Annotated in this window: 131 protein-coding genes, 1 tRNA gene and 12 pseudogenes; 44 read left to right on the top strand and 100 right to left on the bottom strand. The window is 70.4% G+C overall.

What is annotated here, in order from left to right:
- Positions 1-236 precede the first annotated feature (236 nt).
- Both ACTYVM_RS23960 and ACTYVM_RS23965 read left to right on the top strand, forming a co-directional pair.
- Positions 237-1,358, top strand: coding sequence for an IS630 family transposase (locus ACTYVM_RS23960; protein ID WP_445527929.1), 1,122 nt, complete (start codon positions 237-239; stop codon positions 1,356-1,358).
- Between the two features lie 13 nt (positions 1,359-1,371).
- On the top strand, positions 1,372-1,998 hold the full coding sequence (locus ACTYVM_RS23965; protein ID WP_445528048.1) for a class I SAM-dependent methyltransferase: 627 nt from the start codon (positions 1,372-1,374) through the stop codon (positions 1,996-1,998).
- A gap of 19 nt (positions 1,999-2,017) precedes the next feature.
- On the opposite strand, the gene ACTYVM_RS23970 is transcribed toward ACTYVM_RS23965, so the two are convergent.
- Positions 2,018-4,243: an ArnT family glycosyltransferase gene (locus ACTYVM_RS23970; RefSeq protein ID WP_445527930.1), complete on the bottom strand. Its 2,226-nt coding sequence runs from the start codon at positions 4,241-4,243 to the stop codon at positions 2,018-2,020.
- A gap of 210 nt (positions 4,244-4,453) precedes the next feature.
- Entirely contained in the window at positions 4,454-5,119 is a 666-nt protein-coding gene (locus ACTYVM_RS23975; protein ID WP_445527931.1) for a DUF4097 family beta strand repeat-containing protein, read from the bottom strand.
- 272 nt (positions 5,120-5,391) lie between these two features.
- Between ACTYVM_RS23975 and ACTYVM_RS23980 the strand changes: the two genes are divergently transcribed.
- Together ACTYVM_RS23980 and ACTYVM_RS23985 are read left to right on the top strand one after the other, a co-directional pair.
- Complete coding sequence (locus ACTYVM_RS23980) at positions 5,392-6,141, top strand: GbsR/MarR family transcriptional regulator (RefSeq protein ID WP_445528049.1); 750 nt, start codon at positions 5,392-5,394, stop codon at positions 6,139-6,141.
- A gap of 469 nt (positions 6,142-6,610) precedes the next feature.
- On the top strand, positions 6,611-6,970 hold the full coding sequence (locus ACTYVM_RS23985; protein WP_445528050.1) for a hypothetical protein: 360 nt from the start codon (positions 6,611-6,613) through the stop codon (positions 6,968-6,970).
- Positions 6,971-7,168: 198 nt separating this feature from the next.
- Here the strand turns inward: ACTYVM_RS23985 and thrS are convergent, their stop codons facing one another.
- The 9 genes from thrS to ACTYVM_RS24030 form a co-directional block, all read right to left on the bottom strand.
- A complete protein-coding gene (gene thrS, locus ACTYVM_RS23990; protein WP_445527932.1) occupies positions 7,169-8,404 on the bottom strand; it encodes a threonine--tRNA ligase in 1,236 nt (411 codons plus the stop codon).
- Positions 8,405-8,657: 253 nt separating this feature from the next.
- Positions 8,658-9,692, bottom strand: coding sequence for a proline racemase family protein (locus ACTYVM_RS23995; protein WP_445527933.1), 1,035 nt, complete (start codon positions 9,690-9,692; stop codon positions 8,658-8,660).
- Positions 9,692-10,624 carry a dihydrodipicolinate synthase family protein gene (locus tag ACTYVM_RS24000; protein WP_445527934.1) on the bottom strand — a complete coding sequence of 311 codons (933 nt, stop codon included), beginning with the start codon at positions 10,622-10,624 and terminating at the stop codon, positions 9,692-9,694. Before ACTYVM_RS24000 ends, ACTYVM_RS23995 begins: the two co-directional genes overlap by 1 nt.
- Positions 10,625-10,673: 49 nt before the next feature.
- Positions 10,674-12,155, bottom strand: a complete 1,482-nt coding sequence (locus ACTYVM_RS24005) for an FAD-dependent oxidoreductase (protein WP_445527935.1) — start codon at positions 12,153-12,155, stop codon at positions 10,674-10,676.
- On the bottom strand, positions 12,152-12,568 hold the full coding sequence (locus tag ACTYVM_RS24010) for a (2Fe-2S)-binding protein (RefSeq protein WP_445527936.1): 417 nt from the start codon (positions 12,566-12,568) through the stop codon (positions 12,152-12,154). The genes ACTYVM_RS24005 and ACTYVM_RS24010 overlap by 4 nt, the downstream gene beginning before the upstream one ends.
- Positions 12,565-13,764: an NAD(P)/FAD-dependent oxidoreductase gene (locus ACTYVM_RS24015; protein ID WP_445527937.1), complete on the bottom strand. Its 1,200-nt coding sequence runs from the start codon at positions 13,762-13,764 to the stop codon at positions 12,565-12,567. The genes ACTYVM_RS24010 and ACTYVM_RS24015 overlap by 4 nt, the downstream gene beginning before the upstream one ends.
- Positions 13,765-13,869: 105 nt before the next feature.
- Positions 13,870-14,484, bottom strand: a complete 615-nt coding sequence (locus tag ACTYVM_RS24020) for a helix-turn-helix domain-containing protein (RefSeq protein WP_445527938.1) — start codon at positions 14,482-14,484, stop codon at positions 13,870-13,872.
- Between the two features lie 220 nt (positions 14,485-14,704).
- Positions 14,705-16,222, bottom strand: coding sequence for an APC family permease (locus ACTYVM_RS24025; protein WP_445527939.1), 1,518 nt, complete (start codon positions 16,220-16,222; stop codon positions 14,705-14,707).
- Positions 16,223-16,462: 240 nt separating this feature from the next.
- A complete protein-coding gene (locus tag ACTYVM_RS24030; RefSeq protein WP_445527940.1) occupies positions 16,463-17,728 on the bottom strand; it encodes an amidohydrolase family protein in 1,266 nt (421 codons plus the stop codon).
- A gap of 194 nt (positions 17,729-17,922) precedes the next feature.
- Here ACTYVM_RS24030 and ACTYVM_RS24035 point away from each other — a divergent pair, with 194 nt between their 5' ends.
- The gene (locus ACTYVM_RS24035; protein WP_445527941.1) at positions 17,923-18,642 is read left to right on the top strand and encodes a GntR family transcriptional regulator; all 720 of its coding nucleotides are present in this window, start codon (positions 17,923-17,925) and stop codon (positions 18,640-18,642) included.
- Between the two features lie 27 nt (positions 18,643-18,669).
- Here the strand turns inward: ACTYVM_RS24035 and ACTYVM_RS24040 are convergent, their stop codons facing one another.
- The gene (locus tag ACTYVM_RS24040) at positions 18,670-20,220 is read right to left on the bottom strand and encodes a chitosanase (RefSeq protein WP_445527942.1); all 1,551 of its coding nucleotides are present in this window, start codon (positions 20,218-20,220) and stop codon (positions 18,670-18,672) included.
- A gap of 31 nt (positions 20,221-20,251) precedes the next feature.
- Here ACTYVM_RS24040 and ACTYVM_RS24045 point away from each other — a divergent pair, with 31 nt between their 5' ends.
- Positions 20,252-20,506, top strand: coding sequence for a hypothetical protein (locus ACTYVM_RS24045; protein WP_445527943.1), 255 nt, complete (start codon positions 20,252-20,254; stop codon positions 20,504-20,506).
- Between the two features lie 37 nt (positions 20,507-20,543).
- Complete coding sequence (locus tag ACTYVM_RS24050; protein WP_445527944.1) at positions 20,544-20,756, top strand: nucleoside/nucleotide kinase family protein; 213 nt, start codon at positions 20,544-20,546, stop codon at positions 20,754-20,756.
- A 208-nt stretch (positions 20,757-20,964) separates the two neighbouring features.
- Here the strand turns inward: ACTYVM_RS24050 and ACTYVM_RS24055 are convergent, their stop codons facing one another.
- The 5 genes from ACTYVM_RS24055 to ACTYVM_RS24075 all read right to left on the bottom strand — a co-directional run bounded on the left by ACTYVM_RS24055 (position 20,965) and on the right by ACTYVM_RS24075 (position 26,748).
- Positions 20,965-21,855 (bottom strand): ABC transporter ATP-binding protein, encoded by an 891-nt coding sequence (locus ACTYVM_RS24055; protein WP_445527945.1) that lies wholly within the window; start codon positions 21,853-21,855, stop codon positions 20,965-20,967.
- Positions 21,855-22,796, bottom strand: coding sequence for an ABC transporter ATP-binding protein (locus ACTYVM_RS24060; protein ID WP_445527946.1), 942 nt, complete (start codon positions 22,794-22,796; stop codon positions 21,855-21,857). Before ACTYVM_RS24060 ends, ACTYVM_RS24055 begins: the two co-directional genes overlap by 1 nt.
- Before the next feature lie 5 nt (positions 22,797-22,801).
- Complete coding sequence (locus ACTYVM_RS24065; protein ID WP_445527947.1) at positions 22,802-23,821, bottom strand: ABC transporter permease; 1,020 nt, start codon at positions 23,819-23,821, stop codon at positions 22,802-22,804.
- Positions 23,818-24,813 (bottom strand): ABC transporter permease, encoded by a 996-nt coding sequence (locus ACTYVM_RS24070; RefSeq protein ID WP_445527948.1) that lies wholly within the window; start codon positions 24,811-24,813, stop codon positions 23,818-23,820. Before ACTYVM_RS24070 ends, ACTYVM_RS24065 begins: the two co-directional genes overlap by 4 nt.
- Before the next feature lie 207 nt (positions 24,814-25,020).
- On the bottom strand, positions 25,021-26,748 hold the full coding sequence (locus ACTYVM_RS24075; protein ID WP_445527949.1) for an ABC transporter substrate-binding protein: 1,728 nt from the start codon (positions 26,746-26,748) through the stop codon (positions 25,021-25,023).
- A 223-nt stretch (positions 26,749-26,971) separates the two neighbouring features.
- Here ACTYVM_RS24075 and ACTYVM_RS24080 point away from each other — a divergent pair, with 223 nt between their 5' ends.
- Positions 26,972-28,027 (top strand): LacI family DNA-binding transcriptional regulator, encoded by a 1,056-nt coding sequence (locus ACTYVM_RS24080; RefSeq protein WP_445527950.1) that lies wholly within the window; start codon positions 26,972-26,974, stop codon positions 28,025-28,027.
- 410 nt (positions 28,028-28,437) lie between these two features.
- On the opposite strand, the gene ACTYVM_RS24085 is transcribed toward ACTYVM_RS24080, so the two are convergent.
- Positions 28,438-28,872, bottom strand: coding sequence for a VOC family protein (locus ACTYVM_RS24085; RefSeq protein WP_445527951.1), 435 nt, complete (start codon positions 28,870-28,872; stop codon positions 28,438-28,440).
- A gap of 200 nt (positions 28,873-29,072) precedes the next feature.
- Here ACTYVM_RS24085 and ACTYVM_RS24090 point away from each other — a divergent pair, with 200 nt between their 5' ends.
- The 8 genes and pseudogenes from ACTYVM_RS24090 to ACTYVM_RS24125 all read left to right on the top strand — a co-directional run bounded on the left by ACTYVM_RS24090 (position 29,073) and on the right by ACTYVM_RS24125 (position 39,801).
- A complete protein-coding gene (locus ACTYVM_RS24090) occupies positions 29,073-30,014 on the top strand; it encodes an ABC transporter ATP-binding protein (RefSeq protein WP_445527952.1) in 942 nt (313 codons plus the stop codon).
- Positions 29,965-30,948 carry an ABC transporter permease gene (locus ACTYVM_RS24095; protein ID WP_445527953.1) on the top strand — a complete coding sequence of 328 codons (984 nt, stop codon included), beginning with the start codon at positions 29,965-29,967 and terminating at the stop codon, positions 30,946-30,948. The genes ACTYVM_RS24090 and ACTYVM_RS24095 overlap by 50 nt, the downstream gene beginning before the upstream one ends.
- Positions 30,949-30,968: 20 nt before the next feature.
- Positions 30,969-32,132, top strand: a complete 1,164-nt coding sequence (locus ACTYVM_RS24100; RefSeq protein WP_445527954.1) for a sensor histidine kinase — start codon at positions 30,969-30,971, stop codon at positions 32,130-32,132.
- Positions 32,129-32,797, top strand: a complete 669-nt coding sequence (locus ACTYVM_RS24105; protein ID WP_445527955.1) for a response regulator — start codon at positions 32,129-32,131, stop codon at positions 32,795-32,797. Before ACTYVM_RS24100 ends, ACTYVM_RS24105 begins: the two co-directional genes overlap by 4 nt.
- A gap of 42 nt (positions 32,798-32,839) precedes the next feature.
- A pseudogene (locus ACTYVM_RS24110) lies at positions 32,840-33,142 on the top strand (glycoside hydrolase domain-containing protein); the annotation flags it as partial.
- 361 nt (positions 33,143-33,503) lie between these two features.
- Positions 33,504-33,986 (top strand): sigma-70 family RNA polymerase sigma factor, encoded by a 483-nt coding sequence (locus ACTYVM_RS24115; RefSeq protein WP_445527956.1) that lies wholly within the window; start codon positions 33,504-33,506, stop codon positions 33,984-33,986.
- A gap of 110 nt (positions 33,987-34,096) precedes the next feature.
- Positions 34,097-35,233 carry a hypothetical protein gene (locus tag ACTYVM_RS24120; RefSeq protein ID WP_445527957.1) on the top strand — a complete coding sequence of 379 codons (1,137 nt, stop codon included), beginning with the start codon at positions 34,097-34,099 and terminating at the stop codon, positions 35,231-35,233.
- The gene (locus ACTYVM_RS24125; RefSeq protein WP_445527958.1) at positions 35,230-39,801 is read left to right on the top strand and encodes an FtsK/SpoIIIE domain-containing protein; all 4,572 of its coding nucleotides are present in this window, start codon (positions 35,230-35,232) and stop codon (positions 39,799-39,801) included. The genes ACTYVM_RS24120 and ACTYVM_RS24125 overlap by 4 nt, the downstream gene beginning before the upstream one ends.
- A 68-nt stretch (positions 39,802-39,869) precedes the next feature.
- Here ACTYVM_RS24125 and ACTYVM_RS24130 read toward each other — a convergent pair whose 3' ends face one another.
- The 3 genes from ACTYVM_RS24130 to ACTYVM_RS24140 are packed head-to-tail and all read right to left on the bottom strand — an operon-like array spanning position 39,870 to position 41,565.
- Positions 39,870-40,208, bottom strand: a complete 339-nt coding sequence (locus ACTYVM_RS24130; protein WP_445527959.1) for a WXG100 family type VII secretion target — start codon at positions 40,206-40,208, stop codon at positions 39,870-39,872.
- A gap of 58 nt (positions 40,209-40,266) precedes the next feature.
- On the bottom strand, positions 40,267-40,575 hold the full coding sequence (locus tag ACTYVM_RS24135; RefSeq protein WP_445527960.1) for a hypothetical protein: 309 nt from the start codon (positions 40,573-40,575) through the stop codon (positions 40,267-40,269).
- 45 nt (positions 40,576-40,620) lie between these two features.
- Positions 40,621-41,565, bottom strand: a complete 945-nt coding sequence (locus ACTYVM_RS24140; RefSeq protein WP_445527961.1) for a serine/arginine repetitive matrix protein 2 — start codon at positions 41,563-41,565, stop codon at positions 40,621-40,623.
- A gap of 233 nt (positions 41,566-41,798) precedes the next feature.
- Here ACTYVM_RS24140 and ACTYVM_RS24145 point away from each other — a divergent pair, with 233 nt between their 5' ends.
- From ACTYVM_RS24145 to ACTYVM_RS24155, 3 genes are read left to right on the top strand one after another with little or no spacing between them, the layout of a single operon-like run.
- Positions 41,799-50,054 (top strand): hypothetical protein, encoded by an 8,256-nt coding sequence (locus tag ACTYVM_RS24145; protein ID WP_445527962.1) that lies wholly within the window; start codon positions 41,799-41,801, stop codon positions 50,052-50,054.
- Complete coding sequence (locus ACTYVM_RS24150; RefSeq protein ID WP_445527963.1) at positions 50,054-52,666, top strand: right-handed parallel beta-helix repeat-containing protein; 2,613 nt, start codon at positions 50,054-50,056, stop codon at positions 52,664-52,666. The genes ACTYVM_RS24145 and ACTYVM_RS24150 overlap by 1 nt, the downstream gene beginning before the upstream one ends.
- A 29-nt stretch (positions 52,667-52,695) precedes the next feature.
- Entirely contained in the window at positions 52,696-53,514 is an 819-nt protein-coding gene (locus tag ACTYVM_RS24155) for an RICIN domain-containing protein (RefSeq protein WP_445527964.1), read from the top strand.
- An 85-nt stretch (positions 53,515-53,599) separates the two neighbouring features.
- Here ACTYVM_RS24155 and ACTYVM_RS24160 read toward each other — a convergent pair whose 3' ends face one another.
- From ACTYVM_RS24160 to ACTYVM_RS24175, 4 genes are all read right to left on the bottom strand, one after another.
- Positions 53,600-54,277, bottom strand: a complete 678-nt coding sequence (locus tag ACTYVM_RS24160) for a DUF429 domain-containing protein (protein ID WP_445527965.1) — start codon at positions 54,275-54,277, stop codon at positions 53,600-53,602.
- A 161-nt stretch (positions 54,278-54,438) separates the two neighbouring features.
- Positions 54,439-54,708 (bottom strand): hypothetical protein, encoded by a 270-nt coding sequence (locus tag ACTYVM_RS24165; protein ID WP_445527966.1) that lies wholly within the window; start codon positions 54,706-54,708, stop codon positions 54,439-54,441.
- 195 nt (positions 54,709-54,903) lie between these two features.
- Complete coding sequence (locus ACTYVM_RS24170) at positions 54,904-55,149, bottom strand: Smr/MutS family protein (protein WP_400030874.1); 246 nt, start codon at positions 55,147-55,149, stop codon at positions 54,904-54,906.
- A gap of 861 nt (positions 55,150-56,010) precedes the next feature.
- Positions 56,011-56,460, bottom strand: a complete 450-nt coding sequence (locus ACTYVM_RS24175; RefSeq protein ID WP_445528051.1) for a DUF6228 family protein — start codon at positions 56,458-56,460, stop codon at positions 56,011-56,013.
- A 212-nt stretch (positions 56,461-56,672) separates the two neighbouring features.
- Here ACTYVM_RS24175 and ACTYVM_RS24180 point away from each other — a divergent pair, with 212 nt between their 5' ends.
- The gene (locus tag ACTYVM_RS24180) at positions 56,673-57,188 is read left to right on the top strand and encodes a GNAT family N-acetyltransferase (RefSeq protein ID WP_445527967.1); all 516 of its coding nucleotides are present in this window, start codon (positions 56,673-56,675) and stop codon (positions 57,186-57,188) included.
- A 197-nt stretch (positions 57,189-57,385) separates the two neighbouring features.
- Here ACTYVM_RS24180 and ACTYVM_RS24185 read toward each other — a convergent pair.
- From ACTYVM_RS24185 to ACTYVM_RS24210, 6 genes and pseudogenes are all read right to left on the bottom strand, one after another.
- Positions 57,386-57,702 (bottom strand): annotated as a pseudogene (locus tag ACTYVM_RS24185) (IS256 family transposase); the annotation flags it as partial.
- A gap of 128 nt (positions 57,703-57,830) precedes the next feature.
- Complete coding sequence (locus tag ACTYVM_RS24190; protein ID WP_445527968.1) at positions 57,831-58,361, bottom strand: tetratricopeptide repeat protein; 531 nt, start codon at positions 58,359-58,361, stop codon at positions 57,831-57,833.
- Positions 58,362-58,666: 305 nt separating this feature from the next.
- Positions 58,667-59,347: pseudogene (locus tag ACTYVM_RS24195) on the bottom strand (tetratricopeptide repeat protein); the annotation flags it as partial.
- Positions 59,348-59,350: 3 nt separating this feature from the next.
- Complete coding sequence (locus ACTYVM_RS24200) at positions 59,351-59,977, bottom strand: CHAT domain-containing protein (RefSeq protein WP_445527969.1); 627 nt, start codon at positions 59,975-59,977, stop codon at positions 59,351-59,353.
- 163 nt (positions 59,978-60,140) lie between these two features.
- Positions 60,141-60,578 (bottom strand): HflX-like GTP-binding protein, encoded by a 438-nt coding sequence (locus ACTYVM_RS24205; protein WP_445527970.1) that lies wholly within the window; start codon positions 60,576-60,578, stop codon positions 60,141-60,143.
- Positions 60,579-60,650: 72 nt separating this feature from the next.
- Positions 60,651-60,869: pseudogene (locus tag ACTYVM_RS24210) on the bottom strand (IS5 family transposase); the annotation flags it as partial.
- A gap of 922 nt (positions 60,870-61,791) precedes the next feature.
- Between ACTYVM_RS24210 and ACTYVM_RS24215 the strand changes: the two are divergent.
- Complete coding sequence (locus tag ACTYVM_RS24215) at positions 61,792-64,875, top strand: NPCBM/NEW2 domain-containing protein (RefSeq protein ID WP_445527971.1); 3,084 nt, start codon at positions 61,792-61,794, stop codon at positions 64,873-64,875.
- 156 nt (positions 64,876-65,031) lie between these two features.
- Here the strand turns inward: ACTYVM_RS24215 and ACTYVM_RS24220 are convergent.
- Positions 65,032-65,175, bottom strand: a pseudogene (locus ACTYVM_RS24220) (VOC family protein); the annotation flags it as partial.
- On the opposite strand from ACTYVM_RS24220, the pseudogene ACTYVM_RS24225 reads away from it, so the two are divergent.
- Positions 65,174-65,422 (top strand): annotated as a pseudogene (locus tag ACTYVM_RS24225) (integrase core domain-containing protein); the annotation flags it as partial. The pseudogenes ACTYVM_RS24220 and ACTYVM_RS24225 overlap by 2 nt on opposite strands.
- A 331-nt stretch (positions 65,423-65,753) precedes the next feature.
- Here the strand turns inward: ACTYVM_RS24225 and ACTYVM_RS24230 are convergent.
- Both ACTYVM_RS24230 and ACTYVM_RS24235 read right to left on the bottom strand, forming a co-directional pair.
- On the bottom strand, positions 65,754-66,782 hold the full coding sequence (locus ACTYVM_RS24230; protein WP_445527972.1) for an MFS transporter: 1,029 nt from the start codon (positions 66,780-66,782) through the stop codon (positions 65,754-65,756).
- On the bottom strand, positions 66,779-68,017 hold the full coding sequence (locus ACTYVM_RS24235; protein ID WP_445527973.1) for a metal-dependent hydrolase family protein: 1,239 nt from the start codon (positions 68,015-68,017) through the stop codon (positions 66,779-66,781). Before ACTYVM_RS24235 ends, ACTYVM_RS24230 begins: the two co-directional genes overlap by 4 nt.
- A 366-nt stretch (positions 68,018-68,383) precedes the next feature.
- On the opposite strand from ACTYVM_RS24235, the gene ACTYVM_RS24240 reads away from it, so the two are divergent.
- Both ACTYVM_RS24240 and ACTYVM_RS24245 read left to right on the top strand, forming a co-directional pair.
- Positions 68,384-71,116: a SpoIIE family protein phosphatase gene (locus tag ACTYVM_RS24240; RefSeq protein WP_445527974.1), complete on the top strand. Its 2,733-nt coding sequence runs from the start codon at positions 68,384-68,386 to the stop codon at positions 71,114-71,116.
- A gap of 208 nt (positions 71,117-71,324) precedes the next feature.
- On the top strand, positions 71,325-72,212 hold the full coding sequence (locus ACTYVM_RS24245) for a peptidase inhibitor family I36 protein (RefSeq protein ID WP_445527975.1): 888 nt from the start codon (positions 71,325-71,327) through the stop codon (positions 72,210-72,212).
- Positions 72,213-72,616: 404 nt separating this feature from the next.
- Here the strand turns inward: ACTYVM_RS24245 and ACTYVM_RS24250 are convergent, their stop codons facing one another.
- Entirely contained in the window at positions 72,617-73,300 is a 684-nt protein-coding gene (locus ACTYVM_RS24250) for a 3-oxoacid CoA-transferase subunit B (protein ID WP_445527976.1), read from the bottom strand.
- A complete protein-coding gene (locus tag ACTYVM_RS24255) occupies positions 73,300-74,103 on the bottom strand; it encodes a CoA transferase subunit A (protein ID WP_445527977.1) in 804 nt (267 codons plus the stop codon). The genes ACTYVM_RS24250 and ACTYVM_RS24255 overlap by 1 nt, the downstream gene beginning before the upstream one ends.
- Positions 74,104-74,285: 182 nt before the next feature.
- Between ACTYVM_RS24255 and ACTYVM_RS24260 the strand changes: the two genes are divergently transcribed.
- From ACTYVM_RS24260 to ACTYVM_RS24270, 3 genes and pseudogenes are all read left to right on the top strand, one after another.
- On the top strand, positions 74,286-75,071 hold the full coding sequence (locus ACTYVM_RS24260; RefSeq protein ID WP_445527978.1) for an IclR family transcriptional regulator: 786 nt from the start codon (positions 74,286-74,288) through the stop codon (positions 75,069-75,071).
- A 187-nt stretch (positions 75,072-75,258) separates the two neighbouring features.
- A pseudogene (locus ACTYVM_RS24265) lies at positions 75,259-75,576 on the top strand (transposase); the annotation flags it as partial.
- The gene (locus ACTYVM_RS24270) at positions 75,494-76,087 is read left to right on the top strand and encodes a hypothetical protein (protein ID WP_445528054.1); all 594 of its coding nucleotides are present in this window, start codon (positions 75,494-75,496) and stop codon (positions 76,085-76,087) included. The pseudogene ACTYVM_RS24265 and the gene ACTYVM_RS24270, both read left to right, overlap by 83 nt.
- A gap of 534 nt (positions 76,088-76,621) precedes the next feature.
- Here the strand turns inward: ACTYVM_RS24270 and ACTYVM_RS24275 are convergent.
- From ACTYVM_RS24275 to ACTYVM_RS24420, 30 genes and pseudogenes are all read right to left on the bottom strand, one after another.
- A complete protein-coding gene (locus ACTYVM_RS24275; protein WP_445527980.1) occupies positions 76,622-77,641 on the bottom strand; it encodes an IclR family transcriptional regulator in 1,020 nt (339 codons plus the stop codon).
- 316 nt (positions 77,642-77,957) lie between these two features.
- A complete protein-coding gene (locus ACTYVM_RS24280; protein ID WP_365776349.1) occupies positions 77,958-78,347 on the bottom strand; it encodes a cupin domain-containing protein in 390 nt (129 codons plus the stop codon).
- A gap of 66 nt (positions 78,348-78,413) precedes the next feature.
- On the bottom strand, positions 78,414-79,529 hold the full coding sequence (locus tag ACTYVM_RS24285) for a sugar phosphate isomerase/epimerase family protein (RefSeq protein WP_445527981.1): 1,116 nt from the start codon (positions 79,527-79,529) through the stop codon (positions 78,414-78,416).
- A 9-nt stretch (positions 79,530-79,538) separates the two neighbouring features.
- Positions 79,539-80,900 carry an FAD-binding oxidoreductase gene (locus tag ACTYVM_RS24290; RefSeq protein WP_445527982.1) on the bottom strand — a complete coding sequence of 454 codons (1,362 nt, stop codon included), beginning with the start codon at positions 80,898-80,900 and terminating at the stop codon, positions 79,539-79,541.
- 56 nt (positions 80,901-80,956) lie between these two features.
- The gene (locus tag ACTYVM_RS24295) at positions 80,957-82,018 is read right to left on the bottom strand and encodes a sugar phosphate isomerase/epimerase family protein (protein WP_445527983.1); all 1,062 of its coding nucleotides are present in this window, start codon (positions 82,016-82,018) and stop codon (positions 80,957-80,959) included.
- A 119-nt stretch (positions 82,019-82,137) separates the two neighbouring features.
- Entirely contained in the window at positions 82,138-82,929 is a 792-nt protein-coding gene (locus ACTYVM_RS24300) for an ABC transporter ATP-binding protein (RefSeq protein WP_365776342.1), read from the bottom strand.
- Positions 82,926-83,969, bottom strand: a complete 1,044-nt coding sequence (locus tag ACTYVM_RS24305; RefSeq protein WP_445527984.1) for an ABC transporter ATP-binding protein — start codon at positions 83,967-83,969, stop codon at positions 82,926-82,928. Before ACTYVM_RS24305 ends, ACTYVM_RS24300 begins: the two co-directional genes overlap by 4 nt.
- Complete coding sequence (locus ACTYVM_RS24310; RefSeq protein ID WP_445527985.1) at positions 83,966-84,841, bottom strand: ABC transporter permease; 876 nt, start codon at positions 84,839-84,841, stop codon at positions 83,966-83,968. The genes ACTYVM_RS24305 and ACTYVM_RS24310 overlap by 4 nt, the downstream gene beginning before the upstream one ends.
- Positions 84,838-85,866 (bottom strand): ABC transporter permease, encoded by a 1,029-nt coding sequence (locus ACTYVM_RS24315; RefSeq protein WP_445527986.1) that lies wholly within the window; start codon positions 85,864-85,866, stop codon positions 84,838-84,840. The genes ACTYVM_RS24310 and ACTYVM_RS24315 overlap by 4 nt, the downstream gene beginning before the upstream one ends.
- A 7-nt stretch (positions 85,867-85,873) precedes the next feature.
- On the bottom strand, positions 85,874-87,433 hold the full coding sequence (locus ACTYVM_RS24320; RefSeq protein ID WP_445527987.1) for an ABC transporter substrate-binding protein: 1,560 nt from the start codon (positions 87,431-87,433) through the stop codon (positions 85,874-85,876).
- A gap of 139 nt (positions 87,434-87,572) precedes the next feature.
- The gene (locus tag ACTYVM_RS24325) at positions 87,573-88,730 is read right to left on the bottom strand and encodes a M24 family metallopeptidase (RefSeq protein WP_445527988.1); all 1,158 of its coding nucleotides are present in this window, start codon (positions 88,728-88,730) and stop codon (positions 87,573-87,575) included.
- 148 nt (positions 88,731-88,878) lie between these two features.
- The gene (locus tag ACTYVM_RS24330) at positions 88,879-89,097 is read right to left on the bottom strand and encodes a hypothetical protein (protein ID WP_445527989.1); all 219 of its coding nucleotides are present in this window, start codon (positions 89,095-89,097) and stop codon (positions 88,879-88,881) included.
- A 740-nt stretch (positions 89,098-89,837) separates the two neighbouring features.
- Entirely contained in the window at positions 89,838-90,824 is a 987-nt protein-coding gene (locus ACTYVM_RS24335) for an ornithine cyclodeaminase family protein (protein ID WP_445527990.1), read from the bottom strand.
- Positions 90,821-91,780 carry an amidohydrolase family protein gene (locus ACTYVM_RS24340; RefSeq protein WP_445527991.1) on the bottom strand — a complete coding sequence of 320 codons (960 nt, stop codon included), beginning with the start codon at positions 91,778-91,780 and terminating at the stop codon, positions 90,821-90,823. The genes ACTYVM_RS24335 and ACTYVM_RS24340 overlap by 4 nt, the downstream gene beginning before the upstream one ends.
- Positions 91,777-92,862 carry a sugar phosphate isomerase/epimerase family protein gene (locus tag ACTYVM_RS24345; RefSeq protein ID WP_445527992.1) on the bottom strand — a complete coding sequence of 362 codons (1,086 nt, stop codon included), beginning with the start codon at positions 92,860-92,862 and terminating at the stop codon, positions 91,777-91,779. Before ACTYVM_RS24345 ends, ACTYVM_RS24340 begins: the two co-directional genes overlap by 4 nt.
- Positions 92,859-94,310, bottom strand: coding sequence for an FAD-binding oxidoreductase (locus ACTYVM_RS24350; RefSeq protein ID WP_445527993.1), 1,452 nt, complete (start codon positions 94,308-94,310; stop codon positions 92,859-92,861). The genes ACTYVM_RS24345 and ACTYVM_RS24350 overlap by 4 nt, the downstream gene beginning before the upstream one ends.
- Before the next feature lie 41 nt (positions 94,311-94,351).
- Positions 94,352-95,422, bottom strand: a complete 1,071-nt coding sequence (locus tag ACTYVM_RS24355; RefSeq protein WP_445527994.1) for a sugar phosphate isomerase/epimerase family protein — start codon at positions 95,420-95,422, stop codon at positions 94,352-94,354.
- A 19-nt stretch (positions 95,423-95,441) separates the two neighbouring features.
- A complete protein-coding gene (locus tag ACTYVM_RS24360) occupies positions 95,442-96,254 on the bottom strand; it encodes an ABC transporter ATP-binding protein (RefSeq protein WP_445527995.1) in 813 nt (270 codons plus the stop codon).
- Positions 96,251-97,219 (bottom strand): ABC transporter ATP-binding protein, encoded by a 969-nt coding sequence (locus tag ACTYVM_RS24365; RefSeq protein WP_445527996.1) that lies wholly within the window; start codon positions 97,217-97,219, stop codon positions 96,251-96,253. The genes ACTYVM_RS24360 and ACTYVM_RS24365 overlap by 4 nt, the downstream gene beginning before the upstream one ends.
- Positions 97,216-98,094: an ABC transporter permease gene (locus ACTYVM_RS24370; RefSeq protein WP_445527997.1), complete on the bottom strand. Its 879-nt coding sequence runs from the start codon at positions 98,092-98,094 to the stop codon at positions 97,216-97,218. Before ACTYVM_RS24370 ends, ACTYVM_RS24365 begins: the two co-directional genes overlap by 4 nt.
- Positions 98,091-99,119 carry an ABC transporter permease gene (locus ACTYVM_RS24375; RefSeq protein WP_445527998.1) on the bottom strand — a complete coding sequence of 343 codons (1,029 nt, stop codon included), beginning with the start codon at positions 99,117-99,119 and terminating at the stop codon, positions 98,091-98,093. Before ACTYVM_RS24375 ends, ACTYVM_RS24370 begins: the two co-directional genes overlap by 4 nt.
- Positions 99,116-100,561 (bottom strand): ABC transporter substrate-binding protein, encoded by a 1,446-nt coding sequence (locus tag ACTYVM_RS24380; protein ID WP_445527999.1) that lies wholly within the window; start codon positions 100,559-100,561, stop codon positions 99,116-99,118. Before ACTYVM_RS24380 ends, ACTYVM_RS24375 begins: the two co-directional genes overlap by 4 nt.
- 264 nt (positions 100,562-100,825) lie before the next feature.
- Positions 100,826-100,978, bottom strand: a pseudogene (locus tag ACTYVM_RS24385) (fumarylacetoacetate hydrolase family protein); the annotation flags it as partial.
- Between the two features lie 351 nt (positions 100,979-101,329).
- Complete coding sequence (locus ACTYVM_RS24390) at positions 101,330-102,133, bottom strand: IclR family transcriptional regulator (protein WP_445528000.1); 804 nt, start codon at positions 102,131-102,133, stop codon at positions 101,330-101,332.
- Positions 102,130-102,819, bottom strand: coding sequence for a DAPG hydrolase family protein (locus ACTYVM_RS24395; RefSeq protein ID WP_445528001.1), 690 nt, complete (start codon positions 102,817-102,819; stop codon positions 102,130-102,132). The genes ACTYVM_RS24390 and ACTYVM_RS24395 overlap by 4 nt, the downstream gene beginning before the upstream one ends.
- 25 nt (positions 102,820-102,844) lie before the next feature.
- Positions 102,845-103,663: a beta-keto acid cleavage family enzyme gene (locus ACTYVM_RS24400; protein WP_445528002.1), complete on the bottom strand. Its 819-nt coding sequence runs from the start codon at positions 103,661-103,663 to the stop codon at positions 102,845-102,847.
- Entirely contained in the window at positions 103,660-104,022 is a 363-nt protein-coding gene (locus ACTYVM_RS24405) for a cupin domain-containing protein (RefSeq protein WP_445528003.1), read from the bottom strand. The genes ACTYVM_RS24400 and ACTYVM_RS24405 overlap by 4 nt, the downstream gene beginning before the upstream one ends.
- Before the next feature lie 6 nt (positions 104,023-104,028).
- Positions 104,029-104,856, bottom strand: a complete 828-nt coding sequence (locus ACTYVM_RS24410; RefSeq protein ID WP_376545609.1) for a cyclase family protein — start codon at positions 104,854-104,856, stop codon at positions 104,029-104,031.
- Positions 104,857-104,932: 76 nt separating this feature from the next.
- Complete coding sequence (locus ACTYVM_RS24415) at positions 104,933-105,964, bottom strand: 3-hydroxyacyl-CoA dehydrogenase family protein (RefSeq protein ID WP_445528004.1); 1,032 nt, start codon at positions 105,962-105,964, stop codon at positions 104,933-104,935.
- Entirely contained in the window at positions 105,958-106,746 is a 789-nt protein-coding gene (locus ACTYVM_RS24420) for an SDR family NAD(P)-dependent oxidoreductase (protein WP_445528005.1), read from the bottom strand. The genes ACTYVM_RS24415 and ACTYVM_RS24420 overlap by 7 nt, the downstream gene beginning before the upstream one ends.
- 468 nt (positions 106,747-107,214) lie before the next feature.
- On the opposite strand from ACTYVM_RS24420, the gene ACTYVM_RS24425 reads away from it, so the two are divergent.
- Positions 107,215-108,810, top strand: coding sequence for a long-chain-fatty-acid--CoA ligase (locus ACTYVM_RS24425; protein ID WP_445528006.1), 1,596 nt, complete (start codon positions 107,215-107,217; stop codon positions 108,808-108,810).
- Positions 108,811-108,973: 163 nt separating this feature from the next.
- On the opposite strand, the pseudogene ACTYVM_RS24430 reads toward ACTYVM_RS24425, so the two are convergent.
- Positions 108,974-109,141 (bottom strand): annotated as a pseudogene (locus tag ACTYVM_RS24430) (integration host factor, actinobacterial type); the annotation flags it as partial.
- Between the two features lie 298 nt (positions 109,142-109,439).
- Here ACTYVM_RS24430 and ACTYVM_RS24435 point away from each other — a divergent pair.
- Both ACTYVM_RS24435 and pntB read left to right on the top strand, forming a co-directional pair.
- Positions 109,440-110,999: a Re/Si-specific NAD(P)(+) transhydrogenase subunit alpha gene (locus ACTYVM_RS24435; RefSeq protein WP_445528007.1), complete on the top strand. Its 1,560-nt coding sequence runs from the start codon at positions 109,440-109,442 to the stop codon at positions 110,997-110,999.
- Positions 111,000-111,005: 6 nt separating this feature from the next.
- Positions 111,006-112,466, top strand: coding sequence for a Re/Si-specific NAD(P)(+) transhydrogenase subunit beta (gene pntB / locus ACTYVM_RS24440; protein ID WP_445528008.1), 1,461 nt, complete (start codon positions 111,006-111,008; stop codon positions 112,464-112,466).
- A gap of 10 nt (positions 112,467-112,476) precedes the next feature.
- Here pntB and ACTYVM_RS24445 read toward each other — a convergent pair.
- Positions 112,477-112,800, bottom strand: a pseudogene (locus ACTYVM_RS24445) (coenzyme F420-0:L-glutamate ligase); the annotation flags it as partial.
- Between the two features lie 95 nt (positions 112,801-112,895).
- Positions 112,896-113,288 (bottom strand): PAS domain S-box protein, encoded by a 393-nt coding sequence (locus ACTYVM_RS24450; RefSeq protein ID WP_445528009.1) that lies wholly within the window; start codon positions 113,286-113,288, stop codon positions 112,896-112,898.
- A gap of 183 nt (positions 113,289-113,471) precedes the next feature.
- Between ACTYVM_RS24450 and ACTYVM_RS24455 the strand changes: the two are divergent.
- From ACTYVM_RS24455 to ACTYVM_RS24465, 3 genes and pseudogenes are all read left to right on the top strand, one after another.
- A pseudogene (locus ACTYVM_RS24455) lies at positions 113,472-114,083 on the top strand (transposase); the annotation flags it as partial.
- Between the two features lie 115 nt (positions 114,084-114,198).
- Positions 114,199-115,296 (top strand): integrase core domain-containing protein, encoded by a 1,098-nt coding sequence (locus ACTYVM_RS24460; protein ID WP_445528010.1) that lies wholly within the window; start codon positions 114,199-114,201, stop codon positions 115,294-115,296.
- Positions 115,293-115,883 (top strand): hypothetical protein, encoded by a 591-nt coding sequence (locus ACTYVM_RS24465; RefSeq protein ID WP_445528011.1) that lies wholly within the window; start codon positions 115,293-115,295, stop codon positions 115,881-115,883. The genes ACTYVM_RS24460 and ACTYVM_RS24465 overlap by 4 nt, the downstream gene beginning before the upstream one ends.
- On the opposite strand, the gene ACTYVM_RS24470 is transcribed toward ACTYVM_RS24465, so the two are convergent.
- Positions 115,848-115,932 (bottom strand) — tRNA-Leu (locus ACTYVM_RS24470). The genes ACTYVM_RS24465 and ACTYVM_RS24470 overlap by 36 nt on opposite strands.
- 145 nt (positions 115,933-116,077) lie before the next feature.
- The gene (sucC, locus tag ACTYVM_RS24475) at positions 116,078-117,220 is read right to left on the bottom strand and encodes an ADP-forming succinate--CoA ligase subunit beta (protein ID WP_445528012.1); all 1,143 of its coding nucleotides are present in this window, start codon (positions 117,218-117,220) and stop codon (positions 116,078-116,080) included.
- Between the two features lie 227 nt (positions 117,221-117,447).
- Between sucC and ACTYVM_RS24480 the strand changes: the two are divergent.
- A pseudogene (locus ACTYVM_RS24480) lies at positions 117,448-118,856 on the top strand (OFA family MFS transporter).
- Between the two features lie 62 nt (positions 118,857-118,918).
- On the opposite strand, the gene ACTYVM_RS24485 reads toward ACTYVM_RS24480, so the two are convergent.
- From ACTYVM_RS24485 to ACTYVM_RS24565, 17 genes are all read right to left on the bottom strand, one after another.
- Complete coding sequence (locus ACTYVM_RS24485) at positions 118,919-120,079, bottom strand: sugar phosphate isomerase/epimerase family protein (protein WP_445528013.1); 1,161 nt, start codon at positions 120,077-120,079, stop codon at positions 118,919-118,921.
- Entirely contained in the window at positions 120,076-121,500 is a 1,425-nt protein-coding gene (locus tag ACTYVM_RS24490) for an alkaline phosphatase family protein (RefSeq protein ID WP_445528014.1), read from the bottom strand. Before ACTYVM_RS24490 ends, ACTYVM_RS24485 begins: the two co-directional genes overlap by 4 nt.
- Complete coding sequence (gene eboE, locus ACTYVM_RS24495; protein WP_445528015.1) at positions 121,497-122,666, bottom strand: metabolite traffic protein EboE; 1,170 nt, start codon at positions 122,664-122,666, stop codon at positions 121,497-121,499. The genes ACTYVM_RS24490 and eboE overlap by 4 nt, the downstream gene beginning before the upstream one ends.
- Before the next feature lie 3 nt (positions 122,667-122,669).
- A complete protein-coding gene (locus ACTYVM_RS24500; RefSeq protein ID WP_445528016.1) occupies positions 122,670-123,518 on the bottom strand; it encodes a TatD family hydrolase in 849 nt (282 codons plus the stop codon).
- The gene (locus ACTYVM_RS24505; protein ID WP_445528017.1) at positions 123,518-124,222 is read right to left on the bottom strand and encodes an EboA domain-containing protein; all 705 of its coding nucleotides are present in this window, start codon (positions 124,220-124,222) and stop codon (positions 123,518-123,520) included. Before ACTYVM_RS24505 ends, ACTYVM_RS24500 begins: the two co-directional genes overlap by 1 nt.
- Positions 124,219-125,262 (bottom strand): sugar phosphate isomerase/epimerase family protein, encoded by a 1,044-nt coding sequence (locus ACTYVM_RS24510; RefSeq protein ID WP_445528018.1) that lies wholly within the window; start codon positions 125,260-125,262, stop codon positions 124,219-124,221. The genes ACTYVM_RS24505 and ACTYVM_RS24510 overlap by 4 nt, the downstream gene beginning before the upstream one ends.
- Positions 125,259-126,218, bottom strand: coding sequence for an SCO3242 family prenyltransferase (locus tag ACTYVM_RS24515; protein ID WP_445528052.1), 960 nt, complete (start codon positions 126,216-126,218; stop codon positions 125,259-125,261). The genes ACTYVM_RS24510 and ACTYVM_RS24515 overlap by 4 nt, the downstream gene beginning before the upstream one ends.
- A gap of 248 nt (positions 126,219-126,466) precedes the next feature.
- Positions 126,467-127,594: an inositol-3-phosphate synthase gene (locus ACTYVM_RS24520; RefSeq protein WP_445528019.1), complete on the bottom strand. Its 1,128-nt coding sequence runs from the start codon at positions 127,592-127,594 to the stop codon at positions 126,467-126,469.
- A gap of 758 nt (positions 127,595-128,352) precedes the next feature.
- Complete coding sequence (locus ACTYVM_RS24525) at positions 128,353-131,508, bottom strand: ThuA domain-containing protein (protein ID WP_445528020.1); 3,156 nt, start codon at positions 131,506-131,508, stop codon at positions 128,353-128,355.
- Between the two features lie 249 nt (positions 131,509-131,757).
- Positions 131,758-132,756 carry a sugar phosphate isomerase/epimerase family protein gene (locus ACTYVM_RS24530; protein ID WP_400027645.1) on the bottom strand — a complete coding sequence of 333 codons (999 nt, stop codon included), beginning with the start codon at positions 132,754-132,756 and terminating at the stop codon, positions 131,758-131,760.
- A 12-nt stretch (positions 132,757-132,768) separates the two neighbouring features.
- Positions 132,769-133,989, bottom strand: coding sequence for a Gfo/Idh/MocA family protein (locus ACTYVM_RS24535; protein ID WP_445528021.1), 1,221 nt, complete (start codon positions 133,987-133,989; stop codon positions 132,769-132,771).
- A gap of 79 nt (positions 133,990-134,068) precedes the next feature.
- Positions 134,069-135,109: a substrate-binding domain-containing protein gene (locus ACTYVM_RS24540; RefSeq protein ID WP_445528022.1), complete on the bottom strand. Its 1,041-nt coding sequence runs from the start codon at positions 135,107-135,109 to the stop codon at positions 134,069-134,071.
- Between the two features lie 101 nt (positions 135,110-135,210).
- On the bottom strand, positions 135,211-136,257 hold the full coding sequence (locus tag ACTYVM_RS24545) for an ABC transporter permease (RefSeq protein WP_445528023.1): 1,047 nt from the start codon (positions 136,255-136,257) through the stop codon (positions 135,211-135,213).
- Complete coding sequence (locus tag ACTYVM_RS24550; protein ID WP_445528024.1) at positions 136,254-137,810, bottom strand: sugar ABC transporter ATP-binding protein; 1,557 nt, start codon at positions 137,808-137,810, stop codon at positions 136,254-136,256. Before ACTYVM_RS24550 ends, ACTYVM_RS24545 begins: the two co-directional genes overlap by 4 nt.
- Before the next feature lie 179 nt (positions 137,811-137,989).
- Entirely contained in the window at positions 137,990-139,171 is a 1,182-nt protein-coding gene (locus ACTYVM_RS24555; protein WP_445528025.1) for an ROK family transcriptional regulator, read from the bottom strand.
- Positions 139,172-139,442: 271 nt separating this feature from the next.
- Positions 139,443-140,120, bottom strand: a complete 678-nt coding sequence (locus ACTYVM_RS24560) for a GntR family transcriptional regulator (protein ID WP_445528026.1) — start codon at positions 140,118-140,120, stop codon at positions 139,443-139,445.
- A gap of 191 nt (positions 140,121-140,311) precedes the next feature.
- On the bottom strand, positions 140,312-141,259 hold the full coding sequence (locus ACTYVM_RS24565) for a beta-ketoacyl-ACP synthase III (RefSeq protein WP_445528027.1): 948 nt from the start codon (positions 141,257-141,259) through the stop codon (positions 140,312-140,314).
- A gap of 314 nt (positions 141,260-141,573) precedes the next feature.
- Between ACTYVM_RS24565 and fdhD the strand changes: the two genes are divergently transcribed.
- Positions 141,574-142,422: a formate dehydrogenase accessory sulfurtransferase FdhD gene (gene fdhD / locus ACTYVM_RS24570; RefSeq protein ID WP_445528028.1), complete on the top strand. Its 849-nt coding sequence runs from the start codon at positions 141,574-141,576 to the stop codon at positions 142,420-142,422.
- Between the two features lie 88 nt (positions 142,423-142,510).
- Here the strand turns inward: fdhD and ACTYVM_RS24575 are convergent, their stop codons facing one another.
- Positions 142,511-143,530, bottom strand: a complete 1,020-nt coding sequence (locus ACTYVM_RS24575; RefSeq protein WP_445528053.1) for a bile acid:sodium symporter family protein — start codon at positions 143,528-143,530, stop codon at positions 142,511-142,513.
- A 196-nt stretch (positions 143,531-143,726) separates the two neighbouring features.
- On the opposite strand from ACTYVM_RS24575, the gene ACTYVM_RS24580 reads away from it, so the two are divergent.
- The 3 genes from ACTYVM_RS24580 (at position 143,727) to ACTYVM_RS24590 (ending at position 147,601) form a co-directional block, all read left to right on the top strand.
- Complete coding sequence (locus ACTYVM_RS24580) at positions 143,727-144,614, top strand: LysR substrate-binding domain-containing protein (RefSeq protein ID WP_445528029.1); 888 nt, start codon at positions 143,727-143,729, stop codon at positions 144,612-144,614.
- Positions 144,615-144,844: 230 nt separating this feature from the next.
- Entirely contained in the window at positions 144,845-146,671 is a 1,827-nt protein-coding gene (locus ACTYVM_RS24585; protein ID WP_445528030.1) for an AMP-dependent synthetase/ligase, read from the top strand.
- A 93-nt stretch (positions 146,672-146,764) separates the two neighbouring features.
- Positions 146,765-147,601: an aldo/keto reductase gene (locus ACTYVM_RS24590; protein ID WP_445528031.1), complete on the top strand. Its 837-nt coding sequence runs from the start codon at positions 146,765-146,767 to the stop codon at positions 147,599-147,601.
- Between the two features lie 64 nt (positions 147,602-147,665).
- On the opposite strand, the gene ACTYVM_RS24595 is transcribed toward ACTYVM_RS24590, so the two are convergent.
- The 3 genes from ACTYVM_RS24595 to ACTYVM_RS24605 form a co-directional block, all read right to left on the bottom strand.
- Positions 147,666-148,583, bottom strand: a complete 918-nt coding sequence (locus ACTYVM_RS24595) for a class I SAM-dependent methyltransferase (RefSeq protein ID WP_445528032.1) — start codon at positions 148,581-148,583, stop codon at positions 147,666-147,668.
- 176 nt (positions 148,584-148,759) lie between these two features.
- Positions 148,760-150,514 carry a glycoside hydrolase family 6 protein gene (locus ACTYVM_RS24600; protein WP_445528033.1) on the bottom strand — a complete coding sequence of 585 codons (1,755 nt, stop codon included), beginning with the start codon at positions 150,512-150,514 and terminating at the stop codon, positions 148,760-148,762.
- A gap of 215 nt (positions 150,515-150,729) precedes the next feature.
- A complete protein-coding gene (locus ACTYVM_RS24605; protein WP_445528034.1) occupies positions 150,730-152,220 on the bottom strand; it encodes a cellulase family glycosylhydrolase in 1,491 nt (496 codons plus the stop codon).
- A 297-nt stretch (positions 152,221-152,517) separates the two neighbouring features.
- On the opposite strand from ACTYVM_RS24605, the gene ACTYVM_RS24610 reads away from it, so the two are divergent.
- Both ACTYVM_RS24610 and ACTYVM_RS24615 read left to right on the top strand, forming a co-directional pair.
- Positions 152,518-155,436, top strand: coding sequence for a glycoside hydrolase family 48 protein (locus ACTYVM_RS24610; protein WP_445528035.1), 2,919 nt, complete (start codon positions 152,518-152,520; stop codon positions 155,434-155,436).
- A 143-nt stretch (positions 155,437-155,579) separates the two neighbouring features.
- Positions 155,580-158,306, top strand: coding sequence for a cellulose binding domain-containing protein (locus tag ACTYVM_RS24615; RefSeq protein ID WP_445528036.1), 2,727 nt, complete (start codon positions 155,580-155,582; stop codon positions 158,304-158,306).
- Positions 158,307-158,323: 17 nt separating this feature from the next.
- On the opposite strand, the gene ACTYVM_RS24620 is transcribed toward ACTYVM_RS24615, so the two are convergent.
- Together ACTYVM_RS24620 and ACTYVM_RS24625 are read right to left on the bottom strand one after the other, a co-directional pair.
- On the bottom strand, positions 158,324-159,067 hold the full coding sequence (locus ACTYVM_RS24620; protein ID WP_445528037.1) for a class I SAM-dependent methyltransferase: 744 nt from the start codon (positions 159,065-159,067) through the stop codon (positions 158,324-158,326).
- A gap of 27 nt (positions 159,068-159,094) precedes the next feature.
- Positions 159,095-159,400 (bottom strand): 4a-hydroxytetrahydrobiopterin dehydratase, encoded by a 306-nt coding sequence (locus ACTYVM_RS24625; protein WP_445528038.1) that lies wholly within the window; start codon positions 159,398-159,400, stop codon positions 159,095-159,097.
- A 211-nt stretch (positions 159,401-159,611) separates the two neighbouring features.
- On the opposite strand from ACTYVM_RS24625, the gene ACTYVM_RS24630 reads away from it, so the two are divergent.
- Together ACTYVM_RS24630 and ACTYVM_RS24635 are read left to right on the top strand one after the other, a co-directional pair.
- On the top strand, positions 159,612-160,472 hold the full coding sequence (locus ACTYVM_RS24630; RefSeq protein WP_445528039.1) for a helix-turn-helix domain-containing protein: 861 nt from the start codon (positions 159,612-159,614) through the stop codon (positions 160,470-160,472).
- Positions 160,465-161,328, top strand: a complete 864-nt coding sequence (locus ACTYVM_RS24635) for a Sco1979 family transcriptional regulator (RefSeq protein WP_445528040.1) — start codon at positions 160,465-160,467, stop codon at positions 161,326-161,328. The genes ACTYVM_RS24630 and ACTYVM_RS24635 overlap by 8 nt, the downstream gene beginning before the upstream one ends.
- Before the next feature lie 37 nt (positions 161,329-161,365).
- Here the strand turns inward: ACTYVM_RS24635 and dnaK are convergent, their stop codons facing one another.
- From dnaK to ACTYVM_RS24655, 4 genes are all read right to left on the bottom strand, one after another.
- Positions 161,366-163,228 carry a molecular chaperone DnaK gene (gene dnaK / locus ACTYVM_RS24640; protein ID WP_445528041.1) on the bottom strand — a complete coding sequence of 621 codons (1,863 nt, stop codon included), beginning with the start codon at positions 163,226-163,228 and terminating at the stop codon, positions 161,366-161,368.
- 152 nt (positions 163,229-163,380) lie between these two features.
- A complete protein-coding gene (locus ACTYVM_RS24645; protein WP_400027608.1) occupies positions 163,381-163,806 on the bottom strand; it encodes an OsmC family protein in 426 nt (141 codons plus the stop codon).
- A gap of 206 nt (positions 163,807-164,012) precedes the next feature.
- Positions 164,013-166,124 (bottom strand): phage holin family protein, encoded by a 2,112-nt coding sequence (locus ACTYVM_RS24650; RefSeq protein WP_445528042.1) that lies wholly within the window; start codon positions 166,122-166,124, stop codon positions 164,013-164,015.
- A 141-nt stretch (positions 166,125-166,265) separates the two neighbouring features.
- Positions 166,266-166,703, bottom strand: coding sequence for a hypothetical protein (locus ACTYVM_RS24655; protein ID WP_445528043.1), 438 nt, complete (start codon positions 166,701-166,703; stop codon positions 166,266-166,268).
- An 85-nt stretch (positions 166,704-166,788) separates the two neighbouring features.
- Here ACTYVM_RS24655 and ACTYVM_RS24660 point away from each other — a divergent pair, with 85 nt between their 5' ends.
- Both ACTYVM_RS24660 and ACTYVM_RS24665 read left to right on the top strand, forming a co-directional pair.
- Complete coding sequence (locus tag ACTYVM_RS24660) at positions 166,789-167,562, top strand: MBL fold metallo-hydrolase (RefSeq protein WP_445528044.1); 774 nt, start codon at positions 166,789-166,791, stop codon at positions 167,560-167,562.
- Positions 167,559-168,200, top strand: a complete 642-nt coding sequence (locus ACTYVM_RS24665; protein ID WP_445528045.1) for a DedA family protein — start codon at positions 167,559-167,561, stop codon at positions 168,198-168,200. The genes ACTYVM_RS24660 and ACTYVM_RS24665 overlap by 4 nt, the downstream gene beginning before the upstream one ends.
- 53 nt (positions 168,201-168,253) lie before the next feature.
- Here ACTYVM_RS24665 and ACTYVM_RS24670 read toward each other — a convergent pair whose 3' ends face one another.
- On the bottom strand, positions 168,254-169,360 hold the full coding sequence (locus ACTYVM_RS24670; RefSeq protein WP_445528046.1) for an MBL fold metallo-hydrolase: 1,107 nt from the start codon (positions 169,358-169,360) through the stop codon (positions 168,254-168,256).
- On the bottom strand, positions 169,357-170,607 hold the full coding sequence (locus ACTYVM_RS24675) for an aminotransferase class I/II-fold pyridoxal phosphate-dependent enzyme (RefSeq protein ID WP_445528047.1): 1,251 nt from the start codon (positions 170,605-170,607) through the stop codon (positions 169,357-169,359). The genes ACTYVM_RS24670 and ACTYVM_RS24675 overlap by 4 nt, the downstream gene beginning before the upstream one ends.
- Positions 170,608-171,229 lie beyond the last annotated feature (622 nt).

Raw genomic sequence — 171,229 nt, forward strand, 5'->3', positions numbered from 1 at the left:
TCCAGTTCCAGGTCCCACTGCTCGGCAACACGCGCGGTGATCACGTGAGAAGGCTGCCCCGCACCCTGTCGCTACCTGCGGCACTGTCGCACGATCGAGGGGCGGCCTGCCGAAGGCCACCCCTGACCACTCCGCGGCCCGCTACACTCCAGCCGCCCAGCGAAACCCCAGGCCAGACAGCAAAATCCTGCTGGAGTACTAGTGTCCTGCGCCGGTAGTCCGTCGTTAGAACTTGTATGAGTTCTTCTGCCGGGGTGCCGGCGCCGCGTCGTGGTCCGAAGCTGGAACCGCTGCTGCTGGGCGATGACGAGCGTGCTGTGCTGGAGCGTTGGACGAGGCGGGCGAACTCCGCTCAGGCGCTGGCGTTACGGGCGCGGATCGTGCTGGCGTGCGCCGGACCCGACGTCCCACCCATCGTCGAGGTGGCCCGCACCCTGCGGATCTCCGCGGACACTGTGCGCAAGTGGCGGCGGCGGTTCCTCGCCGAGCGGCTGGAAGGCCTGGCCGACGAGCCCCGGCCGGGCCGGCCGCCCACCATCGGTGTCGACCAGGTCGAAGCGGTCGTGATTGCCACGCTGGAGGAGATCCCGAAGAACGCCACGCACTGGTCGCGGAAGTCGATGGCCGAGCACAGTGGCCTGTCCAAGTCCACTGTCGGCCGGATCTGGCGGAAGTTCCAGCTCAAGCCGCACCTGACGGACACCTTCAAGCTGTCCACGGACCCGTTCTTCGTGGAGAAGGTCTACGACGTCGTCGGGCTGTACTTCAACCCGCCCGAGGGCGCGGTGGTCCTCTCGGTGGACGAGAAGTCCCAGATCCAGGCCCTGGACCGCTCACAGCCGGTACTGCCGATAATGCCGGGCATGCCAGAGCGGCGCACGCACGACTACGTCCGCAACGGGCTGACCACCTTGTTCGCCGCGTTCGACGTCGCCACCGGCGAAGTCATCAGCGCCCTGCACCGCCGGCACCGGGCCGCGGAGTTCAAGAAGTTCCTGATCCGGATCGACAAGGAGGTGCCCGCACACCTGCAGATCCACCTGATCTGCGACAACTATGGCACCCACAAGACGCCCGCGATCAGGACGTGGCTGGCCAAACACCCCCGCTTTCACATGCACTTCACCCCGACCGGCTCCTCGTGGATCAACCAGGTCGAGCGGTGGTTCGGGTTCCTGGCCGACCAAAAGATCCGCCGCGGCGCACACAAGAACGTCCAGGTCCTCGAAGCCGACATCCGCCGCTGGATCAAGAACTGGAACGAGGACCCCAAGCCGTTCATCTGGACCAAGACCGCCGAAGAGATCCTCGAATCCCTCGCCCACTTCTGCCGACGGATTTCAGGCGCAGGACACTAGCTTCCTTCCCGTGATGGACTACCGGGACGAGACCAGGGCGGCCTACGACGGGGTCGTCGAGCTCTATGCGTCGATGTTCGCTGACCGGCTGGAGACGCGGCCGTTCACGCGGGCCATGGTCGGCACCTTCGCCGAGCTGGTGCGCGGGACGGGGAACCTGCGGGCAGCCGATGTCGGGTGCGGACCCGGACATCTGACGGCCATGCTGCACGACTTGGGGCTGGACGCCTTCGGGCTCGACCTCTCCCCCGCCATGGTCGGCCATGCCCGGCGGGCCCATCCGGCGCTGCGGTTCGACGAGGCGCGCATGGAGGCCCTGCCGGTCGAGGACAGCGCGCTCGGCGGAGTGCTGTCCCACTACTCGATGATCCATACCCCGCCCGGGGAACTGCCCGCGCTGCTCGCCGAGCAGACGCGTGTCCTGGCACCAGGGGGCCTGCTCCTGGTCTCGTTCTTCGCGACCGAGGGACCGGAGCCTGTCCGCTTCGATCACAAGGTGACGCCCGCGTACAGCTGGCCGGTGGACCAGTTCGCCGAGTTGCTGGCCGGGGCCGGGCTCGCCACGGTCGCTCGGCTTCTCCACGACCCGGCCTCCGAACGGGGCTTCCTCGACGCTCACTTGCTGGCCCGCCTCGACTAGGGCCTGTGCCGGGGGCGGTTCACGCGGCGCCGGCAGTGCATCGGTACAGCTCCTCGCCCGTCGCGCCGGGCGTTTTCGTCGCGTCGGCGGATTCCGTTCCGCCGTAGGCGGAGGTCGGTACGGGGGTGCAGGCGGACCGGACCCAGGCGGTGATCCGCGTGGCACCGGTGGCGGAGCGGTTGCCGGTGCCGGTGCGGTTGCCGAACAGGGCGCCCATGCCGCGACCACCGCCGCCCAGCAGCACGTACCGGAGCTTGCCGGAGGCGACCAGGTGCCGGAACTGTGCCTCGGTCGGGAACGGCACCCGGCCGCTGTAGCCGCCCAGCGGCAGTACATGGGCACCGGTGGCGAGGACGTAGGGGGAGGCACCGTTCCAGCGGGTGGTGGCGAAGACGTAGGTGGCCGAACCCTGGTGCGCGGTGGTGTACCGGAGCAACTCCCGCTGGGTCGCGGTGAGTCGGCCGTCGCCCCGGCGGACGCGGAAGCCACCCGTGCCCCCCGGCGCACCCGGTGCACCCGGCGCGCCCCGGGTCTGCCCACGGCTGCCGGCACCGGTCAAGGGGCGCTGTCCCGTCCGTCCCCCCGCCGACGTCACCGAGCGATGACCGCGGTGCTTGCCGGAGGGGCCGACCGCGCCCATGCCGGAACTGCCGTACGCGGGGTTGAAGACCTGCACCGCCCACGCGCTCGGCGCGAACAGCAGCGCGGCGAGGGACGCGGCCAACCCGGCGAGCGCGAGCCGGCCGCCGGAGGCGCCACGGCGCCGACGGCCCAGCACCAGCAGGACGACGGCCCCCAGGCCGAGCAGACCCACGGCGGGTGCCAACCAGGGCAGGAACGACGGGAACTCCCCGGCGAGATATGCGCTCCACGCCGCCGTGGCCGCCACCGCGCCGGGCAGCGCCCACGCACGGGGGCCGCCCGCACGGTACGCACGCCACATCAGGGTGACGCCGCCGCCGGTGAGCGCGGCGAGCGGTACGGCGATGACGCCCATGTAGTAGGTGTGGCCATCGACGCTGCCCGCGCTGAACACCAGGAAGTACGTGGCCAGCCAGGTGCCCCACAGGAGGAATCCGGCACGGACCCGGTCGGTACGTGGCCGGCCCCGGCGCCACAGCACACCGCAGGCGACGGCGACGGCGGCGATCGGGTAGAGCCAGCCGGTCTGCGAGGCGAGCGACGTGCCGAACATCTTCGACCAGCCGTTCTGGTCACCGCCCCAGCCGCCCCTGCCGCCGGACCCGGCCTGGCGCGCCTCGCTCGTCCCGGCCGTCTCGCTCGCCTGGGTGACCGTACCGGTCTCACGGTCGGCGAGCCCGCCGTGGCCGCCTCCGCCGTGGTGGCCTCCGCCGTTCCGCGTCGCGCTCACGCTGCCCGTGGAGGCCGCGTTGATGCCGAGCGAGGAGAAGCGGTTGAGGAAGTTGTAGCCGACGACCATGCTGAAGGCGGAGTTGTTGGTGGTGCCGTCGACATAGGGCCGGTCCTTGGCCGGGGTGAGGGTGACGGCGAGCATCCAGGACATCGAGACCGCGGCCATCACCAGGGCGGACAGGCCCAGGTGCGCCAGCCGCCTGCGCAGCGCGATGGGCGCCGACAGCAGATGGACGAGGGCGAGCGCGGGAAGCACCGCCCACGCCTCCAGCATCTTGGCCTGGAAGCCGAGCCCGACCCACACCCCGGCGAGCAGGAGCGGGCCCAACCGGCCGTCCCGGGCGGCCCGCTGGGTCGCCTCGGCCGCCAGCAGCACGCACAGGGTGAAGGCGGGGTCCTCGACGGCGGTCCGGAAGAGTCCCACGGCCACGGGGGTCAGCAGGAACGCCGTGGCGGCGATGAGCGCCGCCTCCACCCCGGCCCAGCGCCGCACCAGCCGATACAGGACCAGCAGGCTCGCCACGCCCTCGATGACCTGAGGAAGAACCAGTGCCCAGGGGTGGAATCCGAAGACGCGGGCGGAGAGCGCCTGCGGCCAGAGGAATCCCGGCAGTTTGTCGAGCGTGATGGAATTTCCGGGGTCGAAAGAGCCGTAGAAGAAGGCCTTCCAGCTCTCCGTCATGCTGCGGACAGCGTTGGCGTAGAACGTGTGGTACTGGCTGTGGTTGATCCCCCAGGCGTACAGCACGGCGGCCAGCACGGTGATGACCAGCAGCGCGGGGCGCGCGTACGCCGGCTGGTCCGCCGGCGCTCTCCAGGGCGCTCGGCGGTCGGTCCCTGCGGCGTTCGGGGCGAGGACTGTCGTAGCCATGCACGGCAGTCTTCGGTATCGCACGAGCCGACTGCGCAAAAGAAACCCGCTTCAAGGAATTTCTCATCCCCCGAGGGAAATCCTTTAACCGCGACGGCCAGGACGAGGCGTCGTCGTGTTCGCACCCGCCGGGACGCCGACCGTGGGCGATCGCCACGATGAGGTCCCGGACCATGCGGACGTGACGACCGGCCACACACTCGGCACCTGTCAGATGCTCCGGGCGGTGATGTCACCGTGGGAGGTGGTGGCGTGGATCTCCAGCTCGGCGGTGCCGTCGTTCTTGAGGGTGTTGCTGATGCGGCCGTAGCTGGTGCCGGCGTCCAGGGCGGCCGAGACGCCGGCAGCGGCGCCGACCGTGATGTCGCCGGACTGAGTGCGGAGCACGACCTTCCCGCCCGTGGCCTCGGTGATCCGGATGTCGCCCCTGGTGGTGCTGATCTCCGCGGGCCCGCCCAGCCGGCCGACCTCGACGTCGCCGTCGACCGCGGTGAGACGAAGGCTCGCGGCCTCGTCCAGCTTGATCTGAGAGTACGCGCCGTCGAAGGCGACGTCGCCGAGACGGCCGACGGTCCGGAGTTCGGCGCTGGCCGTCTTGGCCTCGACCCGGGAACCTGCGGGCAGCTTGACCGTCACCTCGATGGAGCCGGAAGGGCCGAAGTACTGGTTCTTCGTCGCCGAAGTCCCGATCCGCAGGACTCCGTCGGCGTACTCGACGGTGGTCTGCTCGGCTGCCTTCGTGTCGCGGCCCTTCGAGGCGTTCGAGGGCAGGACCTCGACCGTGGTGTCCGCCCGGTCGGCTGCGATGAACAGGACGCGTCCCGCGGGGATGTCCAGGACGGCGGAGATCGGGGCGGGGGTGTCGAACTTCTGCATCGTGCTCTCCTTCAAGCTTGCGGCTTGCTGTTTCCCAACAATGGAAACACTACGTTGCTTTCCAACTCTCGACAACAAGTTCTTCGCTTAGAGACAGCATTTATGCAGGTGGGAGGGCATTAATCATTGCAACACTCTCCCGCTTAACGCAACAACAGAGAGCCAGTCGTTGCAATGAAATGAGGATGAACGCTATGATGGAGGCGTCCAGGAACACCGAACAGCCCCGCGGGACACCCATGGAGCACCCACGTGGCATGAAGGAGGTCGTGATGCCGGGAGGCAGGCTCACCCAGCAGGAGCGCCAGCAGATCGCGGTGGGGCTGGCCGACGGCCTGGCCTACGCCGAGATCGCCCGCCGTCTCGACCGACCCACCTCCACGATCACGCGTGAGGTGACGCGGAACGGCGGCGCCACCGGCTACCGCGCCGACCTCGCCCACCGGGCCACCCAGCAGCGCACCCACCGGCGCAGGCAGGCCGCGCCCCAGGGGCCGCAGGCACTCCCGCAACCCCACGGACGCGACGCCGAGGCCGTGCAGGACTACCAGGAGAACCTCACCACCGTCCTCATGACCTCGGGCCTGCCCAAGATGATGGCCCGGGTGCTGGGCTGCCTCTACACCACCGACACCGGCAGCCTCACCGCCTCCGAACTCGCCCAGCGCCTCCAGGTCAGCCCGGCGTCCGTCTCCAAAGCGATCACGTTCCTCGAGGGCCTGGACCTCGTCCGCCGGGAACGCGACGGACACCGCCGCGAGCGCTACGTCGTCGACGACGACCTCTGGTACCAGTCGATGATCCGCAGCGCCCGGGCCAACGACCAGTTCATCGAGACCGCACGGCAGGGCGTCGACATCCTCGGCCGCGGCACCCCGGCCGCCAACCGCCTCGAGAATGCCGCCCGCTTCCTCGACTTCGTCAGCGAAGGACTCATCCGCGCCGCGGAGCAGGGCCGCGAGGTCCTCTACACCAGAACCGACACGGCCTCGGCCGACACCGCCGAACCGGGTCGTCCGTGACAAACGCGTTCGCCGTACTGCGCCTACCGCGCCTGCTGCCCCTGAGCGCCCGGGACAAGGACGCGGAGATCTGCGCGCGGTTCATCCGGTCCACGGTGGAGGGCGGTCTCAGCAATCCGTGCAGTACGGGCCGGCGGGCGCCTTCGGCGAATCCGAGTGTCCGTCCAGCCACCCGCGGAGCCATTCGGCAAGCGTGAGGTCTTCAGGGAACAGAGCGTGTCCGTGTTCAGCGCATCGGGCATTGGGAATTGGGGCGTTCGCGCCAGCCCAGGTACTCCTCAGGCAGCCGACCACTGTCGCTGAAGCTGTGTCGTCCAGGACGAACGCCATGGTCACCAACCTCTGGACGCCAACAGCCGCAGGGCCTTGCCCTGGAGCCAAGCTCGAAACCCGGTGGCCGCCGTACATGGGCTGTCGATACCGTCGGGCTCCCAGTCAGCCGCATCGGCGGTGGACCCACCCAGGAGCGATTCCGGTGACCAGCCAGCAAGCAACGACGACTCTGTGGCGTCCCACCGGCCCCAAGGAACTGGACCTCGTGCGTGAGCTGGACTGGCGCGCCTGGCCACCCCGGCTTCCCGAGCAGCCGATCTTCTACCCGGTCCTCAACGAGGACTACGCCGTCAGGATCGCGCGGGACTGGAACGTCAAGCACGACGGCGCCGGCTTCGTCACCCGCTTCGAAGTCGAGTCCGCCTTCCTGTGCAGGTACCCGGTCCAGCAGGCAGGCGGACAGACGATACTGGAACTGTGGGTACCGGCCGGGGAGCTTGACGAGTTCAACGCTCACCTCGTCGGCAAGATCCAGCTGGTTCACGAGTTCCACTGAGCCACCTGCGGGAGAAGACTCCGTGGCGGATGTTGACAGGCCGCACCCCGGGCCGGTGTCCGCTGCCCGCCGGCGCCCGGGGCCGGGCGCGGGCTGGAACCTGTGCGCATACCGTCACCCCGGCCTCACCCACCTGGGCGAGGCCGGGGCCGGCCTGCTGATGCTGATGGCCAAGTCGAGGTGCTGATCGCGACGCTGCTATGCGGTGGGATCGGCCCACAGGTCGGTGCTGTGGGTCCTGACGAGAGCGCTGATGTGGGTGAGTGCGTCACTGACCGGCTGCGGGTCGAGTCGGCGTCCGTCACGCAAGCGCAGCGCGACGTGATCGTCAGCGGCCTCCTTGGCCCCGATGACAGCTTGGTAGGGAACCAGGCGGGCCTCTCGGATACGGGCGCCCAGGCTGCCGCGGTCCGGTCCCGCGATCTGGGCACGCAGTCCGAGACGGGTGCAGCGTTGGGCGAGGGCCGCGGCGTTCGGCAGTTCGGTGTCGGAGATCGGGAGAATGACCAGCTGAGTGGGGGCGAGCCAGGCGGGGAAGGCACCGCCGTGCTGTTCGATGAGATGGGCGACGGCACGTTCCACACTGCCGATGACGCTGCGGTGGACCATGACCGGGCGGTGCTTGGCGCCGTCGGCGCCGATGTAGTGCAGGTCGAACTGCTCGGGCTGGTGGAAGTCGATCTGGACGGTGGACAGGGTGAACTCCCGGCCGGCGCCGTCGGTGACCTGGACGTCGATCTTGGGGCCGTAGAACGCGGCCTCTCCCTCGGCTGCCTCGTAGGGCAGGCCGGAGCGGTCGAGGACGTCGGTCAGCAGGGAGATGGACCGTTGCCACTTCTCGGGTGCGGCGACGTACTTGCCACCGGGGCCCGGGAGGGACAGCCGGTGCCGGGTCGGGGTGATGCCGAGCGCCTCGTACGCCCGGCGGATCATCTCCAGCGCCGCCCGCGCCTCCTCGGCGACCTGGTCCAGGGTGCAGAAGATGTGCGCGTCGTTGAGCTGGATGGCCCGCACACGGGTCAGTCCGCCGAGCACGCCCGAGAGTTCGGAGCGGTACATGCCACCCAGTTCGGCCATGCGCAGTGGCAGTTCGCGGTAGCTGTGGGAGCGGGAGCGGTAGATCACCGCGTGATGAGGGCACAGACTCGGCCGCAGGACGACCTGCTCCCCGCCGAGGTCCATCGGGGGGAACATGTCGTCGCTGTAGTGCGCCCAGTGCCCCGAGATCTCGTACAGCTCCCGCTTGCCGAGTACCGGTGAGTACACGTGCTGGTAGCCCGACAGCCGCTCGGCGGTACGGATGTACTCCTCCAGGGTGTGCCTCACGGCCGCGCCATCGGGCAGCCAGTACGGCAGGCCGGCGCCGATCAGCGGATCGGTGTCGAACAGGCCCAGTTCACGGCCCAGTTTGCGGTGGTCGTGCTTGGTGGTCATCGCGGTCTCCTTGCGGTTGCGGAGCAAGTGACCAGGCCTACGACGAAGCCCCGGGGCACTTGCCCCGGGGCTTCGGATCAGATCGTCTGTCAGCGCGCCGGGACACTCTCCGGCGTCGTCGTCACAGCAGCGCGCTTCATGTCGGACACGTTAGCAGGGTGACGCGACGGCCACACGGTCATTCCTTGTCACGTCCGGGCTGCGAGGGAAGCAGCCGTTGCGTGCTCCGGGGCACGCAACCGTGCCGGGTGTTCTAGAGCACGAAGCCGTGCGGGAAGGGGTCGCTCGGGTCGAGCAGATAGTTCGCGGTGGCGGTGATCCAGGCCCGGCCGGAGAACTCGGGGACCACGGCGGGCACTCCCCCGACCTCGGTGGTCTCCAGCAGCCGGCCGGTGAACCGTGTGCCGATGAACGACTCGTTGACGAACTCGGTGTTCAGGGGCAGTTCACCGCGCGCGTACAACTGGGCCATCCGGGCGGAGGTGCCGGTGCCGCAGGGAGAGCGGTCGAACCAGCCGGGGCTGATGGCCATGGCGTTGCGCGAGTGCCGGGCGGTGGAGTCCGGAGACAGGAACTGCACGTGCTTGCAGCCGCCGATGAGGGTGTCGACCGGGTGCACCGGCCGGTTCTGCTCATTGATGGACTTCATGATCGACAGGCCGGCGGAGAGGATCTCGTCCTTGCGCGCCCGGTCGAACGGCAGCCCGAGCCGGTCGAGTTCGACGATGGCGTAGAAGTTGCCGCCGTACGCCATGTCGTAGCGGACCTCACCGAGGCCCGGGACCGTGACGGCGGCGTCGAGTTCGAGCGCGAAAGCGTCCACGTTGCGCAGGGTGACCTTCTCGGCGCGGCCGTCGCTGACCGTCACCCGCGCCTCGACCAGCCCGGCCGGCGTGTCGAGACGGACCCTGGTCTCCGGTTCGGTGACCTCGACCATCCCGGTCTCCACCAGGACGGTGGCCACGCCGATGGTGCCGTGACCACACATCGGCAGGAAGCCGCTGACCTCGATGTAGAGCACGCCCCAGTCGGCGTCCGGGCGGGTGGGCGGCTGCAGGATCGCACCGCTCATCGCGGAGTGCCCACGCGGCTCGTCGACCAGGAACCGACGCAACCCGTCCAGGTTCTCCACGGCGTAGCGGCGGCGCTCGGCCATGGTGTCGCCTGGGATGAGGCCCACCCCGCCGGTGACGACGCGGGTGGGCATGCCCTCGGTGTGCGAGTCGACGGCGCTGATCGTACGGACGGTGGGGGCACCACCCACGCCGTTGAAGCTGTGGGGAAGCATCAGGCGGACCGCTTCTCGAGGGCGGAGACGGCGCGGGCCATGTCGGCCTGGACCTGCTCGCGCATCTGCGGGGTGAGCGGGCCGCGCGGCGGGCGGCACGGGCCGCCGTATCGGCCGACCTGCTCCATGCCGAGCTTGATGGCCTGGACGAACTCGGTGCGCGAGTCCCAGCGGAAGGCGGCGACCAGCGGCTCGTACAGGGCCCGCGCTGCTTCGAGTTTGCCGGTGACGGCGAGGTCGTACAGGCGCGCCGACTCCGCGGGGAAGACGTTCGGGAAGCCGGCGAACCAGCCGGTGGCTCCCATCAGCAGGCTCTCCAGGACCACGTCGTCGGCGCCGCTGATGACCTCGATGCCGGGCGCCTGCTCCTTGATCTCCAGGACGCGCCGGACGTCGCCGGAGAACTCCTTGATCGCGACGATGTTGTCGATCCGGGCGATCTCGGCGACCAGGTCCGGGGTCAGGTCGACCTTGGTGTCGATCGGGTTGTTGTAGACCATGACCGGCAGGCCGACGGAGGCCACGGCCTCGAAGTGGGCGAGGACCTCACCGCGGCTGGCGCGGTACATGGTCGGCGGCAGGCACAGCAGCCCGTCGGCCCCGTCCTCGGCCGCGACCTCAGCCCAGTGCTTGGCCTGGTGCGAGCCGGCGCCGTGCACACCGACGACCACGACGCCCGAGTCGCCGACCGCCTCGATCGCCGTCCGGGCGACCTTGCGTCGCTCGTCGTCCGTCAGGGAGGAGTACTCGCCGAGCGAGCCGTTCGGGCCGACGCCGTGGCAGCCGTTCTCCACCAGCCAGCGGCAGTGCTCGGCGTAACGGTCGTAGTCCACAGCCAGACCGGCCGGGGCGGAGGCGTCCTCGGAGTAGGGAAGGGCGGTGGCCACCACCACGCCTCCGAGAGACAGGGCCTGCTTCTTGGTGTCGCTCATGAACTCTTCTCCTTGGAAGGGGAGTTGACTGTCGCGGAGAGTCGAGCTTTCAGCGGTGGTGAGAGGTCGGGTCCTCGGGGGACGGATCGGGGGCGGCGGCCAGTTCGCCGAGCCGGATGGGCTGGGCGATCGGACGCCGGTGCGGTGCGGGCGCCGGCAGACCCTCGACCGGCCGGTCGGCGGGCTCACCGGACAGCCGGACGTTCAGCTCGGCGACCGTGGGGCCGCAGATCCGGGCCTGGCAGGGGCCCAGCCCGGCCCGGGTCTCCAGCTTGGCGACCCGCGCGGCGGCGCTCGCCCGGTCCGCGGCGGCCCGGCACAGCGAGGCGTAGTCGGCCTCCTCGCAGCGGCAGACGACGGTCTCGGGGCGCAGCCACGTCGGCCAGGCCGTACCGATCGGGTGCGCCCGGGCCAGCCGCTCAGCGAACGCGCGACCCTGATCCCGGCTACGGCGCAGACGACGCAGTGCGGGCGCATCCGGGTCGCCGTCGGCGGCGAGCCAGCCGGCGAGCGCGCCCTCCGCCCGCGCGGCCGGGGCGCCCGCGATGCCGGTGATCTCGCCGGCCGCGTACACGCCGGGACAGCTGGTGGCCTGGTCGTCGTCGACGGCCACGAACTCGCCGCCCGGCGTGCCGCGCAGGGCGCATCCGGCGGCCACCGGCAACTCCAGTTGCGGGCTGAAGCCGTGCGTGACGCACGCCGCGTCGACCGCGATCGTGTGCTCGCTGCCCGGCACCACCGACCAGTCCGCGCGCAGCCGTGCCGTGACGACCTCCTCGACCCGGCCGTCGCCGCGCGCCTCGATGACGGTGCGGCCTGCGCGGTAAGGCACCCGGTGGCGGAGCAACAAGGCGGTGTACTCGGCGAGTTCTCCGGTCTTGCCGGCCTGTGCGGCCAGCTGCCACGGACGCCGCGACCAGCCGCGGGCCACGGTGCCCGGGGTGTTGGCCTCCAGCACCCCCAGCACCCGGGAACCGGCCTCCAGCAGCGAGGCCGCCACCGGAAGGAGGAACGGTCCGGTGCCGGCGACCACCACCCGATCGCCGACCACGACCCGCTCCCCCTTGGCGAGCGCCTGCGCCGCACCGGCGGTGAAGACACCGGGCAACTCCCAGCCGGGGAAGGGCAGGACGCGATCATGGGCGCCGACGGCGAGCACCAGCGCATCGGGGTCGAGTGTCGTCCGGCGACGCTCGCCGCCGTCAGCCGGGCCGCGCAGCACATGCACCCGCGGCACCCCGGACTGTTCCGGGTCGGGGCGCTCCAGCGCCCATACCGAGGTCTCGGGCCACCAGGCGCACCGGGGGTGGGCGAGCACCCGGCGGCGGCGCCGGTCGAAGGCCTTCCAGCCGTGGTGCAGCACCTCGGGACGGCCGGCGTCGTACGCCTCGGGCAGCATCCGGTGGTACTGGCCGCCGGGCTGGTCCGCCGAGTCGAGCAGCGTCACCCGGACGCCGGCGCTCAGCGCGGCCTCCGCGGCGGCAAGGCCCGCGGGCCCCGCACCGACGACCGCCACATGACGTCGTGTCATCGCTCCCCCGATCCGGATGACTTGGCGTCCCCCTGGGCCTCGGGGGCCGGCTCCTGGGCGGTCTCCGACTGCGGAGACCGCACGGTCTCCGGATCCCGCGGCAGGTCCGGCGCCGACTGCCGGGTCTGGGTGGTCACCACATCGCCGTCGCGGGCCCGGCGGCGGCAGGCGCGTACGTCGCGCTCGTCGCCCACGGTCACCAGACAGTCGAAGCAGACGCCGATCCCGCAGAACACCCCGCGGGGCGCGCCGGAGCGTCCCCGTCGCCAGGCCGGCCGGTCGGCGGCGAGCAGCACGCCGGCGATGGTCTGGCCCGCGATGCCGTCGACGCGCTCGCCGTCGACCGTGATCCGCAGCGGCCGGTCCTGTCGGCCCACCGCGTCGGACTCGGCGCGGACACGTCTGGGGCTCATGCCGTCTCCTCACTGGCAGGGGGTGCGCTCTCGCCCAGCACGGCCGGACGGTCCACCCGGAACGGCGTGGCGTCCATCTCCGTCGGCTCACCGAGGATCAGATTCCGCAGCAGCCGTCCGGTGCCCACCGACAGCCCGATCCCGGCGCCTTCGTGACCGCCCGCGTGCCAGAGACCTGCCAGCCGTGGATCGGCGCCGATGATCGGCAGATGGTCGGGGACGTACGGCCGGAATCCGCCGTACGCACGCATCACCGGGACCTTGGCCAGCGTCGGGAACAGTCGCAGTGCCTTCGCCGCGATGGCCGACAGAACCTCCGGGCGCAGCCGGTCGTCGAAGCCGACCCGGCGGCGCGAGGAGCCTATGAGCACACTGCCGCCGCGGGTGGACTCCACGACCGCGGAGGTCTGCAGATCCTCGGCGCTGCTACCGACCGCGCCCACGTAGTCCGCGTCGTAGACCTTGTGGAAGACCATCGGCGGCAGCGGCGTGGTCACCAGGACGTCACCGCGGCGGGGCCGCACATCCACCGGTGCGCCGAGGCGGGTGGACAGCTCACCGGACCAGGGGCCCGCCGCGTTGACGAACCCGTCCGCCTCCAGCAGGCCGGCCGAGGTACGGACCCCGGTGATCCGCTCGCCGCGGGTGGCAGCGCCCAGCACCTCGCAGCCCGTCCACAGGGTCGCACCGGCCGCGAGTGCGTCGCCGAGCAGGGCGGAGGCCGCTCCGGCCGGCTGCACCTGTGCGTCCTCGGGGTAGTACAGGGCCGCGGTGTGCTCACGGGTGACGTACGGCTCGGCCTCGGCGAGCGCCTCGGCGTCCAGCACCTCGGCGCGCACCCCCGCCGCGCGCTGGTCGGCGGCGAACCGGGCCAGCCCCCGGGCTCCGGCGCCGGTCGTCGCCACGACGATGCCGCCCTTGGGATCCCACTCCACCGCGTGCGCCGCGTGCGCGGACCGCTCGGCGACCTCGGCGAGCACCTGCGGCCACAACTTCCGGGAGATCCGGGCGAGTTCCAGCTCCGGACCCGGCCCCTTGTCGGAGACGAGCACATTGCCCTCGCCGTGGGAGGTGGTCGCCGAAGCGGCTGCCCCGCGGTCGACGACGATGAGCTCGATTCCGGCCAGGGCCAGCTCGCGAGCGCAGGCGGCGCCGACGATCCCGGCGCCCAGCACCGCCACCCGCGTTCCGTACATCGAACCTCCTCGTTCGCTGAACCGAACGAACGGAAAGCTATGACGCGGCACGGAGCGTGTCAACGGTGGAGCCGGACCGAATCCCCTCCACTGCGCCGCAGACTGTCACCCTTCTGTCGCGCAGGCGTCACCGGGCGTCGCGTCCGACAGATGCAGCCGTTGATCGGCCCGGTACTGGAGCAGCAGCACCGAGCGCACCTCGCCGTCGAGCGCCGTGTAGCTGTGCGGCACCCCGGCATCGAAGCCGACGTAGTCGCCTGGGCCCAGCTCGACCTCGCGCCCCTCCACCCGCACACCGAGCCGGCCCGCCTGCACGATGGTGTGCTCGGTCCCCACATGGCCGAGCGACTCCTGCCGCCTGCCGGCTCGTACCTGCTGGTCAAAAACCTCGAGGACGGCGTCGCCCGACTCGATCCGCTGCAGCGGGCGCAGATTCACCCCCTCGCCGCTCAGCACCTCCGCGTCCTTGGCCCGCACCACGGTGAGCCCGCCGGCGGGCGGGGCGTCCAACAGGTCGGAGATGGGCACCTCCAGCACGCGCGACAAGCTGAACACCGTCTCGATGGTGGGGTTGCCCGCTCCCGACTCCAGTTGCGAGAGCGTCGCCTTGCCGATCTTCGAGCGCCGGGACAACTCGGAGATCGACAACCCCCGGCGGGTCCTCGCCTGTCTGAGATTGGCGGCCAGCACGTGCCGAACCGAGCCCTCGGGGACGCTCACGTTCCCTTCCCTTCTCCCCTGCCGACGTTCGATATACCGTACGGACGTCCAGCAGTATCGTTCGCTGTCCCGATCAGGATCGGACCTCACCCTGCGGCATGGCAAGAAAGTCGGCGACCGCGGCGGCCTCACGCCCGGCCGCGCTCGGTGAGGTGTCCGGCGCGGCATGCGGGGCGTGAGGCGGCGGGTTCGCAGGGGGCTGTTCGGTGCTCGCCCCGGATCAGTCGCGTTCCACGTCGACGGTGGTCAACTGCGCGTACCGCTCCGGGTCGGTGCGTCGGATGCGGCGCGCCACGACGAGACCCGTGCAGAACACCACGGGCAGCGGGATGAGCAGCGCCACGTTGACCATGCCCGAGGCCCCGGTGAGCAGGTCGAACCGCAGGGCCGCGAGGACAGTGAGCACGCTCAGCCCGAGGAAGGAGAGCAGGGGTGCCCACCGTGCCCGGAAGCTGGAGACGCCGCGGCGGTCGCGCCGGAAGAATCCGTACACCGCGAGGGCGGCGAGGGCCTGCATCGCCATGATGCCGAGGACACCGGTGCCGTTCGGCCACAGGAAGACCACCGCGTACGGATCGGCGCCGCTGAGGGCTCCGGCGGCGATGAAGACGGCCGCGAGCAGGCTCTGGACGACCACGGCTGTGCCGGGGGATCCGTGGCCTGTGGTGACGCGGCCGAGCCGACGGGGCAGCAGTCCCTCGCGACCGAGGGCGTACATGTACCGGGCGGCGGCGTTGTGGAAGGCGAGGGTGGCGGCGAAGGCACTGGTGATGATCAGTACGTGCATGAGGTCGGGCAGCCAGGAGCCGACGAAGCGGCCGGCAGCGCTGAACACCATGTCGGGCCCGCCCCCGCCCCGCGCGATGCGCACGGCGTCCTCGGGGCCGAAGGCACCCATGACCACCCACACGGCGAAGGCGTAGAAGACGGCGAGGAAGCCGACGGCGATGAACGTGGCCCGCGGCACGGTGCGCCTGGGCTCGCGGGCCTCCTCGGCGTAGATCGCGGTCGCCTCGAAGCCGGTGAACGCGCCGATGGCCAGGACGAACATGCCCGCCACACCCGCACCGCCCAGCGACCCGGGGTTCAGCACGGCGGGGTCCAGGGCGGCCGTGCCGCGGTGGCCCAGTACGCCGCCCTCCAGGATCAGCAGGACGACGACCTCCAGGACCAACGCGAGCCCGAGCACCTTGGCGCTGAGGGTGACCCGGAGCCAGCCGAGGACAGCGACGGCGACGATGCAGATCGCCGACCAGACCCACCAGGGCGCGACGAACCCGGTGAGGTCCGCGACACCGCCCGAGGCGAAAAAGCCGAAACAGGCGACGAGCCCGATCTCCACCAGGTTGTACGAGACGACCGCGACGTAGGCCGTCCCGATGCCGGTGGCCTTGCCCAGGCCGCGGGCCACGTAGGCGTAGAAGGCGCCGGCGTTGCGGACGTACAGGCTCATTGCGGTGAAGCCGGCCGCGAACAGCGCCAGCAGCCCGCCGGACAGGACGTATCCCAGGGGCGTGGCGATCCCGCCCATCGCCATGGCGGCCGGGGCGACGCCTGCCACGGCCGTCAGTGGTGCGGCGGCGGCGACCACGAAGAAGACCAGGTCGAACACGCCGATGGCGGCGCTGCTCAGGGCGGTGCCGCCTTCGGTGGGCGGCGTCCCGGTGTGCGGGTCGGGGGGAACGGGGGCGCTCGGGCGTGCGACGGGAGCGCCGCCGGAGCCGCTGGAGACAGGCATGGGACTCCTAGCTGGGTGAGCTGAGTGGCCCTCAGGAGAGGGAAGATGACGGGCACTTCGGGAGAGCGGGGGAGAGACCGGTGGTTTTCCGGGCGCTCCGGGGAGAGGGCTGTGCGCCCGCCGTGATCCGGTCACTGCGGGAGAGGGGGTGCGCCCGTAGCGCGCTTCGGACGATCCGGGTGACCCGGCGAAGGTCGCGCTCCGCTCGGGCGCGTACGAGGGCGGTACGGTCGGTCGGTGTCACCAGGCGCGCTGGGCACCCGGGTCGGGGGTCGGCAGGCCCGCCACCGGGCAGCCGTCGGTGGCGAGGACTCGGCCGGCGTGCATGACCAGCAGGCGCCTGGGGTGTGCGGCGACCGCCTCGGCGACGCTTCCCGCCGCGACGGCGACGAGGTCGGCGCGGCTGCCCGGCTGCAGCCCGTAGCGGTCCAGGCCCAGCGCGGCGGCGGCCTCCGTGGTGACGAGCGAGGCCGCGGTCCGCAACTCGTCGTCGGTCATCAGGTCGGAACGCAGACCAACGATGGTCGCCCGCTCCAGCATGTCGCCGGTCCCGTACGGCCACCATGCGTCGCGGATGTTGTCGGAGCCCGCGAAGACACGGACGCCGCTCTCACGCAGCCGCAGCACGGGAGGCATGGGGCCGGCGGGCCCGTTGGTGAGGATGGACACCCCCGCCTGTGCCAGCGCCGCGGCGGTACGGGCGAACGTGGCGGCCTCGACGTCGCCGAGGCAGTAGGCGTGGCTGACCGTCACCCGGCCGCCGAGGCCGAGCGCACCGGTACGGGCGGCGATGGCACGCAGCTGTGCGGCGCCGGCCTCGCCGGGGTCGTGCAGGTGGATGTCGACGCCGGTGCCGTGCCGCTCGGCAAGCCCGAAGACCACGTCGAGCTGTCCGTCGACGTCGCCGTCGAAGCCGTGGGGGTCGAGCCCGCCGACGAGGTCGGCGCCTTCGCGCAGCGCCGCGTCCAGCAGGTCCGGTACGCCGGGCGCGGTGACCACCCCGCTCTGCGGAAAGGCGACGATCTGCATCGTGACCAGGTCACGGACGCGTTCGCGGACCTCCAGCAGCGCATGCAGGTTCGCCAGGCGGGAGCGCGGGTCGATGTCGACGTGCGCGCGGGTGTGTCCGGTGCCGTGACCCACCATTCGGTGCACCAGTGCCAGGGCTCGCTCGGCCACCGGCACGGTGAGCCGCTGCCGGGTCTCGAGCTCGGCCGCGACCCGCTCGCGGATCGTCCTGCCCGCCACGTGCGGCTGCCAGGGCGCCCCGAGGAACGTCTTGTCCGGATGGGAGTGCCCGTCCACGAACGCGGGGAGCAGGAGCGCGCCGCCTAGGTCGACGCGCCCGTCGTCCGTGTCGCCGGCCGTGCCGGTCGGCTCCTCGGCGGGCGATACGCGCTCATCGACGGCCGCGATCAGGCCGTCACGCAGGGACACGTCTGCGCGTCGGCCGTCCGGCAGCGTGACATCGGCCAGGACGGAGGGGTACGAGGTGCTGCTGTGCATAGGGACTTTCCGAACGCGTGAGGGTGATTTCCGTGCACCTCGACCGGGGCCGCGGACACCGGACTGCGCCGTGCGGGACGAAGGGCACGCACAAGCTACTTGGTATACCGAATACCAGGCAAGGCCTTCTTTCACCTGGTGGGCACTAGGATGGAGCGGCGAACGGCAGGGCACCGGTCAGGAGAAGGCGCGAGATGGCGGAGACTACGCGGGACACCAGCATCGGAGCCGGGGACAAGTCCCTGCGCGACCAGGTGTACGAGGCGCTTCGTGAACTCATCATCGAGGGCGGACTCGAACCCGGCCGGCGGGTGGTCGAGCGAAACCTCGCCGCGGAGTTCGAGGTCTCCCGCGTCCCGGTGCGCGAAGCCATGCAGCGGCTGGAGACGGAGGGCTTCCTCACCACCCAGCCCCGGCGCGGAACCATCGTCTCCCGGGTCGGAGTGGAGGACACCGCCCACTTCTTCGACGTGCGCGAAAACCTCGAGGCGCTCGCCGCGGAACTCGCCGCCCGCCACGCCGACGCGGCGGGCCTGCGCCGGCTGGAGCAGCTGCTCGTCCGCGCCCGTCGGGCCGCCGAGCGCGGACGTGCACGGGACCTCGCGGCGCTCAATGCCGACTTCCACCGTCAGATCGTCGTCCTGTCCGGCAATCCGCTGCTCCAGGACCTCATGCAGCCGCTGGACGGGCGGCTGCGGCGGCTGTTCCGGCTGACGGCCGAGCCCGGGGACGGGCCCCTGATGTGCGGTGAACACGAGGAGCTGTTCCGCGCCGTGCGCTCGGGCGACGCGCGGACGGCCGCGCACCTGGCCCGACGGCATGTGGCCAACACCCGGGCCGCCGCCCTGCAGATCCTCGCCGCGCGCGCGACGGCCGAAGGACAGGAGCCACTGTCCGCCGTCGCGGGCCGGTGAACGCGGGGCTGCCGCCGAAGAGGTGCCTCACGGCAGGGTTCCTTCCGGTCGGGATGGGGGGACGTTGAGGTCGTCGAATGCGGCGAAGTTCACGGTGCCCGCGTCGCGGTGGGCTTCGAGGATGACGGAGATGTCCTTGGCTGTGGTGACCCATGCGGGGGTGGGCAGGGAACGCCGGTTGGTCCAGGTGATTCCGTTGGTGCTGGTGTCCCAGTAGAGGGTGCCGCCCGTCTCGCGGACGCGGACCCAGGCGTGCGTGGTCGCGTCGTAGGTGGCGGAGACGGCGTTGTCCTCCCAGTAGTCGACGTTGCTCGAGAAGCGGATGGTGCCGGTCGCCGTGTTGACGCTGATGGTGATCGCCGTGCCTTCCGGTGCTGCCGCCGACGTCAACTGGAAGCTGGCGTAGGCCTCGGAGACGGCGCCGTTCTTTTCCGGCGGGAACACGCGGACGAACGCGGAGGATCCGGCGAGGGTGTGGATGCCGGCGGACTGGTAGGCGCAGTAGTCGGGGCCGCAGGGCACGCGGGCGCGCCCGCCGAGCTCGGTTGCCGCGGGGCTGCCGTAGTTGTCGGGCCACAGCACGGTGTTGATCGTGTTGTCGTCGAAGTTGTCCACGAGGTTCCCGATGAGCGACGGATCGCCGGGGCCGCCGTCGCCGCCCTCAGGTTCGCTGACGGTGACGGTGATGTCCGACGACGACGTGCCGACGGCGTTGGTGGTGGAGTAGCGCAGCAGGTAGGAGCCGACGCGGGCATCAACCGGCGGGTCCGGCCGGTTGAAGGAGTAGCTGTCGCCGTACACGGACCAGGTGATCGTGCCGGTGAGGTGGAACTTGCCCGCGGCGATGAGCGGCCGGAAGATTCCCGAGCGGCCGTCGGTCTGATAGTCGCCCCAGCCGCGCAGCACGTCGTCGCGGATGTCGCAGAGTTTCGTCAGGTAAGCGGCCTCGCTGCCGCCCTTCGAGGGGGGCTTGCCGGCGGATGCGCGGGCCGCGGCGACGATCCCGCCGTAGGACTCGGAGTCGTCGCCGACGCCGTGGTTGACGAGGATGTCGTAGTGGATGGCCAGCCCGAGCGGGCCCACGCCGTCCGCCAACGCCTGGACGAGGCAGTCGTCCCAGTACATCGCCTTCCGCATGTCCCGCTGCACCTTCCGGAACACGGAATCCGTGTTCGCGGCCCGGATCCAGGCGTTCTTGAAGGCGGTACCGAGGTAGGTGCCGGCGGCGTGGGAGGCGGCATTGCCGTAGCCGACCTGGTAGCACTGCTGGAGGCCTGGGATGTAGGCGGCGAGCGGGTTGTCCGGCTTCTCCGCCGTGTACTGCTGCACCAGTTGCAGCATGTCACCCGACGAGGAAACAAAACCGACGACGCCCGCGGTGTAGCCGCGCTTGTCGTCGATGTCCTCGATGTACTGGTAGGCGGTCGTCCAGTCCTTCGTACTGTTTTCCGCGGTCGACGTGAGTTCGAATGCCATCTCCTGGCAGACGGGCTGGCGGATGTCGAGGGTGTCGGCGGGGGATGAGCCGGGCGTCCAGGAGAGGGCAGCGGTCGTGTGGATGCTGGTTCCCGCGCCCATCGGCCCGGAGATGATCTGCCACGAGCGGGACGTGATCGGACTGCCGTTCGCGCTCTCCGTTGCCGTCCGAGTGAAGGCGCGGTCCGGGCGTGTGGCGGTGGACGCGCCTGCGGAAACGGTCGGTGTCGACCCGGTGCCGCCTGCGGCGCCGTGGTCTGCGCCAGTCGTGATGTTCATGCTGACGAGGATCCACGACGACGCCGGTGCGCTGCACTCCGCATCCGCCGGCAGCAGCCCCGCGAGGACAGTGATCGTCCGTGAGGTGACCGCGCTCGTCAGCGGATGACGGGTGTCCCCGGCGAGCCGACCCGGCAGCGGCCCGCATGCTGCTGAGCGCACCGGCCGAGGTACTGCTGGCCCGGATCGCCGCCCGGACCAACAACCCTTACGGCAAGCGGCCCGAAGAACGAGACGCCGTTCTTCACCACCTGACCACTGTCGAACCGCTGCTGCGTGCCACCGCGACCGTCGAGGTCGACGCCACCGCACCCATCGAACGCGTCGTTGAACAGCTGGAAGAACTCGCCGAGCCCTGACCTCGGGACGGCCGCAATCCAGGAAGATGGCTGCGTGCTGGTTGGCTGTCTCGCTGAGGACCGCGCCCTTGAGGCTGACCGTGGCGACCGTGTCGAGGCCGGCGGTGAGCAGGTCGGTGTGGACGCAGCCCGGAACGGTCGCCGCCACTCGCTCGGCGGGCAGCGTCACCGGGACGTCGCCGTCCGCGCTCAGTCGCCGGCCGGGTGATCACTGCTGGGCCCTTCCGCATTCCGGGAGTCGGGCGCAGGCGACGTAGTGGTCGGGCTCCAGTTCGTGCAGGTCCCCGGTGGCGCCGGACGCGTGGTAGAGGCAGACCTCGACGGGTTCCGCGTCGACCCAGTCGGCGCCGAGGCGGGGCACGGCGGCCAGCAGGTTGCGGGTGTAGGGGTGCTGGGGGGCGCCGAACACCTTCTGCGTGGCGCCGCGTTCGACGACGCGACCGTGGCGCAGGACGACCGTCCGTTCGGCGAGGTAGGTGCCCAGCGACAGGTCGTGGGTGATGTAGAGGACCCCGAGACCGCGCTCGCGCAGGTCGCCGAGGAGGTTGAGGACGTCGATGCGGGTCGAGGCGTCCAGCATGCTGGTGATCTCGTCGGCGACGAGGAACTCCAGGTCGAGCAGGAGGGTTCGGGCGATGAGTAGTCTCTGGAGCTGACCGCCGCTGAGCTGGTGCGGGTACTTGCCGAGCACCTGCGCGGGGTCCAGGCGCACATCACGCACGACCTTCTCCACGCGGGTACGCCATTCGGCAGCCGGTACATGGGGATGGTAGGCATCCTTGATCATCGCGAAGACGCGGTCCGCCCTGAAGACCGGGTTGAAGCAGCTGAACGGGTCCTGGAACACGCCCTGGACGCGGCGGTGGTACTCCTTGCCGGAGCGTACCGGCTCACCGTCGAGAGTCAGCGACCCCTCACTGACCTGGGTGAGACCGAGGATCATGCGGCCGATGGTGGACTTGCCACTGCCGCTCTCGCCGATCAGGGTGACGACCTCGCCCGGGGCGATGCCGAAGGAGACCCGGTCGACGGCGGTGACGCCCTGTCCGGAGAACGTCCCCGTGCGAAACGTCTTGGTGACGCGGTCGAGTGTCAGCATCAGGCCTTCCAGCACGCTACGTGGTGACGGGGGGCGACCTCCACGACCGGCGGCTGGGCCGCGCACTGGTCGTCGACCAGCGGGCAGCGGTCGCGGAACCGGCAGCCGGTGGGCGGATCGAGCAGGGAGGGCGGGCTGCCCTCGATTCCCGTGAGACGGCCCTCGGAGCGGCGCACCCCGACCTGGGGCAGGGCGGCGAGCAGCCGGCGGGTGTAGGGGTGCCGGGGCTGGGTGGTGAGGACCTCGGCGGGGGCCTTCTCGGCCAGCAGTCCCGCGTACATGACCATGATGGTGTCCGCGATGTGCGAGGTGAGCGCCAGGTCATGGGTGATGAACACCATGCTGGTGACCAGGCCCCTGTCGCGCAGTCCGACGAGCGCCGCGGCGACCGCCTTCTGGTTGGAGACGTCGAGTGCGGACGTCACCTCGTCGGCGATGAGGAGCGAGGGGTCGAGCAGCGTGGAGATCACCATGACGGTGCGCTGCTTCATGCCACCGGACAGCTCGATCGGATAGCGCTCCAGGATGTCGGGTTCGAGGCCGACGAGGCCGAGGCGGCGGTGGAGTTCGGGGGTGTCGACGTCGGCGCCGCGCGCGGCGAGCAGTTCGCGGATCATCCGGCCGATGCGGCGGGTCGGGTTCATCGCGCTCATCGAGTACTGCGGCACGAGGGAGATGCGGCGGAAGCGGAAGGCGTTCATCGCCCGGTCGTCGGCGATGGGTACGTCGTCGCCGTCGAGGGTGATGGAGCCGCCGACGTGGCGCATCCGGCCGTCGAGGCGGATGAGGGACTTGCCCAGCGTGGTCTTGCCGCAGCCGGACTCGCCGACCAGGCCGAGTATCTCGCCGTCGGCGATGCCGAAGCTCACGCCGTCCAGGGCGTGGACCTCGCCGCGCAGCGTGCGGTAGTGGACGCGGAGGTCGTTGACGGTCAGGGTCATGCGGTCTACGACTCCCTCAGCTTCGGGTTGAACACCTCGTCCAGACCCACGTTGGCGACGTACAGCGCACCGACGACGGCGGTGATGCCGACCCCCGGGGGCACGAACCACCACCACATCCCGAGTTGGAGGGCGCTCCACTGGTGGGCGCTCTGCAGCATCAGACCGAGCGAGACCCCCTCGGTGGGGCCGAGGCCTATGAAGTCCAGCGAGGAGGCGACGAGGATGGCGCCGCCGAACAGCAGGATGAACATCATGAACAGGTAGGAACTCATGTTCGGCGCGATCTCGCGGAAGATGATCCGCCAGGTGCGGCTGCCGCTGAGCCGCGCCAGGTCGACGAACTCGCGCGAGCGCAGGCTGAAGGTCTGCGCCCGGATCGCGCGGGCCGCCCACGGCCAGGACGTGAGGCCGATGAACAGCCCCTGCACGCTGACGCTGCGCACGCCCAGGTAGGCGTTGACAATGAGCAGGACGGCCAGGGTCGGGATCACCAGGGCGATGTTGGTGAGCATGGTGAGGATCTCGTCGACGATGCCGCCGCGGTAGCCGGCGAGGAAGCCGACCAGCATCGCGACGATCGCGGCGATGCCGCCCCCGATCACGCCGACGAGGAAGGTGGAGCGCAGGCCGTACACGAACTGGGCGTAGACGTCCTGCCCGAACGTGGTCGTGCCCAGCCAGTACGTGCCGCCGGGCGGCGCAGCCTGCGGGCCGACGTAGGCGTTGGGGTCCGAGGAGTCCAGGAACAGCGGTCCCAGCACTCCGGTCAGCAGCAGGATCAGCACGATGGCGAGCCCGATGAGGAGCTTCGGGTTGCGGACCGCGTAGTGCAGGCTCTCCCGGCCGGGGGTGAGTGTCGGTGCGGCGGCCGTGGAGGGGCCGGCGGTCTCGTCCACCGTGTCCGGCGTCTCCGGCGTCTCCGGCGTCTCCGGCGTCTCCGGCGTCTCCGGCGTCTCCGGCGTCTCCGGCGTCTCCGGCGTCTCCGGCGACGGAGTGTCCGACGGCTGGGGCAGTGTACTCACGACTGTCCTCCTGCCATGCCGGTACGGGTGCGAGGGTCGACGACGACATAGACGAGGTCGATGAGGAAGTTGGCGATCAGGACGCCGATCACGATGAACAGGAACGTGCCCTGCAGCAGGAAGAAGTCCCGGTTCTGGATGGCCGCCAGGATCAGGTTGCCCAGGCCCGGGTAGTTGAAGACGATCTCGGTGACGAGCGCGCCGGCGACGAGGACGCCCAACTGCAGTGCCAGTCCGGTGATCTGGGGCAGCACGGCGTTGCGGAAGGCGTACCGGCGGATGAGACGGTGGGGTGCGCCGAGCGCGGCCAGGTAGGAGGAGTAGTCGGACTCCAGCTCGTAGATGATCATGTTGCGCATGCCGATCGCCCAGCCGCCCAGGGCCACCAGGAAGAGGGACAGGAAGGGGAGCACCCAGTGGTGCAGGGCGTCCAGGAGGAAGTCGACGCTCATGCTGGGCTGGATGTCGAGGCTGTAGCCGCCGGAGACGGGGAACCAGCCGGCCTTGGCGCTGAGCAGCCAGGCGAGGAGGACGGCGATCCACATGTACGGCATCGCGGTCAACACATAACCGGCGGGCAGCACGGTGTTGTCGAGGATCTTGCGGCGGGCGGCGAGCGCGCCGAGCCAGTTGCCGACGAACCAGCTGAGCAGGATCGCCGGGATCATCAGGGCCAGGGTGTAGGGCAGCGCGTCGAGGATGACCTCGCTCACGGGCTTGGGGAACACCCAGATGGACAGGCCGAAGTCACCGTGGACCAGTGACGACCAGAAGTGCAGGTACTGCTGCCACACTGGCTGGTCGAAGCCGAACAGGTTGTTGTAGTAGGCGCGCATCGCGTCCACCGCCTCGGGCTGTGAGACCCGGGCGCGGGAGATCATCGCCGATACGGGGTCGCCCGGCATGAAGCGCGGGATCATCCAGTTCACGGTGACGGCGACGACGAACGTCAGCGCGTAGACGAGGAGTTTTCGGGCGAAGTAGCGGAGCAAGGGGGATCTCCCGGATCGGCGCGGCGGCAGAAGCTGAGGGAGGGCTCGGGCGGGGCACGGCCCCCGGTCCGCGACCGCCGTCAGGGGCGGTGGCGGACCGGGGGTCGTGCTCCTTTCGGGGCACGCCCCAAAGGCCCGGGGTGGTGCCGCCGGATCCGTGGCCCCTCACACGGCCACGGATCCGGGACTGGACCCGGGCCGGAAGGGTCACTTGGCGGGCTTGAGCTTGGTCAGCATCTCGAAGCCGCCCATTTCCAGCCAGTTGCGCCACAGGGCGGGCGCGTAGTGCGAATCGCCCGTTTCGGAGGGCCAGTTGGTCCATGCACCGGTGGTGGCCTGCGACCACAGGCCGTTGTACCAGAGCGGGATGACGGGCATCTCCTTGAGCTGGATGTCCTGGATCTTGGAGATGACCGCGTTCATCCCGGCCTCGTCATCGGTCCTGACGCCACCGAGCTGCTGGACGAGGTCCCAGGCCTCCTTGTTCTCGTAGCGGCCGAAGTTGACCGTGTTCTGCTGCTTCTGGACCGGCAGCTGGAACATGTACTCGTAGTAGGTCCACGGGGTGTTGGACAGCTGGCGCTCGTTGTTGATGACGAGATCGAAGTTCCCCTTCCCGCGCAGGTCGTTGAGCGCGTTCTGGTCGGGGAAGTCCGTGGTGATCCGGATGCCCGCGGCCTTCGCGCCGGCGGCGATGACCTTCGCGGCCTCCATCCAGTCGGTCCAGCCGGTCGGCACCTGCAGCTTCAGCTTGATCGCCGAGCCGTCCTTGTTCTCGACGTAGCCGTCTCCGTCGGTGTCCTTGTAACCGGCGTCCGCCAGGATCTTCTTGGCTTCCGCGGCGTCGAAGGAGAAACCCTCCTTCGCCGTCAGGGACTTGTCGATGAACTTGTCCCACTGCGGAAGCAGCCCGGTCGGGTCCGCGGGCTTGACCAGGTCGCCGTAGACCCCCTTGACGATCTTGTCCACGTCCACGGAGTACGCGAGTGCCTTGCGGAAGGCGGGGTCGTCCATCGGCTTCTTGGTGGTGTTGGGCACCAGCCAGGCCGTGTTGGCCGACTGCATGTACGGCGCCTGGTCGTAGTACGAGACGGCCTTGTGGGCCTTGATCATGGAGGCGGCGCCCGGCAGGAAGTTGTTGCTCAGGTCGAGTTGGCCCTGGTTGAGCTGGCCGATGACGACCTCGTTGCTGGGGTTGGAGATGTCGACGATGTACTTGGGGGCGGGCTTCATGTCGAGCGCCTTCACGCCCCACCAGTCGTCGCGCCGCTGCCAGACCACCCGGTCCTGGGAGTGGCTCTTGAGGGTGTACGCACCGGAGACCACGGGCTTGTCGTTGACACCGTTGAGCACCTGCTCGTCGGAGAGCTTGCTCCACACGTGCTCGGGCACGATGGGCTGCCCGTAGAGCGTGAAGTCCCACTCCTGGTACCGGGCCTGCTTGAAGGTGAAGCGAACGGTGTTGTCGTCGACCGCCTCCGCCTTGGACAGCCAGTCCCACAGCGTGTGGAAGCTGGACGCCTCGATCTTGCCGATCTCGTACGAGTAGACGACGTCCTTGGCGGTCATCGGCTTGCCGTCCGACCACGTGATGCCGGACCGCAGCTTCATCTCGTACGTCCTGTCGCCGGTCCAGGAGCCGGACTCGGCGAGCCACGGTGTCAACTTGCCCTGGTTCGGGTCGAAGTGGAACAGGGTCTCATAGGCCAGACCCTTGGTACCCGTCGCGTGGTCCCAGTTGTGCAGCGGGTTGTAGTTGGCGGGCGGACCCCATTGGGTGCCGGTCGTGTACAGGGTTTCGTTGCGAGGCATCGCACCACCGCCGGAGGTGCCACCGCCCTTGTCGCCGTCGGTCGACGAGCCGCCGCTCGTACATGCCGTGGCGATGAGCCCGCCGACGGCCAGCAAGGTGAACCATCGCGCCCGGATACGCATCGGGGTCACTCCCTCCCCGCCCGTCCCTGAGCGGAGTAACTGAACCGGGTAAGTCTGCGAAGTCTCGATGCGCACCGAGTCCGTGTCAATACGCGAGGGAGCGCTCCCACGTCTCTCAACTCCCGGAATCCCGGGCTCCCTTGGCACGCGGTCGGGTATCCGGAGGTTACGGACGTCCGCGCTAGGATGCCTCTCAAGTCACGAAACGGTTAAGTGAGGTTGCATGACCAAGCGGCGCCCCACGATCGCCGACATCGCACGGCGTGCCGGAGTCTCCAAAGGGGCGGTGTCCTACGCGCTCAACGACCGCCCTGGCGTCTCCCCCGTCACCCGGGCCGAGATCAAGAAGATCGCGCGTGAGATCGGCTGGCGGCCGAACAGCGCGGCGCGCGCGCTCACCCGGGCGCGCGCCGACGCCGTCGGGCTCGTGCTGTCGCGGCCCGCACGGGTCCTGGGCGCCGAACCGTTCTTCATGGAACTCATCAGCGGCATGGAGGACGAACTGGCCACTCGGGGCAAGGCCCTGGTCCTTCAGGTGGCCGGCGACCCCGCTCAGGAGATCGAGATCTACGGCCGCTGGTGGGGCGAGGGGCGTGTGGACGGCGTCTTCCTGACCGATCTTCGCGCACACGACCCCCGGATCGAGCTGATGGGAGAACTCGGCCTGCCGGCGGTCGCCATCGGACATCCCAGCGGGGCCGGTGACCTGCCGGCCGTGTGGTCGGACGACGCCGCCGCTCTCCGCGAGACGCTGCGCTACCTCCGTGCGCTCGGGCACCGCTCCATCGCCCGCGTCGCGGGCCTTCCCGAGCTCCACCACACCGGGCGGCGCGACCGGGCCCATCTGCGCATCTGCACCGAACTCGGCTTGGACGAACCGATTCTGGTGCACACCGACTACTCCGGCGAGGCAGGGGCACAGGCGGTGCGCAGGCTCCTGATCGGCTCGCGGCGCCCCACGGCGATCGTCTTCGACAACGACATCATGGCGGTGGCCGGGCTCTCGGTCGCCCAGGAGCTGGGCGTCGACGTGCCGGGCGAACTCTCCCTCGTCGCCTGGGACGACTCACAGCTGACGCAGGTGGTGCGGCCGCCGCTCACCGCGCTCAACCGCGACATCCCCGCGTACGGGACGCACGCTGCGCGCACGCTGCTCACGCTGATCGAGGAGGGCCGGGCCAAGGGCGTCGAAGACGCCCCGGCCCAGCTCATCCCGCGCGGCAGCACGGCACGGGCACACGTCCCCTCGGCGCCGCCGCCCGGGGCGGACGAAGCCTGACGCTCGCCCCGACGAGCAGTTGCCAACCCCACCGGACCTCGTGCGGGTGCCATGCCCACCGGTCGCTACCAGCGGGTGGTGGCACCGACGGCGCAGGACGCCGAGATATGGCGCGCACCGCCAGAAAGCGGACGCGACCCCACGCCGCGCCGACTGCCGGCTGCCCTGCCCGACGGGTGTCCGCCGGGCAGGGCAGCCGCGCTACCGGGCGCTTGAACCGGCGCTACGGCCGCGTACGGCGGCGAACGCAGCGGCCGCCAACCCCAGCACGCCGACGACCGGCCCGGCGCTGCCGAGGCCGCGGGCGGTCGACGTAGAAGTCTTCGTACTGGCCCGGTGCGATCTTCCCGCCGGACCAGGTGATGCATCCCAAGGGAGTCGGCTCCCCACCTCCCTGGCTCGGAGAGTGCTCAGTCGAGACAGAACTCGTTGCCCTCGATGTCCAGCATCGGGATGCACGACTCGTTTTCCTCATCCGCATACAGCGTGCGCACATGGGTCGCACCGAGCGCCACCAGTCGTGCGCACTCGGCTTCGAGCGTGGCGAGGCGCTCCTCCCCCACGAGCCCGGTGCCGACCCGGACATCGAGATGCACCCGATTCTTGACGATCTTGCCTTCGGGGACGCGCTGGAAGTACAGGCGCGGGCCCACGCCTGAGGGATCACTGCAGGCGAACCATGATCCCCGCTCCTCAGGAGGCAGGGTGCGGTTGAAATCGTCCCAGGTGGTGAACCCCTCCGGTGGCGGCGGTACGACGTACCCCAATACTTCGCACCAGAAGCGAGCGAGGCGCTCAGGTTCCGCGCAGTCAAAGGTGACTTGGAACGTCTTGATCGCTGACATCGGCGCACCGTACCGCGTGCCAAGGGGACCCTGCCGCTCTTTCCCTCGGCGGGTCCGCCCGCCTTGGCAGTCACCATGTCCGGGTCGTGCCGTCTCGACGAATGGATGAGGGCGTCCTCGTCCCGCCGTTGATGACCCGTTCCTTGCCCGCCCCTACGGTCTGACGCGTGAACATGGCACACGGCGCGAGAGGGGGTGCCATGGAGGTCATCCGTTGTGAAGGGCTCACCAAGCGGTACGGGAGAACGCTCGCGGTCGACCGGCTGGACCTGGGAGTTGAAGCGGGGCAGGTCTTCGGCTTTCTTGGCCCCAACGGCTCGGGCAAGACGACGACCATGCGGATGCTGTTGGGGCTGATCCGGCCAACCGCCGGCCGGGCGTGGCTGAACGGGCGGCCGCTGCCGGATCCGGACGGCCTGGCGCGGGTCGGGTCGATGATCGAAGAGCCCGCCTTCTATCCGTGGATGACCGGTCGGCGCAATCTGGAGGTGGCGGCGCTGAGCGGTCCGCCGTTGCCTCGGGCGGGTGTGGTCGGCGATGTCCTGGAGCGGGTCGGCCTGGCCGTTGTGGCCGACCGCAAGGTGAAGACGTACTCCCAGGGCATGCGGCAACGCCTCGCGCTGGCCCTGGCGCTACTGCGGGAGCCGTCACTTGTCGTACTGGACGAGCCGCTGAACGGAATGGACCCGGCGGGTATCCGGGAGTTCCGTGCCACGATGCGGTCTCTTGCCGCGAGTGGAACCACCGTCTTCCTTTCCAGCCACCAGTTGTCGGAGGTGGAGCAGCTCTGCGACCGGGTCGCCGTCGTGCAGGCGGGCCGCCTGCTCCAACAGGGCCGCGTCGACGATCTGACGGGCGCCTTGGTGCGCGTCGACCTCGCGCCGGGAGAACAGGGCAGGGCGTGCGTGCTGCTGGAAGGGCGCTTCACGCTGCGCACCGAAGGCTCGGAAGTGGTGCTTGTCGACAGCACCGACAGTCGGGCGGTGAACGAGGCACTCGGGCGCGGCGGGGTGTGGGCGCGCCAGATCCGTGTGGAGCGTTCCGGGCTGGAGGAAGCCTTCCTCGACCTGACAGGCGACAAGCCCGGCCCGGATGCCGGAACCGACGACGAAAGGGGGCGCCATGCGCCTATTGCGCGCTGAACTGACCAAGCTGCACCGGCCGTTGAGTTGGACCGTGCTGGTGACGATGGCTGTCTTCTGCGTGGTTCTCGCAGTCGGTGGGGCCTCCAACGCCAACGCGGGCCTGGGCGAGGCCGACCAGCCGGTCGCCTCCTGCGCACCACTGCGGCTACCGGCCGGACCCGGCTGCGCTCAGGCACAGCGCATGCAACGGGGCCAGATCGATGCCGCCCGCTCAAGGCTCGTCGCTGCGGCCACCCATACTGCCGCGCAGCTGGACCCGGTGGCTGCCGGGGCCGAGGCGGCCGGGCTGATGGCTTCGCTTCCCGGGGCGGTCGCGATCGCGCTGCTGGCCGGAGGCCACGTCGGCGGTGAGTGGTCCGGCCGGACGCTGAAGAATCTGCTGACGCAACGAGGCCACCGGTGGCAGGTGCTTGCGGCGAAGCTGGCCAGCCTGTGGATCGCGGGGGCCGGTCTGGTGGTCGCGTGCTGGGCGGCACTGGCGATCTGTGGGCCGATCATCCGCCGGGTGAACCATCTGCCGGACCCGCACCAGTCGTTGGGTCATGCCGCGTCATGGGCCGGCTCGCAGGCCGGCCGGTCGCTCCTGGTCCTGGCGGCGTTCGCCGCGATCGGCCTGCTGGCAGGGCTGATCACCCGCGGTTCCATCGGCACCATGGCGGCCACCATCGTGACGGTGCTCGCGATGCTGATCGCCACGGTGCTGCCCGGCCTCGGCAAGTGGACACCGGCGACGTGGGTCCAAGGGTGGATGGGGTTCGCGGCCGGGCAGGCCTCGATCACCAGCCTGCCCGACAACTACTGGTCGAGATTCCTCAGTTCCAACGGCACCCCACCCGGCCACGTTTTCGGCCTGGCCGGTGTCTGCGCGCTGGTGGTGGTCTGCGTGCTGGTCTCCGTGCGGCTGTTCACAAGGACGGATGTCACCGGTTGACCTCGGCGTATGCTCGGACCATGCGGCTGCTGACCCGCCCACGGGTGATCGACGCCCGCAGACGGGCGGACTTGATGATCGCCGTGACCCTGCTGGGGTGGGCACTGGCCGACGTGCCCTGGCCATGGCGCCCACCCGGGCACGGCGGCTCGGCAGCGGCGGTCTGCGGTTTTCTGGCCCTGGGCCTGGCGCAGTCGGTGCCTTCGCTGTGGCGCCGCCGGCTGCCGGGCGCCGGGTTGGCGCTCGCGTGCACGGCACTGGCCGTCCGCATGGGTTTGGGCCTGCACCCCGTCTCGGCGCTGGTGGCCCTCGCGGCGACCGGATACGCCTTCGGCGCCTTCAGCACCCTGCCGCATCGCCACGCCCGACCGCTGCTCGCCGCGGCGACACTCACCGCGCTCGCCGTCGCGGTCGACTATCCGCTGCGTGCCGCCGTCGGCCTGCCCGGCGTCCTACTCACCGCCGGCGTTCTCGCCGGGGACGCGGCCGCCTCACGGCGACGCGCGGCCACGGCAGCGGTGGAGGCCGCGCATGTCGCCGAACGCGCCAGCATCGCGAGGGAGTTGCACGACGTGCTGGCGCACCAACTGTCGGCCATCACCGTACAGGCCGGAGCCGCACGCATGGCGATGTCGAGCGCCGACGGGCCCGGACCGCGGAACGCCGCCGCTCTGGATGTGCTGACCGGCATCGAGGGCCTCGCCCGCGAAGCGCTCACCGAGCTCGGACACCTGCTCGGCGCACTGCGCCGCGAGTCACCTCACTCGGCCGACCGCCGGCCCGTTCCCTGCCTGGCCGAGGTTCCGTCCCTGGTGTCCGCGGCGCGCGCGGCAGGCACGGCCGTCGAGTTGGCCGTCACCGGCCACCCCCGTCCGCTCTCTCCGGGCGCCGAATTGTCCGCGTACCGGATCGTGCAGGAAGCACTGACCAACGTCGCCAAGCACGCGCCTGGGTCCACAGCCGATGTCAGCCTGCGCTTCCTGCCGGAAGCACTCCATATCGCCGTCGTCAACACGCCACCGCCCACACCACACCGCGCACCGGCGACGGGCGGGCGGGGGATGCTCGGGATGCGCGAACGCGCGGAACTCCATGGCGGCCGGCTGACCACCGCCATGCCGCTCGGTGGCGGGTTCGCCGTTCGCGCGGAGTTGCCCTACGGCCCGCCCGGAGGGATCCCGTGACCGTCACCGTCTTGATCGTCGATGACCAGACGGTCGTACGGGCCGGGCTCGCCATGCTGGTGGACAGCCAGTCCGATCTGACCGTCGTCGGCCAGGGCGCCGACGGCCGCGAAGCCATCCGCCTGACGGGAGAGTTGGCGCCCGACGTCGTGCTGATGGACATCCGCATGCCGCTCATGGACGGGCTGGAGGCGACCCGCCGCCTGACCGCGGTGAACGACGGGGCCGGGCCGCGGGTCGTCATCCTGACCACGTACGACTTCGACGAGTACGTCTTCGACGCCCTGCACGCCGGCGCCTGCGGCTTCCTGCTCAAGCACGCCCCGCCGGAGGAACTGCTCTTCGGTATCCGCGCCGCCGCTGACGGAGGCGCCCTGCTCTCCCCCGCGATCACCACCCGGCTCATCGCGGAGCTCACCACGGGACGGCCACGGGCTGGACGCCTTCCACCCGAACTCGCCCGGCTGACGCCACGCGAGCGCGAGGTGTTCGACCTCCTGGTCGCGGGCCGGAGCAACACCGAGATCGGTCGGGCGCTGGCGATCGCCGAGACGACGGTGAAGACCCATGTGGGCCACGCCCTGGACAAACTCGGCCTGCGCGACCGGGTGCACGCCGTCATCTACGCCTACGAACACCGGCTGGTCACCCCGCCGCCGCGTTGACCACCGCACCGGGAGGCGCCGGAAGACGGCCCTGAGAACCGCGGCCTGTTCCCGGTCCAGCCCGGCTACCCCATCTGGGGCCTTTCCACGCCGGTCTTCGACCGTGTCGACCTGCGGCTGGACCGGCGCTACCACCCGCGCGGACACCTGACGATCACCGCTCCCGGCACCTCCGACGGCAACCGCTACATCCAGACGGTCCACACCGACGCATCGGCCTACGACCGGACCCGCCTGAACACCTGGCACGCGCCCCGGCCACGACCGATCACCGGCCCGTGGCCGGGGCACAAGCCGGCCATCGGACGGCACTCCGGCGGGGGCCGGCCAGGTGGCGCGAGGTGAGCGCGATGTCCGTGTCGGGACACTCGCCACCGGGCACCGAGCCAGGACACATCAGACGCCTGGGGGCACGTGACGCCCGTACCGCGATCGCGCCGAGGATGCCGTCGGCGCGGTCGGCGGTCAAGTCGCGGGCGGCGCCTGGGAATCCGAACGGTAAATTCTGGGGTTCGCCCGAGGCGCTTCTGTCCCCCTTTGCCGACCTTTTCGCGGAAAATTGACGGAGGCGCTCACAGCCCGATGTTTATAGCCTCTCCCTGGGCCTCTCCACCGGAGATTCCCCCAGACCATTCCCCAAGCCACCTGACCTGAGCCAGTCGTGGAGCAGAACATGTTCAGCGCTCAACCAGCTTCACCTCCGGCTTTGCATACCGCCCTTCGGCACCGGTCCCGTCTGCTGCGCTACGCCAACCGACTCACCGCAGGCGACCCGCACCGCGCCGAGGACATCGTGCAGGAGACCCTCTTGCGGGCCTGGCTCACCGCCGCCGACCTCGACGGACACGACGAGGAGCGGCTGATCGCCTGGCTCTACCGCGTCGCGCACAACCTGTCCGTCGACGCCCGCCGCCGCGACCGTGCCGTCCCGGTCGGCGTGCTCGGCGACGACATGCTGCGTCGGCCGGAGGGCTACGGCGACCTTGCCGACGCCGTGGTGGACCGGCACGTCCTCCAGCGGGCCCTGGCCCGGTTGTCGCCCGAACACCGGGAAGTACTGGTCCACGTTCATCTGCGCGATCGCACCCGGGCCGAGGCCGCCCGCGCCATCGGTGTGCCCCAGGGCACCGTCAAGTCGCGCAACCACTACGCGCTCCAGGCCATGCGGCGGGAGATGCCGGCGGCGTGAGACACGGCGAAACCCTCACCTCGACGGCGCATTCCGCCACCCCCAGCACCCCACGCGCCGGTGCACCCGGTGCGGTACCTCGAAGCCGGTAGCCCGAAGGACACACCCCCATGAGAAATATCGACCCCTTCGTCTGGTTCCGGCAGCACAGCGACGCCATCTTCCGGTGGGTCGGCATCGCCGGTGCCGTGCTGCTCTGCTTCCTGCTGCTGCGGATGTGGGCCATGCGCTGGGGCGGCTGGCGCAGGGCCTGGGCCCGGCTGTGCCGCGAACTGGCCATCACCGTCCACGCGTTCGCCGAGCCCGTTCGCGCCTGGCTGCGCTACCGCAGCACGCTGCGGATGCTCGTGCGCCGGCTGAGCACACCCGCCGTGTGGCGCGACGCCGAACGGGCCCTGGCCACCGCCCGCGTCGCTGCCGCGCCCAGCCGGCCGTACGCCGCGCTCGTCGGCACCGACACAGTGACCGTACTGCTGGCCGGGCCCGACAACGCGGAGCCCTGGACGGTGACGCGCGCGGAGCTGCCCCCGGTGACCCCGGAGGCGGCCGACGCCCGCCCCATCGTGGTCGCCATCGGCGCGATGGAGCACGGGGCGGAACGCCGGTGCGTCTTCCTCGACCTGTCGGTCGGCCCGCCCGTGGTCTCCGTCACCGGTGACGAGCGCGCCTCCCGCGCCCTGCTCCAGGCCGTCGCCGCCCAGCTCGACATGCGGCTGCCCGACCAGCTGGTCGTGGTCGCGGAGGGGGTGCACCACAAGCACCCGGGCCTCCCGGTCCGCGACGCCTACCGGGAGGCCCGAAAGACCCCGCCCCGGCTCGGCCTCGCGCCGGTCCTGGTCGCCGCCGGACTGCCCGACCCGCTGCCGCCGGAGCTGGCCGCGCCGCCCGGGGACGCCCCCGCCCTGCGGGCCCTCGTCCTCGGGCCCGGCCGGGGGTACGTCCGCAGCCTGTTGACCGAGCGGTACGGGCGGGTCGCCGTCATCGGCACCCCCCTGCTCGCACGGTGCGATGCGCTGGGCTGGGCCGTGGCCCGGGTGCTGGACAAGATGCCGCCGGTGCTGCCGCCCGCCCCGGTCGCCGAGGCCGCCACCGGGCAGAGCGCCGACGAACTGTTCGAGGAGGCCGAGGAGTCGGCCCCGGTGTTCCGCTCCGGCCCGGCGAAGACCGCCGCTCCGGTCCTGGCCTCCCCCGCCCGACCGACCCAGACCGCCGAGCCGGCCCAGGCCCCGAAACGGACCGCCACGTGAAACTCACCCTCACCACCGCCGACGCCACCGGCCGCCGGGCGGACCATCTGCTGGAGCTGCCCGAGGGTACGACCGTCGCCGACCTCGGGACGGCCCTGAACACCCCGCGCCTCTACCTGGGCGAGCACCCCCTCAACCCCGACCTGCCGGTCGGTGCCACTGGCATCCGCACCGGCGCGCTGCTCGGCCTAGACACCCCGGTTTCCTCGGACACCACCGCCCGGGCCTGGGAGCCGCCGTCCACCGACCCGGTGCTGGTCGAGGTGCGCCACGTGGGCGGCCCGGGGTCCGGGCGGTCCTGGCGGCTCGGCCCCGGCAGCCACGAGATCGGTACCGACCGCGGCTGTGCGCTGCGGCTGGCCGACGGCGAGGCGCCCGAGCGGGGCGTGTGGATCACCGTGGGCACCGACGGGCAGGTCACCTTCCGGCTGCCCGAGGACGCCGAGCCCGCCCGGCACGGGCTGCGCAGTCTCACCCCGCCGCCCCCGGTCGACCCCGAGACGGGCACCCCGCTCACCGCCGAGGAACCGGCCGACCCCGTGGACGGCGGACCCGGCGGCCACACCCCGCGTCCCGCACCGCCCGGTGCCGATGGGCTGCCCACCCCGCCGCCGCTGCCCCGGCCCGGCCACCGGCCGCCGCCGGACGACGGCTCCGAGGAGTGGCCGCCGTACGCGGACCTCGCGCTCGGTGCCCATCTGCTGCGGCTCGCCCCGCCGTTCGAGGCGGACGCGGCCGTCAACGCATCGGCCGACGGACTGGCCATCGAGTACAACCGGCCGCCGCGCATCGCCCCGCATCTGGACACCGAGACGATGCGGATGCAGGGCCCGCCCGGGGAGCGCAGGAACCGGCCCTTCCCGGTCCTGATGATGATGGCCCCGCTGGTCATGGGTCTCGTCATGATGAGCCTGTTCCGCACCCTCTACTTCGCCGTCTTCATCTTCGTCACGCCGATGATGGCGATCAGCAACTGGATCATGAGCCGGCGCACCAACCGGCAGCAGCAGGAGGAGGCACTGCGGCTCTACCGGCTGCGGCGGGCGGCGCTGGAGCTCGAGGTGCGGGATGCCACGCTGGCCGAACGCGACCTGCGCAATGTGACGTTCCCCGACCCGGCCACCGTACTGCTCACCGCCACCGGTCCTGGCAGCCTGCTGTGGCAGCGGCGCCGCCGCGACCCCGACCACCTCACGCTGCGGCTCGGCACGGTCACCCGGCCCTCCCTCAAGCGGATCGACGACCACGCCCGCGAGGCCAACCACCGGCAGGTGCACTGGCGGCTGGCGGACGTGCCGTTCGGCGTCGAACTCGCCGACTACGGCGTCGTCGGTGTCTCCGGGCCCGGCGACACCCCGCGCACGGTGGCCTGCTGGGCCGTCGCTCAGGCCGCCGTGCTGCACAGCCCGCGCGACCTGCGGATCGTGGTGCTGACCAGCGACGAGCACGCGGACGCCTGGAGTTGGGTGCGCTGGCTGCCGCATCTGCGGCCGGGGCGGCCGGGCAGCGTGATCGCGCTGGGCAACGACCCGGAGAGCACCGCCCACCGGGTCAACGAGCTGATCTCCGACATCCAGGCCCGTACGACGGCGCAGGGCACCTCGGCCCTCGGCCACACCCTGCTGAACGAACCCGATGTGCTGGTCGTGCTGGACGGCGCCCGGCGGCTGCGCGACGTGCCCGGCATGGTGCAACTGCTCACCCAGGGCCCGTCCGTGCGGATCTTCAGCCTGTGCGTGGACAAGCTGGAACGGCTGCTGCCCGAGGAGTGCACGGCGGTCGTCACCACGGAGGGCAGCCGGCTCACCGTGAGATCCTCGGGGGTCCCCGTGGTCGAGGGCGTGCGCGCCGACCTGGTGGACGCCGCCTGGTGCGAGGAGGTCGCCCGGGCGCTCGCCCCGGTGCGGGACGTCACCGTGGACGGCGACTCGGGGCTGCCCTCCGACGTACGGCTGCTGCCGCTGCTCGGACAGGAGCCGCCGAACCCGGCGGCGCTGGCCGCCGCGTGGGCTCGCCGGCCCGCCTCCACCGTCTTCACCCTGGGCGCCGGGTACGAGGGGACCCTCCGGCTCGACCTGGTCAAGGACGGCCCGCACGGGCTGATCGGCGGCACCACCGGTTCCGGCAAGTCGGAACTGCTGCAGACCGTGATCGCCTCGCTGGCCGCGGCCAACCGGCCCGACGAACTGACCTTCGTACTCGTCGACTACAAGGGCGGCAGCGCCTTCCGGGAGTGTGCCGAACTGCCGCACACCCTCGGGATGATCACCGACCTGGACGGGCACCTGGTGCAGCGGGCGCTGGCCTCGCTCGACGCGGAGCTGCGCCGCCGGGAGCAGGTGCTGGCCGAGGTCGAGGCCAAGGACCACCCCGAGTACCGGGCCAAGCGGGCCCGCGATCCGAAGCTCCCGCCGCTGCCACGGCTCATCCTGGTCATCGACGAGTTCGCCACCCTGGTACGGGAGTTGCCCGAGTTCGTGCCCGGTCTCATCAGCCTCGCCCAGCGGGGCAGGTCGCTCGGTCTGCATCTGATCCTCGCCACCCAGCGCCCGGGCGGCTCCGTCAGCAACGAGATCCGCGCCAACACCAATCTGCGGATCGCGCTGCGCGTCACCGACCGGTCCGAGAGCCAGGACATCATCAACGCCCCTGACGCGGTGAGCATCTCGCCTTCCAGCCCCGGCCGGGCGCTGCTGCGGCGCGGCGCCGGGGCCCCGGTCCCGTTCCAGACCGCCTGGGTGGGCGCCGAGCGCAGCACGGGCGCGGCGCGGGAGAAGTCGGCTCCCCGGCCCGTCCGCGGCATCGAGCTGACCTGGCAGCGGCTGAGCCGCCCGGCCGAACTGTTCGCACTGGAGGAGGACGGCCTCCTGCTGGAGACGGTGTCCGCCGAGGAGCCGCTGACCGATCTGCGCGCCCTGGTGGAGGCCCTCGGCCAGGCCGCCGGCCTGCTGGACGACTTCGTGCCGCAGCCGAGCCCCTGGCTGCCGCCGCTGCCCGAAGCCGTCCGCGCGGAGGACCTGCCGCCCGTCCCGCCGGTCCCGCCAGGCGCGCTCCCGCTCGTCCCGTACGCCCTGCTCGACCTGCCCAAGCTCCAGCAACAGCGGCTTGGCACGATCGACTTCGCCACCTTCGGGCATCTGTATGTGATCGGCTCACCGCGCTCCGGGCGCACCCAGGTGCTGCGGACCGTCGCGGGTTCGGCCGCCCTGGTCATCCCCAGCTCCGATCTGCACGTCTACGGCATCGACGCGTCCGGCGGCGGCCTGGCCGCCCTGGAGGCGCTGCCGCACTGCGGGGCGGTCGTGTCACGGCACGACACCGAGCGGTTGGAGCGGCTGGTCGCCCGGCTGATCAGCGAGTTGACGCGCCGTCAGCGACTGATCGCACAGCACGACTGCGCGGGCCTGGGCGAACTGCGGTCCAAGCTGCCCAAGAACCGCCGCCCGGCCCGGATCCTGGTGCTGATCGACGGCTGGGACGCGCTCAGCGCGATGCTCGACGACTACGACGGCGGCCGGGTCTACGCCGAGGTGGTCCGGCTGCTGCGCGAGGGCGCGGCGGCGGGCATCCATGTCATCGCCACCTCCGAGCGGCTGCTGCTCGGCGGGCGGCTCGCGGCGCACAACGACAACCGGCTGCTGCTCAAGCAGGCCGACCTCAGCGACTACAACATCGCGGGGCTCGGCCGGAACAAGGTGCCGGCCCACATCCCCGCGGGACGCGGCTGGCTGGCGCCCAGCGGGATCGAGGCGCAGATCGCGCTGCTGCCGGCACAGGACGGGGCGGACCAGGCGGACGCGCTGCGCGAGATCGGCCGCCGTACGACGGCCAGGGACGCGCAGGTGGCGGCGGTCCGGCGGCCGTTCAGGGTGGAGGAACTGCCGACGCTGATCGGCTTCCAGGACACCATCGACCAGGTGCCCCAGGCCGAGCGACGTCCGTTGTGGGCGCTGCTCGGCGTGGGCGGCGACGCGGGCGAGCCGCTCGGATACGACTTCGCGGCCGGCGGTGGGTCGTTCATGGTCGCCGGTCCCCCGCGCTCGGGGCGCAGCACCACGCTCGCCTCGATGTGCGTGTCGTTGCTGCTGGGCGGCACCGCGCTCGTGGTCATCACCCCGCGCGACTCGCAGCTGCGGCAGCTGGCGGCCCACGACCTGGCGCAGGTGATCACGGACCCGGACCCCTCGGCGGAGACGGTGACCGAGGCGCTGAAGGCGGTGTCCGGGAAGCCGTCGGTGGTGGTCGTGGACGACGCGGACCTGATGCTGAGCTGCCGTGCGGACAAGGTGCTCCGTCAGGTCGCCACCTCCGGACGCGACCACGGGCAGGGCCTGCTGCTGGCCGGTCTGCCCGAGTCGATGAGTTCCCTCGGCTGGGTGGGCATGGCCCGGCGCTCCCGCCGGGGCATCCTGCTGGGACCGAAGTCCATCAGCGAGGGCGACCTCATCGGTGCCCGCTTGTCCGCGGAGCAGGTCCGCGCGCCCCTGATGGCCGGCCGTGGCTGGACGGCGAGTGAGGGGGGCACCGCCATCATGGTCCAGGTCCCGCTCACGGTCCTGGGCGGCTGACGGCGGACTGACGACGACACGAAGGGGGCCGCGGGCAAAGGCCCGCGGCCCCCTTCGGCGCGGGTGGTTCAGGTGTCCTGGTGGGCGCTGCTCTCCGCCTGCGCCTTCTGCACGTCGGCGGCGATCTTCTGGTCGGACTCGGCGAGCGAGTCGGCGATCTGGTTGAAGCTGTCCGCGTAGTCCTGGATGTTCTTCGCGGACGTCTTCAACTGGCTGCTGAAGTCGTCGTAGGCCGCCTGGAGGGCGGGGCTGGCCTTCTCGAAGACCAGGCCTTCGTGGAGCAGACCGCTCACGGTCGTCTCCAGGTCGTTCAGCTCGTGGGAGATGTCGCTGAGCTTGTGGCCCATGGTCGTGGCGACCCGGGCGATCTCGTGGTAATCGACGACGACGTCTGCGTTGTCGGCCATCTCGTGGGTCTCCTGTCGGCCCTGCGGTGGGATGTGTGCTGGTACGTGCGTGGCCCGGTCAGCCGTTGCTCCTGACCTTCTCGGCGAGGCTGTGGTCCATGTCCTTGATGGAGTTCATGATCTGGCGGAACTGTTCCGCGTAGTCCTTGATGCTCTGGGTGGCGTCCTTGAGCGAGCCGGTGAACTTCTCGTACTGCGTCTGGAGGGCGGGGCTCGCCTCGGTGAGGACGAGGGCGGTCTCGAGGAGGGTGTCCACCTCGGCCTTCGCCTCCTCCATGCGCGGGACCAGCGTGTGCTCGACGCTGTTGTCCAGGAGATTGGAGACGCGCTGGATCTCGCCGTAGGAGAGGCTGATGTTGGCGGGCATGGGGTGAGCCTTTCTGGTCTTCTCGGGCCGAACGTCGGTGTCGCCCTAGTCGTTCTGGTCCACGGGTTCGGACCAGTCGGCGTCGGGGCCGGAGCGGGTGGAGACCGTGACGTTTCCCTCGCTGTCGGTCATCGTCATGGTTCCGGAGCCGTCGTCGTCGTTCACCACCTTGGCGGTGCTCTTCGACCCGTCCGCGTAGGTCGTCTCCATCGTGTAGTCGCGCACGTCGATGCGCTTGTCGTCGCCCAGATCGACGTGGTGCGGAGCGGAGTCGTAGGTGGTGACGGACGTGTACGACTGTCCGTTCGGGGTGGTGATGACGGACGTCTCCTTCATCACGTCGTAGTGGTCGTCCAGTTCGAGCCTGACGTCGACCTTGCCCTTGTCGTCCTCGTACGTGTACGAGGTGGGCGGGTCGTCGGTGGGCTCGGGCGGCGGGGTGCCCGGGTCGTCCGGTACGGTCACCTGCTTGTCGTCCAGGTCGTTCTGCCAGGCGTCGCAGAAGCCGGGTGGGTTGTCGGCGCCGCACACGTCCCCGATGCGGGCGTCGGGGTGCTGGTCGAAGTAGTCGCTGGCACCGATCTTCTCCAGGTAGTCGTGCCACGCCTTGTCGTCCGACACCCACCGGTCGTAGGCCGCCTTCTGGCTCTTCCAGTCGTCCAGCCCGAGCTTGGAACCCATCAGGCCGCCGGAGGAGGCGAGTTGGGCATCCGCCTGGAAGAAGGTGTCCGAGACGCCCTTGAAGGTGTCGGCGAGCTGCTGGAGGCCGTCCTTGGCCTGGTTGGTGCGCGAACTCGAGCGCGTGTAGAAGAGGTTGAAGGCGGAGGACAGATCGGCGGAGCCCAGCGCCGACCGGCGCTCGGAGGCGGTGGCCTCGCCCATCTCCTTGAAGGCCCCGGTCGCCCCTCCCGAGTCGGCGTCGTCCGCGAGGGCACGCATCTGCTGCTGCACTGTCTGCAGAGCCGAGTAGTCGATGGAGAAATCGGCCACTGCCCCTCCTCTTCGGTCCTCCCCCGGCCGCCCGGCCGGGCCGCCCCGGTTCACCTTCCGCTCCCTCCACGCACCAGGGCCCCCGAAACGTTCAACGAACTCGGTTCTTCAGCGTGGTCGACCTCGTCACAGTGGTCGCGCCTGCCACTTTCCGATCCGTGGTTGAACCTTTTCGCAGCCCTGGTGCGTGGAGGGAGCAGCAGCCGCCCTGCATCGGAAGGAGAGCGTCCCCGGTGGCCCGTCCCGCGGACTGGAGTGCCCTCGGCCTCGACAGCGACCCCACAGTGGGCGATCCGGACCGGATCGACGCGCTGATCCTGTCCCAGGACGATCTGATCACCCTGGCGGACACCATCGACTCCGGCCTGACCGAGATCAAGAACACCACGGACGGCGCCTTCGTCGGCGAGACCGCGGACGCGCTGCGAAAGGTGATCGACAACGATCTGCGCACCTATGTGTCCACCTTCCGGCAGGCACACAAGGACGCCCAGTCGGCACTGCGCACCTACGTCGGCGTGATGCGGGAGCAGCAGCGGCGCGCGGACGAGGCGCTGGCCGGGGCGGCGGCGCTGGCCGAGGACGACCAGGAGGGGCGGGACGCGCACAAGGCGACCGCCGAGGACGCCAGGCACACCCTGTCGGACGCGGCAGGCACCGCGGCGGGCGTGCTGCGCGACGCGGCGGAGAGCATCGCCTCGCCGGTGGACGAATGCGACGAGTTCTGGAAGGCGCTCGGCTGGCTGGCGCTGATTCTCGTCATCCCGGCGATGATCGTGGGCGGCCCGCTGGCGCTGTTCACCATCGGGCTCAACGTGGCGCTGCTGATCAAGACGGCGGTGGACTTCTCACAGGGCCGGGCGAGCGCCACGGACCTGGTGCTGTCGGTCCTCGGGGTCATCGCGCCGACCACCAAGGGCATCCGCCTGGCCGACCTGTGGAAGGGCCTGAAAGCCATCCTGGTCGGCGGCTTCAAGGGTGCCAAGAGCCTCTTCCTCGGCGGGCCCAACGCGCTCGGGCTCTTCGCCCGGCTGACCCTCGGCATCGACGACACCGTCAAGGTCACCGGTGTCTGGATGAAGGGCATCCACGGGCTGGAGGGGATGACGCACATACCCGGCCTGAAGTTCATGCCGGGTGTCAAGGGCTTCACGATGGGCGGCAACTCGCTCGTCACCTCCTTCCACCTCGTGCCGGCCGCGAGCGAGCTGACCGTGATCAACCTGATGGGCGCGAAGACGTTCTTCGGGATCCGGACCCTGGTCACCGGGCTCAACGGCATCAAGGGGGTCGGCAGCGCGATCGGGCACGGCATGCTCAACAGCGTGCGCGGGATGAACGTGCTGCGACTGTTCCTGCCGGTGGCCGCCGACGAACTCGGGCACGGTCTGACCTTCGCGCTCAGGATCGGCGTCATCGACCGGGGCATCTTCGGCATGTACCGGTACGGCGCCTTCGCGGGCGGCCAGTTCCTCGGCGCGTCCAGCAAGATCAGCGGCGGGGTCGCGGCCGGCCTCGACATCGCGCGGGCCGGGGAGGGCCTCGGCTCGTTGCCGTCCCTCCACCTCGGCCAGTTCGCCCCGAGCGCCCCGGGCGGACTTGCAACGGAACTCGGCAGACTGCCGACGCTCTCGGTGAGCGACTCGCTGGGGACGGTCAACCTCGGCGGTTTCCACGGGATCGGCGCGGTCACCTCCTCGACGCCCGGCATCGGGGCGCGTCTGGTGGACCTGCCGGCCACGGGCGGGCTCGGCGGGATGGACGGTCTCCACCTGCCCCAGCTGGGGCCCGTCTCGTCGGTGTCGACGCCCCACCTGAACGGGCTGAACGTGCCGTCGGTCCCGGCGGCCGGCCACGGCGTCGGATCGGTGACGGTGCAGCAGATCGGGGCGCCCCACCTGAACGTGCCCGGCACCGGGGTGACGCGGATCGAGATGCTGTCCGTCGGCGGCCAGGTGCCGGCGACGCCCACGGTGCACACGCCTTCCGTCGGTGGTGTTCACGTGCCGACGACGGGACTGGCCGACATGCCCTCCGTGGGGCACGTCAACGTGCCGGGCCTGGGGTCGGTGGCGCACGGGCCGACGGTCACCCGGATCGAGATGCCCGGGACGGGTGCCCGCCTGACCGACCTGCCCGCGGTCGGCGGGATGCCCCGCGTCGAGGTGCCCCCGGTCGCCCGCGTGGACGTACCGGCGGCCGGCTCCTCATCCGCCGGGATCAGCACACCGTCCGTGAGCCGCGTCGACGTACCGGGCGCCACCTCCTCCACGAACGGCATCGCGGTGCCGTCCGTGGGCCGCGTCGACGTACCCGGGCTCAATGCCTCCACCAGCGGCATCACCGTCCCGTCCGTCGGCCATGTCGACGGACCGGGCATGGGCCGCTCGACCGCCGGGTTCGACGTGCCCGCGCCGTCCCGTGTCGACGTCCCCTCCGTGGGCCAGGTGGACCTCCCCGCGGTCGACGTCCACCACGTGGAGACCTCGGCGGTGGCCACCTCCCATCTGGAGTCGGCGGCCCCGCACGCCGGCTCCATGCAGGCCCCGGCGGTCCCCGCCGCGCACATGGACGCGCCCTCGGTCCACGCCGCCCAGGTCCAGCCGCCCACCGTGTCCGCCACCGGCCTGGACGCCTCCGCCCTGGGCACCGGCCGGCTGGACGCCCCCGCCGTCCCGCCGGCCGCCTCCGTCTCCCACGTCGCCCCGACGCCCACCCCCACGCCGGCCGCCACGGGGGGCCTGACCGCCCCCGGCCGCGGGGCGCTCGTCCCGGACGTGCCCGAGCTGGGCCTGGTGGACCTGTCCGTGCTGGCGCACCAGACGGTCGAGGTGCGGATGATGCAGGTCGGCCGGCTCAACTTCGAGAACACGTTCACCAACATCGACCCGTCCCTGCCCGGCGTCCGCGTGGAGGTACACATCGGCAACGGCCCGCACGGGACGACCCTGACGGTCCACAACCCGCAGGGCGTCCCGGGCGTAACCGCCGTGCACGACGTGGCGGGCGGTCAGAACGTCCTTCGCGTCGAGCGCGGTCTGCCGGACGGCGGCACGCTCCGCTGGAACTACGCGCTCCAGGCCCCGGACTATCCGCGGATCGGCGACGTGCGGCACCTGCCCGCGGGCGCCGGTGGCGACATCGAGCTGATGCCCACGGTCCCACGACCGGAAGCCATGCCCGGCCCCGCCACCTCCACCGCACCGGCCCCTGCGGCCCCGTCGTCCGCCGTGTCCGCCCCGGTGCCCGCTCCCGCGGCCGTGCCCGCTCCCGCCCTCCACTCCCAGGTCCTGGACCTGCCCGGCACGGGCGGGCACAGCATCGAGATCCGCTTCGGCGACACACCTGGCCACATCGTCGACGTCCGGCAGGTCGTGCCGGACGGCGGCACGTCCGCGATCCACCCGAGCGTCACCGCCGACGCGCACGGCGCCCAGATCGTGAACGTGCGGCAGCCCGTGAACGCGGTCGAGGTCCGCAGCCTGGACTTCGCCGTGGACGCGAACGGTCTGCGCCCGCTCGGCGAGGAACGCCTGATCACCCTTCAGGACGGTACGTTCTCCGGCGCGACGGTCGGCATCGACGCCGGCAGCGGCACCGTCCGGCACGTGGAGGGCACCGCCGTGCCGGGCGGACCGCTCGGCTTCCACGGCGGCGAGCTGGTGCTGCCCACCCCGGGCGGGTTCCAGCTCTACGACCCGGCGACCGGCCTCGGCACCCGGGCCGGCACCCGCCTCACGGGCGGCGGCGCCGCGGACAACCTGTTCGTGTTGCCGGGCCACGACGGCCGGACGTTCCAGATCACCGACGCGGGCGCCCACGTCCACGGCACCACCACCGTCACCTCGGCGCAGGACGTCTTCCATGTGCACAGCCCGCGCAACGGACGGGGCGTCATCGACGTGCACACCACCGACGGCCGCTTCTCCCACACCGCGCTGGACGTCCAGGACAGCGCCTACATCAACCTGGCGAACCATCACCTGGTCGACGCCGCCGGCAACGACATCCCCGGTGCCACCGTCCACCAGCAGCCCCACGGGTACCGCATCGACGACGGGACCCACCACATCGTGGCCGACGCGCAGGGCGTGCACACCCACGACGTGGTCACCCTCCAGGGCACGGGCGACCTCGTCCATCTGGACCGGAACACCGGCCTACCGATGCGTCTGGACGCGGACGGACACCCACGGGGACCGATCACCCGGGTCGGCGACGAACTCCATGTCCCCGGCCCCCCTCACCACACCTCCGTCCACGATCTCAACGGCGCCCACACCCACGACCTGCTCGACCTGCACGGCGGACCGTTCGACCACCGCACCCTGCATGTCGACCTCGACGGGACCGGCGCGCTCGGCGACGCCCGGGTCTTCCGCCAGCACGACGGGAGCTTCCGGATCCAGGAGGACGGCCACCATGTCGTCGCCGACCCCCACGGCCGGTACACCCATGACGTCGTCGCGCTCCAGGGCACCCAGGACCTGGTCCACCTCCCGGTGGGTGGCGGCGCCCCGCTGCGGGTGAACGCGGACGGGGTCGCCCAGGGCCCGGTGACCCGCGTCGGCGACGACTTCCACGTCCCCGCGGGCGGCAACCGCACCACGGTCTACAACGGGGGCGGCGTCCACACCGACAACCTGCTCACCGTCCAGAACGGCCTTCACGGCGGCCGGGACATCCGGCTCGGCCTCGACGGCACGACGCCCCACCTCGACGGTGCCCGGGTCGCCCCGCACGGCGACGGCTTCCGCGTCCAGGGCCCGCACGGCCACGTCGCGATCGACGCCGGGGGCGGCCAGACGGGCCACGTCGTCAGCCTGGCGGGCACGGATCATCTTGTCCACGTCCCGGCCACAAGCGGCGGCACCCCGACCCTGCACGCCCCCGACGGCGCGCCCGTCCCGCACCACACCCTCACCTCCCGCGCGGACGGCACCCTCGTCGTCACCGGCCCGGACAGCATCCGCGTGCACGGTAACGACGGCGGACTGAAGTACACCCTGACCGGCCTCGCCGACGGGACGGCCGTACGACTGCACCCGGGCGGCGGCCTGGAACTGCTCGACGCCGACCTCGCCAGGGTCGCCGACAACACGGTCACCGCCCGTCCCGGGGGCGGCTTCCGGGTCACCACCGCGAACGGCGAGATACGGCTACACGGCGCGGGCGGCGACCTGGAGCACACCGTCACCCCACCCGCCGACGGCGCCCACATCTTCCATGTCACCGACGCCCAGGGCGCGCACCAGTTCGACATGGTGCAGCTCTCCGACAGCGTGGGCACCCGATTCGTGCGCACGGACACCCATGCGCTGCTCGACGGCGACCTGACCGCCGTCCCCCCGGCTGGGCACGGGACGTTCGCCCAGGACCCCGGCGGCGGTTACCGCTTCGACCACACCACGGGCCCCCGCAGCGGCGAGTTCACGGTGTACGACGTGCACGGCAAGCTCACCGAGCAGCGGATCAACGTCATCGACAAGGGCGTCCCCAAGCCGAACGAGCATCTGCTGGTCACCCACCCGGCGGACGGGAGCAAGCCGACCTGGCAGCGGGTCACCCTGGACGGGGCCGGCCAGGCGGTCGCGCAGCACGGCGCCCGCCACTGGTACGACTTCGGCACCGTCGAGACCAAGGGCCTCGGAAACGGGCGGGTCAAGCTGCTCAGCGGCTCCGGTGTGGAGGTCATGGAACGGCGCCCGCTGCCGAACGGGCACTCGGTGGACGCGTACCACTCCACGGCGGGCGTCGGCACCTTCGGGCGGCTCAACCAGCGTGGTGTGTGGACGGAGTTCGACGCCAACGGCGGCGTGGCCCGGGTCGGCACCCGGCACTGGGGCGAGAGCGGCCGGAGCTGGTTCGATGTGACGACGTCCAAGGGCGTCGACACCCGGGTACGCCACTTCCAGGAGAACCCGGACGGCGGCCATGTCCTGGCGAACCTGGACCGCCATCCGTTCGCCCAGAGCTTCGCGACGACGGACTGGACCCGTTTCGACGCCGAGTTCAAGGAGATCGCGCACGGCACCCGGTCCTGGGGGCCCGGCCGCGGCTACACCGACACCATGGTCCATCCGCACTCGGGCGAGACGGTCGTGGTGCACGAGAAGTGGGGCCGCTTCACCCTCGACCCGCACGATGTGCGCCGCTACCACCAGCTGGAGATCGGCGTGGACGGCGTGCCGAAGAAGGACTTCACCTCCTGGTCGGCGCACGGCAAGGAGAACGGACGCGGACTGACGCTGAAGAACGGCGACTTCCTGGAGAGCCGGCGGTTCGCCGAGCAGCGCCCCCCGGTGGCCTTCCGCTGGCTGGCGAGCGGCGACTACCGGGCCGTGAACTTCGACCGGGTGCCGTGGCTCGCCCACGACAGCAAGCTCCAGATGCACCACTGGACACAGACCTCGGCCGACGGGAAGACCGTCACCCAGGGCGTGCGGTTCGTCAGCCAGAACGGCGCGATCACCGACATCGCCCGCGACGGCGAGATCCTCCGCGACACCCGCAAGCTGCTCGGCGGCGACACCGTCACCGCAGGCGATGTGAGGCTGCCGGACGGAGTGGGCCGCCGGGACGGCCATCTGCCCTGGTCCCAGGGCGAGGGCAGGCCGCAGGGCCATCGCACCTTCGACCGCACCGACTTCGCCGACCTCCCGGGCGTGGACACCCGGCGCATCCGCTGGCAGGACAAGGTCACGGACGACCTCGCCGACGGCGACTGGTACACCCCGAACGCGGGCAAGCAGTGGAACGTGGTCCGGGTCGGCCTGGACGACGGCACGGTGATCGACTACCGCCCGGCGCCCGGCCCCGATGCCCGCACCGGACACGCCGGCGCCGGCGACTGGACCCACTACGACCACCACGGCCTGGTCGTCGCCCGCCAGGACACCTGGCCCCAGCCGCACACCGGCGGCGGCCTGCCGGTCCAGGTCACCACCACGGACATGCTGCGCGGCGGGGAACTGCGCTGGCACGACAGCCTCGGCAACGAGGGCGTCCGCAAACTCAACTTCGACCGCGGCGACATGACCCGCTGGGGCTGGGACCGGGAGTCGTACCAGGACTTCCTGGGCGACCGGCTGATCCGCGAACACCATCTGTTCAAGGACGGCACCACCGTGGACGCCTGGGCGGTGCACGGGCCGGGCGGCCGGGAGACCTGGCACTGGAACAAGACCGGCGCGGACGGGGAGATCAAGGCCTTCGGCACCGGGCCCGCCGACCGGGTGCGGCACTGGTTCGACGCGGACGGCAACGGGCTGATGCGGTGGGAGCCCGGCGCCCGCTGGGAGGACCACCTGGCCGGCCAGGGCAACCTCAAGATCCAGGAGATCCCCGCCAAGCCGGCCGGCGCCGGATGGTTCACCGACGCCCCGCACCGGGTGCGCGAGTATCTGCCCGACCCGGGCGGCATCCACAACCCGCATGTCTTCAAGGAGTACGAGAACGGCCTCGAACTGGGCCGCAAGGTCGAGCTGTCGGACGGCACCTTCCTGGAGAGCGAGGACTGGCACAAGCAGTGGCGCCGGTTCGGCGCCGACGGCGTCACGATGATCGACGAGCGGACCATCCCCGGGTACGTCTGGCACACCGACACCGACGCCTTCGGCCGGACCAACGTCTCGCTGATCGGCCGGGAGACCAACTTCACCGGCGCGTTCAACGAGTACCGCGGCTACAGCCGGATGCTGCGCGAGGTCAACCGCTGGGAGTGGGGCGCCACCGCGAACGGCGTCTCCACCACCACCCCGTTCCTCGGCCGGGTCGCGACCGCGCTCGCCGTGGAGTTCGTGCAGGAGTGGGTGCTCGACTTCACGATGAACCTCATCGTCTCCGGCATCGTCAGCGCCGTCAACGGAACCCCGTTCACCCCCAAGGACGTCGCCCGCGCCGCGTTCGGCGCGACCGTCGGCGCCAGTGTGAAGGGGACGTTCAGCGCCGGGCACTTCGCCGCCCATCGCGGCGGACCCTGGAAGACCGGGCTCAGCCAGATCGACCAGGGCAACCCGTTCACGCGCCGCCCCAACGACGACTCCTGGGCGGCCGAGTTCGCCGGCAATGAGAAGGTGACCCGCTGGCGGTCGGGCACCTACGACTTCGGGGTCGGCCTGGTCAGCGGCGCCGTCTCCGGATTCGTCGGCGGGGCCGCGTCCTCCGCGATCTTCGGAGTGAAGGACAAGGACGGCCATGTCCACCATCTCTCCGGCTCGGACGCCCTGCTGGCGGGTGCGCTCGGCGCCGCGGGCAGCCTGGCCGGCGCCCTCACCACCGGCCTGGGCCGTACGATGATCATCCAGAACCTCGGCGGCCGCTGGTACCACCGCCAGGGCTTCTTCGACATCTTCGCCGTCGGCGGCCTGGGCAAGCTGGTGGACAAGATCTTCTCCAACCTGTATCTGTCGGGGGCGATCGTCAGGTCCGCCCAGCCGGGCTACTACCAGGGCTCGGGCGACACACCGGGCGCGAACGGGGGGCAGTGATGACAGTCGTCCACGTCGCACCGAAGGGCCGGGGCGCCCACCGCACCCTCGCCGCCGCCCTGGCCGCCGCGCCCGCCGGCGCCGTGGTGCGGATCGCGCCGGGCACCTACGAGGAGTCCCTGCGGCTCACCCGGCGCGTCACGCTGGAGCCGGAGGCCGGCTCCGGCTCGGTGGAGCTGCGTTCCCCCGGCGGGCCCGCCCTGACCGTGACCGCCCCGGGCTGTGTGCTCACCGGTCTGGTGCTGCGGGGCGCGGACCCGGCGGAGGTACTGGTCCGGGTCGCCGACGCGGCCGGGCTGACCCTCGCCGACTGCGAACTGAGCGGCGGCCGGGTCGAGGTGACCGGCTCCGCGTCGGGCGCCTCCGCGGTGGCCAACACGGCCCTGGGGCTCGACGACGACCTGGCCGCCGAGCTGTCCGACCCCGTCGACGGCGGCGGCGTGCTGCTGCTGCGCCGCACCCGGCTGGGCTCCGTGCGGAACACGGCACTGCATCTGACCGGGGACGCGCGGGCGCGCGTCGAGGACACGGTGATCCATGAGGTGGAGGGCATCGGCGCGGTGCTCTCCGGCTCGGCGGTACTGCTCGCCGAGGGGCTGCGGATCGAGGGGACCTCCGGCTCCGCGCTGCGCGCCCGGGGCAGCGGCCGGCTGCTGGCCGCGGACTGCACCCTGACCGGAGCGGGCCGCAACGGCGTGCTGGTGCAGGACACTGCCGAAGTACTGCTGACCGCCTGCCGGATCGAGCGGCAGACCGGATCGGGGGTGCAGGTCTCGCACCAGGCGCGGGCCGAGCTGACGGACTGCCGGATCACCGGGGCCGGCGACCACGGCGTGGTCGCGAACGAGGCGTCCCGGCTGACCGTGCGGGGCTGCCGGGTGACCGAGTCCGGCGGGCACGCGGTGCTCGCCACCGACGCCACGGCGGTGACCCTCGCAGACTCGGAGTTCGACCGGGCCGGCGCCACCGCGCTCCACCTGGGCGGGCAGGCGCACGCCCAGGTGACGGGCTGCCGGGTGCGCGGCACCGGCGACCACGGTCTTGCGGCGGCGCAGCGGGCACGGGCCGAGGTGACGGAGAGCTCGCTGGACGGCTTCCGGGTCTGCGGAGTGCACGTGGAGGGCGAGGCGCGCGCGGTGCTGGACGCGGTCCGGGTGAGGGGCGGCGAGACCGGCGTACGGCTGCGGTCGGCCGCCGAGGAGCCGTCCGAGCTGCGGGACTGCTCGGTGGGCGGGCAGCGGCGCAGCGGTGTCGAGGTGGGCGTGGAGTCCTCGGTCGAGCTGACCGGCACCCGGGTGGCCCAGGTGGGCGGTGCGGGCGTGGCCGTGGACGCCGGGGGCCGCCTGCGGATGGCCGGCGGCACGGTCACCGGCGCCGCGGGAAGCGGGCTGGTGCTGGAGCGGGGCGCCGCCGCCGAGGTGCGCGCGGTGCGCATCGAGGACTGCGGGAAGAACGGAATCCTCGCCGGTGAGGCCGTCACCGGCACATTCGACCACTGCGACCTGTCGGGCTCCACGTTCCCCGCGCTGCACGTCGGCAAGGGCGCCGACGTGCGGTTCCGCGGCTGCCGGGTGTTCGACTGCGGACAGGACGTGGGTCTCGCCGACGGAGCGCAGCCGGTGTTCGAGGACTGCGCGGCGGTTCGGGTGCGCACGACCGTGCTGCCGACGCTGGCGGACCGCACGGGGGCGCCCCCGGCGGCTCCGCTCACGTCCTTCACCCCCGACCGCCGGGACGCTCCGGCCGCCGAGAGTGCGCCCGGGGCGGGCGCGGACGACCTGTGGCAGCAGGGCGAGCCCGAACCGGAGCCGGAGACCCTGGAGGACCTGCTGGCCGAACTGGACGAACTGGTCGGTCTGGACGGCGTGAAGCGTGATGTGAGCGGCATGGTCAAGCTGATGCAGACGGTGCGACTGCGGGAGCAGGCCGGGCTGCCCGCGCCGCCGCTCAGCCGCCACCTGGTCTTCGCGGGCAACCCGGGCACCGGCAAGACGACGGTGGCCCGCCTCTACGGGCGGCTCCTCAAGGCCCTCGGTCTGCTCGCGCGGGGCCATCTGGTGGAGGTCGACCGCAGTGCGCTGGTCGGCGAGTACGTCGGTCACACCGGGCCCAAGACCACCGAGGCGTTCCACCGCGCCCGCGGCGGAGTGCTCTTCATCGACGAGGCGTACGCCCTGGTCCCGGCGGGCGCCGCCAACGACTTCGGAACGGAAGCCATCGCCACCCTGGTCAAGCTGATGGAGGACCACCGGGACGAGGTCGTGGTGATCGCCGCCGGCTACCCCGACGACATGGGCCGCTTCGTCACCTCCAACCCAGGTCTGTCCTCCCGCTTCACCCGCACCCTGCTCTTCGCCGACTACACCTCGGCCGAGCTGGTCAGCATCGTCGACCACCACGCGCAGCGGCACCAGTACGAGCTGACCGCCACCGCCCGCCGGGCGCTCACCGCATACGTCGAGCGGATCCCGCGCAACGCCCAGTTCGGCAACGGACGCACCGCCCGTCAGCTCTTCCAGCGGATGACGGAACGGCAGGCGCTGCGGGTCGCCGAGCTGACCTCGCCCGATTCCGCCCAGCTCATCCAGCTGGACGAACAGGACCTGCTGTAACCCCCGACGCCTTCTGGAGCCCGATCGTCATGTCCTCGCAGCGCTTCGCCGACACCTTCCGCGACAAGCCGGCCCGTGCCCCGCGCGGCATGGTCCCCGGCCGCCGGGTCTGGGCGACGGTCGGCTGGACCGCCGCCGCGACCGCCACGGTCACCCTGTCCGCCTCGCTGGCGCAGCACGTGACGTTCGGCGACGGCGGCCGTGACGCTACGGCCGTGACCGCCGCGTCCACCGTGCCCGTGGTGGCGGAGTCCGTATCGCCGTCCCCGAGCGAGCCCACGCCGTCGGCGTCCTCCGCCTCGCCGAGCGAGGACCCGGTGAAGCAGCAGAAGACGGTGGAGCACGTCACGGTCCAGCAGCCGCCCGTGCAGCCCCCCACCGAGCGGGCCGAGCAGAAGAAGCCGAGGTCGACCCCGGACGCGACGACCCAGGACAGCAACACCGTGCAGGGGCCCACGGAGGACTTCTCCCGGCCGGTCGGCGCCATCGCCGGCCGCTACGACCCGTTCGTCGGCAAGTGCGTGCAGCTCGTCGACAGCGCGCTCCAGCTCTACACCTGCAACGGCAGCCCCGACCAGCAGTGGGAGTTCGCCGCCGACGGCACCCTCCGGAAGAACGGCCGCTGCCTCTCACTGGCCAACCGCTACACGGACGACGGCACCCGGGTCGTGATGGACGCCTGCGACTCGACCGACGTCATGCAGTGGCGCTACTCGCCCGGTTACGACATCGTCAACGTCGCGGCCGACAAGTGCCTCGACGTGGCCAACGCCGACACTGCGGACGGGACGCCCTTCCAGATCGCCTGGTGCTCTGCCAACGCGGCTCAGAAGTGGAACGTGCCCTGACACCGGGCTCTCGACCCGGGCGGACTGTGCTGGGGGGATGCCGCAGCCGTCTGCGTGCACACGACCTGTTACGTGAAGGAATCAGTCAGTATCGAATCTCGATGAGGCGGCCCTCCACGTCCGGTTCGGGCACCATGGGAACCCGCTCCGCGATCCCGAGCGCGATCCGGTGCGCCGACCAGGCGGCGGCAGTGGCGTCGAGCACATCGTCCACGGCGACCCGATCGGCCTCTCCGAGTTCGTCCGGGAGCACGAGGCCCGCCTCGGCCAGCAGTGCGCGGCGCAGGCTTTGGCCGCGCCAGGTCTTCTTGGCGTAGGCCAGTGGCACCCCGCCGGCCAAGGCGTGGAAGGACACCTCGGGGTGCACCTCGTGAACGCGCTCATCGGCAAGCCAGCACGCCCGAGCCTCGAGAAGTTTCGGTGCCAGCGCCCACGCCTGCCGGCTCAGCCGACTCCCGGTGAGCTCCTGGCACCGGTTTGCGGCTGCCGGATAATCAAGCTCCTGCCACGCGGGCCGTGGCCCGATGAGGAAAACGCTGCTGCGTCGCGTTCCCAGCAGCGCCTTGGCCGCGATATCAGCGGCACGCCAGCCCTTCTCACCAAGACCCAGCGGCATGTCCACCGCGATCGCCGCTACCGCACCGGCACGCTCGATCAGCGTATCGAGAGATACGGCCACCAGACTTCCCGCGTACGCGCCACCGGTGAGCCGAATCCCCACCCACCCCTGCTTACCGCAAGCGTCGATCCCCAGGACGTCCATCCCATCCCCCAGAACCACTCGGACCGAAAGCTACCGGCCCATCCACTGTCGGCAGCGGACGGGCCAGCAGCTGTGACAGGTCGAGCACGCTGACCTACACGTTCTCCGCCGCCCCGATACCACCGGGCAACGCAGCCGCGTCAGGGTGGTCGGCGCGCCGGTCAGGTCTCCATCACGGCATCGCAGTCGGGGCAGATCGCGGTTGCGTACTCCGCGGGGTACCACGGTGTCTCAGGGTGCTCGGAGGGCTTCCAGCGGGTCGTCTCCATGGCGAAGGTGTCCTTGCCGCAGAGGGTTCGTGGTCCGGTCGTGCCGGGGGAACCTGGCGCGGCGGGCGCCGCGTGCACCCGGCGGACGAGCCTCTCCTCACCACGCGGTACGCGTGTGTCCGCCCCTTTGTCGACCTCGTACACGACGACGATCTCGCCCATACCTCCACCATAGGCCGCCGCACGGCCCGACCCGCCCACCTTTCACCGTGACACGGTCGAAAGCGCGAGGTTGACCAGAGGTTCTCGGACGGCTCACCGAGCGGGATGACGAAGGCGACCCGATCCCGAGGCCCGGGGCTTCACCCTGGGGGTCGACCGGGTTTGCCTGATCCGGGGCGTGCAGGGACCGTTTCCTCAGTTGAAGTACACCAGGATGCGGCCGGAGTTGCCCGAGTCGACCTCTCGGCGCACATAGAGCTTGCGGATGTGCTTCTGGTCCAGGAAGGCAAGGACCCGGGCCCTCAGCCGTCCCGATCCCTTGCCGGGGATGATCTCCGCGACCGGTTCACCCGCATGGGACGCCCTGAAGAGAAACTGACGCAACGCGAGCTCGATGTCCCGGTTGTTACGGAAGACCGGGTGGAGATCGAGCGTCATCATCGGGATCCTCCTTCGTTGTCACGGCGAGCCTAGGCCTCCGACTGCAAGATCCACCAGCAGGCCTCCCACAGAATCACCCGTAGTACTTGGGCACCCGGACGCCGCCATCGCCTCGCTTGAGCTGCTGGACGCACGTAAACCCTTACGGCCGGTTCGAGCTCGACATGAATAATCGGCTCGACCTCACCCAGGCGCTCACGGTGCCCGGCCCCGCACGGCGCCAGGCTCGGAGGTCCCGGGTACGACCGGATCGGCGTCCTGAGCAGTGGATAAGACGCGTCTCCCGGTGTCGGAGAGTCAATGCCCCGCAGCGGACCAGAGCCGGGCTTACGCCACACAGAACTCGTTGTCCTCCGGGTCTTGCCTGATCCATCAGTGCCCGGCCGGCCCCTTGTTCATCTCTCGGACGCGGGTCGCCCCCAAGTCTTCCAGTCCCACACCAGCTTGTCGAGGCCGCCGGGTTCGCTGTGGATGTCGAGGTGCAGGCGGTTCTTGCCCGTCTTGCCTACGGGCACGTCCTGGAAGAAGCAGTCTCAGCCGCGGCCGACGCCGCTGGTTTCGTCGAACGGGTCCTCGGCGTGGCGGATCGCGGCCTAGCCGCGGAAGGTCAACGAGGCAGCTGCCCGTCCGGCCCTGGCCCCCGCCATCACGTCGGCCGGGAAGCGGCAGTGGGCCGGGGCTCCCGGTGGCACACACCTGTCGGCCACCGTCGCCCGGGATGCCGTCGAGCTGCTGACCGGCCCCTTCGCCCACCGCATCCGCACCTGCGTCGCCGAGGACTGCCACCTCACCTACGCCGACATCTCACGCCCCAACTCGGCGCGTTGTGCCGGTCATAGACGACTGACGAGCTGTCTCCGCTCACTGCAGCGGATCAGACTCCAAGAAGGTACGCATCTCGATGGCAAGGTGACGCATGTCCTCTCCCGGAGCATGACTGGTCGTCATTTCGAAACGCCACTCGTCGTCGGGGAGCCGGTCGTGCAGCCCCCACGTCAATCGGACGTGTGATCCTGCGTGCTCGGCAGCCAGCGTCAGGTCGTCCTCGAGAGAGCGCCAGGTCCGGGTGCCGTCCCATCCTCGAAACTCTTCTGCCAGCTCGGCAAGAAAGACATCGAGGCCGTCACCGTCCCAGGTCCTCACCATGACCTCAATGCGCACCGACTCACCTTGAGCCGTCACGAGGAAGTCGCGCATCAAGTCATCACGCTCTTCCGGGAAGGAGCGTGACAGCTGGTGGAAGCGCAGGCTGATCGCTCGATAGCGGTCCCCTCCGACGTGGACAGCTGGGTTGGTCTCGTCTTCCTCCATCACGAGTGCAGGCGACGGGCAAGGGCATCACGGGCGGCGGACCGCTCACCGTTCCCTGGACGATGTGACGGGCCCCGCAGCAACACACGGCCGCGACCACGAGACTGAAATCCGTTTGCTGCCGGGTGAGTTCAGGGCCACGCTTACGTCCATGACCTCGCTGAATCGTGACCAGACGCCGTTGAACACCACGACGAACGAGGACCACAGACGTGACCCGCATCATCCGTGACTACACCCCCGCAGACGAAGCATCATGGCTCCGCTGCCGGGTGCTCTCCTTCCTGAACACCCCCTATTTCGACGACGTTCGCCAGACAAAGCCAGAGATCCCTGCACCAGGCTTCGAGCTGGTTGCCACAGAAGACTCCGGGATCGTACTCGGCGCCATGGATGTGACGGTCGACGGCGACCTAGCCACCATCGACACGGTTGCTGTCCATCCCGACCATCAGCACCAAGGACACGGCCGGGCACTCCTCGCAGAAGCCCAAGCTCGCGCACGCGCCTTGGGCCTGAACACGCTCGATGCCTGGACCCGAGACCTCCCTGACACCCTGCGCTGGTATCGAGCCATGGGGTTCACCGAAAGCAGCCACTACCTGCACGTCTACGCGAACTACTACGCCGAGCCCGGGGAACCGGACCGAGCCATAGGAATCCGGCGACAGGGACTGGAACCGATGGCTGCCTCCTGCACGCCAGCCTCAACGAAGAACAGCAGTTGAGGAACGAGTTCACGCGCATCCATGTCTGCCGTCGGTTCGCCATGCCCCTCTGATGGGGGTGCCCGTCCTCTCGAGCCCACGACGGCCACCGGACTGCCGTCATTTCTCGTGCGTTGGCCGAGGGGGGATTCGACCGCTAACGATACGGTCGTGGTCGCGCAAGGACAGCTCCGGCTGCAAGGTCCGCCAGCAGGCCTCCCCCAGCCGCCGAACTGCTCCAACGCGGGAACGAAGTCCCCGGACGATAGTCCGGGGAGATAGAGCAGCGGCAGCAGCTCCGACACCTTGGGCGACTTGCGGCACCACGGGGCCAGGATCTGCGGGGCCGGTGGTGCCCGTTGCGGACCACCAGGCGGTGCCCGCGCTCGTCCCGCTCGGACGCCAGCTCGGCTATGTACTGGTTGACTTCCTCCTCCTGTGCGGCGGCCAGCATCCGGCGGGCTCCCTCGCGGACGATCTCGTCGATCAGGGAGCTGGACTCGAAGTTGCCGTCGTCGTTCACTACGCTCAGCACGGGGCCGGATGACTTATCGCAGAGCCGTGCCGGTTCCTACCCACGCGGAGGAACCGGCACGGCGGCTCACTGCGACATTCCAAGCTCAGTCGGACGGCTCGGAACCGACGCCGAACCCGGCTGCCTTATCACCAGTCCGGGCGGTTGAGCGCTAGTGACGCCCGGTGCGCCGCCAGTGCCCGCACCAGCGGGTGTCCAAAGCCGAGTCCCTCGATGATGTCTGCCAGGCGCCCCTCCAGGAGATCCTGGTGCTCCTGCATGCGCTCCAGTTGCAGGAGCAGGGAGATCACGGTCACGGCCGCCATCAGGGTTTCGTGGTGGATGCGGCCCAGGCTGCGGTCTGCCTCTGCCAGGGCCCCCTCGGCCTCCGCCAGGGCCGACTCGACCGCACCTCGCGCCTGCAATGCGTAAGCCATCCGGTAGCGGGGGGAGACAACGACTGGATGTCCGGACCCCAAGGAGGTCCGCCCCAGCTTGATGGCCTCCTGGTAACCAGTGACGGCCTCGTCGTAGCGGCCCAGGTTACGCACGACTGTGGCGCGTTCGACGAGCGCGGCGACGGCCTCTTGGGTGGGTTCGCCGTACGGTCCGACGAACACGGCGACCCTCTGCTCCACTTCGGCAAGTTCAGCGGCCTGGTCTGCGCCGTCGCGCTCCATACGGGCACGGAAAAGGGCGGCACGTACGGCGAGGGTGTCCGTGTCGTCCTCGCCGAGCGCGGCTTCGAACTCGGGCAGTATGGCTTCCCACAGGGCGATGGCCTCGTCGCGGCGCCCGGCCCGGCCTGCTCGGTGATGACTGCAAGGTTGTTGCGGGCCATCAGTGTGCTCCGGTCGGCGGGCCCAAGCACCTTGGTGTGGTGGGCGATGAGGCCCTCCACAATGTGTGCGGACTTCTCGTAGTCGCCGAGGGTGAGGTAGATGCCGCCGAGATTGTTGTGGGCGTGCCATACGTCGGGGTGGTCCGGGCCGAGCAGCGCGGTGCGGGCCGCGATGACCTTCTCCAGCAGCCGTGCGCCGCGCCGGTGTTCGCCCGCCTGGTCGTATACGGAGGCCAGGTTGGCCCGCATCGTCAGTGTTTTGGGTTCGTCCGGCCCCATATGTGTCTCGGCGGTTCGAGCGACCCGTTCGGCCAGCGGGACGGCGGCCGACCCCATCCCGTTCTCCAGCAGCAGCACGACGACCCGGTTGAGGAGGGTGGCCCCTTCCGGGGTGTCGTCTTCGGGGCGAGTCAGGGCAGTCCACTGGGTGAGGTGAGGCAGCAGCCGCAGGCAGCGCACGGTCTCCTCCGGAGAGCCGGGTTCGCCCAGGTGCGCGTGAAGGATGCGCAGGGCCTGGTCCCGGCCCTCACTACCGAAGACGGCGTGGACTCCGCGCCGGGTGGCCTCGGCAAGCGTGAAACCGCCGTCCGGCCGGGGAGTGAGGAGCCCGGCCGCGGCGAGAGCGGAGAGTTCGACGGGGTCCGGTGGGCCGGCAGGCCCCGAGAACAGGTCCAGAGGGATGGGGTCGCCGTCGAGCCAGGCCGCCGCTGCCAGCAAGACGCGGGCGGCGCCGCTCAGCGCGGCCAGCCTGGCAGTCAGGTTCCCGACCAGGCCGGGCGGCGTCAGCCCTCCAGGGTGGTCGGCCGTCGAATTCGGGTCGGTCATCGCTCAGGCCCCCGTGTGGATGTACGACGCCCAGATGGAGGGAGTGGCTGGGTACCAGGCGCGCAGTTCTCGCACTGCCGTATGGAGCGCGAACGCGGCCTCGTCAGTGCGCGGCGGATGGGCCCCGGAACTGGTGAGGTGGGCGTAGAAGGTACGGAAGACCTCACCCGCGGTGGCGTCGCTGACGGGCCACAGCGCGCCGATCACATGCCGGAATCCGGCGAGCTGGAATGCGCCGGTGAGGTGCAGCGCCTCGTCGGTCAGGTCGGGGCTGATCTCCGCCGTACTGCAGGCGGACAGCGCGGCGAGCTGACGTCCGTGCAGGTGCAGGGCAGCGAGTTCGGCGACGGTCAGGGGCGTGCTTTCGTGGTCCGCGAGCAGCAGGCGGCTGGTGCCGGGGGAGTGGACGTCGGTCATGGCGTGGCAGGCCAGGTGCACGGCGTCGTGCTCGCCGAGTGCGGCGAGGACGGCCTCCTTGGTGGCGTCGGCATCCTTGATGAGGGTGGTATTGGGGAGCAGGGCCCGCACGGCGGCCACTTCGACCGCGACACCGCGCAGCGAAGAGGCACCGGGCGCCTCAGGCTGGGCGACGATCAGAGTGCGCGGGCGTGCCTGGCATGCGGCGTACATATTCCAGGGAACGCAGGCTCGCGGTGTACGAGGAGACCACGCGGTCCAGCACCCCCTCTTCGGAGGAGCGGCCCGCGGCACCCGTCAGGTCCTCTTCCGCCAGCCGGAACACCGGGGGTCGGACTACCAGGGCCTGTTTCAAAAGCCCGCTTCGAGTGAGCGGTCAGTTGGCGGCGAGGATGTCGGAAAGACTCACAGCGGGGCGGCCAAGCAGCGCTGTTAACGCGCGCTCCTGGCGCTCGGTCAAGGAGGCAACGAAGATCACTGCGTCAGCGTTGGCCTGGTCGCAGGCCTGAGCTACCTCACGGACTTTTCCATAGCTCAGCAGAGTCCGCGAGGAGTAGGGCAGGCCCATCTTCTGGACCCCACCGTCCGAGACGCCTCGTCGCTGCACAATTTGCACGACGACCCGAGCACCGTGCGCTGCCAGTTCTGTGGCTGCCGACGCCATGAGTGTTTCGAAGTTCTTCTGCTTCGCAGAGAAGTAGCCGACCAGGACTACATCAGCGCCGACGGCCGTAAGCCGAGATGCCTGGTGTCGGGCCGGCTCCGGTGGCGCACGGCGAGCCAGGCGCCGATCGCGCCTTCGGGGCTGATGCATGGACCACAGGCTAGATGCCTGGCTACCTGCACCGATACCGTGTTTCTCGCTGACCGAGGTTGGCGAGCAAGATCAGAGCCACTCGTTAATGACGGCGATGGTGACGGTGGCCTCGTAGCGGACGGCCGGCTTGTCGTATCTCGTAACCACCGCTCGATGGCGCTTGAGGCGGTTGATCCCGCACTCGACCGCGTGGCGCATACGGTAGTCGGCCTTGTCGAACTTCGGCGGACGACCACCGCGGGCGCCTGGCTTCTTGCGATTGCGGATCTGGTCGGACTTCTCCGGGATCTCGTCGGCGAAGACCTCCGCCAGGCGGTCCAGCACTCGAATCAGGCAGGCTCCCCTTGGGGAAAGCCGCCCGGGCCACCGGCGCGGTCTGCTCAGGGACCTCCGGCAGCCCCTCCGGCAGCCCCTTCGGCTGCAACGACATCCGCACCATCTCCCCTGCGGCCGCACGGCGGGAAAGCGACCACGGGAACGATGATCTCGTCAACACCCCACTCCCCGCAGCGAATTGCGCAGCAGAGTCCTGGGCGACGGCATAGTCGGCATGTTCATGGATGCCGACGGCAAGAAGTCCGTCGGGTCGATCAAGAACGATGCCCCCTACGTAGACGGCGAGTCGGCCGGCTGGGGCGGCAGCCAGCCCGTCGCCAGGAGCACCCACCGGTCGCCGTCCTGGCCGGCAATTGAACAGCCAGTGCGGGTGAAGCGGTCGCGGTGGCCTTCCGCGGGCGTCCGGAGACCCGCTTCTTCGGCGAACAGACCAATCCCCGAAGTCAAGGACGCGGACCGAACCGACCGCACCTGTGACGCAGCGATCCCACCGGATGAGGAGATCGTCAAGGGCCCCCGCCCAGTAGTGCGTCACCGGGACGAAGTCCTGGAAGCAGCCCAGAGTTGGCTGCTCAAGCAAGCCGCCTGCCCACGACCGTGATGCTGCCGGGCCAGGCTCCTTGGAGATCTCGTAGCTGAGCGGGGCGCGGCGATGACCAGGGTACGCGGAGCCGCACGCGTGCCATCCAGCCGCCGGCGCCGTGCCGCCGAGCCGCTCGGCACCCGCGCTCACCTCACCCGGTACGCACTCTGGTCACAGGCGTTCCCGGTGCGCTATACCTTCTGCGCGTGATTGATTGTGCTTGATTCATCGGCGTATCAAGCAAGTTCAAGCAAGTGCCCCACGCCGATCGACGTGTGCGAAGGGATCGACATGAGCGCTCCATCCCGCAGACGCAAGGCTTTCCGTTCCAGAGGGGCGGTCCTGGCCGCCACAGCTCTGTTCGCCGTCCTGGCGGCCGAGGTCGGACCGGGCGTGCCAGCCGAAGCCGCGACCGCCACCGCCGCCGGGACCCCAACCGTCATCGGGGCGGTCACCGGGTTCTCCCGGTCCGGCGCCGCCTACACCTTCACGGCGGGCGCGGCGAAGGCCAGGGTCAGTTTCGTCTCGGCCGACACCTTCCGCATCGAGGTGGCCCCCGACGGCACGTTCACCGACCCCGTCGGCGGCGATGTCGTGCTGCCACAGGGCGATCCACCGGCCACCCGCTGGACCGACCGCGGTGACCGCTACGAGCTGTCCACGAACAAGGTGACCCTGCGGGTGTACAAATCGCCACTGCGGTTCGCCCTGTACCGCGCCGACGGCACCCGCCTGTGGGAGGAGACCCGCGGCATCAGCTGGGACGGCACCGCCACCACCCAGACGCTCACACGCGGCGCCGACGAGCAGTTCTACGGCACGGGCGAGCAGAACGGCAGTGGCAACACCTCGCATCGCGGCAAGACGCTCAAGGTGGGCGTCGACTACAACTGGGACGAGGGCGGCCACCCCAACTCGGTGCCGTTCTACCTCTCCTCGGCGGGCTACGGCGTCTACCGCAACACCTACGCCCCGGGAACCTACGCCTTCACCGACCCGGTCACCACCACCGAGCAGGAGAACCGGTTCGACGCCTACTACTTCGCAGGCGGTTCCACCAAGGACGTCATCGGCCAGTACACCAAGCTCACCGGGCGCCCCATGCTTCCCCCGATCTACGGTCTGGAGGTCGGCGACTCCGACTGCTATCTGCACAACGCCAACCGGGGCGAGCGCCACACCCTGGACGCGCTCAAGGTCGCCGACGACTACGTCAAGAACGACATGCCACTGGGCTGGATGCTCGTCAACGACGGCTACGGCTGCGGCTACGAGAACCTCGCCGAGACCGCGAAGGGCCTCAACGACCGCGAGATGCAGATGGGCCTGTGGACCCAGGACGGTCTGGCCAATCTCGCCGACCAGGTCAAGGCGGGCCAGCGGGTGGCCAAGCTGGACGTGGCCTGGGTGGGCCCGGGCTACAAGTTCGCCCTGGACGGGTGCAAGGCCGCCTACCGCGGCATCGAGGAGAACAGCGACGCGCGCGGTTTCACCTGGGCCCCGGAGAGCTGGTCCGGCGCCCAGCGCTGCGGTGTCCAGTGGAGCGGTGACCAGTCCGGCAGCTGGGACTACATCCGCTGGCAGATCCCCACGTACGCCGGTGCCACCATGTCGGGTCTCGCGTACACCAGCGGCGACGTCGACGGCATCTTCGGCGGCAGCGCCAAGACCTACACCCGCGACCTGCAGTGGAAGTCGTTCCTGCCGGCCGTGATGACGATGGACGGCTGGGCAGCCACGGACAAGCAGCCCTACCAGTACGGGGAGCCGTACACCAGCATCAACCGCAAGTACCTCAAGCTGAAGGAATCCCTGCTGCCGTACATGTACACCTACGCGGCACAGGCCAACCGCACCGGTGTCGGCGCGGTCCGGCCGCTGGCGCTGGAGTACCCCGACGACCCGAAGGCGGCGAGTGACGCCGCCAAGTACGAGTTCCTCACCGGTGAGGACTTCCTGGTGGCGCCCGTCTACAGCGACACCACCGTCCGGGACGGCATCTACCTGCCCAAGGGCGACTGGATCGACTACTGGTCCGGGCGCACGTACCACGGCCCGACCACGGTCGACGGCTACCAGGCTCCCCTGGACACCCTGCCGCTGTTCGTCAAGGCGGGGGCGTCGATTCCGATGTGGCCAGGCGTCAACTCCTACCAGGACCGCACCGCGGACTCCCCGCTCGCCTGGGACGTCTACCCGCAGGGCCGCACCTCCTTCACCCTGTACGAGGACGACGGTGTCACCCGGCAGCACCGGCAGGGCAAGTACGCCGAGCAGCGGGTGACGGTGACCGCCCCGGACAGCGGAGCGGGAGCGGTGCGCATCGCGGTCGGCGCCGACGCCGGTGACTTCGACGGCAAGCAGAAGAGCCGCCCGTACCGGTTCACCGTGCACACCGGCTCCGCCCCGCAGCACGTGGCCCTGGACAACGGTGCGCTGCCCCGGCTCACCTCCAAGGCCGCCTTCGACGCCGCCGGCCAGGGCTGGTGGTACGACGCCTCCGACCGGGGCGGCGTCGTCCAGATCAAGACCCGCAGCATCAGTACCGGCCGGGCCTTCCAGGTCGACGTGGACGGCGCGAGCGCGGTGGGTGGCAAGGTCCCCGGGGCGACGGGCACGGTCTCGGTCGCGCCGCCCGAGGAGGTCGGCGCCGGAGTGTCCGAGAAGGTCACGGTCGGGTTCACCGCGGGTCGCACGGGTGCCGGGGCCACCGAGCTGTCCCTGAGCGCACCCGACGGCTGGACCGTCTCACCGGCACGGACGCTCGGCCGTCTGAAGCCGGGGGAACGGGCGAGCGCGGAGTTCACCGTGACCGCGCCGGCCGACGCCGGTGTGGGCGAGGCGGTGCTCACCGGCACCGCCCGCTACCAGGCGGCGGGTCAGGACGCGGTCGCCACGCAGCGGGCGGCGGTGCGCACCATGCCCGCCCCGCCCAAGGGTGACGCCTGGGCCAGTGATCTGCCCTGGCTGAACGCCACCAACGGCTGGGGACCGCCCGAACGCGACCGCAGCAACGGGGAGTCGGCGGCCGATGACGGCCACCCGCTCACCTTGAACGGCACCACCTACGCCAAGGGCATCGGCGCGCACGCCGACTCCGACATCGAGTTCTGGCTCGGCGGCCAGTGCTCCTCGTTCACCGCCGTCGTTGGCATCGACGACGAGATCGACGGCTACGGCGGCGTGTCCTTCTCCGTCGTCGCCGACGGAAGGACGCTGTGGTCCTCCCCCACCGTCAGCGGCAAGTCCGATCCCGTGCCGGTGAACGTAACACTGGACGGGGCCCGTCACGTCCATCTCGTCGTCACCGACACCGACGGCACGAAGTCGGGCGACCACGGCGACTGGGCGGACGCGAAGTTCCACTGCGTCTGACGCCGCCGCGGCAGCGCCAGGCCCCGCGTGACGTCGGCCGTCAAGACCGAGCTGTGGTCTCGACGGCCGACGTGTCGTAGGGGTGGGGACGAGTTCGGCCGTCTCCACCTGGACAAGGTCGGCGCGGAGAAGCGGTGCCGCAGGATCTGACAGGCGTCAGTCTCCGGCCGAGGTGGCGGCGACGCAGAACTCGTTGCCCTCCGGGTCGGTCGTCACCACGTGGTGCCCCTCGAACTCCTCCAGGACGGCCCCGCCCGCCTTCGCCGACCTCGCGAACTCAGCTCTGATCCGCGCCCACCGCGCCCGTACCGGACGCCCGCCGACCAAGGCGGCGCTCAAGAAGCTGGTCCTGCAGCTCGCGCGCGAGAACGCACAGTGGGGCCACCGGCGGATCCAGGGCGAGCTGGCCCGTCTCGGACACCCGATCGCTGCCTCCACGGTCTGGGAGATCCTTCACGCGGCGGGCATCGGCCCGGCCCCGCGCCGTGCTGGCCCGACTTGGAGGGAGTTCCTCACGAACCAGGCCGAGGGCATCATCGCCTTCGACTGTCACGGGCGGTTCCTTGTTGACGGGTCGACAGTAGGGAACGAACGGGGGCTCGGCGGTGGCCAATTACGGGGTGATGCGTGAGGCCACTTGCCGGGTGCGGGGGGGTTGTCACCCCCCCCCCGGCACGGCCGGCACCCCCCCCCCAGTGTTCGGTGGCAAATGATGGGGTGGTGTGTGGGGCCATTTGCCGGGGGTGGTGGGTCCGCCGCACCCGGCCGGGCGCGGCGGACCCGCCGTGCCGGGTGTCAGCCCGCGTCGGCCGCGGGTACGGGGCCGGCTCCCTGTCGGTGCGGGGTCCGGGTCCGCAGCCGCGCTCCGAGCACGACGGTCAGCAGGCCGACCGCCGCGAGAGGGGCCTCGAACTGGCCGAGCGGGTCCACCGCGTCGGCCCCGCCGTGCGCCAGGACCCGGCCGCCGATGAAGCCGCCGAGCGAGATGCCGATGAACGTGGCCGAGGAGGTTCAGGGAGAGCAGGAGCGGCCCCGACTCGGGTGCGATCGCGAACAGCCGGTGCTGCTGCGGCGGCTAGGTGGCCAACGCCGTCACGCCCCAGGCCGCCATGCCCACGCTCGCGCCGGCCAGCGTGTCCCGGGTCAGGGGCACTGTCATCAGGACGGCAACGAGACCGGCGACCGACACCACCAGGAGGCGTCGGCCCCCAGCGGTCGGTGGCCCGCCCGCCGATCATGCTGCCGCACACCGCGAACACTCCGAAGACCAGCAGCAGCACGGCGAGCGTGGTGCCGTCGCCGTCGGTCGCCGGGGCGCGGACCGCGCCGATGTACGTCAGCGCGAAGTGGCCGCCCGTCAGGAAGGCGAGCGTGGTGAGCACCGTGACCAGCACCCGCGGATCGCGCGCCAGGGCGAGCCGGGCCACGAGTCCGGGCGCGGCGGGCAGCCGCACCGGGCGCAGTCCGCCGGCGACGGCGACGGCGCACACCGCGCCGAGTCCGGCCAGCAGCCAGAACGTGACGGACCAGTGCAGTTCGGCGGCCGACGCGGAGGCGGCCGGGACGTAGAGGGCGACCCCGGCCGCGGTCACGATCCGCGCCGCGAGGAGTGCGCCGAGCCCCGTCGAGAGGGCGGAGGCGACGTTCCCGATGGCGAACACGGTCAGGGAGACGACGAGGACGGAGCGGCGCTCCAGGCGTCCGGTGAGCGCTCCGAGCACGGGGGCGACGACGGCGTAGGTGAGCGCGAAGAGGGTGCTCACCCAGACGGCGTCGGCCAGACTTGTTCCGAGGTCCCGGGCGACTTCGGGCAGCGCTCCCGCCACCACGAAGGTGTCGGTGCCGATGGCGAACGCGCCGACGGCGAGCAGCGGCGTCACGGGGAGGCGGGCTCGGGTTCCGGTCATCGCACGGCTCCCGCGGGGGCCGGGGTGCCGTCGGGCTGGGCGTGCCGCTGTGTGCCGGTCCTGAAGGGCTCGGTGCTGCCCGCGACGGGGGTGCCGCCCAGGAGGACCAGTTCGATGCCTCCCGGCCGGCTCAGGACGGAGATGTCCTGGGCAGGGTCGCCGTTCGTCACGACGAGGTCGGCGAGGCGTCCGGCCTGCACCGTGCCCGCGTCGTCGCCGCGTCCCGCGAGCCGGGCCCCGTTGGCGGACGCCCAGGTGAGCACGGTCGGTGCGGGGATGCCCGCCGTCTCGACGTACAGTTCAAGCTCCTTGGCGTAGGTGCCGTGCGGGGTCCAGGCGAAACCGAAGTCGTCGCCCGCCACAATCGGAATGCCGAGCTCGACCATGATCGGCAGGATGCGCAGGGTGTTGGCGACCTCGGCCTCGAACTCCAGCGTCTCCAGATATTCGGTGGTCTTGCCGTGCTGGGTTCCGGTGGTGAGCAGCATGTGTGGCTGGTAGAGGCTCGGTACGACGAAGATGCCGCGCTCGGCGATGGCGTGCAGGGCCTCGTCGTCGGCGTAGGTGGCATGGTCGATGACGTCGACCCCAGCCGCGATGGCGTTGCGGATGCCGTCGAGCCCTCGGGAATGGGCGCGGATCAGGGCTCCGTGCTCGTGCGCGGTGCGCGCCGCGATCTTCAGTTCTTCGGGGGTGAAGAGGAGTTCGTGGGAGCGCCCGTTGGGGAAGGTGTCGTCGCCCGAGGAGAAGACCTTGACGATCTCAGCGCCTTGCGCGATCTCCGTGGCGACGTACTCCGCCATCTCCTCCGGGGTGTCCGCCAGCCGCATGAGATCGGTCGGGATGCGCTTCTTGACCTCGGGGTTGCGGCGCTCGGGCGGTCCGGACACCATCAGGTCCCGGCTGCACGGCGTGATCCGGGGGCCGCGCAGCTCGCCCCGGTCGACGGCGCGGCGCAGCGCCATGTCGAGGCCGGAGACCGAGCCGGCGCCCACGAAGGCGGTGTAGCCGAGGGCCAGCAGGTTCTCGGCGTTGCGCGCGGCGGCGAGGGTGAGGTCGGGGACGGAGTACTTGAACAGCACCTCGCGTCCGTCGAGGACGTTCAGATAGGCGATGTGGGTGTGCCCGAGAGTCATGCCGGGCATCACGGTCCGCCCGTCGAGGTCGAGCACGTCGATGCCGGGGGCGTTCAGCGGGGCGAGCCGCCTCGGGCAGCACGGGTTCAATCTGCGCACAACACATAACCCCAGCTCACACCCCCCGACCCACCCACTGGAACCGTTCACCCGGCCTCTCAACAAGCCAGCAACACACCAGGTCAGCCAAAGCCCGATACACCAACACCCCCCTCCGAACGTCAATACGGCTTGACCTGCAGCGACGACTTTCCGAGCCCCACAGGGCGTTCGCCTGGGTGGACGACGAGGTGACGCGGCGGGACCTGGACTGAGTCCGCGGCCACCACAGCGGGCCCGCGTATCCGCGCTGGATCCACCCGGGCATCGGACTGACGGGGGAGGACTTCGAGGCACTCGCCGTGTGGGCCCACGGCCGCGGTGACGCCACGCCCGGTGGCAAGCGGTAAGGGCTGGGGGGACGCTATGGCTGTGGACCGGAACGGCGAAGGCCAGACATCGCCGCGCGCAGACGCCGCGCTGCTTCAGCATATGATGGCCGCGCTCAGCGCCGGGGTGTACATCCTGGACGACAAGTCGCACATCATCTGGGTCAATCCGCGTGCCGAGACCCTGCTCGTGCGGTCCGCCGTCGACATGATCGGCCACGACAGCCATGATCTGCTGCATCGCGGACCCGGGGGCGGCACCTCCCCGCGCCACGCCTGCCGTCTGCTCGGCGCCTTCCTCAGCGGCACCACCGCGCACTCGGACGAGTGGTTCGAACGAGGCGACGGCGCCGTCATCCACGTGGCCTGTCTGGGCGTGCCCTACCGGACGCAGGACAGCACGAACGGCGGAGCCGTGATCTTCTACGAGCACCCGCCGCGCGAAGCTCCGGCCGCCGAGTCCTCCGACGCCGCGGCAGAGCTGTCGGACGTCATCGGCCGTCTCACGCTGGTCGCGGAGATCACCACCGTGCTCACCTCGACCCTGGACTCGCACGAGACGCTGCGTCGACTGGTCCGGCTGCTCGTCCCCCAGCTGGGTGACTGGGCTGTGCTGGACCTCCTGGGCGAGAGCGGGGAGGTGCAGCGCGTGGCCGTCGTCCACCATCACCACGGCGCATATATAAACGCGGAGGAGTTCGAGGGCCCCATGCCGCCGGTCTCGGAGACCGAGAACATGCCGCTCGCGCGGGTGCTGCGCGGCGTCCTCCCGGTGATCGTGAGCCCTGCGGACTACGAGGGTTCCCTCGATACCGGCATCGCGGTCCAGCAGCGCGATCTCATCCGGGCGACCGGTATCCGCTCCGCTGTCATCGCGCCGCTGCACGGTCTGGGCGGGGTGGTGCTGGGCGCGCTGACTGTCGGCCGCGCCGAGCAACCGCAGCCGTACGGCCCGGCCGAGCTCACCCTGGTGGACGACATCGCCCGCCGGGCTGGACTGGCGGTGGACAACGCCCGCTTGTACGAACAGCAGCGGCGAGCCCAGGGACGGTTGGAGTTGCTCTATGAGGCCGGGATGCGGATCGGCACCACGCTGGACGTGCGACGCACGGCCGAGGAACTTACGCAGGTGGTCGTCCCGCGGTTCGCCGACATTGCCACCGTCGAGCTGCTCGATCCGGTGCCGCGGGGAGACGAGCCGACCGGAAAACGCACCCAGCTGCGCCGTACCGCGGTCAGCTCTGGGCTCACCGGTCAGCCCCTCTACCCGGTCGGCGAGCTGATCAGTTTCGCGCCGCCCACACCGCATGCATCCGCCGTGGAACACGGGCACGCGGTACTCGAGAGGGACCTCGAGGCCGCCCACGGCTGGCGGGCGTGGGATCCCCAGCAGGCCGGGAAGATCCTGGCATGCGGCCTCCACTCGCTGATCGCGGTGCCGCTACAGGCCCGGGGTGTCATGCTGGGGCTGGCCACCTTCTGGCGGGCGAGGAAGGAGCCTTTCGCAGAGGAGGACCTGTCCCTGGTCGAGGAGCTGGCCGCCCGGGCGGCGGTGTGTATCGACAACGCCCGCCGCTACACCCGCGAGCACGCCATGGCCGTCACCCTGCAACGCCGCTTGCTCCCCCTGGGCCTGCCCGAGCAGGATGCCCTGGAAGTGGCCTACCGGTACCTGCCCGCGCAGGCTGGAGTGGGCGGGGACTGGTTCGACGTCATCCCCCTGCCAGGAACTCGTGTCGCCCTGGTCGTGGGCGACGTGGTCGGACACGGCCTGCACGCCGCCGCCACCATGGGTCGGCTGCGCACCGCGGTGCACAACTTCTCCGCCCTGGACCTGCCCCCCGACGAGCTCCTCGCCCACCTCGATGATCTGGTCACCCGGGTCGACCAGGAGCAGACCGGCACGGACGAGGGGGCGGGGACGGGCGTCACCGGAGCCACCTGCCTGTACGCGATCTACGATCCCGTCTGCGGCCGCTGCAGCGTGGCCCGGGCCGGTCACCCGGGGCCCGCACTTGTCCGCCCCGACGGCATCGTCTCCTTGCCTGACATCCCCGGTTCCCCGCCCCTGGGTCTCTGCGGCGGCCTGCCCATCGAGGTCACTGAGCTGCAGCTTGCCCAGGGCTCCCACCTGGTGCTGTTCACCGACGGACTCGTCGAGGACCGCCACCGCGACTTCGATGCCGGCCTCATGCTGCTCCTTGACACGCTGAGCGGCACCGCTACCCAGACTCCGGAGGAGACCTGCCAGACCGTCTTCAACACCATGGTCCCCGACCGCCCTCGCGACGACGTCGCGCTCCTGGTGGCCCGCACCGGCATGCTGGACCCAGCTCAGGTCGCTGACTGGGACGTCCCCTCCGACCCAGCCGCCGTTGCAGCAGTCCGCGGCGAATGCGGCCGGCAGCTACAAGTGTGGGGCCTGGAAGACATTCAGTTCACCGCCGAGCTCATCCTCAGCGAACTGATCACCAATGCCATCCGATACGGGACTCAGCCCATCCACGTGCGGCTCCTACGCGACCGCAACCTGATCTGCGAGGTCTCCGACGGCTCCAGCACCTCCCCCCACCTACGCCGGGCCGAAACCACCGACGAAGGCGGACGCGGGCTCTTCCTGGTCGCCCAATTCGCTCAGGGCTGGGGCACCCGCTACACCCCGCACGGCAAGATCATCTGGACCGAACAGCCCCTACACGCTGGGGCAGCAGAACCCATCGAGCAGCCCAGCGACATCCTCCTCGACCAATGGAGCGACGAAGCGTTTTAGCTTGACTCTGACGCGTAAGTAACTGCAGGTGGGTGCTCTCTCGGGCAGGGGTATCGGCCCGGTCGGAGTCGTCTCCGCCGGGCTTCGGCCACGCTCGTTCATACAGCGGCGTCCATCGGGTCGAGGGTGACGCGGTAGCCGAGTTCGTTCAGCCGGGAGACGGCTCGGCGTGCGGCCCGTTCGGGATCCCGTTGCTGTGGACGGTGGCGTGAAGGATCTGTCCTCTGCAATCCGTGACCGCGGAAGCTCCATCCGGAACAACTCCGACCGCGCCGCCCACGTCTGGGAAAATCGCAACTACAGCGGCCGGTGGGTCCCCCCAGCAGCCGAGACCTCATCCTCGGCCCATGAGAGGCCAGCGGTCGTGCCCCCTCACGCTGGGCAAGGACCGCTGACGAACTGGCGGCACCGGGCGTCACGCAGGACCGACTCAGGCATCAGCCGGCCGCGTGGACCCCGGGCCGACAACCGGAAAGCCTTGGCCTCCGCTCCGGCTCGGGGTCCGCGGAGCGGAGGCCAGCTTCCTCCATCGTGCGGGCCGATGGCCGACTTCCGGTTGCGGCGCGCGGCGGCCGACGTCAGGCGGCACTCCCCCGCGTGGGGACCAGACAAGACGTGCGAGCGGTGGGAGACGGGGAGGGGCTGCAGGCCGTGCGCTCTTTGGGCCTGTGGCGATGCCGAGTGCCCTTGGGCGGTCCCACGCCACGTGCGCGGAGCGCGGGACCGCTACGCCCCAGCTGTCTGTCCGAGCCGGGCACTGACCACCCTACGAAGGCACCTGGCGACACGCACGCCGAACGCAGCACCTGAGCGGCCCCTCCCCGCATGCGGCCGCCTGGCCGCCCTCAACCAGCTCGGCCAGTCCCGTTGGTCCCGTTGGGCCCGCCGGCCGGAACGCGTGGGTAACCGGTCGTCATCCCGGCCCCTGGGCGTCGTGGCCTCGGCAGTCGTCCATGGCAGCATCGTGTGTGCACTGTTGTTCGGTACCGGCTGCCGCGCGCCTGCAACACTGATCGAACGCGGACGTGGCGCTCGCGGCCATCGTGTTGAAGACGGCCGAGCCGATCGACCCGCCCCACCTGCTGAGCCGAGTTGACGGCGGCGGAAGCGACACCGGAGTACCGGGGCGGCATGTTTGAGGTGACGCCGGTCATGACGGCCAGGAAGCTGCCGCCCATCCCCACGCTGAACATGACCAGCGACGGCACGACCTGCGAGAGATGGGTGGAGTCCTGCCGCAGCCAAGGGGAGTCGGAGCAGCCCACAGGCCGAGGTGGTCAGGCCCGACATCCTGATCACCCATGGGCCCAGGCGCGGCAGCAGACGGGTGCCGCGCTGAGTGGCGGCCGTAGTGGTCAAGCTGATCGGCAGGAAGCCCAGGCCGCTCGCCATGGGCGAGCGGTGCAGAACCTTCTGCACGTAGTAGGTGGGAAAGAGGGAGGCCGCCAGCTGGGTTGTCACTGGCCACGGACCTGAAACGGTGACCCGTGAAGTACGGGACTATAGTGCCTCGCTGACGTCGAGCTTCGGCCCGGTCTTCTCCCGTACCTCGTCGACGGTGACACCGGGGGCAAGCCCCACGAGGCGAAGGACGCGGGGGCCCAGGGTCCCCGGGCGTGCCTGCTCGCCGGTGGCGGGGTCGATGACATCGATGACGGCGAGGTCGGTGATGATGCGCTGGACCACGCGCCGCCCCGTGTAGGGGAGCGTGCACTCCTCGACGATCTTGTGGCTGCCGTCGCGGGCGACGTGCTCCATGAGGACGATGACCTTGCGGGCGCCGTGGACGAGGTCCATGGCGCCGCCCATGCCCTTGACCATCTTCCCCGGGATCATCCAGTTGGCGATGTCGCCCTGGGCCGAGACCTGCATGGCGCCGAGGACCGCGGCGTCGATCTTGCCGCCGCGGATCATGCCGAAGCTGGTAGCGGAGTCGAAGTAGGACGCCCCGCGGCGGGCCGTGACGGTCTCCTTACCGGCGTTGACCAGGTCCGGGTCTACCGCGTCGGCGGTTGGGTAGGGGCCCACGCCGAGGATGCCGTTCTCCGACTGCAGGACCAGTTCGACGTCGTCGGCCACGTGATTGGGCACCAGGGTGGGCAGCCCAATCCCGAGGTTGACGTAGGAGCCGTCGGTCAGCTCGGCTGCCGCCCGGGCGGCCATCTCGTCCCGTGTCCAGGCCATCAGCCCGTCACCTCCGCCTTGATGCTGCTCGCGCCGGGCGCGGTGGTGGTGCGCTTCTCGATGCGCTTGTCGGCGGCCTGCTCCGGGGTCAGGGCGACCACCCGCCGCACGTACACGCCGGGGGTGTGGATCTCGCCTGGGTCCAGCGCGCCGGGTTCGACGAGTTCTTCGACCTCGGCGATCGTGATGCGGCCGCACATGGCTGCGAGGGGGTTGAAGTTCTGCGCCGCGGCTCGGTAGACGAGGTTGCCATGGCGGTCGCCCTTCCAGGCGCGGACCAGTGCGAAGTCGGCGACGATGGCCTGCTCCAGGACGAACTCCTTGTCGCCCTCGGGGGTGGGGAACACGCGGACCTCCTTGGCCGGGGAGGCCAGGGCCACGTTGCCGTCGGTGTCGTAGCGCCAGGGCAGGCCTCCGTCGGCGACCTGGGTGCCGACGCCGGTGGCCGTGTAGAAGGCAGGGATGCCGGCGCCTCCGGCGCGCATTCGCTCGGCCAAAGTGCCCTGCGGGGTGAGTTCGACCTCGAGCTCGCCCGCAAGGTACTGCCGGGCGAACTCCTTGTTCTCCCCGACATAGGAGGAGACGGTGCGGCGCAGTCGCCTCCTTCCTAGGAGCAGGCCCAGACCCCACTCGTCCACGCCGCAGTTATTGGAGACCGCCTCGAGCTGGTCGGGGCCTTGCTCCAGCAGCGCCCCGATCAGCACGGAGGGGATCCCGCACAGGCCGAAGCCGCCTACGGCAATGGTTGCGCCTGAGCCGATGTCGGCCACGGCCTGCGTGGCGCTCGCTACCACCTTGTCCACCCGACGTCCACTCCTCGGACTAACGACCCTTGGATGACTGCCCGCGCTGGTGCGGGCGCAACGATGGAAGAACTTCTCTGCTTGCCGGGTCAAGGTAGATCTGCTCATCTATGTGGGGTTGCTCGCTCCCAGAGACAGGTCCGGGGCAAGCGTTCACTGAGTAGACGCCTAGACTGCTGTCCGTGGATGCTCCTTCCTCGGTCGTCAGCCGTGCTGCCGCGGTGCTTCGCGCGCTCTCCCAGAGCGATCCGGGTGGCGCCACCACGGCTTCACTGGGACGCCGGGCCGGCCTGCCCAGGCCGACGACGCACCGTCTGCTGAGTGCGCTGCAAGGTGAGGGCTTCATCGACCGCACCGCCGACGGGCGGTGGGTGCTGGGGCCCGAGCTCTTCCTGCTGGGAGCGGCGGCGTCCTCGCGCTACGACATGACCGAACAGGCTCGGCCCGTGTTGCGGCGCCTGGCGCAAGCCACGGGTGAGAGCGCGTTCTTCTCGGTCCGCCGGGGGGACGAGACTGTCTGCTTGATGCGCGAGGACGGAAGCTTCCCGATCCGGTCCTTCGTACTGTACGAGGGGCTCCGGCTCCCCCTCGGCGTGGCCTCGGCAGGGCTGGCGATCCTCGCGTTCCTGCCCGACCCGTGGGTGGCCGCCCATCTGGAGACCAGCGAGCTGGTCTCCGCCTGGGGCGAGAGCCATGCCCCCGAACCGCTGCTGCGCCGACTCCAGGCCACCCGGAAGGAGGGCTACTCGACCAATCCCGGCCTCCTGGTGGAGGGGAGCTGGGGCATGGGCGCTGCGGTGTTCGACGCGCAGGGACGCCCCACCGGGGCGCTCTCCCTGACCGGAATCGAGCAGCGCTTCTCCGCCGGCCGTAGGCCCCAGTTGGGCCGGTTGCTGCTGGACGAGGCCCATCGCCTGACCGGTCTCCTCGCCCGGGGCGGTTCGCAGCCGCGCCCGCCGCGGCTATAGAGCAATGCCGGGACTCTGTTGGTGACGTTGTCGGGGTGCTGACACCTGGTCCGGTGGGTGCTTGTCTGGTGGGAGCGGGGCGGTGGCGGCGGTGGAGGTGGTCGCGATGTCGCTGCGGCCGGAGAACCATCAGAGGGTCCCGGTCAGGACGGTATGAACAGCGCGGGCAGCGTGTCCGAACGGCACTCCGGCGATGCTGATCAGGGATCGGTTGGATGTGCTGTTCGAGGACGAGGAGTTCGCCGGACTGTATCCCTCCGACGGCAGGCCGGGGCTGTCGCCGGGGCAGCTGGCGCTGGTGTCGCTGCTGCAGTTCGCGGAGAACCTGTCCGACCGGGCTGCGGCGGACGCAGTGCGGACCAGGACCGACTGGAAGTACGCGCTGGTGCCGGGAGCTGGACGATCCCGGGTTCGACTACTCGGTGCTGTGCGAGTTTCGGGCCCGGCTGGCCGAGAACGGCGCTGCCGACCGGATGCTGGAGGCGATGCTGCAGCGTGTGAGTGAAGCCGGCCTGCTCAAGGCTGGGGGCCGACAGCGTACCGACGCCACCCACGTGCTGGCCACGGTGCGTTTCCTCAGCCGCCTGGAGCTGGTCGGGGAGACGCTGCGGGCTGCTTTGGAGGAGCTTGCCGAGCCCGCCCCCGACTGGCTGACTGCGCTGATCGCACCGGAGTGGGGCAAGCGCTACGGGCGGAAGGTGGAGATCGGCAAGCTACCTGGCGGAAAGGCGGCGGTGACCGAGCGGGCCGAGCAGACCGGCCGGGACGGGCCGACGATTCTCGCCGCTGCCCGGGCCGCATCCGCCCCGCCTCATCTGCGGCTGTTGCCGCAGATGGAGATCCTGCGCCAGGTGTGGGACCATCGCTACTACTGGGATGCGCACGGGCGCCTGCGCTGGCAGGACACAGCCACGCCCTGCCACCGGCTCACCTGCGCTTCGGCTCCCCCCACGACACCGAGGCGCACTGCTGCGTCAAACGGGACACCGCCTGGAGCCGCTACCGTGTCCATCTGACCGAGACTTGCGACAAAGAGCGCCCCGAGCTGGCGGTTCACCTGGCCACCACGCACTCGATCGTGCAGGACGTCGAGATGACCGCCGTCATCCACGACGACCTCGCCAAGCGGGAGTTACTGCCGCGCGAGCACGTCGTGAACAGCGGATACGTCACCCCGGCGCACATCGAGCGGTTTCCTCGCTTCTGGCCCGGGCGATCGCCGGGCGTAAGCAGGCTGCACGGCAGTCACCGTGCAAGGAGGACGACCGTGCAGCCTGTCCAACTCAGTCTGCTCCCCGAGCAGGTATCGCCGCCACGGAACCAGTATCGAATGCCCGGGCGCAGCCGAAGAAGGTCGCCGGCAGGTTGAACTGCTCGAGCAGCCTCTGCAGTCGCCAGATGCCTGCCCGAGCGCCGTAATCGAAGATCGGCTCCGTCGCGGGGGCGGAGTCCGGCTGGCCCGGCTGGGCCTGCCCGGGCCGAGCACCGTACGCGCTGGGGTCGTTGCAGGCCGCCTTGGCGACGCGGCGAGCGTTTCCCCGCCGGACGGCTCACGCCCATTCCTGTTTCGCGACGAGGTCCCGCAGCGCCAGCAGTGCCCGTGCGCACTCCTCCTCGCGGCCGTGGAAGCGCTGAGCCGGCACAGGGACGCTCACCGCCATCTGCTGGCCCGCCACTTCGAAGGCCACGCCCGCCGCGCAGATGCCGTCGCACTGCTCTTCATAGTCGTAGGCGACTTGGGTCTCGCGGATCTCCTTCACCTGTTCCAACAGGTCAGGGAACTTGATGATGGTATGCGACGTGAGAGCCGGCAGCCGCCGCGGAACGAGCTGACGCATGCGGCTCGACGTGAGCGTGGCCAGGATCGCCTTCCCCGGGGCACAGGAGTGCAGGGGGAAGCTCTCCCCCACCGCGCTCGCCGCGCGCAGGCGATGGGGCGCTTCCACCTGGTCGAGAAACGTGATCACCCCTCCGTTCAGCACCGACAGGTCCACGGTCTCCACCAGACCAGCGGAGAGGTCGAGCAGGAAAGGGCGCAGGAGCCTCACGACGTCGCGGGTGCTGGCTTCGGCGAGACGGGCGATCTCCGGCCCCAGCCGGTAGCGTCCACGCACGCCCTTGCTCGACACGACGAGTTCCTCGTCCTCCAGGGCACTCAGGATCCTGTGGATGGTGGTCCGGGGAAGGCCGAGCCGATGGGCCAGGTCGGACTGGGTCAGCCCCCCGGGAGTCTCCCGGATCGTACGGAGTATCTGGGCGGCCCGCGAGATCACCTGGATACCGCTGTGGCTCCGTGCGCTCGTCTCGTCGGATCGTAAGGTCATTTCCCCATCCTGCCCCTGTGCACGGATCACCACGGAACTCCCGGCGGGCGGGTGTCCCGGTGCCAGGCGATGAACAGCGAGGCAGGTGAACTCGTTGCAGATGTGCTGCAGCAGCGCCCCGGCCAGCTCCGTGGGGACGGCCTCCTCCGACCAGCCCGGGAGCGGCTCCGGTGGCCGGAAAATACCGCCCGAGGGCGAGGCGGCGGCGCATCGCCGGCCTCCGTGCGCCATCGACAGGTTGACCACGCCCCCTGTGTCATGGTCAGCCACTGCCGACGCCGCGCAGACCCGCTGGCGGACCGCCTCCGGCCCTGGGCCCACACCACCACAGGTGATCCCATCAATCACCGGCCCTCGAGATCTCCCCACATCCGAGGCCGGTGGCCTCAGCCTCCCCGTACGCATCGGCTTCGACGTCGCGCCGCGCGGCGAGGTGAGGCCTGCGCGGCGCGAAGCGGAGCTCCTCGTGCGACAGGTCGGGCAACACCGCCGGTTCACCTCACCAAGCCCGGAAGATCAGCCGCTCAGCTGAGCTTTCACACCGGGAGGCCGGTTGCGTCGATCAGGTTTCGCCGAAACTCAACTGATACTTCCGAGCGTTCTCAGTCGTCGTGTGAATGACCAGCATCCGTGCCGGATCTGTTGATTCATTCATCACTTCAATCGTCTCGTCCTCTGCGACCAGTACGGAGTCATAGCGCCCGAGGAGAACATCCTGCCCCTGCCCCTTGAACCTGAGTTCACCGTCGGTCACCAGATAGACGGCGGCGCCGTTCTTCCCCGCGACACGGTCCACCTTGCACCCAGGAAGATACGTGGCCAACGCGATCCAAAACCCCGGGTCGCTCGTCTTGTCAAGCCCCTGCAGGCGCACCCTGTGATACGCGGCGTTGTCCTTCGCGCCGGGCGGCACCGGATAGCTGCGCGCATCCGCTACTCGGCTCAGTTCCATGCTACATCTCCAAACAAGTCTTGTGATCAGTCAAGTCGGGCATCTGGCATCGGGATGGACAGAGCGTCACTCGACGTTCTTTTCCGTAGGAGCCGTTCCGGCCTGAAGGTTTGAGACCACTTCACCGAGGGCGCCGATCCTACCGAGACATTTCCGCAGGTGTTCGGCAGAATCAAGGATGAACTCGTCCGACCGCGCGTCCGACACAGGATGTCGGAGCGCTTCGGCGCCGAGCGCGTCCCCGGACGCTACGCGTGCCTCATATTCGTTTGCCATCCTGACTATCTGGGACAATTCCTCGACAGTCATGTCGGGGTGCGCTGCCAGCCATACCGGGTTGTGGATGTAGAGAGGGAGTTCTCCGTTTGTGCGTGTGACTCCCTCGATGGAGAGGGTCAGGCGCGGCGCGCGCTCGATGAGCGTCGCCAGGATGTGCTCCCACCTCATCACACCGTCGCCGCAAGGAAGCAGGAAGCGCGCGATTCCCTCCGGAGTGTGGAACAGGCCGGCGTCTCGGATCTGGGTGGCGCGTACGTACGGCGCCAGTCTCGTGGCCGCGGCATGCGGATCCTCGCCTCGCACCAGCACGTTCGCCGTGTCGAACGTGACCCCGAGAACATCGGGGCCGCAGTGCTCGACCAGGCGGACCAGTTCGAACGAGGTTATTTCTTCGTGGGTTTCGACATTGAGGTGAACGCCGAGGTCCCTGAGGGCAGGCGAGATGGTTCCGACGAACTTACGAGTGGCGTCGAGTTGATTCTGCCACTTCACGTCGGTACGAAACCGGTCACACGCATAGAGGCCGGCTATGCGGAACTGGTAATTGGCGGTGTAGGTCCACAGTTCGCGGATGTCGATGGCGGCGCAGGCGTCGATCATCCGCATGAGCCCCGCGGCGTAGTCTCCGTCGCCCAGCACCCGGATCTCTGGAGACTCCGGGCTGGCGAACGGGTTGATGGTGGCGATACCGGCCTCGAGGTACAGGCCGCAGTCACGCGCGTGGTCCGCGACGTCACGCATCTCGACCGGGTCAAGCGTCCGACTGAGTTCGAAAGCAGATCTGAAGAAGACCCCGTCCAAGCCGAACGTGGCGGCTCGGTCGAGTGTCCAGTGAGGACCGCCTTCGTGCGCGCCCGTAAGCTTGCTGCTGTCCAGTCCGACCGGAATGTGCTGCGATGTCATGTCGTCGGCCTAGGCGAGGTCCACCAGGCCACGTCGGAACACGTTGTTCGGATCGTAGACCTTCTTGACCGCGGCGAGACGTTCGTACTTGTCTCCGTAGACCAGCCGCGCAAGCTGTTCGTCGCCCTGGACGCTCGTGAAGTTGATGTAGGTACTTCCCTGATACTTCCCCAGCTGGTCGGAGAACTCCTGGGCCCACGCCACCAGTTCGGTCTTCTCGGATGCGAATTCCCAGTCCGCGCCGACGTTCGCACCCCACTGGTCCTTGCGCTCGGTCATCGAGGTCGAGTCCGGGTCGACCCGGGAGTTCGCGCCGCCACCGGTCTGGATCTCGAAGGGGCACTGCATCTGCGGTGCGATATTCGCATGTGCCTGAAGATGCCGGCCAGGATACCGATCCGAGTAGTCGATCATCGTCTCGAAGGCTGCGTCGGGCAGAGCAGTCAGGTAGGAGTGCTTCCAGTAGTGCCCGACCCCGTATCGGAACTCGTCGTCGCAGGCGTGCTGCAGCCGGACGTGCGGCACCTGGTACGACTGGGACCACACGGGCTCCGCGGCCCTGAACATCGGCTCGGTGACCCGGAAGGACTCGTTCTCGTCGCCGTAGTGAACAGTCGTGATGTTCAGCACCGGGCGGCCGCGGTGGGGCGTGGGAATCTGCGACCAGTAGGGGGGCACCTCAAGGAGGCGCGCATACGTCGTGACCGAGTCCGGCGCCGTCATCGCCCAGTCGCGGAAGAACTGGAGCACCGAGAGCCGGTCATCGGCTGCGAAGAATGCCTGCCGTACGTGTGCCTCGCCGGGCACCGGCACGTGACGGAACGTGAAGGACGTGACGATCCCGAAGTTGTGCCCCGCGCCCTTGAGGGCCCAGAAGAGGTCGGCGTGCTCGTCGGCCGATGCAGTCACGATCTCCCCGCTCGCGAGGACGACCTGTGCTGACACCAGGTAGTCAGCGGTTGCGCCCAGGAGACGGGAGAGGTAACCGGCCCCGCCCCCGAGCGTCAGACCTGCGACGCCCGTATGCGACACGACGCCAGCCGGGACGACGACACCGCGATCGGCCGCGGGCCGGTCCACATCGCCCCAGCGGCAGCCGCCCCCTACCGTGACCAGCTCGCGGTCGTGGTGAAACCGGACCTGGTTCAGGGGCCCCATGTCCAGCATCACGGCGTCGTCCATGACCGCCGTACCCGCGAGGTTGTGACCACCACCGCGCACAGTGACATCGACGTCGTTGTCGAGACACCATCGCAGCGCCTTCGCGACATCCGTCGCCGATGCGCAGCGGACGATCGCCGCAGGCTTACGGTCGACGTCGGCGTTCCAGACGCGGCGGGCCACATCGTAGGACGGGGCGCCCGGCAGCACGAGTGGCTGTGAGACCAGAGAGGCGAGTTCGCTGATTCGAGCGTTGGCAATTGAGGTCATGAGAACTCCTCGGTGTTGGGCTGGCCGGCTGGTACGTGAGCTGCTTCTGCGCTCGCGTGATCGCGGCTCAGTGACTGCGACACAGCTCGCAGATGGTCGGCGCACTCGACTGCGAACCGTTCCAGGGTGAGAGCGTCGTCCGGCTTGCTGAGTTCTTGGAATCCCGGCCTGTCGCCGGCTGACACGGCTCGTCTGTACGCCTGCGCCGACTCGGCCAGGCCGGCGAACTCCGGCACCGCCAAGTCCGGGTGGGCTGCGAGCCATCGTGGCTCGTGGACGTCCATCGCGAAGGGGATACGCGAGTGCCCCACTGCCTCGATCGAACCGTTCAATGAGCTGGGGCTGTCCTGCAATGCCTCCAGGAGTGCATCCCAGCGGATGACCCCTCGGCCGCACGGCACGACGAATCGTGTGAGTCGGCCATGGGCGAAGCACAGGGCGACGTCACGCAGATGTGTCATCCGGACATAGGGAGCGATGCGGCGTGCTGCCGCCGTGGGGTGCTCACCGACCATCACCACGTTGGCCGGGTCGAACGTGATCCCCAGTGCGTCGTCTCCGACTGCTTCCACCAGGCGCACGAGTTCGAAGGTCGTGATCTCTTCGTGGGTCTCGAGGTTGAGGTGAGTTCCGTGATGCCGCAGGCACGGTGCCAGGTCACGAAGAAAGTTCTCGGTGGCGGCGAGCTGGTCGCTCCACGTCGTGTCCGTCCGGAACCGATCCGTTGCAAAGCTCGCCGGGAGTCCGTGCTTGAAGCGGCCGGTGGTCGTCCATATTTCATGACAGTCGACGGCTGCAGCCGCCTCGATCATTCTTTCCATGCCCGCCAGGTAACTGCCGTCTCCGAGCTCCCGCACATGCGGCTGTTCAGCGGTCATGAACGGATTGACCATGCCGGCACCGAACTCCAGATACAGGTCCAAGTCCTTTGCCGCGTCCGCGACGTCGGACAAGACCGCCCCGTCGAGGCTGGGCGTGATCTCGTACAGTGTTCTGAACAGTGCGCCTTCGAGCCCGAGGTCTCTGGTCCTGGCCAGTGCGGCTAAAGGAGAAACCACGTCGGATGGCAGAGCAGTGCCGGCCAGATGGACATCCCAACCGATTCTCAATGTCGACCGCCTCTGTTGCGTGACGTATGGCAGTGCCGGATCAGTTCTTCGTCCTCGGTCGAGGGGCTTCAGGACCGGGGCATCCGCTTGAATGAATGGAGATCCGGGATGGCCTCCAGCAGCTCACGCGTGTAGGGCGCGGAAGGGCCGTCGAAGACCCCTCGTTTCGAACCCTGCTCGACGATACGGCCCTGGCACAGTACGGCGACCTGGTCGCAGAGTTGGTGCACGACGGCCAGGTCGTGGGCGACGAACAGGACAGTCAGTTCGAGCTGCCGCTGCATGGTGCGCAGGAGATTCAGCACCTGCGCCTGCACGGACACGTCAAGAGCCGACACGGGTTCGTCGCAGATCAGCAGGCGGGGTCGCATGACAATGGCGCGCGCGATCGCAATGCGCTGGCGTTGCCCTCCCGAGAAGGACCGCGGGTAACGCTCCATGTCCTTCGCGTCCAGTCCCACCATCTCCAAGGCCTCGGCGATTCTGTCCCGCGCCTCGGAGCCGCCGGCCAGTCGATGGATCGCCAGGCCCTCACCGACAAGCTTGCCGACGCTCATGCGTGGGTCGAGACTGGAGTACGGGTCCTGGAAGACGACCTGCACCTCTTGCTGGACTCGACGCCGTTGGCTGCGCGACGCGCGCGTCAAGTCGATGTCGTCGTACCACAATCGTCCGCTGTCGGCCTTGGTCAGGCCTGTGTAGCAGCGGATCAGCGTGGACTTGCCGGAGCCTGATTCACCGACCAGTCCCGTCACCTCTCCCCGTTCCACCTGAAGGGTCACATCGCGTAGCACCGGGACCGCTCTGCCGCGCGCGCCGTAGGTCTTGTTCAGGCCGGTGATCTTGACGACTGCACTCATGTCACTCCTTTGGCCGCGCCGACGTCGGCAACGAGGCACGCGACGGTCCCCGTGTCTGCTGTCGCGCGAAGTGCCGGCACGATCTCTGTACAGGCGTCGGTGCTTCGGCTGCAGCGCGGGTGGAAGGCACACCCCGCCGGCCGGCTGATGGGCGCGGCGGGGGAACCGGGAATGGAGATCAGCTCTCGATCGCCTCTGACCCGGGGCACGGCGCCGAGAAGACCGCGAGTGTAGGGGTGGCGCGGGGACAGAAAGAGCCTGTCCACACGGTTCTCCTCCACGATGCGGCCGGCGTACATGACCGCGGCGCGGTCGGCGAAGCCGGACACGACCCCCAGGTCGTGAGTGATCAGGAGAACAGCGAGTTCGCGGTCTTCGGCTACGCGGTCGATCAGGGCCAGGACTTGCTCCTGGACTCTGACATCCAGTGCGGTCGTGGGCTCGTCCGCGATCAGAAGGCGAGGCTGGGCGATGAGGGCCATGGCCAGAACGACTCGCTGCCGCATGCCTCCGGAGAACTCATGCGGATAGGCCTTGAGCCGGTCCTTGGCGCGCGCGACGCCGACGTCGTCGAGGATGCCTGCCGCTCGGTCGTAGGCCTCGCGCTTCCCGACGCCCCTGATGCGGAGCGGCTCGGCGAGTTGGGCTCCGATGGTCGTGATCGGGTCCAGGGCGCGCAGCGGGTCCTGGAAGACCATGCCGATCTCTGCTCCACGGATCGACCGCATCTCGCGCTCGCCCATGGACACCAGATCCCGCCCCTGGAATGTGATCCGTCCGCCTACGCGAAGCTTGCGCGTGAGGCCCATGACGGCGTGAGCGGTCAGGGTCTTACCCGAACCTGATTCACCAACGAGTGCAACCCGCCCTTTCGGCATCACGGTCAGGTTCACCTGGTCGACCAGTGTGACCGATCGGCCGTCACGCTCGAGCGACACGCTCAGGTCCTCGATCGTCAGAACCGGGGTACGCCCGTCGGCTTGGCCGGTTGAAGGCGACTCGTAGGGGCTTTCGCTGCGCGCCTCAGGAGAGGTGTTCATGAGGTCTCCCGAAGGTTGGGGTCTCGCCAGGTCTGCAGCAGTTCACCGAGCAGGCCGAACGTGATGACCGACAGGGTGATGGCGACGCCCGGAAAGAACGCCATCCACCAGGCCGTGATCACTTCGCTGCGACCGTCGGCCGCCATGGCGCCCCATTCCGCGCTGGGAGGCTGAGCGCCTACACCGATGAAGGACAGGCCGCCGAGCATCAGTGCCATTCCACCCACGTCGAACGCCGCCTGAACCCCTAGCAGGTCCGTCGAGTTCGGAAGCAGGTGCCGGGTGACGATGCGCCATCGAGAGGCGCCCATGAGTCGTGCGGCCTCGAAGTAACTTGCCGTCATCGTCTCCCGCATGACGACACGTGACATCCGGATGTATGAGGGGCACAGGCTGATGACGAGTGCGATAAGCGCCGATCGCAGACTGGGGCCCAGAGCCATCGCGATGCCCAGTGCGAGGACCATGTTCGGCAAGGCGAGCGCGATATCGCAGATACGCATGATGAGTTGATCGAGCCACCTGGGCACCGACGCTGCGACTGCGGCGATGGCGACGCCGATGAAAGCCCCGGCAGCGACGATGAGGACGGACGACAGCAAAGTGCTTCGCGCGCCGACGAGCAGGCGGCTGAAGACGTCCCGCCCTTGCTGATCTGTCCCGAACCAGTGCTCGCGACTTGGCGGAAGCAGTGCGTCGTGGGGCATGACCCGGTAAGGATCAAGAGGCGCCAGGCGATCTCCGAACACCGCGACGACCAGCAACAGCAGCGCCAGGAAGATGATGAACCGGTTGAACCACATGGCGCCCCCCGACGGCCGCCGGCGCAGAAGGGCAGAGCCGACCATCATCGGCTTGGTCACCGTACTCATGCGGCACTCCCCTCGGCGGCCCGAACGCGCGGGTCGAGCACCATCTGCAGCAGATCGACCACGAGGCTTGCGATGATGACGACACCCCCGATGAACAGGACGCCGCCAAGAACGGCGAAGGAGTCCTTCTGCGTCACGGCTGAGCCGATGTACGAACCGATTCCCTGTCGCGTGAAGATGGCCTCCACCAAGACGGTTCCCCCCACCATCCACCCGAATTGCAGGCCGACGATCGTGAGCGACGGGACCAACGCGTTGCGGAGTGCGTGGCCCAACAGCACCCGTGACCGGGACGCCCCCTTCGCGATGACGACCAGGATGTATTCCTGCTCGAGTTGGGACAGCATGGCCGAGCGCACTGTCCGCATCGTTACCGCGCAAAAGGGAGCTGCCATGATGGCGGCCGGCAGCATGAGGTGATACAGGGCGTCTCCGAAGGCGTGCAGGTCACCGGCCAACAGCGCGTCAATGGTCACCGCGCCTGTTCGCGTGGGCACATCGACTCCGAAAGAGAGTTGGCCGGTGGACGGAACGAGGCCGAACTTTGTCCCCAGGAGGTAATGCAACATCACGCCGACCCAAAATATCGGCATTCCACCCCACATGACGGCCAGCAGCCGGCTCACGAAATCCGGTGTGCGATCTCGCCAACTCGCAGCGACTACCCCGATGGCGATCCCCACGACGAGATTGATCACCATCGCGGCCAGGACGAGTTCGACGGTGGACGGGAGTACCGCACTCAGATCCTGCCGGATCGGCCGCAACGTCGCGATCGATGTTCCCAGATCGCCGTGCACCAGTCGGTCGAGGTAGCGGAAGTACTGCGTACCGAGGGACGAATCGAGTCCCAGTCGGTGGCGGACCTGTTCTACTAACTCGGGCGAGGCGCCGCGGCCCGCGGCGACCCGTGCCTCGTCTCCGGGAATAGCCTTGATCATCAAGAAGACGATGGTCGCAAGTCCCCAGAGGGTGACGATGGCGAGCGCCAGGCGCTTGGCCGTGAAGATGAGCAGGTCCGCCATTGATTCGCTACCCCACCTTCAGGTACAGCGGGTTGACTGAGGGATGGATGGGACTGAACGTCACTCCCGAGATGTCAGCTCGCGTCACGACCAGGTTCGTACCGTTGAGCAGTGGCGCGATGGCGTAGTCGTCGTGAATGATCGTCTCAGCCTGTTTGTAGAGATTGCACCGGTCGCTTTCGCTGGGATCGGACAGCGCCTGGGTCAGCAGTTTGTCGACGCGTGGGTTGCTGTATTGCGAGTAGTTCGCTCCGGTTCCCACGAACTTCGAGTCGAATTTGCTGTAGAGCATCTGACCTGGGTCGGGGTACAGCGGCGCATCCCATACAAGAGCCATGTCGGGCGTGGTCTGCGGCTTACTGAGCATGCCGAGGTAGGCGGCGAAGGTGACCGACCGAAGGCTCACCGTCAGGCCGACGTCTCGCAGATTCGACTGGAGAAGAGTGGCCTGGGCCTTGAGTTCCGAAAGACCCTCGGGGTAGACCAGGTTGAACGTGCGGCCGCTCGCGCCGGCCTCTTTCAGAAGTTTCTTGGCACGGCCCTGGTCCTGAGCCGGCGTCGGGAATTCTGCGTGACATGAGAAGAAGCTGGGAACCACTCCTGTTGCGATTTTCCCGTTGCCGCGCAGGATGCTGGACAGCGCCCCCTTGTAGTCGTAGGAAAGCGTTATCGCTTCCCGGACTCTCCTGTCGGACAGGACTGGCGACTTGTTGTTGAAGACCAGGTAGCTCTGGGCGGCGAAGGGAAGCTCGACCACCTTGTACAAGCTGTTCTTCCTGAACGGCTCCACATCGGCGGGAGACATGGTCACCCCGACGTCCAGGTCGCCAGACAGGAGCATGTCGCGTATGGATGACGACTCTTCGCTGTTGGGCAGCACGAAATGCTCGGGGCGGCTCGCCTTGAAGTCGAAGTACTTCGCGTAGCGGGACGTCTCTATGGAGCTTCCTGGCTTGAAGGAGGTCAGAGCGTAAGCACCGCTGCCGGCCTCATGTGAGGCGAGCCATGCCTGCGCGTGATCGGAACCTTCGTGCTGCTTGACCAATTTCGAGTTGAGAATGTACACGCGCGACAGTGCACCGAGAAAGCTGGAATCGGGGCGCGACAACTTGATCTCGACGTTGTGCGAATCGATGGCTGTCGACGACGCGTAGCTGCTTGTGAGGGACGCGACACCGATACCCAGAGCCTTCACACGGTTGAGTGTGTACACCACGTCGTCCGCTGTGACGGGAGTTCCGTCGTGGAAGGTGACTCCCTGGCGGAGCGTGAAGTGCAGCGAGCGGACGTCCGGCGACACCTTCCAGCTCTCGGCCAGATACGGCGTCACCTTGCTCTTGGCGTCATAATCGATCAGGGTGTCATACATCATCCCTGAGGGGGTGTCGTTCTGGATCTGTGTGGACAGCACCGGGTCCAGGGTGTTGATGGTCCCTGACAGGGCGATCGTCTGCTTGCGGTCCCCGGTGCCGGAGTCTGCTCCTCCGCAGCCGGTCGGCAGCAGGACAAGAGCCAAGGCAGCGGAGGCGATTCCAAGCCGCCGGGTGCGCACAAAAATGGTCATCATTCTCCATGCCGTAATGCATCGCCTGCGCGATACGTGTCGGCCGCCGACCGTTTCCCATGGATGAGGGGCGGATTTCTTGCGGTCAAGTCCCCCGTTTTGTTTGCGATTCAGTCTCTCGCGCCGGCCGTACACCCGGGTACTAGGCGGGAACCACATGGAGCTGGTTGGGGACACTGTTCAGTTCCTCGTACCCGTTTTCAGTGACGAGAACGGTTCCTCCGATACATACGCGGCGCTGATTCCGCAGAGCATTCGGCTCGAACGCGAAGGCGACCCCGGCTTCGACGGTGAACTCACCGTCGCGCGGTACTTCGGGAGGCAGGGCAGGGAGGTGCGCCATCCCGGGGTCGATCGCGACATTGATGTGGGTGGGGCTGTTGAAGATCACCGGAGACACCGTCTGAATGTGTGGACCGGTGTTCCAGCATCCCGCCGCCACGAGGGGCTCATGCATGGCGTCGGAAAGCTGGGAGAACTTCACGCCGGGTCGCAGGATCTCGAGCCCACGCCGATAGGACTGCGTGGCGACATCGGCGACGAATGCCAGGTCGTCATCGGGCTCACCGACCGACACGTCGATCTGCTGCTGGGTTTCGAAGCCGCCGTAGAACGAAAACAGTTCGGCTGACACGGAGTCTCCGGCCTGGATCGTTCGCGACCCGCCGCCCATGGAGGTCCATTCGGGAACTCCCCAGGCGAATCGATTGCGTCCGGATCGCATGATCAGGGTGGGGAACGCCATCCAGCCGCCCGCGGCGACGATGGCTCCGAGCGCCGCACCGCCCACCTCGCTTTCTCGCGCACCTGGCCGGCAGGCATCGATGAAGGCCTGGCAGGCGGTGTCCCCGATTTCAGCGGCCTTGCGAAGCATCTCCTGCTCTTCGGGGCTCTTGACCATCGTCATCATTTCGAACTGCTCGGCGACGTCAACGAACTGCGTTTTCGGGTTGGCTGCCGTGATGGCGATCCACGAGCTGTACGGAATCGACCCGGCCGGTTCGACGTGGATCCTGCTGCTCAGCCCTACGACTCCGACTCGCTTGTCATCCAGCCCCCTTTCACACAGGAAGTCCGTGATCGTCTTGACGGGCGGGCCGAGCCGCACATCCGAAACCCATCGATCGAACGCCTGTCCCGGTTCGTCGAACCGCGGGAGCGGGAATCGCCCCACCAGGTAAGCCGGTTCGGCATCCAGCGAAAGCGCCGCGATACCGCCGACCTCGTTGGTCACGTAGCGGTCCCACTTGTCGCGGCCGCTGCCGAAGACAAGCAATCCTTCGATGTTGTTGCGCCGCATGAATTCCTGGAGGGCCGTCCATCGACGGTCTCGCTCGGCGCGCGAGAGAACGGGGAACTCATGACGGGGGGATCGAGATCGACTCATGTCTCATCCTTTACCGGCGGATTGAATGCGATATATCAGAGCCTGACGCGCACTTCGCCTGTCAAGCGCTGGGAAGCGAGTTGCCGTCCATGACCGTCTCGAATTCCGCGAGCGGCATGCCGACGATCAAAGCGGCCTTGTTCACCCCCGGCTCGACGAAGCCGCCGTCGAGCCGGCCGAGCGCATCGATGTCGATTGCGTCCTGGACCATCGCGTCGGTGTCTTCCTGATTGGCGCCGGCTCCAACCAAGGCGTGCACTGCCTCCCGCGATACGGTCATTAATTACCGCACTTCGGAAAGTAGAGGGAACGGCGGGCCCGGTCAAGAGATGTGGCGAGATTTCTTCTGCAATGTGGAGCGAGATGACCACATCGCGGAACACGCGGGCGAAGCCCGATGACCACGACCGCTGCGAGGGCCGCTACTGATCGACGATAGAGCGTCGATCACGGACCTCGCCCTGACGTCGCCAACTTGCCCCGTTTCAGGGAAGTTTGTCTCCACTTCGCTTCGGCCCATTGTTGGCCCAGCGGCCTGATCGGCCAGGCCGCTGACCTGCCCGTTTCTCTATGCCTAGAGAAACGGGCGATTCGGGGCGCAGACGGAGAGCCTGCAGGTCAGCGGGGACTTCGCGCCTCCAGGCGAGACGAATTATGTCGAACGCGGGACTTGAGCTTGTTGTCTGGGACTCAGCATGACGGTCACGACGCGTCGTCTCCCGCGCGAGCGGCGCCGGAGCAGATTCTCCTTGGAGATGGAGTCCTCTGGCCGCCTGCTGGCCGTGCTGCCCTGTCCTTGCCCATGACACCGCGTGGCCACGTGGCCATCGAGAACGCCCACGCGCTCGCCGACGAACTCGGCCGTGGCTCGTCTCCCTGCGCATCTCCTCCGGTGTACGAGCCCGAGGAGCCGGTCTGGCGCCAGTGGCAGACCGGTGACCGCCGAACACGCCGGCCGTCAGATGCGCCGGCGCTGCGCGGGCGGCTCAGATCGGTTGACTGCCCGCACCCCGCCAGGTGTCATAGCGTCAGGTCGAACCGGGTCCCCATCCCGAGTTCCTCCGCCTGGTCGATGAGGAGGCGTGTGGTGGCGACGTCCTGCAAGCCGAGGCCCACGGAGTTGTAGAGCGTGATCTGCTCGAGTGACTCGCGGCCGGGCTGGGCGCTGGTGATGACCTGACCCAGTTCGGTGCGGAAGTGCTCCTTGGTGATGGCTCCTTCGTGCAGGGGCAACAGGACGTCACCCGACTTCTCCAACGCGGTGGCGTAGGAGTCGACGACGACACGGGAGTTCAGGACTCCGTCGGTGTCGATCTCGCGGTGGTCGGGCCGGGGTGGCGCGCCGACCGCGTTGACGTGGAGGCCCGGCTGGAACCAGGCACCGCGAACGAGAGGGTCATGTGAAGGGGTAACGGTGCACAGCACGTCCACGCCCGACACGGCTTTGCGGATGTCGTCCACCGCCTCCGCGCCGAACCCTTCGGCACCGAGTTCGGCGACAAGCGCGACCGCCCGCTCCGGGCTGCGGTTCCAGATCCGCACCTGCTCGATGGGCAGGACGGCTCTGAGAGCGAGGGCATGGGCCCGGGCCTGGGCGCCGGCGCCGACCAGGCCGAGGACACGGCTGTCCGGCCTGGCCAGGTGGCGGCTGGCGACCGCCGACGCGGCGGCCGTGCGGTAGCGGGTGACCGCGGCGCCGTCGAGCAGGGCCTCACACGCTCCGGTCTCCGTGTTGATGATCATCAGGGTGGTCTGCTGGACGGGGAGTCCGCGTCCGGCATTCCTCGGGATGTCGGCGAGCAGCTTGACCCCGACCGCCCGCGCATGGGCGGAGGCGGCTGCCATGGGCACGTAGACCGAGTCGGAGCCGGGCAGGCGCAGGGCGGCCGGGGCGGGCTGGGCGGCTCCGCCGCGGGCGAGTTCCGCGTGTGCCTGCTCGACCGCGTCGATGACCTGTCGGAAGGTCAGCATGCGCAGCACGTCGGAGCGGGTGAGCAGCAGAGTCATGACAGGCGCTCGGCGATCTTGGGGAAGAGGCGGAAGGCGTTGCCGTAGGCGATGGCGTCGACGTGATCCTGGCCGAGGGCGGCGGCGTCGGCGAAGACGGACTCGCGCTGGATACCCAGGACGGAGTCGCAGGAAAAGGGGATGTCCGTGCCGAAGAGGATCCGCTCGTGGCTCTCCAGCTTCTGCACCGGTCCCATGTTGAGCGTGGTGTCGTAGTAGATGCCGTCGAGCTTGGCGATCTCGCGGGGGACGTCGGCGGGGTCGGTCTCGATGCGCCAGTCGGCGCCCGTCAGCTTGTACATGGCGATGCGCCACTTGAGGTAGGGGACCATGCCGCCGGTGTGCGGGAGGATGAAGCGGATGCCGGGGAACCGGGCGAAGACGTCCGCGCCGGCGAGTTTGGTGGCCATGCGGGTGGTGTCGAAGGTGCCCTCCAGGAGGGCCGGTGGCAGGTCGGCGACCGGTTCGGGGAGGATGGGGTGGGTGAACACGGGTGTGGCGCGGCGGTCGAGTTCGGCGAGCAGGTCCGTGTAGGCGGGATCGGAGAGGTAGGCGCCGTCGTAGCTGGTGTGCATACACACCCCGTCCAGGCCTAGTTCGTCGAGGGCGTGCACGGCCTCCTTGACGCAGGCGTCCGGGTCGGGCATCGGCAGGCAGGCGAACGCGCCGTAGCGGGTGGGATGTTCGCGAACCAGGTCGGCGAGCGACTCGTTGATGGTCCGGGTGAAGGCCGCCTGCTCCGCCGGCGGGCAGAAGGAGGCACCGCCCGGGATGGAGAGGACGGACAGAGTGGTGCCGGTCAGATCCATCCGCTCTATGCCGATCTGCGGGGTCCACTCGGGCACGAACGAGGGCAGCGGGACGCCGAGTTCGGCCCGCTTGGCCTTCATCACCTCCAGCTCGGCATGGTGGTGGACGTCGATCAGCCTGTTGACCGGGACACTGGGCGTGTTCATGCGACGGTGTGCTCCTTCTGCTGGAGGCGGGCAAGACGACGGCGCAGTTCGCCCGCGCTGGCGGTGATGAAGTCGACGGCGTCCTGTTCGGTGGAGGGGGCGGTCAGGGCGGTGCGGTCCGGGCGCTCGCCAGCCTGCGCCTGTTGCTCGTAGTGGTGGGTGAGGGCGCGGACCCGGTCGAGTTCGCCGTCGGTCAGGTCGGGATGCGCGGTGCGCCAGATGGGATCGGTGGTCCACAGGCTCAGCGCGAGGCCGCTGAGCCCAGCCGCGGCGACGGTTCCCTCGATGGACCACGTGGCGTCGGGGGCCTGGTCGAGCAGCACGGAGAGCAGCTGATCCCAGTGGATGACGCCCTGGCCCACTGGGGCGAGCCAGCGGTCGATGCGGCCGCTGTCGTCGGGGCTGAGGAGCAGGGCGGCATCGCGCAGTTGGGTCTGGCGGACATGCGGGGCGACGCGGCGGGCCGCGGCGACCGGGTCCTCGCCGCGTACCAGCACGTTGGCGGTGTCGAAGCAGATGCCGATCACGTCCGGGGCGGAGTCCTCGACCAGGCGGACCGTCTCGAAGCTGCTGATCTCCTCGTGGGTCTCGATGTTCAGGTGGGTTCCGGTGTCGCGCAGGACGGGCGCGATGCGGCGCAGCACGGTGGTGGCGGCGGCAAGCTGGTCGGACCAGTCCACGTCGGTGCGGAAGCGGTCGCACGCGTACATGCCGGGGATGCGGAACTGGTAGTTGGCGGTGGCGGTCCACAGCTCGGTGATGCCGGCGCCGGCGGCCGCGCGGATCAGCCGCGCGAAGCCCAGCAGGTAGTCGCCGTCCCCGAGTTCGCGAACGCGCCGGGCCTCGGGGGCGGCGAAGGGATTGCACTTGGCGGTACCGACCTCCAGGTAGAGGCCGCGCTCGCGGGCGACCGCGGAGACCTCCGCGAGTTCCCCGGCGTCGAGGGTGTCGCTGAGGTCCCAGACGGATCGGAAGAAGACTCCCTCCAGCCCGAGTTCGACGGCCCGGTCCAGGCTCCACAGGGGCCCGTGCCGCTCGGAGCCGGGGAGCTTGCTGGCGTCGACACCGATCCGGGGGCTCATGTGCGGGCTCCGGAGGTGTCGTCGCCGTTGTCGGACAGGTCGACCAGGCCGCGGCGGAAGACGTTGTCGGGGTCGTACTCCTTCTTGACCCGCACCAGGCGCTCGTACTTGTCGCCGTAGACGGCGCGGGCGACGTCGTCGTCGCCCTGGACGGAGGTGAAGTTGATGTAGGTTCCGCTCTGCCACGGGTCCAGGGCGGCGCTGAACCCGCGTGCCCAGGCCACGAGTTCCGGCTTCTCCTCGGGGAACTCCCAGTCGGCGCCGATGTTGGCGGCGAACCGCATCGAACCGAACTCGGGCAGGGCGTCGTCGCGCTGGACAGGTGCCTCCGAGGAGCCGGCGAACATCTCGAAGGGGCACATCACCTGGTGGGCGATCGCGGCGCTGGCGTTGAGCGGGTGGCCGGGGTAGGAGTCGGCCCAGTGCAGCAGCACGTCCAGTGCCTCGTCGGGGAGTTCCCGCAGGAAGGCGTGCTTCCAGTAGTGGCGGAGGCCGTAACGGAACTCGTCGTCGGTGGCGTGCTGGAGTGTGACGTGCGGGAGGGTGCGGACGCTGGTGTAGATCGGCTCGGGGCCCTCGAAGAGCGGTGCGGTGAGCCGGGGCTCGTCGGCCGGGTCGCCGTAGGTGACGGTGGCCAGGGAGAGAATGGGCTTGCCGCGGTGGGCGGCCGGGAGCGGGGACCAGTACTCGGGGCTGGTGTACAGGCGCAGGTAGGAGCCGACCTGGCGCGGCGCGTCGACGGCGCGGTCGCGGAAGGCGCGCAGTACGGCGAGCCGGTCGTCGGCGCCGTAGAGGTGGATGCGGACGGTGGCCAGGCCGGGCAGGGCGACGTAGCGGAAGGTGAAGCGGGTGGCGACGCCGTAGTTGTGTCCGGCGCCCTTGAGGGCCCAGAACAGGTCCGGGTGCTGCTCCCGGTTGGCGGTGAGGATGCGTCCGTCCGCGACGACGACCTCGACTTCCTCCAGGTGGTCGATGGTGGGGCCGAACTGGCGGGCCAGGTAGCCGAAGCCGCCGCCGAGGGTGAGGCCGGCGACGCCGGTGTGCGAGACGACTCCGGCGGGCACGGCGATGCCCAGGTCCTCGCAGGCGCGGTCGACCTCGCCCCAGACACAGCCGGCGCCCACATGGACGAGTCCGGCAGCCTGGTCGATGCGGACGGCGGCGAGCAGGCGGGTGTCGATGAGCACGGCGCCGTCGGCGACCGCTGTGCCGGCCAGGTTGTGGCCGCCGCCGCGCACGGTGATCGGCAGGTTCCGTTCGCGGCACCAGGTGAGGCCGGCGCTGACGTGCTCGGCGGTGGTGCAGCGGACGATCGCGGCAGGGCGGCGGTCGATGTCGGCGTTCCAGACGGCGCGCAGACGGTTGTAGTCGCGGTCGCCGGGCAGGACGACCTGGCAGCCGACGGCCTGGGCGAGGCCGGACAGGTCGGTGGGAGCTGTGGTGGTCACGGGCGAAGGGTCCCTTCTGATCGGGGGAGGGCGGGGGCGGGTCAGGCGAGCGCGGCCACGCAGGCGCGCAGGTGTGCGGCGGAGGTGTAGACGAAGTCGTCGTGCGCTGCGCGCCAGGTGTCGCTGTGGAGTTCCAGCAGGTCCAGCCCGGGTGCGGTGCCGGCTTCGGCTCGTTTGCGGTAGTCGGTGGCGAGCTGCTGGAGTACGGCGATCTCGGCGGGGTCGAGGTCGGGCTGGCCGGCGAGCCATGCCGTGTCGGTGCAGGGGACGCGGAGCTCGGCGCGGGTGCCGCCGATGCCCTCGATGGTCAGGTTCAGGTCCGGAGTTGTGTCCAGGAGCAGCCGTAGCACCTCGGTCCAGTCCAGGACGCCTTCGCCGCAGGGGGCCAGGAACCGGCTGATCTCGCCGACCCGCGGCCACAGCGCCACGTCGCGCAGCTGGGTGCTGACGACGTAGGGGGCGACGCGACGGATCCCGGCCATGGGGTCCTCGCCGTTGAGGGGCAGGTTGCCGGGGTCGAGGCAGATGCCGACGGCGTCGGGACCGGCCGCCTCGACGAGGCGGACGACCTCGTGGCTGGTGATCTCCTCGTGGGTCTCCACCGCGAGGCGGCAGCCGTTCGCTCGCAGCACCGGTGCCAGCTTCCTCAGGAACGCTTCGGTGATCCGGAGTTGTTCGGACCAGTCCGCGTCGGTGCGGTACCGGTCCGTGGCGTGGATGCCGGGGAAGAAGGTGAAGCCGCCGCAGGCCGTCCACAGGGTGTGCCAGCCCCGGTCGGCGCAGATCTCGACCATCCGGGTCATCGCTGCCAGGTAGTCGCCCTGGCCGAGTGCCCGGACCGCGGGGAGCTCGGCGGTATTGAAGGGGTTCACCCTGCCGATGCCCATCTCCACGTAGAGTCCCAGGGCATCGGCGTGGGAGGCGAACTCGGCCAGGCGACCGCGGTCCAACGTGGGCGAAAGCTCGTACAGAGTACGGATGTTGACGCCGTCGAGGCCCTGCGCGGCCACCGCGTCGAGCAGCTCGGGGCCCTGGCCCCACAGAGTGGTGCCCTCGATGTGCCGGATGTCGGTGCCGATGCGGGGGCTGCGCTCGGCGTTGGATGGAGTCATCGGGTCCTGCCTCGTGGAGTCATGAGGTTCTGCCTTCCTGGGTGTGCTCGCGGCGGGTGCGCGCCGCTCGGGGATCCGGGACGGGGACGGCGGCCAGGAGTTCGCGCGTGTACTCCTCGGCCGGAGAGGTGAAGACCTGGCCGGTGGGGCCATGCTCGACGACGCGGCCGTGTGCGAGGACGGTGACGGTGTCGCAGAGATGCCCGACCACGGCGAGGTCGTGGGCGACGAACAGCAAGGTGGTGCCGAGGTCCCGGCATGCCCGGCGGAGGAGGTTGACGACCTGGGCCTGCACGGAGACATCCAGAGCGGACACCGGTTCGTCGCACACCAGCAGGTGCGGTTCCAGCACCAGGGCGCGGGCGATGGCGATGCGCTGCCGCTGGCCGCCGGAGAAGGAGACCGGGTGGCGGCGGAGCAGGTCCGCGCCGTCCATGCCCACCCGTTCGAGGGCCGACAGCACCAGGGTCCGGCGCTGCGCCCGGTCGAGTCCGCGGCGGTGGACGGTCAGCGGCTCGGCCACCAGCTGCTCGACGGTTCGGCGCGGATTCAGGCTGGAGTAGGGGTCCTGGAAGACGAGTTGAGCTTCGCCGCGGAACCTGCGCCACAGCTCACGAGAGCCGCCTGCCAGATCGGACCCGCGGTAGCGGATCACCCCTTCGTCGGGGGTCTCCAGGCCCATCAGGCAGCGGATCAGCGTGGTCTTGCCGGAGCCGGACTCGCCGACCAGGCCGGCCGCCCCTCCCTCGGCGACGGACATTCCGACCTTGTCGAGGACGGGAACTCCCTTGAACGATTTGCACAGTCCGTCGATGCGTAGGAGTTCGCTCATGCGGTGGGCACCTCCTCGGGCACCGGATCCAGCAGGTGACAGGCGGCGCTGGCACGCAGCGCGGGAGTCTCGGTGCGGCAGCGGTCCAGGTGCTGGGCACAGCGCGGGTGGTAGGCGCAGCCGGCCGGCCGTCGCTCGGGTGCGGGCGCGGAGCCAGGTATGGCGACGAGCTCGGCACCGCGTCGGTCGGGCCGCGGCACCGCGGCGAGCAGGTCACGGGTGTAGGGGTGCCGTGGGTGCGTGAACAGTGCCTCGGTCTCGGCCTGTTCGACCAGTCGGCCGGAGTACATGACGCAGACGCGGTCGGCATATCCGGCCACCAGGCCGAGATCGTGGGTGATGAACAGGACACCCAGTCCGCGTTCGTCGCCGGCTTTCCGGATGAGGGCGAGTACCTTCTCCTGGACCCTGACGTCCAAGGCCGTGGTGGGCTCGTCGGCGACGAGCAGCCTGGGGCCGCCGATCAGGGCCATGGCAATGGCGGCACGTTGCCGCATCCCGCCGGAGAGTTCATGCGGGTAGGCCGTGAGCCGCTCGCGGGCCCGCGGGACCCCCATGTCGTCGAGGAGCTCCGCGGCCCGGTCCAGGGCCTGTCTGCGCGGGGTGCCGCGCAGCAGCAGCGGTTCGGCGACCTGGACGCCGACCGTGCGCACCGGGTTGAAGGCCCGCAGCGGGTCCTGGAAGACCATGCCGACCTGGCCGCCGCGTACGGCGCGCAGCTCACGCTCGGGCAGTGCCAGCAGGTTCCGGCCGTCCAGCAGGACCTCCCCACCGAGGACCACGTCGGGGTCCAGCCGCGTCAGGGCCCGCGCGGTGACGCTCTTGCCCGATCCGGACTCACCCACGAGAGCGAGGAACTCTCCTGCCGCGACGTCCAGTTGCACACCGTCGACCAGTCGGGCCCGGGGGACGTCGGCGGTGAGCCCTCGCACCGTCAGCAGCGGGGAGGAGGAAGTCGTCGTCATCGGCCACCTCGCAGAGCGGGATCGCGCCGGACCTGGAGCATGTCGCCGAGGAGGCCGAAGGCCACCACCGACACCGTGATGAGCAGCCCCGGCAGCACGGCTGCGGCCCAGTCCGTGCCCATGTACGCGGAGGCGGAGGCGGCCATGGCACCCCACTCGGCGCTCGGGGGCTGTGCGCCGACACCGATGAAGGCCAGACCGGACATGATCAGCGTGACGCCGCCGATCTGGAAGGTGGCGTTGACCAGTACCTCGTCCAGCGAGTTGGGCAGCACATGGCGAACCATCAGCACCGGCCGCGACACCCCGGTCGCCCGGGCCGCCTCCACGTAGGCGGCCGACATGGTGCGTCGCACCGAACCGCGGGCGAGCCGTGCCGTGGCCGGAAAGGTCGCCACCACCAGCGCGATGATGCTCGCGGTGAGACCCGAGCCGAGGGCCGCGGCGATCGCGAGGGCCAGCATCAGGCCGGGCAGCGCGAGCAGGATGTCGCAACAGCGCATCAGCACCTCGTCGGCCCAGCGGCCACCCAGGGCCGCCAACGCGGCGACCAGGACGCCGATCGCGGTTCCCAGGCCGACGACCACAAGCGCTGACAGGAGGGTGGGACGGGCACCGACCAGAAGCCGGCTCAGGACATCGCGTCCCTGGTCGTCGGTGCCGAGCAGATGCGCGCCGCTCGGCGGCAGCAACTGCATGGCGGCGTCGGACCGGTAGGGGTCGTAGGGGGCGAGGTAGGGGCCTACAAGAACGAGCAAGCCCAGCAGAACCACCAGGATCAGGACCGCTCGGTCCGCCCACGCGGAGCACCGCCTACGACGCGGTCGCACCAGGGCGCAGAGGCGTGCGATCGGGGTGAGGGACGCGGTGCTCATGCCGCCGCCAGTCGCACGCGCCGGATCCGGGGGTCCAGCACCGACTGGCCGATGTCGACCAGGAGGTTGACCACTACCACGATCGCGCCGGTGAACATCACTGTGCCGAAGACGGCCTGACTGTCCTTCTGCTGCACAGCGGTCACCAGGTACGAGCCGATGCCCTGCCGGGTGAAGACCGACTCGACCAGGACGACGCCGGCGAACGCCCAGCCGACCTGGAGGCCGACGAGGCTCAGCGAGGGGATCGCCGCGTTGCGCAGGCTGTGCCGCACGAGAATCTGCCGCATGGAGGCTCCCTTCGATCGGGCCACGACGACGTAGTCCTGAGAGAGTTCGGTGGCCAGGGAGGTACGCAGGGTCCGGAACAGCGCTGCCGCCGGCGCCAGCCCGAGGACGATCGCGGGCAGCATCAGGTGTGCCAGGGCATCACTCACCGCCGTGGGGCTGCCGCTGAGCACGGCGTCGACCGTCGTCATCCCGGTGACGGTGGGCACGTCCAGGCCCTGCGAGAGCCGGCCGGCGACGGGAAACCAGCCCAACCGCGTGCCGAGCAGGTACTGCAGCAGGAAGGCGAGCCAGAAAGCGGGAACGCCGCCCGCCGTGACCGCGGTCAGGCGCAGCATGACGCCGCCCGCCGGCCGCCCCCGCGACGCATCGAACAGAGCCGGGACCGAACCAGCGACCAGAGCGAACACCATCGCGGCCACGACGAGTTCGACCGAGGAGGGCAGCAGGCGGCCGAGGTCGGTGAGCACCGGCTGCAGGGTCACCGTCGAGGTGCCGAAGTCACCGTGCACCAACCGGTCCAGGTGGAGGGCGTACTGCTCCCACACGGGGCGGTCCAGGCCGAGACGGATGCGGACGGCTTCGATCTGCTCCGGCGAGGCGTCGCGTCCGGCGGCGGCCGCGGCCTGGTCGCCCGGGATCAGCTGGTTGATCAGGAACATCGCGGTGGCCAGACCCCAGAGCGTGAGCAGGGTACTCAGCACACGCGACGCCAGGCGGCGGACGGTCGCGTTCATCTGGCCCCCGTCTGCCGGATCGTGGTCAGGTCGAGGAACCGGTAGCCGTCGCCGTCGCCGAGCCCTGTGATGCCCTTGCGGACGACCATGGTCTGGACGTTGTTGGAGACGTTGAGGGAGACCTGGTCGTCGGCGATGATCCGTTGGGCCCGCTGGATCTCCGCACAGCGACTGCTCGCGTCGGTGTCCGAGACCGCCTTGGAGATCAGCGCATCGGCCTTGGGGTTGCTGTAGTTGGCGTAGTTGCTGCCGCGACCGATGGCCGAAGTGGAGTAAGTGCGTTCGAGCGTCGGCCCGGAGTCGGGAAGTAGCGGGCCGTCGAGCAGGTACATCAGGTCGGGCGTGGTCTCGGGCTTGGCGAGCTGGGCGACGTAGGCGGGGAAGGTGACCTGCTTGAGGTCGAGGGTGACGCCGATGTCGCGCAGGTCGGACTGGAGGAGCGTCGCCGCCTGAACGTGCTCGGGGTTCCAGGTCTGGTACTCGCCCGTGATCCGAAGGTGGTTGACGCCCGCCTCCGTGAGCAGCCGCTTCGCCTCGGCCTTGTCCTGATGGGAGCGCCCGGTGGCGACGCGGCAGGACATCCCCACGGGGAGGATGCCGTCGGCGACGGTGGCGTCGCCTCCCTCCACCCTCGTGGTGAAGCCCGAGTAGTCGAAGGCGAGGGCGATGGCCCGGCGCACCCTGACCTCCGACAGTGCGGGGCGCTTGGTGTTGAACCAGAAGTAGTTCTGGCTCACCAACTTCCGTTTCACCACCCGGAACTTCGAGTTGTTCCGGAACGACGCGGCGTTCCGGCTTCCCTGAAGGGCGGCGTCGTACTGCCCGGCCAGCAGCCCGTTGCGTGACACGTTGTTGTCGTTGACGTCGCTGAGCACGATCTCGCCCGGCCGTCCGGCGAGCTTGCCACCCCAGTAATTCTGATTGAGCTTCAGCTTGATCTCGGAGCCCTGGGCGAAGGATTCCCTGGTGTAAGGGCCGCTGCCGGCGGCGTGCGAGGCGAGCCATGCCTGGGCGTGGTCCGTACCCTCGTGCTGCCGGACCACCTTGGAGTCGAGCACGTAGATCTGGCTGAGGCCACCCAGGAAGGCCACGTCGCCCCGGGTTAGGGAGATGCGCACGTGATGGTCGTCGAGTGCCTCGGCGTGCTTGAAGTCGGCCAGTACGGAGGCGACTCCGGTCCCGACGGCCCTGGTGCGGTCGAGCGTGTAGACGACATCCGCCGCGGTCACCGGGGTGCCGGACGCGAAGGTTGCCTTCGGGTTCAGCGCGAGCGTCACCGAGCGGGCGTCAGGTGCCACACTCCAACTCGCCGCCAGGCGCGGCCGGATGGCCCCGGTCTTGTCGTAGTCGAGCAGCGGTTCGTAGAGCCCCGTGTCCGGAAGGTCGTTCTGGATCTGGTTGGCCAGCACCGGGTCCAGGGTGGCGATGGCAATGCCGACCACGAGCGGACGGTCGGCGGCGGCTGTGCCGCCGGGGGCCGCACAGCCGGCGCTGAGCATGACCACTGCGGCGGCCAGTGCGAGCCGCCTTCGTCCGGCGCGTCTGTTTGCCGGGGGAGTCGGATGGGTGTGGTGCGTCATGTGCGTCTCCGAAGAGTGAGCAGCGGGCACAGTGGTACGTGACGACGAACGTGTCTGCCGGTGATGCAGCGGGTCCTCGTCGGGGATCCGAGAACGAGCCCAGGTGCCGTTCGGGGCGGAGATGAGTCACGGCCGCTCCCGCGAGCGGCGTCGCCCTGCGGGCAGCGGTACGGGTACGGGTTCGGGCACGACGATGTGGGAGACCGTGCCGATGCCCTTGACGGTGAGGGTGACGGTGAAGGTGTCACCGGGCTTCAGCGGCGACGGATCCTTCATTCCGGCGGACTGGGGGTCGCGGGCGGATCAGTCGTTGAATGGACCAGTTGGCGAAAAGGCCAGTTGGTGAAGACGGTGTGGTCGCGGGTCTGCTCGGGTTGTCCCCCCTGGCCGTAGATCGTGTGCGAGTCGGGAAGTGAGAGGTGGTGGTGGGGGATTGGGAGGGCTCGTGCCCCTGCCCGGGAACGCTCAGGGCTACTGTCGATGGGCCTGTTGGCTGTAGGCAGCGAAACACATCGGCGGCTCCTGACGGAGACGGTCCGGGGACACGGCAGGGTGAGTCAGGGCAGTTGACAGGGCCCACCGTGCCCCCGCGCCGGGTGAGGGATCAGACCGGCTCCCCCGCCGGACGGTTCACGCCCATTCCTGTTTCGCGACGAGGTCCCGCAGCGCCAGCAGTGCCCGTGCGCACTCCTCCTCGCGGCCGTGGAAGCGCTGAGCCGGCATGGGGACGCTCACCGCCATCTGCTGGCTCGCCACTTCGAAGGCCACGCCCGCCGCGCAGATGCCGTCGTTCTGCTCTTCATAGTCGTAGGCGACTTGGGTCTCACGGATCTCCTTCACCTGTTCCAACAGATCAGGGAACTTGGTGATGGTGCGCGACGTGAGAGCCGGCAGCCGCCGCGGAAGAAGCTGACGCATCCGGCTCGGCGTGAGCGTGGCCAGGATCGCCTTCCCCGGGGCACAGGAGTGCAGGGGGAAGCTCTCCCCCACCGCGCTCGCCGCGCGCAGGCGATGGGGCGCTTCCACCTGGTCGAGGAACGTGATCTCCCCTCCGTTCAGCACCGACAGGTCCACGGTCTCCACCAGACGAGCGGAGAGGTCGAGCAGGAAAGGGCGCAGGAGTCTCACGACGTCGCGGGTGCCGGCTTCGGCGAGACGGGCGATCTCCGGCCCCAGCCGGTAGCGTCCGCGCACGCCCTTGCTCGACACGACGAGTTCCTCGTCCTCCAGGGCACTCAGGATCCTGTGGATGGTGGTCCTGGGAAGGCCGAGCCGATGGGCCAGGTCGGACTGGGTCAGCCCCCCGGGTGTCTCGCGGATCGCGCGAAGCATCTGGGCGGCCCGCGAGATCACCTGGATACCGCTGTGGCTCCGTGCGCTCGTCTCGTCGGATGGTGAAGTCATGTCCCCATCCTGCCCCTGCGCACGGATCACCACGGAATCTTCGGCGGGCGGGTGTCCCGGTGCTCGGCGATGAAGAGCGAGGGCAGGAAGCGGGAGAGGTAGGTGAACTCGTTGTAGCAGTGCTGCAGCAACTCCCCGGCCAGCTCCGTGGGAACTGCCTCCTCCACCTCGGCGGGGGTGGCTCCGGTGGCCGGAAGATCCTGCCCGAGGTAGAAGTGGCTGCGCATCGCCAGCCCCCACTCCGTGTCGCGGCCCACGTGCAGCAACCGCCCACCCAAGACCTCGCCGGACGGGCCTCGGTGCGGTTCGTGCCCAAAGCCCACACGGCCGAGGACGGCACACGAGACGCGCTGTTCGCGCCGCGCCGACTCGTACTCCTTCGCCTCGAAGAACTCGGACGGGTCGCGGAACTGGATCACAAGGTCCTCGGCCGGCAGCGCCGTGAGGCGCTCCGTGACCACGTGCTCACTTCCGACGTGTGTGTCGTCGGAAAGCGATCCCTCCCATACTGAGGAGACGTGGTCGGCGGGGTGCCACCACACGTACTTCTGGGTGTCGCACCTCCACCGGAACCACCACTCGAACATCTCTCCCAAGCACCGGTGCATGTCCGTGCGGACAGCCACGTGCAGCACCCCTGAAGGCAGCCGCTCGTATCCCGTCTCCAGTTGCAGCGGCTCCGAGTGCAGCAGAGCCGACACCTCGTCCAGTTCCATGGTCTATTCCTCTCGTTCCGTCGGATCAGGGGCGCGGCCGCAGCCCCAGTACGGACTCGGTCTCCGTGACCGAGGCGATTCCCAGGTCCAGGCTCCGTGCGAGCTGGACGGTGCGGGCCACGAGAGGCTCGTTGCCCTGCGTCAGCTCGCGCTTGCGGAGGTAGAGCGTGTCCTCCATCCCGGCACGAGCGTTGCCCCCCAGGGACAGGGCCATGGCCGTCAGGTTCAGGTTCGCCCTGCCGATGGCGATGATCTGCCAGATCGCTCCCTCGGGCAGGCGGCGCACGAGGGTGAGCAGGTTGTCGGCGGTGGCGGCCGCTCCGCCGGCGACGCCGAGGACGATGCTGAACTGCAGCGGCTCCTCAAGAAGTCCTTCGTCACGGAGTCGCAGACAGGCGTCCAGGTGTCCGGTGTCGTAGATCTCCAGTTCCGGTTTCACCCCCAGCTCCCGCATCCGTGCCGCGAGCCGCCGCACACCGGCGGGCGGGTTGCGGAACTCACCGGCGCCGAAGCTCATGCTGCACGGGTTCAGCGTCGCCATCCGCGGGCGAAGCTCCACGAGCTGCTCACGGTCCTCGAACGGCACGGCCAGGCCGACGCCCGTGGAGAGCTGAACCAGGATCGGACATCGCTCGGCGATGAGATCCATGGTGCGCTGGGCGATGCCGAGGTCGGCGGTCGGGCGGTCCTGCTCGTCGCGCAGATGGATGTGTGCGACGGAGGCGCCGAGGTGGTACGCCTTTTCGACGGCCTCGGCGATCTCGTGCGGCTGGGTGGGCAGCGACGGGTTGTCGCTGCGCTGGGCTATCGGCCCGGTCGGGGCCACGGTGACGACGACGCTCACGGTCGCTTCTCCGGGGTCGGTGTGGCGATGACGACGAGCAGGCGGGCGCCCCGGTCGGTCCGGTTCTCGAGCGAGCGGACGGTACCGCGCGGCAGGTGGACGGTGTCTCCGGGACCCAGCGTCTCGGCCGGGCCGGCCCCGACGACGAGGGTCAGCTCGCCGTCGAGAACGTAGTAGACGGTCTCCTCGGCGGCCGGCGAGGTCAGGGCGGTGCCCGCGGGGTGGTAGTGCGACTCCCCCAACCAGAACCGCTCGGTCGGGCCGGCCTCGTGGCCCTGGAGGCGCCGGGCGTCGACGCCCTCGTGGAGAGGCGGGAAGTAGGCGGGTGCACCCGCTCCCCGGACGATGCGAGCAGCCATCGGTCCTCAGCCCCGCTCGATGCGGTACGTGCCCTTGGGGTCCGCGATGGCCACGAGGCGGACGATGCAGCCGTCGCCGCCCACCCAGCGCCAGGGGAAGGCCGCGAAAGTCATCCGCTTGCCCGTCACCTTGTCCAGGTCGCCGCCGATGTTCTCGAAGCCGTAGATGCCGGCGTTCAGGATGGCGTTGTGGCAGGGCTCCCAGTACGGGAAGTCCTCCTTGGCGGGCCGGCCCGTCTCCGCCTCGTACTCGCGCACCGCCCACGGCAGCAGTCCACCGGCCTCCTCGCTGGGGCCGTGCGGGCCGATGGCCGTACCCAGAGGGTGGTCGAGTGCCTGGCAGTCGGAGCCGACCGCCTTGACCCTGCGCTCCACGAACCACTCGCCGGCCTCCTTGTAGAAGCCGGGCGAGTACGCGTAGTACTCGGCGCTGTCGGCGTACTTCCGGTGCCAGCCGGTGTTGACGATGACGAAGTCACCCGGCCGCACCTCGGTCACCGAGGCGGCCTTCTCCAGGTCGTCGGCGGTGACCACCTCCCACTTCTGCTTGGGGATGTCGAGCACGACGCCGGTGCCGAAAAAGTTCCGCAGCGGGATCTCATGGAGGAGCGGGGTGCCCTCCACCACGTGCCCCGGCGCGTCGATGTGCGTGCCCGAGTGCATCACGGTGGTGATCTTCTGGGTCAGTACCCGGCTCTTGGCCATGCCGTGGAGCCGCTCGATCTTCACATCCTCGAAGTACGGCCAGGCCGGTACGCCATGCCCCCACGGGTGGGACAGGTCGTAGAACTCGAGATCCTGCTCGCCCGGGCCTTCCGCCCATGTGTAGGTCATCTGACTCTCCTTCGTGTCGGGAAAACCGTGAATACGGGAACGTGGATAGAGGAAGAGGGAGCCGGCCGCGGGGAACTCACGCGCCGACGTCGAGCCGTGCGGCGAGCTCCGCTGAGACGTGAGCCGCGAGCGCGGCGCCTGCCACCTCTCGCGCTCCCGTGGGCCAGGTGAGGAAGCCCTGACCGCTCTTGGCGCCCAGACGGCCCGCGCGGACCAGGTCGTCGAGTACCGGATGCGGCGTCACTGACCGGTCCAGGGCCGGGAAGACGGCTTCGTGGATGGAGCGTGTGAGGTCCAGTCCGACGTAGTCGGCGTTGGCCAGCGGGCCCATCTCCCCGAGCCGCAGCCCGATGGTGTCGCGTACCACCAGGTCGACGGTCTCGGGGTCGGCGACGCCCTCGGCGACCAGCGCGATCGCCTCGCGCCACAGTGCGTGCTGGAGTCGGTTGCCGACGAAGCCGGGAACGTCCCTGCGCACCCAGACCGGCCGCTTCCCCAAGCGCTCCATCAGCGCCATCACATCCGCGACGACACCCAGGCTCGTGCTCTCGCCCTGAACGACCTCGACGATCGGGATGAGATCGGGGGGATTCCACCAGTGGGTGCCAATGGCTCTGCTCGGATCGTCGACGTACTCGGAGATGGAAGTGATGGGAAGGACCGAGGAGTTCGAGGCGAGAACGGCGGTCGGTGCAAGCCCGGCCATCTCCGTGAACAGCTTGCGCTTCAGCTGAAGGTTCTCGGCCACGGCCTCGGTGACCAGGTCCGCCCCGTCGAGGGCTTCCTCCAGGTGCACGGCCGTGCGGACGGAACCCGGAGGGTCACCGAGTTCGCGCGCCAGGCGCTGCGCCTCGTGGCCGGCTTCGGGAAGAACCGAGGGGTCCGCATCCGTGAGGGTGACCATCAGGCCCCGTGACGCGAAGACCCCTGCGAGGCGTCGGCCCATCAGCCCGGCGCCGACGACGGCGACCGAGCGGAAACGCGTGGCGTCACCGGTGGGGAGCACGCCCGGCGTCGCCTCACGGTCGGACGGCTCGGACGGCTCGGACGGCTCGGACGGCTCGGACGGCTCGGACGGCTCGGACGGCTCGGACGGCGATGTCAGCACGATGTGTAGCCACCGTCCAGATACAGGACCTGGCCGGTCAGGAACGCCGAGGCGTCGCTGAGGAGGTAGATCAACGCGCCGGAGAAGTCGTCGGGTTCGGCGAGTCTGCCGAGCGGGATGCGGCTGAGCATGGCATCGCGGGTCGCGCTGCCCTTGGCATCATCGGCGTACATCCACGCGGTCAACTCGGACCGGAACACCGTGGGCGCCAGGGCGTTGACCCGGATCCCGTCCTTGCCCCACTCGGCGGCCAGGCTCTTGGCCAAAAGGTCGACCGCGGCCTTGGAGGGACAGTACGCGCTGTACCCCGCGGGATGCCCGAGCCGGCCGCGGGTCGACGAGACCAGCACGACGCTTCCGCCCTCTCCTTGCGCGAGAAGCCGGCGGCCGACCGCTTGGCAGGTCAGCCACGCGCCGCGGACATTGGCGTCCATGACCGTCTCGAAGTCCGCGACGGGCATGTCGACGATGGGCGCGACTTTGTTGACGCCGGCCGAGGCCAGCACGCCGTCGAGACGTCCGAACGCCTCGACCGCCCGGGCCACCATCGCCTCGGCGTCAGCGGGGCTGTCGGGACGCCGGTGCACGGTCGCTACCTGGTCCTCCGGCAGTTCGCAAACGAGTTTTTCAAGAGCATCCGCGTTTCCACCTGCCAGTACCACGTTGGCTCCGGCTGTGGTGAGGGCACGGGCTGCCTCAGTGCCCAGGGCACCGGAGGCTCCGGTGATCAGGATCGTCTTGTCTCTGAGGTCGAACAAATGAAGCGGGGACACGACAGTCATCGCTGCCTACTTCCGTAATACGGACGCTTTCGACCGAATGACGGGAACGTAGAGGTGATGCGGAGCATGGTCAAGGGGTCACGCAAAACTCGGGGAGCAATGCCGAAACCCGTGGAATCCGCGCCGCAGAGCCCTTGACGCTGTCATACCGACCGCTCTAGCTTGACCATGTTGCAGAACATTCGTTCCGCATTGTGGAATTATCTCGCGGCGCCGGCCTGCAGAGGCCCACCGCCACGCCCTGACCGACGCCGTTGTCGCGCTGCTGCGCGGCTCGTCGGAGCTCGACAAGGCACAGATCGACATCGTGCAGTTCTCGTGACGCACCAGGACATCCGATGGCGCCATCCCGACCGCCGTCGCCGCCATCGAAAAGGCCGTCGAGGACCTCCGCGTCGTCCCGGCCGGTCCCAGGCCGAGCTGACCGATGCAGTCACCGATCCAGACACCACACCAGGAGAACTCCCGATGAACCTCGTCTGCGACACCCCGCTGACTCCGCTCTCGTTCCTGGGCCGCTCGTCCACCGTGTGGGCCGAGAAGACCGCGATGGTGGACGACGAGCGCACCGTCACCTACGGGGAGTTCGGCGCACTGGCGCAGGCGACCGCCAAGGCCCTGCAGGGCAAGGGCGTCGGCGACGGCGACCGCGTCGCCTACCTGATGCCGAATGTGCCCGAGATGCTGGTCGCCCACTTCGCCGTGCCCCTGGCCGGCGGCGTGCTGGTGGCGATCAACACGCGGCTTTCGGCGCAGGAGATGCGGTACATCCTCGAGCACTCCGGCGCCGGCGTGCTCGTCGCCGGGGCGGGCCTCACCCAGCTCGCCGACGAGGCGGCAGCGGGCCTCGACTCGCTCCATACACGCGTGACGACCGCTCAGGAACCGCCCGCCGGGTGGATCACCTACGAGGCTCTCCTCGAGAGCGGGCCGGCGGCTGCCGATCTGCCGTGGTCGGTGAACGACGAGCGCAAACCCATCAGCCTGAACTACACCTCAGGTACGACGGGCCGCCCCAAGGGCGTGATCTTCACCCATCGCGGGGCCTACCTCAACGCTCTGGGCGAGGTGCTCCACTCCCAGCACACCACCGACAGCGTGTACCTGTGGACGCTTCCGATGTTCCACTGCAACGGCTGGTGCACCACGTGGGCGGTCACAGCGGTCGGCGGCACCCACGTGTGCCTCCCCGAGGTACGGGGAGAAGCCATCTGGCGGGCGATCAGGGACCACGGAGTCACACACCTCAACGCGGCGCCGACCGTCGTCACCACGATCCTCAACGCAGAGGAGGCCGCTCCTCTCGATGCGCCGTTGCGCATCACCACGGCGGGCGCCCCGCCCAGCCCCACCACGATCGCGGCCATGGAGCAGATGGGCTTCTCCATCGTCCACCTCTACGGACTGACGGAGACCTACGGCCCCTACGCCGTCTGCGAGGTCCAAAGCACCTGGAACGGCCTGCCTGGCGTCGAGCGCGCGCGGCTGATGGCGCGTCAGGGTGTCGGCATGATCCAGGCCGACGCCGTGCGCGTCGTCGACGAGGACATGGTGCACGTGCCCGCTGACGGACAGACCATGGGTGAGATCGTCATGCGCGGCAACTGCGTGATGCCCGGCTACTACCTGGACGAGGAGAGCACCGCCAAGGCGTTCCGGGGCGGATGGTTCCACTCGGGGGATCTCGGAGTCATGCATCCGGACGGTTACGTCGAGCTGCGGGACCGCGCCAAGGACGTGGTGATCTCCGGTGGGGAGAACATCTCCACGGTCGAGGTGGAGCAGGCCCTCATGAGCCATGCCGACGTGCTCGAGGCCGCCGTCGTCGGTGTCCCTGACGAGCGGTGGGGCGAACGCCCCAAGGCCTTCGTCATCCCCCGCCGTGGCACGGCTCCCACGGAGGCGGATCTGATCGCGCACGTCCGTCAGCAGATCGCCCACTACAAGGCTCCCCGTGAGGTGGCCGTGGTGGACGAGCTGCCCAAGACGTCGACGGGGAAGATCCAGAAGTTCGTGCTCCGTGAGAAGGAGTGGGCGGGCCACGCCACGCGCGTCCAGGGCTGAACCCCAGGTCGCGGTCGCGTACGAGAAGTTGTGCGCCGAGATGGACGGTCCTTTCCTGCCCGGCCGTTCATGGAGCACCGCATCGCCGGTCCGACAGTGGGGCCGGCATGCGCGACCAGCCCCAGGGACGTTGGGGCGGGGCGGCCAGGTGGATGCGCAGGATGGGAAGCGACTCCAAGAGCGTACGAACGGGCATCTTGCGGATGGCCTCGGCCTCATGCTCCAGCACCTCCCGCAGCGACGGGCGGCCGTGCTTCAGCGCGTCCTTCACCTCGGCGCGTTCCCGCCGCGCGGCAGGAGCGCCCACGTGAGGAGTTGTCCTCTCGAGCACATCGACAGCAGCAACTGAGCCCCGGGGGGAGAGAATTCGCGAATGGAGCTGAGTTGGACGGCGAGGTCGGAGGCGAAGCCTCCCCACGGATTCATCCGTGGGGAGGAGTCACCATGGTGAATTCCGCGAGCGTACGCGGTCGGACACTCCCGCGCGGTCTGATCGTTTTCGGCCGGTACCGCAAGGTGAAGCAGATCACGGTCTGTTCGCGTTGGCCCGCACGTATCTGGTGGGTGGCTTCCAGCGATCAAGAGCGCAAATCCCCTCTCAAAGCCTCCTCTGACAAGAGATACAGGACATGTCTGCTCAAGAACCTGCACACCATCCTCCCCAGCGCATTGGCGTGGTCGTCGAGTCGCTTTCCGGGGAGACGCGTGTCGCGGCGACCCCGGCAACGGTACGACTGCTGCTGGGCCTCGGCTACGAGGTCGTCGTCGAGTCCGGGGCCGGTGAGGCCTCCGGCTTCAGCGACCAGGCCTACATCGACGCCGGCGCGGGGGTCGACGAGGCCTGGGACGCGGATGTCGTCTTGAAGGTGAACGCTCCTTTCGAGGCGGAGATCACCCGGCTGCGCGAGGGCACGACTGTGGTCGCCCTGCTGGCCCCGACACAAAGGCCCGAGCTGCTTCAGGCGCTCGCCGACGCGGGCGTGACCGCCCTCGCGCTGGACGCGGTGCCGCGCATCTCGCGCGCACAGTCGATGGACGTGCTGTCCTCGATGGCGAACATCGCCGGATACCGCGCGGTCATCGAGGCCGCGCACATCTTCGGACGGTTCTTCACCGGCCAGGTCACCGCGGCGGGCAAGGTGCCGCCGGCGAAGGTGCTGGTGGCCGGCACGGGTGTGGCCGGTCTGGCGGCGATCGGCGCCGCTTCCAGCCTAGGCGCGATCGTGCGCGCAACCGACCCGCGGCCGGAGGTCGCGGACCAGGTGAAGTCGCTGGGCGGCGAGTACCTGGCGGTGAACGTCGCTCAAGAGGCGAGCACCGACGGCTACGCCAAGGCGACCTCCGCCGACTACGACCGCGCCGCCGCCGAGCTCTACCACGAGCAGGCCAAGGACGTGGACATCGTCATCACCACCGCGCTGATCCCGGGCCGGCCGGCGCCGCGCCTGCTGACGGCGAAGGACGTGGCCGTGATGAAGCCGGGCAGCGTCATCGTCGACATGGCCGCCGCCCAGGGCGGAAACGTCGAGGGCACCGTGCCGGGGCGCACGGTGGTCACTGACAACGGCGTCACCGTCATCGGCTACACCGACCTCGCCTCCCGGCTGCCCGCCCAGGCCTCGCAGCTGTTCGGCACCAACCTGGTGAACCTGCTGAAGCTGCTCACCCCCGGCAAGGACGGGCAGCTGGCGATCGACTTCGACGACGTCGTGCAGCGTGCCGTGACCGTGGTGCGGGACGGCGAGGTCACCTGGCCACCGCCGCCCGTCGCGGTCTCCGCCGCGCCCGCCAAGCCGGAGCCCGTGGCCGCGCCCGCCAAGCCGGAGCCCAAACAGCCGAAGCTGACATCTGGGGGACGCTTCGGCCTGATCGGGCTCGGCATGCTCGCGATGTCCCTGCTGGTGGCCTTCGCCCCGGCGCAACTCGCGGAGAACCTCACGGTGTTCGCGCTGGCGGTGGTGATCGGCTACTACGTCATCGGCAAGGTGCACCACGCGCTGCACACGCCGCTGATGTCGGTGACCAACGCGATCTCCGGGATCGTCGTGATCGGCGCGCTGCTGCAGATCGGGCACGAGAGCCGGATCGTCACCACGCTGTCCTTCGCGGCGCTCCTGCTGACGAGCGTCAACATCTTCGGAGGTTTCGCCGTCACCCGCCGCATGCTGTCCATGTTCTCGAAAGGCTGAGCCAAGATGACCTCCATGACGGCCTCCCACGCGTCCGACCTGGTCGCCGCTCTGTTGTTCATCCTCAGCCTGGCCGGCCTGTCCCAGCACCACACCTCCCGCGCTGGCGTCGCCTACGGCATCGCCGGCATGGCCCTCGCGCTGGCCGCCACGGTCGTGGTGGCAGCGCAGGACACTTCCGCCCGCGTGGTCGCGCTGATCGTGCTCGCGATGGCGCTCGGCGCGGTGATCGGCCTGTGGCGGGCCCGCCGCGTCGAGATGACGCAGATGCCCGAACTGATCGCGGTACTGCACAGCTTCGTCGGCCTCGCCGCGGTGCTGGTGGGCTGGAACACCTACCTGGAGGTGGAGTCGCACGGCACGGCGCAGACCCGGATCGGCGCCGACCTGCTGGCCATTCATCACGCCGAGGTGTTCATCGGCATCTTCATCGGCGCGGTCACCTTCACCGGCTCGATCGTCGCGTTCCTGAAGCTCTCGGCTCGGATCAACTCCCGTCCGCTGATGCTGCCGGGCAAGAACGCGCTGAACCTTGGCGCGCTCGGCGCCTTCGTCGCGCTGACCATCTGGTTCACGATCAGTCCGAACCTGCCGCTGATGATCACGGTGACCGTGCTCGCACTGGCCCTGGGCTGGCACCTGGTCGCATCGATCGGCGGCGGCGACATGCCCGTCGTCGTCTCCATGCTGAACAGCTACTCGGGCTGGGCGGCAGCCGCGGCCGGCTTCCTGCTCGACAACAACCTGCTCATCGTCACGGGCGCGCTGGTCGGCTCCTCCGGTGCCTACCTGTCCTACATCATGTGCAAGGCGATGAACCGCTCCTTCATCTCCGTCATCGCGGGCGGCTTCGGCATCGAGGCGCCAGCCGGCCGCGAGGAGGAGCAGGGCGAATACCGCGAGGTGCGCGCCGCGGAGGCGGCCGAGACGCTCGCCCAGGCCCGCTCGGTGATCATCACCCCCGGCTACGGCATGGCCGTCGCCCAGGCCCAACACCCGGTCGCGGAGCTGACGCGGCAACTGCGCGAGCGGGGCATCGAGGTCCGCTTCGGCGTCCACCCCGTCGCCGGGCGCCTGCCCGGACACATGAACGTGCTGCTGGCCGAGGCGAAGGTGCCCTACGACATCGTCCTGGAGATGGACGAGATCAACGACGACTTCGCCGACACCTCCGTCGTGCTCGTCATCGGCGCGAACGACACCGTCAACCCGGCCGCGACCGAGGACCCGGGCAGCCCGATCGCCGGCATGCCAGTGGTGCGGGTCTGGGAGGCCGAGCAGGTCATCGTCTTCAAGCGATCCATGGCCTCCGGCTACGCAGGCGTGCAGAACCCGCTCTTCTTCCGCGAGAACAGCAGCATGCTCTTCGGCGACGCAAAGCAGAGCGTCGAGGAGATCCTGCACGCGCTCAGCACCGACGGCCGCCACGAGGCGACCCCGGCCGCGCGCCAGGCGGTTGCGGGCTAGGTGTTACTGCTCACGAGCGTTGTTGGAGCCGACCGGACGATGGTGTCCTTCGAGGGTCGGCGGGCAGGAGCCATGCGCCGCCGGGTTCGGCACGGTCTACACCGGCGTTGGTGAGCTGGCAGCCGAGACGGTGGTAGGCGATGATCGGGCCGGTTTCGGTGGCGAGGAAGTGGCTGGTGGACTCGGTGAGGATGAGTTCCACGATCTCCGCCGGTTTGCCTGTGCGGGCGGAGGGTTCGAGCGCTTCCGGGCGCGGTGTGACGGTGTCGAGGTCGACGTGACGGTCTTCTTCGATGCTGACGACCTTGGAGGCGATGACCACGACGGCTTCCTCGGCGACTTCGGCGCAGAGGTGGTGAAGGTGGAGGAGCCCGGTCGGGCGACCAGACGATCAAATTCCGGATCTGGTCGCACACGGGACGGCCGCCGCTACGACGCCGCCCAGGTGCCGTTCCCTGCCCGAGCAGTCCGCCGTCGAGGGGGCCCACCGCTGCGGAACTCCACCGGTCCGCGCTGGCCGTCCCGGCGCAGTACGAGGTCGACGCCGGCAAAGCGTTCACCGGCCAGAACTCGGTCGAGGCTGGCCGCCGCACGCGCCTGGTCCGGCTCGAAGGACAGAACCCGCGTCGCATCCCGGCCGAGGACTTCCTCGGGACGATACCCGAGCAGCTCGCTCGCCTGCGCGCCCCATGCCACGATGGTGCGGCCGTCCGACCCGATCAGCCATGTGGCGATCCGGATCAGATCCAGCACCCCTCTGGGCCGGGTGGGTCCACCACGATGGGAGCTTCCCGCCCCCTCACGCTGCTCGTGTTCGCTCATTGACCGTGTGCCCTTTATACGCGGTACAGCCATCTTTCTACGATCGGGCGACGGATGTCGACTGTGACCCGACGCCATCCTTCCACCTGGGCGAAGTTGTGCAGCCCGGGAATGTCGAGGTGGCCCTCTCCCACGGCTGGGCTGGGTCCCTTCGGTAATGATCAGGCCCGCAGCGGCCCAAAGATCGGCGTGGACGATTTCGCCCTGCGCCGCCGCCACCGCTACGCCACGATCATCGCGGATGCCGAGACCGACCGGCGCGTCGTGGTCCTGCCCGACCGCGAGGCGGCCACCCTGGAGTCCTGGCTGCGCGAACATCCTGGTGCCCAGGTCGTGTGCCGGGACGGCTCGGCCACCTATGCCGAGGCCGTCCGCCGAGCCCTGCCCGACGCGGTGCAGGTCAGCGACCGATGGCACCTCTGGCGAAATCTCTGCGACAACTCCAGCTCGAGGTCCGCGCCCACGCCGGATGCTGGGCCACCATCAACCCGCCCCGCCCCGGCAAAGTACGCGAGCAGACCACACTCGAACGCTGGAACAAGATCCACGATCTCCTCGGCCAGGGCGTCGGCCTGCTCGACTGCTCCCGCAGCCTCAGCCTGGCCCTGAACACCGTCAAACGCTACGCCCGCATGCCCGAACCCCCGGCCCTGCGCATCGCCCGCCTACCGGCCCACCCTCGTCGACCCCTACCGCGAGCACCTGCGTCGGCGCCGTGCCGAGGATCCCGCCGTCCCGGTCACCCACCTCCTCGAGGAGATCCGGGAGTTGGGCTACACCGGCAGCGCCAACCTTGCCCTTGCCGAAAACTCATCCGCCCTGGTTGTAGCCGGTGTGCGGGATGTAGACCGCAGTCGCTCACGCCGTCATCCCCACGTGGCTGTCGATCACCGCGGCATGATGATCGACCGTGCTGCTACGAATGGCCTACCTGAGCGTGACGAACGCATTCGCCCTGCTACGCCTGCTGCCAATGAGCGCCCGGGACAAGGACGCGGAGATCCTGGCCCTGCGTCATCAGATCACGGTGCTGGACCGCCAACTCGGCAAGCAGAGGGTGCGGTTCACCCTGACCGACCGGGCGTTCCTGGCGGCGTTGCTGCATCGGCTGCCACGGGACATCCTGCGCAGGGTGCGGCTGCTGGTGCACCCAGATACGGTGCTGCGATGGCACCGCGACCTGATCGCACGCCGCCACGCGGCCCGTTCTCGGCCGAAGCGTCCGGGCCGGCCACGGACCGTGCACTCGATCAGAGCCCTGGTACTGCGCCTGGCGCGCGAAAATCCCAGCTGGGGCTACAGGAGAGTGCACGGTGAGCTGCTCGTGCTGGGCGTGAAGGTGGCCGCCTCCACGGTATGGGAGATCCTGAAGGAGGCCGGGATCGACCCGGCGCCCGAACGGAGCTCCAGTACCTGGGCCGACTTCCTGCACTCCCAGGCCGACGCCCTGCTGGCCTGTGACTTCTTCGAAACGGTCACCCTGTCCGGAGTGCGGCTCTACGTGTTCGCCGTCATCGAGCACGCCAACCGCCGGGTCCGCATCCTGGGCGCCACTGCTCACCCGTCCGCGGCCTGGGTGGTCCAGGCCGCGAAGAACCTCGTCATGGACCTGGAGGACGCGAGCTGCCGAGCCCGCTTCATGATCCGGGACAGAGACGGCAAGTTCTCTGAGCTATTCGACGCCATCTTGAAGGACGCGGGGATCGAGGTGATGCTCAGCGGCGTTCAGATGCCAAGAATGAACTCCATCATGGAGCGGTGGGTGCAAACGTGCCGACGGGAACTGCTGGACCGGACCTTGATCTGGAACCAGCGTCACCTCCTGTACGTCCTGCGTGAGTTCGAGTCCTTCTACAACGAGCACAGACCGCACCAGGGCATCGCGAACGCCCGGCCGCTACATCCCTTGCCCACGGTGATCAACGATCCAACGCAGATCGCCCGCCTCGACATACGCAGCCGCGAACGCCTGGGCGGCATTCTCCACGAGTACGAACATGCCGCGTGACCTGTACGGACGAGGTTTTCGGCAAGCGCAGGACCGTCAACCTGCGCGAAGACATCGTCTGCCAGGCACTGGATGCATGGATCGCCCGGGCCTTCGAGCCCGATCGGCTCACCGCCACCATCACCGCACTCAGCGCCGCGAGCATCGCAGCCAGCACCGCACCGGTCCACACCCCCGAGCAGGCCCAGGCTCGCCAGGCGATCAAGGAATGCGAGCGGCGACTCGCCCGCTACCAGGCCGCCCTCGACGCCGGAGCCGATCCGGCCGTCGTCACCCAGTGGATCAACGATGCGCAGCGGGACAAGGACGCGGCGCACAAGAAGCTCGACGCGCTGCCCGCCGTCAACCGGAAGAAGGAATCACCCCTCACCGCCGACCAGATCAAGGCGATCACCGAGAGACTCGGTAACAACGCACAGCGTATCCAAGCCGCCGACGCCGACAAGAAAGGGCCGCTCTACGAGGCCCTGGGGATCACCATCGCTTACGACAACGCAACGAGGACCGCGACCGTCAGGTCGAGGCCCTCGCTTCTGTATCGTTACTGTGAGTGTCCGAGGGGGGACTTGAACCCCCACGCCCGATAAAGGGCACTAGCACCTCAAGCTAGCGCGTCTGCCATTCCGCCACCCGGACTAGGTGTCTGCCGCCTGACCGGGGGTTTCCTCCCGCGGCGACATGGACAACGATACCAAGGTTTCGCGGTGCGTTTCACCTGCGTATCCGCGCCGGGAGGGGACGGAGGCGGTGGACACGGATCGTGATCGGGGCGTGACGGGAGTCATCCCTGCCGGGCGAGTTCCGCGGCGCCGCTCGCAGCGGTGTCCATGGTGGGGGCCTGTTCGAGCAGAGGGCGCGCGCGCTCGTCGAGGATGGCGCGGCCGCGGGCCGCGTTGTTGCCGTCGAGGCGTACGACCAACGGCCTGGTGAGCCGGACGGCGTCCAGGACCCGGACGATGCCCTCGGCGACGGTGTCGCACACGGTGATCCCGCCGAAGACGTTGACGAGGACCGATCTCACGGACGGGTCGGAGAGGACGACGGACAGTCCGTCGGCCATGAGGCGTGCGCAGGCTCCGCCTCCGACGTCCGCTCCGGTGTCGAGGAAGGTGGCCGGGCGGGCGCCATGGTCGGCGACCATGTCCAGCGTGGACATGACCAGGCCGGCGCCGTTGCCGATGACGCCGACCTCTCCGTCCAGCTTGACGTAGGTCAGGCCGCGGGCCGCGGCCGCTGCCTCCAGCGGGTCGTCGTGCCCGGTGTGCTCCGTTCCCCAGCGGGCCTGGCGGAAGCGGGCGTTGCCGTCGAGGGTGATCCTGCCGTCGAGTGCGACGATCCGGCCCTGCCTCGTGCGTACCAGCGGGTTGGCCTCCACCAGCAGGGCGTCCTCGCGGACCAGGACCTGCCAGAGCCGGACCAGGGTGTCCACGGCCTGCGGAGGCAGGCCCGCCGCCGTGGCGATCTCGGCGGCCTTCGACGAGGTGACGCCCTCGGCCGGGTCGACGGGAACGCGTGCCACCGCCTCGGGCCGGCGCGCGGCCACCTCCTCGATCTCCGTGCCGCCCTGAGCCGAGGCCACGGCGAGGAAACCGCCCCTCGCCCGGTCGAGGGCGTAGGCGACGTAGAACTCCTCGGCGGTGTCGATCGGTTCGGCCACCATCACCGTGCGGACGCGGTGGCCCTTGATGTCCATGCCGAGGATGTGGCGGGCCGTCAGTTCGGTGGCCGCGGGGTCGGCGGCGCGTTTCACCCCGCCCGCCCTGCCCCGTCCCCCCGTCTTCACCTGCGCCTTGACGACGACCCGGCCGCCGAGCCTGCGGGCGATCTCACGGGCCTTCTTGGAGGAGTCCGTGATCTCGGCGCGCGGCACCACGATGCCGTACTCCTCGAAGAGTTGCCTTGCCTGGTGTTCGTAGAGGTCCATTCCGGCTCCCGTGCGCGACGGCTCATCGGTGAGCAGGTCAAGTCCGGGAGCGGCCGGTGGTGGGCGCGGGCCGCCCCGGGAGCGTACGCACGACCGCACAGGCCGCGCCGGAGCCGCCCCGCGCCGCACCGGCGCTGTTCCGGCGAAGTTCCGCAAGACACCGGGCCGAGCGAACGCCCGGCGCATCGCCCCCGATCCCCACCGACACGGCGAGGAGATGGCCAGACATGACCGCGGATCCCCTATCGACCAAGAAGTGCGCCGGGCGAGGCCCGCACGGCGCACGGCGCGTTTCGCGAAGTGACCGACGCCCGGGGGCGGGTGTACCGCGTCGGTGAGACAGACCGGGACATACTCGGCCATTCACGCAAAATCATGGTGTACCTGCCGTGGGTCTGCATGATGGCCATCAGCGTCTCCGAGTACGCCTACGGCTCTGCCGAGGACACCTTGTCGAAGGCGCACGGCTGGACCCAGAGCAACACGTTCTGGATCCTCAGCGTCTGGGTGTTCTTCCAGGCCGGCATCGCCTTCCCGGCCGGGTGGCTGCGCGAGCGGGGCATCCTCACGGCCCGCCGCGCCATGTACCTGGGTGCCGCCATGTGCCTGGTCGGTTTCCTGGCCCTCTCCCACCTGCACAACGTGATGCTCGCCCTGCTCGGCTTCGGCGTCGTGGGCGGCGTCGGCTCCGGGCTGGTCTACGCCACCTGCATCAACATGGTCGGCAAGTGGTTCCCGGAACGGCGCGGCGCGAAGACCGGGTTCGTCAACGGCGGCTTCGCGTACGGCTCGCTGCCGTTCATATTCATCTTCAACTACGCCTTCGACACCGGGAACTACCACGAGGTGCTCGACCTGATCGGCGTCTACGTACTGATCGCGGTCGCGGTCTGCGCGTTCTTCTTCAAGGACCCGCCGAAGAACTGGTGGCCCGCCGGCATCGACCCGCTGTCGCACTCCGCGAAGAACAAGAACACCGCGAGCCTGGCCAAGAACCCGCCTGCGGCCCGGCAGTACACCCCCATGGAGGCCATCAGAACCGGCATGCTGCCGCTGATGTGGGTGACGGTCGTGATGACCGCCGGCGTGTCGATCTTCGGCATCTCCTTCCAGGTCGCCTTCGCCAAGGAGGTCGGCTTCGGGCCGTTGGTCGCCGCGTCCTCGATGGGTGTCATGGCCGTCGTCAACGGCGTCGGCCGGGCCGTGGTGGGCTGGCTGTCCGACCTGTGGGGCCGCAAGTCCGCGCTGGTGTTCGTCATCGTGGTCCTCGGACTGGCCCAGTTCGGTGTCATCTGGGCCGGTCACATGAAGAACGAGTGGCTGTTCCTGTTCTTCGCCTTCCTCTCCGGTTTCGGCGGCGGCGCCTTCTACCCGATGTTCGCCGCGCTGACCCCCGGACTACTTCGGCGAGAACTACAACGCCACCAACTACGGGCTGGTCTACAGCGGCAAGCTGGTCAGCGGTCTGTTCGGCGGCGGGCTCGGCGCCATGGTGGTCGCCGCCTGGGGCTACTACGGCGCCTACGCGCTGGCCGGTGGCGTGTCGATGGTGGCCGCTGCCCTGGCGCTGCTGCTGCGGCAGCCGGGGCGCAGTGGCCGGGACGCCGCACCCGCCGCCGACACGGCGGCGGGCTGACACCGCGCACGACGGGCGAAGGGGCCCTTCCCGCGGTCGCGGGGAGGGCCCCTTCCCGTTGGTCACTTGCGGCGCAGCGCGGCCAGGTTCTGGTAGCCGATCCGTGCGTGTTCCATCGACTGGGCCAGGTCGGTGGAGCTCGGGGCGTTGTCCTGCTCGACCATCGGGTGGTGGTAGTTGGGATGGCCGACGCGGGAGAAGAACGTCGTGTAGTCGATGACGCCGGTGCCGAACGGGACCATGTCGTAGCCCTGTCCGTTGGTGGCGTTGACGACTCCGTCCTTGGCGTGGAACAGCGGGTAGCGCTTGTTGTGGCGGGTGACCAGGCCGGCCGGGTCGAAGATGTTCTGCCGGGTGGCGCCGCCGTGGTCGGTGTAGGTGCGGAACTTGTACTGGGCCACGTGCGCCCAGTAGATGTCCATCTCCAGCCAGATCAGCTTGGGGTCGGTGATGGACAGGAAGTACTCCAGTTTGCGGATCCCGGAGCTGCGGGTCGGGCGGCCCTGGGCGTCGAGCGGACCGCCGTCGAGCAGGAAGCCGTAGGCCGCGTCGTGGTTGTGGGTGTAGAGCTTGATCCCGGCGCGGCGGGCGATCTCGCCGAGGACGTGCCACTTGTCGGCCGCGACGTCCCAGTCGGCCTTGTAGTCGCTGCCGGTGGGGTCGTTGCCGGTCCCCATGTGCTGCATGCCGAGGATGTTGGCGATCTCCAGGTGCTTCTTGAAGGTGTCCAGGTCGCTGGTGGTCAGCGGCCAGGAGCCCGGGATGAAGCCGTGGTTGCCCTGCGCCCGCAGCCCGTACTCGTCCAGCCAGCGGCGCAGCAGCCGGGCGCCCTCGACGGTCTCCAGGTCGGCGCCGCCGGGTGCGTTGGGGTGCTGACCGTAGCCCGCGAACTCGACCTGCCGGTAGCCGAAGCGGGCCAGTTGCTCGAACACGGCCCGGAAGCCGGAGGGCAGGCTGGTCGAGAGCGGGTCGCGGCCGGTGGCGTCGCGCACCGTGTAGAGGATGATGCCGCGCTTGTCCTCGGGGACGAGCAGGTGGCCCTTGGCCTTGCCGTTCGACTCGGCGGGGGGCGCCGCCTGCACGGGGGCCGCGCCGAGGACAGGAGCGGCGATCGCCCCGGCCGCGACGGCGGTGCAGGTGCTGAGGAAGCTGCGGCGGCCGATGCCCAGGCTGCGGCGCAGCTGTTCGTCGGTGCCGTGGTCGGTCGCTTGGATGTCGTTCACGGGTGCCTCTCTTCGGACTTGGGGTCTGCGTGGCCGAGACCGGCGAGGTGGAGCAGGAGGGACTTCACGTCGGTGGCCGCGATGCGGTCGCCGACGGCGCGGGGGGTGGAGCACAGGAGGAGCGGACCGTCGTCGTCGCTCGCGGGCAGGCGGCCGTGGCTGCCGCGGATGGGTGAGGCGTCGAGGGGTACGACCGCCATGCGGTAGCGCAGGCCGAGTTTCTTGCGGGCCACCGCGGTCGCCGCCCTGACCTTCACATAGGGGTCGTGCGGGTCCATGAAGAGCTCGACCGGGTCGTAACCGGGTTTGCGGTGGATCTCGACGAGCTGCGCGAAGTCGGGCGCGCGCTCGTCGTCGAGCCAGTAGTAGTACGTGAACCAGGCGTCCGGCTCGGCGACGGCGACGAGTTCGCCGGAGCGCGGGTGGTCGAGGTGATGGGCCTTCTTGCCCTCGTCGTCGAGGAGTCTCTCGATGCCGGGCAGTCCGTCCAGGGCGGCCCTGGTCGCGTCCATGTCCTCGGGGCGGCGCACGTAGACGTGGGCGATCTGGTGGTCGGCGACGGCGAAGGCGCGCGAGGCCATCGGGTCGAGGTACTCCATGCCGTCCTGGGTGTGCACTTCGAGCAGGCCGGCCCGGCGCAGGGCGCGGTTGATGTCGACGGGCCGGTCGGCGCGGGTGATGCCGTACTCGGACAGCACAACGACGGTACGGCCCTCGGCGCGGGCGTCGTCCAGGAGCGGGGCCATGGCCGCGTCCAGGTCGGCCGCCGCTTGCAGGGAGCGCGGGTCGTCGGGGCCGTGGCGTTGCAGGTCGTAGTCGAGGTGGGGCAGGTAGCAGAGTGTCAGGTCGGGGCGGCGGGTGCGCAGGACGTGGCGGGTGGCGTCGATGATCCACTGGCTGGAGACGAGGTCGGCGCCGGGGCCCCAGAAGTGGAAGAGGGGGAACGTGCCGAGTTTCTCGGTGAGTTCGTCGTGCAGGGCCGGGGGGCGGGTGTAGCAGTCGGGTTCCTTGCGGCCGTCGGCGTAGTAGACGGGCCGTGGGGTGACGGTGATGTCGGTGTCGGCGCCCATGGCGTACCACCAGCAGATGTTGGCGACCGTGTAGCCGGGGTGGGCGCGACGGGCGGCGTCCCACAGCTTGTCGCCGGCGACGAGGCCGTTGTGCTGCCGCCACAGCAGGACGTCGCCGAGTTCGCGGAAGTACCAGCCGTTGCCGACGATGCCGTGTTCGGAGGGCATGGTGCCGGTGAGGAAGGTGGACTGGGCGGCGCAGGTGACGGCGGGCAGGACGGTGCCGAGCGCGGCGCGGGAGCCCGACTGGGCGAGGGCCTTGAGGTGGGGCATGTGGTCGAGGACGCGCGGGGTGAGACCGACGACGTCCAGGACGAGCAGGGGGGTCGGTCGTCCCTGGGGCGGCGTCATGGCAGTTCCTTCAGGCCGAGGTCGGTCAGCAGGTCGCGGGTGAGGGCGAGTTCGGCGGCGATGCCGTCGGCGAGCCGGCCGCGGTCGCGGGGGCGCAGCTCGGGCGGGAGCGCCTGCCAGGTGTAGGTCTCGACCTCCAGGTGGCGGGTGAGCGGCCGCGGGCCGCCGACGAGCCGGGTCAGGGCGGTCTTGAGGACCGGGAGGGTGGAGGTGAGGGGTGCGGCGGGGGCGGCGTGCAGCGGGACGTGGAAGTGGGCGCGCCAGGGTGCGGCGTCGGGCAGGGCGTCGCCGCCGAGGGCCGCCCCGAGGTCGTCGGTGCCGCGCAGGCCCGCGGCGGTGAGCGTGCGGGTCTGGTGCAGGAAGCGCGGTTCGTCGAAGGCGGCGAGGGCCTCGCGGACGTCGGGCAGGTGGGGCTGTTCGGCGTGCAGGGCGGCGGACAGCTGGGACTTGACGAGGGGGACGCCGGCGGCGGTGAGGGCGTCCAGGGCGGTGTGCGGGTCCTCGAAGGAGGTGGCGAGGTGGCAGGTGTCGACGCAGATGCCGATGCGGTCGTGGGCGATAGCGGTGAGCGGGGCGATGGCGTCGTGCGTGGTCTCGACGACGCAGCCGGGTTCGGGTTCCAGGCCCACCCGGATGGAACGGCCGGTCAGCTCCTGGAGGGCGTCGAGGCGTTCGGCGAGGGTGCGCAGGGCGGCGCGGGCCTGCTCGGCGCGGGTGTCGTCGTAGGCGGTGCGCCAGGCCAGGGGCAGGGTGGAGACGCTGCCCTCGCGGACGTCGTCCGGGAGGAGTCCGGCGAGGATGCGGGCGAGGGCGGTGGTGTGCTCGAGGCGTTCCGCGTCGGCCCAGTCCGGCTTGTAGACGCGGTACTTGACCTCCTGGGCGCCGAAGCCCTGGTAGGGGAAGCCGTTGAGGGTGACCACCTCGAGGCCGTGCCGGTCGAGTTCGGCGCGCAGGGCGCGCAGCGCGGACGGGTCGGTGTCGAGGGTGCGGGCGGCGTCCCGGGCGAGCCACAGGCCGATGCCGAGGCGGTCGCGGCCCAGGCGGCGGCGGACGGGCTCGCAGTGGTCGCGCAGTTGGGCCACGACGCCGTCGAGGGTCTCGGCGGGGTGGACGTTGGTGCAGTAGGCGAGGTGGACGGTGGAGCCGTCGGGGTGCCGGAAGCGCATCGATCACTCCCCGCCGCGCAGGATGCTGTTGCCCTCGTGGGTGGCGCCGGTCGCGGCGACGTCGAGGCTCAGCCGGCCGCTGAGGCCGTAGAACTCGACCGGGTTGCGCCACAGCACGCGGTCCACCTCGTCCTCGGTGAAGCCCTCGGCGCGCATGAGGTCGCCCACCTTGCGGGTCTTGAGGGGGTCGCTTCTGCCCCAGTCCGCGGCGGAGTTGACGAGGACCCGTTCGGGGCCGTGGGCGCGCAGGATCGCGACCATCCGCTCCTCGTCCATCTTGGTGTCGGGGTAGACGGAGAAGCCGAGCCAGCAGCCGCTGTCCTTGGCCTCCTTGACGGTGGTCTCGTTGAGGTGGTCGACCAGGACGCGGTCCAGGGGCAGCGCCGACTCCGCCACGACGTCGAGGGTGCGGCGCAGCCCGGCGAGCTTGTCGCGGTGCGGGGTGTGGACGAGGGCGGGCAGCCCGTGGTCGGCGGCGAGCTGCAACTGGGCGGAGAGTGCGGTGTCCTCCTCCGGTGTCATCGAGTCGTAGCCGATCTCGCCGACGGCGACGACCTGGTCCTTGACGAGGTAGCGGGGCAGTTCGTCGAGGACGGGCAGGCAGCGCGGGTCGTTGGCCTCCTTGGGGTTCAGGGCGATGGCGCAGTGGTGGGCGACGCCGTACTGGGCGGCACGGAAGGGTTCCCAGCCGATCAGGGAGTCGAAGTAGTCGAGGAAGGAGGCGGCCGAGGTGCGGGGCTGGCCGAGCCAGAAGGCCGGTTCCACGACGGCGCGGACGCCGGCGGCGTGCATGGCCTCGTAGTCGTCGGTGGTCCTGGACGTCATGTGGATGTGGGGATCGAAGATGCGCATCAGGACTCCTTGCCGTGGGGGTCGACCGGGCCGTGCGGCGCGGTGTCGGGCTCGGTCAGGGCCAGGGCGCGGTGCAGGTCCTCGGGGACCTGCCGGCCGGCGGCGGCGCGTTCGGCGGCGTAGTCGCCGAGCATGCGGGCGAGTTCGGCGTCGCCTCGGGCGCGGCGGCCCAGGTCCGCGACGCTGTCCACGGGCACACCCGTGAACAGGCACTTCAGTACGGCGTGCCGCCATGCGTGGGGTGCCAGGTGCCGGGCGGCGTACGGGCCCACGGCGGCGGCGAGCAGCCGGGTGTCGTTGGTGCGCAGCGCGTCGTCGACCAGCGAGAGGGCGTCGGGTCCCGGCACGAGGTGGGGCAGGGCGTGCAGGACGGCGCGGCGTTCGTCGGCGGTGCCCTGGCGGTAGGCCCGGGTGAGGGCGCCGAGGTCGGCCCGGGCGGCGTGCAGGATGAGGACGCGGGCGGCGTCGGCGTGGGCCGGGCCGCAGCGGCGGCCGGCCTCGGCCAGACGCAGTTCCCACCCGGAGATCGGCCCGTGGGTTCCGGGGCGGGCGGCGGCCTCGTCGAGCGCCTGGTCGAGCCAGGCTCGTGCGGCCGGGGTGAGACCGGTCTCCATGCGGGCGCGCAGTTCGTCCGTGGGCGTGGGGGTGGGGGCGGTGCCGGCCGTGGGGGTGCCCGCGGTGCCGGTGCCGTGCGGGTGGGTCATCGGGTGCTCCCTTCTGGGGTGACCGGATGCTCGGAGGCGTCCAGCGCGGAGGCGGAGGAGACGGGGGCCGGGGGGACGGGGGCTGCGGGGACGGGGGCCGAGGAGACGGGGGTTGCGGGCACGGAGGCGGAGGGGACGGCGGCCAAAGGGACGGGGGCCCGGGGCTCGTCCGTGGGCGTGGCGGTGGTGGCCGCTCGGCGGAGGAAGGGCAGGGAGAGCTCGGCGTGGTGCGGGCCTGCGTGGGAGTGCCGGGGCAGTTCCACGACGGTCAGGCCCTCGTAGCCGGTGGTGGCCAGGGCCGCGAGGACGGGCGGGAAGTCGATGTCGCCCTCCCCGAAGGGGAGGTGTTCGTGCACGCCGCGGCGCATGTCCTCGATCTGGACGTGCCGCAGCCAGGGCGCGGCGGCGCGGACGCACTCGGCCGGAGGGAGGGGTTCGAGGCACTGGCAGTGGCCGATGTCGAGGGTGAGGCCCAGGTTCTCCGGGTCGCCGAGGGTGCGGCGCAGCTGGTGGAAGTCGGCGAGGGTGGCGAGGAGGTGACCGGGTTCGGGTTCCACGGCGAGGGGTAGGCCGGCGGCGGTGGCTGCCTGCAGCACGGGGTCCAGGGACTCGGCGAGCCGCTTCCACGCCGTGTCCCGGTCGGTGCCGGGCGGGGTGATGCCGCTGAAGCAGTGCACGGCGTGGGCGCCGAGGTCGGCGGCCACCCGTACGGCACGCAGCAGCAGGTCCACGCGCCGGGCACGGTCCTCCGGGTCGGCGTCCAGGAGGGAGGGGCCGTGCTTGCGACGCGGGTCGAGCACATAGCGGGCGCCCGTCTCCACCGTCACCCCCAGACCGAGCGCGTCAAGGCGGTGCGCGACCCGGCGGGTGCGGGCCGCCAGGTCGGCGGCGAGCGGGTCGAGGTGCATGTGGTCGAGGGTCAGTCCGACGCCGTCGTAGCCGAGGTCGGCGAGCAGGCCGAGGGCGTCGTCGAGGCGCAGGTCCGCGAGGCCGTTGGTGCCGTAGCCGAAGCGTGGGGCCGCGGCGGGATCGGGGCTCATGTCACGCTCACCTTCCTCGCGAACCTTCGGGCCAGGGGGGCCAGGGCGGCCGTGCACAGGGCGGTGACCGGTGCGCCCGCGCGGGCGGACAGTGCGGCCTGGAGCGGGATCATGGCGCGGATGCCGCCGCCGACGGCCCGCTGGGTGAGCTGCGGTGAGGGGTTGAGGACGGCGTGGGCGAGGGGGCGGGCGGCGGTGGCGGCGTAGCCGAGGGCGAGGGCCGCGCGGAGCGCGCCGCCCGGTGCCGGGGGGAGGCCCGGCGGACCGAGGGGGGCTGCTCCGCCTCGGTCCGCCGGGAGCCGGAGGGCCACGGCGGGCGGGGTCAGCGCGTACGCGACGCAGGCGGTGGCGGCGAGGGCCGCGAGCGGTACGGCGGTGGAGCCGCCCTGGGTCTCGCGGCGGGAGACGGCGGTGACGGCAAGGGTGTGGGCGCCGAGGGCCGCGGCGGACGGTACGGCCGCGCGGACCCGGCCGCCGCTCGCGGCGGCGCCGAGCACGAGGTCGAGGCTCCGGGCCGCCGCCATCGCCGGCGGTCCCGCCCAGGTCCGCTTCAGCCCGAGGTCGTACGCCCAGACCGTGGCGGCGAGCGGTACGGCGACAGTGAGCGCGGGCCGGCCGGCGCGCGCGGCGAGCGCGAGGCCCAGGGCGGTGAGCGCGCCGGCCGCGGCGAGCGCGGCGCCGGGGGCGATCCGCCCGGACGGGAGCGGCCGGTGCGGGCGCTCCACGGCGTCCTCGGCGCGGTCCGCCCAGTCGTTGAGCGCCATGCCCGCCTGGTAGAGGCACAGGGACGAGCCGATGGCGAGGAGCGTACGGGCCCCGGGGCCGCCCCGCCCGGCCGCCGCGGCCCCGGCGAGAGCGTCACCGGGGACGGTGAACAGGGCGGGCAGCCGCAGCAGTTCGACCCAGTCGGCGGGGGTGCCGACGCCCAGGGAGGGTGCGACGGGATCGCCGTCCACCGGCGCCGGGCGGGAAGCCCGCCGCGCCGCGCCGGACGCCTCCGGTCGTCGTCCGGCGGGATCGGTGGCCGGCACCGTTCGTTCGGCGGAGGCCGTGGGGGTGGCTGTGGCGCTCTCCCCCGCCGGGCCGGCCGGGTCCGGAGCTCGGACGTCGTGGCGTGGGCGGCGGCCGCGGGCCGAGGCCCCGCGCGCTCCGACGACGGCGGCGACGGTCACCGCCAGGGCGACGGCCACCAGACCGTGGCGGGTCACCGCCGGTCCCCCAGCCGTCGGCCGAAGTCCAGGAGCGCCGCGTACTGCTCCCCCAGCGCGGCGGGGGCGCCCGGGTCGGGGTCCTTGAAGTAGAAGCCGAGTTCGGGGCGTGGCCCGGTCAGTCCGCGTGCGTGGGCGCGGGCCAGCAGCCGGGCCAGGTCGAGGACCAGGGGCGCGGCGAGCGCCGAGTCACAGCCCTGCCAGGTCGTCTGGAGGGTCATCCGGGAGCCGAGGAAGCCGTCGAAGGCGATGTGGTCCCAGGCGGTCTTCCAGTCGCCGAGCGCGGGCACGTCGTCGATGTGCACCTCTCCTTGGGGGACCGTGCCCAGGGTGTCCGCGAGGACCCGTTCCTTGCCGGAGTTCTTCGCCGCGGCGGCGGCGGGGTCGGCGAGGGCGGCGCCGTCCCCGCCGCCGAGGAGGTTCGTTCCGGACCAGGCCAGCACGCGCAGCGCCCGCTGCGTGAACATCGGGCCGAGCACGGACCGCAGCAGGGTCTGCCCGGTCTTGCCGTCGCGGCCCGCGTAGGGCAGGGCGGCGGCCTCCGCCTCGGCGGCGAGCGCGGGGTGGTGCAGTCCGGTCGACGGGGTGAAGTTGACGTACGGACAGCCCGCGCGCAGGGCCGCCGCCGCGTAGAGCGAGCTGGCGGGCAGGGTGGTGCCCTCGGGGGCGGGTTCGGTGGAGGCGACGTTGACGACGACGGTGCGGGCGAGGCGGTGGCGGTGGGTGAAGTCGCGGATGTCGTCGGCGAGGGCGTCGATGAGGGCGTCCTCGCTCCGGGTGTCGCCGGGCAGCGGACCGCCGGGTCTGATCTCCTCGTCGGCGGCGGCCAGTTCACTGCGGACGGCGGAGGGCAGGCCGTGCGGCAGGACGCCGCCGGCGGCGAGGGTCTCGGCGCGTTTGGGCAGCGGGCAGTCCACGGTGTCGTGCCCGCCGAAGACGAGGGAGGGCAGAGCCGGCAGGCCGCTCGCGGCGAAGGGCTCTGTCTCGGTGACGAGGCCGGCGGTGGGATGCAGTCCGGCGGCCACGGCGGCGCATCCGGTGATGGCGGTGGTGGCGACGGAGCCTCGCGCGCCGATCAGCCAGACGCCGGTGCGGGAGGGGGAAGCGGAAGGTTCGGCGGACATGGGCAGCCTCCTTGTCGTACGCGAACCGAAAGCCGGACGGGTGCTCGGACGCCGGACGGTCTCCGGGGTGCCGCCGGCGCCGAGGTCGGGCCCGGAGCCGGCTTCCCGGCCGGGCGACGTCTCGCCCCGAGCCGGGACCTGGCCCGGGCTCGGGCTCGGGACCGGGACCGGGACCGGGCTCGGGACCGAACTCGGGCTCGGGCTCGGGCTCGGGCTCGGGCTCGGGACCGGGCTCGGGACCGGGCTCGGGACCGGGCTCGGGACCGGGCTCGGGACCGGAGCCAACGCCGGGACCCGGAGCCGGGATCCGAACCGAGCGCCGGACCGAGATCCGGGAGTGTGGTCCGACCGGGGCCAGGTCCGGAACGGGTACCCGGTCCGGGACCGTGCGGGTACCGGCGCCGGGTTTCCGGCCGGGCAAGGCCTCGGTCAGAGCCGAACCCGAACCCGAAGCCGAACCCAAGACCCGGACCCGGACCCGGACCGGAACCTGGACCCATCCGAGACCGAGATCGGGACCCGGTCCCGGACCGGAACCCAGATCCGGACCTGGGCCCGGCCCTGGGCCTGGGCCCAGAACCGGGATGCGGACCGGACCGGACCGAGATCCGGAACCGAGATCGGAACCGGACCGGGCCGGGCCCGTTCCACCCCCGGTCGGCGGGGTGGGGCGGGTGGGGCGGGGACGGCGGGCGGGAGTCCGGCGTCTCCCGCCCGCCGCCGTTTCAGGCGCCCTTGACGGGCGGCTGTTCCTTGGTTCAGGCGGTACGCGGCTTGCAGTCCGCCTTCTCCTGGCCGGTGGTGTACTTCAGCCCACCGAGCAGGTGACTGCGGAAGCCGTCCTCGGCGTAGGACTCCTTGGTGTGGCCGAGGCCGGTGTAGAAGGAGCGTCCGCCCTGGTAGGACTGGCACCAGGCGATCGGGTGGTCGCCGTTCATCGTGCCGCCCTCGTAGCTGCTCTCGTCCAGGGTGGCCAGGACACGGGCGTGGTCACGCGGGTTGGAGCGGTAGTTGTACCACTCGTCCGTGCGGTCCCACGCGTCGTCGAGGCCCTTGGTGGCCGGGTGGTCGTGCTCGGGGACCTGGACGGTGGCCTGCTGGATCTGCGGGTGCGAGTCGAAGTACGCGCCGACCAGGCCGCCGTAGAACGGCCAGTCGTACTCGGTGTCGGCGGCCGCGTGGATGCCCATGTAACCGCCGCCGCCGACGATGTACTTCTCGAACGCCTGCTGCTGGTCGGCGTTGAGGACGTCGCCGGTGGTGGAGAGGAAGACGACGGCGTCGTAGCGGGCGAGGTTGGCGGTGGTGAACTGCTGGGACTCCTCGGTGGCGTCGACGGTGATGCCGCTCTGCTTGCCGAGGTCCTTCAGGGTCTGGACCCCGGTTTCGATGGAGTCGTGCCGGAAGCCGGCCGTCTTGGAGAAGACGAGGATGCGCTTGTCGTTCTTCGCGGGCTTCTTGTCGGAGATCACGAAGTCGTCGAGGTCGAAGAGCGCTCCGTCGCCGCCCTTGAAGACCAGGTACAGCTCGGTGGTCTTCTTCGGCAGCTTGCTGAGCGGGATGTCGATGTCCTGGAAGGTCTCCCAGCTGCCGGTCACCGGGACGACCCCGGACCCGTGCAGGGTGCCGTTCGGGCCCCCGGTGCGGACCTCCAGGTACCCGCCGGCGCCGCCGGAGGAGACCCGGGCGGTGAGCGTCTGGGCGCCGCTGAGGTTGTACGGCTTGAACGAGATCCAGTCACCGTTGTCGATGTCGCCGACGGTCTTCCCGCCGTTCGCCTCGGCCTTGTCGTAGGTGCGGATGCCGCTCTGGGCACTGAAGTGCTCGGCCTGCCGGTGGCGAGGCTGGAGCACGACCTGGTCGTGCGTGGTCAGCGCTTCCTGACCGCCGCCGCCGTTGTCGGTGTACTCGGCGTCGAGGACGCCGAAGATGTTGGCGTTGGGGTCGTGCTCGGTGTCGGCGGGCGCGGTGATGGTGCCCTCGCAACCCTTGGCCGAGGTGATCGGGTGGCCGTGGTTGTCGTGGCCGAGGATGTAGCGGACGGTGACCTTGGAGCAGTCGATCTTCTTGTCCTCGGCGTCGGTGACCCTCACCTTGAACGGGATGGTGTCACCGAACTCGAACAGCGTGCCGTCGGCCGGGGTCTGGAAGGTGACGGTGGGCGCGGTGTTGCCGACGACCACGTGGACGTTGGCGGTGGCGGTGTAGCCCGTCGGGTCCGTCACGGTGACGGTGGCCGTGTACGTGCCGTTGGTGCGGTAGGTGTGCTGGGGCGACTCGCCGGTGCCGGTGGTGCCGTCGCCGAAGTCCCAGGCGTAGGTGAGCGCGTCGCCGTCGGCGTCCTTGCCGGTCGCGGAGAAGGACACCTTCAGGGGCGCCTTGCCCGACGTCCGGTCCGACGTGGCGGTCACGGTCGGCGCGTGGCCGTTGGTGACGTTCTCGATGCGGTACAGCGCGGAGTTCTCGTCGCCGCCGAACCAGGACAGGCCGTAGTCCAGGACGTACAGGGCGCCGTCCGGGCCGAAGGCCATGTCCATCACCTGGGTGCCGGACCAGGGGAAGGGGTTGATGGACTGGACGGTGCCGTCCTCGTCCTGCTCGATCCGCTTGATCCACTGGCGGCCGAACTCACCGGCGAAGAAGTTCCCGTCGTAGGCCTCGGGGAACTTGGCGGGGGAGTTCAGGTCGGCGTCGTAGCGGTAGACCGGGCCGCCCATCGGGGACTCGGAGCCGTCGCCGAACTCGGGGATGGAGGCGCCGTCGTAGTCGATCCAGGCCGGCTGGGCCGGCGGGAGGTCGACCAGGCCGGTGTTGTTCGGGGAGGTGTTCTTCGGCGCCGCGCAGTCGAAGGCGTCACCGGACTTCTGGGTGGCGAAGTCGTACTTGACGTACGCCTGGTTCTGGCCGACGCAGTAGGGCCAGCCGAAGTTGCCGGGCTTGGTCACGCGGTTGAACTCGACCATGCCGGCGGGGCCGCGGTTCGGGTTGGCGGCGCCGGCGTCCGGCCCGTACTCGCCGACGTAGAGGGTGCCGGTGGGCTTGTCGATGCTGAACCGGAACGGGTTGCGCAGGCCCATCGCGTAGATCTCGGGACGGGTCTTCGGGGTGTCCGGGGCGAAGAGGTTGCCCTCGGGGATGTCGTAGGAGCCGTCCGGATTGACCTTGATCCGCAGGATCTTGCCGCGCAGGTCGTTGGTGTTGCCCGCGGAGCGCTGGGCGTCGAAGGCCGGGTTGCGGTCGGGCCGCTCGTCGATGGGCGCGTAGCCGTCGGAGGAGAACGGGTTGGAGTCGTCACCGGTCGACAGGTAGAGGTTGCCGTCCTTGTCGAAGTCGATGTCGCCGCCGACGTGGCAGCACATGCCGCGGGAGGTCTTGACCTCGAGGACGTTCTTCTCGCTGGCCAGGTCCAGGGTGCCGTTTTCGTCCAGGACGAACCGGGAGAGCCGGTTGACGCCGTCGAAGGGCGCGAAGTCGGCGGCGGTGCCGTTCTCGGGGGCGTCGCCGGGCGGGGTGTTCAGGGGCGGCGCGTAGTAGAGGTAGACGAAGCGGTTCTCGGCGAAGTCGGGGTCGATCCCGATGCCCTGGAGCCCCTCCTCGTCGTGGTCGTAGACGGCCAGCCTGCCCGCGACGGACGTGTTGCCCTGCGCGTCGGTCAGGCGCAGGGTGCCGTCGCGGGAGGTGTGCAGGACGCTGCGGTCCGGAAGGACGGCCAGCGACATCGGTTCGCCGACCTCGGCGACGCCCTTGGCGAGGGTGACCTGCTGGAAGTCCTCGGCGGCCGCGGCGGCCGGTCTGGTGGTGTCGGGGTCACTCGCGCTCGCCGGCGGCGCGGCGAGCGCGAGTGAGGTACCCGCGAGGAGCGAACCGGTGAGGAGTGCGAGTGCCTTGTGGAATCTGGGACGTTTCCTGTGCACGAAGATCCCTCCGGGAGGGTGGGGGTCGTACGGGGCAGATGCTGTGCGCCGGGGTGCGCCGTCACTCCGGAGATGTGCGTGACCTGTACAACTCCGGGACCGTAGCTGGCTTTGTCGGAGTCGGGTAGTCCTTGTACAGAAGAGAAGTTGGCCTTTTTCCAGCGTCAGGACAAAGCGGTTCTCGGGCAGGCCGAACCGACGGGCGGCGCTCCGCGCCCCCCGCCGAACCGGCGGAGCCAACCGGCGGAGCTACTGGCCGAAGGCGGCGTCGAACGACGCGCTCGGCGGGTCGAAGTCGAACTCCTTGAGCCGGCGCAGCGCTTCGGGGGCGCCCTGGAGCCGGTCCATGCCGGCGTCCTCCCACTCCACCGACACGGGGCCGGTGTAGTCGATGGACCGCAGCATGCGGAAGACGTCCTCCCACGGGACGTCACCGTGTCCGGCGGAGACGAAGTCCCAGCCGCGCCGGGGGTCGCCCCACGGCAGGTGGGAGCCGAGGCGGCCGTTGCGCCCGTCGAGGCGCTTGCGGGCCTCCTTGCAGTCCACGTGGTAGATCCGGTCGCGGAAGTCGTACAGGAAGCCGACCGGGTCGAGGTCCTGCCACACGAAGTGGCTCGGGTCGAAGTTCAGCCCGAACGCGGGCCGGTTGTCGACCGCGTCCAGGGCCCGACGGGTGGTCCAGTAGTCGTACGCGATCTCGCCGGGGTGCACCTCGTGCGCGAAGCGGACGCCCTCGGCGTCGAACACGTCGAGGATCGGGTTCCAGCGCTCGGCGAAGTCCTCGTAGCCGCGTTCGATCATGCCCGGCGGCACCGGCGGGAACATGGCGACGAGGTGCCAGATCGAGGATCCGGTGAAGCCGATGACGGTGTCGACGCCGAAGGCGGCCGCCGCCCGCGCCGTGTCCTTGAGCTCGGCGGCGGCCCGCCGCCGTACGCCCTCGGGCTCCCCGTCGCCCCAGATCCTGGCCGGCAGGATGCCCTGGTGGCGCTCGTCGATCGGGTGGTCGCAGACCCCCTGACCCACCAGGTGGTTGGAGATGGCCCAGCACTTGAGGCCGTACTTGTCGAGCAGCGCACGCCGCCCGTCGAGGTAGGCGGGGTCGGCCAGCGCCTTGTCGACTTCGAAGTGATCTCCCCAGCAGGCCAGTTCGAGTCCGTCGTAGCCGAAGTCGCGGGCCAGTCGGCAGACTTCCTCCAGGGGGAGGTCGGCCCACTGACCGGTGAACAGGGTGAACGAGCGTGACATGACCGGGCCTCCCTAGACCGGGACGGGCGTGTAGAGGGAATTCTTGGCGGCGCTCTCCTCGACGGCGGCCAGGACGCGCTGGACCTGGAGCCCGTCGGCGAAGGACGGTTCGGGCGCGGTGCCCGCGGCGATCGCGAGCACCAGGTCGCGGGCCTGGTGGACGAAGCTGTGCTCGTAGCCGAGGCCGTGGCCCGGCGGCCACCAGGCCGCGAGGTAGGGGTGGTCGGGTTCGGTGACGAGGATCCGGCGGAAACCGGCGCTGACCGCGGGTTCGGTGTGGTCGTGGTACGAGAGCTCGTTGAGCCGTTCCAGGTCGAAGGCGAGCGAGCCGCGCGAGCCGTTGAGCTCGATGTGCAGCGCGTTCTTGCGGCCGGAGGCGAACCGGGTCGCCTCGAAGGAGGCGAGCGCGCCCGAGCCGAACCGGGCGGTGAACAGGGCCGCGTCGTCGACGGTGACCTCTCCCCGGCCACTGCCGCCGACACCGCTGAGCCCGGCGGCCGCCCCAGCCGGCAGCGGGCGCTCCCGGACGAAGGTCTCGGTGACCGCGGACACCCCGGTGATCGGCTCGCCCGCGAGGTACTGGGCGAGGTCGACGATGTGGGCGCCCAGGTCGCCGAGCGCGCCGGAGCCCGCCGCGTCCTTGCGCAGCCGCCAGGTCAGCGGGAACTCCGGGTCGACGAGCCAGTCCTGGAGGTAGCTGACCCGTACGTGCCGCAGGGTGCCGAGGCGGCCCTCGGCGACCATGCGGCGGGCCAGCACGGTCGCGGGCAGCCGCCGGTAGTTGAAGCCGACCATGGCGACCTGGCCGCGGGCCCGGGCCCGCTCGGCCGCCTCGGTCATCGCCCGCGCCTCCTCGACCGAGTTGGCGAGGGGCTTCTCGCACAGCACGTGCTTGCCGGCCTCCAGGGCGGCCACGGCGATCTCCGCGTGGCTGTCGCCCGGGGTGCAGATGTCGACGAGGTCGACGTCGTCGCGGGCGATCAGATCGCGCCAGTCGGTCTCCGCGTCGGCCCAGCCGAGCCGGGCGGCCGCGCCCCGCACGGCCGCCCCGTCACGTCCGGCGACGGCGGCCAGTACGGGCCGGTGCGGCAGGTCGAAGACGCGGCCCACGGTGCGCCATCCCTGGGAGTGGGCGGCGCCCATGAAGGCGTATCCGACCATGCCGACACGCAGCGGAGGCTTCCCGGCCGCGGGCTCGCTCTCGGCCTGCTCCGACTGTCCCTTCAGGCCCATACCGATAACTCCTTCTCGTGAACGTTCGCAGCGGCGTTCCCGACGCCGTGACCGTGATGTGGGGGGTTGGCAGCGCCCATTACTTGAAGCCGGTGGGCATGTACTGGTCCACGTTGGTCTTGTCGACCACGGCCGAGAACAACGTGATGGACGCCGGGATCTCGAACTCCGCCATACCGGAAACGCCCTTGCCCTGGCCCAGTGCGCGGGCCAGGTCGATCGCGGACGCGGCCATCGTCGGCGGGTACAGCACGGTGGCCTTCAGGACGCCCTTGTCCTGCTTGATCTGTTCGAACGCGGAGAGCGCGCCGGCGCCGCCGACCATCAGGAACTCGTCGCGCCCGGCCTGCTCGATGGCGCGCAGCGCGCCGACGCCCTGGTCGTCGTCGTGGTTCCACAGCGCGTCGATGTGCTTCTGTGCCTGGAGGAGCTGGGCCATCTTCGCCTGGCCGGACTCGACGGTGAACTCGGCCGCCTGGCGGGCCACCTTGGTGATGTTGGGGTAGTTCTTCAGCGCGTCGTCGAAGCCCTGGGTGCGCTGCTTGGTCAGCTCCAGGTTGTCGAGGCCGGCGAGTTCGACGACCTTGGCGCTCTGCTTGTCCTTGAGTTGCTCGCCGATGTACTGCCCGGCGTTGAAGCCCATGCCGTAGTTGTCGCCGCCGATCCAGCAGCGGTACGCCTGCGGGGAGTTGAAGACCCGGTCGAGGTTGACGACGGGGATGCCCGCGCGCATCGCCTTCAGGCCGACCTGGGTGAGGGCCTTGCCGTCCGCCGGCAGGATCACCAGGACGTCGACCTTCTTGTTGATCAGGGTCTCGATCTGCCCGATCTGCGCGGCGGTGTCGTTGGAGCCCTCGGTGATCTCCAGGGTGACGTCGGAGTACGTCTTGGCGCGGCTCTTGGCGTTCTCGTTGATCGCGTTGAGCCAGCCGTGGTCGGCCTGGGGGCCGGCGAAGCCGATGGTGACCGCCTTGCCGGGCGTGTTGTCGGCGGCGGGCTTGCCGTTCGCCGCGGGCTTGTCGTCCTTGGTGTCGTTGCTGGTGCAGGCGGCGAGGAAGGCGGTGGCGCCGACGGCGGCGCCACCGAAGAGCAGACCTCTGCGGCTCGGTGTCTGGGGCATGGCGATGGCCTTTCCGTTGAGGGCCGTACGGAGCGGGCGGCTCGGCTGGGCTGGGGCCTGTTCCGAGTCCACCGTCGTCCGCGGGGAACTCGGAACCGGGCCTAGGGGGTGGAGGCGGTGCGCCGCTGGACGAGGACGGCGGCGACGATGATGGCGCCCTTGGCGATCTGCTGGACGTCGCTCTGGAGGTTGTTCAGGGCGAAGATGTTGGTGATCGTGGTGAAGATCAGGACGCCGAGGACGGAGCCGACGATGGTGCCCCGGCCGCCGCTCAGCAGGGTCCCACCGATGATCGCGGCGGCGATGGCGTCGAGTTCGTACAGGTTGCCGTTGGTGTTCTGGCCCGATCCGGCCAGGACGATCAGCAGGAAGGCCGCGATGCCGCAGCACAGGCCGGACAGCAGGTAGAGGTAGAGGCGCTGGCGGCGGACGTCGATGCCCGCGAGGCGGGCCGCCTCCGCGTTGCCGCCGACGGCGACGGTGCGCCGCCCGAACGTGGTGCGGTTCAGCACGAGCCAGCCGATGACGGTGACGGCGGCGAAGACGAGGACCAGCGGCGGCACGCCGAGGACGTAGGAGTCGCGTTCGCCGAGCTTCAGGATGCCGTCGATGGTGACGATCTGCGTCTTGCCGCCGGTGATCTGCAGGGCGAGTCCGCGCGCGGAGGCGAGCATGGCGAGCGTCGCGATGAACGGGACCATGCCGCCGTACGCGATGAGGACGCCGTTGACGAGCCCGCAGCCGACGCCGACGAGGATCGCGGTGAACAGGACGCCCGCGAAGCCGTACTCCTGGGTGGCGACGGTGGTGGCCCACACGGAGGAGAGGGCGACGACCGCGCCGACGGACAGGTCGATGCCACCGCTCATGATGACGAAGGTCATCCCGACGGTGACGACGCCGATGATGGACGACTGGGTGAGCACCAGTTGCAGGTTGCGGGTGTCCAGGAACTCGTCGGGCTTGGTGAGGCCGCCGATGAGGACGAGGACGGCGAGGACGCCGAGCAACGACAGGGTGCGCAGGTCGGCGCGTGCCCACAGGACGCGCAGCGGGCCGGCGCCGCCGGGGACGGCGTCCGCGGGGGCGGCGGGGGACGGCCCGGCGTCGGGTCCGCCCTGCTGGGCCGGGGTGGCGGGGTGCGTCATGACGTCGCGCTCCCTTCCTCGGTCACGGACTGTGTGGACACGGGGCTTCCCTCCATCACCAGGTCGAGTACGCGGTGTTCGTCCAGTTCCCGGGCGGGTGCCGTGTGGACGACGAGCCCTTCGCGGAGCACCAGGACGCGGTCGGCGAGACCGAGCACCTCGGGCACCTCGCTGGAGACCAGGAGGACGGCCAGGCCCTCGTCGGCGAGGCGGCGCACCACCGCGTACAGCTCGGCGCGGGCGCCGACGTCGACGCCCCGGGTGGGTTCGTCGAGGAGCAGGACGCGGCAGCCCCGCAGCAGCCAGCGGGCGAGGACCGCCTTCTGCTGGTTGCCGCCGGAGAGGGTGCGCACCGGGGCGTCGGGGTTGTCGGGCCGCAGGGAGAGCTCGCGGGTGGCCCGCCGGGCGGCGGTCCGCTCCGCGCGCCGGTCCAGCCAGCCGCCGCGGGCGAAGCGCGGCAGCGTGGAGACGCTGACGTTGCGGGTGACGGACTCCAGCATCAGCAGGGCCTGGGCCTTGCGTTCCTCGGGGGCGAGCCCGAGTCCGGCGCGCACGGCGGAGCGCACGCTGCCGGGGCGCAGCGGTGTGCCGTCGACGAGGACGCGGCCCGCGCTGGGTTTGCGGGCGCCGTAGACGGTCTCCAGGATCTCGGAGCGACCGGAGCCGACGAGTCCGGCGAGGCCGACGATCTCGCCGGGCCGCAGTTCGAGGTCGAGGGGGGCGAACTCCCCGTCGCGGGCGAGACCTTCGACGGTGAGGACGGGCGCGGCGTGCTCGGTGGAGAACGCGGGACGCGGCGGGAAGACGTACTCGACGTTGCGGCCCGTCATCAGGGAGACGATCTCGCGGGTCGGGGTGGACTCGGCGGGCAGGCCCCCGGCGACGGCGCGGCCGTCCTTGAGGACGGTGACCCGGTCGCCGATGCGGCGGATCTCCTCCAGGCGGTGGGAGATGTAGACGACGGCGACACCGTCGGCGGTGAGGTCGCCGACGATGCGGAAGAGGTTGTCGACCTCGTCCGGGTCGAGGGCGGCGGACGGTTCGTCCATCACGATGAGCCGGACGTCGTGGGAGAGGGCCCGTGCCATGGAGACGACCTGCTGCTGGGCGGCGGAGAGTTCGCCGGCGAGCCGGGCCGTGTCGATCTCGGGGTGGCCGAGCCGCTTGAGGAGGGCGGCGGTGGCGGAACGGGCCTCGCGGCCCCGGACGACGAAGCCGGCGGTGGTGGGTTCGTGGCCGAGGAAGACGTTCTCGGCCACGGACAGGCCTGCCACCAGGTCGAGTTCCTGGTAGATGGTGGCGATGCCCAGGTTCATGGCGGCGATCGGGGACCTCAGGGTGATCGGCTCGCCCCGCCAGGTGATCTGCCCGTCGTCGGGCTGGTGCGCCCCGGCGAGAACCTTGATGAGAGTGGACTTCCCGGCGCCGTTCTGGCCGAGCAGGCAGTGCACCTCTCCGGCCTGTACCTCCAGGTCGACTCCGTCCAGGGCACGGACTCCGGGGAACGACTTGGTGATGCCGGACATGCTGAGCAGGGGTGGTTCTGGAGCCATGGTGGTTCCCCTCGGCGGATACGGCCGGTCTCAGGGCAGGGCTGACGTACGCGGGGCTGATGTACACGGGGCGGGCTGACGTACGCGGGCGTAACGGTGGTGGTGCCGTGCTGCGTGCTGGTGGTGCGGGGCGTACCGGTGGTGCTGGACGTGCCGGTGGTGCGGGTGGTGCGCGCCGGTCAGGCCGGCGAGAACAGGTGGTCGCTGATGAGCCGGGCCGCGCCGATGACTCCGGCGGCGGGCCCCAACTCGCCCAGGACGATGGGCAGGTTGCCGGTCGCCAGGGGCAGTGACTGGCGGTAGACCTGGGTGCGGATCGCGGCGAGCAGGGTGTGGCCGAGGCCGGTGACCCCGCCGCCGATCACCACCAGGCCGGGGTTGAAGAAGGAGACGAGTCCGGCGATGACCTGGCCGGTGCGGGTGCCGCCCTGCCGGATCAGGCCGAGCGAGGTGGCGTCGCCCGCGGCGGCCGCGGCGGCCACGTCGACGGCGGTGAGGGCGCCGTTCGCCTCCAGCCGGGTCGCGAGCTCGGCCGACCGGCCCTGCTGGGCCGCCTCCAGCGCGTCACGGGCCAGGGCGGCGCCGCTGAAGTGGGCCTCCAGACAGCCCCGGTTGCCGCAGACGCAGGGGCGTCCGTCCGGCACGGCCTGGATGTGCCCGATGTCGCCCGCGCTGCCGGTCGTACCGCGGTGGACCTCGCCGTCGACGACGATGCCGCAGCCGATGCCGGTGCCGATCTTGACGCAGAGGAAGTCGCCCACGGAGCGGGCGACGCCCGCGTGCTGCTCCCCCATCGCCATGAGGTTCACGTCGTTGTCGACCATGACCGGGCAGCCGAGTTCCTGGCTGAGCGCCTCCCGCACGGGGAAGCCGTCCCAGCCCGGCATGATCGGGGGCGCCACGGGGACGCCCTGGGGGAAGCGGACGGGGCCGGGGACGCCGATGCCGGCGCCGTCGTACCCCTCCGCGAGCCCCGACACCCGCAACTTCGCGGCCATGGCGAGGACTTGCGAGAAGACCGCGACGGGACCCTCGCGTACGTCCAGCGGCTGGTTGAGGTGTCCCAGCACCTCCAGTTCGGCGTTGGTGACGGCGACGTCGACCGAGGTCGCGCCGATGTCGACGCCGAGGAAGCGGAGTTCGGGGGCGAGCCGGACGTTGTGGGAGCGGCGGCCGCCGCGTGAGGCGGCGAGTCCGTCGGCCACGACCAGTCCCGTCTCCAGGAGCCGGTCGACCTCCATGGCCAGCTTCGAGCGGGACAGCTCGACGCGGTCGCCGAGCTGTGCCCGGGAGCTGGGTCCCCCGTCGCGCAGCAGCTTCAGGAGCCGGGCCTGATGGGGGTTGGCGGGTCGTGCCGTCATACGTCTCACGTGCCCCTCCCCGCCTCAATTCGGCCTACGCACACGGGATTTCGACCACTTGACTGCTTGCTTGAGAGAGGAACGTAGCAGCGACTGCCGGAACTGGGAAGAAGTTGCGCAGGGATTGCCGCCAACTTTCCCCACCGACAGGACAAAGTTGGCGGCGCCGAGCGAAGGCCAGGGGGCCGGTCTTCGTGGGGTCAGCACGTGGTGTGCGGTCAGGACTTGGCACGTATCAGCACGTGGCGTGCGGGCCGAGCTTGACGTGTGGTCAGGGTTTGGCCTGGCCGTGGTACGACCTGCGGGTGTACTCCGTGTGCTCGCGCATCAGGCGGGTGGCGCGCTGCTCGTCGCGCTCGCCGATCGCCTCGATGAGCGCGCGGTGCTCGATCCAGGACTGGCGGCCGCGCTGCCGGGCCACCGGGGTGTAGTACCAGCGCACCCGCCGGTCGACCTGGACGGCGAGTTCGGCGAGCACCGCGTTGCCGGCCAGCTCCACGACCTTGGCGTGGAAGCGGGCGTTCAGGGCGACGGCCGTCTCCACGTCGTCGGCGGCGACGGCCTCGAACCCCCGCGCCACCAGCTCCTCCAGGGCGGCGACGCCGTCGCGGTCCGCGTTCGCGGCGGCGAGGCGGGCCGCCTCGGCCTCCAGGAGCATGCGCACGCTGAGGAGTTGGTCGGCCTCCTCCTCCGTCGGCTCGTGCACGAAGGCGCCCTGGGCGGGCCGCAGATCGACCCATCCCTCTGTGTTCAGACGCTGGAGCGCCTCGCGCACCGGCTGCCGGGAGACGCCGAGGTGCCCGGCGAGCTCGCTCTCGACAAGGTGCTGGCCCGGCTGGAGGGCGCGGGTGGTGATGAGTTCCAGCAGGGCTTCGTAGACGCGCTCGCGCAGCGGGCCGGGGCGCTCGAGCCTGGGCACCGCCCCCTGCGGCAGTCCTGTCGACAACATCGCGGTCCCCTCCTCGGCCGGGCGCGTGCGCAGCAGGCGGACGGCCGGGTCCTTGACACTCGGACGGAGCGTCGATCGCCGTTCGTCTACAGTCTACGATGCGCAGTCGCCGCGATCAGTGGACGTCGCGCGCGTCACACACACGCACGCGACGCCCGCGTACGCACCGCGCGGGATCCGCCGGCGGCCGCTCACGGGCAGCGCACGACCTGCCCGGCGTAGGACAGGTTGCCGCCGAAACCGAACAGCAGCACCGGGTCCCCGGTGGTCACCTCGCCCCGTTCGACGAGCTTGGACAGGGCCAGCGGGATGCTCGCGGCCGAGGTGTTGCCGGACTCGCTGACGTCGCGGGCGACCACGGCGTTGACGGCCCCCAGCTTCGCGGCGAGCGGCTCGATGATGCGCAGGTTGGCCTGGTGCAGGACGACCGCGGCGAGTTCCTCGGGCGCGAACCCGGCCCGCTCGCAGGCCTGCTGGGCCAGCGGCGGCAGCTGGGTGGTGGCCCACCGGTAGACGCTCTGCCCCTCCTGCGCGAACCGCGGGGGCGTGCCCTCGATCCGCACCGCGTGCCCCATCTCGGGCACCGAGCCCCACAGCACCGGCCCGATCCCGGGCTCCTCGCCCGGCCGGCAGGCCTCGACCACGGCGGCCCCGGCCCCGTCACCGACGAGCACGCAGGTCGTGCGGTCGGTCCAGTCGGTCACGTCGGACATCTTGTCGGCGCCGACGACCAGGGCGCGGGTCGCGGCCCCGGCGCGCACGGTGTGGTCGGCGGTGGCCAGGGCGTGGGTGAAGCCCGCGCACACGACGTTGACGTCCATCGCGGCCGGCCCCGGGACGCCGAGCCGGGCGGCGACGCGGGCGGCGGTGTTCGGGGAGCGGTCCGTGGCCGTGGAGGTGGCGACGAGCACCAGGTCGATGTCGGTGGGCGTGAGCCCGGCCGCCGCGAGCGCCTTGGCGGCGGCGTGCGCGGCGAGCTCGTCGACCGGCTCGTCGGGCCCCGCGATGTGCCGGGTCCGGATGCCCACCCGGCTCCTGATCCACTCGTCGCTGGTCGCCACGATGCCCTCCAGGTCCTCGTTGGTGAGCACCTTGGCGGGTTGGTAGTGACCGACGGCGGTGATGCGCGAGCCGTTCATGGGTGGTTCCCCTCGTGGCCGTGGGTAGCGGGATTCACCAGTCTGGTCAGTGACTCGCGGGTAACGCGGCAGGTGAAGTCACAGGATTGACGGGCCCCTCTTGTCGGCTTCGGTCAGAGGGGCGCCCCTCACCGCGAGAGGCCGGGAGGCACCTTGCCGGAGCGGCGCGCGGCAGTGGACAATGCATCGTCGACAGTATCCAGTTCTCCGGCGGCAGCGGTTCTCCGCCGCGATGCCCTGCCGCACGTGCAGGACAATGAGATCATCGGGGCCGCTTCGGCCGAAGAGCGCACAGAACCGGGGCTGATCAGGGCATGGGACGAGTCACGGAACGACGCAAGGTGATCCGCATCCGGGACGGAGCCGTCTCGTCCCGCCCCGACACGCTGGTCGCCGAGGAGCCGCTGGAGATCCGGCTGAACGGCAAACCCCTGGCGATCACCATGCGCACCCCGGGTGACGACTTCGCGCTGGCGGCCGGCTTCCTGGTGAGCGAGGGCGTCCTGGGCGCCGCGTCCGACCTGCTGAACATCGTGTACTGCGCGGGCGCGACGACGGACGGAGTGAACACGTACAACGTGGTGGACGTGAAGACCGCGCCGGATGTCGTCCTGCCCGACATCACCCTTGAGCGCAACGTGTACACGACCTCGTCGTGCGGCCTGTGCGGCAAGGCGAGCCTGGACGCGGTCCGTACGACGGCCCGCTGGCCGATCTCCGACACTCCCCCGCTGCGGATCGGAACCGAGCTGCTGGCGAGCCTGCCCGACCGGCTGCGGGCCGCCCAGCGCGTCTTCGACCGCACCGGCGGGCTGCACGCGGCGGCGCTGTTCACCGAGGACGGCGAACTGCTGGACATACGCGAGGACGTGGGCCGGCACAACGCGGTCGACAAGCTGATCGGCCGCGCCCTGCAGAGCGGCGACCTGCCCCTGTCCCGCAGGATCCTGCTGGTCTCCGGCCGCGCCTCCTTCGAGCTGGCCCAGAAGGCCGTCATGGCGGGCATCCCGGTCCTGGCGGCCGTCTCGGCCCCGTCGTCCCTGGCGGTGGACCTGGCCGCGGAGACGGGGCTGACGCTGGTGGGCTTCCTGCGGGGCAGCTCCATGAACGTGTACGCGGGCGGGGAGCGGATCGCCCTGCCGGAGTCGGCCGCCCACGGCTGAGCAGCCCGGCGGCCGGTACGGACCGGCCCGATCCGGGCCCCGATCCGACGGCCGCGCCGGTGCCGCAGTCGTCACGGTGCCGCTGAGGTCACCGAGGCCGGTTCGTCGTACCGACCGCGGACGGTGACGCCGCGGCCGGCGCCGGCCCGGCGGTCTCCTGCCGCACCTCGGCGTCGCGCGCCCGGCGCTTGGCGATCACCGCGCACACCATGAGCTGCATCTGGTGGAAGAGCATCAGCGGCAGCACGGCGAGCGAGGCATGGGCGCCGAACAGGACGCTCGCCATGGGCAGCCCGGAGGCCAGCGACTTCTTCGAGCCCGCGAACTGCACGGCGACGCGGTCCTCGCGGGAGAAGCCCAGCGCCCGGGTGCCGTACCAGGTCAGGGCGAGCATCACGGCCAGCAGCAGGGCCTCCACGACGAGCAGCCCGCCCAGCCGTACGGCGCTGACCTGGTGCCAGATGCCGCGCACCATGCCCTCGCTGAACGCGGTGTAGACGACGAGCAGGATCGAGCCGCGGTCGACCAGCCCGAGGATCTTCTTGTGCCGGGCGACGAAGCGTCCGATCCACGGCCTGAGGAGCTGCCCGGCGACGAACGGCACGAGCAGCTGCACCACGATCGTGACCAGCGAGTGCCCGGAGAAGCCGCCGCCGCTGTTGCCGAGCAGCGCGGCCGCGAGCAGCGGAGTGAGGACGATGCCGACCAGAGAGGAGAAGGAGCCGGCGCAGATCGCGGCGGGCACGTTGCCGCGGGCGATGGAGGTGAACGCGATCGACGACTGGATGGTCGACGGGACCAGGGTGAGAAAGAGCAGGCCCTGGTAGAGCGGCTGGTTCAGCAGCACCGGGACGAGTCTGCCGGCGGCGATGCCGAGCAGCGGGAAGATCACGAAGGTGCAGGCCAGGACCGTGACGTGCAGCCGCCAGTGCTTCAGGCCGTCCAGCGCCTCACGGGTGGACAACCGGACACCGTAGAGGAAGAACAGCAGGGCGATCGCGGCGGTCGAGGCGCCCGAGGCCACAGGGGCGGCCGAGCCGCGGGCCGGGAGGAGTGCCGCGATGCCCACCGTCCCCAGCAACAGGACGATGTACGGGTCGATCGGCAGCCAGTTCGTCCGGCGCAGGCGTTTCACGGTGCTCCACTTGCTCGTGCTCTTCGGGTCGGTACGGGCGGCGTCACGCCCGTGCGGCAAGGGGCCGACGGGTCCCTTCTCCATCGTGCCCGGCCGGGCGTTGATCGGGAATCCGTCATACCGCTCTGACTGTCATCGTGTTCCGCGATGACCGCGGTAGCCTGTCCCCGTGTACGACCCCGCCCAGCTGCGCACCTTCCTGACCGTGGCCCAGACCCTCAGCTTCACGGGGGCGGCGCGGCGGCTCGGGCTGCGCCAGTCGACCGTCAGCCAGCACGTGCGCCGTCTGGAGGACGCGACCGGCAGGGCGCTGTTCTCCCGCGACACCCACTCGGTGGAGCTGACCGAGGACGGCGAGGCCATGCTGGGCTTCGCGCGCCGGATCCTCCAGGTGCACGAGCAGGCGGCCGCGTTCTTCACCGGCGCCCGGCTGCGCGGCCGGCTGCGGTTCGGCGCGTCGGAGGACTTCGTGCTCACCCGGCTGCCGGAGATCCTGGAGGGCTTCCGCTACGAGCATCCCGAGGTCGACCTGGAGCTGACGGTGGAGCTGTCGGGCACGCTGCACGAGCAGCTCGCCGCCGGCAGGCTGGACCTGGTGCTGGCCAAGCGGCGCCCCGAGGACCCGCGGGGCGAGCCGGTCTGGCGCGACCGCCTGGTGTGGATCGGCGCCGAGCGGCTGCGCCTGGACCCCGACCGCCCGGTGCCGCTCATCGTGTACCCGCCGCCCGGCATCACCCGGGCCCTGGCCCTCGCGGCCCTGGAGCGCCAGGGCCGGCCGTGGCGCGTCGCCTGCACCAGCGGCAGCCTCAACGGCCTGATCGCCGCCGCCCGCGCGGGCCTGGGCGTGATGGCCCACTCCCGCGGCCTGATCCCGCCGGGCCTGGTGCGCGTCCCGGACCGGGCGGGCCTGCCCGAGCTGGGCGGAGTCGACTTCGTACTCGTGCACGGCCGCCGCCACGACACCCCGCACCACGCGGCCGACGCCCTGGCCACGGCCATCCTGACCAGCGGCGACCGCCTCCACCGGCGCGGAGTCGGCCAGGGCACGACCTATTAGGGCCTCTCCGGCCGGTCGCGAGGGCCGTAATCGGGCAGTACAGATTCGGTGCAGATAACGGCACCGAACCTTACGGGTCCGTAGGAAAGTCTGTCCGACCCTTCCCCTTGTGAGCGCATTTTCCGGCGTCCACCCGGGCACCGCCCGCCTCGGCGGGCCCTGACGCCCCTGCCGCGCTGGGGTAGCTTTCACGGCGCTGTGCGGAGCGTCACAAGGAACGGGAGCGGGGTTTGCGCGAGTTCACCAGCCCTCCGTCGACGTTGCCACCGCCGGTGGGCGGACTGGCCGACGTCGTCTTCCAGCATGCGCTGGACGACCCGCTCCACATCGCGCTCGGCCGCAAGGACGAGTTCGGCAGATGGCGGGATGTGACCTGCGCCGAGTTCCGCGACGAGGTGCTGGCCCTCGCCAAGGGCCTGCTCGCCCAGGGCATCCGCTTCGGCGACCGCGTGGCGATCATGTCCCGTACCCGCTACGAGTGGACGCTGTTCGACTTCGCGCTGTGGACGATCGGCGCCCAGGTGGTGCCGCTCTACCCCACCGCCTCGGCCGAGCAGTGCTTCTGGGCGCTGCACGACGCGGAGGTGACGGCGGCGGTCGTGGAGCACGAGGAGCACGCGATGACGATCGCCACCGTCATCGACCGGCTCCCGCGGCTGCGCCTGCTGTGGCAGTTGGACACCGGCATCGTGCAGCAGTTGTACGACGCGGGCGGGCACATCGACGACGACGTGGTGCACCGGCACCGGGAGGCGGTCACCCCGGACTCGGTCGCGACCGTCATCTACACCTCCGGCACCACCGGCCGCCCCAAGGGTTGTGTGCTGTCGCACGGCAACTTCATGTACGAGTCGGACACCGTGATCGCGCGCTGGGAGCCGGTGTTCCACAGCAGGAAGGGCGACGAGGCGGCCACACTGCTGTTCCTGCCGCTCGCCCACGTCTTCGGGCGGATGGTGGAGGTCGCCGCGATCCGCGGCAAGGTCCGTTTCGGCCATCAGCCGCAACTGAGCGCCGCCGCGCTGCTGCCCGACCTCCAGGCGTTCCGGCCGACGTTCATCCTGGCGGTGCCGTACATCTTCGAGAAGGTGTTCGGCGCGGCCCGCCGCAAGGCGGAGAAGGAGGGCAGGGACGGGCCGTTCGAGAAGGCCGTCGAGGTCGCCGTGCGGTACGCCGACGCCGTCGAGGCCAAGGCCTGGGGCGTCGGCCCCGGCCCCTCGGCGGCCCTGAGAATGCAGCACCAGTTCTTCGACACGTTCGTGTACTCCAAGGTGCGTGCCGCGATGGGCGGCAGGATCCGCAACGCGATGTCCGGCGGCTCGGCCATGGACCGCCGGCTCGGACTGTTCTTCGCGGGCGCCGGCGTGCAGGTCTACGAGGGCTACGGACTGACCGAGTCCACCGCGGCGGCCACCGCCAACCCGCCCGAACGCACCCGCTACGGCACGGTCGGGCAGCCCGTTCCCGGCACCACCGTGCGCATCGCCGACGACGGCGAGATCTGGCTGCGCGGCGACAACGTCTTCCAGGGCTACCTCCACAACGAGAAGGCCACCGACGAGGCCCTGCACGACGGCTGGCTGGCCACCGGCGACCTCGGCTCCCTCGACGAGGACGGCTATCTGACGATCACCGGCCGCAAGAAGGAGATCCTGGTGACCTCCGGCGGCAAGAGCGTGGCGCCCGGCCTGCTGGAGGAGCGGGTGCGCGACCACCCGCTGATCTCCCAGTGCATCGTCGTCGGCGACGACCGCCCCTACGTCGCCGCGCTGGTCACCCTCGACCACGAGGCCGTCGAGCACTGGCTCCGGATGCGCGGCAAACCGCTGATGCCGACGGCCCGGCTGGTGCACGACTCCGACCTGGAGACCGAGGTCCGCCGCGCGGTGGTCGCCGCCAACACGCTGGTCTCCCAGGCCGAGTCGATCCGCACCTTCCGCATCCTCGCCCAGCCGTTCACCGAGGAGCACGGTCTGCTGACCCCGTCCCTGAAGCTCAAGCGCAGGGCCATCGAGAACGCCTACGCCGCCGAGGTGGAGGCGCTGTACCGGGTCTGATCCGGTCGGATCGGCAGCTCAGGAATGCGTGACGGCTCGTGATCGTTGACGATGGGACCGACACACGACAACAACCGAAGGATCGAGAAGCTCGTGAGCAGCAAGGTCCCCCCGATCATCCTCAACAACGGCGTCGAGATGCCCCAGCTGGGCTTCGGTGTCTGGCAGGTGCCGGACGACGAGGCGGAGCGGGCCGTCGCCACCGCGCTGGAGGCCGGGTACCGCAGCGTCGACACAGCGGCGATCTACGGCAACGAAGAAGGCACCGGCAAGGCCATCGCCGCCTCCGGGATCCCCCGCGAGGAGGTCTTCGTCACCACCAAGCTCTGGAACAGCGACCAGGGATACGACTCCACGCTGCGCGCCTTCGACGCCTCGCTGGCCAAGCTCGGCCTGGAGTACGTGGACCTGTACCTGATCCACTGGCCGACGCCGGCCCGGGGGAAGTTCGTCGACTCCTACAAGGCGTTCGAGAAGCTGCACGCCGACGGGCGCGTCCGGGCGATCGGCGTCTCCAACTTCCTTCCGGAGCACCTGGAGCGCCTGATCGCCGAGGCCTCGGTGATCCCGGCGGTCAACCAGATCGAGCTGCACCCGCACCTCCAGCAGCACGCGGCCCGCGAGTACCACGCGGAGCAGGGCATCGCCACCGAGGCCTGGTCGCCGCTCGGCCAGGGCAAGGGCCTGCTGGAGGTTCCGGCGATCGTGGCGATCGCGCAGAAGCACAACCGCACGCCCGCCCAGATCGTGCTGCGCTGGCACCTCCAGCTCGGCACCGTCGTGATCCCGAAGTCGGTGACGCCGTCCCGGATCCGGGAGAACATCGACGTCTTCGACTTCAGCCTGGACAACGAGGACCTCGCGGCGATCAGCGCCCTGAACGAGGACCGGCGTCTGGGCCCGGACCCGGCGGCGTTCGAGGTCGCCTGACCCGCACAGCGCACGGCGGACTGAGCCGGTGCCCGGCGCCGAACGGTGGCCGGGCACCTGCCGCTCAGGCGGTCCGTACCGCCGTGTGCACCGTGTGCGCCTTGAGCACGAAGAGGTCGTTCCTGCGGTGCACGCTCGCCTCGTCGCCGGGGTCGAGGAGCCGGTCGAGGGTGGCACGGTCCTCGTCGCCGAGGTCGCTCCCCACGAACTCGCGGAGCCGGTTCAGGTCGGCGGCGACGTAGGCGCGGGCCGGGTCGGAGACCGGGGCGGGCAGGTCCAGCAGGAAGCTGCGGGTGCCGGTGTGCTTCAGGCCCGCGGCGGCCAGCAGCGCCGGCCAGTCCTCGGTCTCGGCGACCGAGCCCGGCAGTTCGGCCCGCATCCGCGCGAACCAGTCCTCCTGCATCACGTCGAGACGGGCCTGGAGGCCCGGCCGGCCGATGCCGATGTCACGGGGCAGGAACCGGGCGGGCAGGCCGCCCTCCAGCAGGGCGAGCGTGCCGCCGGGCGCCAGCCGTTCGGCGAACGCGGCGAGGGCGGCCCGCTGGTCGCCCAGGTGGTGCAGGCTGTTGCCCGCCCACAGCAGACCCGCTGGATAGTCCAACTCGTCCAGCACGCCGGGGAGTTCGCCGGTGACGGTAGCGAGGCGGTCGGCCAGGCCGAGGCGCGCGGCCCGGTCCCGGGCCCGCTCGAGCAGGGGCTCGGAGCCGTCCACCGCGGCGACCCGCGCGCCCGGGAACACCTCGGCGAAGAGGCAGGAGATCACGCCGGGACCGCTGCCGGCGTCGACGATCAGGCCGGGATCGGGCGCCTTCTCCCCCAGCCATGCCATGACGTTCCCGTACAGGGGCGCGAACAACTCCGCCTGGGCCTCCAGCATCGGAGCCATGACGGCCCAGTCGACGTCGGTGTGACCGTGGCCGTGGTGACTGTGGCCGGGGCGGGCCCGCTCGTGGTCGTGGTGTCCGTGGTGTGCGTGCGCCATGCTGATCAGCCTCTCCTGTCCGGTGCGGCCAGCCTGCGCCGACGCACCGGGAGAGGGCCACTCCTGTTGCCGAGGCGGCAAAACGGCCGGGGGGCACAGGCCCCCCGGCCGCGGGGAGGAACCGTTCGTCACCCGCCGGGGCCGCGGCAGGGCCGGCCCCGGCGGATCGCCTCAGCTCACGGCAGAGGCGGGTACGCGTTCTTCATCAGCTCCTGGAACTGGGCGGAGAACCAGTGCCCGGAGACCGGAGCGTTCGGCAGCGCGCCCGACATGTTGTTGTTGTTGCGCGCGTTGCCCGTGTAGGTCGGGTCGCACATGCGGTCGAAGCCCTTGCCCTCGTCGTTCGCGATGGCCGAGCTGGAACCGTCGGACTCCCCCGGGGGCTTCATCCACACGTAGGCGTCGATGCCGGGCTCCGGCGACGCCTTCGGACGCTCACCGAGACCGGCGCCCGACTGGTTGCACCAGTTGCCGAGCTGGATGCGCCGGTCGTAGCGCCCACCGTCGACGTACGCGTCCACACTGGTCTGCGGACCCGGACCGGCCGGACGTGCCGAGCCGCCCCAGCCGTTCCTGGACGTGTCGATCAGCATGCCGATGTTGGAGTTGAAGCCGACCGAGACGAGCTTCTGGCGGAAGGCCTGTGCGAAGGACAGCTCGTCGACGTACTGGTTCCAGTCCACCCACTTGGACTGGCGCACCGAGGTGCCGCCCACGCTGTCGTTGATCGAGAAGTGGTCCTCCTTCAGAGCGCTGTAGTTGGCCGTGTTGGTGATGAAGCCGGCCACGTCGTTGACGGTCGCGCCCTCGCTGGTGGCCGCCTGCTTGAAGAGGTCGGCCGACGCGCCGAAGTTGTCGTCCCAGCCGATCCAGCCGTGGTGGCCCGCGTCCACGTAGTTGTAGACGTTGGGGATGGCACCGAGCTTGGCCAGGGCGTAGCCGACGCCCTTCACGTAGTTGCCGTTGGCCTTCATCACGTCGCACTCAGGCGTCGCGGTGTCGCGGCCGCTGGTGTTCGTGACGAGGTTGGGCAGCGAGTCGATCTCGATGGTGGTGACGATGCGCAGCGAGGCGTACTTGGGGTCGGACAGGATCGCCGCGATCGGGTCGATGAACTGGGTCTTGTACTTGTCGATCTCCGTCGGGCCGAGCTCGCCGTTGGAGGCGAGGGCCGCGCAGTCGCGTCCGGGCAGGTCGTAGACGACCACCTGGATGACTTCCTCGCCGCTGCCCTTCTGCTGCAGCGCCGTGTCGAGGTGGTCACGCAGGCCCATGCCGCCGTTGACGCCGTTGATCGCGGCGATGCGGTCCATCCAGACACCGGTCGGCTGGTTGGAGATCCTGCTGCCGCCCGGCTCGGCGGCGGCGTTCGCCGACCACTCGGGGTTCACGTAGACCTTGGCGCCGGCGTAGGGGTTGTCGACCCGGCCGGTGTTGCCGCCGCCACCGGGGTCGCCACCGCCGTTGTCACCGCCGCCGGGGTCCCCGCCACCGTTGTCACCGCCGCCGGGGTCGCCGCCGCCGTTGTCGACGTTGCAGGTGACGCCGTCGAGGGTGAAGGAGGCCGGGATCGCGTTGGTGCCGCTGTAGGTGCCCTGGAAGCCGAAGCTGACGGAACCGCCCGTGGGGAGGCTGCCGTTGTAGCTCTCGTTGGCCGCGGTGACGTTCGCACCGCTCTGGCTGATCTTCGCGTTCCAGAAGCTGGTGACCTGCTGGTTACCGGCGTAGGTCCACTTCAGCGACCAACTCGACTTGGCGGCACCGTTGTTGTGGACGCTGATGTCGGCGGTGAAGCCGCTGTCCCACTGGTTGACGTTGTAGTCGACGGTACAGGCGGCCGCGGCGCTGGCGGGTGCGGCGGTGAGCGCCGTCCCCGTGGCCCCGGCCACCAGGGCCATCGCGGCGAGTATCGATGTTCTGGTACGGCTCATGAGTGCCAAGTACTCCTTCTGTCTGACCTGATGTGCGGATAGGGAACTTTCGGACAGGGACGTGCGGACTCGGAGTCGCGCGTCCGAAGTCGTGGACCCGGACGTGCGGACTTGGGCGTGCGGTCTCGGACGTGCGGTCTCGGACGTGCGGTCTCGGACGTGCGGTCTCGGACGTGCGGTCTCGGACGTGCGGTCTCGGACGTGCGGTGGAGGACTCAGGGGTTGAGGGTGCGCAGATGGTCGCGCAACCCCGCGCCGAACGCCGTGGGTGTGCCGTCGTAGGCGGAGATCAGGGACGGCCCGGAGGAGCAGTCCCAGGTGTTCCAGGTCCAGCCCAGGTAGGACATTCCACGGTCGTCCAACCACTTCATGACCTGGTCGATGAATCCGTGCGAGCAGGTGTTCTCGCCGATCTCCCCGGCCACCAGCGGCACCTGGGCCGCGACCGGAGCGAGGGTGGAGTCCCAGCAGCTCGCGCTGGAGCAGGTGTTGAAGTTGTAGACGTGGAAGGAGGCGCCCAGATTGCCGGCCGGGTCAGTGGGCCGGTAGGTCAGCCACTGGCCGAGGTCGTTGGAGTACGCGAGGCCGCCGGCGAGGATGACGTTGTTCGCCCCGGCACCGCGGATCGCGTCGACGAGGCTCTGCATTCCGGCGACCTGGTACTCGATGCCCGGACAGGTGCCGCCGTCGCGCCAGCACTTCCAGGCGTCGGTGAGGCTGGAGGTCGCCCGGTCCGGATAGGGCTCGTTGAACAGGTCGAAGACGACGGCCTGGTCACCCTTGAAGGTACTGGCGACCGAGGACCAGAACGACGGCGTGTACTGGGCGTCGGGCATCGGCTTCTGGCAGGTGGCGTGCACGTCGGAGCAGCCCGCCGAGTTGCCGGTGTACTGGCCGTAGGTCCAGTGCAGTTCGACGATCGGGGTCATGCCGAACGACTCGACCCGGGCCACCAGCTCCTTGACGGCGCTGATGTAGTTGGCGCCCGCGTACGCGGGGTCGATGTTGGAAAGTCCCAGCCAGCACTCCTCGTTGAGGGGGATACGGACGGCGTTCGCCTTCCAGTCGGCGATCGCCTTGATCGCCGCGTCGTCCACCGGGCCGTCCCAGATGCCGTAGCCCTGGACGCACATGAACTCGCCGCCGGAGCGGTTGACGCCCAGCAGCCGGTGGTTGTTCCCGGCGGCGTCGACGAGCTCGGTGCCCGAGACGTGCAGGGCGGGCGCCTTGCCGTCACCGGTCGGCGGTGGATCCGTCGGCGGTGGATCCGTCGGGGGTGTGGACGGATCCGAGTCGACGTTGCAGGTGGTGCCGTTGAGCTTGAACGCCGTCGGCAGCGGGTTGCTCCCCGACAGGGAGCCGAGGAAGCCCGCGCTGACGCTCGCGCCGGTGCCGAGCGAACCGTTGTAGCTCTCGTTCGCGGCGGTCACCGTCGTGCCGGACTGGGACCACTTCGCGTTCCAGCCCTGCGTGACCTCCTGACCACCGGCGAAGTCGAAGGTGAGGGTCCAACTGCTCAGCGGGCCTTCGTTGTTCGTTATCTTCACGTCGCCCTGGAAGCCGGCGTCCCACTGATTGGTGACGGTGTACTCCACCGTGCACGCGGGAGTCGCTCCGTGCGCCGTGACCGCCGGCACGACCGCACTCCCGACGAGCGCGACCGTACCGGCGATGGCTAAAAGGACTGAACGCGGGGGGTGTCGCATGAGCGACTCCTTGCAGCTCTGGCGCGCCGTGACGGACGCGTCGACTGATGGAATCGCTCCCACTGGTGCGAGTGAAGGTAGCGGGAAGTGACGGCGAAGGACAGAGGGTGCGCGAACTTTTGTCAAACTTCCTCAACTCAACAGCGTTAAAAGGGGGTTGAAGAGCGTCGAATCTTTTCGACTCTTCAAGGACCTTGACCCCCTCGGCACCCGTCCGCACTATGGGAGCGCTCCCACTGGTTCACGGCTTGATGCTCCTCCCCCCACCTCTTCCGAGCCGCAAGGAGGAACCAGCACATGCATCCCCGACGCAGACGCCGCGGCGCGCGGCGACTGTGGACCGCCGTCGTGGCGGCCCTCGCGCTTCCGCTCACCATGCTCTCGACGGGGTCGACCACCGCGCACGCGGCGGCCCTGCAGTGCAGCGTGGACTACGCGACCAACGACTGGGGCTCCGGCTTCACCGCGGACCTGACCATCACCAACCGCGGTACGGACGCCATCAACGGCTGGACCCTGACCTACGGCTACTCGGGCAACCAGCAGCTCAGCAACGGCTGGAGCGGCATCTGGTCGCAGTCCGGCCAGACGGTCACCGTGAAGAACGAGTCGTACAACGGGACGATCGCGGCCGGAAGCGCCGTGAACACCGGTGCCCAGTTCGCCTACAGCGGCACCAACACGGCACCCACGAACTTCGCGATCAACGGCACCACCTGCGCCGGCGCACACCAGCCGCCGATAGCGGTGCTGACCAGCCCGGCCCCGGGCGCGGTGTTCAGCCAGGGCGACGCGGTGCCGCTCGCGGCCACCGCGGCGGCGGCCGACGCCGCGACCATCACCAAGGTCGAGTTCTACGACGACACCAAGCTGCTGGGTACCGCCACGAGCGCCCCGTTCACCTTTTCGGCCTCTGGCTTGACCGTGGGCAGTCATTCTCTGCTGGCGAAGGCCTACGACAGCCTGGGCGCGTCCGCGGAGTCCACGCCCGTGGGCATCACGGTCGCCTCCGGTCCCGCCGTGGTGGCCTCGCCGGCCCAGCTCGGCATCCAGCAGGGCAGCTCGGGCACCTTCGACGTGAAGCTGTCGACCCAGCCCAGCGCGAACGTGACGGTGAGCGTCGCCCGCACGGACGGCAACACGGGCCTGTCGGTGACCGGTGGCTCCTCACTCACCTTCACCCCGTCCAACTGGAACACCGCGCAGAAGGTGACCATCACGGCGGACTCCTCCGGCACCGGTTCGGCGACCTTCACGGCCTCGGCGACCGGCCATGCCGGCGCCACGGTCACCGTGACGGAGCTGGGCGGCTCGAAGGCGTACGACACCCGGTTCCTGGACCTGTACGGGAAGATCACCGACCCGGCGAACGGCTACTTCTCCCCCGACGGCATTCCCTACCACTCGGTGGAGACGCTGATCGTGGAGGCACCCGACTACGGTCACGAGACCACGTCGGAGGCCTACAGCTACCTGATCTGGCTGCAGGCGATGTACGGCAAGGTGACGGGCGACTGGTCGAAGTTCAACGGTGCCTGGGCGCTCATGGAGAAGTACATGATCCCCACCCACGCCGACCAGGCGACCAACTCCTTCTACAACGCCTCCAAGCCGGCGACGTACGCGCCCGAGCTGGACACGCCCAACGAGTACCCGGCCAGGCTCGACGGCAATGTGTCGGTGGGCTCCGACCCGATCGCGGGTGAGCTGAAGTCCGCGTACGGCACGGACGACGTCTACGGCATGCACTGGATCGAGGACGTCGACAACACCTACGGCTACGGCAACACGCCCGGCGGCGGGTGCGAGGCCGGCCCCACGGCCAAGGGACCGTCGTACATCAACACCTTCCAGCGCGGCGCCGAGGAGTCGGTCTGGGAGACGGTTCCGCAGCCGACCTGCGACGCCTTCAAGTACGGCGGCAGCAACGGCTACCTGGACCTGTTCACCGGTGACGACTCCTACGCCAAGCAGTGGAAGTACACCGACGCCCCCGACGCCGACGCGCGCGCCGTCCAGGCCGCGTACTGGGCCGACGTGTGGGCCAAGGAGCAGAACAAGGGAGCCGACGTGTCGGCCACCGTCGCCAAGGCGGCGAAGATGGGCGACTACCTGCGGTACTCGATGTACGACAAGTACTTCAAGAAGATCGGCAACTGTGTCGGGCCCACGTCCTGCCCCGCCGGCAGCGGCAAGGACGCCTCGCACTACCTGCTCTCCTGGTACTACGCCTGGGGCGGGGCGACCGACAGCTCGGCGGGCTGGGCCTGGCGCATCGGCTCCAGCCACACCCACGGCGGCTACCAGAACCCGCTCGCCGCGTACGCGTTGAGCAGTTACGCCGACCTGAAGCCCAAGTCGGCGACGGGCGCGGCCGACTGGAGCACCTCGCTCCAGCGCCAGCTGGAGTTCTACCGGTGGCTCCAGTCGTCCGAGGGTGCCATCGCGGGCGGCGCGACCAACAGCTGGCAGGGCCGTTACGCCACCCCGCCGGCCGGCACGCCGACCTTCTACGGCATGTACTACGACTGGCAGCCGGTCTACCACGACCCGCCGTCCAACCAGTGGTTCGGCTTCCAGGCCTGGTCGATGGAGCGGGTCGCCGAGTACTACCAGCAGACCGGGGACACCAAGGCGAAGACGGTCCTCGACAAGTGGGTGAAGTGGGCGCTGTCCGAGACCACGATCAACCCGGACGGCAGCTTCCTGATCCCCTCCACCCTTCAGTGGTCGGGGCAGCCGGACAACTGGAACGCCAACTCGCCGGGCTCCAACAGCGGGTTGCACGTCACCGTCGCCGACTACACCAACGACGTGGGCGTGGCGGCCGCGTACGCCAAGACCCTGACGTACTACGCCGCCAAGTCCGGTGACGCGCAGGCCAAGTCCACGGCGAAGGCGCTGCTGGACGGCATGTGGGACAACGACCAGGACAACCTGGGCATCGCCGTCCCGGAGACCCGCACCGACTACAGCCGCTTCGGTGACAGCGTGTACGTGCCGAGCGGCTGGACCGGCACGATGCCGAACGGCGACAAGATCGACTCCTCGTCGACGTTCAGCTCGCTCCGTTCCTTCTACAAGAGCGACCCGGCCTGGTCGAAGATCGAGTCCTACCTCAAGGGCGGCGCGGCGCCGGTCTTCACCTACCACCGGTTCTGGGCACAGGCGGACATCGCCCTCGCCATGGGTTCGTACGCGGAGCTCCTCGAATAAGTCCCCGCTGAACGCTCCGTGTACCGGGGCCCGTCATCCGCCGACGGGTCCCCGACCGGGCGGCTCCCTCACGGGGGGAGCCGCCCGGTCGTCACTTCCTCCCCGCTCTCCCCCCTCCTGCCTCCGTCGAGAGGAGCCCCACCGTGCGAAGAGCCACCCGCACCGGCCGTGTCCTCACGGCCGTGTTCGCACTCGCCGCCGGACTGCTCGCCGGCGCCCCGTCCGCGGCGGCCGCACCCGCCGCGCCGACCGCGGTCGCGGCGGACACGTACACCTGGAAGAACGCCCGCATCGACGGGGGCGGCTTCGTCCCCGGCATCGTCTTCAACCGCAGCGAGAAGAACCTGGTCTACGCCCGCACCGACATCGGCGGCGCCTATCGCTGGCAGCAGTCGACGAAGACCTGGACGCCGCTCCTCGACTCGGTCGGCTGGGACGACTGGGGGCACACCGGCGTCGTCAGCATCGCCTCCGACTCCGCCGCCCCGGACAAGGTGTACGCGGCCGTCGGCACGTACACCAACGACTGGGACCCGGGCAAGGGCGCGGTGCTGCGCTCCGGCGACCGGGGCGCGAGCTGGCAAAAGACCGACCTGCCGTTCAAGCTGGGCGGCAACATGCCGGGCCGCGGGATGGGTGAGCGGCTGGCGATCGACCCGAACAAGGACAGCGTGCTGTACCTGGGCGCGCCCAGCGGCAACGGCCTGTGGCGCTCGACGGACTCGGGGGTGACCTGGTCGCGGGTCACGAGCTTCACCAACCCGGGCAACTACGCGCAGGACCCGGGCGACACCTCCGGCTACGCCAACGACAACCAGGGCGTCGTCTGGGTCACGTTCGACGAGTCGACCGGCACGCCGGGCAACGCCACGCGGACCATCTACGCCGGGGTCGCCGACAAGGACAACGCGGTGTACCGCTCGACGGACGCGGGCGCGACCTGGCAGCGGCTGCCGGGGCAGCCGACCGGGTACCTGGCCCACAAGGGCGTGCTGGACGCGAAGAACGGCTACCTGTATCTCGCCTACAGCGACACGGGCGGACCCTACGACGGCGGCAAGGGTCAGTTGTGGCGGTACGCGACGGCGACCGGCGCCTGGACGGACATCAGCCCGGTCGCTGATGCCGACGTCTACTTCGGCTTCAGCGGTCTGTCGCTCGACCGTCAGCACCCGGGCACGGTGATGGCGACGGCCTACAGCTCCTGGTGGCCGGACACGCAGATCTTCCGCTCCACCGACAGCGGCGCGACCTGGACGCAGGCCTGGGACTACACGTCGTACCCGAACCGCTCCAACCGCTACACGATGGACGTGTCGTCCACGCCGTGGCTCACCTTCGGCGCGAACCCCTCGCCGCCCGAACAGACCCCGAAACTGGGCTGGATGACGGAGGCGCTGGAGATCGACCCGTTCGACTCCGACCGGATGATGTACGGCACGGGCGCGACGATCTACGGCACCGAGAACCTCACCAAGTGGGACAGCGGCGGCCAGTTCGCCGTGCGGCCGATGGTGCAGGGTCTCGAGGAGACCGCGGTGAACGACCTGGTGTCCCCGCCGTCCGGAGCTCCGCTGCTGAGCGCTCTGGGGGACATCGGCGGCTTCCGGCACACGGATCTGACGAAGGTCCCGTCGATGATGTTCACCTCCCCGACCTTCACCACGAGCACCAGCCTGGACTTCGCCGAGACCAACCCGAACACGGTGGTACGGGTGGGCGACGTGGACTCGGGTTCGCACGTGGCGTTCTCCACCGACAACGGCGCCAACTGGTTCGCGGGCGCGGAGCCTTCGGGCGTGAGCGGTGGCGGCACGGTCGCGGCCGGCGCGGACGGCGGCCGGTTCGTGTGGAGCCCGGCGGGCGCGGGAGTGCAGTACACGTCGGGGTACGGCTCGTCGTGGTCGGCGTCGGCCGGAATCCCGGCGGGCGCGGCCGTGGCCTCGGACCGGGTGGACCCGAAGACCTTCTACGGCTTCAAGTCCGGGAAGTTCTACGTGAGTTCGGACGGAGGCGCGACCTTCACGGCGTCGCCGGCGGCCGGTCTTCCCACGGGCGACAGCGTGCGCTTCAAGGCCCTGCCGGGCACGAAGGGCGACATCTGGCTGGCGGGCGGCGCGAGCGACGGCGCGTACGGGCTGTGGCACTCCACCGACGGCGGCGCGAGCTTCACCAAGCTGTCGAACGTGGCGGAGGCCGACACCATCGGCTTCGGCAAGGCGGCGAACGGCGCCTCGTACCAGACGCTGTACACCAGCGCGAAGATCGGCGGGGTGCGGGGCATCTTCCGCTCCACCGACAAGGGCGCGAGCTGGACCCGGATCAACGACGACGCCCACCAGTGGGGCTGGACGGGCGCGGCGATCACCGGTGACCCGCGGATCTACGGCCGCGTGTACGTCTCGACCAACGGCCGAGGGGTGATCTACGGCGACACCTCCGACCCGAACGGCGGCGGCGACACGGGCGGGGGTGGAGACACCGGCGGCGGGGACAACGGCGGCGGCGACACCGGCGGTGGCGACGACGGTTCGACACCGCCGCCGGCCGGTCCCTGCGCGGTGGCCTACAGCGTCACCAACCAGTGGGACGGCGGCTTCCAGGCCGACGTCCGGCTGACCAACACCGGCACCACGGCCTGGAACGGCTGGTCGCTGGCGTGGTCCTTCCCGAACGGGCAGGAGATCACCTCGCTGTGGAACGCCGACCACTCCCAGTCGGGTGCGTCCGTGACGGCGAAGAACACGAGCTGGAACGGCGACGTCGCGGCGGGCTCGTCGGTGGACTTCGGCTTCACGGGGAACTGGTCGGGGACCAACGGCAGACCGGCCGCCTTCACCCTCGGCGGTCAGACCTGCACGGTCTCCTGACGGGGGGGAAGGGGGCCTCACTCCCCCTTGCGGAACGCCCGCAGGGTGAAGACCGGGTCCGGGCGGCGGCGGTCCTGTTCGGGCAGGGCCGCCAGCCGCTCGGCGAAGGCCTCGGTGCGGGGTTCGCCCGGCGGCAGCGTGACGAACCAGCCGCGGCGCAGGTCCGCGACGGTGCTGCGCGGACTGCGGCCCTGGTCCCGGCCCGGGAAGAGGGCCTGCCCGGCCGGGACCAGGCCGTGCGCGGCGGCGTACTCGGAGACGAGGCCGGCGTCGTCGCAGGCCGGGGAACGGGGCCGGGAGGCGAGCACTCCGTCGATGTCGCTGCCGACGTTGTGCGCGGCGGCCTTGTCGACCGTGGTGACATACACCCCGCCGGGCCTGAGCACCCGGGCGCACTCGGCGACGATCGCCCGCGCGTCCTCGGGGCGGGGCACCAGGTGCAGCAGCCACACACTGGTGACGGCGTCGAACCGCCCGTCCGGAAAGGGCAGGCTGCGGCTGTCGGCGAGGACGACGGCACCGGGCAGGCGTGCCCCGGCGTACCGGGCCATCGCGGGCGCCCGGTCCGCCCCGGTCACCCGCAGGCCTGCGCGGGCGGCGGCGAGGCGGCGGGTCACGATGCCGGTGCCGCAGCCCACGTCGAGCAGTTCACGCGCCTGCCGCGGTACGAGGCCGAGGACCGCCTCCGCCGCGGCCTCCGCCCTCGCTTCACCGCCGCGCGAGGCGTCGTAGCGCTCGGCTTCCTCGCCGTAGTCCAGCACGCGGTCCCCCTCCCGTCCCGATGTGGATCAGTGTGCCCCATGCCCCGGTGCGAGGTCCTGCACCCGGTGGGCGAGTTCGAAGTCGTTCTCGGTGAGGGCGCCGCCCACGCTGTGGGTGTTCACGCTGAACGAGACCGTGTTGTAGCCCAGCGTGAGGTCGGAATGGTGGTTGAGCTCCTCCTGCACCTGGGCGATGTGCACGACCATCGCCGTCGCCGCGAAGTGCGAGCCGAGCCGGAACGAGCGGGTGAGGCGGTCCCCGTCCACGGACCAGCCGGGCAGTTCGGCCAGCCGCTCCTCGATCTCCTTGTGCGACAGCGGTGCGACGGGCATGGGACCGGCTCCCTTCCTGGACCTCTTCCGGACCTCTTCCGAACGGCTTCCGGACCTCTTCTGGATCTCGCGTTCCTGCTCAGACTGCCACAGGAGGGCCGCCGCGTCGCCCTGTCGGCCGCCGCGCACCGGCGCGTCAGGCCGCCCGTCGCCGGCCAGGTCGGGCTCCACGGCTCGGTCATCCGCCCGCTCCTCGACTACGGTCGTGCCTATGGCCATTGTCGCGTCCGGCACCACCGCGTCCCCGACCGCTCCCGCAGCCCGGGGCGTGGGCCCGCTGCTGCGGTCCTGGCGGGAGCGGCGGCGGATCAGTCAGCTGGAACTGGCGCTGCGCGCCGACTCCTCGTCCCGGCACATCAGCTTCATCGAGACCGGACGGTCCCGGCCGAGCGAGGAGATGGTGCTGCGGCTTGCGGAGCACCTGGAGGTGCCGGTGCGGGAGCGCAACGCCCTGCTGCTGGCCGCCGGTTACGCCCCGCGGTACCGGCAGACCCCGCTGGACGACCCGGCGCTCGGCCCGCTGCGCGAGGGCCTGGAGCGGCTGATCCGGGGATACGAGCCGTATCCCGCGCTGGTGGTCGACGCGACGTACGACGTGGTGAGCGCGAACCGGGGCATCACGATGCTGCTGGAGGGCGTACCGGAGCGGCTGCTCGCCGCGCCACTGAACGCGATGCGGCTGACCCTGCACCCGGACGGTCTGGCACCGCGCATCCGCAATCTGCGCGAGTGGCGCGGGCACCTGCTCGCCCAGATGGAGCGGCAGGTCGCGCTGCACCGCTCGGCCGCGCTGCGCGAGCTGTACGAGGAGGTGGCGGCCTACCCGGTGCCGCGGAGCGCGCCTGAGACGGATGGGCCGCCCGGACAGGTGCCGTACTTCGCGCTGCCGCTGCGGATCGAGCACGACGGGCGGGTGCTGTCGTTCGTCTCCTCCATCTCCACCTTCAACACACCCATGGACGTGACGGTCGCGGAACTGGCGATCGAGACGTTCCTGCCCGCCGACCAGGCCACCGTCGAGTACCTTCATTCCTCGTGGGCGGGAGAGAGCCGGGAGGCCTGGCGTGAGTGAGCGGCGGGCCGCGCCCACCGTGGGCCAGGTGGTGCTCGGCAGACGACTTCAGGAACTGCGGGAGAAGGCCGGACTGGGACGCGAGGAGGCCGCGCGCGTCCTGCGGGTGGCCCCCGCGACCGTACGGCGGATGGAGATGGCCGAGGTCGCGCTGAAGATCCCGTACGTGCAGTTGCTGCTGTCCGCCTACAGGGTGGGCGACGAGGCGGCCGCCGCGTTCGTCGCGCTGGCCGAGGAGGCCAACGCGCCGGGCTGGTGGCAGCGGTTCCACGACGTGCTGCCGGAGTGGTTCAGCCTGTATGTGAGCCTCGAGGGCGCCGCCCGGCTGATCCGCTCCTACGAGCCGCACTTCGTGCCGGGGCTGCTCCAGACGGAGGGCTACGCGCGGGCGGTGCTGGAGGCCGGGACGGTCGGACAGCGCAGTCCGGACGCCGTCGAGCGGCACGTGTCGCTGCGGATGGCCCGGCAGCGGCTGCTGGAGCGGCCGGATCCGCCGCACCTGTGGGTGATCGTCGACGAGACGGTGCTGCGACGGCCGGTGAGCGACCGCCCCGAGGTGATGCGCGAGCAGCTCGACAAGCTGCTCCAGTACACCGAGCGGGACCGGGTGACGGTGCAGGTCGCCGAGTTCGCGCGGGGGCCGCACGCGGGGACGTACGGGCCGTTCTCGCTGTTCCGTTTCGCCGAGCCGGAGCTGCCCGACCTGGTCTACACCGAGTACCTGACCGGCGCCCTGTACCTGGACTCCCGCGCGGAGATCTCCACGCACCTGGAGGTGCTCGACCGCATGACGGCCGCCGCGGCCACCGCCGAGCAGACCCGCGAGCTGCTGCGGGAGTACCGCAAGAACCTGTGAGCCCGGCCCGGCGGACGACCTGCGCCACGGACTGACGCTAGGCGGCTCCGCCCCTGGTGTCGCGTTCGTCGTCGACGATCTCCGCGTCCACCACCGAGTCCTCGTCGGGCGGTGCCGTGTGCTGCTCGGTGCCGTCCGGGCCGCTCTGCTGGGCCTGGGCGTACATCGCCTGGCCCATCCGCTGGCTGACGGAGGCCAGTTTGTCGATGGCCGTGCGCAGCGCCGGGGTCTCCGCCTGCTGCTCCAGGAGGGCCTTCACCTCGGCTGCGGCGGCCTCGACCTCCGACTTGGTGTCGGCGGGCACGCGGTCGCCGTTGTCGCGGAGGAAGTTCTCCGTCTGGTAGACGAGCTGCTCGGCCTGGTTGCGGGTCTCGGCGCTCTCCCTGCGCTTGCGGTCCTCCTCGGCGTACTGCTCGGCCTCCCGCATCATGCGGTCGATGTCGTCCTTGGGCAGGGCCGAACCGCCGGTCACGGTCATCTTCTGCTCGCGACCGGTGGCCAGGTCCTTGGCCGAGACGTGCATGATCCCGTTGGCGTCGATGTCGAAGGCGACCTCAATCTGCGGCACCCCGCGCGGCGCGGGCGGCAGGCCGGTGAGGTCGAAGACGCCGAGCTTCTTGTTGTACGCGGCGATCTCACGTTCGCCCTGGTAGACCTGGATGCCGACCGAGGGCTGGTTGTCGGTGGCGGTGGTGAAGATCTCCGAACGCCGGGTGGGGATCGTGGTGTTGCGCTCGATGAGCTTGGTCATGATGCCGCCCTTGGTCTCGATGCCGAGGGACAGCGGCGTGACGTCGAGCAGGAGGACGTCCTTGACGTCGCCGCGGATCACGCCCGCCTGGAGGGCGGCGCCCACGGCCACCACCTCGTCGGGGTTGACGCCCTTGTGCGGGTCCTTGCCGGTCAGCTCCCGCACCAGGTCGGTCACGGCCGGCATCCGGGTGGAGCCGCCGACGAGGATCACGTGGTCGACGGCCGAGAGCTTGATGCCCGCGTCCTTGACGGCCTGGTGGAAGGGCTTGCGGCAGCGGTCCAGCAGATCGGCGGTCAGCTCCTGGAACTGGGCCCGGGTCAGCTTCTCGTCCATGTGCAGCGGGCCCTCGGCGGAGGCCGTGATGTAGGGCAGGTTGATCGTCGTCTCGGAGGACGACGACAGCTCGATCTTGGCCTTCTCGGCGGCCTCGCGCAGTCGCTGCACCGCCATCTTGTCATTGCCGAGGTCGATGCCGTACTGGCCCTTGAACCGCTTGACCAGGTGCTCGACGATCCGCTGGTCCCAGTCGTCGCCGCCGAGGAGGGTGTCGCCGTTGGTGGCCTTGACCTCGATGACGCCGTCACCGATCTCCAGCAGGGAGACGTCGAAGGTGCCGCCGCCGAGGTCGAAGACGAGCACCGTCTGCTCCTCGCCCCGGTCCAGGCCGTAGGCGAGCGCCGCGGCCGTCGGCTCGTTGATGATCCGCAGGACCTTCAGTCCCGCGATCTCCCCGGCCTCCTTCGTCGCCTGCCGCTGCGCGTCGTCGAAGTACGCCGGCACGGTGATCACCGCGTCCGTGACGTCCTCGCCGAGATAGGACTCCGCGTCCCGCTTCAGCTTCTGCAGGACGCGCGCGGACAGCTCCTGCGCCTGGTAGCGGGTGCCGTCGATGGAACCCTGGTCCGGGAAGCGCCAGTTCGCGTCCCCCATGTGCCGCTTGACCGAGCGTGCGGTGCGCTCCACGTTCGTCACCGCCTGCCGCTTGGCCACCTCGCCCACGAGCACCTCGCCGTTCTTGGCGAACGCCACGACCGACGGCGTGGTGCGCGCGCCCTCGGCGTTGGCGACGACGGTGGGCTCACCGCCTTCCAGCAGGGCCACCACCGAGTTCGTCGTCCCGAGATCGATCCCGACCGCACGTGCCATCTTCGTCCCCTTCCGGGCGCCTCCTGCTCTCCAGCACAAAACTTGAGCGCGCTGTTGTCAATGGCGCGTACCCGCCGCCCGCCGCTCCATCCGGGAACAGCGATGCCGCGCCCGGAACGGGGGGCGCGGCATCGTCGGACGTGCGTCTCGCGTCAGGCGAGCTTGGCGTCCAGGGTGATCGTCGTACCGGTCAGGGCCTGGCTGACCGGGCAGTTCTTCTTGGCCTCCTCGGCCGCGGCGACGAACGCGTCGTCGTCGATGCCGGGGACCGTGCCCTCGACACTGAGGTGGATGCCCGTGATGCCCTCGCCCGGCTGGAAGGTGACGTCCGCCTTCGTCCGCAGGCTGGTGGGAGGGGTGCCGGCGCCGGCCAGGCCGTGCGACAGCGCCATGGAGAAGCAGCTGGAGTGGGCGGCGGCGATCAGCTCCTCGGGGCTGGTCTTCCCGTTCGCCTGCTCGGCGCGCGACGGCCACGACACCGGCTGCTCGCCGATGCCGGAGGAGTCGAAGGTGACGACGCCGTTGCCCTCGAGCAGGTTGCCTTCCCAGACGGTGTGAGCGGTGCGCGTGGTTGCCACGGTTGGTTCCTTGCCTTTCGCCTAGGTTCCCGTTCCCGGGATTCCGTAATCGCCATCCGATCACATCCGCGGCGTCCGCAGCCACCGAACCGGGCCGTTGCCTGCCGCCTGACGCCCGCGGTCATGATGGTGAGCGACTTCGGCCGGGTCCGGTCGGGGTTTCTGGCCGCACCACTGACCGCCGGTACGGGATGAGCCGGGGAGGGTCAGGCGGCCCGTTCCTCCGGTTCCGCGGTGAGCGGGGCGCCGGTCCCCGCGGCCTCGTGCAGCCAGCGCCGCAGCGCGCGGTGGACGTGCTCGGCGCCGACGAGTTCCCCGCCTTCCGCGACCGGCGGGGAGCAGGCGAGCGGCGACAGCAGGAACGGGCGGCCCTGCGCGCCGCCGAGGCCGCCGTGGGAGCCGATCTGCTCCTCGAAGGCGAGGACCTCTCCACCGGCCGGGTCGTAGCAGGAGTTGACCATGATGTCGGCGGTGTGCGGGAAGGAGTGGGTGCGGCGTACGGCGTCGGCGGCACCGGGGCCGAAGACGGCCAGCGGGCCGGGGTCGATGTCGAGTTCGGCCAGCGGTATCCGCGCGCCGCGCGCGCCGAGCACGACACCGCCGTGCTCCTCGCTGCGCACGAGCAGGAAGCCGACGCCCGGGTGGTCGGCGAGCGTGGCCAGCAGCGCGGGGTGGCGGGCGTCGATCTCCTCCTGGCTCATGCGGTGCGGCACGTCCGGGAAGGAGACCAGGCCCAGGTTGCCCGAGGCCAGCACGACGGGCTCCGAGCGGCGGGAGGGCCGCCGGCCCTCCCCGCTCTCCTCGACCGGGCGGCCCAGCGCGGCCCGTACGGCGGCGCGCGCCTCGGCGCCGGTCGGGGTCTCCCCCGCTCGGGCGGAGCCGAGAGCCTGGGAGAGGGTCCGCTCCGCCCGGCGCGGCACGGGCAGGCCACAGCCGGCCCGCACCAGGTCGCCCAGGGTGAGACCGTGGCGGGATCGGAAGGTCTCGCCGGGGCTCTGGCCGTGGTCGGACAGGAGGACGAACCGGTACGGGCGCGGAGCGTGCTCGGCGACCTTCTCGATCAGCGCCAGCGAGCGGTCCAGACGCCGCAGCACCTGCGCCGCGTCACGGCTGTGCGGCCCGGAGTGGTGGGCCACCTCGTCGTACGCCACCAGGTCGGCGTAGACGGCGGTGCGCCCGGCGAGCAGGTCGCCCATCACCGCGGCCACGACGACGTCCCGTTCGACGACCGTCGCGAAGGCGCGGATCAGTGGGTACAGGCCGCCGCGGGAGACACGCGGTCGCTCCTTGCGGAGTCGGGCGCGCAGGGACTGGCCGATCTCACGGCTGGTCTCGGCGACGAAGGACAGGAAGGTGCGGACGGCGTTGGCGGGGTCGGAGAAGTAGGCGAAGTAGCCCGCGCGGGAGCGGCTGGCGCGGTCGCGGCGGACCGCGACCGACAGGACCAGGGCGAGTTCGCCGGCTCCGCCGCCGAAGAGGTTGCCGCGGCTGGCTCCGTCGGCGGTGAGCAGTCCGCCGTCGCCGGTGCGCCGTACGGCGCGGCGCTGGAGTTCGGCGGCGCTGCTCGGGCGGTTGCAGACCATCACCTCGCCGGTGTCCTTCTCGTACCAGCGGAAGGCGGGGACGTCGTGGTTGGATCCGTGCAGGATGCCGAGCTGGCTGGCGCCCGTCTGGCTGGACCAGTCGGTGCGCCAGGGGGTGAGCCGGTGGGTGGGCCGCTGATCGCCGGCGCCGAGCCATCGGGCGACGGTCGGCATCAGGCCCTCGGCCACCGCGTCCCGCAGCACGTCGTGGCCGACGCCGTCGAGCTGGACGACGACGGTGCCGGGGGTCGACGAGCAGGGCGGCAGCCGTCTGCGGCGGCGGTCGGCGAGCCGGTGGAGCCTGCGCCGGTAGGCGTCGTCGTCGCGCACGGCGAGGGCGGCGCCGGTGGCCGAGGCGACCGCGGACATCACCGCGGCCACGATGACGGCGGTCTCGGGGGCCGCCTCGGCCTGGCCGGAGGGGGTGATGCGCAGGGCGAGCAGGAGCAGTGAGCCGTTGAGGAAGAACACCAGCAGTCCGAGGACCAGCGCGGGCACCAGCAGCAGCAGCCGGACGAGCAGTGGCCACACCACGGCCGACAGCACACCGAAGGCGCCCGCGCCGAGCGCGGCCGTCACGGCGACGGTGGTGGCGCTGTCGCCGTCGGGCGACTGCAACCGGAAGTCCGGCATGATCCCGGCGAGCACCAGGAGGGTGACCGTGGAGACGGCCCACACCGCGACACTGCGCCCGACCTGACTGGCGACCCGCCGCCACCGCCGCCCGCCACCCATGCCAGCACATCCTCCGTTCCCGCCCCGTCCCCGTGCCTCCGCACGGACGCACCCCAGCTTGTCATACACCCACACAAACCACCGTGACCTGGGGTGACGCCCACAGAGCTGTACGCGGGGACGCGTGTGGAGGGGTGTGGGTCAGCGGCCGTCGTAGCCGGCGGTCGGCATGGAGAGGCGGCGGTGCACGCGGGCCTTCATCTGGGCGTCGTACGAGGGCTCGGCCCGGCCCACCGTCTCGACCCGGACCCCGCGTCGCGCGCACTCCTCGGTGAACTCCTCGACGGAGGACAGCGCCCGCTCCAGGACCCGCCGGCTGGGCGCGACGAACACGTCCACGCCCGGGCGCACTCCCTCCCACAGGGCGCTGTGGTCGGCCCGCAGCCCCCGGACGAGCAGTTCCCGCGCGATCACGTAGCCGTGCTCGGCCGCCCAGTGGGCGCACATCGCGTGCTGGCCTCGGGAGTCCACCAGGAAGGGGTCGTCGTTCAGCTCCTCCAGGGGTGTCAGGCTCGCGATCGCCGTGACGCGGACGGCCGCCGGGGCATCCCCGCCCGGGGCATCCCGCACTTCTCCCATGGCGTCCCCCTCACCTCCGGGTTTCCGCCGCCGACCCTACTCCTGCCCGTAGGCTCGGGGGGAGTCGCACGAAGGAGGCAAAGGAGTGCCGGTGGAGATCACCTGGTGGGGTCATGCCACCTGCACGGTCGAGGACTCGGGCGTCCGCGTGCTCACCGATCCCCTGTTCGCCCGCAGGCTCGCGCACCTGCGGCGCCGCCGCGGCGCGCCGCCCCCGCCCGCCGCCTGTCAGGCGGACGTGGCCCTGGTCTCCCACCTGCACGCCGACCATCTGCACGTACCCTCACTGGCCCGGCTGGAGCCGGGCACGCGCCTGCTGGTGCCCCGGGGCGCACTCGGGGCGGTCGCGGGGCTGCGCCGGCTCGACCACCTGCGGATCACCGAGGTGACACCCGGGGACCGGGTCGAGGTCGGCGGTGTCGTCGTACGGGCGGTGCCGGCCCGGCACGACGGACGGCGGCTCCCGGTCGGGCGGCACCGCTCGCCCGCGCTCGGCTACGTCGTCGAGGGCGAGGCACGGACGTACTTCGCCGGGGACACCGGCCTGTTCGAGACGATGGCCGAGGAGGTCGGTCCGGTCGACGCGGCGCTGCTGCCGGTGGGTGGCTGGGGACCGTACCTCGGCGCGGGGCACCTGGACGCGGGACGGGCGGCGCAGGCGCTGGCCCGGCTGGCGCCGGGGAGCGCGGTGCCGGTGCACTACGGCACGTACTGGCCGATCGGGATGGACGCCGTGCGCCCCCATGAGTTCCATGCGCCGGGTGATGAGTTCGCGCGCCTGGCCGCCGAGCGTGCGCCGGCGGTCGCGGTGCACCGGCTCGGGCACGGGGAGAGCGTGCGCCTGGAGGGCGCCCGGTGATACGGATCGCCGCCGCCGTGACCTCGGTGGTGCCACCGGAGTCCACCCAGCAGGCGATGGGGTACCCCTCGCTCTTCCTGCTGGTGCTGATCGGGGCGCTGGTGCCGGTGGTGCCGACGGGCGCGCTGGTCAGTTCGGCGACGGTGGTCGCCCTGCATCAGACGGCGCCGTTCTCGCTGGCCCTGGTGTTCCTGACGGCGTCGCTGGCCGCGTTCCTCGGGGACGCGGCACTGTACTGGCTGGGGCGGCGCGGGCTGGGGTCGAAAAACGGTTCGCGCTGGCTCGAGGCGATCCGCACGCGTGCCCCGGAGGACCGGCTCGCGCAGGCGCAGCGGAAGCTGACCGAGCACGGGGTCGCGGTGCTGGTCCTGTCCCGCCTCGTCCCGGCGGGGCGCATACCGGTGATGCTGGCCTGTCTGCTGGCGCAGTGGCCGCCGCGCCGCTTCGCCCGCGGCAACCTCCCCGCGTGCCTGTCCTGGGCGGTGACGTACCAGCTGATCGGCGTCCTCGGCGGCTCCCTGTTCAAGGAGCCCTGGGAAGGCGTGGTCACCGCGATCGCGCTGACCGTCCTGCTGGGCGCCGCCCCCTCCCTCTGGCGCCGCCTGCGCCGGCTGATCCCGGCCCACCGCTCGCACTGACCGGCGGCGGGGGCCTCCGACGGGGGTGGCGGCCCCCGCCCGCCGGCCCGCCGCTATTCCAGGACGCGGGAGGCGCCCACCGCCAGGTCCCACAGCCGCTCCCGGGGCAGGCCGGCCTCCCGCCAGGCTCTGCGGACCCGGGTGAGGGGCTCCAGGAGGGGTTCGGCGGACAGAATGAAGGTGCCCCAGTGCATGGGGGCCATGTGCCGGGCGCCGAGGTCCTGGGCGGCCTGGACGGCTTCCTCCGGGTCGCAGTGGACGTCGCTGAGCCACCAGCGGGGGTCGTAGGCGCCGATGGGGAGCAGGGCGAGGTCGATGCCGGGGTAGCGGCGGCCGATGCGGGAGAACCAGTGGCCGTAGCCCGTGTCGCCGGCGAAGTACACGCGCTGCCCGTCGGGGTCGGTGAGCACCCAGCCGCCCCACAGGCTGCGGCAGGTGTCGGTGAGGGTGCGCTTGGACCAGTGGTGGGCGGGGACGAAGTCGAGGCGGACCCCGGACAGTTCGGCCGCCTCCCACCAGTCCAGTTCGGTGACGCGGGTGAACCGGCGGCGCTGGAACCAGCGGCCGAGTCCGGCCGGCACGAACACCGGGGTGTCGCGCGGGAGTCCGCGCAGGGTGGGCGCGTCCAGATGGTCGTAGTGGTTGTGGCTGATGACGACCGCGTCGACGGCGGGCAGTGCCTCCCAGGGCACGCCGACGGGCGTGACGCGGGCCGGGGTGCCGATGATGCGGCGGGACCACACCGGGTCGGTCAGCACGGTCAGTCCGCCGATCCGGACGACCCAGCTGGCGTGGCCCGCCCAGCTGACGGCGACCGTACGGGTGTCCGCACGGGGCAGCTCGGCGGGCCGGTACGGCAGCAGCGGGATGTCGGCGAGGGCCTCCTTGTCCGGCCGCAGGGCCCCCTCGCGGGCGAACCGGGCGAAGGCCTTCAGGCCGGGCAGCGGGGTGGTGAGCCGGTCGTGGAAGGTGCGCGGCCACACCCGCCGCTCGCCCAGCGGCCGAGGTTCGACCAGCGGCGGGAAGGGCTCGGGACGAGGCGTCGTACGAGTGGTCGCACGGGTGGCCGTGCGGGTGGTCAGGAAAGACGAGGCCGCGGGCTCGTCGGACTCCTGAGGGGCGGTGCTCGTGGACGTGGTCGACTCTGACTGCTGCGTCATCGAGGAGGCTCCCATCGCTGAGCGTCGTCGCGGAGATCGTCGAGGACGGACCTCAAGGAGATCAACGCGCGTTGCACGTGTGGCAGTTCCAGCGGCTCGGGTGACAGGAGGCATTCCCCGCGTTCCTCGTCGGTGCGGCCGAGGAGTTCCGTGGTGGACAGCCGCACGCGCAGCGCGCCGAGGTCGTCGCCGAAGCGGTGGCCGCCGGGCGCGGGGAATTCCAGGCGGGCGGTGAGGAAGTCCTCCAACTCCTGTGCGTCGCCCACCGCGTGGGCGTCGAGCGCGGCACGCAGCGGGCCGAGGTCGGCGTACAGGTGGCGGCCGGACTGCGGCGGCAGGGCGAGCGCTCCCGCGGCGACCACGGCCGCGTGGACGGCGCGTGCCACGCGCGCGTGCAGGCGTACCGAGGCCGCCAGGCGCGTGGTGACCGGCTCGGGTTCGTCGAGGACGTAGGCGGCCGCGGCGGCGACCGGTTCGGCGACGCGGGCGTCCAGTGCGGTGAGGACGTCGAGCACGCGCGCGTGCAGCGCCTCGCCGGTGGCACCGGCCGGGAAGCGGGCGATCGCTGCGGGCCAGCCGGCGGGCAGGAACGCGCCGGCGAGGTCGGTGACGACGGTGACGTGGTCGGGCAGCATCTCGGCCGGGCCGAGCAGCACCGTCTCGTGCGGCGCGTGCACCGTGTCGCGCCAGGTCTCGTCGCTGACCAGGTGCAGTCCCTCGGCCGCGGCGGCCTCGACGGTCTCGTGCAGCACCTCCGGCGGTGCCACGGTGGCGGTGGGGTCGTCGGCGACGGACAGGACGAGCAGCCGGGGGTCGCCGCCCTCGGCGCGCACTCTGCGGACGGTCTCCAGCAGGGCGTACGGGTCGGGGACGCCGCCGCACTCGGCCGGTGTCGCCACGGGGAAGGCGGGGCTGCCCAGCAGGCGTGCGTACGGCGCCCACCAGGCCGCGCAGGGCCGGGGCACCAGGACGTCGCCGCCGAGCGTGGCGGTCAGCGCGAGCAGCAGGGCGGGCGCGCCGGGTGCGGCCGCCACCCGTCCGGGCCCGGTGGGCAGCCCGCGCCGCAGCCAGTACCCGCAGGCGGCGTCCAGCAGGTCCGTGCCGCCGCCGATCGGTCCGCGCCGGGTCCGGCTCGCGGCCCCGGCGAGCGCGGCGGACACCTCCGGCAGCACGGGCAGTCCGTCGTCGGGGAGGGCCGACGGACCGTAGCGGACGGGGCCGTGGCCTTCCGGATCCGTCCGCCTCATGGGTACCTCCGCCTCATGGGTACCTCCGCGAAGTCCCTGATGCCGTGTGGTGCCGCCGAGTCGTGCCGCCCCCGGTCCGTCCCGGCCGCGTGCGCCGAGCCCGTCACCCGGTGTCCGGGTGCGGGTCCGTCCGCTCGGCGCGGGCCGTGCTTCGGGGCTCCGTGTACCCAGGGAGGCGCCGTCCCAAGGCCACCGGGCCCGGCCGGGCGGGCGCACGACCCCGTGTCCGGCGTCCGGCCGTCCGGTCAGCCGTCGCCTTTCCCGCACCGCCACGCGCGGTGGACCGCCGCGCCGAGCGCCGCCGTGCAGGCCTCGTCCGCGCCGCGCGGGGCGGTACCGCCGTCCGGCTCGCACACGACGCCGACGACGCCGCCCTCCCCGGTCCGCGGGCCGTCGGCCGGGGGCGGGCCCGCGCGACCGGGGTCGCCGGGGCGGCCGACGCGGGGGCGCCCACCAGGGATCCGGCCGGGGCGGCGACGGGCTGGGCGCGCTGGACGGTACGGCGCATGGGCGGGGCTCCTAGGCCCTGTCGTCAAACTCCCGTCTGCCTCGCGACGCCATGCACGCACTCTCGCCGCACCGGGCCCTGACCCAAGTACATCCAGTACGAGGGCCAGGGCCC

The organism is Streptomyces cyslabdanicus (assembly GCF_052663305.1).

Bases quoted from the DNA above. Each gene is read 5' to 3' on its own strand.
- ACTYVM_RS23960 (WP_445527929.1), top strand. From the start codon at position 237: ATGAGTTCTTCTGCCGGGGTGCCGGCGCCGCGTCGTGGTCCGAAGCTG.
- ACTYVM_RS23965 (WP_445528048.1), top strand. From the start codon at position 1,372: ATGGACTACCGGGACGAGACCAGGGCGGCCTACGACGGGGTCGTCGAG.
- ACTYVM_RS23970 (WP_445527930.1), bottom strand. From the start codon at position 4,243: ATGGCTACGACAGTCCTCGCCCCGAACGCCGCAGGGACCGACCGCCGA.
- ACTYVM_RS23975 (WP_445527931.1), bottom strand. From the start codon at position 5,119: ATGCAGAAGTTCGACACCCCCGCCCCGATCTCCGCCGTCCTGGACATC.
- ACTYVM_RS23980 (WP_445528049.1), top strand. From the start codon at position 5,392: ATGCCGGGAGGCAGGCTCACCCAGCAGGAGCGCCAGCAGATCGCGGTG.
- thrS (WP_445527932.1), bottom strand. From the start codon at position 8,404: ATGACCACCAAGCACGACCACCGCAAACTGGGCCGTGAACTGGGCCTG.
- ACTYVM_RS23995 (WP_445527933.1), bottom strand. From the start codon at position 9,692: ATGCTTCCCCACAGCTTCAACGGCGTGGGTGGTGCCCCCACCGTCCGT.
- ACTYVM_RS24000 (WP_445527934.1), bottom strand. From the start codon at position 10,624: ATGAGCGACACCAAGAAGCAGGCCCTGTCTCTCGGAGGCGTGGTGGTG.
- ACTYVM_RS24005 (WP_445527935.1), bottom strand. From the start codon at position 12,155: ATGACACGACGTCATGTGGCGGTCGTCGGTGCGGGGCCCGCGGGCCTT.
- ACTYVM_RS24010 (WP_445527936.1), bottom strand. From the start codon at position 12,568: ATGAGCCCCAGACGTGTCCGCGCCGAGTCCGACGCGGTGGGCCGACAG.
- ACTYVM_RS24015 (WP_445527937.1), bottom strand. From the start codon at position 13,764: ATGTACGGAACGCGGGTGGCGGTGCTGGGCGCCGGGATCGTCGGCGCC.
- ACTYVM_RS24025 (WP_445527939.1), bottom strand. From the start codon at position 16,222: ATGCCTGTCTCCAGCGGCTCCGGCGGCGCTCCCGTCGCACGCCCGAGC.
- ACTYVM_RS24030 (WP_445527940.1), bottom strand. From the start codon at position 17,728: ATGCACAGCAGCACCTCGTACCCCTCCGTCCTGGCCGATGTCACGCTG.
- ACTYVM_RS24035 (WP_445527941.1), top strand. From the start codon at position 17,923: ATGGCGGAGACTACGCGGGACACCAGCATCGGAGCCGGGGACAAGTCC.
- ACTYVM_RS24040 (WP_445527942.1), bottom strand. From the start codon at position 20,220: ATGGGCGCGGGAACCAGCATCCACACGACCGCTGCCCTCTCCTGGACG.
- ACTYVM_RS24050 (WP_445527944.1), top strand. From the start codon at position 20,544: ATGCTGCTGAGCGCACCGGCCGAGGTACTGCTGGCCCGGATCGCCGCC.
- ACTYVM_RS24055 (WP_445527945.1), bottom strand. From the start codon at position 21,855: ATGCTGACACTCGACCGCGTCACCAAGACGTTTCGCACGGGGACGTTC.
- ACTYVM_RS24060 (WP_445527946.1), bottom strand. From the start codon at position 22,796: ATGACCCTGACCGTCAACGACCTCCGCGTCCACTACCGCACGCTGCGC.
- ACTYVM_RS24075 (WP_445527949.1), bottom strand. From the start codon at position 26,748: ATGCGTATCCGGGCGCGATGGTTCACCTTGCTGGCCGTCGGCGGGCTC.
- ACTYVM_RS24080 (WP_445527950.1), top strand. From the start codon at position 26,972: ATGACCAAGCGGCGCCCCACGATCGCCGACATCGCACGGCGTGCCGGA.
- ACTYVM_RS24085 (WP_445527951.1), bottom strand. From the start codon at position 28,872: ATGTCAGCGATCAAGACGTTCCAAGTCACCTTTGACTGCGCGGAACCT.
- ACTYVM_RS24090 (WP_445527952.1), top strand. From the start codon at position 29,073: ATGGAGGTCATCCGTTGTGAAGGGCTCACCAAGCGGTACGGGAGAACG.
- ACTYVM_RS24095 (WP_445527953.1), top strand. From the start codon at position 29,965: ATGCCGGAACCGACGACGAAAGGGGGCGCCATGCGCCTATTGCGCGCT.
- ACTYVM_RS24100 (WP_445527954.1), top strand. From the start codon at position 30,969: ATGCGGCTGCTGACCCGCCCACGGGTGATCGACGCCCGCAGACGGGCG.
- ACTYVM_RS24120 (WP_445527957.1), top strand. From the start codon at position 34,097: ATGAGAAATATCGACCCCTTCGTCTGGTTCCGGCAGCACAGCGACGCC.
- ACTYVM_RS24130 (WP_445527959.1), bottom strand. From the start codon at position 40,208: ATGGCCGACAACGCAGACGTCGTCGTCGATTACCACGAGATCGCCCGG.
- ACTYVM_RS24135 (WP_445527960.1), bottom strand. From the start codon at position 40,575: ATGCCCGCCAACATCAGCCTCTCCTACGGCGAGATCCAGCGCGTCTCC.
- ACTYVM_RS24150 (WP_445527963.1), top strand. From the start codon at position 50,054: ATGACAGTCGTCCACGTCGCACCGAAGGGCCGGGGCGCCCACCGCACC.
- ACTYVM_RS24155 (WP_445527964.1), top strand. From the start codon at position 52,696: ATGTCCTCGCAGCGCTTCGCCGACACCTTCCGCGACAAGCCGGCCCGT.
- ACTYVM_RS24160 (WP_445527965.1), bottom strand. From the start codon at position 54,277: ATGGACGTCCTGGGGATCGACGCTTGCGGTAAGCAGGGGTGGGTGGGG.
- ACTYVM_RS24165 (WP_445527966.1), bottom strand. From the start codon at position 54,708: ATGGGCGAGATCGTCGTCGTGTACGAGGTCGACAAAGGGGCGGACACA.
- ACTYVM_RS24170 (WP_400030874.1), bottom strand. From the start codon at position 55,149: ATGATGACGCTCGATCTCCACCCGGTCTTCCGTAACAACCGGGACATC.
- ACTYVM_RS24175 (WP_445528051.1), bottom strand. From the start codon at position 56,460: ATGGAGGAAGACGAGACCAACCCAGCTGTCCACGTCGGAGGGGACCGC.
- ACTYVM_RS24190 (WP_445527968.1), bottom strand. From the start codon at position 58,361: ATGGAGCGCGACGGCGCAGACCAGGCCGCTGAACTTGCCGAAGTGGAG.
- ACTYVM_RS24200 (WP_445527969.1), bottom strand. From the start codon at position 59,977: ATGTACGCCGCATGCCAGGCACGCCCGCGCACTCTGATCGTCGCCCAG.
- ACTYVM_RS24205 (WP_445527970.1), bottom strand. From the start codon at position 60,578: ATGCATCAGCCCCGAAGGCGCGATCGGCGCCTGGCTCGCCGTGCGCCA.
- ACTYVM_RS24215 (WP_445527971.1), top strand. From the start codon at position 61,792: ATGAGCGCTCCATCCCGCAGACGCAAGGCTTTCCGTTCCAGAGGGGCG.
- ACTYVM_RS24230 (WP_445527972.1), bottom strand. From the start codon at position 66,782: ATGACCGGAACCCGAGCCCGCCTCCCCGTGACGCCGCTGCTCGCCGTC.
- ACTYVM_RS24240 (WP_445527974.1), top strand. From the start codon at position 68,384: ATGGCTGTGGACCGGAACGGCGAAGGCCAGACATCGCCGCGCGCAGAC.
- ACTYVM_RS24250 (WP_445527976.1), bottom strand. From the start codon at position 73,300: ATGGCCTGGACACGGGACGAGATGGCCGCCCGGGCGGCAGCCGAGCTG.
- ACTYVM_RS24280 (WP_365776349.1), bottom strand. From the start codon at position 78,347: ATGGAACTGAGCCGAGTAGCGGATGCGCGCAGCTATCCGGTGCCGCCC.
- ACTYVM_RS24285 (WP_445527981.1), bottom strand. From the start codon at position 79,529: ATGACATCGCAGCACATTCCGGTCGGACTGGACAGCAGCAAGCTTACG.
- ACTYVM_RS24300 (WP_365776342.1), bottom strand. From the start codon at position 82,929: ATGAGTGCAGTCGTCAAGATCACCGGCCTGAACAAGACCTACGGCGCG.
- ACTYVM_RS24305 (WP_445527984.1), bottom strand. From the start codon at position 83,969: ATGAACACCTCTCCTGAGGCGCGCAGCGAAAGCCCCTACGAGTCGCCT.
- ACTYVM_RS24310 (WP_445527985.1), bottom strand. From the start codon at position 84,841: ATGAGTACGGTGACCAAGCCGATGATGGTCGGCTCTGCCCTTCTGCGC.
- ACTYVM_RS24315 (WP_445527986.1), bottom strand. From the start codon at position 85,866: ATGGCGGACCTGCTCATCTTCACGGCCAAGCGCCTGGCGCTCGCCATC.
- ACTYVM_RS24320 (WP_445527987.1), bottom strand. From the start codon at position 87,433: ATGATGACCATTTTTGTGCGCACCCGGCGGCTTGGAATCGCCTCCGCT.
- ACTYVM_RS24325 (WP_445527988.1), bottom strand. From the start codon at position 88,730: ATGCGGCGCAACAACATCGAAGGATTGCTTGTCTTCGGCAGCGGCCGC.
- ACTYVM_RS24330 (WP_445527989.1), bottom strand. From the start codon at position 89,097: ATGACCGTATCGCGGGAGGCAGTGCACGCCTTGGTTGGAGCCGGCGCC.
- ACTYVM_RS24335 (WP_445527990.1), bottom strand. From the start codon at position 90,824: ATGACTCTGCTGCTCACCCGCTCCGACGTGCTGCGCATGCTGACCTTC.
- ACTYVM_RS24340 (WP_445527991.1), bottom strand. From the start codon at position 91,780: ATGAACACGCCCAGTGTCCCGGTCAACAGGCTGATCGACGTCCACCAC.
- ACTYVM_RS24345 (WP_445527992.1), bottom strand. From the start codon at position 92,862: ATGAGCCCCCGGATCGGTGTCGACGCCAGCAAGCTCCCCGGCTCCGAG.
- ACTYVM_RS24355 (WP_445527994.1), bottom strand. From the start codon at position 95,422: ATGACTCCATCCAACGCCGAGCGCAGCCCCCGCATCGGCACCGACATC.
- ACTYVM_RS24360 (WP_445527995.1), bottom strand. From the start codon at position 96,254: ATGAGCGAACTCCTACGCATCGACGGACTGTGCAAATCGTTCAAGGGA.
- ACTYVM_RS24365 (WP_445527996.1), bottom strand. From the start codon at position 97,219: ATGACGACGACTTCCTCCTCCCCGCTGCTGACGGTGCGAGGGCTCACC.
- ACTYVM_RS24370 (WP_445527997.1), bottom strand. From the start codon at position 98,094: ATGAGCACCGCGTCCCTCACCCCGATCGCACGCCTCTGCGCCCTGGTG.
- ACTYVM_RS24375 (WP_445527998.1), bottom strand. From the start codon at position 99,119: ATGAACGCGACCGTCCGCCGCCTGGCGTCGCGTGTGCTGAGTACCCTG.
- ACTYVM_RS24395 (WP_445528001.1), bottom strand. From the start codon at position 102,819: ATGGAACTGGACGAGGTGTCGGCTCTGCTGCACTCGGAGCCGCTGCAA.
- ACTYVM_RS24405 (WP_445528003.1), bottom strand. From the start codon at position 104,022: ATGGCTGCTCGCATCGTCCGGGGAGCGGGTGCACCCGCCTACTTCCCG.
- ACTYVM_RS24410 (WP_376545609.1), bottom strand. From the start codon at position 104,856: ATGACCTACACATGGGCGGAAGGCCCGGGCGAGCAGGATCTCGAGTTC.
- ACTYVM_RS24420 (WP_445528005.1), bottom strand. From the start codon at position 106,746: ATGACTGTCGTGTCCCCGCTTCATTTGTTCGACCTCAGAGACAAGACG.
- ACTYVM_RS24425 (WP_445528006.1), top strand. From the start codon at position 107,215: ATGAACCTCGTCTGCGACACCCCGCTGACTCCGCTCTCGTTCCTGGGC.
- ACTYVM_RS24435 (WP_445528007.1), top strand. From the start codon at position 109,440: ATGTCTGCTCAAGAACCTGCACACCATCCTCCCCAGCGCATTGGCGTG.
- pntB (WP_445528008.1), top strand. From the start codon at position 111,006: ATGACCTCCATGACGGCCTCCCACGCGTCCGACCTGGTCGCCGCTCTG.
- ACTYVM_RS24450 (WP_445528009.1), bottom strand. From the start codon at position 113,288: ATGAGCGAACACGAGCAGCGTGAGGGGGCGGGAAGCTCCCATCGTGGT.
- sucC (WP_445528012.1), bottom strand. From the start codon at position 117,220: ATGGACCTCTACGAACACCAGGCAAGGCAACTCTTCGAGGAGTACGGC.
- ACTYVM_RS24490 (WP_445528014.1), bottom strand. From the start codon at position 121,500: ATGACGCCGCCCCAGGGACGACCGACCCCCCTGCTCGTCCTGGACGTC.
- eboE (WP_445528015.1), bottom strand. From the start codon at position 122,666: ATGCGCTTCCGGCACCCCGACGGCTCCACCGTCCACCTCGCCTACTGC.
- ACTYVM_RS24500 (WP_445528016.1), bottom strand. From the start codon at position 123,518: ATGCGCATCTTCGATCCCCACATCCACATGACGTCCAGGACCACCGAC.
- ACTYVM_RS24505 (WP_445528017.1), bottom strand. From the start codon at position 124,222: ATGACCCACCCGCACGGCACCGGCACCGCGGGCACCCCCACGGCCGGC.
- ACTYVM_RS24510 (WP_445528018.1), bottom strand. From the start codon at position 125,262: ATGAGCCCCGATCCCGCCGCGGCCCCACGCTTCGGCTACGGCACCAAC.
- ACTYVM_RS24520 (WP_445528019.1), bottom strand. From the start codon at position 127,594: ATGTCCGCCGAACCTTCCGCTTCCCCCTCCCGCACCGGCGTCTGGCTG.
- ACTYVM_RS24530 (WP_400027645.1), bottom strand. From the start codon at position 132,756: ATGTCACGCTCGTTCACCCTGTTCACCGGTCAGTGGGCCGACCTCCCC.
- ACTYVM_RS24535 (WP_445528021.1), bottom strand. From the start codon at position 133,989: ATGGGCCTGAAGGGACAGTCGGAGCAGGCCGAGAGCGAGCCCGCGGCC.
- ACTYVM_RS24540 (WP_445528022.1), bottom strand. From the start codon at position 135,109: ATGCCCCAGACACCGAGCCGCAGAGGTCTGCTCTTCGGTGGCGCCGCC.
- ACTYVM_RS24545 (WP_445528023.1), bottom strand. From the start codon at position 136,257: ATGACGCACCCCGCCACCCCGGCCCAGCAGGGCGGACCCGACGCCGGG.
- ACTYVM_RS24550 (WP_445528024.1), bottom strand. From the start codon at position 137,810: ATGGCTCCAGAACCACCCCTGCTCAGCATGTCCGGCATCACCAAGTCG.
- ACTYVM_RS24555 (WP_445528025.1), bottom strand. From the start codon at position 139,171: ATGACGGCACGACCCGCCAACCCCCATCAGGCCCGGCTCCTGAAGCTG.
- ACTYVM_RS24560 (WP_445528026.1), bottom strand. From the start codon at position 140,120: ATGTTGTCGACAGGACTGCCGCAGGGGGCGGTGCCCAGGCTCGAGCGC.
- ACTYVM_RS24565 (WP_445528027.1), bottom strand. From the start codon at position 141,259: ATGAACGGCTCGCGCATCACCGCCGTCGGTCACTACCAACCCGCCAAG.
- fdhD (WP_445528028.1), top strand. From the start codon at position 141,574: ATGGGACGAGTCACGGAACGACGCAAGGTGATCCGCATCCGGGACGGA.
- ACTYVM_RS24595 (WP_445528032.1), bottom strand. From the start codon at position 148,583: ATGGCGCACGCACACCACGGACACCACGACCACGAGCGGGCCCGCCCC.
- ACTYVM_RS24600 (WP_445528033.1), bottom strand. From the start codon at position 150,514: ATGAGCCGTACCAGAACATCGATACTCGCCGCGATGGCCCTGGTGGCC.
- ACTYVM_RS24605 (WP_445528034.1), bottom strand. From the start codon at position 152,220: ATGCGACACCCCCCGCGTTCAGTCCTTTTAGCCATCGCCGGTACGGTC.
- ACTYVM_RS24610 (WP_445528035.1), top strand. From the start codon at position 152,518: ATGCATCCCCGACGCAGACGCCGCGGCGCGCGGCGACTGTGGACCGCC.
- ACTYVM_RS24625 (WP_445528038.1), bottom strand. From the start codon at position 159,400: ATGCCCGTCGCACCGCTGTCGCACAAGGAGATCGAGGAGCGGCTGGCC.
- ACTYVM_RS24630 (WP_445528039.1), top strand. From the start codon at position 159,612: ATGGCCATTGTCGCGTCCGGCACCACCGCGTCCCCGACCGCTCCCGCA.
- dnaK (WP_445528041.1), bottom strand. From the start codon at position 163,228: ATGGCACGTGCGGTCGGGATCGATCTCGGGACGACGAACTCGGTGGTG.
- ACTYVM_RS24650 (WP_445528042.1), bottom strand. From the start codon at position 166,124: ATGGGTGGCGGGCGGCGGTGGCGGCGGGTCGCCAGTCAGGTCGGGCGC.
- ACTYVM_RS24655 (WP_445528043.1), bottom strand. From the start codon at position 166,703: ATGGGAGAAGTGCGGGATGCCCCGGGCGGGGATGCCCCGGCGGCCGTC.
- ACTYVM_RS24670 (WP_445528046.1), bottom strand. From the start codon at position 169,360: ATGACGCAGCAGTCAGAGTCGACCACGTCCACGAGCACCGCCCCTCAG.
- ACTYVM_RS24675 (WP_445528047.1), bottom strand. From the start codon at position 170,607: ATGAGGCGGACGGATCCGGAAGGCCACGGCCCCGTCCGCTACGGTCCG.